The following is a 230,686-nucleotide window of genomic DNA, read 5'->3' on the forward strand; positions in this document are numbered from 1 at the left end:
GACGGCGATCTGGGTGTTCTCCAGCGAGCAGGCGCCGCGGTTGATGATGTCGCGCAGACGGCCCGGGGTGGCGACGAGGATGTCGACGCCGCGCTCCAGGGCGTAGATCTGGTTGCCCATCGACGTACCGCCGCAGACGACCTTCATCTTCAGGCCGAGGACGTCGCCGTACGGCTGGAGGGCGTCCGCGACCTGCATCGCGAGCTCACGGGTCGGCGTGAGGATGACGCCGCGGGGCTTCTTCTTGTCGGTGTGGCCACCGGCCAGCTGGGCCAGCAGCGGCAGACCGAAGGAGAGGGTCTTGCCGGAGCCGGTGCGGCCGCGGCCGAGGATGTCCTTGCCGGCCAGGGCGTCCGGGATGGTCGCCGCCTGGATCGGGAAGGGGGTGGTCACGCCGTTCTGCGCGAGCTTGCGGACGACACCCTCGGGGAGACCGAGGGTGGCGAAGGTGACCTCGGGAGCGGACTCGACGGACTCGCCGGACTCGACGCTCTCGACCGTCTCGACGACCTCGATGACGCTCTCGGTGTTGTCGCCCTCGTTGTTCTCGGGCACGACGACGTGATCAGTACTGGAAACAGACATGCGAAATGCGAACCTTCCGGAGTTCTTCGGCACGCGCCCAAACTCCGTGAAGTCGCAATCGACCGCCTCTATGCGGTCCGGCCACGGCAAGGGAGAGTACGCGCCACGCGACGCTCTCTGCATTGGCGCCGGGCAATTGGGATCAAACGATCTACTACCATACGCACCCTCCACCCCTGAAGGCAAACTGACCCTCAAAGGGGCAGGTCAGGCACATACGGGAGGGGTAACGCCTGCTGGGGTCGAACGTATTCCCCTGGGGCCAAGCGTATTTCCCTGGACCCTCGGCCCCCTGCCGCCGACTACGCCGGTTCGCCCGCCTGCGGTGCCGGCTCCCGCTCCACCAGCTGCGTCGACTGCTGCTCATGCGCGGACGACGACGGCTCCGCCGTAGCCGGATCTGACGCAGGGGGCGACGACACGGGCGGCGGCGGGGGCGACGGCTCCGCCGACGGGGGCGTGGCACTCGGCTCCCCCTGCGGCGGCGCGGACGTCTGCGTACCCCCCTTGCCACCCTTGCCCGGAGCCTTGGCGGACGGCTTCACGCCCCCGGACGCCGAAGCCGACGCGGACGCCTCCCCGGACGCGGACTCCCCCGGCTCGGCCGAGGCGGTGCCACCCTTCGCTCCCTTGCCCCCATGGAACCCGACACCGCCCCCGCTCACCGCGGACCCGCCGTCGGGAGCCTCGCCGCCCCGCTGCCCCGCCGAGTGCGAGGACCCGGGCCGCACCCCGTCGTCACCCACGCTCATACAACCGGCGGCAGCGGCGACGGCCATGACCGTGGCGGCCAGACGGACGGGTACGTACAAGGCGCGCACGGGCAGCCACCTCCGAGGGCGGGACGGGAAGTCCCCCTGCCCAACTCCCGCCGCCCACAAGAAGACACGCGCCCCACAGCCCGACCGAACGAAACAGGCGAACGTCAGCCGTACCCGAGCGCGTGCAGCCGGGCGTCGTCGATTCCGAAGTGATGGGCGACCTCGTGCACCACGGTCACTTCCGTCTCGGCGACGACGTCCTCCCTCGTCTCGCACATCCGCAACGTCGGCCCCCGGTAGATCGTGATCCGGTCGGGCAGCACCCCCGCGTACCACTCCCCACGGTCCGTCAGCGGAGTCCCCTCGTAGAGCCCGAGCAGCTCGGGATCCTCGGCGGGCGGTTCGTCCTCGACGAACACCGCCACGTTGTCCATCAGCCGCGTCAGCTCCGGCGGGATCCGGTCCAGCGCCTCGGCGACCAGTTCCTCGAACTCCTCGCGCGTCATCTCCAGCACACGGCCATTGTCCGGCACGACGCCCCCGAACGAGAGTCGGCGACAACGCCGTACGAGCGTCACGACGCCCCCGCAGGACGGGTAGCGGGTCGCACGGGTCGCACCGGGGGCGCACGTCCGCCGGGGCCCGCACCGCATACCCGCCCCCACACTTGGGCATACGGGACCAATGGCCCGCGCCCCCGCTGCCGTCACCGCTGTAGTCACCGCCGCCGCTCACCGCATACGCGACCGCGCCCGTACGGCGCCCCGCGCCCTGGCCCGCCACTACCGCGCCCGCCGCCCGCTCCCGGCGGTCGAGCTCGTCCCCCAGCCGCACCCGTACGTCCGCGCCCTCGGCCTGGTCTGCATCGTGATCCTCGGCGCCTGGCTGGGGCTGCTGATCGTGGGGAACGTACGCGCCCCGGTCGGCCCCATGAACACCACCATGACCTTGCGCCCCTCCCTCACCGGCGGCACGAAGATCAACGTCTCCCCGCTCGGCGCGCTGGAGCTGCGCAGCCACGAGGCCCCGCTGCGCCTGGACGTGTCCGTCGACCAGCTCGACCCGGAGCGCTCGGAGGCCCTGGTCGACCATCCGGAGCGGCTGTCCGGTCTCCAGGAGGAGGTCGCGCGGGACATCGAACACGGCACCCTCGACCTGGCCGTACGGTCCTGCGTCGCGGTCGTCTCCGGCGCCACCGCGCTCGGCCTCGCGGTCTACCGCCGCCCGCGCCGCGCCCTGGCCGCGGGCGGCCTGGCCCTGACCCTGCTGGCCGCGTCCGGAGCCACCGCCTTCGCCACCTGGAACCCCAAGTCGGTCCTGGAACCGAAATTCTCCGGACTGCTGAGCAGCGCCCCCTCGCTGGTGGGCAACGCGCGCAGCATCGTCAGCGAATTCGACGTCTACCAGAAGGAGTTGGCGCGCCTGGTGACGAACGTGACGAAGCTGTACGACGTCACGTCCACGCTCCCGGCGTACGAACCCGACCCGACCACGATCCGGGTCCTGCACGTCTCGGACATCCACCTCAACCCGGCGAGCTGGAAGATCATCGCGTCGCTCGTGGACCAGTACGCCATCAACGTGATCGTCGACTCCGGCGACACGATGGACCACGGCACAGCGGCCGAGAACGGCTTCCTGGACCCCATCGCGGACCTCGGAGCCCCGTACGTCTGGGTCCGCGGCAACCACGACTCCCTGCTCACCCAGCGCTACCTGGAGCACATGAAGAACGTGCACGTCTTGGACGACGGCCGGGCGGCCACGGTCGCGGGCCTGCGCTTCGCCGGCATCGGTGACCCGCAGTTCACCCCCGACCGCGCGGTGGCCCCCGGCGGCAACACGGCGGAGCAGCTGGCGGGCGACCGGCTCGCCATGTCGCTGCGCGACCAGACGGCGGCGGGCACCCCGGCCGACGTCGCCGTCGTCCACGAACCGTCGGCCGCGCGCCGGACGGACGGCGCGGTGCCGATGGTGCTGGCGGGCCACCTCCACCACGAGGGCATGGAGGTCATGGAGAACGGCACCCGGCTGCGCATCGAGGGCTCGACGGGCGGCAGCGGCCTGCGCGCCGTCGAGGGCAAGTACCCGGACCCGATCGAGGCGTCGGTCCTCTACTTCGACCGCGACACCCGCCGCCTCCAGGCCTGGGACGAGATCAAACTGGGCGGCCTGGGCCTGACAACGGCCGAGGTCAGCCGCCACCTCCCAAGAGAGAACCAGCCCGGGGCAACCCCCTCCCCGACCCCCTCTCCGAGTCCCGCGTCGAGCGCGCCGCCGGGGGCCCCGTAAACCGTTTTGGCGATACCTCCCGCCATCCCATATGCTTCTGACGTCCCCGACGCGCTGAGAAGCGCCCAGGCGGGCCGATAGCCCTCATCGTCTAGCGGCCTAGGACGCCGCCCTTTCAAGGCGGTAGCACGGGTTCGAATCCCGTTGGGGGCACGCAACACCGTGTGCGACACTGTCGTACGCAACAGCTTGGTCCTGTGGAGCAGTTTGGAGTGCTCGCCACCCTGTCAAGGTGGAGGCCGCGGGTTCAAATCCCGTCAGGACCGCTGAGGTTTCCTCGGAAGCCTCGTGGCTGGGTAGCTCAGTTGGTACGAGCGATCGCCTGAAAAGCGATAGGTCGCCGGTTCGACCCCGGCCCCAGCCACCACCCAAGGGCCCTGTCCAAACGGACGGGGCCCTTGATCGTTTACTCGGCCCGGCCCCGGACTCGTACGCCTGCCGCCGATCAAGAATCCAGATCAAGCACCCGCCACAGCCCGCCACCCTGTCGAGGTGGAGGCCGCGCCCGCGGCGCAGCCGCAATCGGGCACAGCAAATCCCGTCAGGACCGCTGAGGTTTCCTCGGAAACCTCGTGGCTGGGTAGCTCAGTTGGTACGAGCGATCGCCTGAAAAGCGATAGGTCGCCGGTTCGACCCCGGCCCCAGCCACCACTCGAAGGCCCCGTCCATCAGGACGGGGCCTTCGTCGTGCCCGGAGCGGAGCGAGCCGACTTGGCATGCTCCGGGCACAGCGCTACGTTCTGGCTTTCCGACTCGGTGTTACGGGGTGTGGGGGAAGCAATGGTGTTGCGCGATCGCGAATCGAAGCCGATGCGCGAGCTCGATCTGGAGCGGTACCGGGCCCGGTACGGGCTGCAGGCGGTCCTCCTCAGCAACCTCGCGATCGCCGTCGTCGCGATCTTCGGCGTATGGCGTCTCGACGGCGACAAGTCGGTGATCATCGGCGTCCTCACCGCGGCCTTCACGGCGGTCAGCACCATGACCACGGCCTACCTCGGCATCAAGGCCGTCTCCAACACCGCCAAGGCAATGGCCCAGGCCGCCCCCCGCGACCAGTCACCACAGCCCGCCCCGCCCCAGACCCCGACGCCCACACCCCCGGCCCCCCGCAACAGCTGATCGCCCGCGCCCCGTAAGGGGCGCGAGGAACTGCGCGATCAGCCACGAACAACCCGCAGTCGCCATCCCCACAAGGCCCCGAGCTCTATGGCGCCCGACGTCTCAATACCCCCGAGTCCGCTCCCCAGCCCTGCGACCCCGGCGGAGCCGCCCGGCCCCCACGCAAAAGCGTTCGCCAGGAATTTCGCCGAGGTGAGATCCTGGACCGCGTATGTCTACGCATCCCGCCCCCGCCCTCGGCGATCTCGCCCCCCGTCTGGCCGAGCTGTCCCTGCGCGACGCGCACCGGCTCGGGCGCAGGCTCGAAGGCGCGCGCAAGATCCGCAAGCCCGAGGCCCGCTCCGCCGTGCTTGCCGAGATCGAGGCGGAGGTCGCCAAGGTCGAGGTCCGCATGGCCGAGCGCCGCACGCGCGTGCCCGCCGTCACGTACCCCGAGCAGCTCCCCGTCAGCCAGAAGAAGGACGTGATCGCGGACGCCATCCGTGATCACCAGGTCGTCATCGTCGCCGGTGAGACCGGGTCCGGCAAGACGACCCAGATCCCCAAGATCTGTCTCGAACTGGGCCGCGGCGTCCGCGGCATGATCGGCCACACCCAGCCCCGCCGCATCGCCGCCCGCACCGTCGCCGAGCGCGTCGCCGAGGAGCTGGACACCCCGCTCGGCGAGGCCGTCGGATGGAAGGTCCGCTTCACCGACCAGGTGAACCCGGACGGCACCTTCGTCAAGCTCATGACGGACGGCATCCTGCTCGCCGAGATCCAGACGGACCGCGAGCTGCGCGCGTACGACACGATCATCATCGACGAGGCCCACGAGCGCTCCCTCAACATCGACTTCCTGCTGGGCTACCTCGCCCAGCTGCTGCCCAAGCGCCCGGATCTCAAGGTCGTCATCACCTCCGCGACCATCGACCCCGAGCGCTTCTCCCGGCACTTCGGCGACGCCCCGATCGTCGAGGTCAGCGGCCGCACCTACCCCGTAGAGGTCCGCTACCGCCCCCTCCTCGAAGAGGAGGGCGACGACGCCGACCGCGACCAGATCACCGCGATCACGGACGCGGTCGAGGAGCTCCAGGCCGAGGGCAAGGGCGACATCCTCGTCTTCCTCTCCGGCGAACGCGAGATCCGCGACACGGCCGACGCCCTCACCAAGAAGAACTACCGCTTCACCGAGGTACTCCCCCTCTACGCCCGCCTCTCGCACGCCGAGCAGCACCGTGTGTTCCAGCAACACACAGGCCGCAGGATCGTTCTGGCGACCAACGTCGCCGAGACCTCGCTCACCGTCCCGGGCATCAAGTACGTCATCGACCCGGGCACCGCCCGTATCTCCCGCTACAGCCACCGCACCAAGGTCCAGCGTCTCCCCATCGAGGCGATCTCGCAGGCCAGCGCCAACCAGCGCAAGGGCCGCTGCGGCCGTACGTCCGACGGCATCTGCATCCGTCTGTACTCCGAGGACGACTTCAACGCCCGCCCGGAGTTCACGGACGCGGAAATCCTCCGTACGAATCTCGCCTCGGTCATCCTCCAGATGACGGCGGCCGGCCTGGGCGACATCGAGAAGTTCCCCTTCATCGACCCGCCGGACCACCGCAACATCCGCGACGGCGTCCAGCTCCTCCAGGAGCTGAACGCGCTGGACCCGTCCGAGAAGGACGCACGCAAGCGCCTCACCCAGACCGGCCGCAAGCTCGCCCAGCTCCCCGTCGACCCCCGGCTGGCCCGCATGGTCCTGGAGGCCGACAAGAACGGCTGTGTGCGCGAGGTCATGGTGATCGCGGCCGCGCTCTCCATCCAGGACCCGCGCGAGCGCCCGTCCGACAAGCAGACGCAGGCCGACCAGCAGCACGCCCGCTTCAAGGACGAGACGAGCGACTTCCTCGCCTTCCTGAACCTGTGGCGGTACGTCCGCGAACAGCAGAAGGAACGCGGCTCATCCGCCTTCCGCCGTATGTGCAAGCAGGAGTACCTGAACTTCCTGCGCATCCGCGAGTGGCAGGACATCTACACCCAGCTGCGCACGGTCGCCAAGCAGATGGGCATCCACCTCAACGAGGACGACGCGCCGGACCAGAGCGTCCATGTCTCCCTCCTGGCCGGCCTGCTCTCCCACGTCGGCATGAAGGACGTGAAGGAGTCCGGGACAGAGAGCGGGAGAAGCACGGGGAAGAACGACTACCTGGGCGCCCGCAGCGCCAAGTTCGCGATCTTCCCGGGGTCGGCGCTCTTCAAGAAGCCTCCGCGCTTCGTGATGTCCGCGGAGCTCGTCGAGACCTCCCGCCTCTGGGCCCGCGTCAACGCCAGGATCGAGCCGGAGTGGGTCGAGCCCCTCGCGGAACACCTCCTCAAGCGGACGTACAGCGAACCGCACTGGGAGAAGGACCAGGCCGCGGTGATGGCGTACGAGAAGGTCACGCTGTACGGCGTACCGATCGTCGCCCAGCGGAAGGTCAACTACGGGCGGATCGACCCGGAGACGTCCCGCGAGCTGTTCATCCGCAACGCGCTCGTCGAGGGCGACTGGCGTACGCACCACAAGTTCTTCGCCGACAACCGCAAACTCCTCACCGAGGTCGAGGAGTTGGAGCACCGCGCCCGGCGCCGGGACATCCTGGTCGACGACGAGACGCTCTTCGACTTCTACGACCAGCGGGTGCCCGAGCACGTCGTGTCCGGCGCGCACTTCGACTCCTGGTGGAAGCACAAGCGCCATGAGGAGCCCGAGCTGCTCGACTTCGAGCGCTCGATGCTGATCAACGAGCGCGCGGGGGATGTCAGCAAGGACGACTATCCGGACTCCTGGCGGCAGGGGCCGCTGAAGTTCCGGGTGACGTACCAGTTCGAGCCGGGCGCGGACGCCGACGGCGTAACGGTCCACATCCCGCTCCAGGTCCTCAACCAGGTCACGGACGAGGGCTTCGACTGGCAGATCCCGGGCCTGCGGGAACAGGTCGTCACGGAGCTGATCCGCTCGCTCCCGAAGCCGATCCGCCGCCACTACGTACCCGCCCCGAACTACGCGACGAGGTTCCTGGACCGGGCCGTCCCCCTCCAGGAACCCCTCACCCTGACCATGGCGCGCGAGCTGAAGCGCATGGTCGGTGTCCCGCTCACGGCCGACGACTTCGACTGGTCCCGGCTCCCCGACCACCTGAAGATCACCTTCCGGATCGTCGACGAGCGGCGCCGCAACCTCGCCGAGGACAAGGACCTGGAGGCGCTGAAGCTCCAGCTGAAGCCGAAGGCGCGCAAGGCGATCTCGCAGGCCGCGGCGGCGACGGCGGAGCGCGAGGGCGGCGAGTCCCTGGAGCGCTCGGGCCTGACGGACTGGACGATCGGCTCGCTCACGCGCCTCTTCGAGACCCGTCGCGCCGGCCAGCCCGTGAAGGCGTACCCGGCCCTGGTCGACGACGGACCGACGGCGAACACCGTCTCCGTACGGCTCTTCGACACGGAGGCCGAGCAGGCGCAGGCGATGTGGAAGGGCACGCGGCGGCTGATCCTGCGCAACATCCCGGTGAACCCGGGCAAGTTCGCGTCGGACAAGCTCACCAACGCCCAGAAGCTGGCCCTGTCCGCGAACCCGCACGGCTCGATCCAGGCTCTCTTCGACGACTGCGCGATGGCGGCGGCGGACAAGCTGATCGGGGACTTCGGGGGGCCGGCGTGGGACGAGGAGTCGTACCGGAAGCTGTACGACAAGGTGCGCGCCGAGATCGTCGACACGACGGTCCGTACGGTCGGGCAGGTGCAGCAGGTTCTTGCCGCCTGGCAGGCCTGTGAGCGCCGCCTGAAGGGCGTGAAGAGTCCGACGCTCCTCGCCAACCTCACGGACGTACGGAGCCAGCTGGACGCCCTGGTGAAGCCGGGCTTCGTGACGGCGACCGGGCTCCGGCGGCTGCCGGACCTGATGCGCTATCTCGTCGCCGCGGACCGGCGGCTCCAGCAGATGCCGACCAATGTCCAGCGGGACACCACCCGTATGGAGAAGGTCCACGAGATGCAGGACGAGTACGCCTGGCTCCTGGAGCAGCTCCCGCAGGGCCGGCCGGTCCCTTCCTCGGTCCTGGACATCCGCTGGATGATCGAGGAGCTGCGGGTCAGCTATTTCGCCCATGCGCTCGGCACGGCGTATCCCGTGTCCGACAAGCGGATCGTGAAGGCGATCGACGCGGCGGTTCCGTAACGGGGCCTGCACGGTGCGTGAGTTCGACCCCGGGGCTCACCCTCCTGTACAGTCTCATTTCGCAGCACAGCGCACCGCGAAGTGTCGCGAAACCTGGTCCTGTGGAGCAGTTTGGAGTGCTCGCCACCCTGTCAAGGTGGAGGCCGCGGGTTCAAATCCCGTCAGGACCGCAACAAAGACAGAGCCCCGCATCCGGCAACGGAGCGGGGCTCTTCTGTTTCGCCCCCGCCGCCCCTACCCGTCCCATCCCTGGGGGCTGCGCCCCCAGACCCCCAAAAGATTGCGCAGTTCCCCGCGCCCCTAAAGAACTGGGGGCGTGCGTGGGATCGCGGGGCGCAGCCCCGCGCCTTCAGGGGCGCGGGGAACTGCGCGAGCAACCCCCACCGGCCCGCAGCCGACACACAACCCCACCGGATCCCTGGGCGGAGCCACGCGCGGGGGCGAGACACCTTGACGGCGTCACATTCCGCCGGTACCCCGGAAGCCAGGGTTCTCGTCTCCCCGGCCCCCCGGAGGTGCGTATGACGGCGTCCGCTAGGCACGAGACGCGAGCTCTGCTCCGCGCCCACCTGTCGGCCGCCTCCGGCTACCGCCATCTGACGCGTCACTGCCCGATCTGCTACCGGCTCCTGCGACTGGCCCTGGAGCCCGCCCAGAGGGGCGAGGAGGACGCCGAGAGTGCCGTCGAGGACGAAAGTCCCTCCAAGGTATGACCAAAGGCGGCGGACACGCTCACGGGCCTATGGGGGTCTCGACGTACGACTGCCCGCGCGCGCCCCCAACTCCCCTAGCGCACAAGCCTCTCGGGCAACAAGGACTGTGGCATGTGACGGGTGTCACCGCATAAGTTTTCAGAAGTGCGGAACTTACACCCCACCTACAACTGGTCAATTTAATATGTGCAATTGCACCGCCGGGCAAGCGCTCCCACAGGAGATTCGACACCCCTCCCCAGACTGCGACAAGGCCACTCACAGGCCGTCCGCCGGGACGCCGCGAGAGCACAAAAAAGATCGCGCTGGACTCGGCGGAGTCCAGCGCGATCTACGACGCACCCTTGTCAGTGCCAGAAAATCTTGGGCGTGGGCTCTGTTGGGGCAGAACCCGCGTCGCTTGGAGCTGTGGTTCGGACGCCTCGACGGGTTGGGGGACCTGTCGAATTGTCCGGTTATGCAGTTGTTCAGGCCTCGCTGCGCTGCTGCGGGATACCCGCGAGCAGTGCGCGGACCTCAGCCTCGCGATAGCGGCGGTGCCCGCCGAGCGTGCGGATGGACGTAAGCTTGCCGGCCTTCGCCCACCGCGTGACCGTCTTGGGGTCGACGCGGAACATCGTGGCGACCTCAGCCGGGGTCAGCAGCGGCTCGGCATCAGGGGTGCGAGCGGTCATGAGCGGCCTCCTCGGGAGAACCGAACCTTCTCGGTTCATTCCTCTAAATTCTGCACCTTGACCCGCGTTGCCCGAAATGGCGGACGCGAGTCGAGTCGGTTATAGGACGAACGGCTTGTCCTCGGCACTACAACTACACCATCTGTCCAACCGCGTCGGCCAAACCGATGGAATTGCCCTCCCAGGTGTTCATCAGCGACGGAAGCCGATGGACCATGCCATAGCGGACAGTCACGCCACTGTGACGATCAGTCACAGGACGATCAGGAGTCATCAGACCCCCCATAGCGTGCAATGCTGAGATTCCACCCATACGTGGGTAGACGGAGCCCTCCCCCGGACTCCTTGTCCTATTTTGACACGAGGAGTGGCAAGGGACGCAAGAGCCAGGTAAGTGCCATCCGTCACGCTTGACACCCGCTTGAGACAAAAGCCCGGATCGGGACCAACGTCCCGGAGTGAGGGTTCTTCAGCGTGGGAGGACCATACGCGAGTTCGACGCGATCCAGTGAGAAGCAGATCACACTGCACATGCGGCTCGCACACCCCAGGAACCCCAGAGGCCTCGCGCGTCCCGTCTCGGGAACCCCAGAGGCCCCCAGAGGCCTCCAAGGCCCCGCCTCAGTTCGCCGAGCGCCGGTCCCTGACCGATCGCCACCGCTCCACGAGCCGCCCGTACGCCTCGCCCGCCGCGGCCCCGTCCCCGTCGCGCAGGGCCTCGATGCCCTCGGCGACGTCCGCGGCCGAGTGATCCCCTTCGAGATGCCCGGCGGGCAGGACGTGCACGAGCCCGCCGTAGTCCAGCTCCACGAGCGAGCGCGGGTGGAACTCCTCCAGCCAGCGCCCCACGTCCACCAGACCGTCGATGAGCGGCCCCTCGTCGAGGGCGTCCTTCAGCGTCTTCAGGGCCCGTGCCGTCCGCCGCCGGGCCTGCACCATCGGCGTCCGGTAGCGCAGCACCGGCGCGGCACCGCCGGGCCCCGCCCCCTTCTCGTACTCCCGCTCCTCGTCGGAGACGAGCACGAACCAGTTCAGCGGCACCTGCCAGGTCGAGGTGCGGATCCACGGGCGGGCGTCGGGGTTGCGGGCCATCCAGCGCTCGTAGTCCAGGGCGGCCTGACGGCGCACCAGCGGCGGCAGGACCGCGTCGAGCACCGGCGCCGGCAGCTCCTCGGCCAGCTCGCCCAGGGCCTGCCAGCCACGCAGCCGGGTGCGCCAGGGGCAGACGCACAGCACCCCGTCCACCTCGGCCACGAACGCCTCGCCGCTCTCGTGCACCGGCACCGGGATCGGCGGGGTGGGCAGCAAGTCGGCCAGCGAGCGGCGCAGTTCGTCCTGGTACGAGGGGCGCTCGGCCCGGCGGGCGTAGCGCGCCCAGTGGCCGCGCTCCGGCTCCGGGAAGGCGGCCAGCGGTTCGTACACGCGCAGATACGACGCGTACGGGACGATCACCGAGGACACCTTGGGCACGCCTGCTCCCTCCCCCGCTGGCCACCGGGAAAACCAGCGAAAACCGCTCACAACCTGACGAGAAATCTATGCAAATCGAACCACGGCTGTACTCCGCCAGTGGGTGATCCTGAACACTGCACCGAAGGCGGGTGGGCGCAGGCTCTAGTCTCATGCCCACGGAGCCCGCCATCCGCACGGGCCCCGCACCCAACCGCCGCTTATTACCTGGGAGTCACCACAGTGACCGACGTAACCGGCGCACCTGCTGATGTACTGCACACCCTGTTCCACTCGGATCAGGGCGGTCATGAGCAAGTCGTGCTCTGCCAGGACCGCGCCAGCGGCCTGAAGGCCGTGATCGCCATCCACTCCACCGCGCTGGGCCCCGCCCTCGGCGGTACGCGCTTCTACCCGTACGCGAGCGAGGAGGAGGCCGTCGCCGACGCCCTGAACCTCTCGCGCGGCATGTCCTACAAGAACGCCATGGCCGGACTCGACCACGGCGGCGGCAAGGCCGTGATCATCGGAGACCCCGAGCAGATCAAGTCCGAGGCGCTGCTCCTCGCGTACGGCCGCTTCGTGGCCTCGCTCGGCGGCCGGTACGTCACCGCGTGCGACGTCGGTACGTACGTCGCCGACATGGACGTCGTGGCCCGCGAGTGCCGCTGGACGACCGGCCGCTCCCCCGAGAACGGCGGCGCCGGGGACTCCTCCGTCCTCACCGCCTTCGGTGTCTTCCAGGGCATGCGGGCCTCCGCCCAGCACCTGTGGGGCGACCCGACGCTGCGCGGCCGCAAGGTGGGCATCGCCGGCGTCGGCAAGGTGGGCCACCACCTTGTGCAGCACCTGCTGGACGACGGCGCCGAGGTCGTGATCACGGACGTACGGGAGGAGTCGGTGCGCCGGATCCTCGACAGGCACCCGGCCGGTGTCACGGCCGTCACGGACACCGAGGCACTCATCCGCACCGAGGGTCTGGACATCTACGCCCCCTGCGCGCTGGGCGGGGCGCTGAACGACGCCTCCGTGCCGGTGCTCACCGCGAGGATCGTGTGCGGCGCGGCCAACAACCAGCTGTCGCACCCGGGTGTGGAGAAGGACCTCGCGGACCGCGGGATCCTGTACGCCCCCGACTACGTCGTGAACGCGGGCGGTGTCATCCAGGTCGCCGACGAGCTGCACGGCTTCGACTTCGACCGGTGCAAGGCGAAGGCCGCGAAGATCTTCGACACCACGCTGGCCATATTCGCACGTGCGAAGGAGGACGGGATTCCGCCGGCCGCCGCGGCCGACCGGATCGCCGAGCAGCGGATGGCGGAGGCACGGAGCCGCGGATAGCGGAGCCACTCCTTCCGGCCTGACGCGCGCTCGTCCGTAGGCTTGTCAGGGACCCGCCGATGAGACACTTAGAGAGAACTCTCACGTCCGTCGGCGGGTCGTCCGCCAAGAAGAGGTTAAAATCGCGGTTGACCAGCGAGGACAGGGCACCTCGAGGGTTCTGGGCAAAGGCGCGTGGTGCGGGCGACGTACCGTATGGGCGCGGGCTCAGGTACCGTGGAAGCCCTACGGACCGGTCTCTCCACGGAGAGCCCGTTCCAGATCATGAACGCGTGTCAAGACTCTGGGGCCACCGAGCCCCGTATCCGAGGGGGTCGAGCCATGGGGCGCGGCCGGGCAAAGGCCAAGCAGACGAAGGTCGCCCGCCAGCTGAAGTACAGCAGCGGCGGGACTGACCTCTCGCGTCTGGCCAATGAGCTGGGCGCTTCGACTTCGAGCCAGCCGCCGAATGGCGAGCCGTTCGAGGACGACGACGAGGAAGAAGACGACCCGTACGCTCAGTACGCGGATCTCTATAACGACGACGATGAGGACGAGGACGACCAGTCCGGTCCCACGTCGCAGCGTCGCGGCGCGTAACGCTTGCAGCGCGCTCAGCCGTTTTCGCAGTTCCCTTAGTTGGCCTGCACCTCGCCCGGTCCGGGGCATCGACCGCCGGACCGGGTTTTGTGCTGCCGTCGTGGGGGCTCTGCCCCGGATCCAGCTCCTCCGACGCCGGAGGAGCTGGATTTTTACGCGTACTGAATTTTTACGCGTAGTCGCCGATCAGTTCCGCGCCCGTCGTGTAGTCGCCCCGCTCGACGATCTCGCCCGCGACCCACGCCTCGACCCCACGGTCGGCCAGCGTCGCCAGGGCCGCGTCCGCGGACTCCTCCGGCACGATCGCGATCATGCCAACGCCCATGTTCAGCGTCTTCTCCAGCTCCAGGCGCTCGACGTCGCCGGTCTTGCCGACGAGGTCGAAGACCGGGGCCGGGGTCCAGGTCTCGCGGTCCACGATCGCGTGCAGCCCGTCCGGGATGACCCGGGCCAGGTTGGCCGCGAGCCCGCCGCCGGTGATGTGGCTGAAGGCGTGCACCTGAGTGGTCTTCGTCAGCGCCAGGCAGTCCAGCGAGTAGATCTTGGTGGGCTCCAGGAGCTCCTCGCCGAGCGTGCGGCCGAACTCCTCGATGTGCTGGTCCAGGCTCAGGTTCGCCCGGTCGAAGAGGACATGCCGGACGAGCGAGTACCCGTTCGAGTGAAGACCGGAGGCCGCCATGGCGATCACCGTGTCACCCGTACGGATACGATCCGGGCCGAGCAGCTGGTCGGCCTCGACCACGCCCGTGCCGGCGCCCGCGACATCGAAGTCGTCCGGACCCAGCAGGCCCGGGTGCTCGGCCGTCTCGCCGCCGACGAGGGCGCAGCCCGCGAGGACACAGCCCTCGGCGATGCCCTTGACGATGGCCGCCACGCGCTCCGGGTGGACCTTGCCGACACAGATGTAGTCGGTCATGAAGAGCGGCTCGGCGCCGCACACCACGATGTCGTCCATGACCATCGCGACCAGGTCGTGGCCGATGGTGTCGTACACGCCGAGCTGGCGGGCGAGGTCGACCTTGGTGCCCACGCCGTCCGTGGCGGAGGCGAGCAGCGGGCGCTCGTACCGCTTGAGGGCGGAGGCGTCGAAGAGGCCGGCGAACCCGCCGAGGCCGCCGAGGACCTCGGGGCGCTGCGTCTTCTTCACCCACTCCTTCATCAGCTCTACGGCGCGGTCGCCCGCTTCGATGTCGACGCCGGCAGCCGCGTAGGAAGCACCGGTACGAGTGGTCTCAGACATTGCCTGGGATCTTTCGGTTGGTTTTCTGCGTCTTCCGGGGGACACCCCCGGAAGACGCCCTGAGGCTCAGGGGCGACGGATGGCGTCAGCCGCGGCCGTGGCTGCGGGACCCGCGGCCAGCTCGGTCTCCAGGAGCTGCTTGCCGAGCAGCTCGGGGTCCGGGAGGTCCATCGGGTACTCGCCGTCGAAGCAGGCGCGGCACAGGTTCGGCTTGTCGATGGTCGTGGCCTCGATCATGCCGTCGAGGGAGATGTACGAGAGGGAGTCGGCGCCGAGCGAGGTGCCGATCTCCTCGATGGTCATGCCGTTGGCGATCAGCTCGGCGCGGGTCGCGAAGTCGATGCCGAAGAAGCAGGGCCACTTCACGGGCGGGGACGAGATCCGGATGTGGACCTCCGCCGCGCCGGCCTCGCGGAGCATGCGCACCAGCGCGCGCTGGGTGTTGCCGCGCACGATCGAGTCGTCGACGACGACCAGGCGCTTGCCCTTGATGACTTCCTTCAGCGGGTTCAGCTTCAGGCGGATACCGAGCTGCCGGATCGTCTGCGAGGGCTGGATGAAGGTCCGGCCGACGTACGCGTTCTTGACCAGGCCGGCACCGAACGGGATGCCTGAGGCTTCCGCGTAACCGATCGCGGCGGGCGTCCCGGACTCCGGGGTCGCTATCACCAGATCGGCCTCCACAGGGGCTTCCTTGGCGAGCCTGCGGCCCATCTCTACGCGCGAGAGGTACACGTTCCGGCCGGCGATGTCCGTGTCGGGGCGGGCCAGATAGACGTACTCGAAGACACAGCCCTTGGGCTTCGCTTCCGCGAATCGCGATGTACGGAGGCCGTTCTCGTCGATGGCGACGAACTCGCCCGGCTCGATCTCGCGCACATAGCTGGCGCCGCAGATGTCGAGGGCGGCGGACTCGGAGGCGACGACCCAGCCGCGCTCCAGCCGGCCGAGGACCAGCGGGCGGATGCCCTGCGGGTCGCGGGCCGCGTACAGGGTGTGCTCGTTCATGAAGACGAGCGAGAAGGCGCCCTTGACCTGCGGGAGGATCTTGGCGGAAGCCTCTTCGATGGTCAGCGGCTTGCCGTCGTCGTCGACCTGGGCCGCGAGGAGCGCGGTGAGGAGGTCGGTGTCGTTGGTGGCCGCCACACGCGTGGTGCGGCCTTCCTGCTTGGGAAGGTCGGCGACCATCTCGGCGAGCTGCGCCGTGTTGACGAGGTTGCCGTTGTGGCCGAGCGCGATGGAGCCGTGCGCGGTGGCACGGAACGTCGGCTGGGCGTTCTCCCAGGTGGAGGCGCCGGTGGTCGAGTAGCGGGCGTGACCGACCGCGATATGACCCTGGAGCGAACCGAGAGAGGTCTCGTCGAAGACCTGGGACACAAGGCCCATGTCCTTGAAGACGAGGATCTGGGAGCCGTTGCTGACCGCGATTCCCGCGGATTCCTGACCCCGATGCTGGAGGGCGTAGAGCCCGAAGTAAGTGAGCTTGGCGACCTCTTCGCCCGGAGCCCAGACACCGAAGACGCCGCAAGCGTCCTGGGGGCCTTTCTCACCGGGGAGCAGATCATGATTGAGTCGACCGTCACCACGTGGCACGCCTCCGAGTGTAGGCGAGGTCGACCACTGGTCCGAATTGGGGATACGGGACCTTAATGGATCACTCGTCGGCGACAGCGCTGATGATCGCGCCGTTTGTGCTGGTCAGCGTGAGGGTGCGGTGATCCAGTTCGTATACGACCGTGCCGCCGAAGAGGCCGAGCAAAGTCTTCTCGGTGTCCATGAGTGAGCCGTCGCACATCATGCGGGTCGTCTTGGGCGCGCCGAGGGTGATATGTCCGTCGCGGACGGTCGCCTTCGCGGAGACGTGGTTGCAGCCGAGGCGGCCGGAGAGGGTGCCGTGCTTCTTGTCGAGGACGAAGTACGCCTTGTCCTCGGCGCCCTTCGGGAGGGACTGGGCGCTGTTCGCGTCACCGAGCGCCGTGACGGTCCACTTCGTGCCGTACAGAGGCGCGTCCTGCTCCTTGCTGAGGCTGACGCGGTCGCCGTCGTCGGTGGTGAGCGTCAGCTTGTCGCCCTTGACCTTCGTGGTGAACGAGCTGTTCACGAAGGTGCGGCTCATGTTCTCCTCGAAGGTCATCGGGCCCTTCTGGCAGCCCATGTCGGTCGTCTCCAGCCGGCCGAACTCGACGTGGTCGCCCTTGACGGTGGCGGTCGAGCCGAATCCGTTGCAGCCGAGGTTGCCGCTGGCCCGGCCGTCCTTGTCGATGCGCAGGTAGGCGCTGGCGGGGGCCTGCCTGGTCGTGCCGTCCAGGGTGAGGCTGTCGACGGTCCAGTGGACTCCGGTGACGGGTGACGAGGCCGGCCCCACGGAACGGCTGCCGCCGGCTGACTCGGTGCCGCAGGCCACCGCGAGCGGGAGCAGGGTCAATGCGGTGAGGGCCAGTCGCTGCTTGTCCATGCCGGTGTGACGGGAGGGGTGGGGTGGTTGGTTCCCTGGTTTTTCGCCCCCGCCGCCCCTACCCGTCCCATCCCCCAGGGGCTCTGCCCCTTCGACCCCGTGCGTTGTGTGTCGGGTGCGGGTGAGTGGGGGCTGGTCGCGCAGTTCCCCGCGCCCCTTAAAGGCACCCGGAGCGGGCCGGCGGTTGTTTAGGGGCGCGGGGAACTGCGCGAGCAACCCCCACTCACCGGCAGCCAAACGAACCAGGGCGGGCGGGGGACTGCGGGGCGCAGCCCCGCTCTACAGGGGCGCGGGGAACTGCGCGACCAGCCCCCACCCGCCCGCAGCCGACACACTCCCCCGGGGGGCCGGAGGGGCTCAGCCCATCAAGGGGAGGAGCCCCCCGAGGTCCGCGCGTTCTCCGCTTGCGCTGACCTTGGCGTCTTCCAGGGCCGCCTTCCAGGCCACGCGCCCCGTCGCGAGACGGAGCCACGTCAGTGGATCCGTCTCGACGACGTTCGGCGGGGTGCCGCGAGTGTGCCGCGGCCCTTCCACGCACTGCACGACGGCGTACGGCGGAATCCGTACCTCCGTCGACGCACCGGGCGCCTTCACGGCGAGCGCGTCGGCGAGCAGCCGGGTGCAGGCGGCGAGGGCCTGCCGGTCGTACGGAATGTCGAGGCCGGGGACGGCGCGGTTCAGGTCGTCGGTGTGGACGACGAGTTCGACGGTGCGGGTCACGAGGTAGTCGGCGAGGGTCATGGCACCGGTGCGGGTGACAAGCAGCCGGTCGTCGGGGGCCGTGGCCAGCCGCTCGGTGATCCGCTGCTCGGTGCGGGCGTAGAGCGCGTCGAGGTCGGGGGCGTCCGTGGCGAGTTGACGCGTGCCGTCGGCGATGTCACCGGCTCGGGCCGCCGTCGCGAACGGCCAGTCGAGCAGGGCGAGTTTCGGCGGGACCGGCTCCTGCCGAGCGGGCTCCGGGCGGTCGATGTTCCGGCTGACGGTCTCGACGGCCATGGTGATGTGCGCGGCCAAGTCCCGCACGCTCCAGTCCCCGAGGCCGGTGGCCCCCGCCAACTGCTCCTCGGTCAGGGCGCGTACGCCTTCTCGTACGTTCCCGAACTGTGCGAGCACCGCGGTGCGGATCTTGGCGGAGTCGTAGCTGCGGGTGCGCTTCTTGGCGGGCGGCATGCCGGGAGCCTAGTCGGCGCGGAACGTCGAGGACGCGGGGAACTTGGTGTCCGTGCAGCCCCGGCGCTTGGCTATGTCGGTGACGTAGGCGCGGAAGACCTTCTCGTACGCGGGCGTCGTCAGTATGTCGTACGGGTAGGCGATGGTCATCGTGTGGATCTGGGGCGCGCCGTCGCAGACGGAGGAGGCCCACCAGATCGATTCATCGCGGCTGCGGCCCGCCTTGCCCGGTTCCGCGGGCTCGGGAAGCTCGTCGTTGCCGTCGGCTGTGAGCTCGACGTACTTCGCGTCCTCTCCGGAGTACGTGTGGAAGGAGACGAACCAGTCACCCGCGCGGGTCGGCTCGTCGAGGTCCTTGAGGTCGTCGTGGTGCGCGTACCAGAGGTCGCGCGCGCGGGTGTCGCTGACCACGAGGCCGCAACTCTCGTCCCACAGCGTGTCGTCCACTCGGCTTTCGAGCACCTGGTCCGCGAGCAGTTCCTGGCGGGGGAAGCCGGCCTTGCGGTACCAGGCGCAGGTGCCGTCCGCGTGCGAGGCCGAGGTCGGGCCCTCGGTCAGGGCGGGGATGTCCTCCGGCGGATCGGGCAGCCGGTCGGCGCAGCCCAGGCGGTCGGCGAGGTTGTTGGCGGTGAGCACGGCGGTCTCGGCGAGGACGCTCCGGTCGTGGGCGGTGAGCTGGCCGTTCTCGGTGAAGGGCGGCCCGGGGTCCATGAGCGAGGCCCTGGCCCACAGTGCCTTGATCGACTCCCCGTCGGACTTGCCCTCGGGGCACTGGAGTTGGACGGTGACGCCCGTGTCCGTGACCAGGCCGGTTATGCCGCCGCCGAGCGGCTGCGCAATGTAGGTGTGGTCGGCGTACGAGTCGAGGATGCTGGATATCGGATCGTCGGCGATGACGGCTTTGTCGCCGGGCACGACGCCCACCGCGCCCGTGAAGAACCAGCGCTCGCCGCTGTCGGTGCCGTACTTCTCCCCCGCCTCGGTGCTGAAGATCTCGCAGTCCTGCGGCAGCCCCGCGTTGAGCTCGATGGTGCCCTCGGCTGCCACCCGGTGCGAGATGCTGCCGCCCGCCGGGGAAAGTGCGAGCACGCGCCCGGCCGGGACGAGTCCCGCGCAGGCCTCGTTGATCTGGTACCGGCCGTACAGGACCTGCCAGATCTCCAGACCGCTCCAGCCGATGCCGGCCACAGCGACCAGACTCAGCAGCACGTTGACGAACTTCCGCGCGCGCTCGGGTACTTGCACCGCTCCCCCGTACCTCGTTCCCCACACGTCCCCAGGGTTGCCGAAGTTAGCAGCAGTCACTGTCAACACGGCGGCGCGGACTGACATCCGTACGGGAACCTCACGCTTTGCGCGCGTAGTCCCCGAGTCCGTGTTCCACCAGCCCGAAGGCCCGCTCGGCGCGCTCGGCGGCGTCGGCCGCGACCGCGTCCACGCTCTCGCCCGCGTCGACGCGGCGGTGGTGCTCCTCGATCAGGGCGTTGCGGGCGGCGCTCAGCATGGCGGCGGCGATCGTGCCGAGCATCAGGTCGCCGGTCTCCTCGGCGAGGGTCGCGGCCAGGTCCCGGGTGCCCTTCTGGGCGGCGAGGAAGGCGCGTTCCATCAGGACCGGGGTCTCCATGACGAGCCCGCGCACCTGGCGGGCGAACGGCTCGCTGTTGAGCCCGACCGCGGGGTCGCGGCTCTCGACCATCTCCAGGAAGTGGCGGCGTACGGCTTCCACGGCGGATTCGCCCGACTGCCGGTCCCGCACGGCGCGGGCCGCGTCGCCGAAGTGCTCCTCCATGGGGAGGAAGACCAAGTCCTCTTTCGTACCGAAGTAGTTGAAGACGGTCATCTTGGAGACCTCGGCGGCGTCGGCGATCTCCTGTACGGAGACGTTGTCGAAGCCCTGTTCGGCGAAGAGCGCGACCGCCGTCCGGTAGATCCGCATCGCGGTCTGCAGCTTCTTGCGCTCACGCAGCCCCATCGCCTCAGCCATGCGGTCACTGTACCAAGACGAAATTTAATCCCAGATTAAAGATTGACTGGGTACACATTTGACGTCATGGTGGTGCCCATGACCGAGACCCAGCGCAAAATCGGCTTCGTCGTCTGCCTCGTCACGATCGTCCTGGCCGTCCTGGACATGCAGATCGTGTCCGCCGCCACCGTCCCGATCGTCCGGGACCTCGACCCCGACCACGGCATCGCCAAGATCCCTTGGCTGGTCAGCGCGTTCGCGCTGGCGTCGGCCGCGATGCTGCCGCTGTACGGCAAGCTGTGCGACATCCTCGGCCCGAAGCGCGTCTTCACCGGCGCGATCGCCACCTTCCTGCTCGGCTCCGCGCTGTGCGGCGCCGCCCAGTCGATGGACCAGCTCATCGCCGCCCGCGCCGTGCAGGGCCTGGGCGGCGGCGGGCTGATGAGCGTGACGATGGTGGTGATCGCCCACCTCAAGGGCCCTGAGGAGAAAGGCGCCGGCAAGGGCACCAACATGGGCGGGCTCGTCGCCGGCGCCGCGATGGCGGTCGGTCCCTGGATCGGCGGCCTGCTGGCGGATCACGCGAGCTGGCGCTGGATCTTCTACGTCAACCTGCCCGTCGGCCTCGCGGTCCTCGCCGCCTCCGCCTTCGCCCTGAAGCTCCCCGCACACCCTGTGCGCCGCCCGCTCGACTACGCCGGCGCCGCGCTCGCCGCCGCGTTCTCCAGCGCGTTGCTCCTGGTCACCGACTGGGGCGGCAAGAAATACGCCTGGTCGTCACCGGCTGTCCTCGGCCTGATCGCCGTCGTGGCCGTCACGCTCGCCCTGTTCCTGTGGCGACAGCTGAGGGCGGCCGAACCGGTCCTCCCCCTCTCCCTGTTCCGCATCCGCGAACTGCGCCTCGGCTTCGCCATCCAGGCGATCATGGGCGCCGCGATGATGGGCGCCATCTACTACGTGCTCATCTACCTCCAGGTCGTCCGCGGCATCACCAGCTCCTCCGCGGGCCTCTACCTGATCCCGATGGCGGTCGGCCTGTCGGCGACCGGGCTGCTCTCCGGCCCGCTCACCGCGCGCGGCTGGACGGCACGGACCTTCACCGTCAGCGGCACGGCCACCACCGCCCTGGCGTTCGTGCTCCTCGCCACGACCACCGGCCCCGACACCTCGCTCTGGCTGATCCGCGCCGAACTCCTGCTGGCCGGCGCCGGCTTCGGGCAGCTGGTCGGCCAGCTGATCCTGCTCGTCCAGGACGCGGCCCCACGCCACCAGCTCGGCGTCGCCACCACGTCCATCCGCTACTTCCAGTCCCTCGGCAACGCCCTGGGCGCCGCCCTCCTCGGCACCGTCCTGGCCCGCCTGTACGCCACCCACGGCCCCGGCGGCGACATCAGCACCCTCGCCCGCCTGACCGGCACCGCCCACGCCAGCGGCGTACACGCGTTCATCGACGCGACGAGCGTGGTGTTCTGGTGCGGTGCCGGACTGATGGCGCTGGCCGCCGTGCTGGCGCTGCGGCTGCCCACGCCCGGGCGGCCGGAGGACACCGAGCAGCCCGCGCGGCAGCCCGAACCTGTCCCGGCCTGACGGCCGCGGCACGCGCGAAGGCCCCGCCCGTCGAAACGGGCGGGGCCTTCGTCGTCGTACGACTGCTTACTGCTTACTGCTGACCGCTCACTGCTTTCCGCTTACGCGAGCAGCGCCGGGATCGTGCCCTCGTGCGCCGTGCGCAGCTCCTCCAGGGTGAGCGCGAACTCGCCCTGGACGTCGACCGTGTCTCCGTCGACGACGCCGATGCGGGTGACCGGCAGGCCCCGCGCACCGCACATGTCGTTGAAGCGCAGCTCCTCCGAGCGCGGGACGGCGACGACCGCGCGGCCCGCCGACTCCGAGAAGAGGAAGGTGAACGCGTCGAGACCGTCGGGGACGATCAGTCGCGCACCCTTGCCGCCGAGCAGCGCCGACTCGACCACGGCCTGGACCAGACCGCCGTCGGACAGGTCGTGCGCGGAGTCGATCATGCCGTCGCGGGAGGCCGAGATGAGGATCTCGGCGAGCAGCCGCTCGCGCTCCAGGTCGACCTGCGGAGGCAGACCGCCGAGGTGGTCGTGGACGACCTGCGACCAGGCCGAACCGCCGAACTCCTCGCGGGTGTCACCGAGCAGATAGAGGAGCTGTCCCTCTTCCTGGAAGGCGACCGGCGTACGGCGGGCCACGTCGTCGATGACACCCAGCACGGCCACGACCGGGGTCGGGTGGATGGCGACCTCGCCCGTCTGGTTGTAGAGCGAGACGTTGCCGCCGGTCACCGGGGTGCCCAGCTGCTGGCAGGCGTCGGCGAGACCACGGATGGCCTCGGCGAACTGCCACATGACAGCCGGGTCCTCGGGCGAGCCGAAGTTCAGGCAGTCGGAGACGGCCAGCGGCTTGGCGCCGGTGGTCGCCACGTTGCGGTAGGCCTCCGAGAGCGCCAGCTGCGCGCCCGCGTACGGGTCGAGCTTCGCGTAGCGGCCGTTGCCGTCCGTCGCGATGGCGACGCCGAGCCCGGTCTCCTCGTCGATGCGGATCATGCCCGAGTCCTCGGGCTGCGCCAGCACCGTGTTGCCCTGCACGAAGTGGTCGTACTGGGAGGTGATCCAGGACTTGGAGGCCTGGTTCGGCGAGCTCACGAGCTTGAGTACCTGGTCCTTGAGCTCCTCGCTCGTCGCCGGTCGCGGAAGCTTGTTGGCGTCGTCCGCCTGGAGGGCGTCCTGCCATTCCGGACGGGCGTACGGGCGCTCGTACACGGGGCCCTCGTGCGCCACGGTCCGCGGGTCGACGTCGACGATCTTGCCGCCGTGCCAGTAGATCTCCAGGCGGTCTCCGTCCGTCACCTCACCGATGACGGTGGCGATGACGTCCCACTTCTCGCAGATCTCCAGGAACCGGCCGACCTTCTCCGGCTCCACGACCGCGCACATGCGTTCCTGCGACTCGCTCATGAGGATTTCCTCGGGCGAGAGCGTGGAGTCGCGCAGCGGTACGTCGTCGAGGGTGACGCGCATGCCGCCGGAGCCGTTAGAGGCGAGCTCGGACGTCGCGCAGGACAGACCGGCCGCGCCGAGGTCCTGGATGCCGACGACCAGCTTCTCGGCGAAGGCCTCCAGGGTGCACTCGATGAGGAGCTTCTCCTGGAAGGGGTCGCCGACCTGGACGGCGGGACGCTTCGACGGCTTGGCGTCGTCGAAGGTCTCGGAGGCCAGGATGGAGGCGCCGCCGATGCCGTCGCCGCCGGTACGGGCGCCGTACAGGACGACCTTGTTACCGGTGCCGGACGCCTTCGCGAGGTGGATGTCCTCGTGGCGCATGACGCCGATGGCGCCGGCGTTGACCAGCGGGTTGCCCTGGTAGCAGGCGTCGAAGACGACCTCGCCGCCGATGTTGGGCAGACCCAGGCAGTTGCCGTAGCCACCGATGCCGGCGACGACGCCCGGGAGGACGCGCTTGGTGTCGGGGTGGTCGGCCGCACCGAACCGCAGCGGGTCGACGACCGCGACCGGACGGGCGCCCATCGCGATGATGTCGCGCACGATGCCGCCGACGCCGGTGGCCGCGCCCTGGTAGGGCTCGACGTACGACGGGTGGTTGTGCGACTCGACCTTGAAGGTGACCGCGTAGCCCTGGCCGACGTCGACGACACCGGCGTTCTCACCGATGCCGACGAGGAGGGCGTCGGACTGCGGGGCCTTCTCGCCGAACTGGCGGAGGTGGACCTTCGAGGACTTGTACGAGCAGTGCTCGGACCACATGACGGAGTACATGGCGAGCTCGGCGCCGGTGGGCCGGCGGCCGAGGATCTCGACGACGCGCTCGTACTCGTCCTTCTTCAGGCCCAGTTCGGCCCAGGGCAGCTCGACATCGGGGGTCGCGGCCGCGTTCTCGACCGTGTCCAGAGGCGTGCGGCTCATGCGTTGACCAGCTTCTTGAGGATCGAGGTGAAGAAGGGGAGGCCGTCGGTGCGGCCGGTCCCGACCAGCGGCTCGACGGCGTGCTCGGGGTGCGGCATGAGGCCGACCACGTTCCCGGCCTCGTTCGTGATCCCGGCGATGTCCCGAAGGCTGCCATTGGGGTTGAAGTCCACGTAACGGAAGGCGACCCGGCCCTCCGCCTCCAGCATGTCGAGCGTGTGCTCGTCGGCGACGTACCGCCCGTCCATGTTCTTCAGCGGGATGTGGATCTCCTGGCCGGACTCGTAGTCGGCCGTCCAGGAGGTCTCCGCGTTCTCCACCCGCAGCTTCTGGTCGCGGCAGATGAAGTGGAGGTGGTTGTTGCCGAGCATCGCACCGGGGAGGAGGTGCGCCTCGGTGAGGACCTGGAAGCCGTTGCAGATGCCGAGGACCGGCATTCCGGACTTCGCCTGCTCGATGACGGTCTCCATCACGGGCGAGAAGCGCGAGATGGCGCCGGCCCGGAGATAGTCGCCGTACGAGAAACCGCCGGGGAGCACCACGGCGTCGACCTGCTTGAGGTCCTTGTCCTTGTGCCAGAGGGCGACGGGTTCGGCGCCGGCGAGCTTGATGGCGCGCTGCGTGTCCCGGTCGTCGAGGCTGCCGGGAAAGGTGACGACTCCAATACGAGCGGTCACTTTCCTGCCTCCGCGACTTCTTCGACCTTGACGGTGAAGTCCTCGATCACGGTGTTGGCGAGGAAGGATTCCGCCAGTTCATGGATGCGGGCGAGCGCGGCGTCGTCCACCGGTCCGTCCACTTCCAGTTCGAATCGCTTTCCCTGACGTACGTCGGAGACACCTTCGAAACCGAGACGCGGCAGTGCACGCTGCACCGCCTGGCCCTGGGGGTCGAGGATCTCCGGCTTGAGCATGACGTCGACTACGACGCGTGCCACTGGCACTCCCGGTGTGTGGTGCTGAGCAGGTCCCTTCAGACTACCTGCACAAAATTTCTACTCGCGTAGATTCGTAGAATCCTACGTGACCCCGATCACGATCCCGCATCGACGCGGGGACCGGCACGGAAAATCCTGGGAAAAACCGCAGAAGAGCGGCAGGACCCCATTGCCCTCGGACACGCGGAAGGATTTAGTCGGGCTTCACAATGCAATGCCGGGCACTGTACAAATGAATTGGCAATAGCCGATACTTTGCCCAATAACAGCCGGACAGTCGACATCTTCCCGACAACTACGTGACGTCTGCGCACGTCATGACTTGATCGCAGAGATGTCGCACGAAGGGACCGATATTCGTGGCGCAGCGTGTCGTGGTCACTCTCTCTGACGACATCGACGGCTCAGAAGCGGCGGAAACGATCGTCTTCGGACTGGACGGCAAGTCGTACGAGATCGACCTGAATCCTGCCAATGCCAAGAAACTGCGTAAGGCGCTCGCGCCCTACCTCGAGGCCGGCCGCAAGCAGTCCAAGTCCGGGAAGGCGTACACGCACACCGCGCTGACCCCCGACCCGGCCGCCGTCCGCGCCTGGGCCCGCTCCAACAAGATGGACGTGCCGCCGCGCGGCCGCATCCCCAAGAAGGTCTACGAGGCGTTCGCCGAGGCGCACTGATCTGTTCGCCGCGGCGCACCGGCTCCCTCGCTCCGGCCGGCCATCCGCCCCTGGGAAGAACCGACTTGCGCTGACCCCCGTCTGATCAGCTAGAGTCTGGAACACGCCGAGGGGCAAGGCCGAAAGGACGAACCCCAAGGAGTCATGCGGGTGTAGTTCAGTAGCAGAACATCCCCCTTCCAGGGGGAAGGCGCAGTGTGCAATTCCTGTCACCCGCTCTGCAACCCCTTACCGACCACTCTTGTGGATCAGGTAGGGTGGTGCTCGCACCGATCAGTGAAAGCTGGTCGGCGGCAATGCGGACGTAGCTCAGTTGGTAGAGCGCAACCTTGCCAAGGTTGAGGTCGCGAGTTCGAGCCTCGTCGTCCGCTCCAGGAAGCAAAGACCCCGGTCAGTCGACCGGGGTCTTTCTCGTGTGTACGCCCGTCCTGCGCCCGTCTTCTCGGTGGCGTCTGACATTTGTCATGCGGAGTGATGACACCTCGCACTGCTGACGGGTCCCGTCCGCGGCGACGCTGATTTCATGAACACGAGCGAGCACGACGAGCACGATGACGTGATTGAGGTCACTGATCTGCGCCGTGTGTACGGGGGAGATCGGGGAGGCCGCGGAGTCGGCGGAGTCCGCGGAGCTTTTGAAGCGGTCCGCGGAGTCAGCTTCTCCGTCGGCCGCGGTGAACTCTTCGCCCTGCTGGGCACCAACGGCGCGGGCAAGACATCCACGGTCGAGCTGCTTGAGGGCCTCGCGCCCCCGGCCGGCGGGCGGGTGCGGGTCCTCGGCCACGATCCGTACCAGGAGCGGGCGGCCGTACGGCCCCGGATCGGCGTGATGCTTCAGGAAGGCGGCTTTCCCTCCGAGGTGACGGTCGCGGAGACCGTACGGATGTGGGCGGGCTGCACGAGCGGCGCGCGGCCCACCGCGGAAGCCCTGGACCTGGTCGGCCTGACACGGCGGTCCGGCGTACGGGTGAAGCAGTTGTCCGGGGGCGAGAAGCGGCGCCTGGACCTGGCGCTCGCGCTCCTCGGCCGCCCCGAGGTCCTCTTCCTCGACGAGCCGACGACCGGACTCGACGCCGAAGGACGCCGGAGCACCTGGGAGTTGGTGCGCGAACTGCGCGACGGCGGTACGACGGTGCTGCTGACCACGCACTACCTGGAAGAGGCGGAGGAGCTGGCCGACCGGCTCGCGATCCTCCACGAGGGGCACATCGCGGCCACCGGAACCCCGGCCGAGGTGACCGCCTCCCAGCCGTCCCGGATCTCCTTCGAACTGCCCGACGGCTACTTCCTCGGGGACCTGCCCCCGCTCGCCGAACTCGGCGTGAGCGACCACGAGACGACGGGCCGCGTCATCAAACTGCGCACCGACGAACTCCAGCGAACCGCCACCGCACTACTGCTGTGGGCCGAGCGGGCTCGCGTCGAGCTGCGGGGGCTCGATGTGCGGTCGGCATCGCTGGAGGAGGCGTTTCTGCGGATCGCACGGAACGCGGCGGCGGGCAGTGCGGGTGCGCGGGAGCGGGAGACCGCGGGGCACGGCGCCGGTACGAGCGCGAGCACGAGCACGAGCACGAGGGGGACGGTGGCATGAGCGGCGCGACAGTCACGAACGGTGTGGGTACGGGGATGGGAACGGGCAGGGGCAGGGATAGGGGTACTGGTTCCGGTACGACCACGGCCGCGGGGCGGATGGCCGCGATGGCGCGTGCCGAGCTGACCCTGCTGAGCCGTACGAAGGCGACGCTCGCCGCCGCCGTGTTCGTGCCGCTGACCTTGCCGTTCAGCCTGCGCGGGACGGTCGACCAGATGGATCTGAAGGGCACCGGGCTCTCGGTCGGCTCGGTCATCGTGTCGTCGTCCGTCGGCTTCTCGCTCCTCTTCGCGGTCTACTGCTCGCTGGTGAGCGTGTACGCGGCCCGCCGCGAGGAGCTCGTCCTCAAACGGCTGCGCACCGGGGAACTGCGGGACGCCGAGATCCTCGCGGGCGCGGCCCTGCCTTCGGTCGCGATCGGCCTGGTGCAGTGCCTGGTCCTGACGGTCGGGTGCGCCGCGCTCCTGGACATCGGGGCGCCCGAAGCACCCCATTTCGCCATCCTGGGGCTGCTGTTGGGCCTGGCGATGTGGCCCCCGCTCGCGGCGGTCACCGCCAACTTCAGCAAGAGCGTGGAGGGCGCGCAGGTCGCCGCCATGCCCCTGATGCTGCTGTCCCTGATCGGCTCGGGCACCTTCATCCCGCTCCAGTTGATGCCCGACGGGCTGGCCTCCGCCTGTGAACTGCTGCCCCTGACCCCAGTGATCACTCTGATCCGCGGCGGCTGGACCGGCGGCCTCTCCGCGCACGACGCCCTCGGCGCCCTCGCCACAGCGGTGGCCTGGACCGTGCTCGCGGTGTTTGCTGTACGACGGTGGTTCCGCTGGGAGCCGCGGCGGTGAGCGGGGGCGCGGTGGTGGGGATGAGCAGACCCGGGGACTGGTGCCGGCGCGGGAGCCGGCCGGGGGCCGGTGACGGCGACAGCAGGCCAGGCGGCTGGTGGCGGCGCAAGAGCACGCCGGCGAAGGTCGAGACGTACACGCGCTGGTCGTTCCACTTCTTCGCCGTGATCGAGATCGCCTCGGTCGGGCTCGCGGCCTTCGCGCAGGTGGGGACCCGGCTCGCGACCTGGCTGTGCCTGCTGGTGTGCGTACACGCGCTGCTCTGTGCCGTGACCGCGTCCCGGGCGCTCGACTGGACGCGCGGCCGCCGTGAGCAGCCGGTACGCCTCATGTGGGTGCTCGGCGGGGTCACCGCGGTGATCGCGAACGTCGCGCTCGCCCTCGCGGAGCGCGGTCCGGGCGGCGCGGGCGCCGACGCCGCGGCGGGCTCGGTGTTCGGGGGCGTACTGATCTTCGGTGCGGGCACCCTCGCGCTCGGCGTCCGCAACCGGCGGCGTGTCCTGGCGATCGTGGCGGGCTTCGCTCTGGGCGCCGGAACCTTCGCGTTCCCGCTGGGCGTGCCCGGGCCCGCCGCGCTGGGCACGGCGGTCGCGGTGCTGGTCGGCGCCAGCTTCTTCGCCTACACCTCCGTCTTCTCCGTCTGGCTGCTCAACGCCGTCTACGCACTCGACGAGGCCCGCGAGACCCGCGCCCGCCTCGCCGTCGCCGAGGAACGGCTGCGCTTCGGGCGCGATCTGCACGACGTGATGGGCCGCAATCTCGCGGTGATCGCCCTGAAGAGCGAGCTCGCCGTGCAGCTGGCCCGGCGCGGGCGGCCCGAGGCCGTGGACCAGATGACCGAGGTCCAGCGGATAGCGCGGGAGTCGCAACGGGAGGTGCGTGAGGTCGTACGGGGCTATCGAGAAGCCGACCTCGGGACCGAACTCGCGGGAGCCCAGAGTGTGTTGACGGCCGCCGGCATCGACTGCGAGGTCGACGGCTCGGCGACCGGGCTGCCCGCGCAGGTCCAGTCGGCGCTCGGCTGGGTCGTACGGGAGGCGACGACGAACGTGCTGCGGCACGGGGACGCCATGCGGTGTGCGGTGTCGCTGCGGGTGGCGGAGGGGCGGGTGACCTTGAGCGTGGAGAACGACGGGGTGCCGGACGCGGAGTCCGGTGCCGCCGAGCCGGTGAAGGGATCCGGGCTCGCCGGACTGCGGGAGCGGCTGAGCAAGGTGGACGGCGTACTGCGGGCCGGGCCGGCCGGCGGTGGGCTGTTCCGTCTGACCGCCGATGTGCCGCTGCCCCCGGCCCCTGAACCCGCCCAGCACCCGGAACCGGGGTCGCTGAAGCCCGCCGTCCCGCACCCTGTGAGTGAGGTCACCCCGTGACAGTACGACTGCTGCTCGCCGACGACGAGCATCTGATCCGGGGTGCGCTCGCCGCGCTGCTCGCCCTGGAGGACGATCTCGTCGTGGTGGCCGAGGCGGCGACCGGGCCCGAGGCGCTGGCGATGGCGCGGGCGCACGAGCCCGATGTCGCCGTGCTGGATCTTCAGATGCCGGGGGCGGACGGTGTGAGGGTGGCCACATCGCTGCGGGCCGAACTGCCCGGCTGCCAGGTGCTGATCGTGACGAGTCATGGGCGGCCGGGGCATCTGAAGCGGGCGCTTGCGGCGGGTGTGCGCGGGTTCGTCCCGAAGACCGTCAGTGCGCAGCGGCTCGCCGAGATCATTCGTACGGTGCATGCGGGAAACCGCTATGTGGACCCGGAGTTGGCGGCCGACGCGATCTCCGCCGGGGACTCGCCGCTGACCGTGCGCGAGGCCGAGGTGCTCGAATTCGCCGCCGACGGGGCACCCGTCGCGGAGATCGCCGAGCGGGCCGCGCTGTCCCAGGGGACCGTACGGAACTATCTGTCGTCGGCCGCGACGAAGCTCGGGGCCGAGAACCGTCACGCGGCGGTGCGGCTCGCGCGGGAGCGAGGTTGGGTATAGTTGGCCTCGCGCCACGGCGCAATGCGGACGTAGCTCAGTTGGTAGAGCGCAACCTTGCCAAGGTTGAGGTCGCGAGTTCGAGCCTCGTCGTCCGCTCCATAGGAAGAAGCCCCTGACCCTCCCGGGTCGGGGGCTTCTTCGTGTCTCTCGTCTGTCTGTCTTCGTGTCTCTCCGGGCGTCCTCAGCTCCAGCTGTTGCCGGTCAGACGCTCGTACGCCTCGATGTACTTGGCGCGGGTCGCCTCCACGACGTGCGGGGGCAGCGCGGGCGGCGGCTGCTCGCTCTTGCGGTCCCAGCCGGACTCGGGGGAGGTCAGCCAGTCGCGGACGTACTGCTTGTCGAAGGACGGCTGGGCGTGGCCCGGCTCCCACGCGTCGGCGGGCCAGAAGCGGGAAGAGTCCGGGGTCAGCACCTCGTCCGCGAGAATCAGCGTCTCGCCCTCGTAGCCGAACTCGAACTTGGTGTCCGCGAGGAGGATCCCCCGGTCGCGGGCGATGCCACGGGCGCGGCTGTAGACGGCGAGGGTCGCCTGGCGCAGCTGGGCCGCGGTGTCGGCGCCGACCTGGCGGGCGACCTCCTCGTACGACACGTTCTCGTCGTGCTCGCCGACCGCCGCCTTGGTGGCGGGGGTGAAGATCGGCGCGGGGAGTTCCGAGCCGTCGACCAGGCCCTCGGGGAGGGCGAGGCCGCAGACGGTGCGGGACTCGTTGTACTCGACCAGGCCGGAGCCGGTGAGGTAGCCGCGGGCGACGCACTCGACCGGGGCCATCCGCAGGGACTTGCAGATCAGGGTGCGGCCGGCCCAGTCGTCGGGGGCGCCCGGCGGGAGTTCGGCGCTCAGGACGTGGTTGGGGACCAGGTCGGCGAGCTGGTCGAACCACCACAGGGAGAGCTGGGTGAGCGTGCGGCCCTTGTCGGGGATCTCGGTGGGGAGCACCCAGTCGAAGGCGGAGATGCGGTCGCTGGCGACCATCACGAGGTCGCCCGCCTCGTTCTGGTACAGGTCGCGCACCTTGCCGGTGTGCAGATGTACCAGACCCGGCACCTGAAGGGGCTCGGGCTTTTCGACGAATCCGGACACGGTTCCTCCCCGTGGTTCTGTCCAATTGGCTTGATTCTCCCGTATGCGGGGAGTGGCTTTGGCCAGGGGGTGTGTGGGGGTGCCGGGGGGGGTGCTTGGGGCCTGTTGTGGGGGTGACTCCTGGGGGTGGCTTCTGAGGGTGCGGGGATGCGCTTCCTCAGTCGTGTTTGCAGATGCGGTCGAGGAGGTTGGCCGTAGCTCGCTGTACACGGGTGTCGACATGGCCCGGGCGGTCCAGGGCCGGGGACCATGCGAACGTTCCGGACGCGAAGACCAGGGCGCCGGACGGGGCCCGGTAGAGGGAGGTCTCCTGGTGACGGACGGCGCCCTCGCTGTCCCGGTACGGGGAGTGGGCCAGGAGGATACGGCCCTGGTGCTCGGGGAGCGGGGTGCGCGGGAAGTAGCGGTCGGCCTCGCCCGCGACCATGCCCTCCAGTTCGTCACCCTCCTGCGCGCCGGTCGCCTCCCACAGCCAGTGGTCGGCGTTGCGGACGACCAGCGGGTGGGGCTCGGGGACTCTTCCCGCGTACTGGATGCCGATGAGTTGCTGCTCAGGGCGGTCGATTTCACGCCACAGGGCCGGTTTCCCGGGGCCCCTGCGCTTGCGGCAGGTCAGCAGGCGGTCGGCGACGCCGGACGGTGACGGGCCCAACTCCACCTGCCAGTACATGGTGTTGGCAGAGAGGAAGACGAGCGAGGTGCCGTGTTCGCGGGCGAGTTCCGTAGTGCGGCGCATCTGCGTCGACCAGTACTCGTCGTGGCCCGGGAAGACGAGGCCGCGGTAGCGGGTGGGGTCGACGCGGCCGGCGTGCAGATCGCGGGCGTCGGCGTAGGCGAGGTCGTAGCCGTAGCGCTCGGCCCAGCGGATGAAGTCGTAGGCGTGGCCTACGTGGAGGGGGAGCCCCGCGCCCGCGTACGGCCGGTCGAAGGAGACCGTCGTCGCGGCGTCGGACTCGCCGAGCAGCCGGCCTTCCTCGTCCCACGCGTGGTACAGGCTGGCGCCGGTGTGGCCGTCCTCCGGGTACAGGTTGTACGCCTGCCAGGTGATGTCCGGGAGCAGGAGGAGCAGGTCGGCGGGGTGGTTGTCGCGGATGGTGAACGGGACGTGGGAGCGGTATCCGTCGGCGGTGGTGAGGACGGCGACGTACGCGCCGATGCTCCAGTAGGCGGGGATCTGGAGCCGCCAGGAGAGCCACCAGTGGTGGCAGGAGACGGTGCGGTCGGCGGTGAGCGGTGGGGGTTGGACGATGCCGGAGAGGCGGGGGCTGGTGGTGATCTTGGATGCCCCGTCACCTCCGTAGTGGCCGATCCGGTAGATGTCGACGCTGAATTCCTGGGGCGGGTCGACGGTGACGTGGAAGTCGATGGCCTCGCCGGGGGCGGCCGCGCCGGTGGAGGTGAAACCCTTGATCTGGCGGTGGACGTCGTCGGCGGAGCGGGGGCCTCCGGCTCGGGGGTGGGGGATGGTTCGCTTGGCCTGGGCCTTGGTGTCGCGGTCGTCGCGGGCGTCGCGTACGAGGGTGGCGCCCGGGGTGTTGTCGATGTGGTCGATGTACCAGGGGACGACGTGGCCGGTGTCGTCGAAGTAGTGCTCGTCGCCGCGGAGCCACGGGACGGGGCCCTGGCCGAAGGGGTCCGTCACGGCGTGCGCGAGTGCTCCCGACTCCCAGCGGCGAATCTGCTCCGACCCCATGCCTGCTCCCCTCCCTCTCGCCCCCGTCATCCTGTAAGCCCTTGCCTTGTGCGCGATCGGTCCCAGCACATCACATTACGCACGCACTCCGTCACCGTTCGTCGCGAATTGGCGTGAGTGGAACGTGGGGTTCCGCATTGGGGGGTGGGTTGGCTGGGGGTTCGTTGTGGGTCGGGGCCGTGCGTTTCTTCGCCCCCGCCGCCCCTACCCGTCCCATCCGTTCCTGGGGGCTGCGCCCCCAGACCCCCAAAAGATTGCGCAGTTCCCCGCGCCTCTTAAGGGGCGCGGGGAACTGCGCGAACGGCCCCCACTCACCCGCAGCCGAACGAACCAGGGTGGGCGGGGTATCGCGGGGCGAAGCCCCGCGCCGTCAGGGGCGCGGGGAACTGCGCAATCTTTTGCACCAGCCCCCACCCACCCGCAGCCGACACACAACCCCCGGGGTCGAAGGGGCGGAGCCCCTGGGGATGGGACGGGTAGGGGCGGCGGGGGCGAAGAACCGCCCGGGCGCACCCGGGGTGGTGCGTCAGACGAGGCGGACCGGCTTCTCCGGGCGGACGCCGAGGTGGCGGAGCCAGTCGCGGAGGGGGGTGGGGTCACCCGATTCGACGAGGGTCAGGACGCGAGGGCCAAGATCGGCGGCACGTTCGCCGTCGACGAAGAGGGACGGACCGTCGAGCCAGTCGAGCCCCGGCACCGCCCCCGCGGTGTCCATCGCGGCACAGCACACCATCGCCGTGACATGGTCGGCCAGCAGCTCCCGCCCGGTCCGGGGCGGCTGGAGGGGGAAGAGGGGAAGCATCCCGTCGTCCCAGAGGGCCCGGTCGGGGCCCTGCTCCGTGCCCCCGGCCGACGGGGGCGCCACGGCCGGCGCCGACGCCTCCTCGCGGGCCAGCTCCGCGGTGAGCCCGGCCGCGAGCGCAGCCGTCCGCTCGTTCCCGAGGCCGAGATCCGCGTCGTCCTCGTCCTCGGCCATCCCCTTGTACGCGTCCGCACGGTGCGTGGCGAGAGCGTCCGAGTCCGGGCCCGGCGCCGCTCTGTCCTCCGGCGGCGAGGACAGGTGGTCCATCACCCGCGCCAGCGTCGGACCGTTCGCGTCGGGCGCCGCCGGGTCTGTGGAGTGCCGCACGCCCAGCGCGTCCAACACCCGGTGCAGGCGGGCCGCGTCGGTGCGCCATTTGCGGTCGACGACCTCGTCCGGGTAGTCCTGCCAGTCGACCGGCGCCCAGTCGGGGCCGGGCTCGGCGGGGCCGCCGTGGAAGAGGCGGGCGGCGAGGAGCGAGGCCGCCTCGTCCACCGTGCCGGGCTCTTCGAGCAGGTCACAGGCGGGGCGCTCGCCGAGGCGGGAGGTAAAGCCCTCGGCCAGGCGGTCGCGACGGGACAGCTCGGTGAGGGCAGCGACCACGCCGACGTCCAGCCGGGACGGCCAGCGGCCCATCCGCCAGGCGGGCAGCGCGACGCGGGTCAGGAGCCGGTCCCAGCCCGCGTAGGCGAGACCCACCTGCTCCTGCGCGACGATCCGCAGACCGTAATCCACAGCCTGTGCACGCTCGGCCGCGGCGGCCGCCACTCCTCGCTCCATCTCGGCCGCGTGGCCACGACAGCTGCGCAGCAGGAGGCGGGTCACCCAGCCGACGCCGCCGAGGACCGCACGGGACAGCGGTCCGCGCTTCGGTGCCGAGGTCACGGCCACGGCCGCGTCCAGACCCCGTACGAAACGGCGGGCCGCAGCTATGTCGGGGTGCGCCGAGGGACCCGTACCGGCGACGACCGGTGCGAGGACCGCGCGCAGTTCACCGACCCGCATCCACCACAGGAAGGGGGAGCCGATGACGAGGACGGGGGCGGAGGGGGCGCGGCGGGGCCGTGTCGACAGCCCTCGTACGCCACGGGTCCCGGCTCCGCGTATGCCTCGGCTTCCTACTCCGTCCATCTCGTCTCCGGCCTCTGAACGGGGCGGGCCGTGTGCCGGGTGGGTGCGGTCCTCCAGCCAGCTGTCGCAGTCCGGGGTGAGCGCTATCGCCGACGGGGCCGGGACGTCGAGGCGGTCGGCCAGGTCGCGGACCATGCGGTAGAGATCGGGGGCCGATGCCTCGGTGATCGGGACCGTGGGGCTCACGGCGGGCCGCGCGCGGGCGACGACGAGCGCGATGCCCGCGGCCGCGAGGAGGACGAGGGCGGCGATGATCGTCACGATCCAGCGGGTCGTACCCCAGCTGCCGCCGGTGATGTGCCCGGTGGAGCCGCCGACGAGCAGCACGACGGCGACGGCCGCGGGCAGCAGGGCTACGGCCAGCGCCCTGCTGCGTATGCGCAGCACGGCGAGAGCCCGGGACCGCGCGGCTTGCGCGCCCACCTCCACACCCATACCGGTCACGACCGGACGTCACCCCCTACGGTCCGCCGGGCGCGAGCTGTCTCACAGCTCGTGCCGACGGATGCCCTGGCGTTGCTCACTCCCCCACTGTGGCACCCACCACTGACATCGCAATGCCGGTGGGCCAAGTGCCGGAACGCTTTCGCCGCACCCTAGTTGGGGCCCCGGCCCCCGTCAGCCGGATGGGGCATCGGTCACCCGATGGAATGGCTTTGGGGAAAGGTGGATGACGGTGGGCAATGATCAGGCCCCGGATTCCTTGCGGGATCCGGGGCCCAACGTCCTGTCGAGTGGCCAGACAGCGAGTGGCCAGGTGGCAGGGGTTTACGCCTCCGCCGCCACCTTCGCCGCGATGTCCGTGCGGTGCTGCGAACCGTCGAGACCGATACGGGCGACCGCCGTGTACGCGCGGGCGCGGGCCTCGGTGAGGTCGGTGCCGGTCGCCGTGACGGAGAGCACTCGGCCACCCGCGCTCACCACCGCGTCACCGTCGCGCTTGGTCCCGGCGTGCAGGACGTAGGCGTGCGGTGCGTCCTGGGCCGCGACCTCGTCGAGCCCGGTGATCGGGTCGCCGGTGCGCGGGGTGTCGGGGTAGTTGTACGAGGCCACGACCACCGTGACGGCCGCGTCGTCGCTCCAGCGCAGTGGCGCCAGGTCGGCGAGGGTGCCGTTCGCCGAGGCCAGCAGAACACCCGCGAGCGGGGTCTTCAGGCGGGCGAGGACCACCTGGGTCTCCGGGTCGCCGAAGCGGGCGTTGAACTCGATGACCCGTACGCCACGGCTGGTGATCGCCAGACCCGCGTAAAGAAGGCCGGAAAACGGTGTGCCGCGGCGGCGCAGTTCGTCGACGGTCGGCTGGAGAACGGTCTCCATGACCTCCTCGACGAGCTTCGGGTCCGCCCAGGGCAGCGGCGAGTACGCGCCCATGCCGCCGGTGTTCGGGCCCTCGTCGTTGTCCAGCGCGCGCTTGAAGTCCTGGGCGGGCTGCAGCGGGACGACGGTCTCGCCGTCCGTGATCGCGAAGAGGGAGACCTCGGGGCCGTCGAGGAACTCCTCGATGACGACGCGGTCGCAGGCGTTGGCGTGCGCGCGGGCCTTGTCGAGGTCGTCGGTCACGACCACGCCCTTGCCGGCCGCGAGACCGTCGTCCTTCACGACGTACGGGGCACCGAAGGCGTCCAGCGCCTCCTCGACCTCCTCGGGCGTCGTGCAGACGTACGAGCGCGCCGTCGGAACGCCCGCACCCGCCATCACGTCCTTGGCGAAGGCCTTGGAGCCCTCCAGCTGCGCGGCCTCCTTCGAGGGGCCGAAGACGGGGATTCCCGCCGCGCGCACAGCGTCGGCGACCCCCGCGACGAGCGGGGCCTCCGGGCCCACGATCACCAGCTCGGCGCCGAGCTCCGTGGCCAGCGCGGCCACGGCGGCGCCGTCGAGGGCGTCGACCGCGTGCAGCTCGGCCACCTCCGCGATGCCTGCGTTCCCGGGGGCGCAGTACAGGGCGGTGACGTCGGGGTCGAGGGACAGGGAACGGCACAGGGCGTGTTCGCGGGCGCCACTACCGATGACAAGGACCTTCACGGGGTCAGCCTAACCGTCGGGGGCGGGTGCCTTTGTGGGGGCTTCCGAGGAGAGGGGTGCGCGGGGTTGGTGGGATCCTCTAAAGGCAGGCGGTGGCGGCGGGTGAAGCGGTCGTACGCGAGCGGGGGGCGGGGCGCGGACACGAAGCGGTCGTACGCCGATGGAGGCGCCGGAAAGCGCTCATGAAGTCCGTGAAGTAGCTGTACGCCGGTGAAGGCCGCCCCGTTACGCGCTACTCGCTACTCGTTGGAGAACTCCTCCACCACCGTCGCCCCCAGCTCGCGGACGATCAGGTCGTGGCCCGAGAGGGCGGACTCGTCGAGGTCGGGGTCGTCGTCCTCGGGGATGTCGTCCTCGGGGGCCACCGGAGGCGGTTCGGGAGCCGGAGGACGGGTCGGTGTCGGGGCGGGCCCGGTCGGGGCGTGGCCGGCGGAGGGGCCGCCCTGGGGGGCCGCGGGGCGTGTGGCAGGAGCCGATGGCTGCTGGGGCGCGGGGCGCGCGGCGGCCGGAGCCCCGCCGTAACCCCCGCCGCCGTAGCCGGAGCCGGCCGGAGGCGGCGGTGCGGAGCCGCCCGAGGCGTCGACGATCGCCTCGATCCTCCACTGGAGGTTGAACTGCTCGGCCAGCGCCTGCCGCAGCACCTCCTCGCTGCCGCTGCTCGCGAAGTTGTCCCGCGCGCCCGCGTTGACGAAGCCGATCTGCAGGGTCGTACCGTCGAAGCCGGTGACCTGCGCGTTCTGGCTGAGCAGGATCCAGGTGAACCGGCGGCGGTTCTTCACCGCCTCCAGGACGTTCGGCCACAGCGTGGCGAAGTCGATGCCGCTGCTCGCGGGAGCGGCGGGAGAGGCCGCTGCGGGCGCGGGGGTGGTCGCGGCAGGAGAGGGCGCGGGCGCACTCGGCGTCGCGGCCGGAGGCTGTCCCCCGCCCGCGGGGGTCGCCGTCGGCCATCCGCCCGGGCGTCGGCCACTGCCCGCTGCCGTCGCGGTGGGCCAGGCGCCGGGCGCGGGCGCCGCCGGAGCAGCGGCCGGGGGCACGGCGGCCGGGGCCTGCGGCTGCGCGGCCACGGGCGGGGCCACCGGAGCGGCGGGGGGTGCACTCGCCGGGGGAGCCGAGGGAGCCACGGGCACGGCCGGCTCGACGTTCTGCGGGGCGGCCCCGCCAGGCCCAGGCCCAGGACCGGCCCCGCGCGCCGCAGCCCGGGCCGCGGCGGCCCCGCCCCCGGGCGGAACCTGCGGAGCCCCCGGAACCGAAGCGACCGGCGCCGCGCCGTGTACCTCGGGCCCGGGCACGTACCCCATGACGGGTGCGCCCCCGCCTCCGGAGAAGTTCACACCGCGCTCGATGCGGTCCAGCCGGGCCATGACGGACCGCTCGTCCCCGTACGCGGCGGGCAGCATCACGCGCGCGCAGATGAGTTCGAGCTGGAGCCGGGGCGAGGTGGCGCCGCGCATCTCCGTCAGCCCCTCGTTGACGAGGTCGGCGGCGCGGCTCAGTTCGGCGGCGCCGAAGACTCCGGCCTGGGCCTGCATGCGCTCCACGACATCGGACGGGGCATCGATGAGCCCCTTCTCGGCGGCATCGGGCACGGCCGACAGAATCACCAGATCCCGCAACCGCTCCAGCAGATCGGCGACGAACCTCCGAGGGTCATTGCCCCCCTCGATCACCCGGTCCACGATCTCGAAGGCCGCGGCGCCGTCCCCCGCGGCGAACGCCTCGACCACCGAGTCCAGCATCGACGCGTCCGTGTACCCGAGCAGCGAGGTCGCCATGGCATACGTCACACCGGCGTCGCCCGCGCCCGCGAGCAGCTGGTCCATGACGGACATGGAGTCACGCACGGACCCCGCACCGGCCCGTACGACCAGCGGCAGCACCCCGTCCTCGACGGGAATGCCCTCGCGTCCGCAGACCTCGCCCAGGTAGCCCCGCAGGGTTCCGGGCGGCACGAGCCGGAACGGGTAATGGTGGGTCCGCGACCTGATCGTCCCGATGACCTTCTCGGGCTCGGTCGTGGCGAAGATGAACTTGAGATGCTCGGGCGGCTCCTCGACCACCTTCAGCAGGGCGTTGAAGCCCGCCGGGGTGACCATGTGGGCCTCGTCGATGATGTAGATCTTGTACCGACTGCTGGCGGGCCCGAAGAAGGCCTTTTCGCGCAGGTCACGAGCGTCATCGACACCACCGTGCGAGGCGGCGTCGATCTCGATGACGTCGATGGAACCCGGCCCGTTGCGCGCGAGATCCCGACAGGACTGGCACTCCCCGCACGGGGTGGGCGTAGGCCCCTGCTCGCAGTTGAGACACCGGGCGAGGATGCGTGCGCTGGTCGTCTTCCCGCACCCGCGCGGACCGCTGAACAGGTACGCGTGATTGACCCGGTTGTTCCGCAGCGCCTGCTGCAACGGGTCGGTGACATGCTCCTGCCCGATGACCTCGGCGAACGACTCCGGGCGATAGCGGCGGTACAGCGCGAGAGACGACACGCATACGAGGTTATAGGCGCCCACTGACAACGAGCACCGCTCGCTGACCACGACAGGGACCGCTCACCGGCACATCCCCGCAAACGCAAGCGCCCCCCACGCACCCGCCAGAGCCAACCTACCCTTGCTGCCTTCCGGCCCTGGGGGAGTTCAGTCAGATAGCGCCACGTGAGGGGCTCCGCACAGGGTACCCGATCCGAGCGGGAGGAACGAACGCGATCTGAGCGGGGGGAACGGGTTCGCGAGCACTCCTCAACGTCTTGTATTGTTTGCCGCGGAGGATTCGCCTAGTGGCCTAGGGCGCACGCTTGGAAAGCGTGTTGGGGGCAACCCCTCACGAGTTCGAATCTCGTATCCTCCGCCAGTGCCTCACCGGGCACGATGTCGAAGGGCCCCACCGTTCGCGGTGGGGCCCTTCGACGTGTTCTCAGCCCTCGTTGTCCTGAGTTTCTGTCCCCAGCGGGTGTTTCCCGGGGTGACCTGTCTGCATGCGACCCTGCGGATCACGGGGATGCGCCATCCTTGAACCCGGCGTCGGACCGGCTCCGGCCACGCTGCGGCGCTCGTTCCCCGGTCTGACGAGGTGCACCCCACATGAAGTCCCGATCAACGCTGGTTACCTGGTTGGGCAGCCTCGACGGCACTCGCCTGGCACGCGTGCTCGTGACACGGAAGGACGCCGTGTCCCCTCCGGAGCCACGCTCACTGGGGGAGCTGGCGGACCGTCTTCAGCGTCCCGGGTCGGTGTCGCTGGCCCTGCCACGGCTCGCGCTGCCGTACCTTCAGGCGGCCGAGGCACTGGCGGCGCTGGGGGCACCCGCGTCGCGCGATGCCCTGGAGAAGCTGCTGGGAGCGGCGGACGAGGAAGCCGCTCGCGAGCTGAACGTCGTGCTGGGGGTACTGGCCGATCATGCTCTGGTCTGGCCGGACGGCGCGGAGAAGCTCCACATGGCCGCACCGCTGCGGCAGGCATGGGACGCGCCGCTGGGGCTGGATGCTCCGCTGGAGGAGCTGCTCGCGGGCACGACCTCCGACGAACTGCGCAGCATGCTGGTGGCACTGGGAGTCAAGCCTCCCGGCACCAAGCCGCAGCGAATGGCCGCCCTGGTGGAACACCACGGCGACCCGGAGCAGATCGCCGCGCTGGTCGCGAAGGCCCCTACTGCGGCCCGGAAGGTGCTCGAACGCCGAGCGGAGGCCACGGCGAGGCAGCCTGAGTTCATCATGTTCGGGGCTCCCGGCCACGGCGGCCTCGAACCGGGCACGCAATGGGCACTGGACCGGGGGCTCCTGGTCCAGGACCGTCACCGCTACGGCCCGGCCCGTATGCCCGTCGAAGTGGCGCTCGCGCTGCGCGGGCCCTCCTGGCACGCCCCGTTCGAGCCCGTCCCGCCTTTCGCACGGCTGGTGCCCGTCACCCCGGCAGAGGTGGATCGCGAAGCGTCGGCCGCGGCCACGGCGTTCGCCGCTCACGCCGTCTCCGTCCTGTCGGCCTGCGCGGCGGCCGCGCCGGCCCGGCTGAAGTCCGGCGGGATCGGCGCACGTGAACTGGCCCGGATCGGCAAGGCCGCCCAGGCCGAAGACGCCGTCGTACGCATCACCCTCGAGACCGCGTACGTTGCCGGGCTGCTGGGCCGGGACGGCGATCACATGGCATCCACCGACGCCTATGACGCCTGGGCGGAACAGGAACCGTCGGAGCAGTTCGCCGTACTGCTTCGGGCATGGCGGAACCTGCCGCTCACCCCCACCCGGGCTCGCGACGAGGACAACAAGGCGCTTCCCGCCCTAGCCGGCGCACCGCCCTGCGACGGCTGCCTGCGGGCTCGCGACGGGCTGTTGGCGGCAACCGCCCGGCTCCCGACAGGGCAGGGTTTGAAGGCCGCCTCGGATCTGGGGCCGCTGATCGCCTGGCACCGTCCACTCGCCGAGTCGTCGCCCCAGGACCAGACGCCGTTCGCCGCCGTGATCCGTGAGGCCGAACTGCTCGGCGTACTCGCTCGTGGTGCCCTGTCCCCCCTCGGCGCCCACCTGCGGACCGACGACGTGCAGGAACTGGGCACCACGTGCCGGCGGCTGCTGCCCCCGGCCACCTCAGCGGCCCGAATCGGCGCCGACCTCACCGCCGTCGTCACGGGCACACCGTCCGCCCGGCTCGCCGCGCTCCTGGACTCCGTCGCCGACCGGGAGACCAGCGGCACGGCGTCGGTGTGGCGGTTCAAGGCCGGCAGTATCCGCCGGGCCCTGGACGCCGGCCGCACCCCCACCGACATCACCGCCGAGCTGGCCGCTGTCGCCGCCGGGCCCCTGCCGCAGCCGCTGTCGTATCTGATCTCCGACGCCGCGCGCCGCCACGGGCGGGTGCGCATCGCCCCCGCCGCCTGCGTCCTCCACGGCGACGAGCCCGCGCTCCTGGCGGAGATCGCCGCCCACCGGGGGCTCACCAAGCTGGGACTACGACAGCTGGCGCCGACGGTACTGGTCAGCCGCAGCCCGGTCGACGCGACCCTCGCCGCGCTCCGAGCCGAGGGATACGCCCCTGTCGGCGAGACGGCCGAGGGAACGGTACGCATCGACAGGACCCGGCCTCGGCGGGCCGTCGTCCCCGTTCCCGTTCCAGCTCCACGCGGCCCCAGCGAAAGGAGCCCCTTCCGGATCACGGCCTCCGTCACGGCGAAGGCGTCGGCCACCGTCGACCCGAGTGTCTTGGCGGCCCGACTGCTGGCCGCCCCGCCTACGTCCCCCACTCTCGGCTTCGCTCGAGCGGGGGGACCCCCATCGGAACCGGCACCGTTCGACGGAGGGCCGCCCTTCGGCACGGACACCGAGGAGATCGTCTCGGGGTGGGCGAAACTCCTGCCGTACACCGATGTCCGCCAGCTCGCCCATGCCATCGACACCGGTCGGGCCATCACCGTCGAATACGTCGCCACCTCGGGCAACCGGACCGTGCGTACCCTCAGCCGCCTCGCGCTCGACCCGCCCTATCTCGAAGCCTGGTGCCACCTGCGGGACGCCGAACGCGTCTTCACGCTCTCGCGCATCCACAGCATCATGCCCGAGTAGAGCACGACAGTAACAATAGAGATAGTATCTCCAGCGATACTATCTCCCACGGGGGTATTCCCATGCGTCGTTTCATCGGGCGGGACCGGGAGCTGAACGTGCTCCGCAACGCCCTGCAAGCGGTTGGCGATGCCTCCGGGTCGGCGAAACCAGGGCAATGCATCCTCATGCGCGGAAGACGGCGCGTGGGCAAGTCCAGCCTCGTCGAGGAGTTCCTCCGGCGCACCGAGACGCCGTACCTCTTCTTCACCGCTGCGGGCGGAACGGCGGAGGACGAACTGACGGAGTTGCTCGACGCCGTCGCCAGATCCACGCTCCCGGAGCGAGGGCTGTTCTCGGAGGAGGCCCCGGAACAGTGGAACGCCGCATTCCGGCTGCTTGCGGAGGTCCTGCCCGACGACAGCCCGAGCGTCGTCGTCATCGATGAGGTTCCGTATCTCATGGACCGCATCGACGCCTTCGAGGGCATGCTCCAGCGGGCATGGGACCGGCTGCTCAGCCGCAAGCCGGTGCTCCTCCTCCTGGTCGGATCCGACCTGTCGATGATGGAGGCGCTGAACAGCTACGACCGCCCCTTCCATCAGCGGGGCCGGGAAATGGTCGTGGGGCCGCTGAACCCGGCCGACATCGGCGAGATGCTCGGGCTTGAGCCGGCGGACGCCTTCGACGCCGCCCTGATCACGGGCGGTCTCCCGCTGATCTGCGCGGAGTGGCGGGCCGGAGCGGATCTCTGGGAGTTCCTCCGCGACTCGCTGGACAACCCGATCTCGGCGCTGCTGGTATCCGCCGAGCGCTCACTGGCCGCTGAGTTTCCACCGCAGGCGATGAGCCGGGAAGTGCTGCGGGCCATCGGAAGTGGGGAGCGAACGTTCACCAACATCGCGCGCGCCGCCGGCGGTATCGCCCACACCACTCTCACTCGAGCCACGGATGTCCTGACCGAGAAACGGGTGGTGGCAGCCGAGTTGCCACTCTCGATGCGGCCGTCGAAGGAGCGCCGCTACCGGGTGGCCGACCCTTACCTCCGGTTCTGGCTCGCGTTTCTGGATCCGCACATGGCGGAGATCGAGCGGATGCGGGGAGATCTCACTCTGAGCCGGATCAAGGAGCGGTGGACGAGCTGGCGGGGCCGCGCGATCGAGCCCCTGGTCCGGGAATCCCTGGCCCGTCTCCTGCCGGACGGGCTCCTGCCCGCCGCCCCGGCGATCGGCGGGTACTGGACCCGCAGCAACGACGTCGAAATCGACTTGGTGGGCGCCGACCGACAGCCCGTGGCCAAGCAGTTGCTCTTCCTCGGCTCGGTCAAGTGGCTGGAGACTTCCGCGTTCGACAGCCACGATCTGGCCGCGCTGCAGAAGCACCGGGCGGCGATCACCGACGAGCCCGTTCCACTCGTGGCGGTCTCCCGCAACGGGGTCAGCTGTTCCGGACTTCAGGCGGTATACGGCCCTGAGGAATTGCTCAGCGCCTGGCAGAGGGCGTGAGCAGCCTCACCGGGCACGATGTCGAAGGGCCCCACCGTTCGCGGTGGGGCCCTTCGACGTATGTCACCGTGGCACGGTCTGGGTGACCCGCCACAGTCGGCGCGGCAGGCCGCCCTCCTCGAAGGGGTGGACCTCGTGAAGGATCCAGCCCTCGGCGAGGTGGTCGACCAGGGCGCGGGGGAAGAAGTGGACGGCGAAGCCGCCGTGCTCCCAGATGTCGTCGCCGTGCCCCGTACCGGCCCGGTAGTGCGCGTCCCCGGTGTGCCGGACCGTGTAGACGAACGCGCCGCCCGGCCTCAGCACCCGGCGGACCTCGGTGACCAGGGCGTGGATTTCCCTGGTGGAGAGAGCCATGCACAGCAGCATGTGAGCGAAGACCGCGTCCACCGATGCATCCGGGAGCGGGAGCGGCCGGCGGACGTCCTGCACGTGAGTGCTGACCCGTTCGGCGACGCCTTGAGCGTGGGCGGCCTCGTACAGCTGTTCCAGGCCGACCGGGCTGAAGTCTGTGGCCAGCACGGTGAAGCCCTCGCGGGCGAAGAACAGGGCATCGCGGCCGTGCCCGGCGCCCAGCTCCAGAACCTCACGGGCGCCGGCGGCCCGGAATACCTCGGCGGCGTGGACGGCCGGTTCGGACGGCTCCTCGCCGTACATGCCGGGGTGCTCGCCGTAGGTCTGCTGCCAGTGCTCCCGCTGGGCTCCGGCCAGCTCCTGCTCGTCCTCCGACATGCTGATGTCCTTCTCCCTCATGGCCCGCGTCAGCGGTGCGATCCGCATCGGGCCAGCAGGCGCGGTGCCCCCGGCCCCATGATCGCCCGTACGGCGAACAGGAAGCATCGAGACAGCCGAGCACTACCGTGGACTCATGACGGCTCCTCTGGACGTGCTGGTGGTCGGCGCGGGGCCCACCGGGCTCGCCCTCGCCGCGCAGCTGCGGGCCTACGGGACCACGTTCCGGATCGTCGACCGCTCACTGGACCGGGTCCACGAGTCGCGCGCGTTGGCCATCCAGCCACGCACCCTGGAAGCGCTGGCCCCGTTCGGGGTGACCGACGAACTGGTCGGACGCGGCAACCCCGCGATGCGGGTGAGGGTGCATCTGCCGCGGCGGGTGGTGCAGATGCCGTTGTTCGACATCGGGCTGGCCGACACCGCGTACCCCTTCGTGCTGTTCCTCTCGCAGGCGGAGACCGAGAGCGTCCTCTCGGAGCATCTGAGGGGCCAGGACGTGGAGGTGGAGCGGGGCACGGAGGTGGTCCGTCTGGAGCGCACGGGCTCGTCCGTCAGCTGTCGGCTCCGGCGCGGCGACGGCACCGAGGAGGCCGTGGAGGCGAGGTACGTCGTGGGCTGCGACGGTGCGCACAGCACGGTGCGGGCCGAGGCGGGCATCGGCTTCGAGGGGTACGCCTACCCGCAGACCTTCCTGCTCGCCGACCTGGAAGTCGATGGGCTGGAGTCCGGGGCGGTGCACGCCTACATGACCGGGGCAGGGGTGCTGCTCTTCTTCCCCCTCGGGACGCCGGCCACCTGGCGGATGCTCACGATGCGACCGTCGGGCGCCCCGGACACCAAGCTGAATCTGGGGCTCCTGCAGGAGATCACCGACCGGTACACCAGCGACCGGCTGGCGTTGCGCGACCCGGTGTGGATGACCGACTTCCGCCTCCACAACCGCGCCGCCGCCCGCTACCGCTCGGGGCCCTTCTTCCTCGCCGGGGACGCGGCCCACATCCACAGCCCGGCAGGCGCCCAGGGCATGAACACCGGCATCCAGGACGCCCTCAACCTGGGCTGGAAACTCGCCCTCGTGTGCCAGGGAATAGCTCCGGAGGAACTGCTGGAGACATACGAGGCCGAGCGCGCCCCGGTCGCCCGCAGAGTGCTGCGCTTCACCGACCGCGCGTTCACCGTCGGCACCAGCAGCAACCCGGTCATCCGCTTCGCCCGTACGCGACTCGCGCCGCGCCTGGCTCCGTTGGCGCTGCGTGCGAACGGGCCGCGCGGGCGGGTCTTCCGTACGGTGTCCGAGCTGGGCATTCACTACCGGCGCAGCCCCGCCACCACCGTGGGCCCGCTTCCGCCGAGGCGCGGTCCGCGGCCGGGCGACCGTCTGCCCGACCTCCCGCGCGGGCTCCAGGCACGGACTGCGGGACCGGGCTGGCACCTGCTGCTGTCCGGACCTCCCGCGATCTGGAGCGAGGAACGCCTCGCCGCCGCCCTGCGCGGACGCGACGACATGATCAGCGTGCACCGGCTCGGCGCGGAGAGTCCATGGCCGACCGCGGTCCACGGGCTCGTGCGCCCTGATGGGTACTTCGGCTACGTCACCGCCGGCACACACCTGGAAGGGCTGCGCGACTACCTCGATCGTTGGCTGCCCGCCCGGCAGATCAACGGTGCAGGCCACCGCGCTTCGAGGGCCGAGGGTGGTCGGTGACACGAGTTCGGGGCCGGGGGCGGTCGGCAGTGCGCTTGGGGCGGCGAGGGCGGTCCCAGAGGCGGATCACGAGGTGGGTGCCGAGGGCTGCGGGGGCGAGGACACCGGCGATCCATGTCGTACGCCGCCGGATGCCGGCCCAGGACCAGGCCGTTTCCCAGCCGTGGGGCAGGCCCGTGAGAACCATGCTGGTGAGGAGCGAGAGGGCGGCCGACCAGACCAGGGCGGCGGCCAGGTAGGCGATCCAGTCGGGGGTGCGACGGTCACGGCTCGTCAGCCACCCGCGGGCGAGACCGCACGTGGGGACCACGCCGGCGATGCTCATGATGAACGCCAGCATCACGACTGACGGAAAGCCTCCGTTGTACGCGGCTGTCGGCTGGAGCAGGCCGAGGACCAGAGCGGACAGGGCGAGCCCCACCCACCACGCCATCGTGAGATGTCGGTTCACGCCGCCCCCCTCCATCGTTTCGTGGGTGCAGTGTCGTTCACAGCGGCCGTTTTTGGGCCCGGTCAGGTGCCCGCGTGGACGTACGCCGCCCAGACGTGCGGGCGGTCGGGGATGCGGTGGCGGAGTTCTCGGACGGTGTGGTGCAGGGCGTGGGCGGAGGTGTCGGCGCCGTGGGTGGTCATGCGGTCGTAGAAGGCGCGGGTGACGTGGTCGGCGTGGGTGCTGTCGATCTCCCAGAGGGTGCCTACGGCGGTGGGGAAGCCGGCGAGGAGGAAGGCGCTGGTGATGTGGATGGCCTCGTCGGTGAGCCGCTCGGAGGTGCGGGCGGTGCCGCAGGCCGCGAGGAAAGCGAGGCGGGCCGACCGGGGTCGGGCGCGGCAGATTTCGAGGACGGACAAGTGCTCGCCGCTGGGCAGGTGCAGCAGGGCGCCCGAGGGTTCCGTGGGGTCGGTGGCCGCGTGGCAGCCGAAGTGCGCCCAGGGGGTGGCGCCGAGCGCGGCGAGTACGGCCTCGCGGGTCGCGGCGGCACCGACCAGCGGCTCGTGCGCGCCGAGCAGTCCGGCGGCGTAGCCGGCCGCCGCCGCGACGCCGGGCAGCTCGTCCTCGGGGGACGCGACCAGCAGGGCGCCGCCGTTGTCGGCTGTGTCGCGGTCCCCGGCCCGGGTGCGCGCGTACGCCAGGGTCTGGAATCCGGGGACGTACGACGAGACCACGGCGTCCAGCGCGGCGCCGCAGCCGTCGAGTGCGCAGTCGGGCAGCGTGCACTGCGCCGCGTGCAGCGGCAGGGCGTTGAAGGCGCCCGTGGGCACCCACCAGACGCGCGGCCAGGTGCCTTCGTCGGGAACGGGCGCGCTTGACCCGACCAGATCGAGCACCGGGCGCACGATCTTGTGCCAGGTCCACGCCAGCGTACGAGAGAGCGTGGCGCCGGCCGCGATGAGCTGCGCCGGGGACGGTCTCGACGGGCCGTGTGCGTTGATGGCGTCGACGGCATCGCCGAGTTGTCGGGCCGTTTCGGTGATCTCGTCCGAGTCGGGTTCGAGGTGGAGGGAGGTGATCGACTCCGCCGTCACCACGAGGGCGTGGCACTGGCCCTGGGTGTGGTTGAGCACGACGATCGGACCGCCGGCCGCGAGCAGGCGCAGTTGCCCGGCGGAGAGCGGGCGCAGGAAGCCGTCGAACCCCGGCTGGGCGCGGATGCGGTCGACCAGCTCGTCGAGTTCACGTGACGCGCGGAGCCCCGCGAGCCGGGCCCGTTCGGCCTGCCCGGCGGGAGCCGGGTCGGGTGCACCGGGTACATCGGGTACGCCAGGTACGTCGGCTCCGGTGGCGAGCAGGTCGGTCAGCCGCTCGAACTCGCGAGCCAGCGCGGGATGCGCCGACCGCACTTCGCCGATGTCGGCGCGGGCCTCGATCCGCCGTGCCAGCAGCAGCCCGCGCCCGCGTTCGAGCAGCTCGGCGGTGCGGTCGACGTCGGGCCCCGCGACGATACGGAGCATGCGGGAGAGGGCAGCGGGATCGGGCAGGGGGTCCGGCACACGCTGTTCCCGCAGGGCGGTCTGGAAGTCGTCGAGGGCGCTGCGGACTTCGTCGGCGAAGGCGCGCGCCCCGGCGGCGGCCTGGCCGCCCTGGACCGTCATGAGGATCAGCTCGACGATCCGGCGGATGTCCCCCTCGAACGAGGTCAGGCCGTGCTCGGCGGACTGCTGGTCGCTTCCCCGGTCGGTGACGTCCGCCATGGCCTCGATGGCCGCTTCGAGGTGGGACAGGGCCAGCTCGACACTGCCGTTCTCCCTCCCCAACGCACCGGCCGCGGCGCCGAGTTCCCCGTGCGCCCGGAACCACGTCGGGAGCATGGGGTGGCGCAGCGCGGTGGTGTCAGCGCTGCCGGACAGCCGGGTTCCGAGGAACGCCATCATGGCCTCGACGGCGTTCGCCGGCGCCCGGGAGGGGGTCATGGGCAGCCCGTCCGGCAGGGAGAGCCGAGGCAGACGTCCTTTCCCGATGACACCGATGAAGATGCGCATCGTGTCGGCCCAGCCGTCGGGTGCCTCCCCCTCGACGCCGCTGATCACCTCGTTGGCCTCGGCCGCCAGTCGCGCCGCACGTTCCGGATCGGCGCGGCGCACCACGACAGAACGCTGGGCCAGCGCCCGCATGAACGTGGACGCGGTGAACAGCCGCATCGGGTGGCCCGCCGGACACGCCTCGAACGTGCTCCGGCACTGCTCGACCAGCTCGTCGGTGATGTCGGGCTTGGGGCCGCCGCCGGGCCCCAACGTGTCGACCAGGTTGAGGAGGGCGTCGCCCAGCACGTCGAGCCCCGGCAGACGGTCCCCGTCCTGGGCGTCCGCTCGGCCGATGAGTTCCTTGAGCCCCCGCGTGAGCTCCCGGGCCCGTTCGAGCTGGGCCGGATCGTGGCCGATCACGTAGTTCTCCACGGCGTTGAGGAATTCGCTACGGGCCGACAGCACCGCCACATCGAAGTCGGTGAGTGTCCCTTCGGCCACCGCCGCGTCGACGCCGGGCGATGACCCATCAGCCGCCGCGGCGAACAGTGCGGCCGCCTCCCGTGCCCCTTCCGCGTCGAAGCGCCCGAACGACCAGGCCGTGAGCGCGTCGGCGAGGACCCGACCGAGCCCGTCGAGCCCCTCGGAGACGTCGCCGACGTCGGACGCGTGCGAGCGCGCCTGACGCAACAGCGGGACGGCCTCGTCGAGCGGGGCGAGATCGCCCTGCTGGGAGCTCTGGGCGGAGAGCGCGCTGCCGAGCGCCCCGGCCAGCACCGCCTGTATCGAGGGGTCTTCCTCGCCGAGGTCCGCGAGCAGTTCCCGCATGACCACGATGTCGGCGTCGAGATGATCGGGGTCGTCGAGCCGGACGTCGTCCATGCGGGACACGAAGGAGACCAGCCTGGTCAGGTCGCGCAGGTCCTCCGCACTGTCCGGCTCGTCCGCGTGGATCGCCGCCATGGCGACGGGCAGCGCGGCGTCGAAGATGCCACGGCGCAGCAGGCCGAGCGGCAGGAACCCGTCCGGGGCGGCGGCCGCCACCTCGTCGGTCAGCGACCGGGATTCCGCCGTGAGTGCGGCCGCCCTGGCGGGTTCGGCCTCCCGCAGGGCCTGCGCGTGCGCTCCCGTGAGGGCGGCCAGCACGGCGACATAGGCGTAACGGTGCGGACTGTCGGCGGGCAGGCCGGCCAGGGCGGCGCGGTAGCGGGCGATCCGTTGATCGGAGACCACGCCGGACTGCGCGGATTGCCTGGAATCCCTGGAGTCCCCGGAGTCCCCGGAGTCCCTGGAGTCCCTGGAATCCTTGGAGTTTCCCGCCTGCCCCGCCTGCCCCATGATCACGCTGACCATGTCGAGGATTTCGAGGTCGATGTCCGGGGCCGGTGCGGACTCCCCGTCGCCCGGGGCGCGTTCCCTGAGCTGCTCGACGAGGTGGCCGAGCAACGGTCCCGCCTGCTGGAGGCGGCCCGGATCGTCGTCCTCGATCAGTTCCGTCAACCCCCGCACGGTGGCGAGGAGTTCCTGGTCGGCTCCGGGGAAAGCGGCGAGGGTTTCCGCGTCGGCGCCGTTCAGCAGGCGCGTCACGTCGACCGTGGCGAGCAGTTCGGCCGCCTCCCGTGCCGCCTCTCGTGCCACCGCGTCGTCGCCCCGCTCCTGGGCGAAGGCCGTGAGCGTCCGGCTCAGGGCGGCCGTGGCGAAGGGATGGGCCGGATGGTCGGCGGGGGTGTGGGCGAGCGCCGCGCGCAGCCGCCGGGCACCGCAGGCGATCCGGCTCGCGTCGTGCTCACGTATGCCTGCGTCGGCGATGACCGAGCCGACGCGCAGGTCCATCTCCCCCGGCCAGGCAGCTGGTTCGGCGTCCAGCTCGCGCAGGAAGCGCAGCGCCTCGGTGCCCTCCGGGGTGAGCGCACCCTCCGGGGCCGCCGCCGCCAGCCGCTCGACCTCGGCGAGCGGGGGTTCGCCGAGCAGCCGCGCGGCATCCAGGACGGTCCCGAGGGCGACCGCCGCCGCCTCCGCCCCCTCCGGGCCGGCGGAACCCAGCCCCTCGCACACCGCGCCCGCGTACCGGGCGGCGACGGCGAGCGCGTCCGGGTCCGCCGCGAGCTGGAAACGAGCCGCGTGGAGCCCGAGACTGTGGAACGCCAACTCGACGAACCCGTCGTGGTCTTCGGGCAGGAGCTCATGCGCCGCATCGGACCAGGCGAGCGCACGGTCCAGCGCGGCCAGCCGGTCGGTGTCCCCGTACGCCGGACTGTCGCCGACAGCCTCCCCGTACGCCGAACTCACGAGGTAGGCGAACCGCGCCTCGTGCCCCGGATCGGCAGGGTCGAAGCCGTCCCGCAGTGGCTGCGGAAGCTGTGCGTCGGCCGGCACGCGCGGGCACAGGAATCCGAAGGTGCTCAGCGTGATCAGCACGTTTCGCTGGGCGTCCGGGTCCTCGGGGCCCTGATGGCGGAGGAAGAAAGTCCAGCAGACGGCGGCGACCCCGTCGAGGTCGATCGTTCCCTCGGGCGACGGCGCGGCCTCACGCAGCAGGGCCAGCGCATCGCTGACCGCGTCCTCCCCGCGCAGCGGCGCGGGATCGCGGGCGTTCTGAGCTGCTAAGAGACGGGCGATCACTCGATCCTGAAGCTCAGTCATCCTTCATTACACTAATCTGATCTCACGTCAGAGGGCAGTGGTTCTCCGGACTTTCAGGGAGTCTGCGGTGGGGGACGGGACGCAAGCGCGCAGGGTCTACGAGGATGCCGTCGAATACCTGTGCCGCAATGTCGACGCGGTACGCGAGCTGATCGGCCCCGCACTCTGGGAGGCACCCTTCGCGGTCGTCCGGGACGGCGACCCGTCCACCGCCGCGTGGCGGGACGCGGTGCGCGCGCTGCACCAGGCGGCCGAGGCGGCCGGGATCCCCGGCGGGCTCGGCCTGAGCATCACGATGGGCGTGGGCGTTTGGCCGTCCGGGCCCACCCCACGATCGGTCGGCTGGGTCTGCCCCACGGGCCGTTGTGGCCGGGTGGACCTGCGCGAAGGGGCGACGGGCCCGGAGACTCCGGCGTGTGCCCTGGCCGGCCGGGCGATGCGCCTCGTGGACGGCTGAGGGCCGTGGGGCTGCTCGTCGAACTCCAGAAGCGCATACCCGACAGGTGGTTTCTGCGCCGCCTGCTGCCCGCCGTGCTGTTCGTCGTGGTGGCGACCGTGGGGGGCGGGCAGCTCGGACAGCGCCACTGGAACGATCTCGGGCTCGCCCGCGAACGGATCGCCGGTGCGCTGCCATGGAGCGGCGGCATGTCCGCGGACGGCGTCGCGTCCCTCGTGCTCGTCGCGGTGGCGGCGGTGGGAGCCGCGTTCGCGGTGCCCTTCGCCGGGGGTGCGATCGGCGCGCTGGCGTCGGGGGCCTGGCCCTGGTGGCTGATGCCGCTGGGCCGCCGGCTGACCGCGTGGCGGGTACGGCACTGGGCGCCTCCCGAGGAGATCGGGCGGCGGGCCGTCCGCGCACGCGCCGCCGGACGGCAGCTGCGCGCCGACCGGTTCGACGCGCGCAGGGCCCGTACCGGACCGGCCGAGCCCGGCTCCCCGACCTGGTCGGGCGACCGGTTCCGCGCCACCGAGGCGCAGGTCAGAGCCGAGACGGGAACCGATGTCGCGAGCGAGTGGACCAGGCTGCTGCTCGCGCTGCCGGACGCCCCCCGTGCCGCGCTGAGCGAGGCCCGCGACGCCTACGACGCGGCGTGCGAGGCGCTCGCCTGGAGCATCGCGTTCACGGTCCTCGGCGCCTGGTGGTGGCCCGCGGCGCTCCTCGGAGTCGTGGTCGGGCTGGCGTCCTGGCGGTCACTGCGCGGGGCGGTGGGGGCCCTGTGCCGCACCACCGAAGCGGTCTTCGCCATGCGGCACACCAGCCCGCCTCCACCGCCCCAGCCGTGACCGCCCCTGTCAGCTCTCGTGCGGCTCCCGTACCACGGCCGTCCCGCCCGGCGGAACCGTCACCGACCCCAAAGCGGGCTTACCGGTGAGGAGTTCCGTCGCGTCGGCGGCGACCGGCACCTCGGCGCCCTGGCCGCCGTGGTCGATCAGGAAGAGGTAGTCGGCGTGCGGCCCCCGGCGGCGGACCGCCTCGATGCCGAGCGGGGTGGTCGCGACCGGCTCGACGCCCGCCTCCTCGCGGATCCGGGTCAGCAGGGCGCCAAGTGTGGCCGTATCCGGGCGGGTGGCCAGGTACCAGGCGGTGCCCGCGCCGTACGTGTGCCGGGTGACCGCCGGGACGCCCGTCAGCGGGCCCTCCGTGTACGAGGTCACCGCCCGCGCGCCCGCGAGGCTCACCCGCTCCGACCACAGCGTGGCCGTGCCGCCCCCGCTCAGGCCCACCGTCTCGTCGACCAGCAGCGGGAACAGCTCGTCGGACCGTACGCCGAGGACCTCCCGGAACGCGCCCGGGTAACCGCCCAGCCGCACATGGCAGTTCTCGTCCACCGCGCCGCTGTGGAAGCCGACGGCGAGCGTGCCGCCGCGCTCGGCGAAGGCGGCGAGGTTCGCCGCGCCCTCGTCGTCAACGAGGTACAGGCTCGGCGCCAGGACCAGGCGGTAGGCGCTCAAGTCGGCTTCGGGGCGTACGAAGTCCACGGCCACGCCCGCGCGCCACAGCGGCTCGTACCAGTCACGGACCAGGTCCTGGAAGCGGAGTTCGCCGCTCGGCTGGGAGGGCAGTTCCACGGCCCAGCGGGCGTTCCAGTCCCAGACGATGGCGACGGAAGCCGTGCCCGTACTGCCGCGCACCTCCGACAGGGCCTTCAGGTCCTGGCCCAGTGCGACGACGTCCTGCCAGATGCGGCTGTCCGTCCCCGCGTGCGGCAGCATCGCCGAGTGCCACTGTTCGGCGCCCGCCTTGGCCGCCCGCCACTGGAAGTAGGCGATGCCGTCAGCGCCGTGCGCCACATGCGCGAGGGCGTTGCGGCGCAGCTCCCCCGGCCCCTTGGCGCGGTTGACGGGCTGCCAGTTCACCGCGCCCGTGGAGTGCTCCATCAGCAGCCAGGGGCCGCCCGCGAGCGAGCGCATCAGGTCGCCGCTCATTGCGATGTCGATCTCCGACTCGGGGTCGGCGGACATCAGATAGTGGTCGTTGGAGACGACGTCCAGCTCGGGGGCCCAGCGCCAGTAGTCCAGCGCGTCGAAGTTGTACATCACCATGAAGTTGGTGGTGGCGGGCGTCGACGGGGCCGCCCGGCGCAGTACGTCCCGCTCGGCGACGTACAGCGACAGCAGTTCGTCCGAGCAGAAGCGGCGCCAGTCCAGCTGGTGGGTCGGGTTGGGGACGGCTCCGGTGGCGCGGGGCGGCAGGATCTCGTCCCAGTCGTAGTACCACTGGCTCCAGAAGGTGGTGCCCCAGGCGTGGTTGAGCTCCGCCAGGTCGTCGGAGTACCTGGCCCGGAGCCATCCGCGGAAGGCCGCCGCGCTCGTGTCGCAGTAGCACTCCGCGTTGTGGCAGCCGTACTCGTTGTGGACGTGCCACATCGCCACGGCCGGGTGGCCGGCGTACCGCTCGGCGAGCGCACCCGCGATGCGCAGGGCGGCCTCGCGGTAGGCGGGGCTGCTCGGGCAGAAGGTCTGCCGGCTGCCGTACGAGAGGGTGCGGCCGTCGCGGTCCACGGGCAGCGCCTCGGGGTGCGCGCGGAAGAACCACGCCGGGGGCGCTGCCGTGGGGGTGGCCAGGTCGGCAGCGATGCCGTTCTCGTGCAGCAGGTCGAGCAGGCGGTCCATGCGGGCGAAGTCGTACACGCCCTCGGACGGTTCGAGCAGGGCCCACGCGAAGATGCCCACGCTGACCATGGTCACGCCGGCCTCGCGCATCAGGCGCATGTCCTCGGCCCAGACGTCCTCGGGCCACTGCTCGGGGTTGTAGTCGCCGCCGTACGCGATACCGGGCACGGACAGAGTGCGGATGGTGCTCATCGGGTAACTCCCCCCAGCAGACGTCGAGTTGTGGTCACGCCCCACTCGTCCAGCGACAGCAGCCGGTCACTGGACGCCATCAGGCCGCCGGTGGCCTCCACATGCGCCGCCCAGCGTTCGCGGGTCTCCACGGCGGGGCGGGCCATCAGGCAGTCGGGGTCGTTGACCCAGAGTCGGCCGTGCTGCCACTGGCGTCCGACGCCGGTGAACTCGGCGGCGTCCTGGCCTGGTTGGGAGTAGTCGTCGGCCTCGGAGCGGCGGTGCGGAGCCGTGTCGGGGCTGACGCGCATGGCGTCGAACAGGCCGATGGAGGGGAGGACCGGCGCGCCGCAGCCCAGCAGATACGCGTCCGGGCCGATCGCCTCGCGGATCAAGGCGATACCGGAGCGGTACGCCGCAAGGGCGTCGGTTCCGTCGTGCCGTACGCCGTCCAGGGCGCCCGCGTAGAGGAAGTCGACCTTGAAGTAGTCGTAGCCCTCGGCGCGCAGGGTGGTGAAGACCTCGGTCAGGTAGGCCGCCGCGGCCGGGTGCGTGGTGTCCAGGACGTACAGGTCGTGGCCCCAGTTGTTGCCCCCGTGCAGGGGCGTGCCGTCGACGGACCGGACGAGCCAGTCGGGGTGGGCCGTGGCGAGTTCGCTGCCCGGGTCGACCAGGAACGGTGCCGTCCAGATGCCCGCCCTGCGGCCTCGGGCTCGGATGGTGTCGGCGATGCCGGCGCGGGAGCGGAAGCGGCCGGAGAGGGTGAGCCAGTCGCCGAGGGCGCTCTGGTAGCCGTCGTCGATCTGGACGACGTCGATGGGGAGGTCGAGGGTGTCCATCGCACGGAGGTTCTCGTGGATGTCGTCCTCGGTGACGGCGGTGAAGTACTCGTACCAGGAGCACCAGACGGTGGGCGCCGGCCGCGGGGCCGCGAGGCCGAGGCCGTCCGCCCAGTCCGCCAGCAGCGACTGGATGTCGGTGCCGGTCAGCGACTTCACCGGCCCGTCGGCGCTGATCTCCGCCCGGTCACCCCGTATCTCCAGCCGGATGGACGGCACCGACCGCAGCGGGTCGGCCGCCGCCCACAGCCGGACCGGCGAGCCGTCACCCGGGTCGAGCGCCAGCAGGCCCTCCCCCTGGAAGACACCGGCCGGAACGGTGACGCCTGGCCGGTAACAGACGGTCGCCCAGTTGTCGTTGGTCGGGCGGTACGGCGTCGCGTCGAGGGCGTAGGCGCCGCTGGGGCTCCAGGACTGCCAGCCCTCCTCGTGGACCCTGGCCCTGCGCGGGTCCACGGGCACGGAGTCGAGCGGAGTGAAGGGGTGGGGCACGGTGGTTCTCTTTCAAGTACGAGGGCGTCAGCCCTTGTTGGCGCCCAGCGTGAGACCGCCGACGAACTGGCGCTGGAGCGCGAAGTACACGGCCAGCGTCGGGATCGCGGTGAGCAGGGCGCCGGCGGCGACCAGGTTGGGGTCGGTGAAGTACTGGCCGGAGAGGTTGTTCAGGGCCGAGGTGATCGGCATGTTCTCGCCGGTGGAGATCAGCACGATGGCCCAGAAGAAGTCGTTGTAGATCCAGATGGACAGCAGGGTCGCCAGGGCCGCGATCGCGGGCTTGCACAGCGGCAGCACGATCTGCCAGTACAGCCGCCACACCGAGGCGCCGTCGACGAGCGCGGCCTCGGTCAGCTCGTGCGGCAGCGAGCGCATGTAGTTGCTCAGCACGAAGGCGCAGAAGCCGGACTGGAACGCCACGTGGATGAGGACCAGGCCGAGCGCGGAGTCGTACAGCTTGCCGCTGACGGTGATCCCGGGCAGGTCGATCAGCAGGTACAGGCGGTACAGCGGGGTGATGATGACCTGCTGCGGGAGCAGGTTGCCGGCCGTGAACACCAGCAGCAGGAAGAGGTTGACGCGGAAGTCGAAGCGGCTGACGTAGAACGCGACGCAGGACGACAGGAACAGCGTCAGCAGCACGGCCGGGATCGCGATCAGCAGCGTGTTGCCGAAGTAGTGGAGCATGTCGGACTGCTGGAACGCGTTGGTGAAGTTGTCGAAGCTCAGCTTGTCGGGCCACGAGACGTAGCCCTTCTCGCTGGTCTCGCCGTAGGGCCGCAGGGCGGCGAACAGGGCCCACAGCAGCGGGCCGAGCCAGGCCAGTGACGTGAGGACGAGGAACACGTGCAGCAGGACCCGGGCCGGGCGGACGGGGGTGCGCTGCTTGCCGAGCGCGGCGGTGGGGGTGCTCATGCGCGCCGCTCCTTCCGGAAGGTGGCCACCAGGTACGGGATGATCACGACGAGCGAGATCACGAGCAGGACGACGGCGATGGCCGATCCGTACCCGATCCGGCTGGACTCGCCGATGATGTTGTTGGTGACCAGGATCGAGAGCAGCTCGGTGCCCTGGGCGCCCTTGTTGAAGACGAACACCAGGTCGAAGGCGCGCAGCGACTCGATGATCGTGACGACCAGGACGACCGTGTTGGTGGGGCGCAGGGTCGGGAAGACGACGTTCTTGAACGTCTGCCACTCGTTGGCGCCGTCCAGCGCGGAGGCCTCGCGCAGGGCCGGGTCCACGCCCTTCAGACCGGCCAGGTAGAGGATCATCATGTAGCCGGTGTGCCGCCAGGAGGCGGCGACCAGGATGGCCCACAGGTTGAGGTTCGGGTCACCGATCCAGTCGATGTAGTGGCCGGGCTTGTTGGCGCCGATGAGGCTGTTGATCAGGCCCGTGTCGGGGTTGTAGACGAGCTGCCAGACGAAGCCGATGACGGCCATCGACACGACGACCGGCAGGAAGAACGCGGTCTGGTAGACCCGGCTGAACCGGATCTTCTTGTCCAGCTGCACGGCCAGGAACAGTCCGACCGGCGTCGGGATCAAGATCAGCACAACAAACCAGATGACGTTGTGCTCGACGGCGGGCCAGAACTGCGGGTTGCTGCTGAACAGCTCCTTGAAGTTCTGCAGCCCGACCCACTTGATCGAGCCGAAGCCGATGCCGTCCCAGGTGGTGAAGGCCAGGGCGATCGAGGCGAGGGCCGTGAACCAGACGAGGATCACGTGCAGGACCGTGGGCACGCCGGCCATCAGGCCGAGCGTGATCCGGTCACGGCGGGTCAGCAGACGCCGATGGCCCTGCGGAGCCCGCTTCTTGGGGGACGCGGCGCCCGGAGGCGGCACGGCGGCCGCCTCCGGGGACTTCGTCGTCGTATCGATGTTCATGTCGCTGCTCATGAGGACGCGAAGATCGTCTTCTTCTGGCGCTCGATCGACGTCAGCAGACTGTCGATGCCCTTGGGGTCGCGGACGAACTTCTGCAGCGCGGGCTGCATCACCGTGGAGGTGAAGTCGGGCCGGCTGTCGCGGTCCATGTACTGCGTGAGGTTCTTGGCGCCGCTGATCATCTCGTACGCGCGCTTCTGCAGGTCGGTGTACGAGGAGGTGTCGGCCTTGGTGGACGCGGCGACGACGTTCGGGTCGGACTTCAGGTAGATCTGCTCGGCGGCCGGGGTGCCCAGGTACTCCAGGAGCTTCACGGCCCCCGCCTGGTTCTTCGGGCTCTTGCTGAGCATGAACCCGTCGGTCGGCGCCTCGACGGTGTCCTGGCCGTACGTGGGGTCGATCTCCGGGAAGGCGAAGAAGTCGAGGTCGTCGCGGTCGGCCGCGTTGGTGAACTGCTGGCCCACGAAGGTGCCCAGCAGATACATGCCGGCCTTCTTGGACACCAGGGTCTGGGCGGCGTCCTGCCAGGTGCGGCCGACGGCGCCGTCCTGGTGGTACGGGAGGATCTCGGCCCAGTTGTCGAAGGCGGCGCGGGTGCGCTTGTCGGTCCAGGAGGCCTTGCCCGCCATCAGCTCGACATGGAAGTCGTAGCCGTTGGTACGGAAGTTGATCTGGTCGAAGGTGCCGAGCGCGGGCCAGGCGTCCTTGTCGCCGAAGGCGATCGGGACCAGGTTGTCCTTCTTCATCTGCTTGCACAGCGCGATGAACGCGGACCAGGTGGTGGGGACTTCGTACCCGTACTTCTTGAAGACGCTCTTCCGGTAGAAGACCGCCCAGGGGTACGTGTACAGCGGCACGAAGTAGTACTTGCCGTCCTCGCCCTTGCTGAGCCCCTTCATGGCGTCGGGGAAGTTGCCCTCGATCGTCTTCCACACGTCGTCGATCGGGGTGGCGAGCTTCTTGGCCGCGAAGAACTGCATGCGGTAGCCGGCGAACCAGTTGAACACGTCGTCGGGCGTGCCCTGGAGGTAGGAGTTGATCTGCTCCTGGAAGGTGTTGTGGTCCTTCGTGTTCACATCGACCGTGATGCCGGACTGCTTCTTGTAGGCCGCGTAGATGTCGGCGAAGGCCTTCTTCGGCACGGCGTCCGACGCGTTGGAGCCGACGGTGACGGTCTTCGGGTCACTGGCCGCCGTGCTGCCGCCACAGGCGCTGAGCAGGGGTATTCCCGCAGCGAGCGCGGCCGCGCCGCCGACGCCGCGCAGCACGCTGCGACGGCTCGGGCCAGGGATGGAGAGACCGGAAGGGGAGAGGTGGTGCATGACGGCTCCTCGAAGACGTGCGCCCGGTCGCGGGGGAGAGCGGAGTTGAGGCAGATCGAAATCGATCAGAAATCAACTTGACCGAACATCGTGGGCGTAATAACAGTCGTATGTCCGGTCATACGTCAAGAGTTGTCGGCGCCCTTTGTTGAAACGTGATGGACACGACGAAGATCAATTCCGGTGACATACCGGGCGGGGAGGGCGGCGAGCCGTCAGCCGACCCGCACGTTCTTCGAGACCGTGACCTGATCGATGTCGGTGGTGCGCACCGTGACCTTCATGGTCCAGGTGCCGGCCAGCGGGAGCGTGAGGGTGTCCGTCCCCCAGTAGCCGCCCTTGTCCGTGAGCCCGGCGTCGATCGGGCCGACCTGCTGCGCGGCCAGCGTGAAGGTGAGCCGCAGCTCGGGGACGGTCGCGATGCCCCCGTCGGGCCCGAGGATCACGGCCTGCACGGAGTTCTCGCCCACCCGCCCGGGCGCCAGCTCGATCTGCACCTTGCCGTGCCCGCCCGGCGTACCGACGTCGAAGGGAACCAGCGACGTAGACGACGTGGGCCGGTCCGCGGCCACGGCGGAAGCGGCCGCCTCGGTGGCCGCCCGCCCCGGCTGGGTCCCGGTCAGCACGGTGGTGATCACCAGGACGACGATGCCCACGGTGACCTCGGCGAGCACGGAGCGCCGCAGACCTCGCCGGTACGTGGCGGCCTGACCGTCTGGGGACGCGGATTCAGCTCGTACGCCATCGGGGGCGCCCGCGTCCACCGCAGCCGACCCCCCGACGGACACAGCCACCCGTTCCACAGCGGCGGGAGCGGGAAGCACGGCCTCCGCCACCACCAGCCGCCCCGTCCAGCGCCGCGACCAGGCCGCCCCCGCCAGCAGAAGCAGCACCGCGCACAACTTGGCGAGCAGGATCCTGCCGTACGACGTCGAGGTCAGGGCGTCCCAGGAGCCGAGGCCGCGCCAGGACTGATAGACGCCGGTGCCGGCGAGGACGGCGACCGAGGCGAGGGCTAGCCGGGAGAAGCGGGTGACGACGGCCGTGGAGAGGGGCTCGGCCGGGCGGTAGAGCGCGGTGAGCAGGGCGGTCAGGCCGCCGAGCCAGAGGGCCATGGCGAGCAGGTGGAGCACGGAGGAGACCATCGCGGCGGGGACCTGGATCCCGGCGGACGCGTGCTCGGCGGCGGCCCACGTGACCGCGAGACCGAGGGCGAGCGCCCCGCCGAGGACGAGTGCACCCCGCGCCCGCCCCCGTTCCCGTACGCGAACGCGCTCGGGAAGGAAGGCGGCCACCCCCAGCAGCACCAGCCGGGCCACCAGAGCCACCCCTGGCCGGCTCGTGAGCGTCTCGCGCAGGACGGCCGGGTCGAAGGCCGCGGTGACGCCTGTGCCGCGCTCGTAGGGGCCGCGCAGGAGCAGCAGCGCGAGCGTGGACAGCAGCAGGGTCCACCAGCCGGTCAGCAGCAGGCGCCGCACACTCCCCTGGAAGCCGCAGGCCAGGACGAAGCCGGCCGCGCCGATGAGCAGCGCGAGGCCGCCGTACGCGACATAGCGGGCGATGTCGTAGAGCGTGGCGGAGGCGGTGTCCCCGGCAGGCGCGGAAGGCAGGGCGACGGAGGTCGCGGAGGGTTTGCCGATGGAGAAGGTGAAGGCGCCGGAGACGGGGTGACTGTCCGCCGAGACGACCCGCCAGGCCACGGTGAACGTGCCGGTGCCGAGACCGCGCGGCAGGCTCACGCGGGCGGTGTCGGAACGGCCGCCGGCGTGGCCGGGCGCGCCCGTGTGGACGCGCCGGTTCTCCGGGGTGAGCACGCGGAAGGAGTCGTCGAGGAGCCCTACGGACTCGCTGAACGTCAGCGTGATCTGCCGGGGCGCGGACTTCAGCACGCTGCCGTCCTGCGGATCGGTGCCCGTCAGCGCGGCATGCGCGGACGCGCCGCCCACCCCGCCGAACAGAACCAGCACCAGGACGCCCGCCAGCAGCGCCAGGCCCCGGACGACGCCCCGCCGCTCCCGCTGTCCGCTCACACGCCACTCCGCATCCGCGTTTCCAGAGTCCCGGTTACGTACGGACGCGAACGGCGCGCTGCTCACCCACAGACGAGGAACCCTCTTCAAAGGCCTTCGCCGAAGGCCTTCCGGGTGAGGAAGGCGAGCCGGGCGCGCTTCTCGGGCAGGTAGACCTCGGGCAGGTCGATCTCGGGCAGCACGATCTCCTCCGCCGGGACGAAACCCTGCCGGGTCAGCCGGTCGATCGCCTTCGCGTTGCGCGCGTCGGGTTCGACCACGACCCGCTGCCGGTCGAGGCCGGTCAGCAGATACGTGGTGAACGCGGTCAGCAGGGCCGACGACCAGCCCGGCCGGTCACCACCGGGTCCCGCGGGCCCGATCAGCAGATGCATACCGATGTCACCGGGCTGGACGTCGTAGCACTCGCTGACCCGGTCGGCCTCGGGCTCGTACGTCTGGAAGAGCGCGGCGGGTTCGCCGTCCTTGACCGCGAGGAAGGCGTGATGGGTGTCGAGCGAGTCCAGATGGACATACGTTTCGAGCACCTGCTCCTTCGTGAGCCCGTTCATCCCCCAGAACCTGGCCCGCTCCTGCGCGACCCACCCGTGGATGACATCGAGGTCGGCGTGCGGATCGACGGTCACGACACGGACGGTGCCGAACCCGTCGAGCACCTGCTCGTGAACGGCTTCACGGCCCAGGGCGTAAGCAGTCTCAGTCCTCATAACTCTCCCGGCTCTCATAGCCCTCATGGCTCTCATGGCCCTGCTTGGTCAGCTTGTTCCAGTCGGTGGTCACCGGGACGAGATCTCCCTTGAGCCACAAGGGGAGTTGGTCACGGTGGTGGCCCGATCCCGGGACGCCGTCCGCACCGAACGGAACCACCCACAGACTGTTCTGCCGGTCGGCGAGATCCCAGACGTACCGGGCGGCCGGGCCACGCGCGCTCAGATCGGTGAGACCGGGCACCGCCGAGGTGCACAGCACGCAGTCGTGGTCGCCGGACAGCCCCGGTTCGTCGTACGACGTGTCGGTGAGCGCACGCCAGGGCGCGAGCCTGTGGGTGTCGCCCCACGTACCCGGCGCCGGGGCGGCGGCCACCTCCTCGACGGCCGCGCGGACGATCGCGTCGCGGTCGATGCCGTACAACTCCTCGGCCTTCAAAAGGTTTTCGAGGGCGAACCCGACGCGCGGGGTAAGGGCGAGCCAAGGAAGAAAAATCTCCGGATACGCAAGCGAACCGCCCGGATCGGCCAGCACGGCCAGCGCGGGCTGCGCCACGAGCCGCCGTACGACCGCACCACGCACCGCCGCGTACACCGCCGCCTCGGCGCTGCCGGCCTCCATCCGCCGGTCCCAGCCGAGGAGTTGCTCCCGAAGCGCGACCGCCCCGGAGCTGAGCTGCTCCCACGGAAGGGCACCCAGCCGGTCCAACAGGGCGGAGGCCGAGGCGAGATGGGTGTCCATGTGGATGGCGGGCATGTCCTCCACCGACCACTCACCTTCCGCGCCGAGAAGCTGCCGGATCCGCGAGGCGCGGTGCGGCGGGGCGAACTCGACGCCGAGCGGGGCGGCGGGCCCGCGCTGGTTGGCCATCACGGCGACGCCGTCCTCGAAGGAGCCGTACGGCATCTCGTGCCAGCCCTGCCACTCACGCCCGGGCTCCCAGGCATCCACCACCCGCGTCCGGTTGTCGGCGCTCCGCACCGGGACCCGCCCGGCGACACGGTGCAGCAGCCCGCCCTCGGTGTCGGCGGCCTGGACGACGTTGACGGGCTCGGCCCAGCGGTCGAACGCCCGGTCCACGTCGGCGACTCGGCGGGCGCGCAGCAGCGGGAGGAGGGCGCTGAAGCCGAGGTCCTCGGTGACACGCGGCGGATACCGGAGGCTGATGGACTCCTCGGCCCCCGCTCCGCCGATGACCACGGGCCCCCGCCCCGTCTCGATCACCTCGACCTCGACGGACTCGCTCCCGGCGACGTGAATGGTCTCCAGGTGCCGGGACGCGGTCCGCCAGGACCCGTCGGGATCAAGCACCTCAGGCACCTCAAGCACCTCGACCACCTCGTCAGCCGAACCGTCGGACGAACCGTCACCGGGATGCCAGGCGGCCCACCGCAGGCGCTCGCGGTACAGGTCCTGGTAGTCGGCCATCGCGTTCGTGATGGCCCAGGCGACGGTTCCGGTGTGAGCGAAGTGGGCGATGCCTGGGACGCCGGGGACGGCGAGGCCGGCGACGTCGAACTCGGGGCAGGAGAGGCGTATCTGCTGATAGACGCCGGGATCCTCGATGAACCGATGGGGATCACCGGCGATGACGGCCCGCCCGGTGACGCTGCGCTCCCCGCTCACCAGCCACCCATTGCTCCCTGAGGTGCCGGGCCCGTCCATGGCGAACAGCTGGACCGCGTCCGCCCCCAGCAGCCGTACGACCTCCTCGCGCCAGAGCTTGGCGGGGAACCCGGCGAAGAGGATGTGCGTACCGAGCCAGACACCGAGGGGGCTCCACGGCTCCCAGCGCCCGGGGGCGAGCCCGGTCGCCGCGAACTCCGGTGCGCGCCGGGCGCCCTCGGCGAGCCCTTCATTGACGCCGGCCACATAGGAGACAACCCACGCGGCGGTCTCGGGATCCCGCTTCTCCAGGGCCGCGAAACAGCGTCTTGCGGTGTCGTCGAGCCGGGCCTGCCGGGCGAACCGGTCCCAGGCGACGGCGTCGGCGCCGAGGAACGCGGCCGAGGTGCCCTGCGAGCGGTGCCGTTCGACCTCCAGCTGCCAGGCGCGGTCCACGGCGGTGGTACGGCCCTGGGCGTGGGCGAGTTCCTGTGCGCTGTGCGCGCGCAGGTGGGGGATGCCCCAGGCGTCACGGTAGATCTCGACGGTCACGATCCATCCCCACTCGTCTCAGGTTAAGCCAGGTTAGGCTAACCTAACTCTCATTGGGCCGAAATCGTACGGGAGCGGTGAAGACGGCGCGGGCCGGGGTCACCGCCCTGCACCCCGCCCGCGTCCGGGGGATCATCGGTCCATGGACGTCACTCTTCACCTCGCCCAGCAGCCGGAAGCCGACGAACTGCTCGGCCGCAGCGCGCTCGCCGCCCTCGTCGGCATGCTGCTGGACCAGCAGGTTCCGATGGAGTGGGCCTTCGCGGGGCCGTACACGATCGCGCAACGGCTGGGTACGGACGATCTCGACGCGCACGAGATCGCCGCGTACGACCCGGAGAAGTTCGCCGCGTTGCTGTCCGCCAAGCCGGCCGTGCACCGCTATCCCGGTTCGATGGCCAAGCGGATCCAGCAGCTGTGCCAGTACCTCGTGGAGCACTACGCCGGGGACCCCACCGCCGTCTGGAGCGACGCCAAGACCGGCGCCGAACTCCTCCAACGCCTCAAGGACCTTCCCGGCTTCGGGCCCCAGAAGGCCCAGATCTTCCTCGCCCTCCTCGGCAAGCAACTGGGCGTACGGCCCAAGGGCTGGCGCGAGTCCGCGGGCCCCTACGGGGAGGCCAAGTCCTTCCGCTCCGTGGCCGACATCACCGGACCCGACTCCCTCGCCAAGGTCCGCGCCCACAAACAAGAAATGAAAGCCACCGCCAAGGCCTCCGGCAAGTAAGACCCCGGGTTCCTCGCCCCCGCCGCCCCTACCCGTCCCATCCTCCAGGGGCTCCGCCCCTTCGACCCCGTTCGGTTGTGTGTCGGGTGCGGGCCGGTGGGGGCTTGTCGCGCAGTTCCCCGCGCCCCTAAAAGCAAAAGCACGGGGCTGCGCCCAGCAATACCGCAGGAACCGTTCGTCACACGGACACGCACACGCACCCGGAGCCGACGACGCACGACGGCCCCACCCACCCCCACCCGGTAGGCACGGCGGCGCGGTCGGCGACGCACCGAAGGGGCCGTGTCGGTACGTCCAGCCCGTCGCATACGTGGTTATGGGCAAGTTCATGCTGTGGAAGCAGGCAGTAATGCCCACCGGCGACGGGCTGGATGTACCGGCACGGCCCCGACCCCCAACGACACCGAACCGAACCCCCGGCATACGTCCACCACTCGGGTCATCCCGGTGGCGAGATCCCCGCAGCCGTTCACAGCATGGGTCATGAGCGAGCCCACAGACGAAGGCCCCCTGTACCTTCTCTCCCGCACCGCCTGGCAAGCCGTACTAGGCGCCGGAATCGCCGCGCTGGCGCTGGGCGTCATGGTGCTGGTCTGGCCAGAGGCCTCGCTCCGCGTCGCCGGAGTGCTCTTCGGGCTCTACCTGATCGTCAGCGGCGTACTGCAACTCGTCGCCGCCTTCGGCACCCACGCGGCGACCTCCCTCCGCGTCCTGGCCTTCATCAGCGGCGCCCTGTCCATCCTGCTGGGCCTCTTCTGCTTCCGCGGCGCGATGGAGTCGATCCTGCTCCTCGCCCTGTGGATCGGCATCGGCTGGCTGTTCCGCGGCATCACCCAGGCCATCGCCGCCGCGTCCGACCCGACCGTGCCGGCCCGCGGCTGGCAGGTGTTCCTCGGCATCGTCAGCTTCATCGCCGGGATCGTGCTGATCGTGGCCCCGTTCAAGTCGGTCGCCGTCCTCACCCTCGTAGCCGGCTGCTGGCTCATCGTGGTCGGCATCGTCGAGATCATCACGGCGTTCGGCATCCGCTCCGCCGCCCAGCGCATCCCCCGCACCGCCTGACCGCTCCGCCAACAGGGCGGATCTCCCGGCCAACCCGATGAATCACCCACCTCCGGTGGGGACAGGACCTCTCATGAGCCCCACCCCGCACTCCCCGCACCCGCTGCGCCGGTGCGCGCGAGCGCGGGGAGGGGCTCCTTCACGTTCAGGCACCTGGCTGCGGATCCTCATCCTGCTGGTCACCGCGGTACTCGCCACAGGCCCGCACCTCGAAGCGCTCGCCGCGTCACCCCCCACCCCCGCCCCCACGGCCGGCACCGAATCAGGATCAGGCACCGCCGAACACGACGTACTCGACACGGCCCTGCGCCCGCCCACCCGCCAGGACCACCGCCCCCTCACCCCCCTGCGCCCCGACACGCGCACCCCGGAGCAACAGCACGGCCCCCTCCCCCTGCGGGCCCCCGCATCCCCCTCGCACTCCTCCGCCCCGCACACCCTCCGCTGTGTGGTCCTGCGCTGCTGACGGACCCGGCTTCCGCCCCGGTCAGTCCCTCACCAGCGAACACAGCGAGCACAAGGACACAAGGACACCCCATGCCCAGCGACCCCTACGCGGTCCTGCGCGCCCTGCTGCGCGCAGAAGCCGTACGCAACGCACCGAAGCCGGCCCCCCGCCCCAAGCCGAACGGCCCCCACCACAAGAACCCCCCAACGGAACACAGCCACAACTGACAACAACAAGGGCGACCGCCCCTCCCCAGCACCCCAGAACGGGGCGGTTGCCCCCTACCGGCTACCGCGCCTACCGCCGACGCCGAGCCGTCCCGAACAACGACCGAGTGATCTCACGACCGATCTGCGTACCGACCGACCGGGCCAGAGACTTGAAAAGCCCACTACCGACCACCTGCTCGACAACCGAGGCCTCCTCCTTGGCCGGCCGCCCCTTCGCCGGCGCCCCCTTGGCAGACCCAGAACCCGCCGCCACCCCCTGCGCCGCCGCAACTTCCCGCGCCGCCGTCAGCTTCTCGTACGCCGACTCACGGTCCACAGCCTGTGCATACCGCCCGTAGAGCGGCGACGCAGCAACCGCCCGGTCCAGGACCGCCGCGTCGACCGGGCCCATCAGCGACCCGGGCGCACGCAGCCGGGTCGCGGCGACGGGGGTCGGCGCGCCCTTCTCGCTCAGGACCGTGACCACGGCCTCCCCGGTCCCGAGTCCCGTGAGGAGTTCCTCCAGGTCGTACGCCGAGTTCGGGAAGGTCTTCACCGTCGCCCTCAAAGCCTTCTGATCGTCAGGAGTGAAGGCCCGCAGCGCGTGCTGGACGCGGTTGCCGAGCTGGCCGAGGACATCGGCGGGTACGTCCTTCGGAGTCTGCGTCACGAAGAAGACGCCAACTCCCTTCGAGCGAATGAGCCGGACGGTCTGGGTGATCGAGTCCAGGAAGGCCTTCGAGGCGTCGTTGAAAAGCAGGTGCGCCTCGTCAAAAAAGAAAACGAGTTTCGGCTTGTCGGCATCGCCGACTTCCGGAAGATCGTGGAACAAGTCGGCGAGCAGCCACATCAGGAAGGTCGAGAAAAGCTGCGGCTTGTCCTGGACTTCGGGCAGTTCAAGCACCGACACCACCCCCCGCCCGTCCGACACCGTCCGCAGCAGCTCACTCGTGTCGAACTCCGGCTCCCCGAAGAAGGGGCTCATGCCCTGCGCCTCGAAGGCGGTGAGGGAACGGAGGATGACGCCCGCCGTGGCCGTGGACAGCCCGCCGATCCCCTTCAGCTCCTGCTTGCCCTCGTCCGAGGTCAGGAACGTGACGACCGCGCGCAGGTCCTTGAGGTCGACCAGCTCCAGGCCCTTCTGGTCGGCGTAGTGGAAGATCAGGCCGAGCGACTGCTCCTGGGTCTGGTTGAGCTGGAGCACCTTGGACAGCAGCACCGGGCCGAAGCTGGTGATCGTGGCGCGTACGGGAATGCCGTGGCCCATGCCGCCGAGCGCATAGAACTCGGCCGGGTATCCGGTCGGCGTCCATTCCTGGTGGACGTCCCGGGCGCGCTCCTGGACCTTGTCGCCCGCCACGCCCGGCGCCGAAATGCCCGACACATCACCCTTGATGTCCGCGAGGAACACCGGCACGCCCTGGGCCGACAGCTGCTCGGCGATCAGCTGGAGCGTCTTGGTCTTGCCGGTGCCGGTGGCGCCGGCGACCAGACCGTGCCGGTTGAGCATCGGCAACGGGATGCGGATCTGCACGTCGGGCAGGCACTGCCCGTCCCAGAGCAGGGCGCCCAGATCGAGGGCGGGGCCTGAGAAGGCGTACCCGGAAGCGATTTCCAGGGCTTCCCGCGGCAGCGCGGCGGCGCTCCCTCCCGGGGCGGGGGCGTTTCCGGTCGTCCCGGGAGCGGCGCCAGGGGCAGCCGACGGCATGGTCTCGCTGTCACGCATATCAGGCCCCTGTTCCCGATTTGAACGGATTTACGGCGTCTTTTCCAGCGTCGCACTCCGGCGCCATGGCTGCGCCCGGAAGCTCTTGACCGGTAGGCTTTCCGTGTGATCTTCAAGCGCATCGGAAACGGACGGCCGTACCCCGACCACGGCCGGGAAAGCACCCGGCAGTGGGCGGACGTCGCGCCGCGCCCGGTCCGCCTCGATCAACTCGTGACGACCAAGGGCCAGCTGGACCTGGAGACCCTCCTCGCCGAGGACTCCACCTTCTACGGCGACCTGTTCGCGCACGTGGTGAAGTGGCAGGGCGACCTGTACCTGGAAGACGGCCTGCACCGTGCCGTCCGCGCCGCGCTGCAACAGCGCCAGGTGCTCCACGCGCGCGTCCTTGAACTGGACTAATGGCCACGGCTTGACCCCAATGGGTTGAACTGAGCGCCGGGCAATGATCATCTAGTAGTTATCGCCGCCGCGGCGCACTACGCTGCGCCCATGAGCATGCTCACTCCCCCTGGCATGGGCGGCCAGTACCGGATCACGGGGGACAAGTACCCGCGGATGCGCCGACCTCGGGGGCGCCGCAGGCTCGTGTTCCTGGTCGTCGCCTCCGTCACCGCACTTGGGCTGATCGGGTGGGGGACCCTGCAGCTCATCGACGTCTTCACGGGCGGCGGTGACAAGGCGACGGCGGCGGGCCCCAAGGCGGACTGCGCGTCGAAGGTCAGCGCGTCGGCCACACCGGCCGCCGCCACCACCAGGACGCTGCCCAAGCCCGGCCAGATCACCGTGAACGTCCTGAACGCCACGCCCCGCAGCGGGCTGGCCAAGGAAACCGCGGACGAGCTGGAGAAACGCGGCTTCAAGATCGGCGACGTGGGCAACGCGACGGACGCGTACGACAAGAAGGTCGAGGGCGCCGGGATACTCCTCGGCGCGAAGTCGGCCTACTCGGCCGCGCTGCCCGTCCTCAACACCCAGCTCCCCGGCGCCGAGTTGAAGACCGACGGCCGCGACAAGGCCACCGAGGTCGACCTCATCATCGGCACCGGCTTCAAGTCGCTGACGAAGAAGGCGGACGCCGACAAGGCCCTGGCCGTCCTGGCCAGGCCCGCACCGGCGCCCTCCACCTCCTCGAAGAGCTGCTGACAGCCGCGTACAGCCAGGAAGGGCGTACGGCGCCGGCAGCCCCGTAGAACCAAGAAGGCCGTACGGGGCCGAAAGCCCCGTACGGCCGAAATCCCTTGGTGAACCCAGGAGTCACTCCACCGGGAACCCGGGGAACCCGCGAGTCACTCCGCCGCGCCGTACATCCGGTCGCCCGCGTCGCCCAGCCCCGGCACGATGTAACCGTGCTCGTTGAGGCGCTCGTCGACCGAGGCCGTGACGACGGTGACCGGCGTGCCCGCCAGTTCGCGCTCCATGACCTCGACGCCCTCGGGGGCGGCGAGGAGAACCACGGCGGTGACGTCGTCGGCGCCGCGCTTGATCAGCTCCTGGATCGCCGCGACGAGCGTGCCGCCGGTGGCCAGCATCGGGTCCAGGACGTACACCTGGCGCCCGGAGAGGTCGTCCGGCATGCGGGTGGCGTACGTGGAGGCCTGGAGCGTCTCCTCGTCGCGCACCATGCCCAGGAAGCCCACCTCGGCGGTCGGCAGCAGCCGCACCATGCCGTCGAGCATGCCGAGGCCCGCGCGCAGGATCGGCACGACGAGGGGGCGCGGGTAGGAGAGCTTGACGCCCGTCGTGGAGGCGACCGGGGTCACGATGTCGACCTGCTCCGTGCGTACGTCCCTGGTGGCCTCGTAGGCGAGCAGGGTGACCAGCTCGTCGGCGAGCCGCCGGAAGGTCGCGGAGTCGGTGCGCTGGTCGCGCAGGGTGGTGAGCTTATGGGCGACCAGGGGGTGGTCGACGACGTGGAGACGCATGTCCACAACAGTAGCCGGGCTGCGGGCGCCCGCCACTGCCCCGCCTTGCCGGGCCCGGCAAGGTCCGGCCCGCGATGTCACCCGTCCGCTGGCATCAAACCGCCCATCAGAGGGAAAGTGGGAGGGACGGACCTGGGGTGGTGTGTCTATGCGGAACCCGGAAGAGGAGTCCCCCGAGCAGGTGGAGACCGACGCCGAGCGCAGGCGGCGGCGCGCCCAGTTCCTGCGGGAACTGACCGAGGCGCGCGAGCTGCGCGACCGGGTCCAGCCCCGCCGCGCCAAGGCCGCACGACTGCGCCACGCCATGCGTATGCGCACCTTCCGCTGGTAGCCGCCCGCCGTGAGCCCATTCCCCCGCCCGGGCCGCACGAGCCCGTGTCTGGGCCGGGAGGTGCTTTCGCGGCGCCGACAGCCGCGTACGATCCGCTGTTAGCGATCAAAAGAGGCAGACACAGCAGGCCGAAGACGTCCCCTGAACGCTCTGTTTCTGCCACGATTCCGAGTGGGTGGGGCTCAGAGCAGCACGCCCCGCCCATCAACCTCCGCCGGGGGGACCCCCAACCGGCACGCCTACGACCAGTGGGAGAGTCACGGTGTACTTCGCCGCACTGCTCGCGCGCACCGAAGACGGGTGGGAAGCGAGCGACACAGAGCTCGACGATGTGGAGAGCCTGTCGGATCTGACCGACCTGGCCCGTGAAGCCTCGGAGGCGGACACGGTCCTCGTACTCATCGAGCAGGAGGACGCGTGGTTCGGCGTCGTCCGCGTGGACGGCGAGGAGGACCCTCGCATCTACGTCTCGGACGCCGCCGCCGCTTCCCGCAGCTCGTACGGCGAGATCCTGCTCACGGACGAACTACTAGGACGGGATCCGGGCGACGACGACGCCGACCTGGACTCCCTCGACCTGGACGGCACGGAGGACGGTGAGCCCGACAACGGAAACGACTCCGACGACGACGAGGACGAGCTCGTGTCCGCCGACGCCGTCTCGCACAGTCCCGTCGGGGACCGTGCCATCCTCGCGGACCTCGGAGTGAGCGAGAAGGAACTGCTCTCCCTGGACGAAGGCGACGCGCTCAGCACGATCGCCGACGCCCTGGGGGCGGCAGAGGTCCTGGAGACCGTCCGCTAGGCGCGGCGATCTCCGGCCGGCCGCCGGCTCCGGAGAGCTTCCGCTAGGTTCCCCGGGTGAGCACCGCCGAGGAAACCCCACAACCCGATCCGGTACGCGACCGCTGGCGGGCCGCCATGCGGCTCGCCCTGGACGAGGCCCGCCGGGCCGTTGGGGGCGGGGATGTTCCCGTCGGCGCCGTCGTGCTGTCCCCGGACGGTACGACGGTGCTCGCGACCGGGCACAACGAACGCGAGGCCACCGGCGATCCGACGGCGCACGCCGAGGTCCTCGCGCTGCGCAGGGCCGCAGCGGAGCTCGGCGAGTGGCGGCTGTCCGGCTGCACGCTCGTCGTCACCCTGGAGCCCTGCGTGATGTGCGCGGGCGCGCTCGTGCAGTCCCGGGTGGACCGGGTCGTGTACGGCGCCCGCGACGAGAAGGCGGGCGCGGCCGGCTCCCTCTGGGACCTCGTACGCGATCGGCGGCTCAACCACCGGCCCGAGGTGATCGAGGGCGTCCTCGCCGACGAGTGCGCGCGCACGCTCACCGACTTCTTCCGGGACCGCCAAACGGATTTCGGACCACGGCCCACCTTGGGGTAAGGTCTCCCTCGGTAGCGTGTCCGAGCGGCCGAAGGAGCTCGCCTCGAAAGCGAGTGTGGCGCAAGTCACCGAGGGTTCAAATCCCTCCGCTACCGCTTGAGAAGGGCCCCGTCGAAAGACGGGGCCCTTCGTGCTGCTCCGCCTCGGTTTCCGTCCCCTTCACCCGCACGGCAGGCACCAGCTTGTCCGAGTTTGGGTCCCGGGCACCCTCTGAGTCCATAAGGTACATATCGGACAACGAAGAGCCGAGAGCAGGGACACGACATGAAGATCGCAGTTGTCGGGGGAACCGGACTGATCGGGTCGCAGGTGGTGAAGAACCTGAAGGCAGCCGGACACCAGGCCGTACCGCACTCCCTGTCCACAGGCGTCGACATCATCACAGGCCAGGGCCTGGAGGATGCCGTGGCAGGTGCTGACGTCGTCGTCAACCTGACCAACTCGCCGACGTTCGACGACGCCTCGCCCGAGTTCTTCCGCACGTCCATGGCCAACCTTCTGGCCGCGAGCGAGAAGGGCGGCGTCGGCCACTTCGTCGTGCTCTCCATCGTCGGCGTGGACCAGGTGCCCCAGCTGGACTACTACCGGGCCAAGGCGCTCCAGGAGGACATCCTCGCCGACGGTCCGATCCCGTACTCCATCGTCCGCGCCACGCAGTTCATGGAGTTCATGGACGCGGCCCTGTCGTGGACGGCCGACGGCGAGACGGTCCGGCTGCCGCGCACGCCGATCCAGCCGATCGCCGCCGCGGACGTCGCCGCCACCGTCGCCGAAGTCGCCGCGGGCACCCCACTGAACGGCATCCTCAACATCGCAGGCCCTGACGTCTACACCCTCGACGAGCTCGGCCGGATCACCCTCACCGCCAAGGGCGACGGGCGCTCGGTCGTCATCGATGACACCGCCGGCATGTTCGCGGCCGTCCAGGGTGACGTCCTGGTCGCCCACGGCGATGTCCGCATTGCCCCGACCCACTACGCCGATTGGCTCGCCTGAGTCCGTTTACGTCTCATTCATGGCCGCGCGAAGACGTTTCGCAGGGGTCCGAGAAGAGAAGGACGGGGGAAGCGGCATCGAGGGGACAAGCCGCTTCCCCCAGTGGAGAGGGACCCACAAGTCCGCGCCGCGCATCGGGGGAAGCTTGCGGCGGGAACCCCGCAGTGGGGTCCGTCCCGCCCGCCGGACTCCTGCCAGAACCGCCGGGCTCACCATCCATCCTGGGCCACCGCACGCCCGGAACGGCTCGGCAAAGGGCCTCGACCAGCGGGCCGTTGGTCCTTAAAAGCGGCGTGAAGGTTACACTCGCCGCCGGCAACAGGGGGCCCACCGGGCGCAGCAGTCACAGGGGAGGCCGCGATGGCGGTGAATTCGAAGAAGATCGCCGTCTATGTGCTCGTGGTCTTCGCGTTGTACGTGATCATCACAGATCCCGCCAAGGCCGCCGATTACGTCCAGATAGGGTTCGAGGGCATATCGAGTGCCGCTCAGGCCATCGGCGACTTCATGACATGGGTCGCCGACGGGGCCAAGAACTGAGAGGCGTCCCTCGCACCACCAAGGAGTGCCCGTGATCCGCCATCTGGTCCTCTTCAAGCTCAACGAGGGCGTCGAGCGCGACGACCCGCGCGCCGTCGAGGGCGCCGCCGCCTTCCGCGCGCTCGGCGACCAGATTCCCGAGCTGCGGTTCTGGGAATGCGACTGGAACATCACCGACCGGCCCATCGCGTACGACTTCGCGATCAACTCCGCCGTCGACGACGCCGACGCCCTGAAGCGGTACTTGGAGCACCCGGCTCACCAGGCGGCCGCCGTGCTGTGGCGGGAGTTCTCGACCTGGGTGATCGCCGACTATCCGTTCTGAGCCCTGCCGCCAGCCTTCCGAGCGCTGCCGCTCCGAAGCCCCTCGCCAGAGCCGGCGGGGGGCTTTTCACGTCCTACGCCCCAACCCTCCCTCAACACGGCGTTATGCGGTGCTTGCACACAGTGCACATGTCTTGTGATGCTATGACCGCTTTTGAGGGATGAGTTGACGGTTGTGTTGACGAATGAAGAGGTGGCGTTGACCGTGTCGGCCAGTACTGCGCCGCCCCAGGAGGAAGCCCCGGCCCCGGCCCAGGCGCCGACCCCGGCACCACCTCAGGAAGTCACCCCGGAAGTCGCACAGGAGATCACCCAGGAGGTCGCGCAGGAAGTCGCACAGGAGATCACCCAGGAGGTCGCGCAGGACCCCGCGCCGGAGCGGCGCCGCGGCGCCGACACCCGGGCCCTCACCCAGGTCCTCTTCGGCCAGCTCAAGACCCTGCAGCCGGGCACCCCGGAGCACAACCGCGTACGCGGGGCGCTCATCGAGGCCAACCTCCCGCTCGTCCGGTACGCGGCAGCGCGCTTCCGCAGCCGCAACGAGCCCATGGAGGACGTGGTCCAGGTCGGGACCATCGGGCTGATCAACGCCATCGACCGGTTCGACCCGGACCGGGGTGTGCAGTTCCCGACCTTCGCGATGCCGACCGTCGTCGGCGAGATCAAGCGGTACTTCCGCGACAACGTCCGCACCGTCCATGTACCGCGCCGGCTGCACGAGCTGTGGGTGCAGGTGAACAGCGCGACGGAGGACCTGACGACAGCATTCGGGCGCACGCCCTCGACCGCCGAGATCGCCGAACGGCTGCGCATCACCGAGGAGGAGGTGCTGTCCTGCATCGAGGCGGGCCGCTCGTACCACGCGACCTCCCTCGAAGCGGCCCAGGAGGGCGACGGGCTGCCGGGACTGCTCGACCGGCTCGGCTACGAGGACCCGGCGCTCGACGGGGTCGAACACCGCGACCTCGTACGGCATCTGCTCGTACAGCTGCCCGAGCGCGAACAGCGGATCCTTCTTCTGCGCTACTACAGCAATCTGACGCAGTCACAGATCAGCGCCGAGCTGGGAGTCTCCCAGATGCATGTGTCAAGGCTGCTCGCCCGTAGTTTCGCGCGTCTTCGATCCGCAAACAGGATCGAGGCGTAACCGCTGAGAGCGAATCGCTCGACGGCTCCTTTTCCGACAGTTCAGCGCTGAAAAACCGTCAGACCCCCTCTTTCCAGGGCCTATTCACCCCCTCCATGTCGACATGTCACTACAGCGTGTTGCCGACATGTGACATTCTTCCGGAAGCGCGTTTGCCGCGGCCCCGCCTCCGGTATTCAGGTGGAGGCTGCGTTCCTCCGACGGGAGCGACTGCCGCGACCGTCCGCGACCCAAAGGGGGTGGCATGTCCGCAGACCAGGGCAGCTCGAAGGTGCTCACGCTCATGAAGAGCGAAGCAGCGCCCGAGACGCACGACGCGCTTCACGATGTCCCGGCCCTTCCGGCCCCCGACGCCGCTCCGGCCGCCCCGGCCCCCGAAGCCGTCAAGGCCCCCGAGTCCTCGGGCGCCATCGACACCCGCACCCTGTCCCGCTCCCTGTTCCTGCGGCTCGCCGCACTCGGCGAGAACAGCCCTGAGCGCGCCTACGTCCGGGACACGCTCATCGAGCTCAACCTCCCGCTCGTCCGGTACGCGGCAGCGCGCTTCCGCTCCCGCAACGAGCCGATGGAGGACATCGTCCAGGTCGGCACCATCGGCCTGATCAAGGCGATCGACCGCTTCGACTGCGAACGCGGCGTGGAGTTCCCGACCTTCGCGATGCCGACGGTCGTCGGCGAGATCAAGCGGTTCTTCCGCGACACGTCGTGGTCCGTCCGCGTCCCGCGCCGCCTCCAGGAGCTGCGCCTGGCCCTCACCAAGGCCAGCGACGAGCTCTCGCAGAAGCTCGACCGCTCTCCGACGGTCACCGAACTCGCCGCGGTCCTGGGCGTGTCCGAGGAGGACGTCGTCGACGGCCTCGCCGTGGGCAACGCGTACACGGCCTCGTCCCTCGACTCCCCCGCCCCCGAGGACGACGGCGGCGAGGGCTCCCTCGCGGACCGCCTCGGCTACGAGGACACGGCTCTGGAGGGCGTCGAGTACCGCGAGTCCCTCAAGCCGCTGCTCGCCAAGCTCCCGCCCCGGGAGCGCCGGATCATCATGCTCCGCTTCTTCGCGAACATGACCCAGTCGCAGATCGGCGAGGAGGTCGGCATCTCGCAGATGCACGTCTCCCGGCTGCTGACCCGGACCCTGGCCCAGCTGCGGGAAGGGCTCATCTCCGACTGAGGCTCCGGCTGAGGCATCGGCTGAGCTTCGCCTCAGGAGCCTCCCGAGGGTTCATAATTGACGGATCGTCAGCCACACTGGCGCGATGCGTCGAGAGTCGATACGTGGTCGCCGAGGTGCCCTTGTGGGTGCCTCGGCGACTGTGGTCTGCCTGGGTACGGTGCTGGCCGCCTGCGGGAGCGGTGGCGGCGGGGACGGATACGTCGCCGTCGGAGCAGCCGGGGGTTCACCCCGGGCGTCGGGCGCGGTGGTCGCCCCCACGGGGGATGTGTCGCTGATGCCCCTGAAGGGCGGCACGGCGGCCGGCTCCAAGGGGGCGGGAACTTCCGGGAGTTCGGGCTCCGGGGAATCGACCTCGACATCGACATCGAGCTCGACCTCGGCTTCGGCTTCGAACTCCGGCTCCGGTGAGACGGCTTCGGGATCCGGCACCAGCGATCAGGGCGGCGGCGGATCAGCCGACAGCAGCGGCGGTACGTCGACACCCTCGTCCGGGAGCGGCAACTCGGGTAGCACGAGCGGAGGTTCGGGAAGCGCGTCCGCGTCGCCGGCCCCGACGGCACCCGGGTCCACGGCGAGCGCCGGGCCCGCCGTGCTCAGCGTGGGCGATCCCTCGCGCGAGGCCACCGATCAGCGGTGGTGCGAGAAGGTGACCGTCTCGTTCCGCAACACCGGGGGCACGGCGGTGCGTTCGGGCACGGTGACCTTCGGGACGCACATCATCGGGGCGCTCGGGATCGACTGGGCGACGATCGAGTCCACCGAGGACCTTCCCGCACCGATCGCCGCCGGCGCGAAGAAGGACAAGACCTGGATGGTGTGCGTCGACGCGTGGCGCGTGCCGCTGGGCATGCACATCGAGACGCGGGACGTGTCCGTCCGGTGGAAGTAGGGCTCGGCCCCCACCCGGGGGCCATTCACCCGTCTCCCGTTACTCGCCCCTGTCCAATCGCCTGAGCGTTACTTGAGCGCGAGCCAGGCCACGGCCGCCACGACCACGACGGCGAGGACCACGCCGACGATGAGGCCGACACGGGGGCCGGCCGGAGCGACGGCCTGCTGCTGACGACTCTGGGGGGCCTCGTCGACGAAGGCACGGAACATCTGGGTGCTGCCCGCGGGGTCGTAGTTGCCCTCGGGGCCCTGGGTGTTTGCCATGGGTCAGGACACTAGCGAATTCATGAGGGCTGCCCAAGTGCGGGGCCCTCCTGGTTCTCCGGAACCGCGGCCCCGCCCTCCCAGCTCACTCCCAGGGCATTCCCAGCCAAGTCGCCCCCTCTCACCTGCAAGTTTACGTTCGCCAATGCTTGCCTTTGCCAAGTTTTTAGGCCGGGCGTAAGGATTTCGTTTGCCTGCGGCAACCAACTGGATTTATGGTTGCCCCAAGCAACGAATACGGGAGGTGCGATGGCCGAGCAGACGCAGTACGAGGAATTGGCCCGTCAGCTCAGTGCCATCGGTGCCGTGAAGAGGGACATGGGGCGGATCCTGCCGCCCGACTGCCCCGGGGGCTCCGCCGCCGTGCTGACGCTGCTCGGCCGGTACGGCGAGATGCGGATGAGCCGGCTCGCGGAGCTGCTCTCCGTGGACATGTCGGTGACCAGCCGCCATGTCGCGCATGTCGCGGACCGGGGCTGGATCGAACGGTCCCCCGACCCCGCCGACAAGCGCTCACGCATCCTCCACCTCACCCCCGCGGGTCAGGAGCAGCTCGACGAGCTCTCCCGGCGCACCACGCGACTCCTCGCCGACCGGCTGAGCGACTGGTCCGACCACGAGGTCGGGCTGCTCATCGCGCTCATGGGCCGGCTGCGCGAGAGCTTCGGCGACTGCCGCTCCACCACACAGCGGCCGCCCCACCCGCACCCGTATGCGACAGCGCAGCAGAACTGACCACCCGTACACCCGCGTAAATACGTAAGAAAAGGAAGCCCATGGCAACGACCACACCAGCAGGTGTGCGGGGCTCTCACGCCAAGCACGGAGGCGCCGCCGACGGCGCTCCGATGACGCACCGGCAGATCATGGAGGCGCTCTCCGGGCTGCTGCTCGGCATGTTCGTCGCGATCCTGTCGTCGACGATCGTCTCCAACGCACTCCCCGAGATCATCGGCGACCTGGGCGGCGGCCAGTCCGCCTACACCTGGGTCGTCACGGCCTCGCTGCTGGCCATGACCGCGACCACGCCCCTGTGGGGCAAGCTCTCCGACCTGTACAGCAAGAAGGCGCTCGTTCAGATAGCGCTGATCATCTACGTCCTGGGATCGGCTGCCGCCGGTCTCTCGCAGAACGCCGGCATGCTCATCGCCTGCCGCGTGGTCCAGGGCATCGGCGTCGGCGGTCTGTCCGCCCTCGCGCAGATCGTGATGGCCGCGATGATCTCCCCGCGTGAGCGCGGGCGTTACTCCGGCTACCTCGGCGCGACCTTTGCCGTCGCAACCGTCGGCGGTCCGCTGCTCGGCGGTGTCATCACCGACACCTCGTGGCTCGGCTGGCGCTGGTGCTTCTACGTCGGTGTGCCGTTCGCGATCATCGCGCTGATCGTGCTGCAGAAGACCCTGCACCTGCCCGTCGTGAAGCGGGACGTGAAGGTCGACTGGGCCGGCGCGTTCTTCATCTCCGCCGCGGTCTCGCTGCTGCTGGTCTGGGTCACCTTCGCCGGCGACAAGTACGACTGGGTGTCCTGGCAGACGTTCGCGATGGTCGGCGGCTCGATCGTGCTCGGCCTGATCTTCGTGCTGGTCGAGTCCAGGGCGAGCGAGCCGATCATCCCGCTGCGGCTGTTCCGCAACCGCACCATCACCCTCTCCTCCCTCGCGTCGCTCTTCGTGGGTGTCGCGATGTTCTCCGGCACGGTCTTCTTCAGCCAGTACTTCCAGCTGGCCCGTGACAAGTCCCCGACGATGTCGGGCGTCATGACCATCCCGATGATCGCCGGCCTGTTCGTCGCCTCCACGGTCTCCGGCCAGATCATCACCAAGACCGGCCGGTGGAAGTACTGGCTGGTCGCGGGCGGCGTCCTGGTGACCTCGGGCCTCGGACTCCTCGGCACGATCCGCTACGACACGGTCTACTGGCACATCGCGATCTTCATGGCGCTGCTGGGCCTCGGCGTCGGCATGATGATGCAGAACCTGGTGCTGTCCACGCAGAACCAGGTGGCCCCGGCCGACCTCGGCTCGGCCAGCTCCACGGTGACGTTCTTCCGTTCCCTCGGTGGTGCGATGGGTGTCTCCGCGCTCGGCGCGGTCATGGCCACCCGGATCACCGACTACGTCAAGGACGGTCTGACCGACCTCGGCCCCAAGTACGCCAAGCTGGCGTCCGGTTCCAGCTCCAGCATCCCGGACATGGACAAGCTGCCCAAGCCGCTGCGCACCGTCATGGAGAGCGCGTACGGCCACGGCATCGCGGACGTCTTCCTGATCGCCGCGGGCATGGCGCTGCTCGCCTTCTTCATCGTGCTGTTCATCAAGGAGGTCCCGCTGCGGACGTCGGGCGCGCTGGCCCAGGCCGCGAACGCCAAGGCGGAGGCGACGGCGGAGACTTCCGCCGCCGGAACTCCCATCGCCGAAGCTCCGGTCGCCGGAACTCCCGTCGCCGACGAGAAGGTCCCGAGCTGGGCCGTCGCGGAGACCGAAGCGGGGCCCGAGGGCACGCAGCGACTGTCCGCCGTCGCCACGGCGACGAAGGAGACCACCCCGTTGCCCGCCTCCAGTGGCGTTCCCGTACGCGGTTACGTCCGCGGCGCCGAGAGCGCGCCCGTGCCGCAGGCCGCGGTCACGCTGATCTCGCTCGCGGGACGGCAGCTGGGCCGCTCGGTCGCCCAGGCCGACGGCTCCTACGCCCTGGACGCGCCGGGCGTGGGCTCGTACGTGCTGATCGCCTCCGCCGACGGCTTCCAGCCGCAGGCCTCGACGATCGTCGTCAACGACGAGCCGGTCGCGTACGACATCCTGCTGAGCGGCACGAGCGGGCTGAGCGGTGTCGTGCGGGCCGCCGACGGCGGTACGGCGGTCAAGGACGCCATGGTCATCGTGACCGACGTACGCGGTGATGTGCTGGCCACCGGGACCACCGGTGAGCAGGGCGAATTCTCCTTCGCCGAGCTGGTGCCGGGTGTCGTGACGGTCGCGGTGAACGCCGCGGGTCACCGGCCGCGGGCCCTGCCCGTCGAGGTCGGCGGCGCCGGGGTCACCCGGATCGAGGTCGAACTCGACTCGGGCGCCCAGCTCCAGGGTGTCGTACAGGCACCCGGCGGGCCCCTGGCCGACGCCCGGGTCACGCTCGTCGACGCGGCGGGCAACGTGGTCGGCACGGCCAGGACGGGCACGGACGGCGCGTACGCCTTCACCGACCTGGACGGCGGCGAGTACACCGTCATCGCGACGGGCTACCCGCCCGTGGCCACGGCACTGACGGTCTCCGGCCGCGGCGTCGACGACCACCACATCGAACTCGCCCACCCCGGCGAGTAGTTCGAGCCCCGGCCCGTGGGGAAGCGCGCACTCTGAGCGGAGGTGCGCCCCCCACGGGCCGGTTTCATTACGACCAATTTTTCATGTCTTGCAGGGAGAAAACGGGATGGGACTGACCGCACGGATCCGTACGCGGGACGGATGGGCCGTGTCGCACGCGGTCGTCACGGTGACCGACATGACGGGCGCCCAGGTGCTGCGCGCCGAGGCGGACACCGAGGGAGCCGTCCACGACACGACCGCCCTCGCGCCCGGCGCGTACACCGTGATCGTCACGGCGGTCGGGTACGCGCCCGCCGCGTCCAGCGCCCTGGTGACCGCCGCCGGCCGCGCCGAGGTCGGCAACGTGACGCTCGCCCGCCAGGGCGGCACCGAGCTGCCGCCGCCCGGCCCGTGGACCATCGACCCCGCCCACTCCTCCGTGGGCGCGGTCGCCCAGCACCTGGGCATCTCCAGCGTGCACGGCCGCTTCACCGACTTCTCCGGCACGATCGAGATCGCCCCGGACGACGTGACCAAGTCCCGCGTGGCGGCGGTGATTCAGGCCGCATCCATCGACACCGGCAACGGGATGCGCGACGGACACCTGAGCTCACCGGACTTCCTGGACGTCGAGACCTACCCGCACATCACCTACACCTCGACCGCCGTGACCCCCGCCGGTTCCGACCGCTGGACCATCCACGGCGAACTGTCCCTGCACGGCGTCGTACGCCCGGTCGACCTGGACCTCGCCTACCTCGGCACCGGGGCCGACCCCTGGGGTGGCACCCGCGCCGCGTTCCGCGCCACGACGGAACTGCACCGCGAGGACTTCGCGATGCGCTACAACCAGGTCGTGCAGGCGGGCATCGCCGCGATCGGTACGACGCTCAAGGTGGAGCTGGACATCCAGGCGGTGCAGGGCGAATCGCTCCCCCAGGCGTAGGCACGGCAGGGACAGGCCGGAGCGCCGTCCAGCCCGTAGGCTGCGGCCCATGGCACCGAACATCGCGACGAACACCTCTGTCTCCCGCGACGAACTGCTCGACTTCGTACGCCCCCGCCACCGCGCCATCCTTCTCACCCGCCGGACCGACGGGAGCCCTCAGGGGTCGCCGCTGACCTGCGGGGTCGACGACTCCGGCCGCATCGTCGTCTCGACCTATCCCGAGCGCGCCAAGAGCCGCAACGCCAAGCGGGACGAGCACGTCAGCGTGATCGTCCTGAGCGATGAGTGGAACGGGCCGTGGGTTCAGATCGACGGCACCGCCGAGGTGATCGACTCCCCGGACTCCGTGGAACCCCTCGTCGAGTACTACCGGAACATCGCGGGTGAGCATCCGGACTGGGACGAGTACCGCGCGGCGATGCTCAAGCAGGCCAAGTCCATCATCCGCATCACCCCCGACCGCTGGGGCCCGGTCGCCACCGGCGGCTTCCCGGCCCACCTGGCGCCGCAGCCCTAGAGGGATTCTCGCCCCCGCCGCCCCTACCCGTCCCATCCCCAGGGGCTCCGCCCCTTCGACCCCGTGGGGGTGGGTGGGGTTGTGTGTCGGCTGCGGGACGGTGGGGGCTGGGCGCGCAGTTCCCCGCGCCCCTAAACAACTGCCGGTCCGCCCCAGGTTCTTTTAAGGGGCGCGGGGCTGTATCGATATGCGGCTCCGCCGCGTGGGCGCGACCAGCCCCCACCCACCCGCAGTGGCCCACGCACGGAAGGGGCCGTGCCGGTACGTCCAAAGGCCGTCGCTTACGTGGTTATGGCCTAGTTCCGCCGTGGCAGCAGACAGTAATGCCCACCGGCGACGGGCTGGACGTACCGGCACGGCCCCGACCCACAACGAACCCGCACGGGGACCCTCAACCGCGCGCCACCATCGTCTCGATCCCCGCGATCAGCATCTCCAGGGCGAAGCCGAAGTCCCGCTCTCGCATCTCCTCGACCGTGTCACCCCCACGCGCCTCCATCAGATCCGCCGCGCTCTCGAAGTTCGCCGCGAACTGCGGCTGTTCGCTGATGGTGCTCATGGCCTGGCGGAAGTACTCGTCCTGGGACATCCCCGCCGAGGCGCACCGCTGCACGAAGTGCCCCTCGATCGTGCCGAAGCCGTACACGAACTGGAACACCGCCGACAGCGCACCCATCTGCCCGTACGGCGGCAACCCCGTGTTGCGGACCACCTGCTGCACGCGGAGCGAGAACGCCATGGAGTGCGGCCCGATGTTCAGGAAGTTGCCGATGAGCGGCGACACCCAGGGGTGGCGCACCAACAGCGCCCGGTACCCGGTGGCCAGCGCGCGCAGCTGATCGCGCCAGTCCTCCCCCGACTCCGCGTCCGGCAGCTCCAGTTCACCGAACACCGCGTCGAGGGCTAGTTCGAGCAGGTCGTCCTTGGTGTCGACGTACCAGTACACGGACATCGCGGTGACGTTCAGCTCGGCGGCCAGCCGGCGCATGGAGAACTTCGCCAACCCCTCCGCGTCCAGCAACCGCACCGTGACCTCGGTGATCCGCTCCCGGTCGAGCCCCGACGGCTGCCCACCACCTCGAGCCGCACCGCCCCGGGGGGCCTTGCCCTCCAGCCAGACACTGGTCCGCGCCGGACGCTTGGCCCGGTCGGCTGCCCTCACCATGGCGCACCTTCCTAGGAACTCGGACTGCGGGTACGTGCTTCTGCGGGTACGTACTTCTGCGCGGCGGGCGGAATCCTCCGGTCCGCCCTCCTCGATGATGCTAAGCGGGCGCTACGCGGAGACCGCCACCGCGGAGTCTGCCCTCTCCGCCCGCCGCAGCAACGCCGCAGCCAGGAGTCCACCGAGAAGCACGGCGACCGCGCCCACCAACTGGCTGGTCTCCAGCCCCGACGAGAACGCGTCCGTGATCCGCCCCCGCTCCTGCGCCGACCGCGCCGAGCCGAGCGCCGCCGGCAACGAACTCGCCGCCACCGGAATCAGCGCCGCGAAGCGCGAGTTGAGGACCGCGCCGAGCACGGCCACCCCCAGCCCGTTGCCGAACTCGGCGAGCGTGCCGTTGATGCCCGCGCCGACGCCCGCCTTCTCCCGGGGAATCGCGCTCATGATGGCGTGCGCCATGGCGGGGTTGGCCACGGCACACCCCGCGCCGATGAGCAGCAGCCCGAGCAGCGTGCCCCCGTACCCGTGCGCGGCGAGCGTCGCGATGGACACCAGCCCCGCCGACATCAGCACCATGCCGAGCGCGATCGACACCGGCGTCCCGAGCTTCGCCGTCCACTTCGCGGACAGACCGGAGAAGTTCAGGGCGACGACCGACAGGGCGAGCGGCGCGGTCCGCAGCCCGGCCTCCAACGGCCCGTATCCCAGGACGAATTGGAGATGCTGAGTGAGCAGGAACAACGCACCGCCCATACCGAAGGTGATGAGCACCGCCCCCGCTACGGCCCCCGTGAACCGCCGGTCCCGGAAGAAGTGCAGATCGAGCATCGGATACGGAATCCGGCTTTCCCAGTACGCGAACACACCGAGTACCACCACGGCCACCCCCGCCGTGACCAGCACCCGCCCCGAAGCCCACCCGTGCTCGGGCCCCGAGATGATCGCGTACACGAGCGCGGTCATACCGACGGTGGAAAGCAGCGCGCCCAGCAGGTCGGGCCGGTCGCCCCGCGGATTCTTCGACTCGGGTACGAGCGCCACCACCGCGACGAGCCCCAGCGCCGCCACCGGCAGATTGACGAGGAAGATCGCCCCCCACCAGAAGTGGTTCAGCACGAAGCCGCCGAGGAGCGGTCCGGCCGCGAACCCGAGCGCGTTCACGGCACTCCAGATGCCGATGGCCTTCGGGTGCTCGTCGGGCGTGAAGATCTGCATGGCCACGGCGAGCGTGGTGGTGAGCAGTAGCGCACCCCCCACCCCCATCCCCGCCCGCGCGGCGATCAACTGCCCGGTGGAGCCCGCGAGTCCGGCCACCAGTGACCCGATCCCGAACAGCACCAGCCCCGCCACCAGCATCTTCTTGCGCCCGTAACGGTCGGCCGCGCTGCCCGCGGTGAGCAGCAGCCCGGACTGCACCAGCGAGTACGCGTTGATCATCCACTGGATGTCCGAGGTGGACGCGTCCAACTCCCGGGTGAGGGAGGGGATCGCGACGTTCAGGACGGTGTTGTCGAGCAGCACGGTGAGCTGCGCGAGACAGATGACGCCGAGGATCAGCCAGCGCTGGGGGTGTCCTTGGGGGGCAAGGGGACCTTGGGAGCCCCGGGGGCCTTGGGGTGTCGGCGTACTTGACATGCTGTACACCGTAGAACAGTTCCCATACGCCGTACAAGAAAGTATTGCGACACCCCGAACAGACCGATGGCCCGGAGCAAACGCTCCGGGCCATCACCCTCTGAAAGGAACCGTCAGCTGCTGGAGCTGCTGCTCGCCGCCTGCGTCAGGTCGTAGAACGTGGCCGAACCCACGGTCACCTTCTTGAAGTTGGCCGTCACCCACGAGCTGATCTGCGACGACGTACCGCTGCTGCTGCCGCCCATGCCGCCGCCCGAACCGCTGGAGATGAAGTAGTGGATCTTGCCGTCCGCCACGTACTTCTTGAACTGGGCCAGCGTCGGAGACGGGTCCGTGCCGTTGAAGCCGCCGATCGCCATCACGGGCTTGCCGGTGGCGAGCTGGTAACTCGCGGAGTTCTGGGAACCGATGGCCGCGGCCGCCCAGGTGTAGTCGTCCGCATTCTTCGACAGGAGCGCCTTGGCCTCGGAGGTGACGGTCGCGCCGTTGAGCAGACCGCCGACGCCGCCGCCACCGCCCATGCCGCCCTCGCCGGTCTGGCCGCCGGGGCCGCCCTGCTGGCCGTTCTGGGTGGTGCCGTTGCCCTGCTGGTTCTGACCGGGGAAGCCGCCCGTGCCACCGGTACCACCGGTGCCGCCGGTCGGAGGCTGCCCCATGCCGCCACCCTGCTGGGTGTTGCCGTTGCCGTTCTGAGTGGTGCCGTTCTGGCCCGGCATACCGCCGCCGAACCCACCACGGCCGCCACCGCCACCAGGACCGCCCCCGCCGCCCATCATGCTCGCCCCGGACGGACCGGCCGTGACGATGGACCCGGTGTGCCCGGTGTTCACGGTGGAGAGGGTGTACGCCGTCGGGCCCGCGACCGAGGCCACGAAGCTCAGCCCGACCGCAGCGAGCGCCAGTTGACGCCCCAGCCTGGCGGCGAAGATCAGGCCGAGCGCGCCGACCAGACCGCCGATGAGGACGAGCCACTTCAGCCAGGGCAGGTAGTCGGAGGTGCGGTTGAGCAGGACGTAACCCCAGGCCGCGGTGGCGGTGACCGCGCCCGCGAGGGTGAGCGACGCCCAGATCTTGCTCCGCTCCTCCCACAGGACCGTCGCGCCCATGCCGACGACGGCGGCGATGTAGGGGGCCAGCGCCACCGTGTAGTACTGGTGGAAGATGCCGGCCATGTAGCTGAAGACGACCATGGTCATCAGCAGCGCGCCGCCCCAGGCGAGGAACGAACCGCGGGCCAGGTCGGTCCGCTTGGCCTTGCGCGTGAGCACGAGGCCCGCCACGAGCAGGATCAGCGCGGCCGGCAGCAGCCACGCGATCTGGCTGCCGATCTCGGAGTTGAACATCCGGTTCCAGCCGGTCTCGCCCCACTGGCCGGTGCCACCGGCGCCGCCACCGCCGCCGACGCTGCCGGTCTCGTCGCCGTTGATGCGGCCGAGGCCGTTGTAGCCGAAGGTCAGCTCAAGGAAGGAGTTGTTCTGCGAGCCGCCGATGTACGGGCGGGAGGACGCGGGCCACAGCTCCACGATCGCGACCCACCAGCCGCCGGAGACGACCATCGCGACGGCCGAGAGGCCCAGCTGCGCGAACCGCTTCTTCAGCTTCACCGGCGCGCAGACCGCGTACAGCACGGCGAGCGGCGGAAGGATCAGGAAGGCCTGGAGGGTCTTCGCGAGGAAGGCGAAGCCGACCGCGACACCCGCCCAGACCAGCCACTTCGAACGGCCGTCCTCCAGGCCGCGGATCACGCAGTAGACCGTGACGGTCATCAGCAGCGCGAGCATCGCGTCCGGGTTGTTGAACCGGAACATCAGCGCGGCGACGGGGGTGAGCGCGAGCACCGCGCCCGCGATCAGACCGGCCGCGGGGCTGAAGCGGCGCCGGACGGCCGCGTACAGGACACCGACCGTGGCCACGCCCATGAGCACCTCGGGGACGAGGATCGCCCACGAGCTGAGGCCGAAGATCCGCACCGACAGGGCCATCGGCCACAGCGAGGCCGGGGGCTTGTCGACGGTGATGGCGTTGGCCGAGTCGAGCGAGCCGAAGAACATCGCCTTCCAGCTCTGACTGCCGGCCTGCACGGCCGCCGAGTAGAACGAGTTGGCGTACCCGGAGGCGCTCAGGTTGTACAGGTACAGCACCGCGGTGGCGAGCAGCAGGCCGAGGAAGGCGGGGCGCACCCAGCGCGGGTCCTCGGGCCGGCCGCGCCAGAAGCGGCGCGGGAGGGGCTGCTTGGGCTCACCGGAGCCGGGCGCCGGGACCGGGGCCACGGCGGCGGGCACGACCGGCTCCTGCAGAGCCGTCGACGTGGGAGGCCCCCACGAGGGACTGGCTCCCCCGGAGGGGCTCGCGCCCCCCTGAAGGCTCGTATCCGTATCGGGCTGAGTGGTCATCGCGCGTTCCTCGGATCGTGATCGTGATCGTGCGGGCGCACCGCCTGCAACTGCATGGTCGAGTCCCCCCAGGTGCGGTCCGCGGCTTCACCGGCGCGGAACTGGGCTGTGTCATACGTGTCGTACGAAGACTGCGGCGCCGTCGGGCGCTGGGGCAGCGGCGGGTGCGCTGCCTGAGCGTGCTGGGCGGCCGAGTGGTGCTGCGCCGTCGAGTAGGTCGGCGAGGCCGGGTTGTGCGAGGTCACCACCTGGGACGACGACGGCGTGTCGTCGCGCCGGTCGGGGAAGACCCAGGCCCGGAAGAGCAGGAACCGCAGCACCGTCGCCGCGAGGTTGGCGGCGATGAGGACCGCCAGCTCGGTGGAGTGCGAGGGGCTGGTCGTCGCCGCGTTCAGCGCGGCGAGCGAGCCGCTGGTGAGGGCGAGACCGATACCGAAGACGACCAGGCCCTGTGCCTGGTGCCGGACGGCGCCGCCCCGGCCGCGTACGCCGAAGGTCAGCCGCCGGTTGGCCGCCGTGTTGGCGACCGCCGACACGAGCAGGGCGAGTGCGTTGGCGACCTGCGAGCCCGAGAACGAGCGGAAGCCGCTGTAGAGCAGCAGGTAGAAGAGGGTGGACAGCGCGCCCACCACACAGAAGCCGACCAGCTGCCGGGCCAGGCCCTTGGGTACGTCGGTCAGGTCGCGGTCGCGCGGGTCGTCCCCGAAGGGCCGGGCGAGCCGGTCGAGCGCCAGCGAACCGGTGGCGAGAGCACGTCCCACCCGCCACACCCCCTTGAGGTCGTCCGTCGCGGTCTTCACGATGTGCACCGTCGAGTTCGGGTCGTCGACCCAGTCGACCGGCACCTCGTGGATGCGCAGTCCGGCGCGCTCGGCGAGCACCAGCATCTCGGTGTCGAAGAACCAGCCGGTGTCCTCGACCAGCGGCAGCAGCACCTGGGCGACATCACGGCGGATCGCCTTGAAGCCGCACTGCGCGTCCGAGAAGCGGGCCTGCAGCGAGCCGCGCAGGATCAGGTTGTACGTGCGGCTGATGAACTCCCGCTTGGCGCCGCGCACGACACGCGAGGAGCGGGACAGCCGCGAGCCGATCGCGAGGTCCGAGTGACCGGAGATCAGCGGCGCCACCAGCGGCAGCAGCGCGTTGAGGTCGGTGGACAGGTCCACGTCCATGTACGCGAGGATCGGCGCGTCCGAGGCGGACCACACCGTCCGCAGCGCCCGGCCGCGGCCCTTCTGCTCCAGCCGGAAGGATCTGACCTCCGGGATCTCCGACTCCAGCCGCGCGGCCACCTGAGGGGTGGTGTCCGTGGACGCGTTGTCCGCAACGGTGATGCGGAACGCGTACGGGAACGTGCGCTTGAGGTGCTCGTGCAGTCTGAGCACACATGGCTGGAGGTCCTTCTCCTCGTTGTAGACGGGGATCACTACGTCCAGGACAGGCGTACCGGCGTCTCCGGCCGGGAGGTGCTCCCGCGCCGGCAGATTGCCGGGAGAAGAGTCGGTTCGCATGCCAACGACTCTCGTCAGACGCCCTGTTGCACCCATGTGGTGGCGCTGTGCTGTGCCTGTGAGTGCGATTGCCAATTTGTTTCCGGGACAAGCGCAGGCAAATGCACGGTAAACACGGTCCTGCCCGGGATGCTGTCGACAGTCACGGCACCGCCGTGCGCGGACGCGACGGCCTGCACGATGGCGAGCCCCAGACCGGTCGATCCGGAGGCCCGGGAGCGCGAGGAATCACCGCGCGCGAACCGTTCGAAGACACGGGGGAGCAGATCCGCGGGGATACCCTGCCCGTCGTCCTGGACGTCCACGCACAGCCACGGCCCGTGCCGGTGGACGCGCGCGGTGACGGTCGTACCCGGTGGTGTGTGCGTGCGTGCGTTCGCGAACAGATTGACCAGCACCTGCTGGAGCCGTGCGGCGTCCGCCGACACCAGCGCGGGCTCCTCCGGCAGCTCCAGCCGCCAGTTGTGGTCCCGCCCGGCCGCGCGCGCGTCGCTGACGGCATCGATGACCAGGGGTACGAGGTCGGTCTGCTCGTACTGGAGCGGGCGGCCCGCGTCGAGCCGCGCGAGCAGCAGCAGGTCCTCCACGAGCCCCGTCATGCGCCCGGCCTCGGACTCGATCCGCCCGAGGGCGTGCCGGGTGTCGGGCCCGGTCTCTTCCCTGCCGCGCCTGGTGAGCTCGGCGTACCCGCGGATGGAGGCCAGCGGCGTACGCAGCTCATGACTGGCGTCGGCGACGAACTGCCGTACGCGCATCTCGCTCTGCTGGCGTGCGTGCAGGGCGCCGTGGATGTGGTCGAGCATGCGGTTGAGGGCCGCGCCGACCTGGCCGACCTCGGTGTGCGGATCGGCCTCGGACTCGGGAACCCGCTCGTAAAGGGTGACTTCCCCACTGTGCAGGGGGAGTTCGGAGACGCGGGTGGCGGTGGCGGCGACCTTGCGCAGCGGGCGCAGGGCGACACCGACGAGGACGCTGCCCGCGATGCCGGCCGCGATCAGACCGGCGGCGGTGACGCTCACCTCGACGATGACGAGGGTGTTGATGGTGTTGGTGACGGACGCGGTGGGGAGGGCGACGTAGAAGTTGCCCTTGCCGCCTTCCTGGTACAGGACGCGGTACTCGCCGAGGCCGGGAATGTCCACGGTGTGGATACCGGTCTTGGACACGGAACCGAGCACGGCCTTCTGGGCCGCGTTGAGGTTCTTGCTGTCCATGCCGCCGAAGCCGCCGCTGTCGTCCGTCTTCTCCTTGGAGTAGACCGCCTTGGTGATCCCGCCGTTCTCCACGACGGCGGCGATGGACTTCTCCGGGCTCGGGCCCTTCGTAATGAAGTCGAAGGTGTCGATCGTCGAGCTGGGGTCGCCGATCTTCCCGGGGAGCGGGCTGGAGCCCGACTGGCTGGTACCCCCGGGCTTGTTGTTCGGGCCTCCGGTCGCGCGCATGGCGGCCTCGTGCACCTGGATGTTCAACTGCTCGTCCAGGTGGTTCTGCAGCGCGATGGTCGTGACCGTACCGATCACTGCGCAGACCACGGCGATCAGCGTGACCGCCGAGACGACGAGCCGCGTCCGCAGCGTGCGCGGCTGTCGTGCTCGCCTCTTCTGCGTACGCGGCCGTCGTCGCCCGCTCATGAGGCGGCGGGCTTGATCAGATAACCGGCCCCACGCCGGGTGTGGATCATCGGCTCGCGCCCGGCGTCGATCTTGCGGCGCAGATAAGAGATGTAGAGCTCGACCACGTTGGCCTGGCCACCGAAGTCGTAGGACCACACGCGGTCGAGTATCTGTGCCTTGCTGAGCACCCGGCGCGGATTGCGCATCAGGAAGCGCAGCAGCTCGAACTCGGTCGCGGTGAGGTGGATGTTCTCGCCGGCCCGCGACACCTCGTGGCTGTCCTCGTCGAGGGTGAGGTCCCCGACGACGAGCACGGAGTCGGAACGCCGGTCGGCGGCACCGGAACGGCGGATGAGCCCACGCAGTCGGGCCACGACCTCTTCGAGGCTGAACGGCTTGGTGACGTAGTCGTCGCCGCCGGCGGTCAGGCCCGCGATGCGGTCCTCGACGGCGTCCTTGGCGGTCAGGAACAGCACCGGTACTTCGGGCAGCTCGCGACGCAGCCGGCCCAGGACGGTCAGCCCGTCCATGTCGGGCAGCATCATGTCGAGGACGACAGCGTCGGGGCGGAACTCGCGCGCGGTCTGCACCGCACCCTGTCCGTCACCCGCGCTGCGGATCTGCCAGCCTTCATAGCGGAGGGCCATGGAGAGCAGTTCGGTGATCGACAGCTCGTCGTCCACCACAAGCACTCGGACGGGGCTCCCGTCCGGCCTCAGCAGTTCGGTGCGCCCCTGGGGCGAGGTCGTGGTCATAGCGGACACCTTGACCGGGTCCTCTGAGAGCACGCTTTCGGGAACCTGTGATTTCCCTGAGAAACACACAGGTGCCTCTCAGGCAACTCCTTGGAAGATCATCAAGTGTCCGGGGCTGAGCGGTTCAGTGGTTGATCTTGAAGAGGCGTGCGCCGTTCTCGAAGCAGACCGCCCGGAGCCAGTCGTCCCCCAACCCGAGCCGCTCCAGGGCGTGCAGCTGGTGCGCGTACGGATACGGGATGTTCGGGAAGTCGGTGCCGAGGAGGACCCGGTCGCCAAGATCCGCGAGCCGGGGAAGAGCGCGCCGGGGGAGCGGGGCGAACCGCTCGCTGAAGTCCGTGAACGCCATCGTCGTGTCGAGCCGCACCTCCCCGTACCTCTCGGCGAGGTCGAGGAAGTCCTCGTACTCCGGCATCCCCATATGTGCGACGACGAGCCGCAGCCGGGGATGCCGGGCGAGTACGGCGGCGACCGGACCGGGCCCGGTGTGCTTGCCGGGCGAGGGCCCGGACCCGCAGTGCATCACGACGGGGACCCCGGCTTCGGCGAGCAGCCCCCACACCGGATCGAGGAGCGGATCCCCCGGGTCGTACGCCCCCACCTGCACATGCGCCTTGAAGACCCGCGCCCCCTCGTCCACCGCCGCACGCACATACGCCTCGACGCCCGGCTCGGGAAAGAGGGTCGCCGTGTGCAGGCAGTCGGGGGTCCGCCGGGCGAAGTCGACGGCCCACGAGTTGAGCCACTGGGCCATGCCGGCCTTGTGCGGGTAGAGCATGGCGGTGAAGGCCCGCACCCCGAACTCCCTGATCACCGCGAGCCGTTCGTCCTCGTCCCCGCGATAGGTGATCGGCCACTCGACGCCGCCCGTCAGCGGCCCGAGCCCGTCGAAGTAGTCCCACACCTTGCGCAGCACCCGCTCGGGCATGAAGTGCGTGTGCACGTCGACAAGCCCGGGAAGCCCAAGCCGCTCCCAGAACCCCCGGACCTCCGCCGCCTCAGCCTTCCCAGCCTTCTCCGCCTTCTCCACCTTCTCCACTTTCTCAGCCACGGGCACGCTCGAATCCGTGACTGTGCTCGACCTTGGCGATGTGGAGGGTGTAGCGCTCGTACCAGTGGGCGCGCCCGTACTTCTTCGCCGCCTGGTGCTCCATGTGGTGGCGCCACTCGTCGATAGAGGCCTCGTCCCGGAAGTAGGCGATGGTGATCCCGAGCCCACCGGGCATACGGGCCGCGTCCTCCCCGAGGAACCCGGGAATCTCCTTGACCAGCTCGCCCATGCGCTCGGCGGTCTCGTCGTATCCGTTGTCGCCCTCCGTCCGCACGGAGGTGAACACGACGGCGTAGTACGGGGGTTCATGGGCCGCGACGGGTTCGGCGACAGGTGCGGCAGCGACAGGTGCAATGAAGTGATCGCTCATGTCCGCCACTCTCGGCTCGGGTGCCCGGGCACGTCCAGCACCTTTCCGAACGGGATCCAAAAGGGATCGAAGTCTTGACCATTCCGCCCTGCCGGAAGAGACCTTTTCCGGCACGCCGCAAAGAGACCGTCCCACCTGCTAGAAGAGCCCGTCCTGCACACTGCGCTCCCCCATCTCCCTCATCTCCCTTACAGGAACGGTCAGTCCGGCCTCACCGCCGACACCGGTCAGCTCCCACCCGGTCATCAGCCGCGTATCAAGAACGACAACACCCCTCCCGGTCGCGAGGTGCAGATCGGGCCCGGCGGCAGCACACAGCTCACCACTGACCACACCGCCCGCGGCCAACTCGCTCACGACACCCGCCACGGCGGGTATCCCTGCCAGCCCGAACACGTCGGTGTGGTCGACGGGCTCGAACGGCGCGCGCCGGAGCGACTCGGGCCAGGCATCGAGCCGCCCCACGCGCGCGTGCAACTCCTCAATCTCGGCCACCCGCTCGCCGGGCCCCGGCAGCGCCGCCCGCACGGCCCGCTTGCCGGCGTACGGAATCCGATCCGGCACCTTGAGCGCGGCCCGCAGCAACTCCTCCGCCCGCCGCGCTGCCATCAAGGGCCCCTCCCCCAGCCAGCTGAAGGTGACGGCCCCCTGCTCCAGCAGCCGCACGGACCCCCGCTCGACCCGGGTGATCCCCACCTTCACCATGCCGGGCCCGAACCACGCGAGATACACGTGGTACGGCCGCGGGTCATCGGCGATCGTGTCGGCGGCCACGGAGTGCGCCCGGTCCAGCCGCGCACACTCTTCGCACCGCGCCCCGGTACTCCGCCCCGACACGGCGGCCCGCACAGGGCAGTCGTGCCCCCGCGCCCCTACACACGTCCGCACACCCCCGTCCACCACGCCGAACGCCACCTGCTTCCCCCAGGCCAGCGGGCTCCGGCGCCCCCCGCCCCACACGAGCACGGGCCCGTCCGACGCCCACCGCAACCCCGAACATCTCCATGCCTGCCGCACACCAATGACAATAGGGGGCGGCACTGACAGCGGGCCTGACCAGCGATGTTGCACGAACCGTCTACTCCATAGACGGTTCGTGCAACATCGCCGCACCAAGCCAAGCAGTCCGGTACCGTACGGCGAAGCCCGAAGTCGCAACTTCGTTTTGCGACTTCGGGCTTCTCTCATGGTGCTCCTACGGCACTACGGCAGCACGTACACCGGCGCCCCCTCCGGCGTGCAGCCCTGCTGCCGCATGCAGCCCCGCTTGAGCAGCATCCGTACGCAGTCATAGACACGCGACTGCGCCAGCCCCGTTCGGCCGGCAATCTCCTCCAGGCGGTAACGAGCACCGCCCCGCAGCAGCGCCGGAGCCAGGTAGGCCGCCACCGCGTGGATGTCGTCCGTGACGACGAGGTTCTTCTCCCGCCAGGCGGCGAGGAGCTCCTGGGGCGTCAGCTTCGGTGCGGGAGCGGGCCGGGGACGGGCGGCAGGGTGAGCCAGAGCGTCGGCGATCTGTTGCAACGCGCTGGCGATCACGGTTTGGCTGAGGCTGATCTCCTGCTGACTGCGGCTGATCTCCCGCAACAGCTCGCCGCGCTCCTCCTGGAAGGCGAGCAGCATCTCGTCGGCCCGTACGTTCCGCTCTTCGAGCCGCACGATGGCGTCGGCGACCTGCTGGGGCATGACGTATGCGGTGCCGCCGCTGGGGGCGGGCTGCACGGGCGCCGGTTCGAGGGAGTAGGAGCCATCGCGATGGACGGTCTCGATGACCTCGGAGACCCAGTTCTTGAAGGGTTCCGCCTCCGGCTTCGAGCACCCGTTGACGAGCTGGATGAGACCCTGCAGGCTCACCATCTTCATGGTTGAGCGAAACCCGTGACCTGCGATATTGCGCGTTGCGTCGCTCTGACCGACGCAGCGCGCAATATCGCCGAACGTTGTTACATGCTGTTGCGAGACCGCGCTCTGCACTGCGTCACGGGTGTTGGCGTAGCCGAGGTTCAGGGCCACATCCATCGCCGGAAACCAGTGCGTCCCATCCGGCAACGTAAGCCTCCGCACCCGCGCCCCCGTAGCCGCGAACACGAAGTCATTGATGTCGATCGCGTCCTGCCGCTGCACCGCCGACTCGTCCGGCGGCGTGTTCTGCTCGTACATCGAGCATCACCTCCGCTCCGGAAATTAGGCACACGGAAGGTCAACTCGGGGCGATAGCAAGGATGTTCACCCGATAGGTGACGGAGGTATCGATTCTGCCCCTGACGAGGAAGAACGGCGGGGAAGAACGACGACGAAGACCTCAGCCGACAGACTCGCCCACCGGCTCACCCCTGCCCGACTCCCCAGCCACCCGTACCGGAATCTCCGCAGGCCGCCCCCGCCCCGCCAGCCGGCACCCGACGCACCCGGGATGCCCGTCCCGCGCCGTGAGGTCCTTGACCCGCAACCCCCACTGCGAGGCGGGCCGGCGCCCCGGCGGCTTGCCCCAGCCGGAGAGGTGCAGCGCCCAGGTGACCGCGGCGCCGATCGCCACGACAGCCAGCCCGCCCCACACCCCCAGGGCGTTCCCGGTGCAGACACCGACACCGATTCCCGCCACTCCTACCGTGGCGATCCCGAACCCGGTCCACCCCGCAATGGTGTGCCCCTCGTCCCACTGGCTCATCTCCAGCCCCCTCGTAAGACAACGACTAGACTCACAACCCCTCACTACCTAAGAAATTCAGCACCGAAACCTCTCACGTACTAAGGGAATATCGATGCAGCAGGGCGGCACACCGCGCTCGCGGCCCCACCCGCGCCCACCCGCGACACCGGCACAGGCGCTCTCCGCCATGGACCACCTCATCGCGGCGAGCATGTTCGGCCAGCAGGAGATGGCCCAGCGGCTGAACCTGAACGTCAGCGACCTCACGTGCTTCGGGTTCGTCCTGGAGGCCGGCGACACCCTGCTCACGGCCGGCGACCTCGCGGAGCGCGCGCATGTGACGACCGGTGCCGTCACGGGCATCCTCAACCGCCTCGAACGCGCCGGCTACGTCACCCGCCGCCCCGACCCCACGGACCGCCGCCGCGTCCGTATCGCCGCGCAACCGGCCGCCGTCACCCGCGTCCTGGCCCTCTACGAGCCCTACTACGCCCGCCTGACCGAACTCTTCGCCGAGTACACCCCTGCCGAAGTCGCCGTCCTGCACGACTGGTTCACCCGCACGGGCAAGCTGATGAGCGAGTACCGGGAAGAGCTCCGCACACAGAGGCCGGCCTAGTAGGGGTTCCGATGGGCGAACGCCCACGTGAAGATCCCAAAGGCGATCACCATCAGCAGAAATCCGGCGAGAAGGACCCAGCGGAAGAACGCCCAGTCCATCTTCCCCCGCTCAAAGGGGTCTTCGTAGTCGACTCCACCGATGTCGTCACGCTCACTCACCCCCTTCTCGCCCAGCCGCTGCTGTCCGCCCCCGAACTCAAAGAGGCCCGGATCTCATCCGGGGCCTCTCACCTATGTGCACTCGGCAGTTTGGCCATGGATATTCTCTGGCGATGTCGAATCAGTCAGTGGCGGCCGGCGTCAGTCTCGCTCGTGTGATGGCGCACTGCGGCGGAAGTCCGGTCGGCGCCGTGGAGTTCCTGGTGGGGGCGATAGCCTCCGCGCCGGCGGCCCCGGAAGCCTATGCGGCCCTCGCCGACCTGTGGCGGGACCGGCGCTCGGAGCTGGAGGCGGGTCTCGAAGGGAACGGCTCCTTGAGCGCTGTGCTGGCGCAGGCGTACTTCCTGTTCCTCAAGGGGGACATGGATGACGCGGTGATGACCCTCGGTTCGGTCACGGGCGCACGGCCGGACGTTCCGTGGGGCGCTGCCCCATGGTTCGGCGATGCGCGTTTCCTCGACGCGGTGAGTGCCGAGGCACTGGCGGAGGCGTGTCTGCGGACGTTGGACTACGGCCACGACCTGGACACCGACGAGATGCGTGAACGGTTCGCGCCCTGGTTTCACACCATCGACGTGGTGTCCGAACGGAGTCCGGTGCCGGAATCGCTCGCTGCCATGGCCCGACTGCCCCGGGCCTGCGGACGCTACGAGCTCTCTTTCGCCCTCTGCGACCGCGCCGATACCGTCGACCGGGTCATGTGGACCGCGGTCGCGCGCGCGAACACCTGGCGGGCGATGGGCGACCTCGACCAGGCTGCGGAGGCCTTCGAAGACGCCCTGACCCTGGACCCCGCCAACTGGTCCCTCTACCTGGACCTGGCCGACGTGCGTGCCGAGCAGGGCGACTTCGCCGCAGCTGTGGCCCTCGTCGAACAGGGTCTGCAACACGAACCGCAGGAAGTCTCCCTGCGCGCCGCCGGTGCCGCGTATCGCACGCGCCTGTCCGGCTCCTCCGACGACCTGCGGGCCCTGATCGCCACGGCGCCGGAGCTCGCGAACACCGCCTACCGGGACCTGCTGATCGACTATGCGTGCGCGGGGCCGGGGCTGCCCGGGAACCTCCTGGCCAAGGCCCGCCGTATCCGCAAGAACTGAACACGCACCTGCGCAAGGGCTGTCGTGGGGCGGAGCCGAAACTCCGCGACCGCCGACGGCCGACGGCCGACCACGATCGTCGCCCTGCCGGCCGCCCCGACGGCCCCCTGCCATCGGTCCTCGGGGCTCATGCCAGCATGATCTCGTGGAAACCGTTGACCCGGATAACCCGCTCCAGCTGCTGATGGGTGCGGAGGTGAGTGCCGTGCACTTCGTACGTGATTACGTCGAGCTGCATTTTGACGGACCGGTCCTGCGGGCCTTGAGTGATCCATTCGGCCTGTACGACGACCGCGAGTGGCGCTTCCCTGAACCGGGATCGCTGGACCTCATGCACGGCTACATCGGCAAAACGGTCGACGGCTATGAACTGGATCCGGACCGGATCCTCGCCCTGGACTTCGGCGAGCACCGATTCGCCATCCCTCTGGACGATGACTCTCGGGTGGGCCCTGAGGCGGCCCACTTCCTCGGCCCTGATGGCGTCGTCGGAGGGATGTGGATCTGGTGACGAGGGCGAATCAAGCCTGCGATTGATGGTGGCGCCGGTCGCTGCAACCTGAACCGCTCCTTCGAGGTGCTGAGCACCCGTGCCGGCCCCCGCAAGGCAGGGCCGCTGCCACTGATCGGTACCAAGCCCCGAAAGCCAAGCTGCCGACCTCCGCACGGAAGGCCAGCAGCTTGACGACGTCGTCCGGGTGGGCGGAAGCGATCCTCATGGAGGCTCGTTCTCGCTTCGGACGGTCAGGCGGGCCGGGGGGAATCAGCGGCGGTAGCCGCGGTGGTCGCGGTCACCGTGGTAGCCGCCCCGGTGGTCGCGGTCACGGTCGCCACCGCGGTAGTCGTGGTCGCGGTCACGGTCGCCACCGCGGTAGTCGCGGTCGCGGTCACCGTGGTAGCCGCCCCGGTGGTCGCGGTCACCGCGGTCGCGGTCACGGTCGCCCCAGGAGAAGTCGTCGACGAAGCGGCCGTGGTCGTTGCGCAGGGTGGCCGTGTCGGAGTGGTCGTCCAGGAACTCGTGGCGACGGTCCTGGAACAGGTCGCTACGACTGTCACGGCCCTCGCCGGTGTGGACGCGGACGGTGGCCCGTCCGGCCAGGCGGTAGTAGTGGAAGGTGTAGGTGTGGCCGTCCTCGTCGGCCAGCGTCCACCCGTCCAGGTTCACGCCGTGGCGGCTGTTGTTGGTGATCTCCACCCACTCCTTGTTCAGGGAGCGGTTCGTGTCGTGGTTGCGGCCCGGGACGTCGTACTGGACGTCACTGATCTCCACGTTCGACCAGTGCTGGCTGTGGACGGCAGCGGAAGCCGGCAGCGTCACCGCCCCGACCAGGGCGCCGGCTGCGAGCGCGGCGGCGGCCAGACTGCGGGCGGTTACGATCTTGGAAACAGGCACAGGTTCTCCCTGCTCGGTGCACGCACAACCCCGCCTGCGGCCAGTCGGCCGACGGGGTGTGCGGTGTGCTGGTGGCGACCGGTCGGCCGCACGTCCACACCGTGGTCCCGATGTGCCGGTAATGCGGATGAGGCGTGAACTACGTTACGAATCACGCACATTACTGTGACTCTCCCGTGTATCACCCATTTATGAACCATATGCACCAGTTTGACGCCTCGGCACGACGGCGGCCCGTGCGCCCGTTGACCCCGGACATTCGCCACCCTTGCCACGCCACCCCACCAACGCGTGCGACGCCCACCGAAAGTGAGTAACAAGAGCAGCTGCCCGGCCAACGCCTCAAGACAGGCCGGCTGCCGTCAAGACAAAAGCCAGAGGCCCTGAGGATTGCTCCTCAGGGCCTCTGGCTTGTTGTGCACTCGGCAGGATTCGAACCTGCAACCTTCTGATCCGTAGTCAGATGCTCTATCCGTTAAGCTACGAGTGCTTGTTTTGTTTTTGTCCTGCTGTCCCGTTCCCTGGGCTTTCGGCCCGCTCGCGGCGACAGGAAGAACATTACATGACTGCCGCCGCCATGTGAAATCCGTTTGCCGCACCCCTTGTGAGCTGGGCAAACGCACTCCAGTGCCGAGTAACGCCGAAGCCCCGGTCCAGATGGACCGGGGCTTCGGATCTTGGCGCGGAGGCGGAGGGATTTGAACCCTCGATGGGCTTGAAGGCCCAAACCGCATTAGCAGTGCGGCGCCATAGACCGGACTAGGCGACGCCTCCCGCACAACCGCCCGCGCGAGCGCGAGTGGTGCGTGCAGATGATGACACAGTCGAGCGCGGTGTCACCAATCGCCCCCTACGGTACTAGGCAGGCGGGCCGCAGAGCAAAGCCCGGATTCGGCGGGAGGCGGGAGGCTGGTGGTGGCCAGTGGCCGGATCGTCGCGCAACCGCGCGGTGCGCGTGGCGTTAGTCAGGGCATGTTGCGCCATCTCGTTCTCACCGTCGCCGCGTCCGCCACCGCCGCGCTGTCCGCCGTGCCCGCCGCGTCCGGCGCGCCCATGTCTGGCGCGCCCATGTCCGGCACCCCTATGCCCCGCACCCCCATCTCCGCCCTGATGCCCCCGCCGGCCCGCGACGAGGACTCCGGGGACCGGCTGACCGTGACCGTCCGCGGCATGGGAAACGGTGCGGACGGGACGTACGAACGGCGGTGTCATCCCGGTGGCGGCAGTCACCCGGATGTGGACGGGGCCTGTCAGCAGCTGGACGGGAAGACCACCTGGGGCAAGGACCCGTTCGGTCCGGTGGCGCCGGGCACCATGTGCACGATGCTGTACGGCGGTCCGGCCACCGCGCATGTCACGGGGACCTGGGCGGGGCGCCCCGTGGACGCGCGGTTCGACCGAACGAACGGGTGCGAGATCTCGCGGTGGGACGCGCTGGTGCCGCTGCTGCCGGGCACCCGCGCATAGCGAGCACAGAGTGAGACGGGGCAGGACAGAGAGGGAAGACGGGAGGAGGACAGAGTGGAGTCACGGCTTCCTCATCGTGATGCGGGACAAAGTGCGTGGTCACAGGTTCTACGTCTCTTCTGCGTCCTTTCCGCGTCACTTCCGCGTGCGACCTCCCTCTCATCCGGCGTCGCGAGCGCAACCTCTGCCCGTAGACTCCCTCGCGTGACACGCTGCGGGCCGGTTGGCAAGATGGCATCCGCGGTCGGCAAGGTGCGGTAACAGGGAGGAAGCGTCTCGTGAGCAGCAGGCCATCCCGAGGCGCTGCTCGCCTCGCAGCCATACTGGACGCGCTGCCCGATGCGTTGGTGCTGGTCAACGCCAATGGGACCGTCGTCAACGCCAACACCATCGCCCTGGAGGCCTTCGAGGCCCCGGGCACGGCTCTGGTGGGCCGGGGACTGCTCGATCTGCTGCCGCAGTTCGACTCCCGGCTGATCCCGGGTTCCATGCGGCGGCCCGAGACCATCGACCAGAGCGGGCGGACCAAGCCGACCCGGATGATCGCGCGGCGGACCGACGGGACCGAGTTCCCGGTCGAGGTCACCAGTGCGAATCTCGAGAACGGCCAGCAGGCCTACGACAGCTACGGCCCCACCCCTGACGAGCTGCTCATGCTCGTCGTACGCGATCTGTCGGGCACCGTCGACACCGAGGCCGAACTCGCGCGTTCGCAACGCCAGACCGAGATGATCCTGCGCGCGGCGGCCGAGGGTGTCGTCGGGACGGACACCGAGGGGCGGGTTGTTCTGGTCAATCCGGCGGCCGCTCAGATACTCGGATACCGGGCCAGCGATCTCGGCGGCCAGGACCTGCACTCCCTCATCCTTCACTCGCGCGCGGACGGCGACGAGTTCGCGTTCGAGGAGTCGCCGCTCGCCGACACCCTGCGCTCCGGGCGCAAGCACCGGGTGCGCGGGCAGGTGCTGTGGTCGAAGTCCGGGGACAAGGTGCCGGTCGACCTGACGACCGCGCCGGTGCGGGACGGGGACCAGCTCGTCGGCGCCGTCATGACCTTCACCGACCGGCGGCCGTACGACACCCTGGCCGAGGAGAAGGACGCCGAGGCCACCCGGCACGCCGACGAGCTCGCCCGGATCGCCGACGAGCATGCCGAGGAGCTCAAGGCGCTGCGCGAGGCGCACGCGGCCGAGCTGGCCGAGGTGAGCGAGCAGCACGAGGAGGAACTCGCCGCCGGCGACGAGCGGTACGCGGCGCTCGGCGAGCGCGAGAAGGACCGCTACGAGGCGCTGACCGCGCGGCACGAGCAGCTGCTCGCCGTGCTCAGCCAGTCCCTGCGCGGACCGCTCGACCAGCTGCGCGGCGAACTCTCCAAGCTCGCCGCCGACGACGCCGGACAGCTGTGGCCCGAGGCCAACCAGGTGCTCCACCACCTCGCGGCCGGCTACTCGCGGATCACCACGCTCGTCGACAACGTCCTCGGCTATCAGCGGCTGGATTCGGGCGCGGAGGAGATCACCCGTACGAAGGTGATGCTCGACGCGGTCGTCGCCGCCGGTGTCGACGGGGCCGTCGAACTCATCGGGCCCGGGCGCGTCCAGTTCGCCGTGCACGCGCCGCCCATCGAGGCCGAGGTCGACCCGAAGCGGCTCGCGAACGCCCTCGCGCATCTCATCGCCGATGTGGCAGGGGTCGACGCGACCGGCAACGCGCCCGTGTCGGCGGGCGGTTACATGGACAACACGGTCGTCGTGGCCGCCGCGCAGCGCGGTGAGGGCGTCCGTATCGAGGTGCGCGGGCCGTACGCCGGGGGAGACCCGGTGCACGAGCCGATCGTGCGCGGGATCGTGCGCGCGCACGGCGGTGTGCTGCAGACGCACGAGGTGCCGGGCATGAGCGGCAGCGCGTTCGTGCTGGAGGTGCCGATCGGCGGGGGCGCCGGGACGGTTCCGGCCACCGCGGCCGCGGACGCTCCCGGTTCCGAGGTCGCCCTTCCCGAGCAGGCCTCGCACCAGAGCGGCGGCAGGCGGCGGGCCCGGCGGTCCTCCGTGGACGCCTTCCTGGAGAGCGAGGTGGCGGGGGAGTCCGAGCCCGCGGCCACCGAGACCGGCGGAGCCGCTCCCACGGGGCGGCGTCGGCGGCGTACGGCCGATGAGCAGAACCCCGGCGAGGTGACGGTTCCCGCGCAGGGGTCCGCGGTCGAAGGCCCGGGTGACGGCGGTGACTCCGGCGGTACCGGACGGCGGCGCGGACGGCCGAGTCCGGCCGAGGACGCGGGCGACGGTACGACGGGTGACATGACCGGCGAAGCGACCGGTGACGGCACCGGCGGTGTCTCCGAGGGCGCGGTCGTCATGGCGGGCGAGCACGCGGCCGGGACCGCGGCCGTGGGCACGGGGCTTGGCGGGACGGTGCCTCCGCAGGGGGTGCCGGTGCCCGCCGGGCGGCGTGCGCTGCGGGACGGCGAACAGCACGCGCTGCCGGCGGCGTTGCCCGCAGCACCCAGTGCGCCCGTCGCCCCGGAGGCGCAGGGGATGCAGGACGCCGGTGGCTCCGCGGACGCGGGGCAGCCGACCGGGCGGCGTCGGCGTGCGCTGGCCGCCGCGGCCGAGCGTGCCGCCGCGCAGGAGACGGGCGCCCGTACGGTGTTCGCGCTGCCGCCCGCGGAGGCGGACCAGTCACCCGAGTACGTCCAGGCCCAGGCTCAGGCGCAGGCCCAAGTCCAGGCCCAGGCCCGGGCTCAGCTCCAGCAGGCCGACGACGGCCGTCATGACACGATGCTGCACGACCCGGCCGACGATCACACCCCGCCGCAGCCGCACCCCGTCTCCAACCCGACGGGACGGCGGCGCGCCCGCCTGGCCCCAGGTCAGCCGGATACGGCGGGGACAACGGGCACAACGGGGACAGCAGGGACACCCGCGCAGGGTGTTCCAGCGCAGGCGGTTCCGGCACAGAGTGTTCCCGCGCAGGCACCGCAGCCCCCTGCCGCCGCCCAGGCCACCCCGGCCCCTGCCCAAGCCCTGCCTCCGCAGCCGTGGCCGAACGCCAACACCACCAACACCAACGACACTTCCGGCGCGGGCACTCCGGCCCCCGCACAGCCGGTGGCCCCGGCGCAGCCCGCGCCGAGCGCTCCCGCCGCGGCTCAGCCCACCCCCGCCCCGGGCACCCCGCTCCCCCCTGAGCTCCCGGCGAAGCCGCGCGTCGCTCAGCCGCTGCCCGCCGAGGCCGCCGCACCGGTCGACCCCAACTCGACGCAGGGCCGTGCCATAAGCGTGCGTACGCTCGGCCAGGGCGTCCCGTTCGCCCGCCAGCCCGGCGCCCAGGTTCAGCCCCAGTCCGCCACGCCTCCCCCGCACCAGACGAACGGTGGGGGCCGCCGCCGCAAGCTCGGTACGCCTCCCGAGCCCGCCGCCGAGCGCCCGGAGACGGACGCCCGTCCGCACCCGCAGGCCGGCCAGACCGCCGCGGCGCCCGGGGCCCGGCTGCCCGGAGCCACCGAAGGCGCCGGACGGTCGTACGCCATAGGAGCACCGGACGAGAACGCCGCCGAGGGCCCCGAGCCGCTCGACGGTCCCGGCGGCGCGGTCGAGGTCGCCGACCAGCCGCAGCCGCAGCCCCTGGACGACGAGCTGCCCCCGGAGCCGCTGGACAACCCGCGGCGGCTGCTCGTGTGGCCGGCGCCCGACGTCACCACCCAGCAGGCGCTGAGCGACCGCGGCTACCGGCCCGTCATCGTGCACTCGCGCGAGGAGGTCGACGCGCAGATCGCCGCCTTCCCGGCCGCGCTCTTCGTCGACCCGCTGACCGGGCCGATCACGCGCACGGCGCTCCAGTCGCTGCGCCAGGCGGCCGTCGCGGCCGAGGTCCCCGTCCTCGTGACGGCCGGGCTCGGACAGGCGACGCGCGAGGCGGCGTACGGCGCCGATCCCGCCGTACTCCTGAAGGCCCTGGCGCCCCGGGACTCCGAGCAGCACCCGCCGCGCGTGCTGCTCATCGAGGAGCACGCGGAGATCGCGCTGGCGCTGACCGCGACGCTGGAGCGGCGCGGGATGCAGGTCGCGCGGGCGTCGACCGACGCGGACGCCGTCACGCTGGCCTCGCAGATGCGGCCGAACCTGGTCGTGATGGATCTGATGCAGGTACGGCGCCGGCACGCCGGAATCGTGGACTGGCTGCGCGCGAACGGGCAGTTGAACCGCACGCCGCTCGTCGTCTACACGGCCGCCGTCGACCGGACCGAACTGCCGCGCCTGGCCGCGGGGGAGACGGTGCTGTTCCTCGCCGAGCGCTCGACCAGCGTCGAGGTGCAGGACCGGATCGTCGACCTGTTGGCACGCATCGGCACCAACTAGGCCCGGTCGACCAGGCCTGGTCAACCGGGTCCGGACGACCCCGGGCCCGGCCGGCCAGGCCCGTCCCAGGGGCTTACCGGGCGGTGAGCCGTCGTGCCGCCGCCCGGACCGAGGCCCGTACCCGCTCGCTGTCCGTGTCTTCTCCGCCGACCAGGATGCGCCGCATCTGCGGCACGGCCGTGGACCAGCCCGCGAGCGCGAGCAGCATGAACAGCAGGTCGTTGGGCGGGATCTCGTCGCTGATGACACCGCGGGCCTGCGCGTCGGCGATGGCGGCGGTCTTGCGGGCGTAGTGCTCCTGGCGCTCGGCCTCGTCGGGGAGTTCGGCCGTGGCGTACTCGATGCCCTCCCAGAAGAAGAGCCGTAGCAGTTCGGGATGGGCGGCGTGGTAGTCCATCACCCGGTCCATCCAGCCCTCGATGTCGTCGCCGTCGACGGGGAGCGCTATGGCGAGGTCGAGCATCCGCTTCTCCAGGACGTGCGCGAACAGCTCCGCCTTGTTGCCGAAGTAGGCGTAGATCAGCTGCTTGTTCGCCTTGGCCTCGGCCGCGATGCGGTCGATGCGGGCGCCCGCGATGCCGTACCGGGCGAATTCGCCGACCGCCGCCTCGAAGATCCGGGCCTTGGTGGCCTCGGGGTCCCTGACTTTCGCTGCCATGCGGACAGGTTAGCGGAATAAGTAACCAACCAGTTGGTTGACACTCCCGTGGGTGCGGGGCAGACTCGACCCCCGCAGCCAACCAACCAGTTAGTTACATGGACAGCCGGCCCGAAGGAGTCCCGCCGCTCATGCCGTCAGCCACCCAGGAGATCCCGGCGCCCCGCACCGGTGTCCGCCGACCGGCCGCCGCGCCGTCGCTCCCGCCCACCCTCCTCCTCACCCTCATCGCCCTGTGCACCGCCGTCACGGCCGCCAACATCTACCTCGCGGCCCCGCTGCTCCCCCTGATCGCCCACGACTTCGGCTCGGCGCCCTCGGCCGTGGCCTGGATCGCGTCGGTCGCACAGTTCGGCTACGCGACCGGGCTGCTCTTCTTCGCCCCGCTCGGCGACACCGTGAACCGGCGCCGCCTGGTCGCCGCCCTCTCGCTCGTCACCACGGCGGCGCTGATCCTGGGCGCCTTCTCGGGCGGGACCACCACGCTGGCCGCCGCCGTCTTCGTCGCGGCCGCCGCCACCGTCGTACCGCAGCTGCTGGTGCCGCTGGTCGCCGCGCGCGCCCCCGCGCACCGGCGGGCCCGGCACGTCGCCGCCGTCATCGCCGGGCTCTTCACCGGGATCGTCGCGGCCCGCGTCCTCGGCGGGCTGATCGGCCAGGCCTTCGGCTGGCGGATCGTCTTCGTCGGCGCGGCGGTGCTGACCGCCGCCCTGGGGCTCGCGACCGCCTGGGCGCTCCCCACGGACTCCCGCCCCCGCACCGGCCCGCTGTTCGCGGGGCTCCGGGCCCTGCCGTCCGTCGTCCGCACCTCCCCGGACCTCTGGCGGGCGTGCCTGCGCCAGGCCGGGATGTACGGGGCGTGGAGCGCGCTGTGGACCTCGCTCGCGCTGCTGCTGACGGGAGACGGCGGGTACGGGCTGTCCACCGCTACGGCCGGGCTCTTCGGCCTCTTCGGCCTCACCGCGAGCGCCGTGGCACCGCTAGCGGGCGGCTTCGTCGACCGGTTCGGCGCCGCCAAGGTCGTACGGTCCGCGTATCTGCTCGCGGCCGTGTCCGTACCGCTGTTCTGGCTGGGCGGGAGCACGCTGTGGGCGCTGTGCGCGGCGGCGATCGTGGTCCACGCGGCCCTGGTGACCAGCCATGTCGCCAACCAGACCCTGGCGTTGACGACGACCTCGACCCCGGCGACCGCCAACACGGCTTATGTGGTGGCCGGTTTCGCGGGCGGCGCGCTCGCATCGGCGCTGGCGGGCAGCGCGTTCACCCAGTGGGGCTGGGGTGGCGTGTGCGCGGTGGCGGGGGTGTGGCTGCTTCTGGGGTGGACCACGACGTCCGTACGACGTGGTCCGGGGCGGAACGCGAGGGCCACAGCGTCCGTACGGCGATGATCTGCGCGGACGACGGATGCGTACCGCGTACGACGGATGCGGACAACGGACGCGTACGGCGGGTGGGGCGCCCCAGGGCTCCCCACCCGCCGTACGTGTGTCACGTGTGTCAGAGCTTCGTGACGTCCAGCTCGCCCTCCGCGTACTGCCTGCGGAGCACCTTCTTGTCGAACTTGCCGACGCTCGTCTTCGGGACCGAGGCGATGATCGTCCAGCGCTCGGGGAGCTGCCACTTGGCGATCTTGCCCTCGTCGGCGAGGAAGGCGCGCAGCGTCTCGAAGTCGGCGGCGGAGCCCTCCCTCAGGACGACGGTGGCCAGCGGACGCTCGCCCCACTTGTCGTCGGGGACGGCGACGACGGCGGCCTCGGTGACATCCGGGTGGGACATGAGGGCGTTCTCCAGGTCCACGGACGAGATCCACTCGCCGCCCGACTTGATGACGTCCTTGGCGCGGTCGGTGAGGGTCAGGAAGCCGTCGGCGCTGATGGTGCCGACGTCACCGGTCTTGAGCCAGCCGTCCTCGCTGAACTTGTCGGCGGGGCGCAGCGGTTCGGCGCCCTGGCCGCCGTAGTAGGCGCCCGCGATCCAGGGGCCGCGCACCTCCAGCTCGCCCGCGGACTCGCCGTCCCAGGGGAGCCGCTCGCCGCCGGGGCCGGTGAGGCGAGCCTCGACGCCGGTCGGGAAGCGGCCCTGCGTCAGCCGGTACGCGAACTCCTCGTCCGTGCCCTCGGCGTGGGCCGGCGGCCGGGCGATGGTGCCGAGCGGCGAGGTCTCGGTCATGCCCCAGGCGTGACAGACCCGCATGCCCAGCTCGTCGAAAGCCGCCATGAGCGAGGGCGGACAGGCCGAGCCGCCGATCGTCACCTGGGTGAGGGAGGAGACATCGCGGGGCTTGGCGGTCAGCTCGGCGAGCAGGCCCTGCCAGATGGTGGGGACCGCGGCGGCGTGCGTCGGCCGCTCACTCTCGATCATCTCGGCGAGCGGCGCGGGCTGGAGAAAACGGTCCGGCATCAGCATGTTGATGCCGGTCATGAAGGTCGCGTGCGGCAGACCCCAGGCGTTGACGTGGAACTGCGGGACCACGACGAGGGTCGTGTCGCGGTCGGTGAGACCCATCGACTGGGCCATGTTGACCTGCATGGAGTGCAGGTAGATCGAACGGTGGGAGTAGACCACGCCCTTGGGGTCGCCGGTGGTGCCGGAGGTGTAACACATGGCCGCGGCCTGGCGTTCGTCGATCTCCGGCCAGTCGTACGTCGTCGGCTTCCCGGCGATCAGTTCCTCGTACTCGTGCACCCGCACCGACGCTCCGGCGAGCAGCGAACGGTCACCGGGTCCCGAGATCACCACGTGCTCGACGGTCGGCAGATGGGGGAGGAGCGGCGCGAGCAGCGGAAGCAGCGAGCCGTTGGCGATGATCACGCGGTCGGCGGCGTGGTTCACGATGAAGACGAGCTGTTCCGCAGGGAGGCGGAGGTTGAGCGTGTGCAGGACCGCGCCCATGGAGGGGATCGCGTAGTACGCCTCGACGTGCTCAGCGTTGTTCCACATCAGCGTCGCGACCCGCTCGTCGCCCGTCACCCCGAGGTCGTCGCGCAGGGCGCCCGCGAGCTGGGCCGCACGCTCCGCGGCCTCGCGGAAGCTGCGACGCTGCGGCTCGCCCTCCCCGGTCCAGGTCGTGATCTGCGACGAACCGTGCACGAGCGCGCCGTGTTCGAGAATGCGGGTCACAGTCAGCGGTACGTCCTGCATCGTGCTCAGCACGGCGTCCTCCCGGGGGCGACATTGCCTACGCGGTAGTAAGGGTTGCGCTGATTCTGCGCACATACCGCGCGGTATGTCACTAGGACCCGTTGATCGATCACATCACGTTGCCAACGGGAACCTTTTATGGACCACCGGAAGGAGACCTGCCGGACGGTGGCCCACCGGAAGGTGACCTGACGGAAGGCGTCCTACCGGACGAGTCCCAGCTCGGGGTCCTCACGCAGCTTGCCCAGCGCACGCGACACCGCCGACTTGACCGTCCCCACGGAGACCCCGAGCACCTCCGCGGTCTGTGCCTCACTCAGGTCCTCGTAATACCGCAGGACAACCATCGCCCGCTGCCGCGTCGGCAACTTCGCGATCGCCCGCCACATCGCGTCGTGCAACGCCTGCTGCTCGGCGGGATCCCCGGCGGACAGTCCCTCCGGCTCCGGCAGCTCGTCGCACGCGAACTCGTCGACCTTGCGCTTGCGCCACTGCGACGTCCGCGTGTTCAGCAGCGCCCGGCGCACATAGCCGTCCAGCGCCCGGTGGTCCTCGATCCGGTCCCAGGCGACATACGTCTTCGTCAGCGCGGTCTGCAGCAGGTCCTCCGCGTCGCTCGGGTTCGCGGTGAGCGACCGGGCCGTACGCAGCAGCACCGGCTGGCGGGCCTTCACATACGACGCGAACGAGGGATACGGCGCGTACGGAAGGGTTTTCACCGCCGGTGTCGCGGCGTTCGAAGCGCTCGTGCAGACGAGTGTGGTCATGGCTCCACGCTAGGTTCGCCCCCTCCTCTCGCGGATCGGCCGCAGGTCCCGAAGCGGTGTCCCCCTCAGGTTGTAGGAGTGGGGCTGACCCCACCTCCTGAGGGTGGACGAGCGGCGCCTGCACCCTGAGGGTTCATCCCTGAGAGACACCTACCGGGGTAGTACACCGGGGCAGTACACCGGACCGCTGGGGGCTGCACGCGGGACGGGCGGGGGCTGGTCGCCGGACCGCCGGGAGCCGGTCGCCGGACCGCCAGGAGCCGGTCGCCGGACCGTCGAGGGGCGGCTGTACGCGGGCCCGCTGGACCCCGGACACGCTCCCGCCTTCTCACCCGTCCGCCCCGAGGATCAGCCCCGATGTGGGAACTCCAGTGCCAGCGGTGACGAGGACGCGGCCGGCTCCCGGTATCTGGTTCACGGACGTGCCCCGCAGCTGTCGCACCCCCTCCGCGATCCCGTTCATCCCGTGCAGATACGCCTCCCCGAGCTGTCCTCCGTGCGTGTTCAGCGGCAGCCGCTCCTCGGCGACGAAGTCCGCGGCCTCCCCCGGCTTGCAGAACCCGAACTCCTCCAGCTGCATCAGCACGAACGGCGTGAAGTGGTCGTACAGAATCCCCACGTCGATGTCCGCCGGACTCAGTCCGGCCGTCCGCCACAGCTGCCGTGCCACCACGCCCATCTCCGGCAGCCCTGTCAGATCGTCCCGGTAGAAGCTGGTCATCTGCTCCTGCGCCCGGCCCGCGCCCTGGGCGGCGGCCGTAATCACCGCGGGCGGATGGGGCAGATCGCGGGCCCGCTCCACGGACGTGACGACGATCGCCTGGCCGCCATCCGTCTCCTGGCAGCAGTCCAGCAACCGCAGCGGCTCGACGATCCACCGCGAGGCCGCGTGCTCGGCGAGGGTGATCGGTCTGCCGTGGAAGTACGCCGCCGGGTTCGCCGCCGCGTACTTCCGGTCCACCACGGCGACATGGCCGAACGCCTCGGGTGTCAGTCCGTAGGTGTGCAGATACCGCTGGGCCGCCATCGCCACCCATGAGGCGGGCGTGAGCAGCCCGAACGGCAGGGACCAGCCCAGCGCCGCCCCCTCCGCCGACGGCTCCCGCCGCTGCACCCCGGAACCGAATCTCCTGCCCGACCGCTCGTTGAACGCCCGGTAGCAGACCACCACCTCGGCCACTCCGGTCGCCACCGCGAGCGCCGCCTGCTGGACCGTCGCGCAAGCCGCGCCGCCCCCGTAGTGGATCCGCGAGAAGAACGACAGCTCCCCCATTCCTGCCGCCTGGGCAACGGTGATCTCCGGGCTGGTGTCCATCGTGAACGTGACCATCCCGTCCACGTCCCCCGGCGTCAGCCCGGCGTCGTCGAGCGCGGCCCGCACCGCCTCCACCGCCAGCCGGAGCTCACTGCGCCCGGAGTCCTTGGAGAACTCGGTGGCCCCGATCCCCACGACCGCCGCCGCTCCGCCGAGGCTGTCCCTCGTCCGTACGCTCATCGGACACCCCCGGGCGGCAGGGTGACCGTCACCGTCCCGGTCACATGTCTGCCGATGCCGTTCGCCCCGATCACCCGCACCGTGGCCGTGTCGCCCTCGACCGCCTCGACCGAGCCGGTCAACACCATGGTGTCGCCTGGGTAGTTGGGCGCGCCGAGGCGGATGGCCACCTTGCGAAGCAGCGCGTCCGGCCCGAGGCAGTCGGTGATGTACCTCCCGACCAGGCCGTTGGTGGTCAGGATGTTCATGAAGATGTCGGGGGAACCCTTCTGCCGCGCCAGCTCCGCGTCGTGGTGCACATCCTGGTAGTCCCGTGACGCGATCGCCCCGGCCACGATCAGCGTGCGCGTGACCTCGATCTCCAGCGGCGGCAGTGCGTCGCCGGCTCTCATGTCTCCACCTCCCCGCTCACGATCAACTCCCCCAATTCCTGAAGTACTTCGCTCCCGCACCCCAGATACGCGTCCAGCTGCCGCCCCCAGAGAAAATGCCGGTGTACGGGGTGCTCCAGATCGGCTCCCGTCCCGCCGTGCAGATGCTGGCCGGTGTGCACCACCCGCTGTCCCGCCTCGGACGCCCACCAGGCGGCGGTCAGCGCGTGCGTCGCGTACGCCAGCCCCTCGTCGCGGCGCCATGCCGCCTCGTACGCCGTCACCCGTATCGCCTCGATGTCCATGTACGCGTCGGCCGCCCGGAGTTGGACACCCTGCTTGGCGGCGAGCGGTCGGCCGAACTGCTCCCGCATGTTCGTGTACTCCACGGCCCGCGCCAGCGACCCCACGCACACCCCGGCCTGCAGTCCGGCGAAGGCGGTACGGGCGGTGGCGAGTATGTCGTCGTAGGCGTCCTGGGGAGCCTGCTCCTCCTCGCCCGGACCCATCCCGCCCGAGCCGACCTCGTCCGGACCCACCTCGGCATATCGCTCACCCGGCGGCCCACCAAGCCGCTCACCAGGTGTCCCGTCGAGCGTCAGCCGCCCCGCCGACCAGGGCGCCGTCAGCTCCACCGGCTCGCACGCCGCCTCGGCGGTCCGCACCAGCCAGAGCCGGTGCCGGTCGTCCGCGACGAGCACATGGGTGGAGTCCCGCAGCCAGGGCACCACGGGGACGACACCGCTCAACCGTCCAGGCGCTGCCTCCCGGACGGCACCCGGCCCGGGCATCGCGCCGGGCATCGCCCCGCTCACCACCACCGTGCCGTCCCCGATCGCCGGCAGCAGCCGCTCCCGCTGCTCCCATGAACCGTGGGCCGTCACCGCCAGGAGCCCGTACACACAGCTCGCCGCGAACGGGACCTGGGCCGTGGTGCGCCCCTGTTCCTCCAGGAGGAGCACCAGGCCGAGGAGCCCTATGTCCGCCACGGCCGCCACGAGCCCGGCCGCGCACAGCTCCTTCCACAGCTCGGCGTCGCTGCCGGTCCCCGCGGCGGCGAGCCGCTCGTGCGTGGAGAGGTCGCCGAAGATCCGCGCGGCGAGATCACGGGCGGCCGCCTGCTCCTCGGTCGGCGTGAAGTCCATCTCAGCTCCCCCCGCCATCGGTCTCGCCGACCCGGAAGACCGGCAGCACCAACTCCTCGTCGTACCGCTTGAATTGGAGCCGCACGGGCATCCCGATCCGCACCTTGTCGTAGGGCACCCCGATCACATTGCTCACGATCCGCACGCCCTCCGCCAGCTCGATCAGGCCGACCGCGTAGGGACCTGCCGCGTGGGGACCCGCCGCGTAGGCACCCTCCGCGTCGGCGGCATGATCAGATTCCGTGAAGGCCGGGAAGGGCGGATGGTGCATGACGACGTACGAGTAGACGGTCCCTTCGCCGCTCGCCTCGACCGTGTCCCACTCCAGACAGCCACACCCGTTGCACCCCGGCAGCCAGGGGAATCTCAGCTCCCGGCAACCCGTGCACCGCTGGATCAGCAGCCGGTGCCGCTCGACGCCCTCCCAGAACCCGGCGTTGTCCCTGTTGACGACAGGGCGCGGGCGCCTGCTCCTCGGCTCCGCCAGCTCCTTAGGCTCTTTGGGCTTCCGTTCCTTGGGCTTCCGTCGCGTCGGCGCGTACTTGAGGATCCGGAACCTGTGCGTACCGGCGAGCTCGCCCCCCGCCCGTACATCCATCCGCGTCGTGACGAAGTGCCCCGTGCCCAGCTTGGTCGTCTTGCGTTCGGAGACCGACTCGATCACCGCGTCGAAGGTGATGTCGTCCCCCGGGCGCAGCGGACGCACATACTCCTGCTCGCAGTCGGTGGCGACCACCGAGGTGTACCCGGCGTCGTCGAGCAGCCCGAACAGCTCGTCGAACGCGTCCGAGCGGCCCGTGTGTCCGGAGAGGCCGCCCATGGTCCATGCCTGGAGCATGGTGGGCGGTGCCACGGCGTTCGGCCCCTCGTACGCCGGATTGGTGTCGCCCATCGCCTCGCACCAGTGCCGGATCATCGGCTCGTTGACCGGGTCCTTGCCCACGCCCGCGACGGCGGCCGCGCGCCCCTCGTACGCCTTCAGCCGCAGCCCCAGCTCGTCCAGCGCGTCCGGTTCGCTCGGTTCCATCGTTTCCATCGGTTCGTCACTCACCGCCGCCCCCTCTTCATCCCGAGCCGCATGGTCGCCACGATCTCCCGCTGCACCTCGCTCACCCCGCCCCCGAACGTGTTGATCTGCGCCGCCCTGTTCATCCGCTCCAGCTCGCCGTCCCCGAACACCCCCGGTGAGCCGGAGCGGACCAGTGCGTCCGCTCCCACAATTTCCTGACACATTCGGTACACCGCGACCGCGGATTCGGTTCCCGCGACTTTCACGCCGCTCGCGTCGCCGGGTGCCAGTCGACCGGCCCCCACATCCCCCACCAAACGCCAGTTGAGCAGGCGTGATGCCGCCAGTCGGGCATGTACTTCGGCCAGCCGGAACCGCACCCACGGCTCGTCAATCCGACGCCGACCATTCACCGGATCAGGTGTACGCGCCGCCTCCAGGGCGGCCGCGTAGAAGTCCTCGGCCTGCATCCCGATCGCGGCGAGCGCGACCCGCTCGTGGTTGAGCTGGTTGGTGATGAGTCCCCAGCCGCCGTTCTCCTCGCCGACGAGGTTCCCGGCGGGGACGCGGATCCCGTCGTAATACGTGGCCGTGGTCGTCAGTCCGCCCACCGTCTCGATCGGCGTCCAGGAGAAGCCGGGCGCGTCCGTGGGCACGAGGAGGATCGAGATGCCCTGGTGCTTGGGCGCGTCCGGGTCGGTCCGGCAGGCGAGCCAGATCCAGTCGGCGTTCTGGGCGTTGGAGGTGAAGATCTTCTGCCCGTCGATCCGCCAGTACCCGCCCTCGGCGTCCCCCGGACCGGAGGTCTCCCCGCCGTCCCGCACGGCGCGCGTCCGCAGGGAGGCGAGGTCCGTCCCCGCCGAGGGCTCCGAGTACCCGATGGCGAAGACGAGGTCCCCGCTCAGGATGCGCGGCAGAAAGAACTCCTTCTGCTCCTCACTCCCGTACTTCATGAGTGTCGGCCCGACGGTGTTCAGCGTGACCATGGACACCGGCGCGCCGGCCCGGTAGGCCTCGTCGAAGAACACGAACTGCTCGTCCGCGCCTCGCCCTTGGCCTCCGTACGCGACCGGCCAGCCGAGTCCGAGCAGCCCGTCGGCGCCGATGCGGCGCAGCAGGGCGCGCTGCCGCCCGGGGTCGTCGGCGGGCGGCGGTCCGTCGGGCATCAGATCCCGGAAGTACGCACGGAGCTCGGCGCGCAGCCGCTGCTGGCGCTCGGTGGGGGCGAGGTGCACGACGGCGGCCCTCCCGGACTGCGTACGAACAAGGGTTTCTGACTGTCCGTCAGATACCGTTCACTGTCAAGGTCACCGGAGCCGTGACGGGCCCTCCGGAAGATCGGGGCCGGAGCTGCCACGGACCCTCAGAGAACCGGCACCGGAGCCGCCGCGGACCCTTCGGAGGATCGGCGCCGAAGTCGCCGTAGCCGCACCGAAAACGCGTCTGCGCGACGGCACCGAAGCACCGCCGCGCAGACGCGTTACCACCCCACAGAGCGCAACCCCACACGGGAGTTTCCGGGCCGATGTGAGCGCATCGGCCCCCGGCTCACCAGAGGTTGGTGAAGTTGACGACGGCGTTGTCCTGGTCGATGGCCGTGAACCCCGAGCCGTTCACCTGGGCCGTGTTGCTCTGGTTCGAGGCGCCGGAGCCGACCGCCTGCTGCTGGGTGGTGGAGGAGTTGCCGTTGTTGTCGTGTCCGACGCCGCTGCCGACGATGGATGCCACGCCCGCGTTCGATCCGTCGTCCGCGAAGGCGCCGTTGTCTGCCGTCGCGACGCCCGAGAAGAGGGCGGCCGCGAGGGGCAGGGCCGCGACGGCGGCGAGGACGCGGGCGGTACGGATGCTTGCCATGTGAATTCCTCCAGAACCGGTTGTACGCACCGGCGGTGAACCGGGATGTACGTGAAATAAGGCTTGTTCCCAGGCAGTTGGCCGACCGCCTCGGCGTTGTTCACGACGTCGCGAGTCCAGAGTTGCCCACAGAATCCCCGGCGAACCACCCCGGAAGCCGTGATTCGCCCTCAAGCGTGAGGACATGTCGATAAACCCCCTTCACGCCCACAAATCCCCTGCTCAGCCCCGGGCAGGCGACTCAATCCCAGTCGCCGCAAGGGCTGAAGCGTTCCAGCACATTTTCGGCCAATCCCACCCTTCGCCCACCCCGCACCCTCGCGTGTCCGGCGAGCCCTTCCCTTTTTCGAACACTCGTACGAACATGGATGCATGGCCACCATCGACCGGCAGGCCACCACCCTGGCCCTGGCCCACGCCCTGTCCGCAGCCGAGCGCGGACTGGCGGTGATCCCGCTGTCCCGAACGAAGCTCCCGGCCCTGCGCTCCCCCCACCGCGACGACCCCGAACCCTCCCCCTGCCACGGCGAATGCGGCCGCTTCGGACACGGCGTGTACGACGCCTCGACCGACCCCCGGCGCATCCGCGAACTCTTCGCCGCCGCCCCCTGGGCCACCGGCTACGGCATCGCCTGCGGACTGCATCCGCACCACCTCATCGGCATCGACCTCGACACCAAATCCGGTACGGACTCCTCTGCGGCCCTCCGTGAACTGGCCCTGCGCCACCTGTTCACGATCCCGGCGACCGTGGTCGTCCTCACCCCCAGCGGCGGCCGCCACCTGTGGCTGAGCGGACCGCCGGACGTCGTCGTCCCCAACTCGGCGAGCCGGCTGGCCCCCGGGATCGACATCCGCGGCGCCGGCGGCTACCTCGTCGGCCCCGGCTCCCGCACCGAACACGGCGTGTACGAAACGGCTCCGGGCACCGCGCAGCTGGCGCCCGCGCCCTGCCCGCGCGAACTGCTGCGCCTGCTCACGCCCCCGCCCCGTACGCACCACCCCACGCCCCCCGCGACCGGCCAACACGGCCAGGGGCTCGTCCAGTTCGTGCTCGCCGCCCACGCGGGGCAGCGCAACACCCGCCTCTTCTGGGCCGCCTGCCGCGCCTACGAGAACGACATCGGCCCCCAACTGACCGAACCCCTCGTCGAAGCCGCCGTCCGCACGGGCCTCACCGAACGCGAGGCCCGCTCGACCATCGCGTCGGCGGCCCGCATGACGAACCCGTCGCCTCGACGGCACGGCTGACGGCTGACGGCTGACGGCTGACGGCTGACGGCCCCAACGGCTCGGGGTCCGCCGGCGGTCGGCCCGTGGTCGGCCGGCGAAGCGGTAGACGAAGTTGCCGCCGCCGTTCGGGCCGGTGAGGTCGTCCGCACGGTAGAGGGCGGACCCGGGGTGCGACATGGGCCGCCTGCCTCACCGTCTCTCAACCTCTCAACGGCGAGAGCCCCCGACCGTTTTCCCTGGTCGGGGGCTCTCAGCCACTGCGGTGGGTGTGGGATTTGAACCCACGGTGACTCGCGCCACGACGGTTTTCAAGACCGTTCCCTTAGGCCGCTCGGGCAACCCACCCCGCGCCGCCCACGATCGTGGGCGGCGCGGGGACAAGACTAACGGGTCAGCTGTCGCCCTCGCGCTGTCCCAGGGTGACGTCCACGGTGTGGGTCTTGCCGTCGCGCGTGTACGTGAGCTTGACGGTGTCGCCGGGCTGGTGGGTCCAGATCTCGCCGATGAGGGTCGGGCCGCTGTCGATCACCTGGTCGTCGAGCTTGGTGATGACGTCGCCGGGCTTGAGGCCGGCCTTGTCGGCGGGGCCGCCGGAGGTGACCGCGTCCGAGCCGCTCGCGCCCTGCTCGGTGATCTTCGCGCCGCCGGTGCCCTCTTCGAGGGAGACCGACGCGCCGATCACCGGGTAGACCGGCTTGCCGGTCTTGATGAGCTGCTGGGCGACGTTCTTCGCCTGGTTGATCGGGATCGCGAAGCCCAGGCCGATGGAGCCGGACTGACTGGTGCCGCCGAGGCCGCCGCTGCTCGTCGACTGAATCGCCGAGTTAATGCCGATGACAGCGCCCTGCTCGTCCAGGAGAGGGCCACCGGAGTTGCCCGGGTTGATCGAGGCGTCCGTCTGCAGGGCGCTCATGTACGAGGCCTTGTTGCTGGAGCTGCCGTCGCTGGAGGCCACCGGGCGGTTCTTGGCGCTGATGATGCCCGTGGTCACCGTGTTGGAGAGGCCGAAGGGCGCGCCGATCGCGATCGTGGAGTCGCCGACGGCCACCTTGTCGGAGTCACCGAGAGCCAGCGGCTTCAGGTCCGACGGCGCGTTCTTGAGCTTGATGACCGCGACGTCGTAACCCTGCGCGTGGCCGACCACCTCGGCGTTGTACTTCTTGCCGTCGGGGAAGGTCGCGGTGAGCTTGCCGCCGTCGACCGCGTCCGCCACGACGTGGTTGTTGGTGAGGATGTGGCCCTGGGTGTCGAACACGAACCCGGTGCCGGTGCCGCCCTCGCCGCTGGTGCTCTGGGCCTCGATGGTGACGGTGCTCGGCAGCGCCTTGGCGGCCACGTTCGCGACCGTGCCCGAGGCACGCTTCACGCTGCCGCTGCTGCTCGGGGCGGAGACCGTCGTCGAGTCGGTGGAGTTGTCGTTGTTCTTGGCCAGCGAGTAGCCGATGCCGCCACCGACGCCGCCCGCGACCAGCGCCGCCACCAGGATCGCGGCGACCAGGCCACCGCGCCCGTTCTTCGGCTTCGGCGCGGGCTGCTGATAGGACGAGCCCCACCCGTCGGCTCCCGAGCCGCCGCCGTCGGCGTACGACGGGGTGGCGGGCGGCGGAGGCGGCCAGCCCGCCTCGGCGGCGGAGCCGGGAGCTCCGGTGCCCCCTCCGTACGGGTCGGCTCCCTGCCCGGCTCCGGCGGAGGCGTACGCCGACTGCTCCGCGAGCGCCGGTGCCTGCTCCGGCGCGCCGGGGGCGCTCGGAGGCACCGCCGGGATCGGGGCTGTCGGTGCGCCCCCCTCGGGCGCAGCGGTCTGCGCGGAAGCAGCGGGAGTTTCCACCGGCACAGGAGGTGCGGACGGGGCCGGGGGTACTGCAGTGCCCTCGTTCTCGGTGCTCACAGCTCTTCTCCTCGATCCACGGCTGTTGTTCTCGGTCGCACTCGGTCACGCTCACTCACGCTTGTCGACGGCCCGGCGCGATTCAGCTGTGCATGTGCTTTTGTACGCCGTCAGCTTTTCCCACCGGACGTCAGAGCACCATAAGCGGTGGCTGTGGGTCCGGGGCCATTCTTTATAACGGACCCGTCAGTCGAAATTGACCTATTTCTGACGTATCCGACCTCACGCCTGCCCCGCGACGGTGGCACCATGACGCGGTGACCCTCGCACGACAGCACCCGATTCAGGTCGTCGCCCACCGCGGAGCCTCCGAAGAGGCCCCCGAGCACACCCTGGCCGCGTACAAGAAGGCGATCGAGGACGGGGCGGACGCCCTCGAGTGCGACGTACGGCTGACCGCGGACGGACATCTCGTCTGCGTCCATGACCGGCGCGTCAACCGTACGTCCAACGGCCGCGGAGCGGTCTCGGCCCTGGAGCTCTCCGAGCTCGCCGGGCTGGACTTCGGCTCCTGGAAGAACCGTGACGAGTCCCCGGACTGGGAGTACGGCCCCGGGGACCCGGAGGACACCTCGGTCCTCACCCTGGAGCGACTGCTCGAACTCGTCGCCGACGCGGGCCGGCGCGTGGAACTGGCCATCGAGACCAAGCACCCCACCCGTTGGGCGGGCCAGGTCGAGGAGCGGCTGCTTCTCCTGCTGAAGCGTTTCGGCCTGGACGCCCCGGAGTCCGCCGCCGAGTCGGCCGTACGCGTCATGAGTTTCTCGGCGCGCTCACTGCACCGCGTCCGGGCTGCGTCCCCGACCTTGCCCACGGTCTATCTGCTCCAGTTCGTCTCGCCCCGGCTGCGCGACGGACGACTGCCCGCGGGTGTCCGGATCGCGGGCCCGTCGATGCGGATCGTACGCAGTCACCCCGGGTACATCGAGCGGCTGAAACGAGCCGGGCACCAGGTGCACGTCTGGACCGTGAACGAGCCCGAGGACGTCGATCTCTGCGTTGAGCTGGGCATCGACGCCATCATCACCAACCGCCCGCGCGCGGTACTGCGCCAGCTGGGCCGCTGAGTTGGCGGCCCCCTTCCTGAAGCCACCTCCGAAACGCACCCCGAACCCCCGGATTCCACCGTCGAATTCAGGCCACGCGATTACAGGGAGTGCACCGGCGCGTTCGGTCCGTATTCGATCGTTACGAGTGCGTCAGCAGACGTGGATTGGCCGGTTTCCGGTCCAGTCCAAAGGGGCATTCACACCGTGGCGTGGGGCAAAGGAGGTCTCGGGGGTGGCGTTGGTGGTGGCACAGGAGGTGCCCACGTCGTCGAGCATGGCCGTACCCCATGGCCCTGCGGGCGTGGGGAAAGCAAGACACCGGATGCGTGATCAGCTGCGCTCCGGTGGCGTGGCGGAATCGGTCATCGACGATGCCGTACTGATCCTTTCCGAACTGCTGAGCAACGCGTGCCGACATGGCAGGCCGCTTGGCGATGCCCTGGCCGGCGACGGCGACGTCCGCGCCGCGTGGCGCGTCGATCCGTCCGGAAGACTCACCGTCGAGGTGACGGACGGCGGTGGTCCGACCCGCCCGGTTCCGGCCACGCCCTCGGTCACCGCGCGCGGCGGCCGCGGGCTGAACATCATCACGGCGCTGGCCAAGGACTGGGGCGTGCGGGACGACGCCCGCGGTGAGGTCACGGTGTGGGTCGTCGTCCAGGAGCACGTGAACAGCGCGACCGACACGGCCATGGCCCATCGCCGCGACGACTTCGCTACGCGCGTCGCGTCACCGACCGTGTCCGGTGCGATACCCGACCTCGACTTCGCGGACGCATTCGACGACCTGGACTGAAGGACACACCGATCAAGGTCCTGTACCGATCAAGGTCCTACGCCGATCCGGGCGCCCCCCGGCCGCCTTCCTGTGAGCGCGGTCGGACCGAGGCACACGCGGACCGAACCACCGGTTCCGGGACGACTCGGTGCGTTGTCCACAGGGTCCCGTCGGCCGTCGTACGAACGGCTAGGCTCGCGCCCGTACAGGACGAGCCGTGATCGGGAGACACCCACGATGGCCAAGAAGCGACCCCAGACCAAGGCCAAGCAGCCTCAGATGAAAGATGGCGCCCACGCCGGAGGCGCTGATGGGAACTTTCCGGTTGTCGGCGCTCGCGAGCCCTGCCCCTGCGGCAGTGGCCGCCGCTACAAGGCCTGTCACGGCCGAGCGGCAGCGCACGCGGTGACCGAGCTGGTGCACCGCCCCTTCGAGGGCCTGCCGGGCGAGGGCGACTGGGTCGCCCTGCGCGAGCTGGTGCCCGCCGCCACAGTCGAGCTGAAGCTCAACGAGAGCCTCCCCGAGGGCGTCCCGTCGGTCACGCTCGCCACCGTCCTGCCCATGGCGTGGCCCGCGCTGCGCCGCGACGACGGCTCGGTCCTGCTCGGCCTGCAGAACGACACGGCGTCCGGTGACATCAGCCGCGATCTGGCCGACACCCTCCAGCGCGCGCTCACCGCGCAGCCCGGCACTCCGGTCGAGGGCCGGCGCGCCCCGGCCGACGGTCCGCGGCTGCAGGACCTGCTCGACCCCGAAGGCGCGTTCGAGCCAGTTGTGCACGCGGGCTTCGAGTTCTGGGTTCCGGACGCGGAGAACTCGACGCCGGAGGTGACCGCCTCCCTGGAGCGCGCCAACGCCGCCGCCATCCCGACGGTGAAACTCTCCGGGGTCGACGCCGCCTACTGGTGCGAGACGCCCGACAAGAACCACCTGCGGTGGGTGATGCCGCACCCGGAAGAGCAGCTTCTGGACGCGCTGGCCCGACTGCACGCGGCCGGCCGGTCGAGCCTCGGGGAGGGCACCCGACTGGTCGGCTCCTTCCGTGCGCACGGGCTCACGGTGCCGGTCTGGGACCTGCCGACAGGGGTCACGGCGGACGACGTCGAGAAGCCGGCGGCCGAGTTCGCCGAGCGCCTCGCCACCGCTCTGGCCACGGACGCACCGCTCACCGCGGACGAGCGCCGCGCGCGCGGCGGCCTCACCAACCGACAAGTAACTCTCAGCTGATTCACAGACAGCGAAACTGACCGACTGGTCAGCTGGTCAGGACCTCGCAAACGGGTGACTCCTGTCACAACTCCCCGTTGTGACAGGTAAATCCGTGTCCGAATAGCCGAGATCGAATTTGCGAACCGCCGATCTCTTGTTACCGTTCGAGTAGCCCGGTTGCTGGTGCATCCCCCGTCGCCAGCAACCGGGTCTTTCCATGTGCGCGATCCCGTACGACGTCAACGGCCTTGCTACTGCCCCGAGTTGCTCCCCGAGCGCAGCAACAGCGGCCCACGGGACCCCGCTCCTTTCGCGAACTCCGCGACCGCCGTGTAGGCCCCCACATCGCCCGTCGTGCGCTCCCTGGGCGTCTCGCACGCCCCCGGATCGTCCTCCGCGCCCACCGCGCAGTTCATCTGCACCGTGCGCCCGCCAGGGCCCATGAGGCTCAGTACGGAGCTCAGCTCGTCGCCGGTCGCGTTGCGGTAGTAGGTGCGCGCCCAGGTGTCCTCACCCTGTGTGAGGACACAGGTCTGCGCCTCGACACCGTCGGGCGAGGAGAGCTCGGGTCCGCACCGGGCGGCGGTGGCGAGGCCGAGACCGAGCAGCAGGGGAGAACGTGTGGGGGCGGGAGTCACCGCCCCCTTGTCGTCGTCACGGCGACCGTCGTCATGTCGGTCGCCGTCGTGTCCGGACGCACGCACGGCCGCGGGACCGGCGTCGCCCGGATCACCGAGGTTGCCGAGGTCGCCGAGGTCGCTGACAGGTCCCGCGGATGCCACGGCCAGCGGAAGGGCCACCGTGACCGCCACTACGCCCGCGAGCGCGAGCAGGCGAAGGTTCATACCGGGGAAGATAACGAGCGGGGGCGGGCGCGCGGTTCACCGCGCGCCGGGCGCCCCTACAACTCGGGCGCGCTCACACCCGTACGAGTGAGCGCCTCCACCACGGCGTCCACGACGGCCTCGACATCGGGCACCCAGGGGGCGGCCGAGCCGGGCAGCGGGGCGCGCTCCCAGCGGATCTGGTCCTGGCCGGTCTCGGAGGGCGGCAGCGCGATGTAGCCGCCCTCGCCGTGGAAGCGGAGGGAGCCGGGGACGAAGTCCTTGGCGTAGAGCAGTTCGCCGAGCTGCTCCATGGAGTAGGGCGCGACGAGGATCGCCCAGCGCGTGGCCGACGCGACGACCGGGCCGAGGCGCATGCCCTTGCGGTCGAGGGCGTCGAGGGCGCGGGCCGCCGCGAGGGCGGGCAGGCTCACCGCGCAGGGGGCCGTGCCTCCGGTGGCCAGCACGATGGGTGCCGACGGCCGGTTGGTCCACCACCAGCGCACCATGCGCTCGTCGGTGGTGGCCGCGAGGAGGCCGGGGTCGAAGGGGTGGGCGCCGGGCACCGTGCACTCCGGGTCGGGGCATCCGCAGCGGGCACGCCCCTGCGGGTCCGCCGCCACACCCGGGAGTACGGGCCACCGCCATTCGGTCGCGAAGGTCAGGGCCGCGCCGAGCACCTCAGGCCTCCCGTTGTTTCGCCTGGACAGGAGCCTGCGTCGCCTTCCGAGGATCTCGCGCATGAGCGCTCGTTCCTTTCCGTTGCACGCCTGGCAACACCGAGGACCACATCACACCATGTGTCGATCACTTCACTGTGCGTACCTGCTGGCGCATCACACCCCTGCTGGAGACAAGGGAAACCCCTCTGGGCCGAGCATTTGGCTGCGTCCGCGTCCATACTGCGCTTGTCTGAAGCATGGGCATGGCGTGGGGTGGCGGCGCCTGGCGTTTTGCCGTCCCGCGTATTTCTTGCCGCCTCCGCCACGGGAGGATGGGGCACGGTCGTCGGTGGTTAAGACGCCCGGGTCCGCTGCCAGGTTCCGGGAGGATCCCAACCACCCCTGGCCTTCACCGAGTACGTACCCACGACCGCTGTGACGCTCCGTCGAACTAGGCCAGTCGACCGCAATAAGCCGTTACCCGAGTCAGTTTTAAGCCAACTTTGCTTTCCCGCAAGGGTTACCGACAGTCTCATGGACACCAGGAATCCCCGCAGGACAATGCTGGACATCCCCTCACGAGTGCGTGTACATGTGGAGACACTGCTAGCGGCGCAGAACGACATGGGGGTTTGCGATGCTATTGAGCAATACGCACCGGTCGGAAAGCCGGACGTCATGAACGCCCCTCACCTTCCGAAAGTGGCTGGAATCGATTCAACGGTTCCCTCGCCCGCACACACTGTCGCGCCGACGCCTGCCGCCACGGGTGCCTCTTCGGCCACCTCTCCCACCGGCGCCGGAGCCGTCCTCCAAGATCGCCTGGCGGGCTGGGTCTCCGACCTCACCACACTCCACGAACTCACCGAGCGCCTGGCGCGCACCGCGACACTGAGCGACGCGCTGCAGGAACTGCTGCGCGCCGGAGCCGCTCTCGTGGGCGCCCGGCGCGGCCTCGTCGTCATGGAACCGGGCGACGGACTCGGCCCCGACACCACGATCGGCCTGGGCCTCGCCCGGGCGGATCTCGGCCACATCGAGACCGTGCCGCGCAGCTCCATGTCGTACGGCAGGATCCTGGACGGGCTGCCGGGCGGCGAGGGCGAGATCGCACAGCCCGATCTCTTCTCCGAGGACGGGCTCGACCCCCGCCACCGCGAGGTGGCCGCCCGGCTCGGCTACGCCGCGAGCTACGCACTCCCCCTGGCCACCGACGCGGCGGGCCGCCTGGGCGCCGCCGTATGGCTCTACGACGAGCCCGCCGAACCGGTCGAGCGCCAGCGCCATCTCATCGGCCTCTACGCCCGGTACGCGACCGAGCACCTGGCACGGCTGGTGGAACTGGAGCGCACGCGCGCGTGCATGACGACGATCTCCGAGGAGCTGCTTCCCCCGCGGCTTCCCCGGGTCTCCGGCGTCCAGCTCGCCGCCCGCCACCGCACAGGGCCGCGCGGCGGCGGCGACTGGTACGACGCGCTGCCGCTGCCCGACGCCGCGCTCGGTCTCGCGGTCGGCTCGGTCACCGGGTCCGGGCCCAGCGCGGTCGCCGCGATGGGCCGGCTGAGGGCGTCCCTGCGGGCGTACGCCGTCATGGAGGGCGAGGACCCCGTCGCCGTCCTGTCCGACCTCGAACTGCTGCTCAGGCTGACCGAGCCCGCCCGCTCCGCGACCGCCCTCTTCGCGTACTGCGAGCCCGCGCTGCGCAAGCTCACCCTCGCCGGTGCCGGGCACAGCCCGCCCCTGGTGATCGGCGCGCGGCGCACGGAGTTCGTGGAGACCTCGCTGTCGGCGCCGCTCGGGATGCTCGCCTGCTGGGAGGCGCCCAGCGTCGAACTGACCACCGAGCCCGGCGAAACCGTGCTCCTGTACACCGACGGCCTGCTGCACCGCACCGGCGACCCCATGGACCGCGCCTTCGCCCGGCTGCACGCGGCGGCGGCGAGCGTCCCCAGGGCGGTGCGCGACGATCCCGGTGCGATCGCCGATCACGTCCTGCGGAGTGTGCTGCCGGACGGGCTCGACGAGGCCGACAGCGACGAGGACGTCGTGCTCCTGGCGGCACGGTTCGAGTGAGCCCCGCGTAGCCGTACGTAACAGGCCTTCCGGCCCTGGGCCCCCTTCAGTACGACCGTACGATGGAGGAGGTCCAGAGTCGTATCTAGGAGGCAGACCGTGTCGGAGGCGCTCAACCCGGAGACCCCGGAAGCCGTGCTCGACGAAGCCGCTGACGAAGCGGGCGAAGAAGAGCCGATCAAGCAGCGCAAGAACGGCCTGTACCCGGGCGTGTCCGATGAGCTGGCCGAGAACATGAAGTCCGGCTGGGCCGACACGGAGCTGCGCGGCCTTGAGCCGATCGGACAGGCCGAGTACACCGCGGCCCGCCGTGCGGCGCTCTCCGCGCGCTTCCCGGGCGACCGCCTGGTGATCCCCGCGGGCAACCTGAAGACCCGCTCGAACGACACGGAGTACGCCTTCCGCGCCTCCGTCGAGTACGCGTACCTGACCGGCAACCTGACCGAGGACGGCGTCCTGGTCCTGGAGCCGACGAGCGACGGCCACAAGGCGACGATCTACCTGCTGCCGCGCTCCGAGCGTGAGAACGGCGAGTTCTGGCTCTCCGGCCAGGGCGAGCTGTGGGTCGGCCGCCGCCACTCCCTCGCCGAGGCCGAGCAGCTGTACGGCATCCCGGCGTCGGACGTGCGGGAACTGGCCGCCGCGCTGAAGGAAGCCACCGGCCCCGTCCGGGTCGTCCGCGGCCACGACGCCGGCATCGAGGCGGCGCTCACCGACAAGGTCACCGCCGAGCGCGACGAGGAGCTGCGGGTCTTCCTGTCCGAGGCGCGGCTCGTCAAGGACGAGTTCGAGGCCGGCGAGCTGCAGAAGGCCGTCGACTCGACCGTGCGCGGCTTCGAGGACGTCGTGAAGGTCCTGGACAAGGCCGAGGCCACCAGCGAGCGCTACATCGAGGGCACCTTCTTCCTGCGCGCGCGGGTCGAGGGCAACGACATCGGCTACGGCTCCATCTGCGCCGCCGGTCCGCACGCCTGCACGCTGCACTGGGTGCGCAACGACGGCCCGGTCCGCTCCGGCGACCTGCTGCTGCTGGACGCGGGCGTCGAGACCCACACGCTCTACACCGCCGACGTCACGCGCACGCTGCCCATCAACGGCACGTACACGGAGATCCAGAAGAAGATCTACGACGCCGTGTACGAGGCCCAGGAGGCCGGTATCGCGGCCGTGCAGCCGGGCGGCAAGTTCCGCGACTTCCACGACGCCGCGCAGCACGTGCTGGCCGAGAAGGTCGTCGAGTGGGGTCTCGTCGAGGGTCCGGTCGAGCGGGTCCTGGAGCTGGGCCTCCAGCGCCGCTGGACCCTGCACGGCACCGGCCACATGCTCGGCATGGACGTCCACGACTGCGCTGCCGCGCGGACCGAGACGTATGTCGAGGGCACGCTGGAGCCGGGCATGTGCCTGACCGTGGAGCCGGGGCTGTACTTCCAGGCGGACGATCTGACGGTTCCGGAGGAGTACCGGGGCATCGGCGTCCGGATCGAGGACGACATTCTGGTCACGGAGGACGGCAACGTGAACCTCTCCGCTGCGCTGCCTCGGCGGTCGGACGAGGTCGAGGCGTGGATGGCCTCTCTGAAGGGCTGACGTAAGGATGACGGCCGGGTACTGGTAAGTGCCCGGCCATTCGTCTGCTCGTAGTTTGTGGCTGGTCGCGCCCGCGCGGCGGAGCCGCACAGTGTCACCGCCTCGCGCCCCTGAAGGGGCGCGGTGTACTCACCGGGGGGATTTGGTGGACGGCGACTTCTGGTCCGGTGTCGGGGTCGATCTGCATCTGGAGCCGGATGTCGCGGCTGGGCGCAGGGCCGGGCTTGAGCGGGCGTTGCGGGACGCCGTGCGTGACGGGCGGCTGGCGCCCGGCACCCGGCTGCCCGCGACGCGGCGGCTCGCGGCCGAGGTGGGTGTCTCCCGGGGCACGGCCAAGGCGGCGTACGACCAGCTGGTCGCCGAGGGGTATCTGACGGCGCGGCAGGGGTCGGGCACCGAGGTGGCGGCGCTGCCCATGGACGGCGTGTCCGCGGCTGCCCGGGCTCCACACGCGCGTGCACCCCGTTTCGATCTGCGCCCCGGCAGCCCGGACGTCGGCACGTTTCCGGCGGCGGCCTGGTTGCGCGCCCTGCGGCGCGCGATCGCGACGGCGCCTTCCCTGGCGTACGACTACGGGGACCCGCGCGGGCGCATCGAACTGCGGACGGCGCTCTCGGGCTATCTGGGGCGCGCACGGGGTGTCATCGCGCCCCCCGAGCGGATCGTCATCACTTCGGGGTACGTGCAGGGGCTCGCGCTCCTCACGCGCATGCTGGACGGCGGAACGGTCGCCATGGAGGACCCCGGGCTGCCGTTCCACCGGGATGTCGTGCGCAAGGGCGGCGGAACCGTGGTGCCGCTGCCGGTCGACGAACGCGGCGCCTGCGCGGGCGCGTTGGATTCCACCGGAGCGGACGCGGTCGTCGTCACGCCCGCGCACCAGTACCCCACCGGTGTCACGCTGCACCCCGAGCGGCGCCGGGCGCTCACCGACTGGGCACGCGCGCGTGACGGGCTGATCGTCGAGGACGACTACGACGGGGAGTTCCGCTACGACCGGCAACCGGTCGGCGCCCTCCAGGGAATGGCACCGGGCCACGTCGTGTACCTGGGGACGGCCTCCAAGACGCTCGGGCCCGCGCTGCGCCTCGGCTGGATGGTGCTGCCGCCGCACCTGGTCGACGCGGTGGCCGACATCAAGCTGCACAGCGACCACCACACCGAGTCCATCGGCCAGTTGGCGCTCGCCGAGATGATCGACAGCCACGCGTACGACCGCCACGTGCGCGCGTGCCGGCTGCGGTACCGGCGGCGCAGGGACCAGCTCCTCGACCGGCTGGGCGCACGGTCGACGGTCCGCGGGATCGCGGCCGGCCTGCACGCCTTGGTCGAGGTGGCCGACGAGGCCGAGGTGCTGGCGCGGGCGGAGGCGGAGGGGCTCGCGGTCGGGCATCTCGGGGCGCACTGGCACGCGCGCGGCGAGGGGCGGCCACAGGGGCTGGTCGTGGGCTACGGGACACCACGGGAGCGGCTGTACCCCGAGGCGTTGGAGGTGCTCGGGCGAGTGCTCCGGGGAGAGCGCCGCCCGGAGTGAATTGGGCCAACAATTGGCACGCCGATTGGAGCTTCTGAGGGTGCCAATATGCCCGTAGCGTCGAGGACATGACGAACCCGGCAGCACCCTCCAAGCCGAGCAGCAGCCTTGTTCCGCCCGCCGGCCCGCGGCGCGTCCTGGCCCTCGCCCAGCTGGGCAACTCCGTGGGGGACGGCGCCTATTACGTGACCTCGGCGCTCTACTTCACGCACGTCGTGGGGCTCGCCCCCGCGCGCGTGGGGCTCGGGCTGACCGTCGCGTGGGCGGTCGGCTCGCTGGTGGGCGTGCCCCTGGGCGGGCTCGCCGACCGGCGCGGGCCGCGCGGCACGGCGGTGCTGCTGGCGCTGGCGACCGCCGCCGCGGTGGCGTCCTTCCTGGTCGTCCGCGGCTTCGTCCCCTTCGTCCTCGCGGCGTGCGCGTACGCGTCCGCGCAGTCGGGGCTCGCGGCGGCCCGGCAGGCGCTGCTCGCGGGGCTGGTGCCGGCCGGGGAGCGGACCGGGCTCCTCGCGCATCTCCAGTCGACGCTCAACGCCGGTCTGGCGGTGGGCGCGGGCCTCGGCGGGCTCGCGCTGCACGCCGGGACGCGGGCCGCGTATCTCGGGGTGTTCGCGCTGGACGCGGTGAGCTTCCTGCTGTGCGCGGCGCTGCTGCTGCGGCTGCCGCCGGTGCCTCCGGTCGCCGTGCGGCGGGGGCATGGAGTCGCGCGCCGGGATCGCGGGCGGTCCGGCGTGCTGCGTGACCGGCCGTACGTTCTGGTCACGTTCCTCAACACCGTGCTGCTGCTGCGGATGCCGCTGCTCAGCCTCGGCATCCCGCTGTGGATCACCGAGCGCACGGAGGCGCCCGCCTGGCTGGTCTCCGCGCTGTTCGTGCTCAACACGGGCGCGGTGATGGTCTTCCAGGTGCGGATGGCCCGAGGTGTCACGGGGCTCGCGTCGGCCACGCGCGCGATACGCCGCTCCGGGCTCGTCATGCTGGCGTCCTGCGCGGTCTTCGCCCTGTCGTCCGGTGCCTCCCCGTGGGCCGCGGCGGGGATCCTCGTGGCGGGCGCGGTCCTTCAGGTCGTCGCCGAGATGCAGCAGTCCGCGGGTTCCTGGCACCTGGCCTTCGACCTCGCCCCGGCCGACCGCATGGGCGAGTACCAGGGCTTCTTCGGCACCGGCGTCACGGTGGCCCGCACGATGGGCCCCCTGGTCCTGACGGCCCTGCTGGTCGGCTGGGGGACGCCGGGGTGGCTGCTGCTCGGGGGACTGATGGCGGGGGCGGCGTACGGGATGGGTCCGGCGGCGAAATGGGCTGCCACGCGCGGCGCGACAGCCCAGGCTCAGGACGCCGTCCCGGTCACGCTGCCCGTGCCGGTGTCCTGACCACCACCGGCAGCGAGTCCACGAACAGCGCGCCCGCGAGGAGCCCTCCGCTGCCACGCGGGCTCCACGCGCGCGCGTGGAGGTCGTCGTCGAGGGCGGAGAGCGCCTCGCGGCCCGCCTCCGTGAAGGTGCCGCCCGCTTCCAGCACCCCGCGGGCGCCCGCCTGGACATGGCGGAGGCCGAGGGGGCCTGCGGTGTACAGCAGCTCCGTGTCCTGGAGGGTGGACATGACGGTGAGGAGGGCGTCGAGCCGGGCGTACGGTTCGGGCGCGCCGGCCGTGCGGGCGGTGTCGAGCGCGGCCAACGCCCGCCGCACATGCGGGAATCCGGCGCGCGCCTCACCGCGCGCCCCGGCGGCACCGTACTTCGCCGAGACGGACGACCCGCGGGAGGGCCGCCGCGGCGCCCGCCGGTCCTGGTGCGCCGCGATCCGCTTGGCGGCCGCGGTGACATCGTTCCCGGTGGCCCGGGGTTCCAGGGCCGCCGCCGCGACCAGGAGCCCGAGGGCCCACAGGGCACCGCGGTGGCCACCGCCCGCCAGTCCCACCGAATGCTCGGTGTTCCGGCCGATCGCGCCCAGCTCCGCACGGAGTTCGGGCGTGGGCAGACCGGTACGGCGGGCGGCGGCCGCCATGGCCGCGAGGCCGGGCGCCAGCGCCTTGGCGGACCAGCGCAGGGAACAGTGGTCCTTGCGGGTGGCCCGGGCGTCGAGGTCGCGCGGGTCGGGCAGTCCAGGCTTGGGGGAAAGCTCCAACTGCCATGTCAGCGCGGCCACTGCGGCCTGCGCCAGCGTCTCGTCCTCGCGGCTGCTCATGCGCGTACCTTACGAAGACGCGGAGGCCGACGGGGAGGCGCTGTCACTGGGGGCGTCGCTCGGCGGCGTACCCGTCGGAGCGTCGCTCGGGGGCGTGCCACCGCCGCCGCTGCCCGCGCCGGTGCTCTCGGCGTCGGGGTCGATGCCCAGCGTGATGAAGCCCTTGTAGCCCTTGGACGGGTCCTTCTTGTGGACCGGCGTGAGGGTCAGCAGACCGCTGGAGGCGCCGCCGCCGTCGTACACCATGTCGTTGTCGAGCGTGGTGTAGCTGCCGGAGTGCTGGGAGTAGGGCTCCAGTGCGAAGATCGTCTCGGCGATGTCGTCGTCGAAGAAGAGCTGCCCGGTGTAGTTCACCGTGCCGCCCTCGTACGTGCCGTCCTCCTTCTCGCCGCCGGTGTGCACCTTGACGTGGATGTGGCAGGTGCGGGGCGTGTACCAGCCGGGGACGATCGTCTCGAACTTGACGACCCCGTTGGCGTTGGCAACCTGGTAACCGCGCAGGTAGGTCAGGTCGTTGGCGGTGGAGCCGTCCTCGCTCTCGGCGGGCGCGGAGCCGCCGGGGTTGGCGGTGGTGTAGCCGGAGTAGTAGCCCCAGGCGTCGCAGTGCCAGATCTCCACGGCGGCACCGGCGACCGGGTTGCAGGAGTCGGTGGTGTCCTGAACGGTGATGCGCAGGGTCAGCGGAACGCCGCTCTTGCCCTCGGTGATGTCCTTGCGGACCAGGGCGCCGTCCAGGTAGTACGGCCCCTCGGTGACGCTGGACATCAGCACGCAGGTACCGCTGCTGGAGCTCGCCGAGGCGGTGGCGTCGGCATCGGTGGTGCTGGTCGTCTCGTCGGCGAAAGCCGACTGGTAGCCGGCGACCGCGAGGCCTCCTGCGGCGACCGTGCCTCCGGTCACCGCGATCGCGCGGCGCCGGGTGATCGACTTGTCTTTGTGGCTTCCCGTCATGCTGGGAAAATTAGGAACGTCAGCCCTCAAACTCATGGGCGAGCCCTGTGATTGACCTGTGGACCTTGAGGAACCTGAAGTCGCGGCAGGGCGCTGCTAGAACTCCAGTCCGTTCGACAGCAGCGGCAGATGACGTTCGTACAGCTCCGCCAGGTCCTCCGTGCCGCCGCCCTCGACCCAGTGCCGTACGAGGGTCGTGAAGACGGCGATGATGGCCGCGGCCGCGCACTTCACGTCGAGGTCCGAGGCGTCCCGGCCGGTGCGTTCCGCGATGATCGCGGCGATCTCCTTCTCGCTGCGCTCCTGTTCACCGACCGAGCGGGCCCGGATCGCGGGGTCCGTGAAGGTGATCCGGGTGCGCAGCAGCAGTTCCTCGCGGTCCTGGTCCAGCATCTGGCCCAGGGGGCCTTTCAGGGCCTGGAGGATCGCGTCGACGATCGGTTCGTCGGCCGGGCGGGCGCGCAGTGCCTCGGCGAGCGCGGGGTCGTACTCGTCCTGGATGACCACGTCCTCCTTGGTGGGGAAGTACCGGAAGAACGTGCTCGGGGAGATCTCGGCCGCCTCCGCGATCTGGTCGACCGTCGTCGCCTCGTACCCGTGCTCGGCGAACAGCCGGTACGCCTCACGGCGGATCCGGTCGCGGGTCTTCTGCTTCTTGCGCTCCCGCAGACCGAGGGGCGCGGCCGAGGTCTCCTGCGTCGTCATGCGATGGTCTCCCACGTCGTTACGCCATTGATCGCGTCGTCATGCCATCGATTCTGCGTGTTCGGGCACCGACCGGGCCACCTTCCGGCACTTCGCGGACCGGCCCGGCAGCCAGACCGCGGCGAGTACGGCGGCCAGCAGGGAGATGACCCCGCAGGCCGTCAGGACCAGGTTCATGCCGTGGACGAACGCCTCGTGGGCGGAGGTCGCGAGGCCCGTGTCGTGCAGTTGCCGGGCCACTTCGTCCGCGCCGGACACCGAGTCGCGGGCCGCGTCGGCCGCCCGCCCCGGCAGGCCGTCGGTGCCGAGCCGGGCCAGATAGCCGTAGCCGAGGAGACTGCCGAGGCCCGCCACGCCCAGGACGCCGCCGAGCTGCTGGACGGTCTCCAGGAGGCTGGTCCCCTGCCCGGTGCTGCCGTCCGGCAGCGAACCCATGACGAGGCTGGTCGCGGGCACGACGGCGAGCCCGAAGCCGAGGCCGGTGAGGGAGAGCCAGAGCGCGGTGAAGCCGTAGCCGCTGGAGAGGTCCGTGGTCGCGCCGAGGAAGACGCCGCCGGCGAGGACGGCCATGCCGAGCGGGATGACGGTGCGGGCGCCGAGCCGGGGGACGACGGCCTCGCTCGCCGTGGCGGCGGCCATCAGCCCGCCGATCAGGGGCAGTACGCGCAGGCCTGTGCCGAAGGCGTCGTTGCCGAGGACGGCCTGAAGGTACTGGGGGACGACGAACAGGATGCCCATCACGGCGAAGTTGACGAAGACCGCGATCAGCGTGCCCCACAGGAAGCGGCGGTCGGCGAACAGTTTCAGGTCGACGAGCGGGTGCGGGTGGCGGCGCTCACGCACCACGAACCCGGTGAGCAGGGCGGCCGCGGCGACGAGGGTGGCGAGGACCGTCGGGTCCGTCCAGCCGTCGCGCGGGATCAGGATCGTGCCGTAGACCAGCGCGGTGATGCCGAGGGCGCTCAGTACGGCGCCGAGGGCGTCGAAGGGTGCGGCGGCCTCGCGCTTCTTGTCGCTCGGCAGCAGCCACAGGCCGGCGGCCAGGGCGAGGACGGTGACGGGCACGTTGAAGAGGAAGACCGAGCCCCACCAGAAGTGGTCGAGCAGCCAGCCGCCGACGAGCGGGCCGACCGGCATGCCGAGGGCGGTGGCGGCCGTCCAGACGGCGATGGCCTTGGGCAGCTCCTCCTTGGCGAAGACGCGCGGCAGGATCGCCATCGACAGCGGCATGATCGTGGCGGCGCCGAGGCCGAGGACGGCCCGGGCCGCGATGACCGTCGCGGGCGACCCGGCGAACGCGCCGCCCAGCGAGGCGAGGCCGAACAGCGCGATCCCGCTGAGCAGCAGCCGCTTGTGGCCGTACCGGTCGCCCAGCAGGCCGACGGGGAGCATCGCCACGGACAGGGCCAGGAGATAGCCGCCGCCGATCCACTGCAACTGGGCGCTGTCGGCGTGCAGGTCACCGGCGAGGGTCGGAAGGGCGACGTTGATGATCGTGCCGTCCAGCCCGACGATCAGCACGCTCAGCGTGAGGGCGGCCAGGGCCAGCCAGCGGCGGCGGGCTGGGGTGGAAGCGGGTTGGTTTGTCGCAGAGGAGCGAATTGCCGCAGAGGAGTGGTGTGGCGCAGACATGCGGACCTCCAGAAGGGAGCAACCTAATGAGAGGCTACTCCCAAATGAGAGTCCACTGTCAATATGAAGTTGGCTTCCAGATTGGGCGAGTGGCACGGCCAGGTGTCCCGCCGCCGCTCAGAGCCCTACGCGGTCAACAAAGAGGGGTCCTTCTTCCACTTGAGGATCTTGTCGAAGCTGACCACCGCGCCGCCCCGCCCCGGCTTGTTGCCGATGTGCACGTGATCGGCGAGCTCCTGGATCAGACACAGGCCCCGGCCGTGCTCGGCGTCGGCGCGCGCCGGACGCAGGGGGGTGCGGGCCCGCCCCGCCGGGAATCCGGGGCCGGAGTCGGCGACTTCGATGCGGCACTTCTCGCCGTCCAGGTAGGCGGTCACCCGGTAGGCCTCGGACGAGCCGCCGAGCGCCGCGTCCCCGCCGTGCTCGACGGCGTTCGCACAGGCCTCACTGAGGGCGACGGAGAGGTCGTACGAAACGTCCGGGTCGACGCCCGCGCTCTCCATCGTGCCGAGCAGCAGGCGTCTGGCGAGCGGAACGCTCGCAGCTTCGCGCCGCAAATGGAGTGACCACCAGATGCTCATGCTCCAGCCTCCCGGCCGCGGCTCGACATACCGTTACGTATTGCCGCAAGTACGCGTGCGCAATCGCCCACTTGCCGTGATGCCGCCCATACGGCGGACGCGCGCGCGACAGGGATCGGTGTATGTGCGGTCGACTCACCCCAGATCGTGATCTTCCAGGCCCTGACTCACGGAACGTCACCTTGCGGACCTGCCGTGGGGAACGGGTGGGCCCAGTGCGATGATGAGCCCGCCATGACTGCCCCCCACCAGCGTTCGGCGCACTCCGGATTCGACCTCCGGATCCTCAGGGCCGCGGTGTTCGCCGCGGTCTGCGTCGTGCTGGCCGCGGCAGGTCACACACTCGCCTCGTGCGCCACGGTCCCCTGGTGGACGCTGGGCGCCGGCTTCTTCGCGGTGTTCGCCGTGTCCGTCGCGCTGGCGGGGCGTGAGCGTTCGCTGCCGGGCATCGTGGCGGTGCTCGCGGCCGGCCAGACCGTGCTGCACACGTTCTTCGGGCTCGGCCAGCAGACCGGCGCCACGACGTCGATGGCGGGCATGTCGATGTCCGACGCCTCGCTCGTCGAGCGGGCCGCACGCCTCGTGTGCGGCACGACCGCGGCGGCGATCAGCCCCGCGCAGGCCCAGAAGATCCTCGCCGACGCGCGGATCGACACGGGCATGACGCACTCCATGAACCACTCCGCGGACGCCGTGTCGGCCACCGCGGGCTCCTCGATGTCGGTGCTGCCCTCCCTGCCGATGCTGCTCGCCCACGTCCTCGCGGCCGTCGCCGCCGGATGGGTGCTGCGTCGCGGGGACATGGCGCTGCTGCGTCTCATGCGGCTGTCGGCGCAGGGGGTCGCGGAAGGCGCACTCGTACGGTCGCTGCGCGCCGCGTTCACGCTCGTACGCGCCCTGCGCACCGGACTTCCGGGGGCGCCCGACGTGGCGCGCACGCCCCGCAGCGCGTACCTCACGCCCCCGAAGCCGCGTACGACCGCACTCCAGCACACCGTCGTCCGGCGCGGACCGCCGTCCTCCACCGCACTCGTCCTCGCCGCCTGACACGACGCGCCACTCCATGGCCTCCATGAGGGGACGCCGTCGTGCGGCACACGCGCGTGCCCACCCTTTTCGACACCCTCCCTGTAGAGGGCACTCAGAGGGCACTTCCGCACGCGCACCCCCTCTCATCGGACTGAATTCGGACTGAAAGTGGAGTGCTCCCTTCCATGAAGGCTTCCCGTATCGCCGCCGCCGGCGCCGTCGCCGCCTCGGCCGTCCTCGCCCTCTCCGCCCCCGCCTTCGCGCACGTCAGCGTGCAGCCCGAGGGCACGGCCGCCAAGGGCGACTACGCCACCGTGAACTTCAAGGTGCCGAACGAGCGCGACGACGCCTCGACCACCAAGCTCGAGGTGAATTTCCCGACCGACCACCCGCTCGCCTCCGTCATGCCGCAGCCGATCGACGGCTGGAGGGTGCAGGTCACCAAGTCCAAGCTGGCCAAGCCGCTCACCCTGCACGGCGAGAAGATCGACGAGGCCGTCACCAAGGTCACCTGGACGGCGAGCGGCAAGGGCATCGAGCCGGGCTTCTTCCAGAAGTTCCCGCTCTCCATCGGCGCGCTCCCCGAGGACACCGACGAACTCGTCTTCAAGGCCGTCCAGACGTACTCCAACAAGGAGGTCGTGCGCTGGATCGAGCCGCAGAAGGAGGGCGAGGAAGAGCCCAAGAACCCGGCTCCGGTACTCGCGCTCTCCGCCGCGTCCGAGTCGGGCCACCACGGCTCCGCCGCCACCGAGGACGCCTCCGACGCCAAGGACACCACCGAGGCCGCGTCCTCCTCCGACAGCAGTGACACCACCGCCCGCGTGCTCGGCGTCGTGGGCATCGTCGTCGGCGCGGCGGGCGTCGCCTACGGCGTCCTGGCCGGCCGTCGGCGGACGAACGCCTGAGATCCACCCCGTATTCGGCGCGCACCGGGAGGCCGTACGACCTGGCTCTTCAGGCCCGTACGACCCCCGTTGCGCACCGGAGCGCTCACATCTGGGACATTTTTCTATGCGCAAGAAGACGTATGCCGCGGCCGCCCTGTTCGCCGCCGCCGCTCTGACCCTCTCCGCCTGCGGCAGCGGCGACGACAGCAACAAGCCGATCGCCGACGTGTCCGTCGAGGCCGGCTCCGGCAAGGCCGCGACGATTCTCGACAAGCCGTTCGAGAAGCCGGACCTCGTGCTCACCGACACGAACGGCAAGAAGTACGACCTGCTCGCGCAGACCAAGGGCCGGCCGACGCTCATCTACTTCGGCTACACCCACTGCCCCGACGTCTGCCCGCTGACGATGAACAACCTCGCCGTCGCCAAGAAGCAGCTGCCCAAGGCCCAGCAGGACAAGCTCCGCGTCGTGTTCGTCACCACCGACCCGGCCCGCGACACCCCCGCCGCGCTCGGCAAGTGGCTCAAGGGCATCGACTCCGACTTCGTCGGCCTGACCGGCGACTTCGCCACGATCCAGGCCGGCGCCCGCACGATGGGCATCTCCATCGAGCCGACGTCGAAGGACAAGAACGGCAAGCTCGTCTCCGTGCACGGCACCCAGGTCATCGCGTTCTCGCCGAAGACCGACGGGGGCTATGTGCTGTACGGCGAGGACGCCACCGTCGACGACTACACCAAGGACCTCCCCAAGATCATCAAGGGGGAGAACCCGTGAGGCCCCTCGCCGGATGCGCGGTGGTCATAGCGGCCGCGGTGACCCTCGCCGGATGCGGCTCGGACTCCTCGGACGACAAGAACTCCGCCTCGGCCACGCCCGAACTCAAGGTCACCGGCGCCTACATGCCCGCCCCCAGCATGGACACCATGGCGGCCGGGTTCTTCACCGTCACCAACTCCGGTGGCGCCGACACCCTGACCTCGGTCACCAGCGACCTCTCGGACGACGTCACGCTGCACTCCACCAAGGGCGGCGCGATGGAGGAGGAGACGTCGTTCAAGGTGCCGTCGAAGGGCACCCTGGACTTCGCGAGCGGCGGCAATCACCTCATGTTCGAAAAGCTCACCCACAAGCCGAAGCAGGGCGAGAAGGTGTCCGTGGAACTGCACTTCGCCAAGTCCGGCACGGTGAAGATCTCCATGCCGGTGAAGTCCGCGACGTACACACCCAAGACCGGGCACTGAGGGAGGGACCACCATGACGCCGACCATCGCCTCCCGCTTCCGGAGCCGTCCGAGCCACCCGGGCTTCCGTAGCTTCCGGACGCTCGTGCTGCTGTTCCTCGCCGTCTCCGGCGCGCTCCTGGCGGGCGCGGCGCCCGCCTCCGCGCACGCCGCGCTGACCGGCAGCGACCCGAAGCAGGGGTCGGTGGTCGACACGGCGCCCGCCCAGATCTCGCTCACCTTCTCCGAGAAGGTCGCGATGAACGACGGCTCGCTCCGCGTGCTCGACCCCAAGGGCAAGCGGGTCGACACCGGCAAGGCGACCAACCCGGGCGGCACCACGTACGCCGTGAAGCTGCACTCGGGGCTGCCCGACGGCACGTTCACCGTCACCTATCAGGTGGTGTCGGCGGACAGCCACCCCGTCTCGGGCGCCTTCACCTTCTCCATCGGCGCGCCCTCGCAGACCTCCGTCGCACTGTCCGACCAGGCCGTGGGCGGCGGGGTCGTCGGCGCGCTCTACGGGTTCGCGCGCTGCGTCTCCTACGCGGGATTCATCCTCCTCGTCGGCGGCGCGGCCTTCGTCCTGGCCTGCTGGCAGCGGGGCGCCGGGGTCCGGCCGGTGCAGCGGCTCGTGGTCACCGGATGGCTCGCGCTGACCGGCGCCACGCTCGCCCTGCTGCTCCTGCGCGGTTCGTACGTCGGTTCCGGCAAGGTCGGCGACATCTTCGACCTGACACTGCTCGGGCAGGTGCTGCAGACCAAGTCGGGCGCGGCACTGGTCTCCCGGCTGCTGCTGCTCGCCGCGGCGGCCCTGTTCATCGCGGTGCTCTTCGGGGCGTACGTGAAGCGGGACGAGGACGACGGGCCGGACAAGGACGACGAGTCGGAGGAGGCCGCCGACGCCGCCGCCGACCGGGCCGCCGAGAAGAAGGACCTCACCTTCGGGCTCGCGATCGGCGGTGCCGTCGTCGCGGCGGGCCTGGCCGCGACCTGGGCCATGGCCGAGCACGCCTCGACCGGCATCCAGGCGGGCGTCGCGATGCCCGTCGACGTGCTGCACCTGCTGGCCGTCGCCGGCTGGCTGGGCGGCCTCGCGACACTGCTGGTCGCCCTGTTCCGGGCGCCCGCGGAGGAACAGATCGAGGCGGCGGCCGTACGCCGCTTCTCGCGCGTCGCGTTCGGCGGCGTCCTCACACTGGTCGCCACGGGGATCTACCAGTCGTGGCGCCAGGTCGGCTCCTGGTCGGCGCTCACCGACACGACATACGGACAGCTGCTGCTCGTCAAGATCGGCCTGGTGGCGGTCCTCGTGGGCATCGCGTGGATCTCGCGGCGCTGGACCGGGCAGCTGTCGGAGGTCGCGGCTCCGGAAGCCGTGGCGGCGGCCGTGGTCGAGCAGCGCCAGAAGGCACGGACGACGGTCCCCGCGGACACCACGGACACCGCGAACCCCGCCGACTCCCGGCGCGCCGCCCAGCTCGCCCGGCAGCGGTCCGCAGTCGCCACCACACGCGACAAGCGCATCCGCGACGCCGACCCGCACCGCTCTGGGCTGCGCCGCTCGGTCCTCGCCGAGGCGGGCGTCGCCATCGTGCTGCTCGCGGTCACGACCGCGCTGACGACCACCGAACCCGGGCGTACGGAGGAGGCGGCCAAGCAGGCCACCGCGTCCTCCTCGCAGCGGTCCGGCCCGCTCTCCCTGAAGATCCCGTTCGACACCGGCGGCCAGGACGGCAAGGGCACCGTGGAGGTCACCCTCGACCCGGCCCGCGTCGGCGCCAACGAGATGCACGTCTTCGTGGTGCGGCCGAACGGCAAGGCCTTCGACGTACCCGAGGTGAAGGTCGCCTTCACCCTCGCCGCGAAGGACATCGGCCCGCTGCCCGTGACCCCCGACCGCATCGCCACCGGACACTGGTCGGCGGCCGGGGTGCAGATCCCCATGGCGGGCGACTGGAAGATCGCGGTGACCGTACGGACCTCCGACATCGACCAAGCGACCGTGAACAAGAACGCGCAGATCGGCTGAACCTCACCATGGCTGACCACTCCACTCCGGAGACGTCCTCTCAGCGGACCACCTCCGAGGCCTCTTCCAAGGTGACCTCTCCGAGGGAAGCCGATGCGGAAAACGCCTCCCCCAAGAAGGCCACGCCGGAAAACGCCTCCCCTAAGGAGGCCGCTTTCGAGGAGGCCTCTCCTAAGGGGGCCTTTTCACGGCGCCGGCTGCTCGGCACCGCGGGTGCCACCGGTCTCGCCCTGGGCGCGGCCGGAGGCGCCGTGGGATACGCGGCGGCGCCCTCCGCCGAGAAGACCACCCCGCTGACCTCGCTCGGCGCGGACGCGGTGACGTTTCACGGGAAACATCAGCCCGGCATCACCGCCGCCCTCCAGGCCCGCGGCCACCTCGTCGCCTTCGACCTGGCCGCGGGAGCGGGCCACAAGGAGGCGGCCGCGCTGTTGCGCCGCTGGTCGGCGACGGCCCAGCGACTGATGGCGGGCGAGGCCGCCGCGCACGACGACACGGACATCGCCCGCGACGCCGGCCCCTCTTCCCTGACGGTCACCTTCGGCTTCGGGCACAGCTTCTTCGCACGTACGGGCCTGGAGAAGCAGCGCCCGGTCGCCCTGGACCCGCTGCCGGACTTCTCCTCCGACCACCTCGACAAGGCGCGCAGCAACGGCGACCTGTGGGTGCAGATCGGCGCGAACGACGCCCTGGTCGCCTTCCACGCCCTGCGCGCGATCCAGAACGACGCGGGCAGCGCGGCCCGCGTCCGCTGGCAGATGAACGGCTTCAACCGCTCGCCCGGCGCCACCGAGCAGCCGATGACAGCCCGCAACCTGATGGGCCAGATCGACGGCACCCGCAATCCGAAGCCGTCCGAGTCCACCTTCGACCAGCGCATCTTCGTGCCCGCCTCGGGCTCGGCCGACCCGGCCTGGATGACGAACGGCTCGTACGCCGTCGTACGCCGTATCCGCATGCTCCTCGACGACTGGGAGAAACTCTCGGTCAAGGCCCAGGAGGACGTCATCGGGCGCAAGAAGTCGAACGGGGCCCCGCTGTCCGGCGGCACCGAGACAACCACGATGAACCTCGACAAGACGGACGGCGACGGCAACCTGGTCGTCCCCATCAACGCGCACGCCCGGATCACCCGGCCCGACCAGAACGGCGGCGCCGCGATGCTGCGCCGTCCGTTCTCCTTCCACGACGGCATCGACACCGACGGCGTGCCCGACGCGGGCCTGCTCTTCGTCTGCTGGCAGGCCGATCCGCTGCGCGGTTTCGTCCCCGTCCAGCGCAAGCTCGACCGCGGCGACGCGCTCTCCACATTCATCCGCCACGAGTCGAGCGGACTGTTCGCGGTGCCGGGCGGGGCGGCGGAGGGGGAGTACGTGGGGCAGCGGCTGCTGGAGGGCTGAGGAGCACCCCTCGGCGCTGCCGGCTCCCGGTCGGCCGAGGGGCACCTCCGGGGCCGCGGTTCCCGGCCCGTCGAGGGGCGCCCTGCGGGGCCGCGGTGTCCGCAGACGTGAGCCGGGTTGGACACGGCCCATTAGGGTGACGGTATGTCGGCGACGCGCTACACCTATCTCGGCCCCGAGGGAACGTTCACCGAGGCCGCTCTCCGTACGCTTCCGGAAGCCGCGACGCGGGAGCTGGTCCCCATGGTGTCCGTCCCGGCCGCGCTCGACGCGGTGCGCGGCGGCGAGGCCGCGGGCGCGCTCGTCCCGATCGAGAACTCGGTCGAGGGCGGTGTCACCGCCACCCTCGACGAGCTCGCCAAGGGTGACCCCCTGATGATCTACCGCGAGGTCGTGCTGCCGATCGCCTTCGCCCTGCTGGTCAGGCCCGGCACGGCCCTGAAGGACATCAAGACCGTCACCGGCCACCCGGTCGCCCAGCCGCAGGTGCGGAACTGGCTCGGCACGCACCTGCCGGACGCGCTGTGGGAGTCGGCGGCGTCGAACGCGGACGGGGCGCGCCTGGTCCAGGAGGGCCGGTACGACGCGGCCTTCGCGGGCGAGTTCGCGGCGGCGACGTACGCGCTCGAACCGCTGGTGACCGAGATCCACGACGCGGCGAACGCCGAGACCCGCTTCGTGCTGGTCGGCCGCCCCGCCCGGCCCGCGGCCCCGACCGGCGCCGACAAGACGTCCGTGGTCATCTGGCTCGGCGACGACCACCCGGGCGCGCTCCTCGAACTCCTCCAGGAATTCGCCGTACGCGGCGTCAACCTGATGCGGATCGAATCGCGCCCGACCGGCCAGGGCATCGGCAATTACTGCTTCTCCGTTGACGCCGAAGGTCATATCACCGACCGCCGTGTGGGCGAGGCGCTGATGGGCCTCAAGCGAATCTGCCCCCAGGTGCGCTTCCTCGGGTCCTATCCGCGGGCCGGGGTCGCCCTGGAGGACGTACGGGCGGTGCGGCCCGGGACGTCCGACGGCGCGTTCTCGGCGGCGTCGGACTGGCTGGCGCGCTGCCAGGACGGCCGTTTTTAGCCGGTCGTACCTGCAGATTTTCTTTCTCCACAGAAAGTTATCCACAGGTGTGCTTCTCGACCTGGGGACAAGTCGACAACGAAGCGCTACATCGTCGACAAATCGGCCTACAGGGCCCCACTTCGTCCACAGTCATGCACGTCACCCCTCGTCCACTCTTTTCCCTTGATCAATCCTTTGGAGCGAAGCATTTCCACTCGAACGTGGGTGTAGAGATGGTTTGACTCGGGAATTCTTCGTCCCGCATGCGGCTTTCGGAATGATCACTTCCGTAGTCCACAGATCTTCCGCACAGCCTGTGGATAACTTGGTGGGGGCGTGGACCCCTGTGGACAACTCCCCCTCAAGTTCCGCTCCGCGCAAGGGAATCCAGTCAACCCATAGACTGCCGTCTGCCCCGTTTAAGGGAGTAGCGTCCTTTTTATTGACGCTTCCGAAGCCCATCCGCGGCGCCCCATTGGTGATCAAGAGATTCAGCCCGGCATTTCACTCATAACGTGACAGAAGCCCCGGACCGGAATATCGAGTCGTTGGCCGGAACCGCGCACCGGTAGCCTTGAGGGGTGATTGACCTTCGCCTGCTCCGTGAGGACCCCGACCGTGTTCGCGCCTCCCAGCGCGCCCGTGGAGAGGACGTCGCGCTCGTCGACTCCCTCCTCTCCGCCGACGAGCGGCGCAGGTCGTCCGGCGTCCGCTTCGACGAGCTCCGTTCCGAGCAGAAGTCGCTCGGCAAGCTGATCCCCAAGGCGTCCGGCGACGAGAAGGCCGAGCTGCTGAAGAAGGCCGGCGAGCTCGCCGCCGCGGTCAAGGCCGCCGACGCCGAGCAGCACGAGGCGGACGACGAGACCAAGCGGCTCGTCCTCCAGCTCGGCAACCTCGTGCACCCCGACGTCCCGGTCGGCGGCGAGGAGGACTTCGTCGTCCTGGAGACGCACGGCACGATCCGCGACTTCGCCGCCGAGGGCTTCGAGCCCAAGGACCACCTGGAGCTCGGCGAGGCGCTGGGCGCCATCGACGTCGAGCGGGGCGCCAAGGTGTCCGGCTCGCGCTTCTACTACCTGACGGGTGTCGGCGCGCTGCTGGAGCTCGCCCTCGTCAACGCGGCGATCGCGCAGGCTACCGAGGCCGGCTTCATCCCGATGCTGACCCCGGCGCTGGTCCGCCCGCGCGCCATGGAGGGCACCGGCTTCCTCGGCCAGGCCGCGGAGAACGTGTACCACCTGGAGAAGGACGACTACTACCTGGTCGGCACCTCCGAGGTCCCCCTCGCGGCGTACCACATGGACGAGATCCTCGACGCCGACCAGCTGCCCCTGCGCTACGCCGGCTTCTCGCCGTGCTTCCGCCGCGAGGCCGGCACCTACGGCAAGGACACCCGCGGCATCTTCCGCGTGCACCAGTTCGACAAGGTCGAGATGTTCTCGTACGTCGCCCCTGAGGACGCGGAGAACGAGCACAAGCGGCTCCTGGACTGGGAGAAGCAGTGGCTGACCGGCCTTGAGCTGCCTTTCCAGGTCATCGACGTGGCGTCGGGCGACCTCGGCTCCTCCGCGACCCGCAAGTTCGACTGCGAGGCGTGGATCCCCACCCAGGGCAAGTACCGCGAGCTGACCTCGGCCTCCAACTGCGACAGCTTCCAGGCCCGCCGCCTGTCGGTCCGCATGCGCGACGGCAAGAAGGTCCAGCCGCTCGCCACGCTGAACGGCACGCTGTGCGCCGTACCGCGCACGATCGTCGCGATCCTGGAGAACCACCAGCTGGCCGACGGCTCCGTCCGCGTGCCGGAGGTGCTGCGTCCGTACCTGGGCGGTCGTGAGGTCCTGGAGCCGATCTCCAAGTGACCAACGGCGCCGCGGAGTCGACCGGGTCCACCGTGTCCTTCCCCTACAAGCTCGTCGCGACCGACCTCGACGGGACGCTGCTGCGTTCCGACGAGACGGTCTCGGAGCGTACGCGTGAGGCGCTCGCCGCGGTCACCGCCGCGGGAGCCGCGCACATCGTCGTCACGGGGCGTGCGGTGCCCTGGACCCGGCACATCCTCGACGACCTCGGCTACGAGGGTCTCGCGGTGTGCGGCCAGGGCGCGCAGGTGTACGACGCGGGGGAGCACCGGCTGCTCACCGCGGTGACGCTCGACCGGCAGCTGGCCGGTCTGGCGCTCGCCAAGATCGAGGCGGAGGTCGGCCCGCTGCTGCTCGCCGCGAGCCGCGCCGGGCTCGACGGCGAGATACTGGTCGGCCCCGGCTACCGCATGATGGGCGGTTCGCTCGCGGTCGTACCGATCAAGGACGCGGCGGACCTCTGGTCGGCTCCCCTGAACAAGCTGTACATCCAGCACCCCACGCTCTCCGCCGACGAGCTCGCCGAGGCGGCCACGCGCGTCGCGGGCGGCCTTGTCGGCGTCATGATGGCGGGCGCGGACATAGTGGAACTCCTCCCCCTGGGCCTCTCCAAGGCGACAGGGTTGTCCATCGCCGCCCGCCGCCTGGGTATGAAGGCCGCGGACACGATCGCCTTCGGCGACATGCCGAACGACATCCCGATGTTCGGGTGGGCCGCGCACGGGGTGGCGATGGCCAACGCCCACGACGACCTCAAGGCGATCGCCGATGAGGTGACGTCCTCGAACGACGAGGACGGGATCGCTGTGGTGCTGGAGCGGTTGCTGGGTTAGGTGCCTGGGCTGCCGGCCTGCTGGGGCGCGGCAACTCGGTCGTACCTGAGGTCCGACGAGTCGGACGTGCGTGTCTTGTCGTGCGTGTCTTGAGGAGGATGCGCGGATCGAACGCGCGCGGGGTTTTACCCCCGACCACGGCTTAGCAAGCCGGTGCCTTACCTCTCGGCCAATCCTCCGGGTGGGCGGCCCGCGCGAGATGCGCGCTCGAAGCGGCCGCCCCGGACAGCCCCCCGTGCGGAGCGGGTTCGACGGAGGGTAACTACTCCGGAACCTGCCGCGGGCTGCCCTGTCGGGAGCTCGACGAACTGCTCCTGATGAACATCGTCGCGCTCCTCTCCCAGAACGTGGCGCCGACTCGATGCGGCGGCGGGGACAGAACTACTGTGCCCGTACGCCGACTTGGGCGCCACTGAATAAAACCGAGGTCAGCGGCGGCGCCACCTGCGCCGGCGCCCCTTGCTGAAGAACCATCCCGCGGGCGGCTCGTCGGAGCGCCAGGGCTGCGGATCGGGTCCCCCGTCGCGCCAGCGGGCGGCGAGCATACGGGCGCGGGCGGACGGCTCGGCCGTCTCCGCGGAGCGTATGAAGTTCTCGTCCAGGACGAGGTCGTCCCAGACGTCCCCGTTCATGTCCCCGGTCTCCCGCTGTTCCTCGCCCTTCGGTTCTGCCATCCCCGTTCCTCCTAGCCGTGCATCCCCTTGGCCCAGTGTGCCCAGTCAGAGGTGAAGCCGCTGTCAAGAAAAAGGGGGCTCTACGCGCGCGTGGGTGGCGACAACCGGCACGCGCGCGTGGAGCCCCGGCTCACTCCTCGCCGGCCAGCGTCAGTGACCGTAGGCGCTGCCCGGCGTACCAGGTGGCGAGCACGGTGACCGCGATCAGCAGCACCGTGGCGGTCGGCAGACCCACGTCCGAGGTGACGAGCTCCCCGCCGGTGACCTTGTGGCCGACCGCGAGCGCCCACTGCTGGACGCTGAGCGTGCGCGCGCCGGACACCAGCGACCCGAAGAGCGCCTCCCAGACGAGGGCGTAGACGAGTCCGAAGACCACCGCGTGCCGGGTCACGGTTCCCAGGAGCAGGAACAGGGCGGCGTACGCGATCGAGGCGACCAGTGCGGCCACGGTGTAGGCGACGGCGATCTGCTGGCCGTTGCCGTTCAGGATCATGCCCGCGATGAACGTCGGCAGCGCGGAGAACGCCATGGTGACGGCGATCGCGACGATCAGCTTGGTGAAGATGATCGTCGGCCGCTTGAGGGGCTTGGCGAGCAGATACACCACCGAGCCGTCGTCGATCTCGGGTCCGATCGCGCCCGTACCGGCGATGACGCCGATGATGGGCACCATCGTGGCGAGCGCGAACCCGCCGAGCACGTCCGAGGCGACCTGGTCGTCGGCTCCGGCGAAGCCGCGTACGGCCGCGGAGATCACGATGAGCAGGACGGGCAGCGCGCAGAGGATGAGGGCCCGGCGGCGGCCGAGCAGGCCCCGATAGGTGAGCCGGGCGACTGTGGGGTCGTACATCTCTTGGCCTCCTACGCCGCGACGAGATACGAGAAGACGGATTCGAGCGACTCGTCGGACGGCGAGACCGTGAGCAGCCGGATGCCGTGCTCGCGCGCGACGCGCGGCAGCAGCGCGGTGAACCGGCCGAAGTCGACCGCCTGGATGCGCAACGCGCCCTCGGCCAGGTCCACTTCGATGCCGGACGTCGACGGGTCGGCGATCAGCGCGGCGGCCAGGGCCCGGTCGTCGCTGGAGCGGACGAGGTAGCGGTGCGGGCGGTCGGTCATCAGGCGGCGGATGCGCCTGAAGTCGCCGCTCGCCGCGTGCCGTCCGGCGACGATCACCTCGATGTGCGCGGCGAGTTGCTCGACCTCTTCGAGGATGTGGGACGAGAACAGCACCGTGCGGCCCTCGTCGCCCATGCGGCGCAGCAGGTCCATGAGCTGCATGCGCTGGCGCGGGTCCATGCCGTTGAAGGGCTCGTCGAGCAGCAGCAGCGACGGGTCGTGGACGAGCGCGGACGCCATCTTCACGCGCTGCCGCATGCCCTTGGAGTACGTGGAGATCTTGCGGTCCTGCGCGTACTCCATCTCGACCGTGGCGAGGGCCCTTTGGGCGGCCTTCGCGCCGAGGCCGTGCAACTCGGCGTTGGCGACGACGAATTCGCGGCCGGTGAGGAAGTCGTACATCGCCTCGCGCTCGGGGACGATGCCGATGTGCTTGTAGATCTGTTCGTTGCGCCAGGTCGGCTGGCCGTCGAGGGTGACGGTGCCCGTGGAGGGGGCGAGGAAGCCGCCCATCATGTTGATGAGGGTGGACTTCCCGGCGCCGTTCGGGCCGAGCAGGCCGGTGACTCCGGGGCTGATCGTCATCGTGATGTCGTTGACCGCCACCACGTTGCCGAACCAGCGCGAGACGTGGTCGATGTTGAGCGTGGTCACAGCCCGGCCTTTCGGTAGCGGCGCATCAGGAGGCCGTAGCAGCCCGCGATGAGACCCAGGACGACGATGAGGTAGACGACGCCCTGTCCGGACGAGGGGCCTTCCCCTCCGGGGAAGGCGGAGGTGGCGCCGAGGAAGGCCGTCTGCACTCCGTCGATGAGCGTGATCGGCGAGAAGAGGCCGAGCCACGGGACGGCTCCGGTGCTGGACTGGTCGAAGGCGATGGCCTGGACGGTGGACACCGCTCCGTAGGAGATGGTCAGGGCGGCGATGACGGCCGCGATGCCGAAGCCGCGGCGCGGGGTGATGGCCGAGATGACCAGGCCGATCCCGGCGAACAGCAGCGACAGCAGCGTCACGGAGACCAGCCCCTGTCCGAAGCCCTTCGTCTGGTCGGCGAAGTCGAGCTTTGCCAGAAGGGCCCCTACGTAGAGCACGATCAGCGGTGCGGCGGTGAGGATGAACAGCGCCGAGGCCAGGGCCGCGTACTTGGCCCTTACGTAGTCGGCGGTCTCGATGGGGCGCGAGAAGTACAGCGGTACGGTCTTGAAGCGGAGGTCGCGCGAGACGGACTGGGGTCCCTGGGAGGCGACGTACAGGCCGATGACGGCCTGCATGATCACCGCGTAGCGCGTGTAGTCGACGGGCAGGTCCTTCGCCTTCGTGGCGACCGCGACGGCCACCATGATGAGTGCGGGGACGCAGATCACCACGAAGAGCAGCATCGGCAGCACTTTGGACTTGACCGAGCGGCCGAGACCGTAGGCGCCGCGCAGGGACTGCGAGTACAGCGAGCGGCGGGCGTAGGCGCGGCCCAGGCGCGGGCCGTCGTAGTTGCGGTAGCCGATGTTGTGGATACGGGTCTGCTCACCGGGCTGGGCCGGGGCCATCACCTGGGGCTGCTCAACCGCCATGGCCGACCGCCTCTTTCCGCTGCTCGTCGCCGGTCGTCTGTTCGCCACCGGTCTTCTGCTCGTCGCTGTCCTTGAAGACCTCCGCGATGTGGTGCCTGCGCTGTTCCATCCGGACCAGGCCGAGGCCGAGGTCGGCGACGATGTCGCGGACGAGGTCGTACGTCTCCTCGCCCTCGGCGGTGAGCAGCAGGATGTGTCCGGCGCCGGGCAGGCCGCTGCCGTCGTGGGTCTCGATGCCGCGCGCGTGGAGCACGTCGCGCACCGTGCCGGTGCCGTCCGGGTGCTCGTCGGTGTCGGTGACCTCGATGGCGAGGGTCGTCGTGGTCTGGGTGAAGTCCGTGGTGGAGCTGGAGCGCAGCAGCTTGCCGCCGTCGACGACGACGACGTGGTCGCAGGTTCGCTCCAGCTCGCCCAGCAGATGCGAGGTGACCAGGACCGAGATGCCGAAGTCGGTGTGGATGCGGCGGATCAGTCCGAGCATTTCGTCGCGGCCGACCGGGTCGAGGCCGTTGGTCGGCTCGTCGAGGAAGACCAGCTGGGGGTCGTGGACGAGGGCCTGCGCGAGCTTCACGCGCTGCTTCATGCCCGTCGAGTAGCCGCCGATGGGGCGGTAGCGCTCCTCGTACAGGCCGACGTGGCGCAGCGTGTCCGCGGTGCGCTCGCGGGCCGCGGCCGGCGGGAGCCCGGACATGCGCGCCATGTGGACGACGAACTCGGTGGCCGAGACGTCGGGCGGCAGGCAGTCGTGCTCGGGCATGTACCCGACCCGCTCGCGGATGGCGCCGCCTTCGGTGGCGACGTCGAGGCCGAGCACGTGTGCGCGGCCCTCGGTGGCGGGGGACAGACCCAGCAGGATCTTGATCAGTGTGGACTTGCCGGCCCCGTTGGCTCCGACGAGTCCGGTCACACCGGGCCCGACGTCCACGGAGAGCCGGTCAAGAGCGGTCACCCTGGGGAACCGCTTGCTCAGGCTTTCGGTCGCGATCACAGTCACGTTTCGAAGGTAGTGGCGCACGCCACAGCGGTCGTCAGCCCATGGAGCTGGATCCGCGTCAGACTCCAGTCGTACGGGCCCGTAGGGGTCCCCCTGAGGTCGAACAACCGGCGCTGGTTTATCCACATCGCGGCGGTTGTCCACAGGCGTCGCGCAGCTCTATTGACGCAGCCTCTAACAACTGTCACATTCGCCAGTGTCAAGTTACGGGCACGTACCGCGGTCAGCGTGGACATGGGTGGGGCGGTGGCATGACGACGGCAGTGGCAGGCGAACTCTCCGCGGAACTGCGGGGGTTCAGGGAAGTGCAGCGCCTCGCGTACGAGTGCGCGGAAGCGGTCGCGGCGCAGCTCAAGCCGGGTGTGACCGAGCGCGAGGCGGCGCGCATGCAGCGCGACTGGCTGCGCGAGCGCGGGGTGCGGGACTGGTTCCACCTGCCCTTCGCCTGGTTCGGGGACCGTACGGCGTTCGTGAACTTCCGGATCCCGCTGCAGTTCTTCCCCACCAACCGCCGTCTGGAGCCGGGGATGCCGTTCATCCTCGACATGGCCCCGGTCCACAAGGGATACACGGCGGACATCGGCTACTCGGGCTCGCTCGGGCTGAACCCCGTGCAGGACAAGCTGCTCGCCGACCTTGAGGCGCACCGCGAGCTGATCCTGCGCGAGGTACGCGAGCGGCGCCCGCTGCGCGAGATCTACGAGGACGTGGACCGGCTCATGGTCCGCCAGGGCTATGCGAACCGGCACCGCGCGTATCCCTTCGGCGTGATCGCGCACAAGGTGGACCGGGTGAAGGAACGCCCCTGGTCGCCACGGCTGTTCGGGTTCGGCACCCAGTCCCTGAAGGGGCTCGCGAGCGACGCGATCCACGGGCACCGCGACGGCTGGTCGCCGTTGTGGTCGCCGTACCGGTTCTCCGACCATCCGCCCCGTCCGGGGCTGTGGGCGGTCGAACCGCACCTCGGATTCCGGGGCACCGGCGCGAAGTTCGAGGAGATCCTGGTCGTCACCGACTCCAAGGACCCCGAGCAGAGCGCGTTCTGGCTGGACGACGATCTGCCGCACGTGCGGCGCTGGGCGGAGGACAAGTGAGTCTCGAAGGCGCGCGTGAGCGCTGGGTGCGGACGGGCGGAGTCGAGCTGTGCGTCGCCGAGTTGGGCGACCCGTCACAGCCCACGGTGGTGCTCGTGCACGGCTATCCGGACTCCAAGGAGGTGTGGTCCGAGGTCGCGACCCGCCTCGCCGAACGCTTTCATGTGGTGCTCTACGACGTACGGGGCCACGGCAGGTCCACGGCGCCGCAGCCGCTGCGCGGCGGGTTCACGCTGGAGAAGCTGACGGACGACTTCCTGGCGGTCGTGGACGCGGTCAGCCCCGACAGACCCGTACATCTGGTGGGGCACGACTGGGGTTCGGTGCAGTCGTGGGAGTTCGTCACGGTCCCGCGCACCGAGGGCCGGATCGCGTCCTTCACGTCGATGTCCGGGCCGTCCCTGGACCATTTCGGGCACTGGATCAAGCAGCGCGTGAAGCGGCCCACCCCGCGCAAGGTCGGCCAACTCCTCGGCCAGGGCGCCAAGTCCTGGTACGTGTACCTGCTGCACACGCCCGTCCTGCCCGAGCTGGCCTGGCGCGGCCCGCTCGGCAAGCAGTGGCCGAAGATCCTCCAGCGGGTCGAGAAGGTCCCCGCGGGCGACTACCCGACCCCGTCGCTGCCCTCGGACGCGGCGCACGGCGCGTGGCTGTACCGCGACAACGTACGGGCCCGGCTGAGCAGGCCGCGCACGGACGCCTACGCGCACGCGCCCGTGCAGCTCATCACGCCCCTGGGGGACGCGTTCCTCTCCGAGCGGCTCTACGACGAGCTGGAGACGTGGGCCCCGCGGCTGGTGCGCCGTACGCTCCCGGCCAAGCACTGGGTGCCGCGCACGCGCCCGGACCAGCTGGCGGCCTGGATCACGGAGTTCGTGACGGCGAACGAAGGCCGGGGGACCGGCGTGCCCGCGCACGACACCATGGCCACCGGCAAGTACGCGGACCGGTTCGGCGGGCAGCTCGTGCTGGTCACGGGCGCGGGCAGCGGTATCGGGCGGGCCACCGCCTTCGCGTTCGCCGAGGCCGGCGCGCGCGTGGTGGCCGTCGACCGGGACGCCGAGAGCGCGGCCCGCACGGCGGAGATGTCCCGGCTGATCGGCTCCCCCGATGCCTGGGCGGAGACGGTCGACGTCTCCGACGAGCAGGCCATGGAGAAGCTCGCCGAGAAGGTCGCCGCCGAGTACGGCGTGGTGGACGTGCTGGTGAACAACGCCGGGATCGGGCTCTCCGGATCCTTCTTCGACACGACCCCGGAGGACTGGAGGAAGGTCCTCGACGTCAATCTGTGGGGCGTGATCCACGGATGCCGGCTCTTCGGGAAGCAGATGGCCGAGCGCGGGCAGGGCGGCCACATCGTCAACACCGCGTCGGCGGCGGCGTACCAGCCGTCGAAGGCACTGCCCGCCTACAGCACCTCCAAGGCGGCCGTCCTGATGCTCAGCGAGTGCCTGCGCGCGGAGCTGGCGGGGCAGGGCATCGGCGTCTCGGCGATCTGCCCCGGCTTCGTCAACACGAACATCACCTCGACCGCGCGCTTCGCCGGGGTCGACGCGCTGGAGGAGAAGCGGCGCCAGAAGAAGTCGGCGCGGCTGTACGGGCTGCGCAACTACCCGCCGGAGAAGGTGGCCGACGCGATCCTGCGCGCGGTGGTCCGCAATCAGGCGGTCGTCCCGGTCACCCCGGAGGCGCGCGGCGCCCACCTCATGTCCCGCTTCACACCGAGGGCACTGCGCACGATCGCACGGCTGGAGCCACCGCTGTGAGCGAACTCGGCTCCCTGAGCGACGACCACCATGCGATCGCCCCGCGCCGGGTCTCCTTCGACTGGCAGCGGACGCCGCTGCACTGGATCCCGGACGAGCCCACCGCCACCCACGTCATCAACGTGCTGCATCTGCTGCTGCCCGCGGGGGAGCGGTGGTTCGTGAAGGTCTTCAAGGCGGGGCTGCCGCTGGTCGACGACCCCGAACTCCTCAAGGACGTCAAGGGTTTCATGGGTCAGGAGGCGACGCACAGCGTGCAGCACGCGTATGTCCTCGACCACCTCGCGGCGCAGCGCCTGGACACCGCGGACTTCACGAAGTACGTCGACTTCCTCTTCGAGAAGCTGCTGGGCGAGAAGCCGCCCCTGGGGGCGCCGGTACCGGCCGGGGAGTGGCTGCGCTTCCGGCTGTCGGTGATCGCGGCGATCGAGCAGTTCACCGCGGTGCTGGGTGACTGGGTGCTGGCGGCCGAGGGCCTGGACCTCGCGGACGCCGACGAGGTCATGCTCGACCTGCTGCGCTGGCACGGCGCGGAGGAGGTCGAGCACCGCGCGGTCGCCTTCGACATGTACCAGCACTGCGGCGGCGAGGGCCTGCCCCGCTACGCGCGCAGGATCGCGGGCATGGCGGTCACCGCGCCGATGATGCTGTACCTGTGGGCATGGGGTGCCGCCTACCTCATACGCCACGATCCCCAGCTCGCCGGCCGCCTGCGCTACTCGCTCGCCTCCCACAACAGGGCCGTACGCAAGGGTCTGCTGCCCACCTGGAAGGAGCTCGGCACGGCCATACCCCGCTACCTGCGGCGGTCGTACCATCCGTCCCAGGAGGGCTCACTGCGCAGGGCCGTCGAGTATCTGGCGCAGTCACCGGCGGCACGGTCGGCTGCGGGGGCGATCGGACGCGCGGCCATCGCGTAGCGAGGCCGGGAGGGCGGGAAGCGTGAGCGACGAGTCGGCCGGTGTCGCGTACCGGATCGAGGACCTGGCGCACCACAGCGGTGCCACGGTCCGGACGATCCGCGCCTATCAGGACCGCGGGCTGCTCCCCCGCCCCGAGCGGCGCGGCCGCGCCAATGTGTACGCGGACGCGCATCTGGCCCGGCTGCGGCAGATCGCCGGCCTCCTGGACCGCGGCTACACGCTGGCCTCCATCAAGGAGCTCCTGGAGGCCTGGGACACGGGCCGGGGTCTCGGCGGGATCCTCGGTCTGGTCGCGGAGGTCGACGGGCCGTGGACCGACGAGGAGGCCGTACGCATCTCGCGGGACGAGCTCGACGAGCGGTTCGGCGGCAGCCCGGACGACGCGGCGGTCGCCGACGCCGTCGAACTCGGTGTACTGGAGCCGGTTCCCGGGGACACGGACTCCTTCCTCGTTCCGAGCCCTCAAGAGCTGGCCGTGGCAGTCGAGTTGTCCGCTGCGGGAGTTCCGCTGTCCGCGATCTCGGTCCATTTGCGGGAGTTGAGGGGGCAGGTCGAGCACATTGCCTCCCGTTTCCTGGAGTTCACGACGGAGCATGTCTTCGCGCGCTATCTGGGGGAGCGTCAGCCGACCGACGCGGACGCTGCCGAGGCCGCCTCGCTCGTACGACGACTGCGCCCGCTCGCGCAGCAGACGGTGGACGTCGAACTGGCCCGTGCGATGCGGCTGTTCGCCAACCGGCACCTGCGTCAGCACCTCGGTGCGGGGCAACCCCCTGAGCTCAAGGACGAGACGCGTTCCGTGGAGATTCCCGCGGACACAATGCGGGCTGTTGAGGGGCTGGTTGGTGCCGGGCAGGTGGCGGCCTTCGTCGTTGCGGCTGCCGAACGGGAGGTGCAGGCACGGACCTTGGACCGACTCACCTCAAACCACATAAATCTGGGCACTGTTGATGAAATATCCTAAATGGCTGGCGAGTTGTCCACAGATTCGTCAATTCCCCTGTGGATAACAGGACTTGGCTGTGGACCAAACCTCCGAATCAAAATCAAATGCGTGATCCGTCTCTCGCCAGGCACGCTGGAGAGATGAACGAACGCATGGATGAAAGACGCACCGTGAAGGTGTCGAAGTACCTCTCGAAGCATCTGCGGCACCAGCCCGAGCGGATCGGGCTCACGCTCGGCGAGGGCGGCTGGGTGGAGATCGAGACGCTGATGGCCGCGGCGGCCGCGCACGGCTTCCGGATCACGCGCGAGGAACTCGATCACGTGGTGGCCACGAACGACAAGCGGCGCTTCGCGATCGAGGGGACCCGGATCCGCGCCAGCCAGGGCCACTCCGTCGAGGTCGACCTCGGACTGCCCCCGGCGACTCCGCCCGCGTACCTCTACCACGGGACCGTGGCCCGCAGCCTGGACGCGATCCGCGCCGAGGGCCTGCGGCCCATGAACCGGCACGACGTGCACCTCTCGCCGGACCGGGAGACCGCCACCCGCGTCGGCGCCCGCCGCGGCCGGCCGGTCGTGCTCTCCGTGGACGCCGCCGCCATGCACCGCGACGGCCATGTCTTCCGGGTCAGCGCGAACGGGGTCTGGCTCACCCAGGCCGTACCGCCGCGGTACCTGCGGTTTCCCTCAGGGCACTGACCGGGCAGGCAGCGGGGGCGGTCATGCGGTGGCCGCGACCACTGGGCGGTTCCGCTTACGCTCGATGTATGAGTCTGCGTCTGAGCACTGTGATCCTGCCGTACGTCCGCTGGCACGAGGGCGGGCGTTCCGCCTGGCAGCGTGCGGAGCAGCTCGGCTTCCACACCGCGTTCACGTACGACCATCTGTCGTGGCGGACCTTCCGCGACGGCCCGTGGTTCGGGGCCGTGCCGACGCTGACCGCCGCGGCCGCCGTCACCGACCGGCTCCGCCTCGGCACGCTCGTGACCTCGCCGAACTTCCGGCACCCGGTGACGCTCGCCAAGGACCTGATCTCCCTCGACGACATCTCGAACGGCCGGGTCACCCTGGGCATCGGCGCGGGCGGCACCGGCTTCGACGCCACGGCGCTCGGCCAGGACCCCTGGACCCCGCGCGAGCGCGCCGACCGCTTCGGCGAGTTCGTACCGCTGCTCGACCGGCTCCTGACCGAGGACTCCGTCTCGTACGGCGGTGACTACTACTCGGCGCACGAGGCGCGCAACATCCCGGGCTGCGTCCAGCGCCCCCGGCTGCCCTTCGCGGTGGCCGCCACCGGGCCTCGCGGGCTGAAGCTCGCCGCCCGGCACGGGCAGGCGTGGGTGACGACCGGCGACCCGAAGCTGTACGAAACGGGCACCCCCGACCAGTCGGTTCAGGCCATTCGCGGGCAGGTCGACAAGCTGGCCGACGCCTGCGCCGCGATCGGCCGGGACGTGGACGAGCTCGACAAGATCCTGCTCACCGGCTTCACCCCGGACCGTGGCCGTCCGCTGGAGTCCCTCGACGCGTTCGTCGACTTCGCGGGCAGGCACGCGGAGCTGGGCTTCACCGACATCGTGATCCACTGGCCGATCCCCGACTCGGACTTCGCGGCCGACGTGAAGATCTTCGAGCGGATCGCCATGGAGGCCCTGGCGCAGCTGCCCTGAGACCCCGCCCCGGCTGCCCTTGGCTGGACGGGGCGTAACGGTGCTGGTGAGGACGGTAACCACTCACATGTGCGGTCCGCCGCACGGCCGTGCGCGCATATGCGGGAGAATGGGCGGGTGACCTCAGCGACTCGACGGCCCGAGACCCCGGCCTCCACCGTTCCGCCCCGGCTGATCGCCACGGATCTCGACGGCACCCTGCTGCGCGACGACAAGTCGGTGTCCGAGCGCACGATCGCCGCCCTCGCCGCCGCCGAGCAGGCGGGCATCGAGGTCTTCTTCGTCACCGGCCGCCCGGCTCGCTGGATGGACGTCGTCAGCGATCACGTCCACGGGCACGGCCTGGCGATCTGCGGCAACGGCGCCGCCGTGGTCGACCTGCACGGCGGCCCCGGCGCCCACCGGTTCGTCAAGGTCCGCGAGCTGGCGCGGGAGAACGCGCTCGACGCCGTACGGCTGGTGCGCGAGGCCGCGCCGGGCGCCGTGTTCGCCGTGGAGCAGACGTACGGCTTCTACCAGGAGCCCACGTACCCCAAGCTGCACATGGAGACCCCCGACAGCCTCGCGCCCGCCGAGAAGCTCCTGGCGGCGGACGCCCCCGGTGCCGGCGAACCGGTGCTCAAGATCCTCGCCTTCCATCACGAGCTCGACCCCGACACCTTCCTCACCGTCGCCCGCCTGGCCATCGGCGACCGGGCCAACGTCACCCGCTCCAGCCCCAGCGCCCTGCTGGAGATCAGCGGCCCCGACGTCTCCAAGGCCAGCACTCTCGCGCTCTGCTGCGCCGAGCGCGGTATCTCCCCCGAGGAAGTCGTCGCCTTCGGTGACATGCCGAACGACGTCGAGATGCTCAGCTGGGCGGGCCAGTCGTACGCCATGGGCAACGCCCATCCCGAGGTCATCGCCGCAGCCTCCGGACGCACAGTCGCCAACAACGAGGACGGCGTGGCGGTCGTCATCGAGCGCATACTCGCGGAACGCCTGCACTGAGCGCCCCGTAGGTTGAGCTCCCCGTAAGTTGAGCGCCCCGCAAGGGGCGCGGGGAACTGCGCGACAAGCCCCCACTCACCCGCAGTCAAACCACAACCCGCGGCTCGAAGTAGACGTCACCTACAAGCCGCCGCCCCGCAGCCATAACCGGGCCCCACCTCAAACCGGCCCAACCCGCGGAGCGTACGGCGCTTGCCAGACCACTGTCGTACCGCCCCCTCCCTCCCCGATCCCCGCCCCGTACCAACTGTCCCCGCCCAACGACTCGGCCCGCCGCTTGAGGTTCCGCAGCCCGCTGCGCCGCCCCCCGTCGGGGATGCCGACCCCGTCGTCGGCGACGCTGAGCCGTACGCCCTGCTGCCCGTCCGCGAGGTGCGCGGTCGCGTCGACGACGACGTCGATGCGGGAGGCCCCGGAGTGCCGGAAGGCATTGGAGAGGGCCTCGCGCAGGGCGGCGATGAGGTTCTTGCCGGTGAGTTCGCCCACCAGTGTGTCGACGGGGCCGATGAAGCGGTGGCCGGGCTTGAAGCCGAGGGGTACGGCGGCCATGTTGATCTCGCGCAGCACTCGGGTGCGCAGTCCGGACGGTTCTTCGGCGGGGCCTTGCTGGAGCGCGAAGATGGCGGTGCGGATCTCCTGGATGGTGACGTCGAGTTCGTCGACCGCCTTGCCGACGCCCTCCTGAACCTCGGGCACGACCGACCGCCGCTGTGCACTCTCCAGCATCATCCCGGTGGCGAACAGCCGCTGGATCACGAGGTCGTGCAGGTCACGGGCGATCCGGTCGCGGTCCTCGTACACCGCGAGCCGCTCCCGGTCACGCTGGGCCTCGGCCATCATCAGCGCGAGTGCGGCCTGCGAGGCGAACTGCGCGGCGAGGATGCGTTCGGTCTCGGTGAACGGGCGGCCGTCGCGGGTGCGCGGGGTGACGAGGGCTCCGAGCACCCGGCCGTCGCTCTGCAGCGGCAGCATCATCATCGGCCCGTATGCGCGCGCGGGTTCCGGGAGCATGCGCCGGTCGGTGGCCGCGTCCTTGACGAACACGGCCTCCCCGTCGAGGATTTCGGCGACGAACTCGCTCTCCGGCGGGATGACCATGCCGAGCGTCTCCGACGGGCCTTCCAGGGCGACGGCGACGATCTCCAGGCCGCCCTCTTCGGCGGGCAGCAGCACGAGCCCGGACGCGGAGCCGGAGAGCCGGCGGGCCTGCTCGGCGATGACCTGGAGGGCGTCCTCGGCGTCGCCGCCCGACAGCAGCGCCGTCGTGACGGCAACCGAGCCGTCGATCCAGCGCTCGCGCTGCTGGGCGGCCTCGTACAGGCGGGCGTTGCCGATGGCGATACCCGCCTCCGTGGCCAGCACCCGGACCATGTTGAGGTCGTAGTCGTTGAACGGGCCGCCGCCGCGCTTCTCGGCCAGATACAGATTCCCGAAGATCTCCCCCTGCACCCGGATCGGAACCCCGAGGAAGCTCCGCATCGGCGGATGGTGCTCAGGGAACCCGCAGGAGCGCCGGTCGTCGGCCAGGTTCGCGCGCCGCACCGGCCCCGGGTCGTGGATGAGCGCCCCGAGCAGCCCCTTGTGCCCGTCGGGCAGCCGCCCGATCCGCTGGGCGGTTTCCTCGTCGACCCCGTAATAGACGAAGTCCGCGAGCCCGTTCCCGTCCTCCGCCACGACCCCGATGGCCGCGTACCGCGCGTCCGCCAGCTGGGCCGCCGTCTCGCAGATCCGGTCCAGCGTGGAGTGCAGCTCAAGGCCCGACCCGACCGACCGCATCGCCTCCAGCAGCTGCGGCACGCGCGCGGTCAGCTCGGCCGACAGCCCTTGCAGGCCCCGGGGCGCCCGAGCTGCCCTGTCCTGGCCGCCGTCCGGGTCGGGCGAGGCGGGAGCTACTGACATGGCTTGAGCGTAGTTAGTCCTATTTGTAAGGGAAAGTCGAGATGGGACCGTGAGGGAAAGGCGGGATGAGGCCGTGACGATAAGGCCAGGACCGGAGGTGCGGGAGCCCGGTCCGGGTCGGCCGGACGGCGAACGGCGAACGCCGGACGCACGGACCGCTCCTGGGCCCTGCCGTCACATTCCCGCCCGCCCCCGACGCCAGGACCTAGCTGTATTGCCCCACGGCCCCGACCAGCAGATCCCCCGCCGCTTCCCGCTCCACCATCTCCCGCAGCGGCCCCTCACCGGCCGCCAGCTCCGCGTACGGACCCCGCTGGACCACCCGCCCCTCCGCGAGCACGATCACCTCGTCCACCGTGTCGAGCCCGGCCAGCCGGTGCGTGATCAGCAGCGTCGTACGGCCCTCGGTCGCGGCCAGCAGATCCGCGGTGAGCGCGTCGGCCGTCGGCAGGTCGAGGTGTTCCGCGGGCTCGTCGAGGACGAGGACGGGGAAGTCGGCGAGCAGCGCACGGGCCAGCGCGAGCCGCTGCCGCTGGCCGCCCGACAGCCGTGCCCCGTGCTCACCGATCAGCGTGTCGAGCCCGTCGGGCAGCCCGTCGGCCCAGTCGAGGAGCCGGGCCCGCGCGAGCGCGTCGCGCAGTTCGGCCTCCGTCGCGTCCTTCCGGGCCAGCAGCAGGTTCTCGCGCACGGTGCTGTCGAAGAGGTGCGCGTCCTGGGCACACAGCCCGACCGTGCGGCGTACGGCGTCCCCGTCCATGCCGTACGCGTCCACGCCGCCCACCGTGTACGTCCCCGCGTCCGGGTCCAGGAACCGCAGCAATACCTGCGCGAGCGTGGTCTTCCCCGACCCGGAGGGGCCGACGACGGCGATCCTGCGGCCCTGTTCGAGGGTCAGGTCGAGCCCGGCGAGCGCGTCCCGGTCCTGTCCGCTGTGACGGGCCCGCAGCCCCTGTACACGCAGCGGGAACGGCGACGCGGGCGCCTGCTGCGGACGTTCCGGCTCGCGTACGGGATCGGGCGCGTCCAGCACCTCGTACACACGCTCCGCGCTCTTGTGCACCCGCTGCCGGTACTGGACGGCGAGCGGCAGCCCCAGGACGGCCTCGAACGCGGCCAGCGGGGTGAGGACGACGACGGCCATCGCCACGCCGCCCAGACGCCCGGCGGCGACCGCCTGGGCGCCCACGAGGGCGGTGGCCGCGACGGTCAGTCCGGACGCGAGTGCGGTGAGCCCGTCGCCGAGCGCGGTCGCGGTGGCGGCCCGGGAGGCGATGCGGGTGAGCACGGTGTCGGCCCGCCGCGCCTCAGCGGTACGGGCGGGCAGCGCGCCCGCGACGGTCAACTCGGCTGTTCCCGTGAGCAGATCGGTCACCCGGGTCGCCAGGACGCCGCGCGCGGGAGCCAGTCGCCGTTCGGCTCGGCGCGCCACGGCACCGGTCACGAGCGGGACACCGACCCCGGCCGCCAGCAGTCCGACGGCGAGGGCGGCACCGGCCTCGGGCAGCAGCCAGGCGGTGAAGCCGACGGAGGCGGCGGACACGACGACCGCGGCTCCGGCGGGCAGCAGCCACCGCAGCCAGTAGTCCTGCATCGCGTCCACGTCGGCGACGAGCCGCGACAGCAGATCTCCGCGCCGGGCCGTCCGCAGCCCGGCGGGCGCGAGGCGTTCGAGGCGCCGGTACACGGCGACCCGGGTGTCGGCCAGCATCTTCAGCACCGCGTCGTGCGACACGAGCCGCTCCGAGTACCGGAACACGGCCCGCCCGATCCCGAACGCCCGCGTGGCCGTCACGGCCACCATCAGATACAGCACCGGCGGCTGCTGGGACGCCCGCGAGATGAGCCACCCGGAGGTGGCCATCAGACCGACGGCACTCCCGAGCGCGAGACTTCCGAGCAGCAGAGCCAGCGTGAGCGGCCCGCGCCGGGGAGCGGCCATGGCCCGGACGCGAGCAAGCACGCCCCCACGCGCCCGAGGGGCCGCATGGGGCTCTCCGCCGTCCGCGGCGGGCACGCTTTCCGGCTCGACCGGTCGCTGCGACTGCGCACGGCCGGAGTCCGCGGAGCCGGGCACTTCGACGGTCACCACCGACTCCGCCGAACCCGACACGTCGGCAGACGCCTGTGGCTCCAGCCGCACCACCCGGTCCGCCACCCCCAGCAACGCCGGCCGGTGCACGACCAGCAGCACCGTCCGCCCCACAGCGAGCCGCCGCACCGCGTCCACGACCTCCGCCTCCGTCGCCCCGTCCAGCGAGGCGGTCGGCTCGTCGAGGAGCAGCACGGGCCGGTCCGCGAGGAACGCCCGGGCCAGGGCGAGGCGCTGGCGCTGGCCGGCCGACAGCCCGGCTCCGTCCTCACCGAGGACCGTGTCGACCCCGTCGGGCAGCGCGTCGACGAAGCCGGCCGCACCCGCGTCGGCGAGCGCCCGGCGCAGCGCCGCGTCGTCGGCGTCGGGCCGTGCCAGCCGTACGTTCTCGGCGATGGACCCGGCGTACAGATGAGGCCGCTGCGGCACCCAGGCGATCCGCGAGCGCCACTCCACCCGGTCGGCCTCGGCAGGATCGACTCCCCCGACCCGCACCCGGCCCTCGGTGGGCGCCACAAACCCCAGCAGGACGTTCAGCAGTGTCGACTTGCCCACGCCGCTCGGCCCGACAAGAGCCACCGTCTCACCGGGGTCGACCGTGAACGAGACGTCCGAGACCGCGTCCCCGGAACGCCCCGGGTACCGCACGGTGACGCCCTCGAAGCCGATCTCCCCCGCCGGCGCGCGCAGCGAGCCGGACGCCGGAACCGGTGTCTCCAGCACCGAGAAGATCTCCTCGGCCGCCGCCAGCCCTTCGGCCGCGGCGTGGTACTGCGCCCCCACCTGCCGCAGCGGCAGATACGCCTCGGGCGCGAGGACGAGGATGACGAGCCCCACGTACAGGTCCATCTCGCCGTGCACGAGCCGCATCCCGATGGTCACCGCGACCAGCGCGACCGAGATCGTGGCGAGCAGCTCCAGCGCGAAGGACGACAGGAAGGCGATCCGCAGCGTCCGCATGGTCGCCTGCCGGTACTCGCCGGTGATCTTCCGGATCGACTCGGCCTGCGCCTTGGCCCGGCCGAACACCTTGAGCGTGGGCAGCCCCGCGACGACGTCCAGGAAGTGCCCCGAAAGGCGTGACAACAACCGCCACTGACGGTCCATCTGGGCCCGCGTGGCCCAGCCGATCAGAACCATGAAGAGCGGGATCAGCGGCAGCGTGCCGACGATGATCGCCGCCGACACCCAGTCCTCGGTGACGATCCGGGCGAGCACGGCCACCGGAACCACCACCGCGAGCCCCAACTGCGGCAGATAGCGCGAGAAGTAGTCGTCGAGCGCGTCAACTCCCCGCGTAGCCAGCGCGACCAGCGATCCGGTCCGCTGCCCGCTCAGCCATCCGGGGCCGAGGAGCGCGGCCCGCTCCAGCAGCCGCCCCCGCAGCTCCGACTTGACCGCCGCGCTCGCCCGGTGCGCGGCGAGCTCGGTGAGCCAGGAGACGACCGCCCGCCCGATCGCGACCAGCGCCAACAGCATCAGCGGTGTGCGGAGTTCACCGGCCGAGAGGCCGTGCTGGAAGGCACCGACCACCACCTCGGCAATGAGCATCGCCTGGGCGATGACCAGCGCCGCCCCGGCGATCCCCAGCCCAACGACCGCCGCGAGAAAGAGGCGAGTGGCGCGGGCGTACCGCAGCAGACGCGGATCGATCGGTTTCACGTGAAACACACCCTTGACTCATCGGGCATGTTTCACGTGAAACGACCGTTTCACGTGAAACATGCCCGTCGATTCAGCAGACCTCAGTGAGCGACATCGGCCGCGATGTGCTGCGTACCGATCCGCTTGCGGAACACCCAGTACGTCCACGACTGGTAGAGCAGGACGATCGGCGTGGCGATGCCCGCGCACCAGGTCATGATCTTCAGGGTGTACGGGCTCGACGACGCGTTGGTGACCGTCAGGCTCCAGTCCTCATTGAGCGAGGACGGCATGACGTTCGGGAAGAGCGTCAGGAAGAGCATCGCGACGGCCGCCACGATGGTGAGCCCCGACAGCATGAACGCCCAGCCCTCACGGCCGCCGTTGACCGCCACAAGGGCGGCGACAAGCGCGGCCACGGCCACGACCAGCGCGACCAGCGACGTGCCGTCGCCGTTCTCGACCTGGGTCCAGAGCAGGAAGATCAGCGCCAACACGGCTGTCGCCAGCCCGAGTTGCAGCGCCAGCTTCCGCGCCCGCTCCCGGATGTCCCCGACGGTCTTGAGCCCGACGAACACCGTCCCGTGGAAGGTGAACAGCGTCAGCGTGACCAGGCCGCCGAGGAGCGCGTACGGGTTGAGCAGGTCCCAGAGGTTGCCCACGTACTCGAAGTTCTGGTCGATCTTCACTCCGCGCACGATGTTGCCGAAGGCCACGCCCCACAGGAACGCCGGGATCAGCGAGGTCCAGAAGATCGCGGTCTCCCAGTTGCGCTGCCAGTTCTCCTCGGGCCGCTTCGCCCGGTACTCGAAGGCGACACCGCGCACGATCAGAGAGACCAGGATGATCAGCAGCGGCAGATAGAAGCCGGAGAAGAGCGTGGCGTACCACTCGGGGAAGGCGGCGAAGGTCGCACCGCCCGCCGTGAGCAGCCACACCTCGTTGCCGTCCCAGACGGGACCGATCGTGTTGATCAGCACCCGCTTCTCGGCGCGGTCACGGGCCAGCAGCTTGGTGAGGATGCCGACTCCGAAGTCGAAGCCCTCCAGGAAGAAGTAGCCGATCCAGAGGACCGCGATGAGTACGAACCAGACGTCGTGAAGTTCCATGACTTGAGCGCTCCCTGGGCCTAGTAGGAGAAGGCCATCGGCTTGTCGGCGTCTTGGGAGTCGCCGCCGATCCTGGTGGGCGGGTTGAGGTCGGCCTCGGTGAGCTCGGGGGGTCCGGCCTTGACGTACTTCACGAGCAGCTTGACCTCGACGACGGCGAGGACCGCGTAGAGCGTCGTGAAGACGATCATCGAGGTGAGCACCTCCCCCTGGGAGACACCGGGGGAGACCGCTTGCCGGGTCTGCAGGACGCCGTAGACGACCCACGGCTGACGGCCCATCTCGGTGAAGATCCAGCCCCAGGAGTTGGCGATCAGCGGGAAGCCCAGGGTCAGGATCGCGATGCGCCAGTACCACTTGGTGAGCGTCGGGCCGAGGGCCTTGTTCTTGAAGAGGACGAGATGCGGCACCTCGTCCTCGCCCACCCTCAGGTGCTGCGGCAGCATGAACTTCTTGCGGGTCAGCCAGAGCCCGGCCAGGCCGATCGCGAAGGACGCCATGCCGAAGCCGATCATCCAGCGGAACGCCCAGAAGGTGACGGGGATGATGGGGCGATAGTCGCCGGGGCCGTACTTCGCCTGCTCGGCCTTGTTGGTGTCGTTGATGCCGGGGACGTACGAGCTGAAGTCGTCGTCGGCGAGGAACGACAGTATCCCCGGGATGGACAGCTCGACGGTGTTGTGCCCCTTGCTGACATCCCCGTACGCGAAGATCGAGAACGGCGCGGAGTTCTGACCGTCCCACAGCGCCTCGGCGGCGGCCATCTTCATCGGCTGCTGCTTGAACATGACCTTGCCGAGGGTGTCACCGCTGATCGCGGTGAGCAGTCCGGCGATGGCGACGGTGACCAGGCCGAGGCGCAGCGAGGTCTTCATCACGGAGACGTGCTTCTTGCGGAGCAGGTGGAAGGCGGCGATGCCGACGATGAAGGCTCCGCCGGTCAGGAAGGACGCCGAGATCGTGTGGAAGAACTGGGCGAGCGCGGTGTTCTGGGTCAGCACATGCCAGAAGTCGGTGAGTTCGGCACGCCCCTTCGCCTTGTTGATCTTGTAGCCGACAGGGTGCTGCATCCAGGAGTTGGCCGCGAGGATGAAGTACGCCGACAGGATCGTGCCGATCGAGACCATCCAGATGCAGGCGAGGTGGATCTTCTTGGGCAGCTTGTCCCAGCCGAAGATCCACAGCCCGATGAAGGTGGACTCGAAGAAGAAGGCGATCAGGGCCTCGAAGGCGAGCGGGGCACCGAAGATGTCACCGACGAAGCGCGAGTAGTCGGACCAGTTCATGCCGAACTGGAACTCCTGCACGATGCCGGTGACGACACCCATCGCGATGTTGATCAGGAAGAGCTTGCCCCAGAACTTCGTGGCCCTGAGGTACTTCTGATTCTCCGTGCGCACCCACGCCGTCTGCAGGCCGGCGGTGAGCGCGGCGAGCGAGATCGTCAGGGGGACGAAGAGGAAGTGGTAGACGGTGGTGATACCGAACTGCCATCGCGCCAGAGTCTCCGGCGCCAAAGCCAATTCCACGTCGTCAGTCTCCTTACATCGCCGCGGTACAGCGGCAGTTTGCCCCCTTTGTCACATACATCATGGGAGCAACCGGGACACGCTTGTGAACGCGTTCACATTCACAAGCAATTATGACGCATGGCCGTTCGACGCGTGAGGGGTGGGGGGTCCTTAAGGCGGCCCATTGGGCCCCAGAAGGGATGGACCGGTGGACCCATGGCGCGCGAGGGGTTCCCAAGCACTTCAACATCTTGTTGAATCCGCCTCATGCAGATACGGGTCTCCTGGCCCGCGGGGCACCTCACCGCGACCCTCGACGACACCCCGACCGCCCTGGCCCTCGCCCAGGCACTGCCGCTCGCCTCCACCGCCCACACCTGGGGCGAGGAGGTCTACTTCGACACCGGCGTCTCCGCCGCCCTCGAGGACGGCGCCCAACAGGTCGTCGAGCCCGGCACGGTGGCCTTCTGGACCGACGGCGACGCCCTCGCCCTCCCCTACGGGCCCACACCGATCTCGCGAGGCGACGAGTGCCGCCTCGCGAGCCCGTGCAACGTCCTCGGCCGCCTCGACGGCGACCCCCGCGCCCTCACGACCGTGCGCGACGGCGACCCCGTACGCGTAGAACTCGTAGAGCCCTAGGGGCCCGGGCCCCAGCGGAACTCCGACACCCCCCGAAACGTAGGACGGGGTGGGGGACCAGCGCTCCCTAGGGCCACAACTCCCCACACCCCTAGGTGATCAGAGCTCCTTGCGGAACCCCTCCGTCGCCTTCAGGAAGATGTCGTTCGCCTCGTTCTCGCCGATAGTCACCCGGACTCCCTCGCCGGCGAAGGGGCGTACGACGACCCCGGCCTGCTCGCAGTGGGCGGCGAAGTCGAGGGTGCGCTCCCCCAGTCGCAGCCAGACGAAGTTGGCCTGCGTCTCGGGCACCGTCCAGCCCTGACCGCGCAGTGCCTCGAGCACGCGCTGGCGCTCGCACACCAGCGAGCCGACCCTGCCGAGCAGTTCGTCCTCGGCGCGCAGGCTCGCCACGGCAGCGTCCTGGGCCAGCTGGCTCACGCCGAAGGGCACCGCCGTCTTGCGCAGCGCCGCGGCGACAGGCTCATGGGCGATCGCGAAGCCGACCCGGAGACCGGCGAGTCCGTACGCTTTGGAGAACGTGCGCAGTACGCAGACGTTCGGCCGGTCACGGTAGATCGCGACGCCGTCCGGCACCTCGACGTCACGGATGAACTCGCGGTATGCCTCGTCCAGTACGACCAGCACATCACTGGGCACCCGGTCGAGGAACCGTTCCAGCTCGGCCCGGCGCACCACCGTGCCGGTCGGGTTGTTGGGGTTGCAGACGAAGATCAGCCGGGTCCGGTCGGTGATCGCGTCCGCCATCGCGTCCAGGTCGTGCACCTCACCCGGAGTCAGCGGCACCCTCACCGAGGTCGCCCCGCTGATCTGCGTGATGATCGGGTAGGCCTCGAAGGACCGCCAGGCGTAGATGACCTCGTCACCGGGGCCGCTCGTGGCCTGCAGCAGCTGCTGCGCGACCCCGACCGAGCCGGTGCCGGTAGCCAGGTGAGAGAGAGGGACGCCGAAACGGTCCGACAATTCGTTCATCAGCCCGGTGCACGCCATGTCCGGGTAGCGGTTGAAGGACCCCGTCGCGGCGGTGACGCTCTCGATCACGCCGGGCAGCGGCGGATACGGGTTCTCGTTGGAGGACAACTTGTACGCCACCGGACCGCCCGCCGCGGCGGGCTTGCCGGGCTTGTAGGTGGGGATACCCTCCAGCTCGGCACGCAGCTTGGGGCTCGTCTCGCTCACCGCAGTCCTCCTCGTGACGACCAGCGGCTCATGACCACCACCGGCTACCAATGCTTCTCACCTTATGAGGATTCGGCGCCGCTGCGAATGGCTGTGAACGACCGAACGGCCACCGGCCGGCTACCGGGCGCGGCTCGGTGATCATCCTCGTGACTGTCCGACGGTGATCCTCGTACGTTCCGGTGATGATCCTCGTACGGCTCGGCGGTCATCCTTGTACGAAGGCGTACGAAATGGGGGGGCGCGCCACCCGGAGGCGCGCGCGCCGGTGGCTCACGCCGTGGCGCGCATCCCTCGTGAAGGTGAGTTGAGACCTCTTCGAAACATGGCCCACTTGGCAGGCTCATGCGTGCCGACAAGTCACGTACTGCCATTGTATCGTTCAACTGCCTTTGTTTCTAAGGAAGTTGACCCACTTCGACCATGCAGAAACGTGCCTGTCAACGAGTGCATATGCGTCCGCACTACCCCACCGCATGAGCCCTACTATCGGCTCGCCATGACAGCAGCAGGGAAGCACCAGGTGAGCCGGGCGGAGACCTCCCGCCGAGGCGGTCGACCGGGCCGGGCGGGTATCAGAGACGTGGCTGCGGCCGCAGGGGTCTCCATCACGACTGTGTCCGATGCCCTCAACGGCAAGGGCCGGCTCCCGGACGCCACCCGACGCCACGTCCGCGAGGTCGCCGACCGGCTGGGCTATCGCCCGTCGGCCGCGGCCCGAACCCTCCGTACCGGCAAGTCGGGCCTCATCGGCCTGACCGTGACGACATACGGGGATGAACCTTTCACCTTCACGGAGTTCGCGTACTTCGCGGAGATGGCCAGAGCCGCCACCTCGGCCGCGCTCGCCCGGGGCTACGCCCTGGTCATCCTCCCCGCGACCTCGCGCCACGACGTGTGGTCGAACGTGGCCCTGGACGGAACCGTGGTCATCGACCCGTCCGACCAGGACCCGGTGGTCAGCGAGTTGGTCCGGCAGGGCTTACCGGTCGTCTCCGACGGCCGCCCAGCGGGCTCACTCCCGGTCACCGCATGGGTGGACAACGACCACGAGGCCGCGGTCCTGGGCATCCTCGACCATCTGGCCGACGCCGGCGCCCGCCGGATCGGCCTCCTCACCGGCACCACCACGGACACGTACACCCATCTCTCCACCACCGCATATCTGCGCTGGTGCGAGCGCGTGGGCCAGGATCCGGTGTACGAGGCCTATCCGGCGCACGATCCGTGCGCGGGGGCCGTCGCCGCCGACCGACTCCTCGCCCGGCCCGACCGCCCCGACGCCGTCTACGGTCTCTTCGACCCGAACGGCACCGACCTGCTGGCCGCGGCCCGGCGCTACGGTCTGCGCGTACCGGACGATCTGCTGCTGGTCTGCTGCAGCGAGTCGACCGTCTACGCCAACACCGAGCCGCCCATCACGACGCTCTCCCTCAAACCGCGCCGGATCGGCACGGCCGTGGTCCAGCTCCTGATCGACGCCATCGAGGGGGTCGAATCGGACCAACCGGTCGAGCAGGTGATACCGACGGAGCTGATCGTGCGGACGTCCTCCGAACGCCGTCCGCCCCGTACGACAGTCAGTGCGCCCCGATCACCCGAGAAGGGTTGACGCCCGACGCCGAAAGGGCGGGGAAAGCCCCGCCCAATTCGGGCGAAAACCGCGGTGAACTGGGCTCCTCCTCCGATTCACCACCCCTGGGTCATCACATGGCGCGATCCGCATTCCTATGATGGGCGGACGACACCGCGGGCCGCTGCGACCAGGCAGTCCGATCCGGTGCAGATGCGGCGCGATGGTGGTGGAGGGGTCGATGACTCAGGGGGCCGGTCAGGGACCCGAGGTGGTGCGGACGGCGACGTTGCGCGACTTCCGGGTGCCCGCGTACGTCCACGAGACCGGTCCGTACGTCCCCGAGACCGGTCCGTACGCGCAGAGCACGCCTCCCGGCGAGGGCGCCAGACCCGCCGAGGAGTCCGCCGAGTACTCGGGCGCGGCCCACTCGTCCGCGGATTACCCGCCTGCCGAGTACCCGTCCGCGGAGTACTCGGCGGAGTACACACCCACGCGGCGCGATCTGCCCGTCATCAACCGGGGTGACACGCTTCAGGTCGCTGTTGACCCCGACGCCGTGGCCGCCCCGGCGCCCGGCGACGGGCCGGGTCCGCTGTACGTCGTCGGCGATGTGCACGGCTATCTCGACCAGCTGGTCGCCGCGCTCCAGGAGCAGGGCCTCATCGACGCCGCGGGCAACTGGTCCGCCGGGACCGCGCGCCTGTGGTTCCTCGGCGACTTCACCGACCGCGGCCCGGACGGCATCGGCGTGATCGACCTCGTGATGCGGCTGTCCGCCGAGGCGGCCGCGGCCGGCGGCTACTGCAAGGCCCTCATGGGCAACCACGAGCTGCTGCTGCTCGGCGCCAAGCGGTTCGGCGACACCCCCGTCAACTCCGGCGCGGGCACCGCCACCTTCCAGGCCGCCTGGCTGCTCAACGGCGGCCAGAAGACCGACATGGACCGTCTCCAGGACCACCACTTGCAGTGGATGGCCCGGCTCGATGCCATGGAGCAGGTCGACGGGCACCTCCTGGTGCACTCCGACACCACCGCCTATCTCGACTACGGCGACTCCATCGAAGCGGTCAACGACACCGTCCGCGAAACCCTCACCCGCAACGACGCGGACGAGTGCTGGGACCTCTTCCGCAAGTTCACCAAGCGCTTCGCGTTCCGGGACGACGGGGGCGCCGAGGCCGTTCGGGAGCTGCTCGGCGCGTACGGCGGCACCCGCATCGTCCATGGTCACAGCCCCATTCCGTACCTCCTGGGCGAGGTCGGTTCGGAGGAGGGCGAGGACAGCGCGGGCCCGGTGGTCGAGGGACCGCATCTTTACGCCGACGGACTGGCCATCGCGATGGACGGCGGAGTGACCATGGCCGGAAAGCTGCTGGTCCGGCAACTTCCCCTGGATAGCTGAGCGTTCCTCGGGCAGGCGTCCCCCACGGAGGACTGCGCTGGCCAGGGGGCAATTTCTGGAAACCCCCTGTCACGGCGTGCCGTCACCGCTCTACCATCGGCTTATCCGTAGCAGGCTCCCCTCCGTTTCTGCCCGACGGCTCGTCAGCGTGCGAGCCACCAGCCCTACGGAGCATCGGGGGATGCACATGAACAGCGTTCCGCAGCACCTGCTGAGCGAGGACCGCCAAGAGTACGAGCGGATCCTCGATGAGGCGCTGCGCTCCGCACCACACCGCCCGGAACTCGCCGCTGTCGGCCAGCGGCTCAACCCCGAACAGCTGCGCACCATGGCGCTCAACGCCACCGCTCTCATCACGGCGGCCGCGGCGACCGAATACCAGCACTACGTGAAGGTCCGCGAGGAACTGCGCCAGCCGGCGCCGTCCGCCCCGGTCATGAGCGAGGAAGCCGGCTCAGCGGAGCCGGGCGCGACCGCGATGGGGCTCGCCGCCACGGTGGGGGAGGTGTCCGAGACCGCCGGAGCCGGTGCCATCGCAGTCGTCGCGGTGCTTGCCCCGGTCCTCGCCGGGACGGCTGCGGCGATCTTCCTGCTCGTGGGGTACCTGCTGAATATGCTCGATCCCGAACAGACGTTCGCCAAGACCCTCCTGACCACCGGGTGGGTCTTCGGCGCGGTCACGGCGGCCGCGATTCTGGTCGCCGCGGTCGGACTGCTGCTGACCGCACTGCGCAACAGCTCGTCCTCGCTCCAGGCCGGAGCGCGCGGCGAGCTGAGCGAACAGGTGGCCCGGGCCAGGGAAGCCTGGCGCGATGCCCTGCTGGAGCGCGGCATCCTGCCGTTCCTCCGGGAGGCCCTCGCCGACCCGGGCTCCGCGGCGCTGGGCCGTCCGGCACCGGCTCCCAGCCGCATCCCGCACCTCGGCTACGACCGGCCGGGGTTCAGCAGCCCCGACGGCGGACCCGCGGCCGGCCCGCGCCCGAGCTTCACCAGCCCTGACTTCACGAGCCCGGACTTCGGAGGGCCGGAGCACCAGCCGGAGTGACACCCGGGCGCCCGGGCCGACCGGGCGGCTCATGTCCGGGCTACGGCCGGGTGTGGGGAGGAAACCGGGGCCCGTGCCGATGGGGCGCGGGCCCGAACCGGTGGGCCGTGTCCGCCGTGCGCTGTCCGGCAGGGCGCCGTCAGATGATGCCCAGCTGCCGGGCCGCGGTCATCCAGGCCGGGAACTCGGACAGCAGCCGGTCGTACAGCTCCGGATCCGGTACGTCGCTGATGTCGTCGACGGCGAAGAACCCCACGTTGTCGACGCGTCGGCCCGGCAGCGTGTCGAACCGTTCCAGCACGCCGTAGTTGGACCGTCCCAGGCCCACGAACTGCCAGAAGACCGGCTCATCGACCGCTTCCAGCAGCTCCTTCTCGATCTCCTTGTTGCGGTAGACGCCGCCGTCGGAGAAGAACAGCACCAGCGTGGGATCGGTGGCCGGGTGCTCGCGCACATACGTCCGGACCTCGGCGATCACCTTCTGCTCCTCGTTCTGGATCCCGACCGCGCGCATGTCCACCTGCCCCGGCCGCAGGCCTTTCCGCGGCTTCTTGCTCCGTCGGAACAGACTCAGCTCACCGACCCGGACATGGAGCTCCAGCCACTCGGGCAGCTCCCCCAGACCGAGATCCGGCAGCCGCGCCGGATGGGACGCGAACGTCCACGCCTGCATCACCCCGTCGTCGTCCAGCTGCGCGGCCACCGCCGCCATCCGCTCCACCACGTCGGCCACGACGCCCTTCGAGTACAGGAAGGACATCGACCCGGAGGCATCCAGGACCAGGACGACGCGGGCCGTCACCCCCGCTGCACCGTGCTTCTCCAGGCTGACCGCGACCTGCTCCTTGCGCAGCGAGAGCCGCTTGCGCATGTCAACGGGCAACTGCTCCTCGCCCTTGACGAGGCGAGGGGTAGGGGTAGGGGTAGGGGGTACGGCTGGAACCGCCGGGGCGGGCTGCGTCACAGGCGGAACGGCAACCGGGGCAGGCGCCGGGAACCCTGCGGTGCTGGGCTCCGAGCCCCCGGCCGCGCCGGCCTCCTCGTCCACGCTGATCCCGAAGTCGGTGGCCAGCCCCGCGAGTCCGGACGCATAGCCCTGTCCGACCGCACGGAACTTCCACTGACCGCCCCGCAGATACAGCTCACCCCCGATGAACGCCGTCTCCGTCGTGGCCTCCATCTCAAAGCGCGCGACCTCCTGCCGCGTCCCGGCGTCGAGCAGCGTGAGCGTCAGTCCGGTCAGCTCACCGAACGTGCCACCGTCGGCCGAGGCGCACAGCACGACCCGCTCGATGCCCGGCTCCAGGGCGCGCAGGTCCACCTCGACCGTGTCCGTCGTGCCGTCGGCATCCCGCTGCTTCCCGAGATGGCGTACGGCGCCGGAGGCATGCCGCGGCTGGTTGTAGAAGACGAAGTCCCCGTCGCCCCGCACCCGTCCGTCCGCGCCGAGCAGCAGCGCCGAGGCATCCGCATCCGGCGCACCGGCCCCTCCTCTCCAGCCGAGCACCGCCTGCACGACCCCGGCGACGACGGGAAGATTGGCGCCCTTACTCATGGCTGTCGATGTCATGCGCCCAGTCTGCCGAGAGAACCCGGCACCGGAGCCGTTCGATCCACACCCACACGCATCGAACAGCTCCAAATCCCACGCACCCCACGCACTGCGTCTACATGCGTCTACATACGTCGAACAATCTGCGCCGCCGCTCTTTCGACCGGTGTGCGGCTGAAGACGTGCACCAATGCGAGGTGGAAGAGCGCCGGCGCGAGGGGGGCCCACCGGTGAATGCGGTCGGCACGCAGCATGTACTTGACCACTGGCGCGGGGCGGAAGGGCACATAGTCGATGGTCTGATGCTCCCAGCGATCCGCGACCCCTCTGCTCATACGCGTCTGCAGACCTTCGCGCGTCAGGTCCTTCAGCCTGGCGTAGAAGTGGGCGCTCCAGTGGCGCTTGTCGATGTCCAGTACAAAGGCGAGCAGCTCCAGTGAGTACTCGTGAGGTTCTATGGACAATTCCTCCCGCATGCCGCGCCGGGCGACCGCGTACAGGTCGGGAGCGCTCCTGCCGGAGGAGTCGATGTGCCGGGACATGCCCTCGTTGACGGAGGAGTTCCAGACACCCGGCGCCATACGGACCCGGTCACTGCGCCGGCTGACGACCAGCATGTCGTCGCCTGTCACCACGGCGATGTTCACAGCGAAGCTGCACTGCAGAAACCCGGGCGCCGGCAGCGGATTGTCCGGGTCGAGATAGCGGGAACGCGGGCTTGTTCCGTCGGCCAGCCGGCGGTCGAGTTGCTGAGCCGCCAGAAAGGTGTAGTAATCCGTCGGGCGCAGCCGCAGGTGGACTTCGGGCTGCTCGTCGAGAGCGGTGCGGGAGACGTCGAACGATTCGACCGCGTATCGAGGACCGTTCCACAACGGTGTCCGGCCCTCTGCCCGCAAACCCTCGCTCTCCGCCTCGACCTCGGCCCGCCAGCCGACCATGTCCGAAGGCAGCTCGATCTCCTCGTCGAGCACCTGGATGTAGACGGCTTCGGCGGGTATGGACGACTCGCCATCGCCTTCCACGATCAGGGCGGTGGTCTGAAGAGGCCCCAGGGAGAAGGTTCTCCACGCGGGAGCGGACTCCTCCCGCTGCCTCAGGCTGCGCACCGCTCTCGTGGAGCGAGTGCGCAGCCTGTACCAGCTGTCCTGCAGCGGCTGTTGGAACAGCACTGCGAACAGCATCCCCAGCACAGCCCCGACGACTCCATTGGCCACATCGATCCCGCCCATGTCGGGCAGCGTAGGGATGTTGATCACGCCATGCGCGATCTTGTCTCTTCCGTTACGACGTGGCCGCAGGACGTCCCACAGCCCGGGCAGGCCCCGGTCGTGGTGACCGGGGCCCGGGTGAAGGAGTCAGCCCGGGTCAAGGAGTCAGCACATGTGTCCGGCTCAGTCGGCCATGGGCAGGTAGACCCGGTTGCCCGCGGCCGCGAACTCCTTGGACTTCTGCGCCATGCCCTCTTCGATCTCCACCTGCGAACCGCCGTGTTCCCGCCGGATGTCCTGCGAGATCTTCATCGAGCAGAACTTCGGCCCGCACATGGAGCAGAAGTGAGCCGTCTTGGCGGGCTCGGCCGGCAGTGTCTCGTCGTGGAACTCCCGTGCCGTGTCCGGGTCGAGGGCCAGGTTGAACTGGTCCTCCCACCGGAACTCGAAGCGGGCGTCGGACAGCGCGTCGTCCCATTCCTGCGCACCTGGGTGCCCCTTGGCGAGGTCGGCTGCGTGGGCGGCGATCTTGTAGGTGATGACGCCGGTCTTGACGTCGTCACGGTTGGGCAGGCCCAAGTGCTCCTTGGGCGTGACATAGCAGAGCATGGCCGTGCCCCACCAGGCGATCATCGCGGCACCGATGCCGGAGGTGATGTGGTCGTACGCCGGCGCGACGTCCGTCGTCAGCGGGCCGAGCGTATAGAACGGAGCTTCATCACAGATCTCCTGCTGAAGGTCGATGTTCTCCTTGATCTTGTGCATCGGGACATGTCCCGGGCCCTCGATCATGGTCTGTACGTTGAAACGCTTGGCGATCGTGTTGAGTTCCCCGAGTGTCCTCAACTCCGCGAACTGCGCTGCGTCGTTGGCGTCCGCGATCGACCCGGGCCGCAGCCCGTCGCCGAGCGAGTACGTGACGTCGTACGCCGCGAGGATCTCGCAGAGCTCCTCGAAGTTCTCGTACAGGAACGACTCCTTGTGGTGCGCCAGGCACCAGGCCGCCATGATCGAGCCGCCGCGCGAGACGATGCCGGTCTTGCGGTTCGCGGTGAGCGGCACGTACGGCAGGCGTACCCCCGCGTGGACCGTCATGTAGTCCACGCCCTGCTCGGCCTGCTCGATGACCGTGTCCTTGTAGATCTCCCAGGTCAGCTCCTCGGCGCGGCCGTCCACCTTCTCCAACGCCTGGTAGAGCGGCACGGTGCCGATGGGGACGGGGGAGTTGCGCAGCACCCACTCGCGGGTGGTGTGAATGTTGCGGCCGGTGGACAGGTCCATGACCGTGTCGGCGCCCCAGCGGGTCGCCCAGGTCATCTTCTCGACCTCCTCCTCGATGGAGGACGTGACGGCCGAGTTGCCGATGTTGGCGTTGACCTTCACCAGGAACCGCTTGCCGATGATCATCGGCTCGATCTCCGGGTGGTTCACGTTCGCGGGCAGCACCGCGCGGCCGGCGGCGATCTCCTCGCGTACGACCTCGGGGTCGACGTTCTCGCGGACCGCCACGAACTCCATCTCGGGCGTGATCTCTCCGCGCCGGGCGTACGCGAGCTGCGTGACCGCCTCTCCGGCGCGGCCCCTGCGCGGCTGACGCGGCCGCCCTGGGAAGACCGCGTCGAGGTTGCGCAGGCCCCCGCGCGGTGAGGTGTGCTTGATCCCGTCGTCCTCAGGACGGACCGGGCGGCCCGCGTACTCCTCGGTGTCACCGCGGGCGATGATCCAGTTCTCGCGCAGCGGCGCCAGACCCCTGCGTACATCGGTGTCGATGGTCGGATCGGTGTACGGGCCGGAGGTGTCGTACAGCGTGACGGACTGCCCGTTGGTGAGGTGCACCTGGCGGACCGGCACCCGTAGATCGGGGCGTGAACCCCCGACGTACCCCTTGTGCCAGCCGATGGACTTCCCGGCCTCGCCGTTCTCGGCCGGGGCGGACACCCCACCGTTCTCGGCCGGAGCAAGCGCCCCGTCCGTCTGGCTGGAGGCAGGCGTGCGTACGTCCTTGTTGGTCATGAGACCTACTCCCTACGCCGGCATTACCCGGTAACAGGTTCGGCGGTCGACGCAGCGGCTTCCGTCCGCCGATGTTTCATGTGAAACATCGCTAAGACGAAGGTCAGCGCCCTCTCAGCCCGGTGCTCCGAGCTCCCGCGTGTGCAAAGGTGCCTCCACGCTAGCGTCATATCTGGCGCGGTGAACAGAGGGCCCCCTCCGTTCTTGCGATGATCGGTCGGTGACCACGACACAGCAGTCCCCGTTCCCACCGTCCGAGCCGCCGCGCGGACCCGGTTCCGGTGACGGCCATGGACACGGCTCCGGTGACGGCCGCGGGCATGGTCCGGACGGTGGCGGCCATGGCCCCGGACCCGGTGACGGTCACGGACCAGGCAATGGGCACGGCCACAGTCCCGGCGGCGGGCACGGCCACTCGCACAGTCACAGCCACGGCCCCGCCACCCCCGTGTCCAAGCATCTGCGCAAGGTCATCGCCGCGGTGCTGATCCCCTTCACGGCGGCGGTCGTCGTGGGTCTTGTGGTGTTGTGGCCGGGCGGCGCTCCCTCTCACGAGCGCACCGGCGTCGGCTTCGACCGGCAGACCCAGCAGGCGACGGTCACCAAGATCGACAAGGTGGACTGCAAGTCCGTGAACGCCTCGGGGGAGACCCCGACAGGCGACACCTCCACCGCCGAGGGCTCCTCCGCGCAGCAGCAGGCGACGGGCGACTGCAAGAAGGCGACGATCCGGGTCGACACCGGCAAGGACAAGGGCCGTACGTTCACCGAGATCGTCCAGCCCGACCAGTCGCGGCAGTTGCACGAGGGCGAGAAGGTCGTGGTCGCGTACGAGCCCTCCGCGCCCAAGGATCTGCAGTACTCGGTCACCGATGTGAACCGGAAGCTCCCCATGGCTCTGCTCGCCGGGATCTTCGCACTGGTTGTCGTCGTGGTGGGCCGGATGCGCGGCATCATGGCGCTGGTCGCGCTGGCCGTCAGCTTCCTGATCCTGACGTTCTTCATCCTGCCCGCGATCTTGCAGGGCTCGAATCCGCTGGTCGTGGCGGTCGTCGGAGCCAGCGCCATCATGCTGATCGCGCTCTACATGTGCCACGGCCTCTCCGCCCGTACATCGGTGGCGGTGATCGGCACGCTGCTCTCGCTGCTGCTGATCGGTGTGCTCGGCTCCGAATTCATCGGCTGGGCGGCACTGACCGGCAACACCGACGACAACACCGGCCTGATCCACGGCCTGTACCCGTCCATCGACATGAGCGGTCTGCTGCTCGCGGGCGTCATCATCGGTTCGCTCGGTGTGCTCGACGATGTGACGGTGACCCAGACGTCCGCGGTCTGGGAGCTGCACGAGGCGAACCCCACGATGGGCTGGCGCGGCCTGTACCGCGCGGGCATCCGTATCGGCCGCGACCACATCGCGTCGGTCGTCAACACCCTCGTCCTGGCGTACGCGGGCGCCGCTCTGCCGCTGCTGCTGCTCTTCTCGATCGCCCAGAGCAGCGTGGGCACGGTCGCCAACAGCGAACTGGTCGCCGAGGAGATCGTGCGCACCCTGGTCGGCTCGATCGGTCTGGTCGCCTCGGTGCCGGTGACCACCGCGCTGGCCGCCCTGGTGGTCTCCGCGGACCGCCCGGAGACCGCGGCCGGCGCTGTGGAGCCCTCCGGGTCCAGGACGCCGGCACGCGGCGGGAAGGGCCGCCGCCGCAAGCGCTGAAGTCTCCTGATGCCGGTGTGACTTGAGAGGAAGCGTTACTCCACTTGGGTGTGCGGCGGTGCCTCAGCCCGCGCTCTGCTCCTCCGCCAGGATGCGGTCCAGCGCCTCGTCGAGGTGCGCGTCGAAGTCGGCGAGGGAACGCTCCTGCCCCAGCGGCACCAGCTTGTCCGTACGGTCGAGGAACGCCACGAGTGGCGCCGCCCCTGACCGGAACAGCGCGTGGTCGCCGCCCACCTGAAGCCGGATCAGCACCTCGCCGAACGCCTCCGGGTCGGCGGGCGCGATGTGCACATCGCCGTCACCGCACGGCCGGCCCACGCCGTCGATCAGCAACTCCCGCCCGAACGCCCAGGTCACCGGCGCGTCGCCGGGCAAATGGAAGGTCAGCCGCACGGCGTACGGATCACAGGTCTCGTATCGCAGCTCCACCGGAATGCGGAAGGACAGCTCCTCCGACACGAGGAAGCTCATCATGACCTCTGCCTGTACCGACTCGCGCATCGCCTACCCCGTCGTTTGCCGTCGACTGGCCAGGAATCGTCCCCCTGACACTGCAGGAATCTTGCTTAACGTGCACACCAGATCACAAGGAGTGAGTTTTCAGATACTGATAGAGATGGCGAGTGTCCCTAGCAGCCTGCCGATTTCACTCTGCAATTGCCGTGCGGCGGGCAGCAGACGGTCGGCCTGGTGAGAAGGCAGGGAGATGGCCATAGTCCCGGCAGCGGAGCCTGCCGTGATGGGGATCGCGGCGCAGACCGTGCCCAGCGCGTACTCCTGGCGCTCGATGACGGGCTCCATCCGGCCCGTCCGCTCCAGGCGCCGCAGCAGACTGTCGTTGTCACGCACCGTGTACGGAGTGATCGACTGCACGGGGTAGCGGTCGAGGTGATCTCGGCGGGCCTTCTCGTCCAGCTGGGACAGCAGGCACTGGCCGATCGCGTGCGCGTGCCCGGTCTCCCGGAAGTCGGCCCACTCCTCCACCGCGGGATTTCCCGGGGTGTCGGCGATGCACATGACCTCGATCTCACCGTCGCGGTAGATCGCGTAGTAGACGGGTACGCCGATCGAATCGCGCCAATGCGCGAGCGCGTCGCTCACCGTGCTGCGACGTTTCTGCTGCGCTCCGCTGCTGCTCAGCCGCTCGGCGGCTTCGCCGAGGAAGAACAGCCCCTTGTCGCGGCGCAGATAGCCCTCGTGGACCAGGGTGCGCAGCAGGTGGTACGCCGTCGGCAGAGCGAGCCCGGCCTCCCGGGCGAGCTGCTTGGCGGGCGCGCCCTGCTCGCGCGAAGCGACGGCCTCCAGAAGGCGCATCGCCCGCTGCACCGAGCCGATCAGGGTCGTGGGGTGCGGCTCCAGGGGCGCGGCCTCCACCGAAGGGGTGCGCGGAGCGGGTGTCTCCCCCGGGATGCTGCGCGGAGCGCATAGCTCCCCTGGCGTGGTTCGTGGTTGGGCGGGCGGGACACATGACCCCGCCGGCACACCCGATCGCTGGACGGGTGGAGTGGGTGAATCTGCGGGTGCGGTGTCAACCGTGGCCAAGGGGCACTCCCGAAGCGCGAGGGGGACCGCCCGTGCGGGGGCACACGGGAGGGGGCTGTGCGCTGCCCGCGGGGGATCGACCCCGCGTCGAATTCCGGACTGTAACCGCCCGCCACCGCTCGCAGACGGCCTCGCCGGAAAACTTCCCTCGGCCGAGGGAACCTCGGGTTCCCTTTACCGGCCTACCCGTTACCGATCGCTCACCCTCTCGCGCCTCACCAGTCGCTGCGCGACGACGAACTCGACATGAACTTCCGCACGATGTAGATCAGTCCGCCGACCAGCGCGACGAAGACCAGGGCCTTGAAGAGCAGGCTGATGACCACACTGAGCACGCTGACTATCACCGTGCCGAAGACAACCAGGGCGATGACCGGCACCGCGACCCACTTCACCCACCACGGCATACCGTTGAAGATCTCTCGCATCGCCCTCGTCCTTACCTCTCCGCCCGGTGCCCCAAGTCCAGGGGCTTGATTCCGGGTTCTCTGATGTCGTGCATTGATGTCCTGCACTCGATGCTAGAGCCGAGAGGGGGCCGAGCGGGGGTCTCGCACCCCTTGTCCTCCCCTGACCGTTCCCCTAGGGAACCCTGAGGCGGAGGTCAGCTCTCCGGCGGAGAGAACACCACCAGAACCCTCAGGTCCTCGGTGATGTGATGGAACTTGTGGGCGACCCCCGCGGGCACGTAGACGACGCTGCCGCGCGCCACCTGGGTGGTCTCCAGGCCGACGGTGATCGAGGCCCGCCCGCTCACCACGAAGTACACCTCGTCCTGCTGGTGCGGCTTCTGCGAGTCGAGTTCGCCCGCGTCGAGCGCGTACAGGCCGACCGACATGTTCCGCTCGCGCAGGAACTGCAGGTAGGCGCCGTCGTTGGCGGCGCGTTCCGCCTCCAGTTCGTCCAGCCGGAATGCCTTCATCGCCCTCGTCCGCTCTCGTACGCCGGAAGCTGTGTCCACAGCCTCTCTCGCCAGTCGATCTCTTCTGCCACGATCAGACACATGAAGAATTTCGTAGTCAAGACGCTCGCCAACGCGGGGGCCCTGGCCGTCGCCGTCTGGATACTCGACAAGATCACCCTGACGGGCGGCAGCACCGGAAAGAAGATCGGCACGCTGCTGCTCGTCGCGCTGGTCTTCGGCCTGGTCAACTTCCTGGTCAAGCCGATCGTGCAGGTGCTGACGTTCCCGCTCTTCATCCTCACGCTCGGCCTGATCACCCTTGTGGTCAACGCCCTGATGCTGCTGCTCACCTCATGGCTGGCCGACAAGCTCGACCTGAGTTTCCACGTCGAGGGCTTCTGGACCGCCGTCGTCGGAGGCCTGATCATCTCCATCGTGTCCTGGGCGCTCAACGTCGTGCTGCCCGACGGCAAGGACTGAGCGCCCGATGCCCTATCGCGTCTGCTTCGTCTGCACCGGCAACATCTGCCGCTCCCCGATGGCCGAGTCCGTCTTCCGCGCCCGCATAGAAGAGGCCGGGCTCGACGGCCTCGTCGAGGTCGACAGCGCGGGCACGGGCGGCTGGCACGAAGGCGACGGCGCCGACTCGCGCACCGTCGCCGTGCTGGAGGCGGGCGGCTACGAGAGCGGCCACGCGGCCCGGCAGTTCCAGGCCTCGTGGTTCTCCCGCCTCGACCTCGTCATCGCCCTCGACTCCGGCCACCTCAAGGCCCTGCGCCGCCTCGCGCCCACTGCCGAGGACGCGGACAAGGTCAAGCTGCTGCGGTCGTACGACCCCGCCGCGGGCGACGATCTGGACGTTCCCGATCCGTATTACGGACATATAGATGGCTTCGCGGAGTGTCTTGAGATGGTGGAAGCGGCGAGCCCCGGACTGCTCGCCGCGGTACAGGAGCGAGTGGAGGGACAGGCGGCATGACGTCAGGAGATTCCGTCACGGCCAGCGGTGACGGCACGCGCGCGGCAGGGCAGGGCGACGGCACGCGCGCGGTGCGGGCCGGCCTGCCCGAACCCGTCAAGTACGAGCCGACGCTCCCGGGCCCGGCCTTCGCTGCGCACTACCACCTGCCCGGCGAGCCCACCGGCCCGTACACCTACGGCCGTGACGAGAACCCGACGTGGACGCTCCTGGAGCGCGCCATCGGCGAGTTGGAGGCCCCCGGACAGGACGGCGTCGAAACGCTCGCCTTCCCTTCCGGCATGGCCGCCATCTCGGCGGTGCTCTTCTCCCAGCTGCGCGCCGGCGACGTCGTGGTCCTGCCCGACGACGGCTATCAGGTACTGCCGCTGGTGCGCGAACAACTGACCGCGTACGGCATCGAAGTGCGCACCGCCCCGACCGGCGGCGACGCCCAGCTGGAGATCCTCGACGGCGCGAAGCTGCTGTGGATCGAGACGCCGTCGAACCCGGGCCTCGACGTGTGCGACGTACGACGGCTCGTCGCGGCGGCTCACGCGCAGGGCACCCTCGTCGCCGTCGACAACACCCTGGCGACCCCGCTCGGGCAGCGTCCGCTGGAGCTGGGCGCCGACTTCTCCGTGGCCAGCGGCACCAAGATGCTCACCGGGCACGGCGACCTTCTCCTGGGATACGTCACCGTCCGCGACGCCGCTCTGATGGCTCCCGTACGGCGCTGGCGGAAGATCGTCGGCGCGATCCCCGGCCCCATGGAGGCCTGGCTCGCGCACCGCTCGCTGGCCACACTCCAGCTGCGCGCCGACCGGCAGACCTCCAATGCCCTGGCGATCGCCGAGGCGCTGCGGGAGCGGCCTGAGGTGACCGGGCTGCGCTACCCGGGGCTGCCCGACGACCCCTCGCACAAGATCGCTTCGCAGCAGATGCGGCGCTTCGGGTGCGTGGTGTCCTTCACGCTGCCCACGCGCGCGCGTGCCGATCGTTTCCTCGACGCGCTGCGGCTGGTGGACGAAGCGACGAGCTTCGGCGGCGTGCGGTCCACGGCCGAGCGGCGCGGCCGGTGGGGCGGGGACGCGGTGCCGGAAGGCTTCATCCGCTTCTCGGCCGGCGCCGAGGATCCCGAGGACCTGGTGGCGGACGTTCTGCGGGCACTCGGAGAATCCGCGGAGTGAACCCTTCCTGAGCGACCGGTGAGTACGCTGCTGCGCACCTCCGGGCCGCGGGTTTAGTACCTCGCTACGTACAACGGACGGTCCGAGCCTCCCCCCTCGTGGCTCGGACCGTCCCGGTTCTGCGCGCGAAGAACCGCGCGAACAAGGCTAGTTGACTCTGTGTCAGTGTCCAATCACAGTAGCGACAGAGACCTATCGACTTATTTATAGTTAGGACTCGCGCGGGGGTGCTGGGAGGGGAGGGGCACCATGGATTTGGCCTTGCTGCGCACATTTGTGACTGTGCACCGGGCCGGTTCCTTCACCCGCGCCGCCGCGCTGCTCGGACTCTCGCAGCCGGCCGTCACCTCGCAGATCCGCACACTGGAGCGGCAGTTGGGGCGGCCCCTGTTTCTGCGCCAGGCCCGCGGGGTGACTCCGACGACCATCGGCGACGAACTCGCCCACAAGGCCGCACCGCATCTCGACGCCCTGGTGGAGATCGCCGAGACCGGCCTCGACGAGGACTCCTCATTACGCACCCTGCATCTCGCCGGGCCGCCGGAGTTCACCGCGGAAAGGGCGCTGCCCGCGCTCACAGAGCTGACGGGCGATGACGGCCAGGGCTTCGCGCTGCGCGCCTCCTTCGGGAACGCCGAGGAGACGCTGGAGGGGCTCGCTGCCGGACATCATGATCTGGCCATTACGACGGCCCGTCCGCGCGGTGCGCTGCTCACCGCGACTCCGCTCTGCGACGAGGAGCACGTCCTGGTCGCCGCCCCGCGCTGGGCCGCCTGCGTCGGCCCCGGCAAGCTGCGCCGCAAGGGCGCCTACGCCCTGGAGAACTTCCCCGTCGTCGAGGTGCACGAGTCGCTGCCGCTCGTCGCCCGCTACTGGGCCTCGGTCTTCGACTCCCGCCCGGCCGCCGCGGGCACCGTCGTCGTCCCCGATCTGCGCGCGGTCCTCGCCTGCGCCACCGCGGGCGCCGGCATCGCCGTACTGCCCCGGTATCTCTGCGCCGCCGCACTGGAGCGCGGCGACGTCGTGGCACTCCTCGACCCGGCGGTGCCTCCGTTGCGTACGTACTTTCTGGTGGTCCGCACCGGAACGCTGGCGATGCCGCACATCGCGCGGGCGCATGAGTGGCTGCTGAGGGCGGCGGTCGACTGGACCTGAGGGCCCTCCTGAAGGTCTCAGGGCTCCACGATGTTTCACGTGGAACCAGCCGGGCCACATTTCTCCCATGACCGTCCGACCCGTGGTCAAGCGCACCGCCCGCGCCATCCTGCTCGATGGCGACGATCTGATTCTCATCAAACGCACCAAGCCCGGCGTCGATCCCTACTGGCTCACACCGGGTGGCGGGGTCGAACCGGAGGACACGACTGTCGTCGACGCGCTCCACCGTGAGGTGCATGAAGAGCTCGGCGCCAAGATCACCGATGTGGTGCCCTGCTTCGTCGACACCGTCGAGCACATCGGCGACGACGGCGGCGCGACCGGCGTGAAGGTGCAGCACTTCTTCGTCTGCCGTCTGGAGTCCATGGATCCGGCCCAGCGCCACGGCCCCGAGATCGACGAGCCGTGCGGCGAGTACGAAATCGTCCGTGTGCCCTTCACCCGCGTCGGGATCGCCTCCGTCCACCTCGTACCGCTGTCCCTGCGGCACTACCTCGACGGGAACATCGAGGGCGTGCGGGCGATGCACGCGCCTGACCTGGGCTGACGTACGGCGCGGGGAGGGCCCTACGGGGCCTTGGTCAGTCCCCGGCCGCGACGAGTTCCTCCACGGAGTCGTGGCGTATGCGATCCGACGGGATACCAATGTCCCGCAGCGCGTCCACACCGCTGCGGATCATTCCGGGGGGACCCGAGAGATACGCGTCGTACTCGTTCCACGGCCCGTACTCGCGTACGACGTCCGGCAGCTGGAGATGAGCCTGCTGGTCGACGACCGGGCGCACCGCGAGCCAGGGGTGGCTCTGCTGGAGGCGCAGCATCGTGTCGATGTCGTACAGGTCGTGATCGGTGCGGGCACCGTAGAAGACCTCGACCGGGCGGCGCTCTCCGTGCTCGGCGACATCCTCGACCAGGGCCTTGATGGGCGCTATGCCGGTGCCTCCGCCCAGGCAGAGCAGTCCGCTGTCGGTGGCGTGGTCCACGGTCATCGAGCCGGCCGGCGGGCCGAGCCGGATGATGTCGCCGGGCCGGGCGCGGTGCACCAGCGCGTTGGACACCCAGCCCGCCGGAACCGCCTTCACATGGAACGCCAGCAGTCCGTCGGAGCGGGGCGCCGAGGCGAACGAGTAGTGCCGCCAGATCCGCGGCCACCACGGCGTCTCCAGGCTTGTGTACTGCCCGGCGAGGAAGGGGTACGGCTGGTCGGGGCGAACCGTGACGACGGCGACGTCCGGGGTCCTGAGATCGTGCGAGACCACCTCGGCGTACCACCAGGCCGGGGCACGCAGTTCGTCCACGGCCGCCGCGTCGATCATGACCTGGGAGATCGTCGTGTACGCACGCACCCAGGCCGCCTCCATCTCGGGCTCCCAGATCGCCGAGGCGAACCGGCTGAGCGAACCGATGAGGCACTCGCCGACAGCCGGGTAGTGCTCGGGCCGGGTGCCGTACTTGCGGTGTCCACGGCCGAGGTTCTGCAGATACGCGACGAGGACCTCGGTGTTGTCGATGTGCTCGGCGGCGGTCAACAGCGCCTTGAGCAGCCGGTCCCGCTGGGTGTCCATCGCGGCGGGGAACAGCGAGCGCAGTTCCGGGTGACGCACAAAGAGCAGCGCGTAGAAGTACGAGGTGACCTTGTCGGCGACGGGGCCGACCTCGGCCATGGTCCGGCGGATCAGCACGGCGTCGAGGGACGCCTTCGGAGCGGGGGCCGCCTCGGGGGCGGGCCTTTGGGCGGGCACACGCGGCTCCGGACCGGGATCAGGCTGTGGAGCGCCGTGTCCGGGCTGCGCGGGGCCCGACTGCGGTCGTACGGCTTCGTGGGCGTTGTGAGCGCCATGGGCGCCGTGGGCGGACTCCGGCTCAGGGAGCCGCGCCTCGGGCTGTGACGGCTGATGGGGGCGCATCTCAGTCGGTGCTGCCTCATCCGGCGCGGGTGGCGCTTGCACGGCCGAGGATATTCGTTCCTGCGCCGGCGTTTCCCGCGCCGACGTTCCCTGTCCAGGTGTTCCCTGTCCCGCGGCGGGCCTGCCGACCGGGCGCATCGCGGCCAGTCGACGACCGTCGGCTGCTCCCTGTGCCCCGCCGGACGGCGCCGGCTCCTTGCGCGGCGTGAACCAGCCGCCCCCTCCGTTGCCGCCGGAAGTGCCGTTGTCGGCCGACGTGGTGGTCGGAGCGTCCATGGTGTGCCTCGCCTCGAACATCTTTCGGTCGGTCTGCGCACTTCCGTGGTCGGAAGATGCCTGCTTTCCCCCGCAGACGGCTTGCTTTCTTTCCCAGTTCAGTCCCCGTCGGCCAATGCGGCCACATTGAACCCGGATTCCCGCTCTGTACGGACAAGTAAGGCGAGAATGTGACATTGGCCGCAGTACCCTCACCGCAGCATCCCACCCCGAGTCAACGCCCGGCCGCATAACGGAAAATGCGGGTCTTCGATCTCTCCGTCCCGTTAGGCTGCATTGGCCTGCGTTCGCGCCCCCACGAGACGTGCGTACATCTCGGTGGACGCGAACCGGACTCGACCATACCGGCAGCCGCTCCATACACAAGTCCCCGCTTCCGCCACCATGAATTGGCGGGGGCCGATGCATCAATTGCCTCAATTAGCGGGCGCGACGGACCAATTCATAGGCATCCCACAGATCCCGTCCCACGTAGGAGTGGGTGGCGAGGCCCGCCAGATGGCGATCCGCATTGACCGCGACGGATACCGGCACGGCACCGAACAGGTCCCTGTCCGACAATGAGTCGCCATAGGCGACGCAGTCAGCCCGGCCCACCCCGAACTCTTCACAGAGCCGGTCCGCGATCTGCACCTTGGCCGCGCTGCTGAGAATCCCCGCCAGGTCGACCGGCTCGGTGAACGGCACGGCGGGAAACCGTGAGCCGTATGCCGCGTGCGCTCCCCACGCCGTCAGCCGTTCCACGAAGAAGGAGGGCGAGAGCGAGACGACGGCGCAGTAGTCACCGTTCCCCCGGATCTCCGCCCAGACATCCTCGATGCCGGACAGCCAGGGCGCTCCCTCGAAAGCCGCCGTCACATGCGCCTCGGTGAGCTCCGTCCACAGGGCATGCACCTGTGTCGCGTACTCCGGAGGGCCTATGCGCCCCTCGGAGATCGCCTGATCGAGTGCCACGGTCTCGGCTTCCCGTCCAAGCTGCCGCGAGATCTCCACCGGTGCGGTGCTCCCGTGCAGCAACGTTCCGTCGAGATCGAAGAGATGAAGTCGTGCCATGTCGGCCGAGGCTAGCGGTGTGAGCTGTCCCTCCACCGGCAGGCCCAGCTATTGATCCGTTCGCTGGCGAGCCGAGCTGTTGATCGCGCCGTTTCACGTGAAACATCTGTCCGCGCGCTGTGCGGTTGTGCACGACATGGCCAAAAGCGCGTACGTGTGCCCGCAAACGAGTGGACGTCAGGGCTCGGTGTCAGACAGCCTGACCTGCGTGTCGACACCATCCCTCGCCGCTCTGCCCATCCGTCGTCTGACGCCTCGCGATCTCACCGCCTGCGCCGACTTGTCCGAGGACCGGGGCTGGCCCCGCGAGGAACACAAGTGGGGTCTTCTCCTCGCGGCGGGAACCGGTTACGGCATCGATGACCCCGAAGGCGGCCTCGTCACCGCCTGCGTCGTGACCGAGTACGGACCGCGGGAGCGCCCTGATCTAGGTGCGATCGGCATGGTGCTCGTCGCCGAGAGGCATGCCCGCCAGGGCGTCGGCCGTCGACTGATGCGGCATGTGGTCGCAGAGATGGGCACCACCCCGCTGACCCTGCATGCGACGGCGTACGGCCGCCCGCTCTACGAGGAACTGGGTTTCAAGGTCACCGGCCGGGCCGAGATGGTCCGTGGACACTTCGTCCCCGGCGGGCCGGAACCCAAGGTCTTCACGCGCCCGGCCGCGGCCGGGGACCTCACCGCCATCCTCCGCCTCGACGAGGAGATCTTCGGGTCCGATCGCACCCATATGATCACGCGGCTGCCCGCCTTCTCCGACCAGCTACGCGTCGCCGAGGAGAACGGCCGGATCATCGGGTACGCATCCGCCTGGCCCAATATGAACAACCATGTCGTGGGTCCACTGATCGCCCGCGACACGGAGACCGCGAAGGCACTCATCGCCTCGCTGGCCGCCGACACCGATCGCCCTCTGCGCACCGACATCGACGTACGGCACGAAGATTTGTTGTCGTGGCTGAAGGAGCGCGGACTGGCGTCCATCAGCTTCAACTCGGTCATGACGTACGGGATCTCGGAGCTGCCTGGGGACTGGACGCGACGCTTCGCTCCACTGACGGTGGCGGCAGCTTAGGGCCCTTCTTTCGGACCAGACTGGCTTCGGGGCGCGGCACCGAGAAACCCAAGAGGAGGTGCCGGTCCCCCTAGGACACTGGAGGGACCGACACCTCTCTAATCACGTACGACTTCTGTGCTCACGTACGTCAGGAGAGCGACTCGACGGCTGCGACGGCAAAGCCGTGGTCCTGATCCGGCATGCCGCCACCGACCCCGATCGCGCCGATCAGGCGGCCGTCGCGGTGGACCGGTACGCCGCCCGCGATGAACAGCAGGGGCCGGTCGAGCGCGGTGGGCAGGGTGTGGAAGAGGCCGCCGGGCTGGACCGCGTCGACGAGGTCGGCGGTGGCGGAGTCCAGCTGCAGCGCGGTGTAGGCCTTGCGCGTGCTCGTCTCACCTGAGGTCAGCACGGCCTGGTCGTCGCGCCGGAAAGCGAGCAGATGACCGCCCGCGTCGAGGATGGTGACGCTGACTCTGACTCCGGCGGCTTCGGCGGCGCGGCGGGCCGCGGTGACGAGGACTTCGGCGTCCTCGATGGTCAGCGGGACGACGGCGGTGGTGCTCATGAGGGGTGTCTCCTTGTGGGGGCGTGCTGAGTCGAGTGCGGGTGGTGTTGGATCGAGCGCAGGTGATGCTGGGTCGAGTCGGTGCGGGGACGGCCCTGGCCTCACACCTGGCTCGACGCCGGTCAGTGGTGGACGGCGGTTCGCTGTTCGGCAGGCGCGCCGCCGGCGACGACGGCGCTCGGGGCGTCCGTGCGGCGTTCCAGGGCGGCCGAGAGGACGGCGAGGACGAGCGCGCTCGCTGCGAGGACCGCACCGACCCAGTTGGGGGCGGTGTAGCCCATACCCGCGGCGATGACGATGCCGCCGATCCAGGCCGAGAGGGCGTTGCCGAGGTTGAAGGCGCCGATGTTCACGGCTGAGGCCAGGGTGGGGGCGCCGTGCGCCTGGTCGAGGACGCGCTTCTGCAGCGGCGGCACGGTTGCGAAGCCCAGAGCGCCGATCAGGGCGATGGTGACAGCCGCGAGGATCTTGTTGTGCGCGGTGACGGTGAACAGGGCCAGCACGACCGCGAGGCCGCCCAGGGAGACGTACAGCATCGGCATCAGTGCGCGGTCGGCGAACTTGCCGCCGATGAGGTTCCCGCCGACCATGCCGAGGCCGAAGAGGACCAGCAGCCAAGTGACGGAGCCGTCGGCGAAGCCCGCGACATGGGTCATCATCGGAGCGATGTAGGTGATGGCCGCGAAGACTCCGCCGAAGCCGAGCACGGTCATCGCCATGGCCAGCAGCACCTGGACGTTCTTGAAGGCGGCCAGTTCGTGACGCAGCCGCACGCCTTCGGGCTTCGGCATTTCGGGGACCAGCTTGGCGATGCCCAGCAGCCCGATCACGCCGAGCGCTGCGACACCGGCGAAGGTGACACGCCAGCCCACGGACTGCCCGATCAGCGTCCCCAGGGGAACGCCGACGACATTGGCGATGGTGAGCCCGCTGAACATCATCGCGATCGCGCCGGCCTTCTTCTCGGGCGCGACCAGCTCGGCGGCGACCACGGAGCCGATGCCGAAGAAGGCGCCGTGGGCGAGCGAGGCGACCACGCGGCCCGCCAGCATCAGCCCGAAGACCGGGGCGACGGCGGAGAGCAGATTGCCGAGCACGAACAGCCCCATGAGCAGCATCAGCATCCGCTTGCGGGACATCTTCGTACCGAGCGCGGTCATGATCGGGGCTCCGATCACCACGCCGAGGGCATAGCCGGTCACCAGCAGTCCGGCGGTGGGGATGGAGACACCGAAGTCACCGGCGACCTCGGGCAGCACACCCATGATCACGAACTCGGTGGTTCCAATTCCGAAGGCCCCGATCGCGAGGGCCAGAAGCGCGAGAGGCATGGTGGGGTAACACCTTCCCAGAAGATTGCAGGAGCGCTTTACGTGCGTTCACAATAGTTGCAGACGCGGGCTACATGCAACAGCGGACTATTGCGCTCGTGCTCTATCCTGGGTTTCAGCCGCTCCGGGACGGAGGAAAACGCCATGACAGCCACGGACCCCGCGCTCACCGCCCTCGCTCAGGGCTGGTGTGCTCTCTCCCTGCTGCACGGGAGGATCGAGGCCCACATCGAGCGGGCCCTACAGACCCATCACGGCCTGAGCGTGCGGGAGTACTCCCTGCTCGATGTGCTCAGCCGGCAGCACGACGGCACAGGCGGCCATCTGCAGATGAAGCAAGTCGCGGACGCGGTCGTCCTCAGTCAGAGCGCGACCACACGGCTCGTCACCCGGCTCGAGGACCGCGGGCTGCTCTCCCGCTATCTGTGCCCGACCGACCGTCGCGGCATCTACACGAACGTCAGCGAGACGGGCCTCAAGCTGCTCGAAGAGGCGCGCCCCACCAACGACGCCGCCCTGCGCGAGGCGCTCGACACAGCGGCCAAGAACCCGGAGCTGGCCCCCCTGGTCCGAGTCGTGGAGTCGGCGAGCGTGCCCGCCTGAACCGAGCGCTCCCCGAATATGTCCTCATAGGGTGCGGTCATGGGAGATCTTGAAATACGAGCGGCTGTCGCCGCCGACGTGCCCGCCATCGTCGCGATGCTCGCGGACGACCCACTGGGAGCCCAACGCGAGTCCCCGGACGACCTGACCCCCTATCTGGGCGCCCTGGAGCGCCTGTGCAGCGACCCGAACCAGCACCTGGTCGTCGCCGTACGCGAGAGCCGGGTCGTCGGCACCCTTCAGCTCACGGTGATTCCCGGACTGTCCCGCAAGGGAGCGACTCGCGCCATCGTCGAAGGTGTACGCGTCCACGCCGACGAGCGCGGCAGCGGCCTCGGCACCCAGCTCATCGAATGGGCGATCGACGAATCCCGGCGCCAGAACTGCCAGCTGGTCCAGCTGACCTCCGACGTCACTCGCCCCGATGCCCACCGCTTCTACGAGCGGCTCGGCTTCACGGCCTCCCATGTGGGCTTCAAACTGCCGCTCTGAGGCGTATTACCTACGTCTGGCAAGCGCCCGCACGCGGAGAGGCGGCCTGTTTCACGTGAAACAGGCCGCCTCTCCATGGCACCGCCTACTTGATCCCTCGCCAGCCCTCGGGATCCACCCCACCGGGCACAGGAGCCCCCTCCTCGTACGGCTGACGCGTGAAGACGAACGACCCGAGGTCCAGATGGCTCACCGAGCCGTCCGGGCGTCGTACGGCCCGCAGCAGCTCCCCCGCGTAGTAGCCGTCGAGCCCCGTCCAGGTCCCGTCGGCGTTCGCCCTGAAGCGGGCGCCCCGACCGACACCGGACAGCGGCTCAAAGCCGACCTCTCCGTCAGCCGACAACCGCAACCCGAAAGCGTAGGTCCCCCAGTACCACTGCCCCACCAACTCCAGCACGGCACTGTCCACTTCGGAGATCGGTCGCCAGGGCTCAGGAATCCTCGGTTCGGCCTGCGCGACGATCCGTACGAGATCGACGGCGACGGTCAACGCGGACGGGCCTGAGGTGCAGTTGGACAACACGACCGCCGCCACGTCTTCCTCTGCATCGATCATCAGGCCGGCGATGAAGCCCGGCAGGGACCCGGAGTGCCCGACGAGTGTCCGGCCGTCGCGGTGCACGAACTGCAGGCCCAGGCCGTACCCGGAGCCTGCGGCCAGCTCCGCGGTCTCGGGCGGCGCGGAGGGCGTACGCATCTCCCGTACGGATGCCGCGCTCAGCACCCGGTCGTCGCCCCGGGCAAGGAAGACGGCGAAGCGCGCCAAATCCCCGGTGGTGGACCACAGTTGTCCGGCTGAAGCCATGCGGCCGAGGTCCTGCGCGGGCTCGGGCATCATCACGTCAGCCCAGGGGTGGACCGCCCAGCCGCCGGCGTGCGGTGCCTGCGGTCGACCGCTCGTACGGTGCAGGCCCAGCGGTTCGAGTACCTCGCGCCGCAGCACCTCCTCCCAAGGAGCGCCCCGCAACTCCTCGACCAAGGCGCCCAACAGCGCGTAGCCGGGGTTCGAGTAGTGGTGCCGGCGCCCGGTCGGATGCCGGAAGGGCTGCTCGCCCAGCACGTCGGCCAGCTCAGGGCGCAGCGAGCCAGGCGTACGCTCCCACCAGGGCGCGGGCGACTCGGCGGCCAACCCACCTGTGTGCGCGAGCAGTTCGGCGATGGTGACCTCCCCCGCGCCGGTGCCCGGCAGATGCTTCTCCAGCGGGTCGCCGAGGTCCAGAACGCCCTCGTCACGCAACCTCAGTACGAGTACGGCCGTGAAGGTCTTGGTGATCGAGCCGATCCGATATTGCACGTTCTCGTCGGGGCCGTGCCCGTCCACCGAGGTCCGTGCCCCGTTCCACACCGTCTCCCCGCCCCGGACGACCGCCGCGACCAGCGATGGTGCCCGCCCTTCGGCCTGTGCAACGGCGATACGGTGCAGCAGGGCCCGACGTGTGGCGGGAAGCAGATCTTCGTGAGGTGTCGTCATGCCCACAGTCCACCCGGCCGGTCACCGGACGTCGAGTGCATTTCTCCGGCGCCGCGATACTCCGAGGGGTGTGGCATCAGGTCTGCGCCATGTCCACGAAGCGCGAGTAGTGGCCCTGGAAGGCCACCGTGATCGTGGCCGTCGGGCCGTTACGGTGCTTGCCGACGATGATGTCCGCCTCGCCCGCGCGCGGTGACTCCTTCTCGTACGCGTCCTCGCGGTGCAGCAGGATCACCATGTCCGCGTCCTGCTCGATCGATCCGGATTCACGCAGGTCGGAGACCATGGGCTTCTTGTCCGTGCGCTGCTCGGGACCACGGTTGAGCTGCGACAGCGCGATCACCGGCAGCTCCAGCTCCTTGGCCAGCAGCTTCAGGTTTCGCGACATGTCGGAGACTTCCTGCTGGCGGCTCTCGGAGCGCTTGCCGCCCGACTGCATCAGCTGGAGATAGTCGATGACGACGAGCTTCAGGTCGGCGCGCTGCTTGAGGCGGCGGCACTTGGCGCGGATCTCCATCATCGACAGGTTCGGGGAGTCGTCGATGTAGAGCGGGGCGGCCGAGACGTCGGGCATGCGGCGCGCGAGCCGGGTCCAGTCCTCGTCGGTCATCGTGCCGGACCGCATGTGGTGCAGGGCCACGCGCGCTTCGGCCGACAGCAGTCGCATCGCGATCTCGTTGCGGCCCATTTCGAGCGAGAAGATCACGCTGGGCATGTTGTGCTTGATCGAGCAGGCCCGGGCGAAGTCCAGGGCCAGCGTCGACTTACCCATGGCGGGGCGTGCCGCGATGATGATCATCTGGCCCGGGTGCAAGCCGTTGGTGAGCGAGTCGAGGTCGGTGAAGCCGGTTGGCACACCGGTCATCTCCCCCGACCGCGAACCGATCGCCTCGATCTCGTCGAGCGCGCCCTCCATGATGTCGCCGAGCGGCAGATAGTCCTCGGTGGTGCGCTGCTCGGTGACCGCGTAGATCTCGGCCTGGGCGCTGTTGACGATCTCGTCGACGTCGCCGTCGGCCGCGTATCCCATCTGTGTGATGCGCGTACCCGCCTCGACCAGGCGGCGCAGGACCGCCCGCTCGTGCACGATCTCCGCGTAGTACTCGGCGTTCGCCGCGGTCGGGACCGTCTGCACCAGGGTGTGGAGATACGGTGCGCCGCCGACCTTGGTGATCTCACCGCGTTTGGTGAGCTCGGCGGCGACCGTGATGGGGTCGGCCGGCTCGCCCTTCGCATACAGGTCGAGGATCGCGCCGTAGATGGTCTCGTGCGCCGGCCGGTAGAAGTCGTGGCCCTTGAGGACCTCGACAACATCGGCGATGGCGTCCTTGGACAGAAGCATGCCGCCGAGGACGGACTGCTCGGCGTCCAGGTCCTGGGGCGGCACACGCTCGAAGGACGAACCTCCGCCCTCCCACGAGCCGCTGTCCCGGTCGCGGTCGTGCTGCTCGTCACGGCCGCGGCCGCCGTTGCCGCGCTGGCGGGAAGCGGGCAGACGATCACTGGGACCGCTGTCGGCCCAGGGGTCGTCCAAGGGCTCGGAAATACTCACCGAGCCACCTCCTCCCGTCCGCCGAGCGGACCTAACCGTGCCCTTCATTTCTACGGCACGGCACTGACAACTGAGTTGCCCAACTCCGGTTCTGACGCGTCGGTTTTGCCAGGTTTCCGAGGACGGAGGAGAGAGCGGGCGCCGCACCACGGTAGGCCCGCGGGCACCGTCAGCCAATCTGGTTATCCACAGGCCATGTGGACGACGGCCCGGATGCTGTGGAGAACCCCACAAAACCTGTGCACGACCCGGTGGACAGCCTTGTGAACAAGCCCTCAGCCCCTTCGATCAACCCGCTCTGACCTGCACCTTTCCCGTCCACCGGCTGTGCAGAAGAAAAACTTTCCCGGTCGGACCAAGATCGCGTCAAACGGTGCACCACGACGCAGCCCATGAGACAGTAAGTAAGGGGTCTTTTGGCATTGCATCTCTTACCTGTGGAAGATTAGATTGGTGCTCATGACACAGGCTCCCGCGGCGTCAAGGACCGCCCGTCGCCGGCACGACCGAGAGATCGTCGCGCTGGCCGTTCCGGCCTTCGGCGCACTCGTCGCCGAGCCTCTCTTCGTCATGGCCGACAGCGCCATCGTCGGCCATCTCGGCACCGCACAACTGGCGGGCCTGGGCGTCGCCTCGGCCCTCCTCATGACGGCCGTCGGTGTCTTCGTCTTCCTCGCCTACGCCACCACGGCCGCCGTCGCCCGCCGTGTCGGCGCGGGTGATCTGCGGGCCGCGATCCGTCAGGGCATGGACGGCATCTGGCTCGCCCTGCTGATCGGCGCGGCCGTCATAGGCGTCCTTCTGCCTACGGCACCTGCCCTGATGGAACTCTTCGGCGCCTCTGACACCGCCGCACCGTATGCGACCACCTATCTGCGGATCTCGGCGCTCGGCATCCCGGCCATGCTCGTCGTGCTCGCCGCCACCGGTGTCCTGCGCGGACTGCAGGACACAAAGACCCCGCTGTATGTCGCCGTCGGGGGCTTCGTCGCCAACGCCGCGCTCAACGTAGGCCTCGTCTACGGTGCGGGTCTGGGCATCGCAGGATCCGCCTGGGGCACCGTCATCGCCCAGTTCGGCATGGCCGCCGTCTATCTGTACGTCGTCATCCGCGGAGCCCGGAGGCACAGTGCCTCATTGCGGCCGGATGCCACCGGGATACGGGCCTGCGCCCAGGCCGGTGCGCCCCTGCTCGTACGCACCCTGTCGCTGCGAGCGATTCTCATGATCGCCACGGCGGTCGCCGCCCGGCTCGGGGACGCCGAGATGGCCGCGCACCAGATCATCCTGTCGCTGTGGAGCCTGCTCGCCTTCGCGCTCGACGCGATCGCCATAGCAGGACAGGCCATCATCGGGCGCTATCTCGGTGCGGGCGACGCCCAAGGCGCCCGCGAGGCCTGCCGCCGCATGGTGCAGTGGGGCATCGCCACCGGGGTCGTACTCGGTTTTCTGGTCATGGCCGCTCGCCCCCTCTTCCTTCCGCTGTTCAGCAGTGATTCGACCGTGCAAGACGCTGCGCTGCCCGCCCTGCTGATGGTGGCCGTATCCCAGCCGATCTGCGGCATCGTCTTCGTGCTGGACGGAGTCCTGATGGGCGCGGGGGACGGCCCCTACCTGGCGTGGGCCATGCTGCTCACCCTGGCGGTCTTCGCTCCCGTCGCGCTGCTCGTCCCCACACTCGGCGGCGGGCTCACCGCACTCTGGGGAGCAATGACGCTGATGATGGCGATGCGGATGCTGACCCTGTGGCTGCGTTCTCGCTCGGGGCGCTGGATCGTCACAGGCGCGACGCGCTGACCGTTTCACGTGAAACGGGAGACGCAAGACCAGGCACCAGGCACCAGGGTTTCACGTGAAACGAAGCACCGCTGTCGCCTCCGCCCCCCGAGCACCGGCATCCGCGGGAAAGGCGGCCGCACACTAGCGGCACGCAGAAGGGCCGCACCCCGTGGGGTGCGGCCCTTCTCTCAGCTATGCCGAGCGCTGCACTCAGGCAGCGACAACCTCGATGTTGACCTTGGCGGCAACCTCGGGGTGCAGACGCACGGACGTCTCGTGGGCGCCCAGGGTCTTGATGGGCGCGCCCAGCTCGATGCGGCGCTTGTCGACCTCGGGGCCACCGGAAGCCTTGATCGCCGAGGCGATGTCGGCCGGGGTGACGGAGCCGAAGAGACGACCGGCGTCGCCGGAGCGAACGGCCAGACGGACCTTCACGCCCTCGAGGCGGGCCTTGATCTCGTTGGCCTGCTCGATGGTCGCGATCTCGTGGATCTTGCGAGCACGACGAATCTGCTCGACGTCCTTCTCGCCGCCCTTGGTCCAGCGGATCGCAAAGTTCCGCGGGATCAGGTAGTTGCGAGCGTAACCGTCCTTGACGTCAACGACGTCGCCCGCGGCACCGAGGCCGGAGACCTCGTGGGTGAGGATGATCTTCATGTTTCGGTCACCCTTCCCTTATCGCGCGGTGGAGGTGTAGGGCAGCAGCGCCATCTCACGGCTGTTCTTCACGGCCGTGGCGACGTCACGCTGGTGCTGCGTGCAGTTGCCGGTCACGCGGCGGGCACGGATCTTGCCGCGGTCGGAAATGAACTTCCGCAGCATGTTCGTGTCCTTGTAGTCCACGTACGTGACCTTGTCCTTGCAGAAAGCGCAGACCTTCTTCTTAGGCTTGCGCACAGGCGGCTTCGCCATGGTGTTTCTCCTGTGTGATCAAGAAGTGGGGGTACGGCCCACCCTCGGCCCGGGGGCCTAGAAGGGGGGCTCGTCCGAGTAGCCGCCGCCGGAGCCGCCGGAGCCGCCGGAGTTTCCACCCCAGCCGCCGCCACCGCCGCCGCCTTGGTTGCCACCGGCAGGAGCGCTGGTCGCCCAGGGGTCTTCGGCGGGAGCGCCGCCACCCTGCTGCTGACCGCCGCCGGAGCCTCCGCCCCAGCCGCCGCCCTGCTGGCCGCCGCCACCGCCGCCGTAACCGCCCTGGCCACCTCGACCGGTGGTCTTGGTGACCTTGGCCGTGGCGCTCTTCAGGCTGGCGCCGACTTCCTCGACGTCCAGCTCGTAGACCGTGCGCTTGACGCCCTCACGGTCCTCGTAGGACCGCTGCTTCAGCCGGCCCTGCACGATGACGCGCATGCCTCGCTGAAGCGATTCGGCGACGTTCTCCGCCGCCTGACGCCAGACCGAGCAGGTCAGGAACAGGCTCTCGCCGTCCTTCCACTCATTGGTCTGACGGTCGAAGGTGCGGGGGGTGGACGCGACACGGAACTTCGCGACCGCCGCACCGGAAGGGGTGAAGCGCAGCTCGGGGTCGTCGACAAGATTGCCGACGACCGTGATGACGGTCTCGCCTGCCATGGGGGAACCTCTCGGCGGGTTTGCTGCTGGCTGCTTAGTGCTGCTACTCGATGCCCGAGATCAGCTGAGCGGAGCTCAGTGGGTCTCGGGACGGAGGACCTTGGTCCGGAGGACCGACTCGTTCAGGTTCATCTGGCGGTCGAGCTCCTTGACGACCGCAGGCTCGGCCTGCAGGTCGATGACCGAGTAGATGCCCTCGGGCTTCTTCTTGATCTCGTACGAGAGACGACGACGGCCCCAGGTGTCGACCTTCTCGACCTTTCCGTTGCCCTCACGGACGACGGAGAGGAAGTTCTCGATCAGGGGGGCGACAGCGCGCTCCTCCAGATCGGGGTCGAGGATGACCATCACCTCGTAGTGACGCATGTGGAACCCACCTCCTTTGGACTCAACGGCCACGGTCGTTCCGTGGCAGGAGGGTTGTGATGCGTACGCAACGGTATCGGCCGCCACTGACAATCGGGCTCCCCGATCGGTGAACCGAGCGGCAATCCCTGTCGTGACCTGGCCATGAGCCTGGGCAGACACCGGTGCAGAGGGTACAGAGTACCCGCACACCGGCTTCCGGTTGAAATCCGACCGGGTTGACCGTCAATCTGTACACATCGGGTGTGTATGGCGCTACGATGCGCCGCCTTCCGCAGGAGGTGCCCTATGGCACAGGTATTGCGACCCAACACCACCGGCTCACTCTTCGCCACGGACGGCAAGCCGCATCCGCTCCAGGACACCTTGCTCGCGGTGACCCTGGTGTGCGGGATCACGGCCTTCGTCTCGTCGATGTTCGACAGTCTGCATCTGCTCAGTTCCTGGGCCGGCCTCGTCGGGATCCTCACCGGCGCCTACGGGCAGTTCATCTCCGAGACGACACGAGAGCGCTTCGGGCTGATTCTGGGGCTCGGCTTCTCGGCCGTCGGTTTCTACATCGGCCTAGCCCACGGCGGCCTCTTCGGCGGTGTGTTCTGAGTCGAACGTCCGTTTTCCCCTGACCCGGGGACGCTTCACGCTCCGTCCCCGGGGTCCAGGTTCCATACGGCCAGACGGGGCGCTCGCAGGGCGCAGTAGGCTTCGGCGCGAGAGCCGGAGCCCCTGTACCCATGGGGACACACCAGCCCGAGGAGCGCCCCGAATGAGCCTGACCCTGAGGACCATCAGCCGAGAGCAGCATCTGGCATACATCCAGAGTCTGCCCTCGGCGAGCCACATGCAGGTCCCGGCCTGGGCAGATGTCAAGGCGGAGTGGCGCTCCGAGAACCTCGGCTGGTTCGACGACAGGACCGGCGAGATGGTCGGCGCGGGCCTGGTGCTGTACCGCCAGCTGCCCAAGATCAAGCGCTATCTCGCTTATCTGCCCGAGGGTCCGGTCATCAACTGGTACGCGCCGAACCTCGACGACTGGCTGCAGCCGATGCTCGCGCACCTCAAGCAGCAGGGCGCCTTCTCCGTGAAGATGGGCCCTCCGGTGATCATCCGGCGCTGGGAGGCCGCGTCCATCAAGGGCGGCATCCAGAACCCGGACGTGAAGCGCCTGCGCGACATCGAGGCGGACTTCATCGAGCCGCGCGCCTTCGAGGTGGCCGACAAGCTGCGCCGCATGGGCTGGCAGCAGGGCGAGGACGGCGGCGCCGGCTTCGGCGACGTCCAGCCCCGCTACGTCTTCCAGGTGCCGCTGGCCAACCGCTCCCTGGAAGAGGTCCACAAGAACTTCAACCAGCTGTGGCGCCGCAACATCAAGAAGGCCGAGAAAGAGGGCGTCGAGGTCGTCCAGGGCGGCTACCAGGACCTGGAGGAGTGGCAGCGGCTGTACGAGATCACCGCGATCCGCGACCACTTCCGGCCCCGCCCGCTGTCGTACTTCCAGCGCATGTGGACGGCCCTCAACACCGAGGACCCCAACCGGATGCGGCTCTACTTCGCCCGGCGGGGCGGCGTGAACCTGTCCGCCGCCACGATGCTGGTCGTCGGCGGGCACGTCTGGTACTCGTACGGCGCATCGGACAACATCGGACGTGAGTTCCGGCCCTCGAACGCGATGCAGTGGCGCATGCTGCGCGACTCGTACGCCCTGGGTGCGACGGTCTATGACCTGCGCGGCATCTCCGACTCGCTGGACGAGACCGACCACCTCTTCGGACTGATCCAGTTCAAGGTGGGCACGGGCGGGCAGGCAGCCGAGTACCTCGGCGAGTGGGACTTCCCGCTGAACAAGCTGCTCCACAAGGCGCTCGACATCTACATGTCGCGCCGCTGAACCAGACCGAAAACAACCCCCCACCGCATCCCACACCGCATGCTGAGCCATTGATCCGGCCCGGCATCGCCACGTCGGCCCCGCGGATCCGCCACAATTTCCTTTCATACCTCTGATACACCGCAGCCACGAGAAAGGTTCCGGGACCGGCCATGGCGCTCACGCTCTACGTCGACACCGCGCGCTGGCGGGCACACCACAAGCAGGTGTCCGAGCAGTTCCCGGGTCTTGTCCCCGTCTGCAAGGGCAACGGCTACGGCTTCGGCCACGAACGGCTCGCGGACGAGGCCACCCGCCTCGGCTCCGACGTCCTCGCCGTCGGCACCACGTACGAGGCCGCCCGGATCAAGGACTGGTTCGGCGGCGATCTGCTGGTCCTGACGCCGTTCAGGCGGGGCGAGGAGCCCGTACCGCTGCCCGACCGTGTCATCCGCTCGGTGTCGTCCATCGACGGCGTGTACGGCCTCGTGGGCGCCCGTGTCGTCATCGAGGTGATGTCCTCGATGAAGCGGCACGGTGTCAGCGAGCAAGACCTGCCGCATCTGCACTCCGCCATAGAGAACGTCCGGCTGGAGGGCTTCGCGATCCACCTGCCGCTGGACCGCACCGACGGCTCGGACGCCGTCGAGGAGGTCATCGGCTGGATGGACCGCCTTCGCGCGGCCCGTCTGCCGCTGCACACGATGTTCGTCAGCCACCTCAAGGCCGCGGAACTCGCGCGGCTGCAGCAGCAGTTCCCGCAGACCCACTTCCGCGCGCGTATCGGCACGCGGCTGTGGCTGGGGGACCACGAGGCGACCGAGTACCGCGGGGCCGTCCTGGACGTCACGCGTGTGTCCAAGGGCGACCGCTTCGGCTACCGGCAGCAGAAGGTGGCCTCGGACGGCTGGCTCGTCGTCGTGGCGGGCGGTACGTCGCACGGAGTGGGTCTGGAGGCCCCGAAGGCCCTGCACGGCGTCATGCCGCGCGCCAAGGGCGTCGCCCGTGCCGGCCTCGCGACGGTCAACCGGAACCTTTCGCCGTTCGTGTGGGCGGGCAAGCAGCGCTGGTTCGCGGAGCCCCCGCACATGCAGGTCTCGATCCTCTTCGTACCCTCGGACGCCACGGAGCCGAAGGTCGGCGACGAGCTGGTGGCCCACCTGCGGCACACCACCACGCAGTTCGACCGCATCGTCGAACGCTGACCCTCTGGCTTCGACCCGCTCGGAGACAGCCGAAAGGCCGTACACGGACACCGTGTACGGCCTTTTGCGTGGCTTCCCTACGCTCTGTTCGCTCAGGGCGAACGGTCTCCGGCTGCTCCACTCCGGCTGCCCCATTCCACCTGCGGCCCGTCGAAGTGCGCCGCGTGCCGCGGTGGATGGGCCGCGGCACCGAGTACGAAGACGTCCTCCGCACCGTCCAGGACACCGCCCGACGGGTCGTCGTCACCAGCTCGGCGCACCATGTCGCGCTCCGGCATGAAGATGTCGCGTACGACTACCGCGCACAGGTACAGCGTCCCCAACAGGTGGACAGCGATGGCGATTTGGTACCCGTCGGTCGGCAGTCCCTTGTGAGCTTCCCCGCTGGTCGTGTACGCGAGGTACATCCAGATCCCCAGGAAGTACGCGACCTCGCACGCCTGCCAGATCAGGAAGTCCCGCCAGCGCGGCCGGGCCAGCGCGGCGAGGGGGACCAGCCACAGCACGTACTGGGGCGAGTAGACCTTGTTGGTGAGGATGAAGGCCGCGACGATCAGGAAGGCGAGCTGGGCGAAGCGGGGGCGGCGCGGTGCGGTGAGCGTCAGGGCGGTCAGGCCCGCGCAGAGGAGCAGCATCATGATCAGCGCCCACGTGTTCGCGGTGTCGGCGGTGATCGCGATCTTCAGCCAGTTCGAGATGAACAGGAAGACCGACCCGAAGTCCACCCCGCGGTCGTGGCTGAAGCTGTAGAACTTCGCCCACCCTTCCGGCGCCAGGTACATCACCGGAAGGTTCACAGCGAGCCAGGCCCCGACGGCGCCGAGCAGCGCGGTCCCGAACTCGCGCCACTTGCCGGCCCGCCAGCACAGCAGGAAGAGCGGTCCCATCACCAGGAACGGATAGAACTTGGCGGCCGTGGCGAGCCCGATCAACACGCCGAACGCCAGAGCGCGCCCCCGCGACCACATGAGCATCGCAGCGGCCAGCAGGGCCACAGCGAGGAGATCCCAGTTGATGGTGGCCGTGAGCGCGAAGGCGGGCGCGAGGGCGACCAGGAGGCCGTCCCAGGGGCGTCGACGGTGGGTGCGCGCGGTGCATACGGCGATGACCGCCGCGCACACCATCAGCATCCCGGCGTTGACCATCCAGTAGGTCTGCTCCTGGACCTGGATGCTCCCGCTGCCCGGGGTGAGCCAGGCCGCCACCTCCATGAAGACACCGGTCAGCACCGGGTACTCGAGGTAGTCCATGTCGCCGGGGATCTTGTCGAAGTACGGCACAAGACCGTCGGCGAAGCCGCGCCCCTGGTAGAGGTGCGGGATGTCCGAGTAGCACGCGTGCGTGTACTGCGAGCTGGCGCCGAAGAACCAGGCACTGTCGTAGCAGGGCAGCTTCTGCACCATGCCGAGGGCGAACATCCCGATCGCGATGAGCGCGACAACCCGCACAGGCGTCCACCAGGACGTCCCGAGCAGGGCCCGTCGCCCGATGGGGCCGCCGATCAGCTCACTGCCGCTCGCGGCGACCTCGTCCTCCTTGGTCGGCCGTACCAGCTCTGGCTCGTGCACGCTCACTCGCGTCGTCTCTGCACTGGGCATGCCGCACATCCTGCCGTACGCGCCTAGGAATACGCCGAGGGCCGCCGCACCTGATCGGTGCGGCGGCCCTCGTTTCACGTGAAACGGTGTGTTTCACGTGAAACACACGCGGAGACGGCTATCCGCTCGATCCTCCGAAGATTCCACCATTGCCGTTGCCCCTGGTGGTACTGGTGGTGGTTTCCGTTGGGGTGGCGGTCACCCCTCCGTCCGTACTACCGGTGCTCGTGCCACCCGTGCTGGTGCCACCCGTGTCGCTACAGCTCCAGCCGAAGTTCCCGCAGGTCTCGCTCGTCGAGGGCGAAGGAGACGTCACGGACTCACTGGGCGTCGGAGTCGGCGTCGCACTCTCCGTCGCGCTCGCGGTGGGCGAGGGGGTCGCGCTCGGGCTCGGGGTGTCATTGAGGACCTTGCCGATGTCCGTGGGCGTCGGGAAGTCCACCGCCTTCTCACCCTTGAGCGCCTGCTCCATGTAGTCGCGCCAGATTTGGGACGGGAACGAGGCACCGTGAATCGTCTTCTCGCCGCCCGTGCCGTACATCTGCAGGAACTCGCGATTCTTGCTGGTCTCGTCGTCGTCCATGCGGTACATGCCGATCGCCGTCGACAGCTGAGGGGTGTACCCGACGAACCAGGCGGACTTGTTGCCGTCGGTGGTACCGGTCTTACCGGCCACTTCACGACCGGTCAGCTGGGCGTTGGTACCGGTTCCCTTCTCGACCACGGTCTTCAGGACGTCGGTGACGTTGTCGGCGACCTCCGCGGTGAACGCCTCCTTGGGCTTGGCGACTTCCCTGTGGCGGAAGACCGTGCCGTCCTTGCTGGTGATCTCCTTGACCGAGTACGGATCGTTCTGCTTGCCGCTGGCGGCGAAGGTGGCGTACGCACCAGCCATACGGATCGCGCTCGGAGAGGACGTGCCCAGCGAGAAGGACGGATAGTTGGCGCTGGCAAGGCTCGACTGCAGGATGCCGGCATCCAGGACGGCCTCCTTGACCTTGTCCAGGCCGACATCCATACCCAACTGGACATATGCAGAGTTAACGGACTCGCGCATCGCCTCACGCAGGTCGATCTTGTAGCTGGGCGGGTTGTACGACTGCTGGCCGTCGTTCTTCTGCCGCCACTCGTTGCCGTTCTTGTCCGTCCAGATAGTCCCGTCGTAGTCCTCGATCTTGAGCTTGTTCTTACCGCTGTACAGGCTCTTCGGGGACACGATGGTGCGCTCGTCCTGCGCCTGGACCGGATCGCCGTCGGGGTTCCTGACACCCCACGACATGGCGGCGGCCAGCACAAAGGGCTTGAACGTCGAACCCACCTGGGCGCCGGTCTGGTCGGCGTTGTTGGTGAAGTGCTTGGTCGCGTCCTCACCGCCGTATATGGCCTCGATCGCGCCGGTGGCCGGGTTGACGGAGGCCCCGCCGAACTGAACGTACTTGTCCGTCTTCGGGCGCAGCTTGGGCTTGATGTTCGCCTTGCGGACCTTGTCCACGGCCTTGGTGAGCGCGTCGACCTTCTTCTTGTCGAAGGTCGTGTGGATCGAGTAGCCGCCCTGCTGAAGCTCGCTCGCGGTGATCTTGGTGTTGTTGATGATGTAGCCCTTGGCGAGATCGACGAGATAGCCGATCTGGCCGCTGAGCTGGGTGTTCGACCGCGGGTTCTGCCACTTGGGGAGTTCCTTGTACGTGGCCCGCTTCGCGGCGCTCAGGTGGCCGTACTCGACCTCCTTGTCCAGGGTGTCCTTCCACTGGATCGTGGCCCGCTTCGTATTGGCCTTGGCTGTTGCAGCCGTGTCGACCTCCGTCGCACCCGCCGGGTCGTAGTACGTGGCGCCCTTGAGCATCGCCGCCAGGAAGGCGCACTCGCTCGGGTTCAGTTTGATGGCGTCCTTGTTGAAGTACGCGCGCGCGCCCGCCTGGATACCGTAGGCCCCGCGACCGAAGTACGCGGAGTTCAGGTAGCCGGCCATGATGTCTTCCTTCTTGACCGTGGCGCCGACCTTTATCGCTACGAAGAGCTCCTTGAACTTCCGCGAGATCGTCTGCGACTGGTCGTCCAGCATCGCGTTCTTCACGTACTGCTGGGTGATGGTCGAGCCGCCCTGCGTCTGACCGCCCTTGGCCATGTTGTAGAAAGCGCGGGCGATGCCCTTCGGGTCGATGCCGCTGTCGTTCTCGAAGGTCTTGTTCTCCTGCGAGATGACGGCGTACCGCATCGCTTCGGGGATCTGGTCGTAGTTGATGATCTGGCGGTTGGTCTCACCACCGGTGGCGACCATCTCGCTGCCGTCGGCCCAGTAGTAGACGTTGTTCTGCGCGGTGGCGGTGTCGGCGACCTTCGGGACCGAGACCATCGCGTACGCGATACCGGCCACAGCGACCAGGCTGCCGCAGAAGCCGATGAACAGCCCCGTCACCAGCTTCCAGGACGGAACCCAGCGCCCCACGCCGTACTTGCCCGCGCGCGGATAGTCGATGATCCGCTTCTTGGCGGGCGGCCCGGAACGGCCTCGGCCGCGCCCGGGCCCGTTCGGACCCTCGGGGCCGCCACGCCGGCCGCCACCGCCTCCGGGGCCGCCGCGTCCCGCGCCGTCGGCCGATCTGCGCCGGCCGCCGCTACTACTACTGCCTCTCTGTGCCGCCCGTCGGGCCTCGGCACGGCCACCGTACGGGCGCTCTTCACCCCCCGAGCCATAGGAGTCGGAAGGAGACTCGGTGGCGCCACGCGGTGCCGCGCGGCGGCCTTCGGGCGGGCCGGGCTGGCCGCGTCGGGCCGCGGCACGACCGCCGCCCTGCGGCTGCGGCGTTTTGCGACGGTGCTCGCTCATCGAACGATTACTCCTCGGGCAGGCGCACCCGCGCGCGCCTGGAAACGGCAGCTGGTTTCCGGTCCCCCCGAAGTACGGATGCGGTCGTTTGCGCATTCACCCGTACTGCACCGAGGACGATGACGCCCCCAGGCGTCACTTGGTTCCCGGTGGTGTGCATGCCGCACAGACTACGCACCGTCAAAACCCACCTAGCTCCGAAGTTCACCCCAAATCAGGCAACTTGCTTCGTATGAATCGGTGATGTGACGCCGTTCACCGTGACCCCACTTGTCGCATCCGCATGACCGTTCTATCGTGCTGATGTATCGAGTCGATACATCAGCGCGGCATAAAGACCGTGCCGACGAGGCAGCGACAGGGAGGAGGCGACGATGAGCCGGCGTTCCGGGATCCTCGAGTTCGCCGTACTCGGCCTGCTCCGCGAGTCCCCGATGCACGGCTATGAGCTGCGCAAACGACTCAATACGTCACTGGGTGTGTTCCGTGCCTTCAGCTACGGGACGCTCTACCCCTGCCTCAAGACGCTGGTCGCCAACGGCTGGTTGATCGAGGAATCGGGTTCCACACCCGAGGACGCCCTCGCAGCTCCACTCGCAGGGCGTCGCGCCAAGATCGTCTACCGGTTGACGGCGGAAGGTAAAGAGCACTTCGAGGAGCTGCTCTCGCAGACGGGTCCCGACGCGTACGAGGACGAGCACTTCGCCGCCCGCTTCGCGTTCTTCGGACAGACGTCACGCGACGTACGCATGCGCGTACTGGAGGGCCGCCGCAGCCGGCTCGAGGAGCGCCTGGAGAAGATGCGCGCCTCACTGGCGCGCACCCGGGAGCGCCTCGACGACTACACCCTTGAGCTCCAGCGCCACGGAATGGAGTCCGTGGAGCGCGAAGTGCGCTGGCTGAACGAGCTCATCGAGAGCGAGCGAGCGGGACGGGACGTCAAGGGTTCCGCCTCCGAAGGCTCCGCTCAGCAGGACAACACATCTGGAGAGACGGGCGGCCTGCCCCGGCACCGGGACAGCACCCGGCCGGATCCGTCCGACGACACCACCAGGTGAGACCCGTTGGGGTTTCACTACGTACATACAGGGAGCAATCGGAATGGGTTCGGTTCGCGTAGCCATCGTCGGCGTGGGCAACTGCGCCGCCTCGCTGGTGCAGGGCGTCGAGTACTACAAGGACGCCGACCCGGCGGCCAAGGTGCCCGGCCTGATGCACGTCCAGTTCGGCGACTACCACGTCGGTGACGTCGAGTTCGTCGCCGCCTTCGACGTCGACGCCAAGAAGGTCGGCCTCGACCTCTCGGACGCCATCGGCGCCAGCGAGAACAACACCATCAAGATCTGCGACGTCCCGAACAAGGGCGTCACGGTCCAGCGCGGCCACACCCTCGACGGTCTCGGCAAGTACTACCGCATGACCATCGAGGAGTCCCCCGAGGCCCCGGTCGACGTCGTCCAGATCCTCAAGGACAAGCAGGTCGACGTCCTCGTCTGCTACCTGCCCGTCGGTTCCGAGGACGCGGCGAAGTTCTACGCCCAGTGCGCCATCGACGCCAAGGTCGCCTTCGTCAACGCCCTCCCGGTCTTCATCGCCGGCACCAAGGAGTGGGCGGACAAGTTCACCGAGGCCGGCGTCCCGATCGTCGGTGACGACATCAAGTCGCAGGTCGGCGCGACCATCACGCACCGTGTGATGGCGAAGCTGTTCGAGGACCGCGGTGTCCGTCTTGAGCGCACCATGCAGCTCAACGTCGGCGGCAACATGGACTTCAAGAACATGCTGGAGCGCGACCGCCTCGAGTCCAAGAAGATCTCGAAGACGCAGGCCGTCACCTCGCAGATCCCGGACCGCGACCTGGGCGAGAAGAACGTCCACATCGGCCCGTCGGACTACGTGCAGTGGCTCGACGACCGCAAGTGGGCGTACGTCCGCCTCGAGGGCCGTGCCTTCGGTGACGTTCCGCTGAACCTGGAGTACAAGCTCGAGGTCTGGGACTCCCCGAACTCCGCGGGTGTCATCATCGACGCCGTGCGCGCCGCGAAGATCGCCAAGGACCGCGGCATCGGCGGCCCGATCCTCTCCGCGTCCTCGTACTTCATGAAGTCCCCGCCGGTCCAGTACTTCGACGACGAGGCCTTCGCCAACGTCGAGAAGTTCATCAAGGGCGAGGTCGAGCGCTGACGAGACAGGGAGCCGTGCGTCAAAGCACATCTCTGTGAACGTCGTTGAGGGTCCCCGGGCATTCCGCCCGGGGACCCTCCTCGTATGTGAGGCTGTGCCCCATGGCTGTCGTGCGTGACCTGCGCGTCCTCCTGCGCTTCCAGGGCTTCAGGCGCCTGCTCGGCATACGGCTGCTGTCCCAGGGCGCCGACGGGGTCTACCAGGTCGCGCTCGCCACCTACGTCGTCTTCTCACCGGAGAAGCAGACCTCGGCGGCCTCGATCGCCTCCGCGATGGCGGTGCTGCTGCTCCCGTACTCCCTCATCGGCCCCTTCGCCGGCGTCCTGCTGGACCGCTGGCGGCGCCGCCAGGTCTTCCTGTACGGCAACCTGCTGCGGACCGCGCTGGCGTGTGTGACGGCTGTCCTGATGCTGAGCCACGTGCCCGACTGGCTCTTCTACGTCTCCGCGCTGTGTGTCACCGCGGTCAATCGCTTCGTCCTGGCCGGCCTTTCGGCCGCGCTGCCCAGAGTCGTCGACTCGGACCGCCTGGTGATGGCCAACTCTCTGTCGCCGACCGCCGGAACACTCGCCGCGACCCTGGGCGGAGGTCTCGCGTTCGTCGTACGGCTGGTCGCCTCGGACTCCGACGCGGCGGTCGTCCTCGTCGGGGCGGCCCTGTACCTCTGCGCGGCGCTCGCCTCCCTGCGTATCGCCCCGGAACTGCTCGGCCCCGACCAGCAGTTGACGCAGCCGCATCTGGCCAAGGCACTCGTCGGCACCGCACGCGGCCTGGCGGCGGGCGTACGCCATCTGGCCGAGCCCGCACGGCGGGAGGCGGTCTGGGCGCTGCTGGCGATGACGCTGATGCGCTTCTGCTACGGCGCTCTGACCGTCATGGTGCTGATGCTCTGCCGGTACGCCTGGGCACCCGAGTCGGGCTCGGACAACGGACTCGCGCTGCTGGGGCTGGCCGTCGGTGTCTCGGGGGCGGGCTTCTTCGTGGCGGCCGTGGTGACGCCCTGGGCGGTAGGCAGGCTGGGGCCCGGCGGGTGGATCGTCGCGTGCGCGGGCGCCGCCGCGATCCTGGAGCCCGCGCTCGGCCTGCCGTTCGCCGCTGCCCCCATGCTGGTCGCCGCCTTCATCCTGGGGCTGACGACACAGGGCGCGAAGATCGCCACGGACACGATCATCCAGTCCTCGGTCGACGACGGCTTCCGCGGCCGGATCTTCTCCGTCTACGACGTCCTGTTCAACGTCGCGTTCGTCGGCGCGGCCGCAGTAGCCGCCCTGATACTGCCTTCTGACGGACGCTCGGTTTCCCTCGTCGTCACCGTGGCAGCGCTCTACGCGGCAATTGCTATCGCTATGGCCCGCTTTGAACTGCAGTAAGTGTCACATCAGTGCCACAGAGCCCCTCCTGACTACTGCGTTGTCACAGGGTCCCGATAGCTTACGTGCGTCTTATTCGCGTCTTCGCGTCACGCGCCTACGTTCTAGGGGGACCCTCAAGTGACCACTCCGCCGCCCCAGGGCCAGAACCCGTTCGCCCAGGGTCAGGCCCCCTACGGCCAGCAGCCGCCGCAGGGCTACCCGCAGCAGCCGGGCTATCCCCAGCAGCCCGGCCAGCCCGGCTTCCCGCAGCAGGGCGCCGCCCCGTACGCCCCGGTCCCGCCGCAGCGGCCGAAGCGCAGCATCAAGCAGTACCTGCGCATCGGGATCGTTGTCGTCGGCCTCATAGTCGCCGGCGTCAGCTATCTCGCAAGCCGTCACGACCCCGACACCGCCAAGGTCGGCGACTGCATGAGCATCAGTGACCCGAACAACGCTACCGACCCTGGCCTCAAGGTCGTGGACTGCAGCAACTCCAAGGCCAAGTACAAGGTCGCGCAGAAGAAGACCGACGACTCCGGCTGCGACCGCACCAAGTACGCCGAGTACACCCAGAGCGGCAGCAGTGACTTCACCCTCTGCCTGACGCCATACTCCGCCAAGTAGGAGATTCAGCGAAGGGGCGGTGTTTCACGTGAAACACCGCCCCTTCGCGTTGCCCCAGGTCATGTTTCACGTGAAACATGACCCCGCTCCTCAGGCCTCAGTCTTGCTCAGCCCACCACTCCTTGAGCGCCGCCACCGCCACATCGTGCTCCATCGGCCCGTTCTCCAGACGCAGCTCCAGCAGGAACTTGTACGCCTGGCCGATCGCCGGACCGGGACTGATACCCAGGATCTCCATGATCTGGTTGCCGTCGAGGTCGGGGCGGATCGCGTCGAGCTCTTCCTGCTCCTTGAGCTGGTCGATGCGCTCCTCCAGGCCGTCGTACGCGCGGGAGAGTGCGGTCGCCCTGCGCTTGTTGCGCGTGGTGCAGTCGGAGCGGGTCAGCTTGTGGAGGCGTTCGAGGAGCGGGCCCGCGTCACGTACGTAGCGACGGACTGCGGAGTCCGTCCACTCGCCGGTGCCGTACCCGTGGAAGCGCAGGTGAAGTTCGACCAGACGCGAGACGTCCTTCACAAGGTCATTGGAGTACTTGAGCGCCGTCATCCGCTTCTTGGTCATCTTGGCGCCCACCACCTCGTGGTGGTGGAAGGAGACCCGCCCGTCCTTCTCGAAGCGACGCGTCCGCGGCTTGCCGATGTCGTGCAGCAGCGCGGCGAGCCGGAGGGTCAGGTCGGGACCGTCCTCCTCCAGCGCCATCGCCTGCTCCAGGACGATCAGCGTGTGGTCGTACACGTCCTTGTGCCGGTGGTGCTCGTCACGCTCCAGTCGGAGCGCGGGGAGCTCCGGCAGCACATGGTCGGCCAGCCCGGTGTCGACGAGCAGCGTCAGGCCCTCGCGCGGGTGCGCGGACAGGATCAGCTTGTTCAGCTCGTCCCGGACCCGCTCGGCCGAAACGATCTCGATGCGCCCGGCCATGTCCGTCATCGCGGCGATGACCTCGGGGGCCACCTCGAAGTCGAGCTGCGCGGCGAACCGGGCGGCACGCATCATCCGCAGCGGATCGTCGGAGAACGACTCCTCGGGGGTGCCCGGGGTCCGCAGAATACGAGCGGACAGGTCACCGAGGCCGCCGTACGGGTCGATGAACTCTTTCTCCGGCAGCGCGACGGCCATGGCGTTCACCGTGAAGTCCCGGCGCACGAGATCTTGCTCGATGGAGTCGCCGTAGGACACCTCAGGCTTGCGTGAGGTCCGGTCGTACGCCTCGGAGCGGTACGTCGTGACCTCGATCTGGAACGACTGCTGTACGTCGTCCACGCGGGCGTCCTTCTGCGCGCCCACCGTGCCGAAGGCGATCCCGACCTCCCAGACGGCGTCCGCCCAGGGCCGCACGATCTTCAGTACGTCCTCGGGGCGGGCGTCGGTCGTGAAGTCCAGGTCATTGCCGAGCCGGCCAAGGAGCGCGTCCCGGACCGAGCCGCCGACCAGGGCGAGCGAGAACCCGGCCTCCTGGAAACGGCGGGCGAGGTCGTCGGCGACAGGCGACACCCGCAGCAGTTCACTCACCGCGCGGTGCTGCACCTGACTCAGGGCACTGGGGTTGTCTTCGTTGGCGTTCGGCACAACAGAAAAGGGTACGTGGCCGAGGCACCTGCGGGCTCCTCCATAAAACGTGCACAGGCAGCCCCAATTTCTGGGGGCGTCAATACGCGCACATACAGGACAGTCGGCTCGGTCCGCCGATCTTGTGATGTACTCCGCGGCACTTACCCTCCGCCCGCATCGTTACCATGCGTGGACGCACATTCCGACGACCACTGACGACGACGAGGGACGGGCGAGCGCGTGGCCGAGGCGGCAGACTTCCTGGGGATGAGTCCCTCACCTGCCCGCCGGTGGCTCCGGCGCAGCGGAGCACTGCTGGCCGCGGCGCCCCTGCTGGCCGGGCTGCTCCAGCTGCCCATCAGCACGTCCGCGTCCGCCGCGGAGAAGACCTCCGTGGCCGAGGCCACCGGATCCAGCACGGTTGACGTCTCCCTCGACTCGCTCAGCCCCAGCGCCCCCACGGACGGCGACACCCTGACCGTCTCCGGCTCGGTCACCAACAACGGCAAGCAGGCCGTCACGGATGCCCATGTGGGGCTGCGCGTGGGACCGTCCCTGAACACTCGCTCCGCCATCGACACCGCCGCGAAGCGCACCGGGTTCCAGCTGGGCCTCGACCCCTTCGAGGTCGGCGGCAAGTACGTCGTGAAGTTCTCCAAGCTCGCCCCGGGCGTCTCGCAGCACTTCAGCATCTCGGTGCCCGTCAAGGACCTGGACCTCGGCTCCGAGGGGGTCTACCAACTCGCTGTCTCGCTCACGGGCCGTACGGCCGCCCAGCAGTGGGACCAGGTGCTCGGCATCCAGCGGACGTTCCTGCCCTGGCAGCCCGACGAAGCGGGCACGAAGACGAAGACGACGTACCTCTGGCCGCTCATCTCCACGGTCCACCTCACGGCGGAGACCGGCTCGGACGAGGCGCAGACGCCCGTCTTCAAGAACGACGACCTGGCCAAGGAGATCTCCCCGGGCGGCCGCCTGGACCAGCTCCTGTCGCTGGGCAGCGACCTCGACGTCACCTGGGTGCTCGACCCGGACCTGCTGGCGTCCGTCGACGCGATGAGGGACAGCTACCGGATCCAGGGCGAGAACGGCACCACCACGGCGGGCAAGAACCAGGCGGTCGCCAAGGCTTGGCTCGACAAGCTGGAGAAGACGGTCCAGGACGAGAAGGTCGTCGCCCTCCCCTTCGCCGACCCCGATCTGGCATCGCTGGCCCACAACGGCAAGGACGTCACCGGTTCCCTGAGCCACCTCAAGGACGCCACCGATGTGGCCTCCAGCACGGTGGAGACGATCCTTCATGTGAAGCCGAGCACAGAGTTCGCCTGGCCCGCTGACGGCGCCGTAGACCCGTCGATCGTCAAGGTGGCCACCTCGGCCGGCGCCGACAAGGTGATCGCCCGCAGCGACAGCCTGCGCGAGACGGGCGGACTGCCGTACACACCGAGCGCGGCCCGCCCCATCGGCGGCGGAACGACAGCGGTGGTCGCGGACGCCCGGCTGTCGACCGCGTTCCAGGGCGACATGACGAAGGCCGACAACTCCACGCTCGCCGTGCAGGAATTCCTCGCCCAGAGCCTGATGATCAACCTGCAGGAGTCGCAGAAGCAGCGCAGCATCGTGGTCGCCCCGCAGCGGATGCCGTCCGCGAGCCAGGCCCAGACGATGGCGCAGGCGCTCAAGGCCCTCCAGGACGGGAACTGGTCGGAGTACCAGGGCCTCGCCGCGGCCGCCAAGGCCAAGCCGGACACGGGCGCCACCACAAAGGTGCCCTCCGCGTCCTCGTACCCGTCCTCGCTGCGCAAGCAGGAGCTGCCGCGATCCGCCTTCGAGCAGATCCAGGCCACGCAGAGCAAGCTCGACAACTTCCAGGTGATCCTCACCGACAAGGCTCGGGTGGTCACCCCGTTCGGTCGGGCCATAGACCGCGGGATGTCCACGTCCTGGCGGGGCCGTGCGTCCGAGGCGGAGACCTTCCGCAAGGGCGTGCAGTCGTATCTCAACGACCTCACCGGCCTGGTCCGGCTGATCGACAAGTCCGACGCGAAACTGTCCGGGCGCAGCGCCACGATCCCCGTGACCGTGCAGAACAACCTCGTACAGGGCGTCGACCATCTGGTGCTGCGCCTCACCTCGCGCCAGCCCACCCGACTCAAGATCGGCGACGGCCCCTACCAGGAACGGCCGATCCAGGTCGCGGGCGAGCACAGCCAGTCGGTGAAGTTCACCACCTCGGCCGAGGCCAACGGTCCGGTGAAGGTCGTCGCCCAGCTGTACACGGAGGACGGCCAGCCATACGGTCCCGAGGTCACGTTCGAGGTGAAGGTCACCGAGATCACCCCGACGGTGATGCTGGTCATCGGCGGTGGCGTCCTGCTGCTCGTGCTCGCCGGCTTCCGGATGTACACGCAGCGCAAGCGCGCCGCCGCCCGACAGGCCGAGGAGGATCCGGAGGACGGTCCCGAGGCCGAGGGCGTGAACAAGGACGCGGACGGCACCGTAGACACTGAGGACACCGAAGGCTCCGAGAACGGTCCCGAAGGGGAGTCCGGCGCGGAGCACGGGGCAGACGACCCGGAGCACCCGAGTGACCCGACACCGGACACCGCACCGGAAAGCACCGACCCGTCCGGAACGGGTGAGAGAGTGGACCGTTGAGCGATGTCGTGGCCGGTGGGCCCGGGGACGATGAGGTGGGGTAACCATGAACGCGCCGTACGACGGTGACCGCGGCCAGGGCGCGGGCGGCTCGGGCTACCCCGAGGGCTACCCGGACCAGGACGCGGGCCACGCCGGCTACCCCGAAGGCCAAGCGCCGGAGCACGGCCAGATGCCGGCCGGTCCCGCCGCGGACATGTACTTCCAGGACGCCTACGACCAGGATCCCTACCGGGCGCAGGACCTCTCCGCCCAGGACCCGGTGACCGAGGCGCTCTACGACCGTGCCGCGCACCCCCCGCCGCCCCCCGCCGCGTACTACCCGCAGCAGCCGCTCTACGCCCAGCCGCCCACGCCGCAGTACGCCCCCGACCCGCGTGTGTGGGCCCAGACGCCCCCTCCGGAACCGGCCGGCCCGACGCGGCACCTTCCGTACGGCGAGGACGCGCGCACCACCCAGTTCGTGGGCGTCGACGACCTGGTCACCCAGGCCGGCGAGGAGCGCCACGAGCCCGACGCCTTCGCCCATCTCTTCCGCGACCAGCAGCAGGGCGGCGGCCGTCCCCCCGTCGGCCAGCACGCAGTACCGTCGCCGGCTCCTGAACCGGCTCCGGCCGTCGCGCAGCCCTCGGCGCCCGCACCCGCAGCTGCCGCGAAGAAGTCGGGCGGACGCGCGTCGGGTCTGCTGAAGTCGAGCGCGGTGATGGCGGCGGGCACGCTGGTGTCCCGGCTCACAGGGTTCGTCCGGACCATGATCATCACGGCTGCCCTGGGCGCCGCGACCCTCGGCGACGTCTGGGGCGTTGCCTACACGCTGCCGACGATGATCTACATCCTGACCGTCGGCGGCGGCCTCAACTCCGTGTTCGTGCCGCAGTTGGTGCGGTCCATGAAGGAGGACGAGGACGGCGGTGAGGCCTACGCCAACCGCCTCCTGACCCTCGTCATGGTCGCCCTCGGCGTGATCGTCACGATCGTCGTCTTCGCGGCGCCGCTGCTGATCCAGTTGATGTCGCATGCCATCGCCAGCGACCCGCCGGCGAACAACGTCGCCGTCACCTTCGCCCGCTACTGCCTGCCCACGATCTTCTTCATGGGCATCCACGTGGTGATGGGCCAGATCCTCAACGCCCGCGGGAAGTTCGGCGCGATGATGTGGACTCCGGTCCTCAACAACATCGTCATGATCGCCACCTTCGGCCTGTTCCTCTGGGTCTACGGAACGGCCGCGGACTCCGGCATGACGGTGCACAACATCCCGGCCGACGGTGTCCGTCTCCTGGGCATCGGCACCCTGCTCGGCCTGGTCGTACAGGCCGTGGCGATGATTCCGTACCTGCGCGAGACCGGCTTCCGCTTCCGACTGCGGTTCGACTGGAGAGGGCACGGCCTCGGAAAGGCCGTCGCACTGGCCAAGTGGACCGTGCTCTTCGTCCTCGCCAACCAGGCGGGCGTCCTGGTCGTCACCCAGCTAGCGACCGCCGCGGGCAAGGCCTACGGCAAGAGCGGCGCGGGCATCCTGGCCTACTCCAACGCACAGCTCATCTGGGGCATGCCGCAGGCGATCATCACGGTCTCGGTCATGGCCGCGATGCTGCCCCGGATCTCGCGCGCGGCCCACGACGGCGACCCCGGCGCGGTCCGCGACGACATCTCGCAGGGGCTGCGTACCTCGGCCGTCGCGATCGTCCCCGTGGCCTTCATGTTCGTGGCCCTCGGTATCCCGATGTGCACCCTGCTCTTCGGCTCCAGCGGCATCGAGTCCGCCCAGGCCCAGGGCTATGTCCTGATGGCCTTCGGCCTCGGCCTGATCCCGTTCTCCGTGCAGTACGTCGTACTGCGCGGCTTCTACGCCTACGAGGACACCCGCACCCCCTTCTACAACACGGTCATCGTGGCCGCGGTCAACGCCGTCGCCTCGGCCGTGTGCTACATGATCCTTCCGGCGCAGTGGGCGGTCGTCGGCATGGCCGGGTCGTACGGGCTGGCCTACGCCGTGGGTGTCGGAGTGGCCTGGAAGCGGCTCCGCAACCGGCTCGGCGGCGACCTGGACGGTGCGCGCGTCATGCGCACATACGCGCGTCTCTGCCTCGCTGCCATCCCTGGCGCCGTGGTGGGCGGCGCGGTCGGATTCACGATCACCCAGGCCCTCGGGCACGGGGCTCTCGGATCGATCGCGGCGCTCCTCGCCGGATCGATCGCCCTGCTCGGCGTCTTCTACATCGCAGCCCGGAAGATGCGCATCGAAGAACTCAACTCAATGGTCGGAATGGTCCGCGGGCGCCTCGGGCGCTGAGGCGGGGGTACGCGCACAACCATCGTCCGTCGCCGTGTGTCGTGCATAGCGCCGGACTGTGGGCACAATTGGTTTCTGCGTCGGAGAGCGCGCAATGGATGGGGAGGCAGGGACGACGGTGGCGGAACGGAGCACGGCTGCCGTCGACGTGGCAGACAACAGCGGTGACGAGCCGCTGACCGCCAAGGCGGACCAGTCCACGGCCGACGGGGTGGCCCAGAACCGGGAGCGGGACACGGAGAGCGAAGAGGCACAGGGGAGCGGCGGGACCGAGAGTCCCGGAAAGGCCTCACCGCCCGAGCTGCACAGCGGCCACAAGCTCGCCAGACGCTACCGCCTCGAGGAGTGCGTCACCCGTCTGGACGGTTTCAGCAGTTGGCGTGCAGTGGACGAGAAACTCCGCCGCGCCGTCGGTGTGCACCTGCTGCCCGCCGACCATCCACGGGCCCGCTCCGTACTGGCGGCGGCCCGTTCCTCCGCCTTGCTGGGCGATCCCCGCTTCGTCCAGGTCCTGGACGCGGTCGAGGAGAACGACCTCGTCTACGTGGTGCACGAGTGGCTGCCGGACGCCACGGAGCTGACGGCGCTTCTGGCTTCAGGCCCGCTGGAGGTGCACGAGGCCTACCAGATGGTGAGCCAGGTCTCCCAGGCGATGGCCGCCGCGCACCGCGAGGGCCTCGCGCATCTGCGGCTGACCCCTGGCGCCGTGCTGCGCACGTCGTCCGGCCAGTGGCGCATCCGCGGGCTCGCCGTGAACGCCGCGCTGCGCGGCATCAGTTCCGACACCCCGCAGCGCACCGACACGGAGGCGATCGGCGCACTCCTGTACGCCGCGCTCACCCAGCGCTGGCCCTACAACAACGACGCGTACGGCCTGTCCGGACTGCCCAAGGGCGTCGGCCTCATCGCCCCCGACCAGGTTCGCGCCGGCGTCCACCGGGGCCTGTCCGAGCTCGCCATGCGCGCCCTCGCCAACGACGGCGCGACCGCCTCCCGCCATGAATCCCCGTGCACCACGCCGGAGGAACTGGTGAAGGCGGTCAGCGAGATGCCCCGCATCCGTCCGCCGGAGCCGGTGTTCACCGCCCCGCCGGAGTACCAGCGCACGACCTACCAGCAGGGCTCGTACGGCCGTCCGGCGCCGCGTCCGGGTGTCACCCAGCCCGTGCCCACTCCGCCGCCCCCGCTGCAGAGCCGTACCGGCAAGGCCCTCAAGTGGGCCGTTTCGGCTCTCCTCATCGCCGCACTGGGCCTGGGCAGTTGGCAGCTCGCGGACGCCCTCATGGACCAGCGCAACAAGTCCGACGACACGAAGCAGACGCAGACGACCGACGGCAACGACAAGAGCGGCGACAAGACCAAGCCGGCCAAGCAGCTCAAGATTCAGAACGCGCAGGAGTACGTCGCGAGCGGCGAGGCCCAGGCTGCCGAGGACGTCGGCAAGACGTACGACGGCGACAGCGGCACGTACTGGCGCACCAAGAAGTACAACGCCGGTCCGACACTGGCGCCCTACAAGCCCGGCGTGGGCATCGTCTACGACCTCGGCTCGGCCCAGGAGATCTCAGCCGCGTCGATAGGACTCCGCTATCCCGGGGACCACACGACGATCCACCTGTACGCGACGGACTCGTTGTCGCCCTCGACGTCCGTCGACGGGATGAAGGAAATCGGTTCCGTCACCACGAGCGGCACAACCGCGAAGGTGGAGGGCATGAAGAAGGCCGTGAAGACGCAGTACGTCCTGCTGTGGATCACCGACGTGCCGAAAGCGCCCACCGACGGTTACAGCGGCGCGGGCTACAAGCAGGCCATCACGGACGTGAAGTTCACCGGCTGACAGGTCGTCGACGCGTCGCTGAAGGGGAGGGGGTCCGATGGCCGATGAAACCGGATACGGCGAAGCAAGCGATCAGGACCTCCTCGCCCGTCACGTGGAGGGCGATCCCGACGCCTTCGGTGAGCTTGTGCGGCGCCACCGCGACCGGCTGTGGGCGGTGGCCCTGCGGACGCTGGGAGACCGCGAGGAGGCCGCTGACGCCGTCCAGGACGCGCTCGTCTCCGCCTACCGGGCCGCCCACACCTTCCGCGGCCAGTCGGCCGTCACGACGTGGCTGCACCGCATCACGGTGAACGCCTGCCTGGACCGCGCCCGCAAGGCCGCCTCCAGGAAGACATCTCCCGTCGACGACACCGAACGCCTGGAACAGCTCCTCGAACCGCACGAGTCCGCATCCGCCCCGGCCGAGCGCAACGATCTGCACCGCGAGCTCCTGCAAGCACTGGACACTCTCCCGGCCGACCAGCGCGCAGCCCTCGTCCTGGTGGACATGCAGGGCTACCCCGTGGCGGAAGCGGCCCGCATCCTCGATGTACCGACGGGCACGGTGAAGAGCCGCTGTGCACGCGGCAGAGCCAGACTGCTCCCGCTGCTCACCCATCTCCGGGAGAACAGGAGCAGCAATGACGGGAAGAAGTCGGGCGGCGGAAGGAACCGGACGCAGGGGACATCCGTCCCACCGGCAGCGGGACCCCACGATGCGGGTCCACATGATGCAGGGCCAAGCGATTCAGCTGCTGTGAAGGGCGGAGGTGGGCGAGCGTGACATCCACGACGGATACGGCCGGGCACCCGGACGTCGCGGAGCTCTCCGACCTCACCGAAGGTCTGCTCCCGCCTTCCCGTACTGCGGACGTGCGACAGCATCTCGATGACTGCGTGCTCTGTGCCGACGTGTACGACTCACTCGAGGAGATCCGTGGTCTGCTCGGCACGCTGCCGGGCCCGACACGCATGCCCGACGACGTGGCCGGACGCATCGATGCCGCTCTGGCCGCGGAAGCCCTGTTGAGCGCCACCTCACCCGATCACGCATCCGGTGCGGCGGACGACCGCGCGAGTGTTTCACGTGAAACATCGACTGCCGACGTCTCCGTCCTGTCGGCCGAATCGGGCTCCGCTTCGTCCGCGGACCGCCCGTCGGGGCATCCTCGCGCGGCCACTGGCCCCGGCCGTGCCCACCGGGTACGCCGTGGGCGCCGCAGGGCGGTCGTTCTCGGCACCGTCTTCACGGCTGCCGCTCTGGGACTGGGCGCGATCCTCGTGCAGTCGATGGGCGGCGACAGCAAGGGCCCCGAGACGGTGACGCAGCAGGAGAACGGCTCGAAGGGCACGTTTTCTGAGGGAAAGCTGGAGAGCCAAGTCGCGGCGCTCCTCGCGAAGAACAAGAGCACCGGCAGCCACTCCGACAGCGCGAAGCCATGGAGCATCGAGTCCAATGGCGCAGGGACCGATTCCGGCGGGGTCGGCACCTTGATCACACCCAACGTGCACGTCCCTGACTGCGTCCAGCAGGGGACCGGGAACAGCGGAGTCGTCCTCGCTGCCGAGAAGGGCACCTACAAGGAGACGAGTGTCTATCTCGTCGTCCAGCCCGACGCCTCCGACAGCACGAAGGTCACGGCCTACATCGTCGACGACGCCTGCGAGAAGCAGGACTCGGCGTCCCCCGGCAAGCTGCTCCTGACGCGGTCCTACGCCCGGTCCTGAGCACGTCAGCACCCAAAGGGCTCCTCCCGTGATACCGCATGACATCTCTGTGCGGTACCGCGCTTCCGTGTGCCCGGACACACCGGGAATTGAAGCCCCTTAGGATCCGTTGGGTGGGGTGAGAGTACTGAGAGAGGCTCCACCGGTACGCAGCAGTCTCCAGAGACGAGGAATCAAGCCGTGAGCGACGTCCGTAACGTGATCATCATCGGCTCCGGGCCCGCCGGCTACACGGCAGCGCTCTACACCGCGCGCGCATCGCTGAAGCCGTTGGTCTTCGAGGGCGCCGTCACCGCAGGCGGTGCGCTGATGAACACCACCGAGGTGGAGAACTTCCCCGGCTTCCAGGACGGCATCATGGGCCCCGAGCTCATGGACAACATGCGCGGACAGGCCGAGCGCTTCGGTGCCGAGCTGGTTCCGGACGACGTCGTCGCCGTCGACCTGTCGGGCGAGATCAAGACCGTCACGGACACCGCGGGCACCGTCCACCGCGCCAAGGCCGTCATCGTCACGACGGGCTCGCAGCACCGCAAGCTCGGCCTGCCCAACGAGGACGCCCTCTCCGGGCGTGGCGTCTCCTGGTGCGCGACCTGTGACGGCTTCTTCTTCAAGGACCAGGACATCGCCGTGATCGGCGGCGGCGACACCGCGATGGAGGAGGCCACCTTCCTCTCGCGCTTCGCCAAGTCCGTGACGATCGTCCACCGCCGGGACAGCCTGCGCGCCTCGAAGGCGATGCAGGAGCGCGCGTTCGCCGACCCGAAGATCAAGTTCGTCTGGGACAGCGAGGTCGCCGAGATCAAGGGCAACCCCAAGCTGGAGGGCCTGACGCTGCGCAACCTGAAGACCGGCGAGCTCTCCGAGCTGCCGGTGACCGGTCTGTTCATCGCGATCGGTCACGACCCTCGCACCGAGCTCTTCAAGGGCCAGCTCGACCTGGACGACGAGGGCTACCTGAAGGTCGAGGCGCCTTCGACCCGGACGAACCTGACCGGTGTCTTCGGCGCCGGTGACGTGGTCGACCACACGTACCGCCAGGCGATCACCGCGGCCGGCACCGGTTGCTCCGCCGCTCTCGACGCCGAGCGCTTCCTCGCCGCCCTCGCGGATGAGGCCGCCGCCGCGGCCGCCACCGTCTGATCCCCCATCCGCCCCACCGCATCAACGAGTTAAGGAGCCCGCCGTGGCCGGCACCCTGAAGAACGTGACCGACGATTCCTTCGAGACCGACGTCCTCAAGAGCGACAAGCCCGTCCTGGTGGACTTCTGGGCTGCCTGGTGCGGCCCGTGCCGCCAGATCGCGCCGTCCCTCGAGGCGATCGCCGCCGAGTACGGCGACAAGATCGAGGTCGTCAAGCTCAACATCGACGAGAACCCGGGCACGGCCGCCAAGTACGGCGTGATGTCGATCCCGACCCTGAACGTCTACCAGGGTGGCGAGGTCGCCAAGACCATCGTCGGTGCGAAGCCGAAGGCCGCGATCGTCCGCGACCTTGAGGACTTCATCGCCGAGTAGTCGGTGACGGCCGCACGCGCGGCGGATGTTTCACGTGAAACACGAATGGGCCAGCCCTTCCGGGTTGGCCCATTCGCTTGAGGGGGGCAGGGCGCCCTACAGGAACAGGGCGTCATGCGGGAGTAGAGCGCCGGCTACAGGGGGCGAAGCGCCGGTTCCTTCTGTACCGCTCCGAGGAGCCGGTCCAGGGCCAGCTCGACGTCTTCCTTCCAGGAGAGCGTCGTTCGCAGCTCCAGCCTCAGCCGTGGATACGTGGGGTGCGGCCGGACCGTCTTGAAGCCGACCGCCAGCAGATGGTCGGCGGGCAGTACACAGGCCGGCTGCTTCCACCGTGAGTCCCCGAAGGCCTCGATCGCCTTGAAGCCACGGCGCAACAGATCCTTGGCGACCGTCTGGACCATCACCCGGCCGAGCCCCTGCCCCTGATAACCCGGCATGATGAAAGCGGTCATCAGCTGAACCGCGTCCGGCGACACCGGGCTCGTGGGGAAAGCGGTGGAGCGGGGGACATAAGCCGGAGGCGCGTACAGCACGAAGCCCACCGGCACGTCGTCCACATAGACGACACGGCCGCAGGAACCCCAGTCCAGCAGGACCGCAGAGATCCAGGCTTCCTTCTCCAGTGCAGGCGTGCCCGCCTTCAGCGCGGCCTCACCGCTGACTGGGTCCAGCTCCCAGAAGACACACGCGCGACAGCGCTTGGGAAGGTCCTGAAGGTTGTCCAGCGTGAGCGGAACGAGCCGGCGCCCCATGAAGGATGTTCCTCACTTCCTTCGCCCGCAGCATCACGGGCGGCTGTCAGAGCGCTCCGCTCCCTGAGCAGACTGCCGACGAAGCCGCCGACGGCTCCCAGGCCCAGACCCGCGGTCACCAGTCCGGTACGGCTCACGGTTTGCATGGCCCCCGCCTCCCCAATGAAGGTGCTGCCAGGTGGATGCGCCATACCCGATCGCATCGTATCCACGATGCGATTCCATCGATACCGTCAGAAAGCAAAGAGCGGGCCGTGTTCCGGTACACACCGGACACGGCCCGCTCTGATGGTCGGCCGAGGCGAGCCGCCACGCCCTCGGGCGACTCAGACCTCCGTGTCGTCGGAGTCGTCGTCCAGAAGGCTCCTCTGAAGCACTGGTCCCTCACCCGGGGCGAGGGATCCCAGGATGCGCTCAAGGTCGTCCATCGAGGCGAACTCGACGGTGATCTTGCCCTTCTTCTGACCCAGGTCGACCTTCACCCGAGTCTCGAAGCGGTCCGAGAGACGCGTCGCCAGATCACTCAGCGCCGGGGAGAGCCGAGCGCCGGCCCGCGGCCCCTTGGAGCGCGGTGCGGTCTGCGGCCGCGATCCCATGAGGGTGACGATCTCCTCGACCGCCCGCACCGAAAGCCCCTCGGCCACGATGCGGTGAGCCAGCCGGTCCTGCTCCTCCGAGTCCTCCACGGAGAGCAGAGCTCGCGCATGCCCCGCGGAAAGGACTCCGGCAGCAACACGACGCTGCACCGCGGGCGAGAGCTTCAGCAGACGCAGGGTGTTCGAGACCTGCGGGCGCGACCGGCCGATCCGGTCCGCCAACTGGTCGTGCGTGCAGTTGAAGTCCTTGAGCAGCTGGTCGTAGGCGGCCGCCTCTTCCAGCGGGTTCAGCTGGGCGCGGTGCAGGTTCTCCAGCAGCGCGTCCAGAAGAAGCTTCTCGTCCTCCGTGGCGCGCACGATCGCCGGAATGGCCTCCAGCCCCGCCTCACGGCATGCCCGGAAGCGCCGCTCGCCCATGATGAGCTCGTACCGCGTCGGCCCCACCTGACGCACCACGACGGGCTGGAGAAGCCCGACCTCCTTGATGGAGGTGACCAGCTCAGCCAGAGCGTCCTCGTCGAAGACCTCACGAGGCTGACGCGGGTTCGGGGTGATGAAGTCGAGCGGCAGCTCGGCGAAGTGAGCACCGACAGGCGCCGGGGGCGCCTCCAGGGCTCCGTTGTACGACGGCTCCTCCGTTTCATGTGAAACAGGCGGCAGCATGGCCACCTTCGCCGCCGCCACACCGCGCTCGGCGGTAAGCACCGGTACAGCCGTCGGCGAGGTGGACGCACCACCCCCCGAGGAAGCCGCCTTCTCCCCTGTCGGAGCCGCAGGGATCAGTGCGCCGAGGCCACGCCCCAGCCCCCGTCGTCGCTCGCTCACTGGATCCCCTCCACCATGTTCTGATCGTTCTGTGCGCCCACGTGGGCGTGTTGTGCGTCGTACGCCACTCCGACTCCGCGGAGGGCGATTTCCCGTGCGGCCTCAAGATACGAGAGAGCACCGCTCGAACCCGGATCGTAAGTCAGAACCGTCTGCCCATAGCTCGGAGCCTCGGAGATACGGACCGAGCGCGGAATGCTCGTCCGCAGCACCTCTTCGCCGAAGTGACTGCGCACCTCGTCCGCGACCTGCGACGCGAGGCGCGTCCGGCCGTCGTACATGGTGAGCAGGATCGTCGAGACATGGAGGTCGGGGTTGAGATGCCCCCGCACCAGGTCGACATTGCGCAGAAGCTGTCCCAGGCCTTCCAGCGCGTAGTACTCGCACTGGATGGGGATGAGCACCTCCGCACCGGCGACCAACGCGTTGACCGTGAGGAGGCCGAGCGATGGCGGGCAGTCGATGAGGATGTAGTCCAGCGGCTGCTCGTATGCCTGGATCGCTCGTTCCAGCCGGCTTTCCCGCGCCACCAGGGACACCAGCTCGATCTCCGCACCGGCGAGATCGATAGTGGCGGGAGCGCAGAAGAGTCCCTCGACATCAGGGACCGGCTGAACGACTTCGGAGAGCGGCTTGCTGTCGATCAACACGTCGTAGATGGATGGAACTTCGGCGTGATGGTCGATACCCAGCGCCGTGGAGGCATTGCCCTGAGGGTCGAGGTCGATCACCAGGACACGGCCACCGTGCAGCGCCAGTGAGGCAGCCAGGTTGACCGTGGTCGTGGTCTTACCCACCCCACCCTTCTGGTTGGCGACCACCATGACACGGGTCTGTGCGGGCCGTGGCAGGCCCTCACCGGCGCGACCTAGCGCCTCGACCGCCAGTTGGGCAGCACGACCGATGGGAGTGTCGTCCATCGGGGGCGGTGTTTCACGTGAAACATCCTCCCCCATCGACTCGGTACGGGGACCGGGGACCGGATCGGTCATCGGTCCCGCGATGTTGGCGTCGGACCGCAAGGATTCACTCTCCTCGACTTCAGGCTCGCAATGAACAGAGCCTCCCATGTCTTCGGGGTCGTGAACCAGCGAGGCCCGTTGTTCTGTGGAGAAATCCACCTCTGTGGACAACTCCGCACTCTCTCCGAGTGAACCGAGAGGTCTCCGGTCGCGGGGTTCGGCCGCGGCGCGTCCGCGACTGATGATGCCGTGCAGCAGTGAGCGACGTTTCACGTGAAACACGATGCATAGCGGTCCCGCTCATTACGGCGCGACACTCCGAGATGCATAGGTTTGGCAGCTTGTGTGGAGTACGGCTCGTCGTCAGGACGGATCAGCGGGAGTGACGAAAAACTCCCGGCTCCGTCCTGCGGAGCCGGGAGTACACGATTTATCTCACACCCAGGATCAGCGGCGGCGGCGCGTACGCCCCGTCCGGGCCGCCTTGGCCCGCTTCGCCGCGAAGCGCACCCCTCCGGGGCTCTCCCCGACCTCAACCCGCACCACGGTCGACAGCGGGTCCACCACGCCTTCGCCGACGTGCAGGATGGACGTCTCCACGGCTCCGAGCTTGCTCAGAGCCGTGGCGGCGGCCTTCAGCTCCTCCTCGGCGGTGTCGCCCTTGAGCGCGAGCATCTCGCCGTACGGGCGAAGCAGTGGGATGCCCCACGTCGCCAGCCGGTCGAGGGGAGCGACCGCCCTGGCCGTCACCACATGGACCGGCTGCAGCTTCCCCATGACCTCCTCGGCGCGGCCGCGCACGACGGTGACATGGTCGAGACCGAGCAGCTCAACGACCTCGGTGAGGAAGTTGGTCCGACGCAGCAGCGGCTCCAGCAGTGTGATCTTCAGGTCCTCCCGGACCAGGGCCAGCGGAATACCGGGCAGCCCGGCGCCGGAGCCGACGTCGCACACGGTCACGCCCTCGGGCACGACCTCGGAGAGCACAGCGCAGTTCAGCAGGTGCCTCTCCCACAGCCGGGGCACTTCACGGGGGCCGATCAGCCCGCGCTGCACTCCCGTCTCGGCCAGCAGCTCCGCGTACCGGACCGCGTCCGCGAAGCGATCGCCGAATACCTCGCGCGCCTGCTCGGGCGCAGGGGGAAGCTCCGCTGCCTCCGTCACGGGGGACCGTCCTTCCGTACCGCATAAGCGCACTGAGCGCTGACTTCCAGGACTATCAGGGACTACAGCTGCCGGGGACCACAGCTGTCCGGGGACTACCACAGCTACTGGTGACTACCAGCTGTCTGGGACTACAGGCTGACAAACTTCGGCCCCGTCTGCGCAACAGACGGGGCCGGAGGAATGTACGTACCGATCAGGCGGGAAGCACGACGACGAAGCGCTGCGGCTCCTCGCCCTCGGACTCGCTGCGCAGGCCCGCGGCCTTGACCGCGTCGTGGACCACCTTGCGCTCGAAGGGCGTCATCGGCTTCATCTTCACGGGCTCGCCGGAGCTCTTGACCTCGGCCGCGGCCTTGGCGCCCAGCTCCGAGAGCTCCTCACGCTTCTTGGCGCGGTAGCCCGCGATGTCCAGCATCAGCCGGCTGCGATCCCCGGTCTCCCGGTGCACGGCCAGGCGGGTGAGCTCCTGAAGGGCCTCCAGCACCTCGCCGTCCCGGCCGACCAGCTTCTGCAGATCGCGGCTGCCGGCGTCGCTGACGATCGAGACAGCCGCGCGGTCGGCCTCGACGTCCATGTCGATGTCGCCGTCGAGATCGGCGATGTCCAGCAGACCCTCAAGGTAGTCCGCCGCGATCTCGCCTTCCTGCTCAAGGCGGGTCAGGGTGTCGCCCTCAGCGGCGGCGGAGGTGGTGCCTTCCGTCACGGGATGGACTCCTTCTTACTTCTTGGACGGGGACTTGGGCCGCTGCGGACCCTTGCGCTGTCCGGACTGGGCTTTGCTGCGGGTACCGGTGCCAGGCTTGTTGCCGCCGCTCGCCTGCTTGGGGGCAGGCTTGGCGTCCTCCGGCTTGTCGTCCTCCGGCTCGTCGGACTTGCTCAGCGAGGTCTTCGGCTCGGACTCGCCGGCCGCCTTCGCCGTGCCCGACTGGCGCTGGGACTTGGACTGCCGCTTCGGCTGCTGGCGCTTGGGAGCGGCGCCGCCGGTGGTCGGCGTGCCGTCCTCGGTCTCGACGAGGGTCGTGCTCTCGCCCTTCACCACGGTGCCGTCGGTCTGGGCCGCCAGGCCCGCCTTGGTCAGCGTGTTGATGAACTTGCGCTCGAACTCGTTGCGGTCGCGGCCCTTGGAGACGATCGCCTTGACGATGTTCTTCTCGCGGCGGCTGCGGGTCTTGCCGTGGTGCGTGACGTGCTTCTGCAGGCGCTCCAGGAACGCGGCCTGGGCCTTGCTGCCCGGAGTCGGGTTGTTGCGGATCACGTACATCTGCTGACCCATGGTCCACACGTTGGTGGTCAGCCAGTAGACGAGGACACCGACCGGGAAGTTGATGCCGAAGACGGCGAACATGACCGGGAAGACGTACATCAGCATCTTCTGCTGCTGCATGAAGGGCGTCTTCACCGTGGTGTCGACGTTCTTCGTCATCAGCTGACGCTGCGTGTAGAACTGCGAGAAGCACATCAGAACGATCATGACCGCGGTCACGACACGGACGTCCAGCAGCGTGGCGCCCAGCGCCTCGACCTTGGCCGAGCTGTCCATGAACTTCGCGGCCAGCGGGGCGCCGAAGATGTGCGCCTGACGCGCGCTGGCGAGCAGCTGATCGTCGATGACGCCGATCGTCTTGCCGGTCGCGATGCCGTTGAGCACGTGGTACAGGGCGAAGAAGAACGGCGACTGCGCCAGGATGGGAAGGCACGAGGAGAGCGGGTTGGTACCCGTCTCCTTGTACAGCTTCATCATCTCTTCGGACTGGCGCTGCTTGTCGTTCTTGTAGCGCTCCTGGATCTTCTTCATCTCGGGCTGCAGCGTCTGCATCGCCCGAGTCGACTTGATCTGCTTCACAAAGAGCGGGATGAGGCAGATACGGATCAGGATCACCAGGGACACGATGGACAAGCCCCAGGCCCAGCCCGTGTCGGGACCGAAGATCTTCCCGTACACGGCATGGAACTGGACGATGACCCAGGAAACGGGTGTCGTGATGAAGCTGAACAGACTGGCAATCGTGTCCACTAATCAGGCTCCTTGAGCATGGGACGGGGTCTCGGCGGCCGGGCTCGAGGGATGGTCGGACATACCGTGCCCTTCGATGGCCGGTTCGGCGGCGGAGTTCCCGCCCTTGCGTGCACGCCAGGCGTTACGCAGCATTTCGTGCCACCGCGGACGCTTGCGCGGCGGGACATGGTCCACACCGCCCAGCGACCACGGATTGCACCGGAGGATGCGCCAGGCGGTGAGTGCCGTTCCCTTGATCGCACCGTGCCGGTCGATGGCCTGGTAGCCGTAGTGGGAACACGACGGGTAGTACTTGCACACCGGCCCGAGCAGCGGGCTGATCGTCCACTGGTACAGCTTGATAAGAGCCAGCAGCGGGTACTTCATCGCGCGCCCCCTCCCAGCAACCGCTCAAGGGCGGCATCCAGGTCTCGGGCCAGCTGTTCATGGTCGGCGTCGCCCGCACCGGGCAGCGCTCGTACGACTACCAGGCTACCGGGGGGCAACAGGGCGACTCGGTCACGCATCAGATGGCGAAGCCTGCGCTTCACCTTGTTGCGCACGACCGCTCCGCCCACGGCTTTGCTCACGACGAAACCCGCACGCGTCGGGGGAGCGCTCTCCCCAGGCGCGTGCGGGTCCGTTGCACCGCTACGAAGGTGGACGACGAGGAGCGGGCGTCCGGCCCGGCGTCCTCGGCGTACCGCGGTCGCGAAGTCCTCGCGCCGCCTCAGCCGATGCTCGGTAGGCAGCACGTCATGACCTGTAAGTGATCAGGCGGACAGGCTCGCGCGACCCTTGCCACGGCGGTTCGCGAGAATCGCGCGGCCGGCACGGGTACGCATCCGCAGGCGGAAGCCGTGGGTCTTGGCGCGACGACGGTTGTTCGGCTGGAAGGTGCGCTTGCTCACTCGGGGGCTCCAGAAAGAATCGGTGGTGGCGGGGTGCCGCCTTGGCTGTCACCGTGCGCCCACGAGTAGCTCGTAATTACGCCCGAGTGCACCGCTTCCCGATCACTTGACGTGACCTGTGCCCATCGGAGGCAGGCGGCAGCAGCCATCGACAACTCGACCTGGTCACGGTACGCGGGGCTACGCCATCCGGTCAAACCAGCCTCTCGCACGAGACACTATCCACAGGCTGGGGACAACAACTTGAACCGCAGCGGTCGCTCTGACTACCGTGGCTGAACTCCGATTCGTTCCCTTCCCACCGCCCCAGCGGTTTTGTTCCCCCCGCCCCACCCGACTGACTTCCCAACCTGTTCCCAGAACCACACGTTCGTGGGACCCGTGAGAGAGCGTGCCCTGTGGCCGACGTACCTGCCGATCTTGCCGCAGTGTGGCCACGAGTACTGGAACAACTCCTCGGTGAGGGCCGCGGTCAGGGTGTCGAGGTGAAGGACGAGCACTGGATCAAGCGCTGCCAGCCGCTGGCCCTGGTCGCGGACACCGCCCTGCTCGCCGTCCCGAACGAGTTCGCGAAGGGCGTACTGGAAGGACGCCTCGCGCCGATCGTCAGCGAGACCCTGAGCCGCGAGTGCGGCCGCCCGATCCGCATCGCGATCACCGTCGACGACTCCGCCGGGGAACCGCCTGCCCCCGCGCCCGCCCCTTCCCGGTACGAGGAGCCCGAGCTCCCCTCGGGCTCCGGTCAGGGCCGCGACACGTACGACAGCGGTCCGGGCCAGGGCCGCGACACGTACGACAGCCAGGGCGGCGAAGAGCGGAACCCCTACGGCGGCCAGGGCCGCGACGAGCGGAACGGCTACGACGGCCAGTCCCGCGACGAACGCAACGGCTACGACTCCCCGAACCGCGACGATCGCGGCGGCTACGACGCCCAGCGCCGCGACGGCTACGAGGGGTACGGCCGCCACCGCGCCGACGACCACCGCGGCGGCCGCTCCGACCAGCTCCCCGGTGCCCCCGGCGACCAGCTGCCGTCCGGCCGTCCGGACCAGCTCCCGACCGCCCGCCCCGCCTACCCGGACTACCAGCGCCCCGAGCCGGGCGCCTGGCCGCGGCACTCCCAGGACGACTACGGCTGGCAGCAGCAGCGCCTCGGCTTCCCGGAACGCGACCCGTACGCCTCGCCCTCGCAGGACTACCGGCCGCAGTCGATGGAGCGCCCGCCCTACGAGCAGCAGCGCCAGGACTACGACCAGCCACGCTCCGACTACGACCAGCGCCCCGACCGCCGTGACCTTCAGGAGCCGTCCTCGGGTGGCGGCATGCACCGCGGCGGCCCCCCGCAGTCCTCCGTCGGCGGCTCGCCCGGCCCGCTGGCCGCGAAGCCCGCGCCGGCATCCGGTCCGGGCGAGCCCACCGCGCGCCTCAACCCGAAGTACCTCTTCGACACCTTCGTCATCGGCGCCTCCAACCGCTTCGCGCACGCCGCCGCGGTCGCCGTCGCCGAGGCACCGGCGAAGGCGTACAACCCCCTCTTCATCTACGGGGAGTCGGGGCTCGGCAAGACGCACCTGCTGCACGCGATCGGGCACTACGCGCGGAGCCTCTACCCGGGCACGCGCGTGCGGTACGTGAGCTCCGAGGAGTTCACCAACGAGTTCATCAACTCCATCCGCGACGGCAAGGGCGACAGCTTCCGCAAGCGGTACCGGGAGATGGACATCCTGCTGGTCGACGACATCCAGTTCCTCGCGGACAAGGAGTCGACGCAGGAGGAGTTCTTCCACACCTTCAACACGCTCCACAACGCGAACAAGCAGATCGTGCTGTCCTCCGACCGGCCGCCCAAGCAGCTGGTGACCCTGGAGGACAGGCTGCGGAACCGTTTCGAGTGGGGTCTGATCACGGACGTCCAGCCGCCCGAGCTGGAGACCCGTATCGCCATCCTTCGTAAGAAGGCGGTGCAGGAGCAGCTCAACGCTCCGCCGGAGGTGCTGGAGTTCATCGCGTCCCGGATCTCGCGCAACATCCGCGAGCTGGAGGGCGCGCTGATCCGGGTGACGGCGTTCGCGTCGCTCAACCGGCAGCCGGTGGACCTCGGTCTGACGGAGATCGTCCTCAAGGACCTCATCCCCGGAGGCGAGGACTCCTCCCCGGAGATCACCGCGCCGGCCATCATGGCGGCCACCGCCGACTACTTCGGCCTCACGGTGGACGACCTGTGCGGATCCTCGCGCAGCCGCGTCCTGGTGACGGCGCGGCAGATCGCCATGTACCTGTGCCGCGAGCTCACGGACCTGTCGCTGCCGAAGATCGGCGCGCAGTTCGGCGGCCGCGACCACACGACCGTCATGCACGCCGACCGCAAGATCCGCGCGCTGATGGCCGAACGCCGCTCCATCTACAACCAGGTCACCGAGCTCACGAACCGCATCAAGAACGGCTGACAGAGCTGGCTGCGGAGCCGAGACAGAGCCGACGCCAGAGCCAGTCGTACGTCGCTGAAGGCGCCCCGGGACACCTTCCCGAGGGCGCCTTTCGCTGTTCCCGAACCCGTACCCGTACGGGTCCCGAGGGCGCCTTTCGCCGTTCTCGGACGCGTACCGAGGGCTTCCCGCCTCTTGTGACCGCTACCGGAACGACACCCACTGTTCGAATACGGGCACGGTTACGGCCACTCTCCACAGATTCGGTGACTTTCTGACGTCCACACCCTGGGGACTGGAAAGTTGTCCCGATCGTGTCCACAGGGGCCACTGTTGAAAGACCATCAGACCAGGTCAACCCCCTGTGGATTCGTGGACGAAGACTCTCCACAGACTGTGGACGAAGAAAAGATCCACAGGGTGTGTACGGAGTTGTCCACCGACAACCCACAGGCCGGCGTCAGTTGTCCCCAGTGATCCCCAGCTTCTCCACACCCCTGTCCACTGTTCGGCAACGCGACGCGCCCTCTCACCGTGTCGAGTGAAAGGCGTCACACCAAGGTGTCCGGTTGGGCTGTGGGGAACGCGGGTAAAGCTGGGGACGGCGCTGGGGAGAAGTCGCCCCGGGCTGTGCATCGAGTGTGCAGAACTTTTCGTCGTCCACAGAGACCCGGGGTTGTCCACCGCCTCCACCCACAGGGTCAGTGGACAAAAAATCCTTGTTGACCTGCGAAAACGCGGTTATCCACGGTATCCACAGGCCCTACTACTAAGACCAACTAGAGAGAGCCTGGGAATCGATTCGAAGACTGGGCTGTGCACAACTCGAGCTCGGAGGCTCGGGTGCCGCTCGGCACGACTTGACCCCGAGGGGCACCGACTGTCAGTGCGGTGCGTCAGACTGGTCCCCGGTGTCCTTCCCGCCACAGGGCTGAACGACACCGAGTCAGACGACGAAGGCCAGCAGGGCGAGAGCGCCGGCAACAGACGGAGGCGGCAACGGTGAAGATCCGGGTGGAACGCGACGTACTCGCGGAGGCAGTGGCCTGGGCGGCACGCAGCCTCCCGGCCCGTCCGCCGGCGCCTGTGCTCGCCGGCCTGCTTCTGAAGGCCGAGGAGGGTGCCCTGAGCCTCTCCAGCTTCGACTACGAGGTCTCGGCACGGGTCTCGGTGGACGCGGAGGTCGACGAAGAGGGCACGGTCCTCGTCTCCGGCCGCCTCCTCGCGGACATCTGCCGCGCCCTCCCCAACCGGCCGGTGGAGATTTCCACAGACGGTGTACGAGCGACCGTGGTCTGCGGCTCCTCGCGATTCACACTCCACACCCTGCCTGTGGAGGAGTACCCGTCGCTGCCGCAGATGCCGTCGGCGACGGGCACCGT

The 230,686-nt window shown here is 69.7% G+C and carries 198 protein-coding genes, 14 tRNA genes, 1 other RNA gene and 1 riboswitch (2 of these 214 cut by a window edge); of the genes, 106 read left to right on the forward strand and 107 right to left on the reverse strand.

The window, feature by feature from the left end; all coding sequences use genetic code 11:
- From OG975_RS22840 to OG975_RS22850, 3 genes are all read right to left on the reverse strand, one after another.
- Positions 1-585 carry the 5' end (the start) of a DEAD/DEAH box helicase gene (locus OG975_RS22840; RefSeq protein WP_406331206.1) on the reverse strand. Its footprint begins 1,674 nt before the window's first position, so 585 of the gene's 2,259 nt are visible here — the first part of the coding sequence; the start codon lies at positions 583-585; its stop codon lies off the left edge, out of view.
- Between the two features lie 302 nt (positions 586-887).
- Positions 888-1,406, reverse strand: coding sequence for a hypothetical protein (locus OG975_RS22845; protein ID WP_406331207.1), 519 nt, complete (start codon positions 1,404-1,406; stop codon positions 888-890).
- Between the two features lie 104 nt (positions 1,407-1,510).
- Positions 1,511-1,861, reverse strand: a complete 351-nt coding sequence (locus OG975_RS22850) for a metallopeptidase family protein (RefSeq protein ID WP_330305656.1) — start codon at positions 1,859-1,861, stop codon at positions 1,511-1,513.
- 169 nt (positions 1,862-2,030) lie between these two features.
- Between OG975_RS22850 and OG975_RS22855 the strand changes: the two genes are divergently transcribed.
- The 9 genes from OG975_RS22855 to OG975_RS22895 all read left to right on the forward strand — a co-directional run bounded on the left by OG975_RS22855 (position 2,031) and on the right by OG975_RS22895 (position 9,659).
- Complete coding sequence (locus tag OG975_RS22855; protein WP_406331208.1) at positions 2,031-3,638, forward strand: metallophosphoesterase; 1,608 nt, start codon at positions 2,031-2,033, stop codon at positions 3,636-3,638.
- An 80-nt stretch (positions 3,639-3,718) separates the two neighbouring features.
- Positions 3,719-3,791 (forward strand) — tRNA-Glu (locus OG975_RS22860).
- A 38-nt stretch (positions 3,792-3,829) separates the two neighbouring features.
- A tRNA-Asp gene (locus OG975_RS22865) sits at positions 3,830-3,904 on the forward strand.
- Positions 3,905-3,928: 24 nt separating this feature from the next.
- Positions 3,929-4,005 (forward strand) — tRNA-Phe (locus OG975_RS22870).
- A 207-nt stretch (positions 4,006-4,212) separates the two neighbouring features.
- Positions 4,213-4,289: transfer RNA gene (locus OG975_RS22875), tRNA-Phe, on the forward strand.
- 129 nt (positions 4,290-4,418) lie between these two features.
- The gene (locus OG975_RS22880) at positions 4,419-4,757 is read left to right on the forward strand and encodes a hypothetical protein (RefSeq protein WP_406331209.1); all 339 of its coding nucleotides are present in this window, start codon (positions 4,419-4,421) and stop codon (positions 4,755-4,757) included.
- Positions 4,758-4,968: 211 nt separating this feature from the next.
- Entirely contained in the window at positions 4,969-8,946 is a 3,978-nt protein-coding gene (hrpA, locus tag OG975_RS22885) for an ATP-dependent RNA helicase HrpA (RefSeq protein WP_406331210.1), read from the forward strand.
- Positions 8,947-9,041: 95 nt separating this feature from the next.
- Positions 9,042-9,116, forward strand: a tRNA-Asp gene (locus tag OG975_RS22890).
- Between the two features lie 351 nt (positions 9,117-9,467).
- On the forward strand, positions 9,468-9,659 hold the full coding sequence (locus OG975_RS22895; protein WP_406331211.1) for a DUF6274 family protein: 192 nt from the start codon (positions 9,468-9,470) through the stop codon (positions 9,657-9,659).
- Between the two features lie 467 nt (positions 9,660-10,126).
- Here OG975_RS22895 and bldC read toward each other — a convergent pair whose 3' ends face one another.
- Positions 10,127-10,333, reverse strand: a complete 207-nt coding sequence (gene bldC, locus OG975_RS22900; protein WP_003949541.1) for a developmental transcriptional regulator BldC — start codon at positions 10,331-10,333, stop codon at positions 10,127-10,129.
- Positions 10,334-10,954: 621 nt separating this feature from the next.
- Positions 10,955-11,803, reverse strand: a complete 849-nt coding sequence (locus OG975_RS22905; protein WP_406331212.1) for a hypothetical protein — start codon at positions 11,801-11,803, stop codon at positions 10,955-10,957.
- Positions 11,804-12,025: 222 nt separating this feature from the next.
- On the opposite strand from OG975_RS22905, the gene OG975_RS22910 reads away from it, so the two are divergent.
- On the forward strand, positions 12,026-13,123 hold the full coding sequence (locus OG975_RS22910) for a Leu/Phe/Val dehydrogenase (protein WP_406331213.1): 1,098 nt from the start codon (positions 12,026-12,028) through the stop codon (positions 13,121-13,123).
- Between the two features lie 321 nt (positions 13,124-13,444).
- A complete protein-coding gene (locus OG975_RS22915; protein WP_327429915.1) occupies positions 13,445-13,702 on the forward strand; it encodes a DUF3073 domain-containing protein in 258 nt (85 codons plus the stop codon).
- 169 nt (positions 13,703-13,871) lie between these two features.
- Here OG975_RS22915 and purM read toward each other — a convergent pair whose 3' ends face one another.
- The 6 genes from purM to OG975_RS22945 form a co-directional block, all read right to left on the reverse strand.
- Positions 13,872-14,942, reverse strand: a complete 1,071-nt coding sequence (purM, locus tag OG975_RS22920) for a phosphoribosylformylglycinamidine cyclo-ligase (protein WP_406331214.1) — start codon at positions 14,940-14,942, stop codon at positions 13,872-13,874.
- A gap of 66 nt (positions 14,943-15,008) precedes the next feature.
- Entirely contained in the window at positions 15,009-16,535 is a 1,527-nt protein-coding gene (purF, locus tag OG975_RS22925; RefSeq protein WP_406331215.1) for an amidophosphoribosyltransferase, read from the reverse strand.
- A 61-nt stretch (positions 16,536-16,596) separates the two neighbouring features.
- Entirely contained in the window at positions 16,597-17,397 is an 801-nt protein-coding gene (locus OG975_RS22930) for an META domain-containing protein (RefSeq protein WP_406331216.1), read from the reverse strand.
- A 357-nt stretch (positions 17,398-17,754) separates the two neighbouring features.
- Positions 17,755-18,567: a sterol carrier family protein gene (locus OG975_RS22935; RefSeq protein WP_406331217.1), complete on the reverse strand. Its 813-nt coding sequence runs from the start codon at positions 18,565-18,567 to the stop codon at positions 17,755-17,757.
- Positions 18,568-18,576: 9 nt separating this feature from the next.
- Positions 18,577-19,812 carry a hypothetical protein gene (locus OG975_RS22940; protein WP_406331218.1) on the reverse strand — a complete coding sequence of 412 codons (1,236 nt, stop codon included), beginning with the start codon at positions 19,810-19,812 and terminating at the stop codon, positions 18,577-18,579.
- Between the two features lie 100 nt (positions 19,813-19,912).
- Entirely contained in the window at positions 19,913-20,551 is a 639-nt protein-coding gene (locus OG975_RS22945) for a TetR/AcrR family transcriptional regulator (RefSeq protein WP_406331220.1), read from the reverse strand.
- A gap of 78 nt (positions 20,552-20,629) precedes the next feature.
- On the opposite strand from OG975_RS22945, the gene OG975_RS22950 reads away from it, so the two are divergent.
- On the forward strand, positions 20,630-22,120 hold the full coding sequence (locus OG975_RS22950) for an MDR family MFS transporter (RefSeq protein ID WP_406331222.1): 1,491 nt from the start codon (positions 20,630-20,632) through the stop codon (positions 22,118-22,120).
- 101 nt (positions 22,121-22,221) lie between these two features.
- Here the strand turns inward: OG975_RS22950 and purL are convergent, their stop codons facing one another.
- The 3 genes from purL to purS are packed head-to-tail and all read right to left on the reverse strand — an operon-like array spanning position 22,222 to position 25,417.
- On the reverse strand, positions 22,222-24,480 hold the full coding sequence (purL, locus tag OG975_RS22955) for a phosphoribosylformylglycinamidine synthase subunit PurL (RefSeq protein WP_406331223.1): 2,259 nt from the start codon (positions 24,478-24,480) through the stop codon (positions 22,222-22,224).
- Positions 24,477-25,157, reverse strand: a complete 681-nt coding sequence (purQ, locus tag OG975_RS22960; RefSeq protein WP_327429924.1) for a phosphoribosylformylglycinamidine synthase subunit PurQ — start codon at positions 25,155-25,157, stop codon at positions 24,477-24,479. Before purQ ends, purL begins: the two co-directional genes overlap by 4 nt.
- Positions 25,154-25,417 (reverse strand): phosphoribosylformylglycinamidine synthase subunit PurS, encoded by a 264-nt coding sequence (purS, locus tag OG975_RS22965; protein WP_005482678.1) that lies wholly within the window; start codon positions 25,415-25,417, stop codon positions 25,154-25,156. Before purS ends, purQ begins: the two co-directional genes overlap by 4 nt.
- 359 nt (positions 25,418-25,776) lie before the next feature.
- Between purS and OG975_RS22970 the strand changes: the two genes are divergently transcribed.
- The 8 genes from OG975_RS22970 to OG975_RS23005 all read left to right on the forward strand — a co-directional run bounded on the left by OG975_RS22970 (position 25,777) and on the right by OG975_RS23005 (position 30,601).
- On the forward strand, positions 25,777-26,094 hold the full coding sequence (locus OG975_RS22970; RefSeq protein ID WP_330305671.1) for an Lsr2 family protein: 318 nt from the start codon (positions 25,777-25,779) through the stop codon (positions 26,092-26,094).
- A gap of 146 nt (positions 26,095-26,240) precedes the next feature.
- Positions 26,241-26,312 (forward strand) — tRNA-Gly (locus OG975_RS22975).
- An 80-nt stretch (positions 26,313-26,392) separates the two neighbouring features.
- Positions 26,393-26,468: transfer RNA gene (locus tag OG975_RS22980), tRNA-Gly, on the forward strand.
- Positions 26,469-26,617: 149 nt separating this feature from the next.
- Positions 26,618-27,685: an ABC transporter ATP-binding protein gene (locus OG975_RS22985; protein WP_406331225.1), complete on the forward strand. Its 1,068-nt coding sequence runs from the start codon at positions 26,618-26,620 to the stop codon at positions 27,683-27,685.
- Positions 27,686-27,720: 35 nt separating this feature from the next.
- Positions 27,721-28,527 carry an ABC transporter permease gene (locus OG975_RS22990; RefSeq protein ID WP_406336407.1) on the forward strand — a complete coding sequence of 269 codons (807 nt, stop codon included), beginning with the start codon at positions 27,721-27,723 and terminating at the stop codon, positions 28,525-28,527.
- 20 nt (positions 28,528-28,547) lie between these two features.
- Positions 28,548-29,897: a sensor histidine kinase gene (locus OG975_RS22995; RefSeq protein WP_406331227.1), complete on the forward strand. Its 1,350-nt coding sequence runs from the start codon at positions 28,548-28,550 to the stop codon at positions 29,895-29,897.
- Positions 29,894-30,502, forward strand: coding sequence for a response regulator transcription factor (locus tag OG975_RS23000; protein ID WP_330305674.1), 609 nt, complete (start codon positions 29,894-29,896; stop codon positions 30,500-30,502). The genes OG975_RS22995 and OG975_RS23000 overlap by 4 nt, the downstream gene beginning before the upstream one ends.
- 23 nt (positions 30,503-30,525) lie before the next feature.
- Positions 30,526-30,601: transfer RNA gene (locus tag OG975_RS23005), tRNA-Gly, on the forward strand.
- Between the two features lie 82 nt (positions 30,602-30,683).
- Here OG975_RS23005 and OG975_RS23010 read toward each other — a convergent pair.
- The 6 genes from OG975_RS23010 to ffs form a co-directional block, all read right to left on the reverse strand.
- Positions 30,684-31,583, reverse strand: coding sequence for a phosphoribosylaminoimidazolesuccinocarboxamide synthase (locus tag OG975_RS23010; protein WP_406331228.1), 900 nt, complete (start codon positions 31,581-31,583; stop codon positions 30,684-30,686).
- Between the two features lie 157 nt (positions 31,584-31,740).
- Entirely contained in the window at positions 31,741-33,276 is a 1,536-nt protein-coding gene (locus tag OG975_RS23015; protein WP_406331229.1) for a N,N-dimethylformamidase beta subunit family domain-containing protein, read from the reverse strand.
- 526 nt (positions 33,277-33,802) lie between these two features.
- Complete coding sequence (locus tag OG975_RS23020; protein ID WP_406336408.1) at positions 33,803-35,644, reverse strand: hypothetical protein; 1,842 nt, start codon at positions 35,642-35,644, stop codon at positions 33,803-33,805.
- Positions 35,645-35,977: 333 nt separating this feature from the next.
- The gene (purD, locus tag OG975_RS23025; RefSeq protein WP_406331231.1) at positions 35,978-37,231 is read right to left on the reverse strand and encodes a phosphoribosylamine--glycine ligase; all 1,254 of its coding nucleotides are present in this window, start codon (positions 37,229-37,231) and stop codon (positions 35,978-35,980) included.
- A gap of 239 nt (positions 37,232-37,470) precedes the next feature.
- Entirely contained in the window at positions 37,471-39,717 is a 2,247-nt protein-coding gene (locus tag OG975_RS23030) for a DNA polymerase III subunit gamma and tau (RefSeq protein WP_406331232.1), read from the reverse strand.
- Positions 39,718-39,799: 82 nt separating this feature from the next.
- An RNA gene (gene ffs / locus OG975_RS23035) (signal recognition particle sRNA small type) lies at positions 39,800-39,898 on the reverse strand.
- Positions 39,899-39,993: 95 nt separating this feature from the next.
- On the opposite strand from ffs, the gene OG975_RS23040 reads away from it, so the two are divergent.
- The 3 genes from OG975_RS23040 (at position 39,994) to OG975_RS23050 (ending at position 44,267) form a co-directional block, all read left to right on the forward strand.
- Positions 39,994-40,081: transfer RNA gene (locus OG975_RS23040), tRNA-Ser, on the forward strand.
- Between the two features lie 230 nt (positions 40,082-40,311).
- Entirely contained in the window at positions 40,312-42,783 is a 2,472-nt protein-coding gene (locus tag OG975_RS23045) for a helicase C-terminal domain-containing protein (RefSeq protein ID WP_406331233.1), read from the forward strand.
- 62 nt (positions 42,784-42,845) lie between these two features.
- A complete protein-coding gene (locus OG975_RS23050; protein WP_406331234.1) occupies positions 42,846-44,267 on the forward strand; it encodes an ATP-binding protein in 1,422 nt (473 codons plus the stop codon).
- Positions 44,268-44,330: 63 nt separating this feature from the next.
- Here OG975_RS23050 and OG975_RS23055 read toward each other — a convergent pair whose 3' ends face one another.
- Positions 44,331-44,996, reverse strand: a complete 666-nt coding sequence (locus OG975_RS23055) for a class I SAM-dependent methyltransferase (RefSeq protein WP_406336410.1) — start codon at positions 44,994-44,996, stop codon at positions 44,331-44,333.
- Positions 44,997-45,132: 136 nt separating this feature from the next.
- Between OG975_RS23055 and OG975_RS23060 the strand changes: the two genes are divergently transcribed.
- The gene (locus OG975_RS23060; protein ID WP_406331235.1) at positions 45,133-46,704 is read left to right on the forward strand and encodes an FAD-dependent monooxygenase; all 1,572 of its coding nucleotides are present in this window, start codon (positions 45,133-45,135) and stop codon (positions 46,702-46,704) included.
- Here the strand turns inward: OG975_RS23060 and OG975_RS23065 are convergent.
- A complete protein-coding gene (locus OG975_RS23065) occupies positions 46,658-47,155 on the reverse strand; it encodes a hypothetical protein (RefSeq protein WP_406331236.1) in 498 nt (165 codons plus the stop codon). The two genes, OG975_RS23060 and OG975_RS23065, sit on opposite strands and share 47 nt — an antisense overlap.
- Before the next feature lie 62 nt (positions 47,156-47,217).
- Entirely contained in the window at positions 47,218-51,807 is a 4,590-nt protein-coding gene (locus OG975_RS23070) for a CHAT domain-containing protein (RefSeq protein ID WP_406331237.1), read from the reverse strand.
- A gap of 67 nt (positions 51,808-51,874) precedes the next feature.
- Between OG975_RS23070 and OG975_RS23075 the strand changes: the two genes are divergently transcribed.
- Positions 51,875-52,264 (forward strand): hypothetical protein, encoded by a 390-nt coding sequence (locus OG975_RS23075; protein ID WP_406331238.1) that lies wholly within the window; start codon positions 51,875-51,877, stop codon positions 52,262-52,264.
- Positions 52,265-52,269: 5 nt separating this feature from the next.
- The gene (locus tag OG975_RS23080; protein ID WP_406331239.1) at positions 52,270-53,088 is read left to right on the forward strand and encodes a hypothetical protein; all 819 of its coding nucleotides are present in this window, start codon (positions 52,270-52,272) and stop codon (positions 53,086-53,088) included.
- Positions 53,089-53,097: 9 nt separating this feature from the next.
- Here the strand turns inward: OG975_RS23080 and OG975_RS23085 are convergent, their stop codons facing one another.
- The 8 genes from OG975_RS23085 to OG975_RS23120 form a co-directional block, all read right to left on the reverse strand.
- Positions 53,098-55,110: a beta-galactosidase gene (locus OG975_RS23085; RefSeq protein ID WP_406331240.1), complete on the reverse strand. Its 2,013-nt coding sequence runs from the start codon at positions 55,108-55,110 to the stop codon at positions 53,098-53,100.
- Positions 55,107-56,420 (reverse strand): glycoside hydrolase family 36 protein, encoded by a 1,314-nt coding sequence (locus OG975_RS23090; RefSeq protein ID WP_406331241.1) that lies wholly within the window; start codon positions 56,418-56,420, stop codon positions 55,107-55,109. The genes OG975_RS23085 and OG975_RS23090 overlap by 4 nt, the downstream gene beginning before the upstream one ends.
- 27 nt (positions 56,421-56,447) lie before the next feature.
- On the reverse strand, positions 56,448-57,338 hold the full coding sequence (locus tag OG975_RS23095) for a carbohydrate ABC transporter permease (protein WP_406331243.1): 891 nt from the start codon (positions 57,336-57,338) through the stop codon (positions 56,448-56,450).
- Complete coding sequence (locus OG975_RS23100) at positions 57,335-58,315, reverse strand: carbohydrate ABC transporter permease (protein WP_381250332.1); 981 nt, start codon at positions 58,313-58,315, stop codon at positions 57,335-57,337. The genes OG975_RS23095 and OG975_RS23100 overlap by 4 nt, the downstream gene beginning before the upstream one ends.
- An 8-nt stretch (positions 58,316-58,323) precedes the next feature.
- Complete coding sequence (locus OG975_RS23105) at positions 58,324-59,637, reverse strand: ABC transporter substrate-binding protein (RefSeq protein ID WP_406331245.1); 1,314 nt, start codon at positions 59,635-59,637, stop codon at positions 58,324-58,326.
- Positions 59,638-59,852: 215 nt separating this feature from the next.
- Positions 59,853-61,667, reverse strand: coding sequence for a copper resistance CopC/CopD family protein (locus OG975_RS23110; RefSeq protein WP_406331246.1), 1,815 nt, complete (start codon positions 61,665-61,667; stop codon positions 59,853-59,855).
- A gap of 86 nt (positions 61,668-61,753) precedes the next feature.
- Positions 61,754-62,374: a GNAT family N-acetyltransferase gene (locus OG975_RS23115; protein WP_406331247.1), complete on the reverse strand. Its 621-nt coding sequence runs from the start codon at positions 62,372-62,374 to the stop codon at positions 61,754-61,756.
- Positions 62,364-64,532: a penicillin acylase family protein gene (locus tag OG975_RS23120; protein WP_406331248.1), complete on the reverse strand. Its 2,169-nt coding sequence runs from the start codon at positions 64,530-64,532 to the stop codon at positions 62,364-62,366. The genes OG975_RS23115 and OG975_RS23120 overlap by 11 nt, the downstream gene beginning before the upstream one ends.
- 142 nt (positions 64,533-64,674) lie before the next feature.
- Between OG975_RS23120 and OG975_RS23125 the strand changes: the two genes are divergently transcribed.
- The 4 genes from OG975_RS23125 (at position 64,675) to OG975_RS23140 (ending at position 66,996) form a co-directional block, all read left to right on the forward strand.
- Entirely contained in the window at positions 64,675-65,259 is a 585-nt protein-coding gene (locus OG975_RS23125; RefSeq protein ID WP_406331249.1) for an HhH-GPD-type base excision DNA repair protein, read from the forward strand.
- Between the two features lie 483 nt (positions 65,260-65,742).
- Positions 65,743-66,321 (forward strand): HdeD family acid-resistance protein, encoded by a 579-nt coding sequence (locus OG975_RS23130; protein WP_406331250.1) that lies wholly within the window; start codon positions 65,743-65,745, stop codon positions 66,319-66,321.
- A gap of 73 nt (positions 66,322-66,394) precedes the next feature.
- A complete protein-coding gene (locus OG975_RS23135) occupies positions 66,395-66,787 on the forward strand; it encodes a hypothetical protein (RefSeq protein WP_406331252.1) in 393 nt (130 codons plus the stop codon).
- A 71-nt stretch (positions 66,788-66,858) separates the two neighbouring features.
- Positions 66,859-66,996, forward strand: coding sequence for a hypothetical protein (locus tag OG975_RS23140; RefSeq protein WP_406331253.1), 138 nt, complete (start codon positions 66,859-66,861; stop codon positions 66,994-66,996).
- Between the two features lie 70 nt (positions 66,997-67,066).
- On the opposite strand, the gene OG975_RS23145 is transcribed toward OG975_RS23140, so the two are convergent.
- Positions 67,067-68,704 (reverse strand): helicase HerA-like domain-containing protein, encoded by a 1,638-nt coding sequence (locus OG975_RS23145; RefSeq protein ID WP_406331254.1) that lies wholly within the window; start codon positions 68,702-68,704, stop codon positions 67,067-67,069.
- Positions 68,705-68,809: 105 nt separating this feature from the next.
- Between OG975_RS23145 and OG975_RS23150 the strand changes: the two genes are divergently transcribed.
- Complete coding sequence (locus OG975_RS23150; protein ID WP_003999914.1) at positions 68,810-69,106, forward strand: type II toxin-antitoxin system VapB family antitoxin; 297 nt, start codon at positions 68,810-68,812, stop codon at positions 69,104-69,106.
- Positions 69,107-69,220: 114 nt separating this feature from the next.
- Positions 69,221-69,850: a LytR C-terminal domain-containing protein gene (locus OG975_RS23155; RefSeq protein WP_406336413.1), complete on the forward strand. Its 630-nt coding sequence runs from the start codon at positions 69,221-69,223 to the stop codon at positions 69,848-69,850.
- A 143-nt stretch (positions 69,851-69,993) separates the two neighbouring features.
- Here OG975_RS23155 and upp read toward each other — a convergent pair whose 3' ends face one another.
- Positions 69,994-70,629 carry a uracil phosphoribosyltransferase gene (gene upp, locus OG975_RS23160; protein WP_327429951.1) on the reverse strand — a complete coding sequence of 212 codons (636 nt, stop codon included), beginning with the start codon at positions 70,627-70,629 and terminating at the stop codon, positions 69,994-69,996.
- Positions 70,630-70,777: 148 nt separating this feature from the next.
- Here upp and OG975_RS23165 point away from each other — a divergent pair, with 148 nt between their 5' ends.
- The 10 genes from OG975_RS23165 to OG975_RS23210 all read left to right on the forward strand — a co-directional run bounded on the left by OG975_RS23165 (position 70,778) and on the right by OG975_RS23210 (position 77,413).
- Positions 70,778-70,960 (forward strand): hypothetical protein, encoded by a 183-nt coding sequence (locus OG975_RS23165; protein WP_327429952.1) that lies wholly within the window; start codon positions 70,778-70,780, stop codon positions 70,958-70,960.
- A 262-nt stretch (positions 70,961-71,222) separates the two neighbouring features.
- Positions 71,223-71,765: a hypothetical protein gene (locus tag OG975_RS23170; RefSeq protein ID WP_406331256.1), complete on the forward strand. Its 543-nt coding sequence runs from the start codon at positions 71,223-71,225 to the stop codon at positions 71,763-71,765.
- A 116-nt stretch (positions 71,766-71,881) separates the two neighbouring features.
- Positions 71,882-72,346, forward strand: coding sequence for a tRNA adenosine(34) deaminase TadA (gene tadA / locus OG975_RS23175; protein WP_406336415.1), 465 nt, complete (start codon positions 71,882-71,884; stop codon positions 72,344-72,346).
- 10 nt (positions 72,347-72,356) lie between these two features.
- Positions 72,357-72,441, forward strand: a tRNA-Ser gene (locus OG975_RS23180).
- Positions 72,442-72,610: 169 nt separating this feature from the next.
- Complete coding sequence (locus OG975_RS23185) at positions 72,611-73,342, forward strand: SDR family oxidoreductase (protein ID WP_406331257.1); 732 nt, start codon at positions 72,611-72,613, stop codon at positions 73,340-73,342.
- Positions 73,343-73,702: 360 nt separating this feature from the next.
- A complete protein-coding gene (locus tag OG975_RS23190) occupies positions 73,703-73,882 on the forward strand; it encodes a hypothetical protein (RefSeq protein ID WP_330305698.1) in 180 nt (59 codons plus the stop codon).
- Between the two features lie 31 nt (positions 73,883-73,913).
- A complete protein-coding gene (locus tag OG975_RS23195) occupies positions 73,914-74,207 on the forward strand; it encodes a Dabb family protein (RefSeq protein ID WP_406331258.1) in 294 nt (97 codons plus the stop codon).
- A gap of 192 nt (positions 74,208-74,399) precedes the next feature.
- Positions 74,400-75,353, forward strand: coding sequence for an RNA polymerase sigma factor SigF (locus tag OG975_RS23200; protein ID WP_406336417.1), 954 nt, complete (start codon positions 74,400-74,402; stop codon positions 75,351-75,353).
- 244 nt (positions 75,354-75,597) lie between these two features.
- Positions 75,598-76,521: an RNA polymerase sigma factor SigF gene (locus tag OG975_RS23205; RefSeq protein ID WP_406331260.1), complete on the forward strand. Its 924-nt coding sequence runs from the start codon at positions 75,598-75,600 to the stop codon at positions 76,519-76,521.
- 85 nt (positions 76,522-76,606) lie between these two features.
- Entirely contained in the window at positions 76,607-77,413 is an 807-nt protein-coding gene (locus OG975_RS23210; protein ID WP_406331261.1) for a hypothetical protein, read from the forward strand.
- A gap of 68 nt (positions 77,414-77,481) precedes the next feature.
- On the opposite strand, the gene OG975_RS23215 is transcribed toward OG975_RS23210, so the two are convergent.
- Positions 77,482-77,679: a hypothetical protein gene (locus OG975_RS23215; protein WP_330305702.1), complete on the reverse strand. Its 198-nt coding sequence runs from the start codon at positions 77,677-77,679 to the stop codon at positions 77,482-77,484.
- A gap of 249 nt (positions 77,680-77,928) precedes the next feature.
- Between OG975_RS23215 and OG975_RS23220 the strand changes: the two genes are divergently transcribed.
- The 4 genes from OG975_RS23220 (at position 77,929) to OG975_RS23235 (ending at position 82,447) form a co-directional block, all read left to right on the forward strand.
- The gene (locus OG975_RS23220; RefSeq protein WP_406331263.1) at positions 77,929-78,414 is read left to right on the forward strand and encodes a MarR family winged helix-turn-helix transcriptional regulator; all 486 of its coding nucleotides are present in this window, start codon (positions 77,929-77,931) and stop codon (positions 78,412-78,414) included.
- 41 nt (positions 78,415-78,455) lie between these two features.
- Positions 78,456-80,999, forward strand: coding sequence for an MFS transporter (locus OG975_RS23225; RefSeq protein WP_406331264.1), 2,544 nt, complete (start codon positions 78,456-78,458; stop codon positions 80,997-80,999).
- 106 nt (positions 81,000-81,105) lie between these two features.
- Positions 81,106-81,927, forward strand: coding sequence for a YceI family protein (locus OG975_RS23230; protein ID WP_406331265.1), 822 nt, complete (start codon positions 81,106-81,108; stop codon positions 81,925-81,927).
- A gap of 49 nt (positions 81,928-81,976) precedes the next feature.
- On the forward strand, positions 81,977-82,447 hold the full coding sequence (locus OG975_RS23235) for a PPOX class F420-dependent oxidoreductase (protein ID WP_406331266.1): 471 nt from the start codon (positions 81,977-81,979) through the stop codon (positions 82,445-82,447).
- Between the two features lie 391 nt (positions 82,448-82,838).
- On the opposite strand, the gene OG975_RS23240 is transcribed toward OG975_RS23235, so the two are convergent.
- The 11 genes from OG975_RS23240 to OG975_RS23290 form a co-directional block, all read right to left on the reverse strand.
- Positions 82,839-83,612, reverse strand: a complete 774-nt coding sequence (locus OG975_RS23240) for a TetR/AcrR family transcriptional regulator (protein WP_406331267.1) — start codon at positions 83,610-83,612, stop codon at positions 82,839-82,841.
- Between the two features lie 111 nt (positions 83,613-83,723).
- Positions 83,724-85,247 (reverse strand): MFS transporter, encoded by a 1,524-nt coding sequence (locus OG975_RS23245; protein WP_406331269.1) that lies wholly within the window; start codon positions 85,245-85,247, stop codon positions 83,724-83,726.
- Positions 85,248-85,360: 113 nt separating this feature from the next.
- Entirely contained in the window at positions 85,361-87,640 is a 2,280-nt protein-coding gene (locus OG975_RS23250) for an ArnT family glycosyltransferase (protein WP_406331270.1), read from the reverse strand.
- Positions 87,637-89,151 carry a glycosyltransferase gene (locus OG975_RS23255; protein WP_406331271.1) on the reverse strand — a complete coding sequence of 505 codons (1,515 nt, stop codon included), beginning with the start codon at positions 89,149-89,151 and terminating at the stop codon, positions 87,637-87,639. Before OG975_RS23255 ends, OG975_RS23250 begins: the two co-directional genes overlap by 4 nt.
- A gap of 14 nt (positions 89,152-89,165) precedes the next feature.
- A complete protein-coding gene (locus tag OG975_RS23260; RefSeq protein ID WP_406331272.1) occupies positions 89,166-90,782 on the reverse strand; it encodes an ATP-binding protein in 1,617 nt (538 codons plus the stop codon).
- Positions 90,779-91,519, reverse strand: coding sequence for a response regulator transcription factor (locus OG975_RS23265; protein WP_327429970.1), 741 nt, complete (start codon positions 91,517-91,519; stop codon positions 90,779-90,781). Before OG975_RS23265 ends, OG975_RS23260 begins: the two co-directional genes overlap by 4 nt.
- 124 nt (positions 91,520-91,643) lie before the next feature.
- Positions 91,644-92,570: an amidohydrolase family protein gene (locus OG975_RS23270; protein WP_406331273.1), complete on the reverse strand. Its 927-nt coding sequence runs from the start codon at positions 92,568-92,570 to the stop codon at positions 91,644-91,646.
- On the reverse strand, positions 92,563-92,940 hold the full coding sequence (locus tag OG975_RS23275) for an antibiotic biosynthesis monooxygenase family protein (RefSeq protein WP_406331275.1): 378 nt from the start codon (positions 92,938-92,940) through the stop codon (positions 92,563-92,565). The genes OG975_RS23270 and OG975_RS23275 overlap by 8 nt, the downstream gene beginning before the upstream one ends.
- Positions 92,941-93,078: 138 nt before the next feature.
- Positions 93,079-93,957 (reverse strand): DUF2797 domain-containing protein, encoded by an 879-nt coding sequence (locus OG975_RS23280; protein WP_406331276.1) that lies wholly within the window; start codon positions 93,955-93,957, stop codon positions 93,079-93,081.
- Between the two features lie 186 nt (positions 93,958-94,143).
- Entirely contained in the window at positions 94,144-95,100 is a 957-nt protein-coding gene (locus OG975_RS23285; RefSeq protein WP_406331277.1) for a Bro-N domain-containing protein, read from the reverse strand.
- Between the two features lie 142 nt (positions 95,101-95,242).
- Entirely contained in the window at positions 95,243-95,608 is a 366-nt protein-coding gene (locus OG975_RS23290; RefSeq protein ID WP_406331279.1) for an HGxxPAAW family protein, read from the reverse strand.
- A 94-nt stretch (positions 95,609-95,702) separates the two neighbouring features.
- Between OG975_RS23290 and OG975_RS23295 the strand changes: the two genes are divergently transcribed.
- Complete coding sequence (locus OG975_RS23295) at positions 95,703-96,209, forward strand: MarR family winged helix-turn-helix transcriptional regulator (RefSeq protein ID WP_406331280.1); 507 nt, start codon at positions 95,703-95,705, stop codon at positions 96,207-96,209.
- Here OG975_RS23295 and OG975_RS23300 read toward each other — a convergent pair.
- Positions 96,206-96,370: a hypothetical protein gene (locus OG975_RS23300; RefSeq protein ID WP_406331281.1), complete on the reverse strand. Its 165-nt coding sequence runs from the start codon at positions 96,368-96,370 to the stop codon at positions 96,206-96,208. The genes OG975_RS23295 and OG975_RS23300 overlap by 4 nt on opposite strands.
- Before the next feature lie 113 nt (positions 96,371-96,483).
- On the opposite strand from OG975_RS23300, the gene OG975_RS23305 reads away from it, so the two are divergent.
- Both OG975_RS23305 and OG975_RS23310 read left to right on the forward strand, forming a co-directional pair.
- The gene (locus OG975_RS23305) at positions 96,484-97,467 is read left to right on the forward strand and encodes a tetratricopeptide repeat protein (RefSeq protein WP_406331282.1); all 984 of its coding nucleotides are present in this window, start codon (positions 96,484-96,486) and stop codon (positions 97,465-97,467) included.
- Positions 97,468-97,612: 145 nt separating this feature from the next.
- Complete coding sequence (locus OG975_RS23310) at positions 97,613-97,978, forward strand: hypothetical protein (protein ID WP_406331283.1); 366 nt, start codon at positions 97,613-97,615, stop codon at positions 97,976-97,978.
- A 252-nt stretch (positions 97,979-98,230) separates the two neighbouring features.
- On the opposite strand, the gene OG975_RS23315 is transcribed toward OG975_RS23310, so the two are convergent.
- The 3 genes from OG975_RS23315 to OG975_RS23325 all read right to left on the reverse strand — a co-directional run bounded on the left by OG975_RS23315 (position 98,231) and on the right by OG975_RS23325 (position 99,634).
- On the reverse strand, positions 98,231-98,860 hold the full coding sequence (locus OG975_RS23315; protein WP_406331285.1) for a lamin tail domain-containing protein: 630 nt from the start codon (positions 98,858-98,860) through the stop codon (positions 98,231-98,233).
- A gap of 417 nt (positions 98,861-99,277) precedes the next feature.
- A tRNA-Arg gene (locus OG975_RS23320) sits at positions 99,278-99,350 on the reverse strand.
- 193 nt (positions 99,351-99,543) lie between these two features.
- Positions 99,544-99,634 (reverse strand) — tRNA-Ser (locus OG975_RS23325).
- Positions 99,635-99,832: 198 nt separating this feature from the next.
- On the opposite strand from OG975_RS23325, the gene OG975_RS23330 reads away from it, so the two are divergent.
- The gene (locus OG975_RS23330; RefSeq protein WP_406331287.1) at positions 99,833-100,327 is read left to right on the forward strand and encodes an SSI family serine proteinase inhibitor; all 495 of its coding nucleotides are present in this window, start codon (positions 99,833-99,835) and stop codon (positions 100,325-100,327) included.
- 278 nt (positions 100,328-100,605) lie between these two features.
- Positions 100,606-104,685 (forward strand): PAS domain-containing protein, encoded by a 4,080-nt coding sequence (locus OG975_RS23335; RefSeq protein ID WP_406331288.1) that lies wholly within the window; start codon positions 100,606-100,608, stop codon positions 104,683-104,685.
- A gap of 73 nt (positions 104,686-104,758) precedes the next feature.
- On the opposite strand, the gene OG975_RS23340 is transcribed toward OG975_RS23335, so the two are convergent.
- A complete protein-coding gene (locus OG975_RS23340) occupies positions 104,759-105,343 on the reverse strand; it encodes a TetR family transcriptional regulator (RefSeq protein ID WP_406331289.1) in 585 nt (194 codons plus the stop codon).
- A gap of 131 nt (positions 105,344-105,474) precedes the next feature.
- Here OG975_RS23340 and OG975_RS23345 point away from each other — a divergent pair, with 131 nt between their 5' ends.
- Positions 105,475-106,731 (forward strand): MFS transporter, encoded by a 1,257-nt coding sequence (locus OG975_RS23345; RefSeq protein WP_406331290.1) that lies wholly within the window; start codon positions 105,475-105,477, stop codon positions 106,729-106,731.
- A gap of 109 nt (positions 106,732-106,840) precedes the next feature.
- On the opposite strand, the gene OG975_RS23350 is transcribed toward OG975_RS23345, so the two are convergent.
- The 8 genes from OG975_RS23350 to OG975_RS23385 all read right to left on the reverse strand — a co-directional run bounded on the left by OG975_RS23350 (position 106,841) and on the right by OG975_RS23385 (position 115,125).
- Positions 106,841-108,484, reverse strand: coding sequence for a long-chain fatty acid--CoA ligase (locus tag OG975_RS23350; protein WP_406336419.1), 1,644 nt, complete (start codon positions 108,482-108,484; stop codon positions 106,841-106,843).
- A 203-nt stretch (positions 108,485-108,687) separates the two neighbouring features.
- Positions 108,688-109,251: a SigE family RNA polymerase sigma factor gene (locus OG975_RS23355; RefSeq protein ID WP_327429984.1), complete on the reverse strand. Its 564-nt coding sequence runs from the start codon at positions 109,249-109,251 to the stop codon at positions 108,688-108,690.
- A 328-nt stretch (positions 109,252-109,579) separates the two neighbouring features.
- A complete protein-coding gene (locus tag OG975_RS23360; protein WP_406331291.1) occupies positions 109,580-110,746 on the reverse strand; it encodes a lipid-transfer protein in 1,167 nt (388 codons plus the stop codon).
- Complete coding sequence (locus OG975_RS23365; RefSeq protein WP_406331292.1) at positions 110,743-111,138, reverse strand: MaoC family dehydratase; 396 nt, start codon at positions 111,136-111,138, stop codon at positions 110,743-110,745. The genes OG975_RS23360 and OG975_RS23365 overlap by 4 nt, the downstream gene beginning before the upstream one ends.
- Positions 111,135-112,262: an acyl-CoA dehydrogenase family protein gene (locus OG975_RS23370; RefSeq protein WP_406331293.1), complete on the reverse strand. Its 1,128-nt coding sequence runs from the start codon at positions 112,260-112,262 to the stop codon at positions 111,135-111,137. Before OG975_RS23370 ends, OG975_RS23365 begins: the two co-directional genes overlap by 4 nt.
- A gap of 1 nt (position 112,263) precedes the next feature.
- Positions 112,264-113,289, reverse strand: coding sequence for a bifunctional MaoC family dehydratase N-terminal/OB-fold nucleic acid binding domain-containing protein (locus OG975_RS23375; protein ID WP_406336421.1), 1,026 nt, complete (start codon positions 113,287-113,289; stop codon positions 112,264-112,266).
- A 20-nt stretch (positions 113,290-113,309) separates the two neighbouring features.
- Positions 113,310-114,506 (reverse strand): acyl-CoA dehydrogenase family protein, encoded by a 1,197-nt coding sequence (locus tag OG975_RS23380; protein ID WP_406331295.1) that lies wholly within the window; start codon positions 114,504-114,506, stop codon positions 113,310-113,312.
- Positions 114,507-114,819: 313 nt separating this feature from the next.
- Entirely contained in the window at positions 114,820-115,125 is a 306-nt protein-coding gene (locus OG975_RS23385; RefSeq protein WP_406331296.1) for a hypothetical protein, read from the reverse strand.
- 372 nt (positions 115,126-115,497) lie between these two features.
- On the opposite strand from OG975_RS23385, the gene OG975_RS23390 reads away from it, so the two are divergent.
- Complete coding sequence (locus OG975_RS23390; protein WP_406331297.1) at positions 115,498-116,376, forward strand: bifunctional DNA primase/polymerase; 879 nt, start codon at positions 115,498-115,500, stop codon at positions 116,374-116,376.
- Between the two features lie 242 nt (positions 116,377-116,618).
- On the opposite strand, the gene OG975_RS23395 is transcribed toward OG975_RS23390, so the two are convergent.
- Both OG975_RS23395 and OG975_RS23400 read right to left on the reverse strand, forming a co-directional pair.
- Positions 116,619-116,703, reverse strand: a tRNA-Ser gene (locus OG975_RS23395).
- A 46-nt stretch (positions 116,704-116,749) separates the two neighbouring features.
- Entirely contained in the window at positions 116,750-118,246 is a 1,497-nt protein-coding gene (locus OG975_RS23400) for a S1C family serine protease (protein WP_406331298.1), read from the reverse strand.
- A 257-nt stretch (positions 118,247-118,503) separates the two neighbouring features.
- On the opposite strand from OG975_RS23400, the gene OG975_RS23405 reads away from it, so the two are divergent.
- The 3 genes from OG975_RS23405 (at position 118,504) to OG975_RS23415 (ending at position 121,300) form a co-directional block, all read left to right on the forward strand.
- The gene (locus OG975_RS23405) at positions 118,504-119,313 is read left to right on the forward strand and encodes a glycerophosphodiester phosphodiesterase (protein ID WP_406331299.1); all 810 of its coding nucleotides are present in this window, start codon (positions 118,504-118,506) and stop codon (positions 119,311-119,313) included.
- A 127-nt stretch (positions 119,314-119,440) separates the two neighbouring features.
- On the forward strand, positions 119,441-120,091 hold the full coding sequence (locus OG975_RS23410; protein ID WP_406331301.1) for an ATP-binding protein: 651 nt from the start codon (positions 119,441-119,443) through the stop codon (positions 120,089-120,091).
- Between the two features lie 219 nt (positions 120,092-120,310).
- Complete coding sequence (locus OG975_RS23415; protein ID WP_406331302.1) at positions 120,311-121,300, forward strand: DUF5926 family protein; 990 nt, start codon at positions 120,311-120,313, stop codon at positions 121,298-121,300.
- Between the two features lie 233 nt (positions 121,301-121,533).
- Here the strand turns inward: OG975_RS23415 and OG975_RS23420 are convergent, their stop codons facing one another.
- The gene (locus OG975_RS23420) at positions 121,534-122,127 is read right to left on the reverse strand and encodes a hypothetical protein (RefSeq protein WP_406331304.1); all 594 of its coding nucleotides are present in this window, start codon (positions 122,125-122,127) and stop codon (positions 121,534-121,536) included.
- A 56-nt stretch (positions 122,128-122,183) separates the two neighbouring features.
- The gene (locus OG975_RS23425; RefSeq protein WP_327430006.1) at positions 122,184-122,849 is read right to left on the reverse strand and encodes a bifunctional DNA primase/polymerase; all 666 of its coding nucleotides are present in this window, start codon (positions 122,847-122,849) and stop codon (positions 122,184-122,186) included.
- A 480-nt stretch (positions 122,850-123,329) separates the two neighbouring features.
- Here OG975_RS23425 and OG975_RS23430 point away from each other — a divergent pair, with 480 nt between their 5' ends.
- The 4 genes from OG975_RS23430 (at position 123,330) to OG975_RS23445 (ending at position 129,329) form a co-directional block, all read left to right on the forward strand.
- Positions 123,330-124,841 (forward strand): PP2C family protein-serine/threonine phosphatase, encoded by a 1,512-nt coding sequence (locus tag OG975_RS23430; protein ID WP_406336423.1) that lies wholly within the window; start codon positions 123,330-123,332, stop codon positions 124,839-124,841.
- Between the two features lie 99 nt (positions 124,842-124,940).
- Positions 124,941-126,428: an aminopeptidase P family protein gene (locus OG975_RS23435; RefSeq protein WP_406331305.1), complete on the forward strand. Its 1,488-nt coding sequence runs from the start codon at positions 124,941-124,943 to the stop codon at positions 126,426-126,428.
- Between the two features lie 145 nt (positions 126,429-126,573).
- Positions 126,574-127,962, forward strand: coding sequence for a PLP-dependent aminotransferase family protein (locus OG975_RS23440; protein ID WP_406331306.1), 1,389 nt, complete (start codon positions 126,574-126,576; stop codon positions 127,960-127,962).
- Positions 127,963-128,030: 68 nt separating this feature from the next.
- The gene (locus OG975_RS23445) at positions 128,031-129,329 is read left to right on the forward strand and encodes an MFS transporter (protein WP_406331307.1); all 1,299 of its coding nucleotides are present in this window, start codon (positions 128,031-128,033) and stop codon (positions 129,327-129,329) included.
- Here the strand turns inward: OG975_RS23445 and OG975_RS23450 are convergent.
- From OG975_RS23450 to OG975_RS23470, 5 genes are all read right to left on the reverse strand, one after another.
- Positions 129,304-130,143 carry a triphosphoribosyl-dephospho-CoA synthase gene (locus OG975_RS23450; RefSeq protein WP_406331308.1) on the reverse strand — a complete coding sequence of 280 codons (840 nt, stop codon included), beginning with the start codon at positions 130,141-130,143 and terminating at the stop codon, positions 129,304-129,306. The two genes, OG975_RS23445 and OG975_RS23450, sit on opposite strands and share 26 nt — an antisense overlap.
- A 9-nt stretch (positions 130,144-130,152) precedes the next feature.
- The gene (locus tag OG975_RS23455) at positions 130,153-131,094 is read right to left on the reverse strand and encodes an intradiol ring-cleavage dioxygenase (protein WP_406331309.1); all 942 of its coding nucleotides are present in this window, start codon (positions 131,092-131,094) and stop codon (positions 130,153-130,155) included.
- Positions 131,095-131,190: 96 nt separating this feature from the next.
- Positions 131,191-131,799, reverse strand: a complete 609-nt coding sequence (locus OG975_RS23460; protein WP_406331310.1) for a TetR family transcriptional regulator — start codon at positions 131,797-131,799, stop codon at positions 131,191-131,193.
- Positions 131,800-131,838: 39 nt separating this feature from the next.
- Positions 131,839-133,431 (reverse strand): MFS transporter, encoded by a 1,593-nt coding sequence (locus OG975_RS23465; protein ID WP_406331312.1) that lies wholly within the window; start codon positions 133,429-133,431, stop codon positions 131,839-131,841.
- Between the two features lie 125 nt (positions 133,432-133,556).
- Positions 133,557-134,012, reverse strand: a complete 456-nt coding sequence (locus OG975_RS23470; protein ID WP_327430012.1) for an ATP-binding protein — start codon at positions 134,010-134,012, stop codon at positions 133,557-133,559.
- A 234-nt stretch (positions 134,013-134,246) separates the two neighbouring features.
- Here OG975_RS23470 and OG975_RS23475 point away from each other — a divergent pair, with 234 nt between their 5' ends.
- From OG975_RS23475 to OG975_RS23515, 9 genes are all read left to right on the forward strand, one after another.
- Positions 134,247-135,059, forward strand: a complete 813-nt coding sequence (locus OG975_RS23475) for a hypothetical protein (protein ID WP_406331313.1) — start codon at positions 134,247-134,249, stop codon at positions 135,057-135,059.
- A gap of 167 nt (positions 135,060-135,226) precedes the next feature.
- Complete coding sequence (locus tag OG975_RS23480) at positions 135,227-135,949, forward strand: YcnI family protein (protein WP_406331314.1); 723 nt, start codon at positions 135,227-135,229, stop codon at positions 135,947-135,949.
- Positions 135,950-136,055: 106 nt separating this feature from the next.
- Positions 136,056-136,709 (forward strand): SCO family protein, encoded by a 654-nt coding sequence (locus OG975_RS23485; protein ID WP_406331316.1) that lies wholly within the window; start codon positions 136,056-136,058, stop codon positions 136,707-136,709.
- On the forward strand, positions 136,706-137,176 hold the full coding sequence (locus OG975_RS23490) for a copper chaperone PCu(A)C (protein ID WP_406331317.1): 471 nt from the start codon (positions 136,706-136,708) through the stop codon (positions 137,174-137,176). Before OG975_RS23485 ends, OG975_RS23490 begins: the two co-directional genes overlap by 4 nt.
- A gap of 13 nt (positions 137,177-137,189) precedes the next feature.
- The gene (locus tag OG975_RS23495) at positions 137,190-139,187 is read left to right on the forward strand and encodes a copper resistance protein CopC (protein WP_406331318.1); all 1,998 of its coding nucleotides are present in this window, start codon (positions 137,190-137,192) and stop codon (positions 139,185-139,187) included.
- A gap of 8 nt (positions 139,188-139,195) precedes the next feature.
- Positions 139,196-140,587, forward strand: coding sequence for an iron uptake transporter deferrochelatase/peroxidase subunit (efeB, locus tag OG975_RS23500; protein ID WP_406331319.1), 1,392 nt, complete (start codon positions 139,196-139,198; stop codon positions 140,585-140,587).
- Between the two features lie 144 nt (positions 140,588-140,731).
- Positions 140,732-141,667, forward strand: coding sequence for a prephenate dehydratase (gene pheA, locus OG975_RS23505; RefSeq protein ID WP_381249988.1), 936 nt, complete (start codon positions 140,732-140,734; stop codon positions 141,665-141,667).
- A gap of 563 nt (positions 141,668-142,230) precedes the next feature.
- A complete protein-coding gene (gene serS / locus OG975_RS23510; RefSeq protein WP_406331320.1) occupies positions 142,231-143,508 on the forward strand; it encodes a serine--tRNA ligase in 1,278 nt (425 codons plus the stop codon).
- Positions 143,505-144,341: an HAD family hydrolase gene (locus tag OG975_RS23515; RefSeq protein ID WP_406331322.1), complete on the forward strand. Its 837-nt coding sequence runs from the start codon at positions 143,505-143,507 to the stop codon at positions 144,339-144,341. The genes serS and OG975_RS23515 overlap by 4 nt, the downstream gene beginning before the upstream one ends.
- Positions 144,342-144,433: 92 nt before the next feature.
- Here OG975_RS23515 and OG975_RS23520 read toward each other — a convergent pair.
- The 6 genes from OG975_RS23520 to OG975_RS23545 all read right to left on the reverse strand — a co-directional run bounded on the left by OG975_RS23520 (position 144,434) and on the right by OG975_RS23545 (position 148,690).
- Positions 144,434-144,520: transfer RNA gene (locus tag OG975_RS23520), tRNA-Ser, on the reverse strand.
- A 249-nt stretch (positions 144,521-144,769) separates the two neighbouring features.
- Positions 144,770-145,015 (reverse strand): hypothetical protein, encoded by a 246-nt coding sequence (locus OG975_RS23525; protein WP_406331323.1) that lies wholly within the window; start codon positions 145,013-145,015, stop codon positions 144,770-144,772.
- Between the two features lie 130 nt (positions 145,016-145,145).
- Entirely contained in the window at positions 145,146-145,865 is a 720-nt protein-coding gene (locus OG975_RS23530) for an ABC transporter permease subunit (protein WP_327430023.1), read from the reverse strand.
- 11 nt (positions 145,866-145,876) lie between these two features.
- Positions 145,877-146,788, reverse strand: a complete 912-nt coding sequence (locus OG975_RS23535) for an ABC transporter ATP-binding protein (RefSeq protein ID WP_406331324.1) — start codon at positions 146,786-146,788, stop codon at positions 145,877-145,879.
- On the reverse strand, positions 146,785-147,702 hold the full coding sequence (locus OG975_RS23540; protein ID WP_406331325.1) for an ABC transporter permease subunit: 918 nt from the start codon (positions 147,700-147,702) through the stop codon (positions 146,785-146,787). The genes OG975_RS23535 and OG975_RS23540 overlap by 4 nt, the downstream gene beginning before the upstream one ends.
- Complete coding sequence (locus OG975_RS23545) at positions 147,692-148,690, reverse strand: ABC transporter ATP-binding protein (protein WP_406336425.1); 999 nt, start codon at positions 148,688-148,690, stop codon at positions 147,692-147,694. Before OG975_RS23545 ends, OG975_RS23540 begins: the two co-directional genes overlap by 11 nt.
- 257 nt (positions 148,691-148,947) lie before the next feature.
- On the opposite strand from OG975_RS23545, the gene OG975_RS23550 reads away from it, so the two are divergent.
- The 7 genes from OG975_RS23550 to OG975_RS23580 all read left to right on the forward strand — a co-directional run bounded on the left by OG975_RS23550 (position 148,948) and on the right by OG975_RS23580 (position 156,087).
- Positions 148,948-149,790, forward strand: a complete 843-nt coding sequence (locus OG975_RS23550) for a M24 family metallopeptidase (protein ID WP_406331327.1) — start codon at positions 148,948-148,950, stop codon at positions 149,788-149,790.
- Positions 149,787-151,556: an SDR family oxidoreductase gene (locus tag OG975_RS23555; RefSeq protein ID WP_406331328.1), complete on the forward strand. Its 1,770-nt coding sequence runs from the start codon at positions 149,787-149,789 to the stop codon at positions 151,554-151,556. The genes OG975_RS23550 and OG975_RS23555 overlap by 4 nt, the downstream gene beginning before the upstream one ends.
- Positions 151,553-152,476 (forward strand): metal-dependent hydrolase, encoded by a 924-nt coding sequence (locus tag OG975_RS23560; RefSeq protein WP_406331329.1) that lies wholly within the window; start codon positions 151,553-151,555, stop codon positions 152,474-152,476. The genes OG975_RS23555 and OG975_RS23560 overlap by 4 nt, the downstream gene beginning before the upstream one ends.
- Positions 152,477-152,498: 22 nt before the next feature.
- Entirely contained in the window at positions 152,499-153,443 is a 945-nt protein-coding gene (locus tag OG975_RS23565; protein WP_406331330.1) for a MerR family transcriptional regulator, read from the forward strand.
- A 134-nt stretch (positions 153,444-153,577) separates the two neighbouring features.
- Positions 153,578-154,126, forward strand: a complete 549-nt coding sequence (locus OG975_RS23570; protein WP_406336427.1) for an RNA 2'-phosphotransferase — start codon at positions 153,578-153,580, stop codon at positions 154,124-154,126.
- A gap of 68 nt (positions 154,127-154,194) precedes the next feature.
- Positions 154,195-155,097 (forward strand): LLM class flavin-dependent oxidoreductase, encoded by a 903-nt coding sequence (locus OG975_RS23575; RefSeq protein ID WP_406331331.1) that lies wholly within the window; start codon positions 154,195-154,197, stop codon positions 155,095-155,097.
- A gap of 99 nt (positions 155,098-155,196) precedes the next feature.
- A complete protein-coding gene (locus OG975_RS23580; protein WP_406331332.1) occupies positions 155,197-156,087 on the forward strand; it encodes a Cof-type HAD-IIB family hydrolase in 891 nt (296 codons plus the stop codon).
- 159 nt (positions 156,088-156,246) lie between these two features.
- Here OG975_RS23580 and OG975_RS23585 read toward each other — a convergent pair whose 3' ends face one another.
- The 4 genes from OG975_RS23585 to OG975_RS23600 form a co-directional block, all read right to left on the reverse strand.
- Positions 156,247-157,986, reverse strand: coding sequence for a GAF domain-containing sensor histidine kinase (locus OG975_RS23585; RefSeq protein ID WP_406331333.1), 1,740 nt, complete (start codon positions 157,984-157,986; stop codon positions 156,247-156,249).
- Between the two features lie 205 nt (positions 157,987-158,191).
- A complete protein-coding gene (gene cydD, locus OG975_RS23590; protein WP_406331334.1) occupies positions 158,192-161,746 on the reverse strand; it encodes a thiol reductant ABC exporter subunit CydD in 3,555 nt (1,184 codons plus the stop codon).
- 74 nt (positions 161,747-161,820) lie between these two features.
- Entirely contained in the window at positions 161,821-162,828 is a 1,008-nt protein-coding gene (gene cydB, locus OG975_RS23595; RefSeq protein WP_406331335.1) for a cytochrome d ubiquinol oxidase subunit II, read from the reverse strand.
- 20 nt (positions 162,829-162,848) lie between these two features.
- Positions 162,849-164,357, reverse strand: coding sequence for a cytochrome ubiquinol oxidase subunit I (locus OG975_RS23600; protein WP_406331336.1), 1,509 nt, complete (start codon positions 164,355-164,357; stop codon positions 162,849-162,851).
- 249 nt (positions 164,358-164,606) lie between these two features.
- Here OG975_RS23600 and OG975_RS23605 point away from each other — a divergent pair, with 249 nt between their 5' ends.
- Entirely contained in the window at positions 164,607-164,981 is a 375-nt protein-coding gene (locus OG975_RS23605) for a cyclophilin-like fold protein (protein WP_406331338.1), read from the forward strand.
- A 99-nt stretch (positions 164,982-165,080) separates the two neighbouring features.
- Here OG975_RS23605 and hisC read toward each other — a convergent pair whose 3' ends face one another.
- The gene (hisC, locus tag OG975_RS23610) at positions 165,081-166,160 is read right to left on the reverse strand and encodes a histidinol-phosphate transaminase (RefSeq protein ID WP_406331339.1); all 1,080 of its coding nucleotides are present in this window, start codon (positions 166,158-166,160) and stop codon (positions 165,081-165,083) included.
- Between the two features lie 499 nt (positions 166,161-166,659).
- Between hisC and OG975_RS23615 the strand changes: the two genes are divergently transcribed.
- The 3 genes from OG975_RS23615 to OG975_RS23625 all read left to right on the forward strand — a co-directional run bounded on the left by OG975_RS23615 (position 166,660) and on the right by OG975_RS23625 (position 170,183).
- Positions 166,660-167,772, forward strand: a complete 1,113-nt coding sequence (locus OG975_RS23615) for a LacI family DNA-binding transcriptional regulator (RefSeq protein ID WP_330305769.1) — start codon at positions 166,660-166,662, stop codon at positions 167,770-167,772.
- A 202-nt stretch (positions 167,773-167,974) separates the two neighbouring features.
- A complete protein-coding gene (locus OG975_RS23620) occupies positions 167,975-169,138 on the forward strand; it encodes a metallophosphoesterase (protein ID WP_406331341.1) in 1,164 nt (387 codons plus the stop codon).
- A 181-nt stretch (positions 169,139-169,319) separates the two neighbouring features.
- Positions 169,320-170,183: a hypothetical protein gene (locus OG975_RS23625; protein ID WP_406331342.1), complete on the forward strand. Its 864-nt coding sequence runs from the start codon at positions 169,320-169,322 to the stop codon at positions 170,181-170,183.
- A gap of 139 nt (positions 170,184-170,322) precedes the next feature.
- On the opposite strand, the gene OG975_RS23630 is transcribed toward OG975_RS23625, so the two are convergent.
- The 3 genes from OG975_RS23630 to thiC all read right to left on the reverse strand — a co-directional run bounded on the left by OG975_RS23630 (position 170,323) and on the right by thiC (position 174,956).
- Entirely contained in the window at positions 170,323-171,753 is a 1,431-nt protein-coding gene (locus tag OG975_RS23630) for a VWA domain-containing protein (RefSeq protein WP_406331343.1), read from the reverse strand.
- Positions 171,754-171,860: 107 nt separating this feature from the next.
- The gene (locus OG975_RS23635) at positions 171,861-172,991 is read right to left on the reverse strand and encodes a hypothetical protein (protein WP_406331344.1); all 1,131 of its coding nucleotides are present in this window, start codon (positions 172,989-172,991) and stop codon (positions 171,861-171,863) included.
- Between the two features lie 135 nt (positions 172,992-173,126).
- Positions 173,127-174,956: a phosphomethylpyrimidine synthase ThiC gene (thiC, locus tag OG975_RS23640; RefSeq protein WP_406331345.1), complete on the reverse strand. Its 1,830-nt coding sequence runs from the start codon at positions 174,954-174,956 to the stop codon at positions 173,127-173,129.
- Positions 174,949-175,105, reverse strand: a riboswitch (TPP riboswitch). It overlaps the preceding gene by 8 nt.
- Positions 175,106-175,176: 71 nt before the next feature.
- Between thiC and OG975_RS23645 the strand changes: the two genes are divergently transcribed.
- The gene (locus OG975_RS23645) at positions 175,177-176,670 is read left to right on the forward strand and encodes a YibE/F family protein (protein ID WP_406331346.1); all 1,494 of its coding nucleotides are present in this window, start codon (positions 175,177-175,179) and stop codon (positions 176,668-176,670) included.
- Between the two features lie 63 nt (positions 176,671-176,733).
- Here the strand turns inward: OG975_RS23645 and OG975_RS23650 are convergent, their stop codons facing one another.
- The 4 genes from OG975_RS23650 to OG975_RS23665 form a co-directional block, all read right to left on the reverse strand.
- The gene (locus OG975_RS23650) at positions 176,734-177,171 is read right to left on the reverse strand and encodes an SsgA family sporulation/cell division regulator (RefSeq protein ID WP_067376783.1); all 438 of its coding nucleotides are present in this window, start codon (positions 177,169-177,171) and stop codon (positions 176,734-176,736) included.
- A 99-nt stretch (positions 177,172-177,270) separates the two neighbouring features.
- Positions 177,271-177,996, reverse strand: coding sequence for an IclR family transcriptional regulator (locus tag OG975_RS23655; protein WP_406336429.1), 726 nt, complete (start codon positions 177,994-177,996; stop codon positions 177,271-177,273).
- 431 nt (positions 177,997-178,427) lie between these two features.
- Positions 178,428-178,640 (reverse strand): DUF5326 family protein, encoded by a 213-nt coding sequence (locus tag OG975_RS23660; RefSeq protein ID WP_189187169.1) that lies wholly within the window; start codon positions 178,638-178,640, stop codon positions 178,428-178,430.
- A gap of 176 nt (positions 178,641-178,816) precedes the next feature.
- On the reverse strand, positions 178,817-179,134 hold the full coding sequence (locus OG975_RS23665; protein ID WP_327430046.1) for a cupin domain-containing protein: 318 nt from the start codon (positions 179,132-179,134) through the stop codon (positions 178,817-178,819).
- 81 nt (positions 179,135-179,215) lie between these two features.
- Here OG975_RS23665 and OG975_RS23670 point away from each other — a divergent pair, with 81 nt between their 5' ends.
- The 5 genes from OG975_RS23670 (at position 179,216) to OG975_RS23690 (ending at position 182,969) form a co-directional block, all read left to right on the forward strand.
- Positions 179,216-179,596: a phage holin family protein gene (locus tag OG975_RS23670; RefSeq protein WP_327430047.1), complete on the forward strand. Its 381-nt coding sequence runs from the start codon at positions 179,216-179,218 to the stop codon at positions 179,594-179,596.
- A 7-nt stretch (positions 179,597-179,603) separates the two neighbouring features.
- Positions 179,604-180,095, forward strand: coding sequence for a low molecular weight protein-tyrosine-phosphatase (locus OG975_RS23675; protein ID WP_406331347.1), 492 nt, complete (start codon positions 179,604-179,606; stop codon positions 180,093-180,095).
- Complete coding sequence (locus OG975_RS23680) at positions 180,092-181,264, forward strand: cystathionine gamma-lyase (RefSeq protein WP_406331348.1); 1,173 nt, start codon at positions 180,092-180,094, stop codon at positions 181,262-181,264. Before OG975_RS23675 ends, OG975_RS23680 begins: the two co-directional genes overlap by 4 nt.
- A gap of 249 nt (positions 181,265-181,513) precedes the next feature.
- Entirely contained in the window at positions 181,514-182,419 is a 906-nt protein-coding gene (locus tag OG975_RS23685; protein ID WP_406331350.1) for a LysR family transcriptional regulator, read from the forward strand.
- Positions 182,420-182,486: 67 nt separating this feature from the next.
- Entirely contained in the window at positions 182,487-182,969 is a 483-nt protein-coding gene (locus OG975_RS23690) for an NUDIX hydrolase (RefSeq protein WP_327430051.1), read from the forward strand.
- A gap of 34 nt (positions 182,970-183,003) precedes the next feature.
- Here the strand turns inward: OG975_RS23690 and OG975_RS23695 are convergent, their stop codons facing one another.
- Complete coding sequence (locus OG975_RS23695; RefSeq protein ID WP_406331351.1) at positions 183,004-184,626, reverse strand: globin domain-containing protein; 1,623 nt, start codon at positions 184,624-184,626, stop codon at positions 183,004-183,006.
- A 399-nt stretch (positions 184,627-185,025) separates the two neighbouring features.
- Entirely contained in the window at positions 185,026-185,658 is a 633-nt protein-coding gene (locus OG975_RS23700; RefSeq protein ID WP_406331352.1) for an HAD family hydrolase, read from the reverse strand.
- A gap of 208 nt (positions 185,659-185,866) precedes the next feature.
- On the opposite strand from OG975_RS23700, the gene OG975_RS23705 reads away from it, so the two are divergent.
- Positions 185,867-186,733 carry a GNAT family N-acetyltransferase gene (locus OG975_RS23705; protein ID WP_406331353.1) on the forward strand — a complete coding sequence of 289 codons (867 nt, stop codon included), beginning with the start codon at positions 185,867-185,869 and terminating at the stop codon, positions 186,731-186,733.
- Positions 186,734-186,863: 130 nt separating this feature from the next.
- On the opposite strand, the gene OG975_RS23710 is transcribed toward OG975_RS23705, so the two are convergent.
- Positions 186,864-187,283, reverse strand: coding sequence for a heme-binding protein (locus OG975_RS23710; protein WP_406331354.1), 420 nt, complete (start codon positions 187,281-187,283; stop codon positions 186,864-186,866).
- 122 nt (positions 187,284-187,405) lie between these two features.
- Positions 187,406-188,614, reverse strand: coding sequence for an MFS transporter (locus OG975_RS23715; protein ID WP_406331355.1), 1,209 nt, complete (start codon positions 188,612-188,614; stop codon positions 187,406-187,408).
- A gap of 144 nt (positions 188,615-188,758) precedes the next feature.
- Here OG975_RS23715 and OG975_RS23720 point away from each other — a divergent pair, with 144 nt between their 5' ends.
- Both OG975_RS23720 and OG975_RS23725 read left to right on the forward strand, forming a co-directional pair.
- Entirely contained in the window at positions 188,759-189,217 is a 459-nt protein-coding gene (locus tag OG975_RS23720; protein ID WP_406331356.1) for a MarR family winged helix-turn-helix transcriptional regulator, read from the forward strand.
- Between the two features lie 39 nt (positions 189,218-189,256).
- Positions 189,257-189,709 (forward strand): GNAT family N-acetyltransferase, encoded by a 453-nt coding sequence (locus OG975_RS23725; protein WP_406331357.1) that lies wholly within the window; start codon positions 189,257-189,259, stop codon positions 189,707-189,709.
- An 85-nt stretch (positions 189,710-189,794) separates the two neighbouring features.
- Here the strand turns inward: OG975_RS23725 and OG975_RS23730 are convergent, their stop codons facing one another.
- Complete coding sequence (locus OG975_RS23730; protein WP_406331358.1) at positions 189,795-191,180, reverse strand: serine hydrolase domain-containing protein; 1,386 nt, start codon at positions 191,178-191,180, stop codon at positions 189,795-189,797.
- Positions 191,181-191,256: 76 nt separating this feature from the next.
- Positions 191,257-192,732, reverse strand: a complete 1,476-nt coding sequence (gene dnaB / locus OG975_RS23735; RefSeq protein WP_330305789.1) for a replicative DNA helicase — start codon at positions 192,730-192,732, stop codon at positions 191,257-191,259.
- A 450-nt stretch (positions 192,733-193,182) separates the two neighbouring features.
- Here dnaB and OG975_RS23740 point away from each other — a divergent pair, with 450 nt between their 5' ends.
- Positions 193,183-194,529 carry an MATE family efflux transporter gene (locus OG975_RS23740; RefSeq protein WP_406331359.1) on the forward strand — a complete coding sequence of 449 codons (1,347 nt, stop codon included), beginning with the start codon at positions 193,183-193,185 and terminating at the stop codon, positions 194,527-194,529.
- A gap of 192 nt (positions 194,530-194,721) precedes the next feature.
- Here OG975_RS23740 and rplI read toward each other — a convergent pair whose 3' ends face one another.
- The 4 genes from rplI to rpsF all read right to left on the reverse strand — a co-directional run bounded on the left by rplI (position 194,722) and on the right by rpsF (position 196,446).
- Positions 194,722-195,168 (reverse strand): 50S ribosomal protein L9, encoded by a 447-nt coding sequence (gene rplI / locus OG975_RS23745; RefSeq protein ID WP_189187153.1) that lies wholly within the window; start codon positions 195,166-195,168, stop codon positions 194,722-194,724.
- Positions 195,169-195,186: 18 nt separating this feature from the next.
- Positions 195,187-195,423 (reverse strand): 30S ribosomal protein S18, encoded by a 237-nt coding sequence (gene rpsR, locus OG975_RS23750; RefSeq protein WP_003949403.1) that lies wholly within the window; start codon positions 195,421-195,423, stop codon positions 195,187-195,189.
- Between the two features lie 57 nt (positions 195,424-195,480).
- Positions 195,481-196,080 carry a single-stranded DNA-binding protein gene (locus OG975_RS23755; RefSeq protein WP_406331361.1) on the reverse strand — a complete coding sequence of 200 codons (600 nt, stop codon included), beginning with the start codon at positions 196,078-196,080 and terminating at the stop codon, positions 195,481-195,483.
- Between the two features lie 75 nt (positions 196,081-196,155).
- Positions 196,156-196,446, reverse strand: a complete 291-nt coding sequence (rpsF, locus tag OG975_RS23760) for a 30S ribosomal protein S6 (RefSeq protein ID WP_005482942.1) — start codon at positions 196,444-196,446, stop codon at positions 196,156-196,158.
- A 288-nt stretch (positions 196,447-196,734) separates the two neighbouring features.
- Between rpsF and OG975_RS23765 the strand changes: the two genes are divergently transcribed.
- The 3 genes from OG975_RS23765 to OG975_RS23775 all read left to right on the forward strand — a co-directional run bounded on the left by OG975_RS23765 (position 196,735) and on the right by OG975_RS23775 (position 199,515).
- Positions 196,735-197,046 (forward strand): hypothetical protein, encoded by a 312-nt coding sequence (locus tag OG975_RS23765; protein WP_406331362.1) that lies wholly within the window; start codon positions 196,735-196,737, stop codon positions 197,044-197,046.
- 163 nt (positions 197,047-197,209) lie between these two features.
- A complete protein-coding gene (femX, locus tag OG975_RS23770; RefSeq protein ID WP_327430064.1) occupies positions 197,210-198,331 on the forward strand; it encodes a peptidoglycan bridge formation glycyltransferase FemX in 1,122 nt (373 codons plus the stop codon).
- 152 nt (positions 198,332-198,483) lie between these two features.
- Positions 198,484-199,515, forward strand: coding sequence for an alanine racemase (locus tag OG975_RS23775; protein ID WP_327430065.1), 1,032 nt, complete (start codon positions 198,484-198,486; stop codon positions 199,513-199,515).
- A 92-nt stretch (positions 199,516-199,607) separates the two neighbouring features.
- On the opposite strand, the gene OG975_RS23780 is transcribed toward OG975_RS23775, so the two are convergent.
- Both OG975_RS23780 and OG975_RS23785 read right to left on the reverse strand, forming a co-directional pair.
- Positions 199,608-201,113, reverse strand: coding sequence for a glycosyltransferase family 87 protein (locus OG975_RS23780; protein ID WP_406331363.1), 1,506 nt, complete (start codon positions 201,111-201,113; stop codon positions 199,608-199,610).
- A gap of 118 nt (positions 201,114-201,231) precedes the next feature.
- Positions 201,232-203,940, reverse strand: coding sequence for a transglycosylase domain-containing protein (locus OG975_RS23785; protein WP_406331364.1), 2,709 nt, complete (start codon positions 203,938-203,940; stop codon positions 201,232-201,234).
- Between the two features lie 374 nt (positions 203,941-204,314).
- On the opposite strand from OG975_RS23785, the gene OG975_RS23790 reads away from it, so the two are divergent.
- From OG975_RS23790 to OG975_RS23805, 4 genes are all read left to right on the forward strand, one after another.
- On the forward strand, positions 204,315-204,998 hold the full coding sequence (locus OG975_RS23790; protein ID WP_327430068.1) for a helix-turn-helix transcriptional regulator: 684 nt from the start codon (positions 204,315-204,317) through the stop codon (positions 204,996-204,998).
- 43 nt (positions 204,999-205,041) lie between these two features.
- Positions 205,042-206,124, forward strand: coding sequence for an inositol-3-phosphate synthase (locus OG975_RS23795; RefSeq protein WP_327430069.1), 1,083 nt, complete (start codon positions 205,042-205,044; stop codon positions 206,122-206,124).
- Positions 206,125-206,225: 101 nt separating this feature from the next.
- Positions 206,226-207,494, forward strand: coding sequence for an MFS transporter (locus OG975_RS23800; protein WP_406331365.1), 1,269 nt, complete (start codon positions 206,226-206,228; stop codon positions 207,492-207,494).
- Positions 207,495-207,614: 120 nt separating this feature from the next.
- Positions 207,615-208,100: a hypothetical protein gene (locus tag OG975_RS23805; RefSeq protein WP_406331366.1), complete on the forward strand. Its 486-nt coding sequence runs from the start codon at positions 207,615-207,617 to the stop codon at positions 208,098-208,100.
- A 97-nt stretch (positions 208,101-208,197) separates the two neighbouring features.
- Here the strand turns inward: OG975_RS23805 and OG975_RS23810 are convergent, their stop codons facing one another.
- On the reverse strand, positions 208,198-209,664 hold the full coding sequence (locus tag OG975_RS23810) for a CCA tRNA nucleotidyltransferase (protein WP_406331367.1): 1,467 nt from the start codon (positions 209,662-209,664) through the stop codon (positions 208,198-208,200).
- A gap of 222 nt (positions 209,665-209,886) precedes the next feature.
- Between OG975_RS23810 and OG975_RS23815 the strand changes: the two genes are divergently transcribed.
- The 7 genes from OG975_RS23815 (at position 209,887) to trxA (ending at position 219,669) form a co-directional block, all read left to right on the forward strand.
- The gene (locus OG975_RS23815; protein ID WP_406331368.1) at positions 209,887-212,304 is read left to right on the forward strand and encodes a DUF6049 family protein; all 2,418 of its coding nucleotides are present in this window, start codon (positions 209,887-209,889) and stop codon (positions 212,302-212,304) included.
- A gap of 46 nt (positions 212,305-212,350) precedes the next feature.
- Entirely contained in the window at positions 212,351-214,600 is a 2,250-nt protein-coding gene (gene murJ, locus OG975_RS23820; RefSeq protein ID WP_406331369.1) for a murein biosynthesis integral membrane protein MurJ, read from the forward strand.
- A 118-nt stretch (positions 214,601-214,718) separates the two neighbouring features.
- A complete protein-coding gene (locus OG975_RS23825; protein ID WP_406331370.1) occupies positions 214,719-216,440 on the forward strand; it encodes a protein kinase family protein in 1,722 nt (573 codons plus the stop codon).
- A gap of 37 nt (positions 216,441-216,477) precedes the next feature.
- Complete coding sequence (sigM, locus tag OG975_RS23830; protein WP_406331371.1) at positions 216,478-217,206, forward strand: RNA polymerase sigma factor SigM; 729 nt, start codon at positions 216,478-216,480, stop codon at positions 217,204-217,206.
- Complete coding sequence (locus OG975_RS23835; RefSeq protein WP_406331372.1) at positions 217,203-218,150, forward strand: anti-sigma factor family protein; 948 nt, start codon at positions 217,203-217,205, stop codon at positions 218,148-218,150. Before sigM ends, OG975_RS23835 begins: the two co-directional genes overlap by 4 nt.
- Before the next feature lie 180 nt (positions 218,151-218,330).
- On the forward strand, positions 218,331-219,293 hold the full coding sequence (trxB, locus tag OG975_RS23840; RefSeq protein WP_327430079.1) for a thioredoxin-disulfide reductase: 963 nt from the start codon (positions 218,331-218,333) through the stop codon (positions 219,291-219,293).
- 43 nt (positions 219,294-219,336) lie between these two features.
- On the forward strand, positions 219,337-219,669 hold the full coding sequence (gene trxA, locus OG975_RS23845; protein WP_327430080.1) for a thioredoxin: 333 nt from the start codon (positions 219,337-219,339) through the stop codon (positions 219,667-219,669).
- A 134-nt stretch (positions 219,670-219,803) separates the two neighbouring features.
- Here trxA and OG975_RS23850 read toward each other — a convergent pair whose 3' ends face one another.
- From OG975_RS23850 to rpmH, 9 genes are all read right to left on the reverse strand, one after another.
- The gene (locus tag OG975_RS23850; protein WP_327430081.1) at positions 219,804-220,421 is read right to left on the reverse strand and encodes a GNAT family N-acetyltransferase; all 618 of its coding nucleotides are present in this window, start codon (positions 220,419-220,421) and stop codon (positions 219,804-219,806) included.
- A 326-nt stretch (positions 220,422-220,747) separates the two neighbouring features.
- Positions 220,748-221,842, reverse strand: coding sequence for a ParB/RepB/Spo0J family partition protein (locus tag OG975_RS23855; RefSeq protein WP_406331374.1), 1,095 nt, complete (start codon positions 221,840-221,842; stop codon positions 220,748-220,750).
- On the reverse strand, positions 221,839-222,912 hold the full coding sequence (locus OG975_RS23860; RefSeq protein ID WP_327435105.1) for a ParA family protein: 1,074 nt from the start codon (positions 222,910-222,912) through the stop codon (positions 221,839-221,841). The genes OG975_RS23855 and OG975_RS23860 overlap by 4 nt, the downstream gene beginning before the upstream one ends.
- A 339-nt stretch (positions 222,913-223,251) precedes the next feature.
- Positions 223,252-223,968: a 16S rRNA (guanine(527)-N(7))-methyltransferase RsmG gene (gene rsmG / locus OG975_RS23865; RefSeq protein WP_406331375.1), complete on the reverse strand. Its 717-nt coding sequence runs from the start codon at positions 223,966-223,968 to the stop codon at positions 223,252-223,254.
- A gap of 196 nt (positions 223,969-224,164) precedes the next feature.
- A complete protein-coding gene (locus OG975_RS23870; protein WP_327430084.1) occupies positions 224,165-224,674 on the reverse strand; it encodes a R3H domain-containing nucleic acid-binding protein in 510 nt (169 codons plus the stop codon).
- A 15-nt stretch (positions 224,675-224,689) separates the two neighbouring features.
- Complete coding sequence (gene yidC / locus OG975_RS23875; RefSeq protein WP_406331376.1) at positions 224,690-225,985, reverse strand: membrane protein insertase YidC; 1,296 nt, start codon at positions 225,983-225,985, stop codon at positions 224,690-224,692.
- Positions 225,986-225,988: 3 nt separating this feature from the next.
- A complete protein-coding gene (yidD, locus tag OG975_RS23880) occupies positions 225,989-226,354 on the reverse strand; it encodes a membrane protein insertion efficiency factor YidD (RefSeq protein WP_054236429.1) in 366 nt (121 codons plus the stop codon).
- Positions 226,351-226,722 carry a ribonuclease P protein component gene (rnpA, locus tag OG975_RS23885; protein WP_327430087.1) on the reverse strand — a complete coding sequence of 124 codons (372 nt, stop codon included), beginning with the start codon at positions 226,720-226,722 and terminating at the stop codon, positions 226,351-226,353. Before rnpA ends, yidD begins: the two co-directional genes overlap by 4 nt.
- 18 nt (positions 226,723-226,740) lie before the next feature.
- Positions 226,741-226,878: a 50S ribosomal protein L34 gene (gene rpmH, locus OG975_RS23890; RefSeq protein ID WP_006381191.1), complete on the reverse strand. Its 138-nt coding sequence runs from the start codon at positions 226,876-226,878 to the stop codon at positions 226,741-226,743.
- 398 nt (positions 226,879-227,276) lie between these two features.
- Here rpmH and dnaA point away from each other — a divergent pair, with 398 nt between their 5' ends.
- Together dnaA and dnaN are read left to right on the forward strand one after the other, a co-directional pair.
- Complete coding sequence (gene dnaA, locus OG975_RS23895; RefSeq protein WP_406331377.1) at positions 227,277-229,325, forward strand: chromosomal replication initiator protein DnaA; 2,049 nt, start codon at positions 227,277-227,279, stop codon at positions 229,323-229,325.
- A 981-nt stretch (positions 229,326-230,306) separates the two neighbouring features.
- Positions 230,307-230,686: the beginning of a DNA polymerase III subunit beta gene (dnaN, locus tag OG975_RS23900; protein WP_406331378.1), read on the forward strand. 751 nt of this gene lie beyond the right edge of the window; only the first 380 of its 1,131 coding nucleotides appear in the window; it begins with the start codon at positions 230,307-230,309; its stop codon lies beyond the right edge, outside the window.

Source organism: Streptomyces sp. NBC_00203 (genome assembly GCF_045206325.1).
GTDB lineage: Bacteria > Actinomycetota > Actinomycetes > Streptomycetales > Streptomycetaceae > Streptomyces > Streptomyces lutosisoli.

What these genes read in the sequence shown, in the direction of transcription:
- OG975_RS22855 (WP_406331208.1), top strand. Translation starts at nt 2,031, where the DNA reads ATGGCCCGCGCCCCCGCTGCCGTCACCGCTGTAGTCACCGCCGCCGCT.
- OG975_RS22880 (WP_406331209.1), top strand. Translation starts at nt 4,419, where the DNA reads ATGGTGTTGCGCGATCGCGAATCGAAGCCGATGCGCGAGCTCGATCTG.
- hrpA (WP_406331210.1), top strand. Translation starts at nt 4,969, where the DNA reads ATGTCTACGCATCCCGCCCCCGCCCTCGGCGATCTCGCCCCCCGTCTG.
- OG975_RS22895 (WP_406331211.1), top strand. Translation starts at nt 9,468, where the DNA reads ATGACGGCGTCCGCTAGGCACGAGACGCGAGCTCTGCTCCGCGCCCAC.
- bldC (WP_003949541.1), bottom strand. Translation starts at nt 10,333, where the DNA reads ATGACCGCTCGCACCCCTGATGCCGAGCCGCTGCTGACCCCGGCTGAG.
- OG975_RS22915 (WP_327429915.1), top strand. Translation starts at nt 13,445, where the DNA reads ATGGGGCGCGGCCGGGCAAAGGCCAAGCAGACGAAGGTCGCCCGCCAG.
- purM (WP_406331214.1), bottom strand. Translation starts at nt 14,942, where the DNA reads ATGTCTGAGACCACTCGTACCGGTGCTTCCTACGCGGCTGCCGGCGTC.
- OG975_RS22930 (WP_406331216.1), bottom strand. Translation starts at nt 17,397, where the DNA reads ATGGACAAGCAGCGACTGGCCCTCACCGCATTGACCCTGCTCCCGCTC.
- OG975_RS22935 (WP_406331217.1), bottom strand. Translation starts at nt 18,567, where the DNA reads ATGCCGCCCGCCAAGAAGCGCACCCGCAGCTACGACTCCGCCAAGATC.
- OG975_RS22945 (WP_406331220.1), bottom strand. Translation starts at nt 20,551, where the DNA reads ATGGCTGAGGCGATGGGGCTGCGTGAGCGCAAGAAGCTGCAGACCGCG.
- OG975_RS22950 (WP_406331222.1), top strand. Translation starts at nt 20,630, where the DNA reads ATGACCGAGACCCAGCGCAAAATCGGCTTCGTCGTCTGCCTCGTCACG.
- purL (WP_406331223.1), bottom strand. Translation starts at nt 24,480, where the DNA reads ATGAGCCGCACGCCTCTGGACACGGTCGAGAACGCGGCCGCGACCCCC.
- OG975_RS22985 (WP_406331225.1), top strand. Translation starts at nt 26,618, where the DNA reads ATGAACACGAGCGAGCACGACGAGCACGATGACGTGATTGAGGTCACT.
- OG975_RS22990 (WP_406336407.1), top strand. Translation starts at nt 27,721, where the DNA reads ATGGGAACGGGCAGGGGCAGGGATAGGGGTACTGGTTCCGGTACGACC.
- OG975_RS22995 (WP_406331227.1), top strand. Translation starts at nt 28,548, where the DNA reads ATGAGCAGACCCGGGGACTGGTGCCGGCGCGGGAGCCGGCCGGGGGCC.
- OG975_RS23015 (WP_406331229.1), bottom strand. Translation starts at nt 33,276, where the DNA reads ATGGGGTCGGAGCAGATTCGCCGCTGGGAGTCGGGAGCACTCGCGCAC.
- OG975_RS23020 (WP_406336408.1), bottom strand. Translation starts at nt 35,644, where the DNA reads ATGGGTGTGGAGGTGGGCGCGCAAGCCGCGCGGTCCCGGGCTCTCGCC.
- OG975_RS23045 (WP_406331233.1), top strand. Translation starts at nt 40,312, where the DNA reads ATGAAGTCCCGATCAACGCTGGTTACCTGGTTGGGCAGCCTCGACGGC.
- OG975_RS23050 (WP_406331234.1), top strand. Translation starts at nt 42,846, where the DNA reads ATGCGTCGTTTCATCGGGCGGGACCGGGAGCTGAACGTGCTCCGCAAC.
- OG975_RS23055 (WP_406336410.1), bottom strand. Translation starts at nt 44,996, where the DNA reads ATGTCGGAGGACGAGCAGGAGCTGGCCGGAGCCCAGCGGGAGCACTGG.
- OG975_RS23060 (WP_406331235.1), top strand. Translation starts at nt 45,133, where the DNA reads ATGACGGCTCCTCTGGACGTGCTGGTGGTCGGCGCGGGGCCCACCGGG.
- OG975_RS23070 (WP_406331237.1), bottom strand. Translation starts at nt 51,807, where the DNA reads ATGACTGAGCTTCAGGATCGAGTGATCGCCCGTCTCTTAGCAGCTCAG.
- OG975_RS23085 (WP_406331240.1), bottom strand. Translation starts at nt 55,110, where the DNA reads ATGAGCACCATCCGCACTCTGTCCGTGCCCGGTATCGCGTACGGCGGC.
- OG975_RS23095 (WP_406331243.1), bottom strand. Translation starts at nt 57,338, where the DNA reads ATGAGCACCCCCACCGCCGCGCTCGGCAAGCAGCGCACCCCCGTCCGC.
- OG975_RS23100 (WP_381250332.1), bottom strand. Translation starts at nt 58,315, where the DNA reads ATGAACATCGATACGACGACGAAGTCCCCGGAGGCGGCCGCCGTGCCG.
- OG975_RS23105 (WP_406331245.1), bottom strand. Translation starts at nt 59,637, where the DNA reads ATGCACCACCTCTCCCCTTCCGGTCTCTCCATCCCTGGCCCGAGCCGT.
- OG975_RS23115 (WP_406331247.1), bottom strand. Translation starts at nt 62,374, where the DNA reads ATGAGGACTGAGACTGCTTACGCCCTGGGCCGTGAAGCCGTTCACGAG.
- OG975_RS23125 (WP_406331249.1), top strand. Translation starts at nt 64,675, where the DNA reads ATGGACGTCACTCTTCACCTCGCCCAGCAGCCGGAAGCCGACGAACTG.
- OG975_RS23130 (WP_406331250.1), top strand. Translation starts at nt 65,743, where the DNA reads ATGAGCGAGCCCACAGACGAAGGCCCCCTGTACCTTCTCTCCCGCACC.
- OG975_RS23135 (WP_406331252.1), top strand. Translation starts at nt 66,395, where the DNA reads ATGAGCCCCACCCCGCACTCCCCGCACCCGCTGCGCCGGTGCGCGCGA.
- OG975_RS23140 (WP_406331253.1), top strand. Translation starts at nt 66,859, where the DNA reads ATGCCCAGCGACCCCTACGCGGTCCTGCGCGCCCTGCTGCGCGCAGAA.
- OG975_RS23145 (WP_406331254.1), bottom strand. Translation starts at nt 68,704, where the DNA reads ATGCGTGACAGCGAGACCATGCCGTCGGCTGCCCCTGGCGCCGCTCCC.
- OG975_RS23155 (WP_406336413.1), top strand. Translation starts at nt 69,221, where the DNA reads ATGGGCGGCCAGTACCGGATCACGGGGGACAAGTACCCGCGGATGCGC.
- upp (WP_327429951.1), bottom strand. Translation starts at nt 70,629, where the DNA reads ATGCGTCTCCACGTCGTCGACCACCCCCTGGTCGCCCATAAGCTCACC.
- OG975_RS23165 (WP_327429952.1), top strand. Translation starts at nt 70,778, where the DNA reads ATGCGGAACCCGGAAGAGGAGTCCCCCGAGCAGGTGGAGACCGACGCC.
- tadA (WP_406336415.1), top strand. Translation starts at nt 71,882, where the DNA reads ATGCGGCTCGCCCTGGACGAGGCCCGCCGGGCCGTTGGGGGCGGGGAT.
- OG975_RS23185 (WP_406331257.1), top strand. Translation starts at nt 72,611, where the DNA reads ATGAAGATCGCAGTTGTCGGGGGAACCGGACTGATCGGGTCGCAGGTG.
- OG975_RS23190 (WP_330305698.1), top strand. Translation starts at nt 73,703, where the DNA reads ATGGCGGTGAATTCGAAGAAGATCGCCGTCTATGTGCTCGTGGTCTTC.
- OG975_RS23205 (WP_406331260.1), top strand. Translation starts at nt 75,598, where the DNA reads ATGTCCGCAGACCAGGGCAGCTCGAAGGTGCTCACGCTCATGAAGAGC.
- OG975_RS23210 (WP_406331261.1), top strand. Translation starts at nt 76,607, where the DNA reads ATGCGTCGAGAGTCGATACGTGGTCGCCGAGGTGCCCTTGTGGGTGCC.
- OG975_RS23215 (WP_330305702.1), bottom strand. Translation starts at nt 77,679, where the DNA reads ATGGCAAACACCCAGGGCCCCGAGGGCAACTACGACCCCGCGGGCAGC.
- OG975_RS23220 (WP_406331263.1), top strand. Translation starts at nt 77,929, where the DNA reads ATGGCCGAGCAGACGCAGTACGAGGAATTGGCCCGTCAGCTCAGTGCC.
- OG975_RS23225 (WP_406331264.1), top strand. Translation starts at nt 78,456, where the DNA reads ATGGCAACGACCACACCAGCAGGTGTGCGGGGCTCTCACGCCAAGCAC.
- OG975_RS23230 (WP_406331265.1), top strand. Translation starts at nt 81,106, where the DNA reads ATGGGACTGACCGCACGGATCCGTACGCGGGACGGATGGGCCGTGTCG.
- OG975_RS23235 (WP_406331266.1), top strand. Translation starts at nt 81,977, where the DNA reads ATGGCACCGAACATCGCGACGAACACCTCTGTCTCCCGCGACGAACTG.
- OG975_RS23240 (WP_406331267.1), bottom strand. Translation starts at nt 83,612, where the DNA reads ATGGTGAGGGCAGCCGACCGGGCCAAGCGTCCGGCGCGGACCAGTGTC.
- OG975_RS23245 (WP_406331269.1), bottom strand. Translation starts at nt 85,247, where the DNA reads ATGTCAAGTACGCCGACACCCCAAGGCCCCCGGGGCTCCCAAGGTCCC.
- OG975_RS23250 (WP_406331270.1), bottom strand. Translation starts at nt 87,640, where the DNA reads ATGACCACTCAGCCCGATACGGATACGAGCCTTCAGGGGGGCGCGAGC.
- OG975_RS23255 (WP_406331271.1), bottom strand. Translation starts at nt 89,151, where the DNA reads ATGCGAACCGACTCTTCTCCCGGCAATCTGCCGGCGCGGGAGCACCTC.
- OG975_RS23260 (WP_406331272.1), bottom strand. Translation starts at nt 90,782, where the DNA reads ATGAGCGGGCGACGACGGCCGCGTACGCAGAAGAGGCGAGCACGACAG.
- OG975_RS23265 (WP_327429970.1), bottom strand. Translation starts at nt 91,519, where the DNA reads ATGACCACGACCTCGCCCCAGGGGCGCACCGAACTGCTGAGGCCGGAC.
- OG975_RS23275 (WP_406331275.1), bottom strand. Translation starts at nt 92,940, where the DNA reads ATGAGCGATCACTTCATTGCACCTGTCGCTGCCGCACCTGTCGCCGAA.
- OG975_RS23285 (WP_406331277.1), bottom strand. Translation starts at nt 95,100, where the DNA reads ATGTACGAGCAGAACACGCCGCCGGACGAGTCGGCGGTGCAGCGGCAG.
- OG975_RS23290 (WP_406331279.1), bottom strand. Translation starts at nt 95,608, where the DNA reads ATGAGCCAGTGGGACGAGGGGCACACCATTGCGGGGTGGACCGGGTTC.
- OG975_RS23295 (WP_406331280.1), top strand. Translation starts at nt 95,703, where the DNA reads ATGCAGCAGGGCGGCACACCGCGCTCGCGGCCCCACCCGCGCCCACCC.
- OG975_RS23305 (WP_406331282.1), top strand. Translation starts at nt 96,484, where the DNA reads ATGTCGAATCAGTCAGTGGCGGCCGGCGTCAGTCTCGCTCGTGTGATG.
- OG975_RS23330 (WP_406331287.1), top strand. Translation starts at nt 99,833, where the DNA reads ATGTTGCGCCATCTCGTTCTCACCGTCGCCGCGTCCGCCACCGCCGCG.
- OG975_RS23340 (WP_406331289.1), bottom strand. Translation starts at nt 105,343, where the DNA reads ATGGCAGCGAAAGTCAGGGACCCCGAGGCCACCAAGGCCCGGATCTTC.
- OG975_RS23345 (WP_406331290.1), top strand. Translation starts at nt 105,475, where the DNA reads ATGCCGTCAGCCACCCAGGAGATCCCGGCGCCCCGCACCGGTGTCCGC.
- OG975_RS23350 (WP_406336419.1), bottom strand. Translation starts at nt 108,484, where the DNA reads ATGCAGGACGTACCGCTGACTGTGACCCGCATTCTCGAACACGGCGCG.
- OG975_RS23355 (WP_327429984.1), bottom strand. Translation starts at nt 109,251, where the DNA reads ATGACCACACTCGTCTGCACGAGCGCTTCGAACGCCGCGACACCGGCG.
- OG975_RS23360 (WP_406331291.1), bottom strand. Translation starts at nt 110,746, where the DNA reads ATGAGCGTACGGACGAGGGACAGCCTCGGCGGAGCGGCGGCGGTCGTG.
- OG975_RS23365 (WP_406331292.1), bottom strand. Translation starts at nt 111,138, where the DNA reads ATGAGAGCCGGCGACGCACTGCCGCCGCTGGAGATCGAGGTCACGCGC.
- OG975_RS23370 (WP_406331293.1), bottom strand. Translation starts at nt 112,262, where the DNA reads ATGGACTTCACGCCGACCGAGGAGCAGGCGGCCGCCCGTGATCTCGCC.
- OG975_RS23375 (WP_406336421.1), bottom strand. Translation starts at nt 113,289, where the DNA reads ATGGAACCGAGCGAACCGGACGCGCTGGACGAGCTGGGGCTGCGGCTG.
- OG975_RS23385 (WP_406331296.1), bottom strand. Translation starts at nt 115,125, where the DNA reads ATGGCAAGCATCCGTACCGCCCGCGTCCTCGCCGCCGTCGCGGCCCTG.
- OG975_RS23390 (WP_406331297.1), top strand. Translation starts at nt 115,498, where the DNA reads ATGGCCACCATCGACCGGCAGGCCACCACCCTGGCCCTGGCCCACGCC.
- OG975_RS23415 (WP_406331302.1), top strand. Translation starts at nt 120,311, where the DNA reads ATGGCCAAGAAGCGACCCCAGACCAAGGCCAAGCAGCCTCAGATGAAA.
- OG975_RS23420 (WP_406331304.1), bottom strand. Translation starts at nt 122,127, where the DNA reads ATGAACCTTCGCCTGCTCGCGCTCGCGGGCGTAGTGGCGGTCACGGTG.
- OG975_RS23425 (WP_327430006.1), bottom strand. Translation starts at nt 122,849, where the DNA reads ATGCGCGAGATCCTCGGAAGGCGACGCAGGCTCCTGTCCAGGCGAAAC.
- OG975_RS23430 (WP_406336423.1), top strand. Translation starts at nt 123,330, where the DNA reads ATGCTGGACATCCCCTCACGAGTGCGTGTACATGTGGAGACACTGCTA.
- OG975_RS23445 (WP_406331307.1), top strand. Translation starts at nt 128,031, where the DNA reads ATGACGAACCCGGCAGCACCCTCCAAGCCGAGCAGCAGCCTTGTTCCG.
- OG975_RS23450 (WP_406331308.1), bottom strand. Translation starts at nt 130,143, where the DNA reads ATGAGCAGCCGCGAGGACGAGACGCTGGCGCAGGCCGCAGTGGCCGCG.
- OG975_RS23455 (WP_406331309.1), bottom strand. Translation starts at nt 131,094, where the DNA reads ATGACGGGAAGCCACAAAGACAAGTCGATCACCCGGCGCCGCGCGATC.
- OG975_RS23460 (WP_406331310.1), bottom strand. Translation starts at nt 131,799, where the DNA reads ATGACGACGCAGGAGACCTCGGCCGCGCCCCTCGGTCTGCGGGAGCGC.
- OG975_RS23465 (WP_406331312.1), bottom strand. Translation starts at nt 133,431, where the DNA reads ATGTCTGCGCCACACCACTCCTCTGCGGCAATTCGCTCCTCTGCGACA.
- OG975_RS23470 (WP_327430012.1), bottom strand. Translation starts at nt 134,012, where the DNA reads ATGAGCATCTGGTGGTCACTCCATTTGCGGCGCGAAGCTGCGAGCGTT.
- OG975_RS23475 (WP_406331313.1), top strand. Translation starts at nt 134,247, where the DNA reads ATGACTGCCCCCCACCAGCGTTCGGCGCACTCCGGATTCGACCTCCGG.
- OG975_RS23480 (WP_406331314.1), top strand. Translation starts at nt 135,227, where the DNA reads ATGAAGGCTTCCCGTATCGCCGCCGCCGGCGCCGTCGCCGCCTCGGCC.
- OG975_RS23485 (WP_406331316.1), top strand. Translation starts at nt 136,056, where the DNA reads ATGCGCAAGAAGACGTATGCCGCGGCCGCCCTGTTCGCCGCCGCCGCT.
- OG975_RS23495 (WP_406331318.1), top strand. Translation starts at nt 137,190, where the DNA reads ATGACGCCGACCATCGCCTCCCGCTTCCGGAGCCGTCCGAGCCACCCG.
- efeB (WP_406331319.1), top strand. Translation starts at nt 139,196, where the DNA reads ATGGCTGACCACTCCACTCCGGAGACGTCCTCTCAGCGGACCACCTCC.
- pheA (WP_381249988.1), top strand. Translation starts at nt 140,732, where the DNA reads ATGTCGGCGACGCGCTACACCTATCTCGGCCCCGAGGGAACGTTCACC.
- OG975_RS23525 (WP_406331323.1), bottom strand. Translation starts at nt 145,015, where the DNA reads ATGGCAGAACCGAAGGGCGAGGAACAGCGGGAGACCGGGGACATGAAC.
- OG975_RS23530 (WP_327430023.1), bottom strand. Translation starts at nt 145,865, where the DNA reads ATGTACGACCCCACAGTCGCCCGGCTCACCTATCGGGGCCTGCTCGGC.
- OG975_RS23540 (WP_406331325.1), bottom strand. Translation starts at nt 147,702, where the DNA reads ATGGCGGTTGAGCAGCCCCAGGTGATGGCCCCGGCCCAGCCCGGTGAG.
- OG975_RS23550 (WP_406331327.1), top strand. Translation starts at nt 148,948, where the DNA reads ATGACGACGGCAGTGGCAGGCGAACTCTCCGCGGAACTGCGGGGGTTC.
- OG975_RS23570 (WP_406336427.1), top strand. Translation starts at nt 153,578, where the DNA reads ATGGATGAAAGACGCACCGTGAAGGTGTCGAAGTACCTCTCGAAGCAT.
- OG975_RS23575 (WP_406331331.1), top strand. Translation starts at nt 154,195, where the DNA reads ATGAGTCTGCGTCTGAGCACTGTGATCCTGCCGTACGTCCGCTGGCAC.
- OG975_RS23580 (WP_406331332.1), top strand. Translation starts at nt 155,197, where the DNA reads ATGCGGGAGAATGGGCGGGTGACCTCAGCGACTCGACGGCCCGAGACC.
- OG975_RS23585 (WP_406331333.1), bottom strand. Translation starts at nt 157,986, where the DNA reads ATGTCAGTAGCTCCCGCCTCGCCCGACCCGGACGGCGGCCAGGACAGG.
- cydB (WP_406331335.1), bottom strand. Translation starts at nt 162,828, where the DNA reads ATGGAACTTCACGACGTCTGGTTCGTACTCATCGCGGTCCTCTGGATC.
- OG975_RS23605 (WP_406331338.1), top strand. Translation starts at nt 164,607, where the DNA reads ATGCAGATACGGGTCTCCTGGCCCGCGGGGCACCTCACCGCGACCCTC.
- OG975_RS23615 (WP_330305769.1), top strand. Translation starts at nt 166,660, where the DNA reads ATGACAGCAGCAGGGAAGCACCAGGTGAGCCGGGCGGAGACCTCCCGC.
- OG975_RS23620 (WP_406331341.1), top strand. Translation starts at nt 167,975, where the DNA reads ATGACTCAGGGGGCCGGTCAGGGACCCGAGGTGGTGCGGACGGCGACG.
- OG975_RS23625 (WP_406331342.1), top strand. Translation starts at nt 169,320, where the DNA reads ATGCACATGAACAGCGTTCCGCAGCACCTGCTGAGCGAGGACCGCCAA.
- OG975_RS23630 (WP_406331343.1), bottom strand. Translation starts at nt 171,753, where the DNA reads ATGACATCGACAGCCATGAGTAAGGGCGCCAATCTTCCCGTCGTCGCC.
- thiC (WP_406331345.1), bottom strand. Translation starts at nt 174,956, where the DNA reads ATGACCAACAAGGACGTACGCACGCCTGCCTCCAGCCAGACGGACGGG.
- OG975_RS23650 (WP_067376783.1), bottom strand. Translation starts at nt 177,171, where the DNA reads ATGCGCGAGTCGGTACAGGCAGAGGTCATGATGAGCTTCCTCGTGTCG.
- OG975_RS23660 (WP_189187169.1), bottom strand. Translation starts at nt 178,640, where the DNA reads ATGCGAGAGATCTTCAACGGTATGCCGTGGTGGGTGAAGTGGGTCGCG.
- OG975_RS23665 (WP_327430046.1), bottom strand. Translation starts at nt 179,134, where the DNA reads ATGAAGGCATTCCGGCTGGACGAACTGGAGGCGGAACGCGCCGCCAAC.
- OG975_RS23670 (WP_327430047.1), top strand. Translation starts at nt 179,216, where the DNA reads ATGAAGAATTTCGTAGTCAAGACGCTCGCCAACGCGGGGGCCCTGGCC.
- OG975_RS23675 (WP_406331347.1), top strand. Translation starts at nt 179,604, where the DNA reads ATGCCCTATCGCGTCTGCTTCGTCTGCACCGGCAACATCTGCCGCTCC.
- OG975_RS23680 (WP_406331348.1), top strand. Translation starts at nt 180,092, where the DNA reads ATGACGTCAGGAGATTCCGTCACGGCCAGCGGTGACGGCACGCGCGCG.
- OG975_RS23685 (WP_406331350.1), top strand. Translation starts at nt 181,514, where the DNA reads ATGGATTTGGCCTTGCTGCGCACATTTGTGACTGTGCACCGGGCCGGT.
- OG975_RS23690 (WP_327430051.1), top strand. Translation starts at nt 182,487, where the DNA reads ATGACCGTCCGACCCGTGGTCAAGCGCACCGCCCGCGCCATCCTGCTC.
- OG975_RS23695 (WP_406331351.1), bottom strand. Translation starts at nt 184,626, where the DNA reads ATGTTCGAGGCGAGGCACACCATGGACGCTCCGACCACCACGTCGGCC.
- OG975_RS23700 (WP_406331352.1), bottom strand. Translation starts at nt 185,658, where the DNA reads ATGGCACGACTTCATCTCTTCGATCTCGACGGAACGTTGCTGCACGGG.
- OG975_RS23710 (WP_406331354.1), bottom strand. Translation starts at nt 187,283, where the DNA reads ATGAGCACCACCGCCGTCGTCCCGCTGACCATCGAGGACGCCGAAGTC.
- OG975_RS23715 (WP_406331355.1), bottom strand. Translation starts at nt 188,614, where the DNA reads ATGCCTCTCGCGCTTCTGGCCCTCGCGATCGGGGCCTTCGGAATTGGA.
- OG975_RS23720 (WP_406331356.1), top strand. Translation starts at nt 188,759, where the DNA reads ATGACAGCCACGGACCCCGCGCTCACCGCCCTCGCTCAGGGCTGGTGT.
- OG975_RS23725 (WP_406331357.1), top strand. Translation starts at nt 189,257, where the DNA reads ATGGGAGATCTTGAAATACGAGCGGCTGTCGCCGCCGACGTGCCCGCC.
- OG975_RS23730 (WP_406331358.1), bottom strand. Translation starts at nt 191,180, where the DNA reads ATGACGACACCTCACGAAGATCTGCTTCCCGCCACACGTCGGGCCCTG.
- rplI (WP_189187153.1), bottom strand. Translation starts at nt 195,168, where the DNA reads ATGAAGATCATCCTCACCCACGAGGTCTCCGGCCTCGGTGCCGCGGGC.
- rpsR (WP_003949403.1), bottom strand. Translation starts at nt 195,423, where the DNA reads ATGGCGAAGCCGCCTGTGCGCAAGCCTAAGAAGAAGGTCTGCGCTTTC.
- OG975_RS23755 (WP_406331361.1), bottom strand. Translation starts at nt 196,080, where the DNA reads ATGGCAGGCGAGACCGTCATCACGGTCGTCGGCAATCTTGTCGACGAC.
- rpsF (WP_005482942.1), bottom strand. Translation starts at nt 196,446, where the DNA reads ATGCGTCACTACGAGGTGATGGTCATCCTCGACCCCGATCTGGAGGAG.
- OG975_RS23765 (WP_406331362.1), top strand. Translation starts at nt 196,735, where the DNA reads ATGGCACAGGTATTGCGACCCAACACCACCGGCTCACTCTTCGCCACG.
- femX (WP_327430064.1), top strand. Translation starts at nt 197,210, where the DNA reads ATGAGCCTGACCCTGAGGACCATCAGCCGAGAGCAGCATCTGGCATAC.
- OG975_RS23775 (WP_327430065.1), top strand. Translation starts at nt 198,484, where the DNA reads ATGGCGCTCACGCTCTACGTCGACACCGCGCGCTGGCGGGCACACCAC.
- OG975_RS23780 (WP_406331363.1), bottom strand. Translation starts at nt 201,113, where the DNA reads ATGCCCAGTGCAGAGACGACGCGAGTGAGCGTGCACGAGCCAGAGCTG.
- OG975_RS23785 (WP_406331364.1), bottom strand. Translation starts at nt 203,940, where the DNA reads ATGAGCGAGCACCGTCGCAAAACGCCGCAGCCGCAGGGCGGCGGTCGT.
- OG975_RS23790 (WP_327430068.1), top strand. Translation starts at nt 204,315, where the DNA reads ATGAGCCGGCGTTCCGGGATCCTCGAGTTCGCCGTACTCGGCCTGCTC.
- OG975_RS23795 (WP_327430069.1), top strand. Translation starts at nt 205,042, where the DNA reads ATGGGTTCGGTTCGCGTAGCCATCGTCGGCGTGGGCAACTGCGCCGCC.
- OG975_RS23800 (WP_406331365.1), top strand. Translation starts at nt 206,226, where the DNA reads ATGGCTGTCGTGCGTGACCTGCGCGTCCTCCTGCGCTTCCAGGGCTTC.
- murJ (WP_406331369.1), top strand. Translation starts at nt 212,351, where the DNA reads ATGAACGCGCCGTACGACGGTGACCGCGGCCAGGGCGCGGGCGGCTCG.
- sigM (WP_406331371.1), top strand. Translation starts at nt 216,478, where the DNA reads ATGGCCGATGAAACCGGATACGGCGAAGCAAGCGATCAGGACCTCCTC.
- OG975_RS23850 (WP_327430081.1), bottom strand. Translation starts at nt 220,421, where the DNA reads ATGGGGCGCCGGCTCGTTCCGCTCACGCTGGACAACCTTCAGGACCTT.
- OG975_RS23860 (WP_327435105.1), bottom strand. Translation starts at nt 222,912, where the DNA reads ATGGGAGGCTCTGTTCATTGCGAGCCTGAAGTCGAGGAGAGTGAATCC.
- yidD (WP_054236429.1), bottom strand. Translation starts at nt 226,354, where the DNA reads ATGAAGTACCCGCTGCTGGCTCTTATCAAGCTGTACCAGTGGACGATC.